The following is a 225,257-nucleotide window of genomic DNA, read 5'->3' as shown; positions in this document are numbered from 1 at the left end:
TATCCATGCACCGCGATCGCGTCAATCGGAAAAAGCGCGGCGCGCGGCGCTGGGTTAAAAAGTCGCCATGACTTCTCTTCCTTCCGATGCGGCCCAGGCCACCCCACCCGCGACGCCCGCCACCGGGCGCGTCCAGGTCATTGACCGCGCCTTCATCGTGCTCAATGCGCTGCTGCCGCTGCCCGAGGGCGCGTCGGCGCTGACGCTTGCCAACCTGACCCAGATCGACCGCACGACGGTGCACCGCCTGCTGCGCACCTTGCTGCATTGGGGCATGGTGCAGGCGCGGGACGGCATCTACACGCTGGGGCCGCAATGCCTGGTGCTGGGCACGGCGCAGCAGGACCGGCTGGGCGTGCGCCGGGCCGCGCTGCCGCATGCGATCGAACTGCAGGAGAAGGGTGTCGGCAAGCGCCGCGCGGTGGTGTCGATCTCGGTCCCGGCGCTCGATCACGTGGTCATCATCGAACGCATCTGGACGCCGTCCACCCCGCTCAACATCATCACGGACATTGGCACGCGCTTTCCGATGGATGCCAGCGTGAGCGGCCGCGCGGTATTGGCCGCCATGACGCCCGAGGCCGGGCGGGCGCGGGTCGGCGCCCAGCGCTACAAGGCCGTCGCGGACCGTCTTGATGCGATCCGTGCCGACGGCGGCATATCGTTTGCCTTGAGCGAGATGCGGCCGGGGGTCGGCACGATGGCCTGCCCGATCCTGGGCCGCAACAACGAACCAGTGGCCGCGATCATCGTGGCCGGTTTGTCGATCGACGATGAACTGCGTGCCGATGCACCACTGGCCCAGCACGCGCGGCGGACGGCCGCCAGCATTTCGTCGGCGCTGCGCTTGGGGTGATCCCGGCGCCTAATCCCGAGCGGGCTTGACGGCGCAATCCCACATGCCCATGGCTTGCACGACGGCTTTCTTCATCACGGCGTACGGAACACCGTCGCGGGCAAGTACCGAAATACCCATGAAAAAGCTGTCGAACGCGATGGCCAGCGACTTGGCATCGGTTGACTCGCGCAATTCACCGGTATCGATGCCGCGTTCCACGCAAGCGTGAAAGCCGGCGCGTGCGCGGCCCCGCATGCCTTGAAGCAACTGCGTGATGTCCTCGCTCCCGGATGCACCCGCGCCCATGGCGCCGGACGCCACCATGCAGCCCTTCGGGTGTCCCCCCTCGCAATACATCTTTGCCGCGCGCTGCAAGGTCATCAACACCGCCTCTCGCGGTGCGATCGACGCATCGTAAAGGCTCTTGGTGAGGTCTCCATAGAGCGACATGTATCGCTCCAGCGCCTCCTTGTACAGGGCCTCCTTGGACTCGAAGGCAGCATAGAAACTGGGGGCGGAAATCCCCCCGCCCATCGCCGCTTTCAGCTGAGACAGGGAGGTCGATTCATAGCCGTGCTCCCAGAACAAATGCATCGCCGAGGTCAATGCCGCGTCACGGTCGAACGTACGGGGGCGGCCTCGTTGCGCCATCACACTCTCCGGCTATCCAAAATTACATACTAAACGATACATAATCCGTGGGCAACGAGCGCGGTTGACATCGGGCAATTCCACCCCGTATATTTATACCGATCGGTATGTAAATAAGCACGCGCGGCGCCTTTCCAGACACAGACGGCCGCGTTTTTTTGGGACTATTTATGTACCGATTGGTATGTTTATCAACGCTGTTCAACGCAACGGAATCACCATGTCAAACGACCTTGAAGCACGCCTGGACGCCATCGAAAGCCGCATTGCGATCGAGACCCTGATTGCCAATTACGCCGAAGCCTTCGATACGATGAACGAAGCGCTGCTGGCTACCCTGTGGCATCCGGACTCGCGGCTGTATCTTGGCGCGAATGGAAACTCCGAAGGGCTCGAGGCCATCCTGGCGCAGGCGCGTGTGAACATGAAGCGCATGCCACACATGCATCACTGGATGGCGAACGCGCTGATCACCGTGGAAGGAGACACGGGCCGCGGACGGGTGGCGGCGGATTGCCTTTTCTACGACGTCGATCAGGGCCCCCTGCAGGTAAGCGGCCAGTACCACGACATCTATCAGCGAAGGAACGGTCGTTGGGCGTTCGAACAGCGCACGTTTGACATGCATTACGCAACGCCGCTCCAGAACTGGACGCCGGTTGCGGGAACGGAACGCTTCGGCCTTCCGGCCTGAGCGCGGCGCCGGGCTGAACATCATGGAAACGAACACTTCAGACAAGCGCCGCTGGCTGGCATTCGCGGTGTTGCTGGTCGGGGCGTTTCTGCCCCCGCTGGACTTCTTCATCGTCAATGTCGCCTTGCCCTCCATGCAAGCGGACTTGAGGACGAGCGCGGCCGAACTGCAGATGGTGATTTCCGGCTATGCCGGGGCCTATGCGGTCTTTCTCATCACCGGAGGGCGGCTTGGCGATATCTTCGGCAGACGAAAGATCTTCCTCTTGGGTATCACTGGCTTTGGACTGACGTCGCTGCTATGCGGGCTTGCAAGCTCGCCCGAGATGCTGATCGCGGGGCGCGTGCTGCAAGGGCTGAGCGCCGCCGCCATGGCGCCGCAAGGCCTTGCCTCCATTCATGCCCTCTTTCCGGAACATGAGCGTTCACGCGCCTTGGGTTTCTACGCGGCGGCAGTCGGATTGGCGGCGGTGGTCGCGCAAGCGCTGGGCGGCGCATTGATCTCGGCAGACCTTTTCCACCTTGAGTGGCGCATCATCTTTTTGATCAACCTGCCCGTGGTTGCCGCGGTCCTGATCGGCGGCTTGCCTTTGCTGCCCGACGCCCGCGGCGACCGCCCCGCACCCGTCGACCTGGTTGGTGTGCTGCTGTGCGCTTTGACCCTGGGCCTGCTCATCGTGCCGTTGGTCGAAGGACGCGAAATGGGGTGGCCCGGGTGGGCGTTGGCGATGCTGGCCGCCTGCCCGGCCGCCGGCTACGGCTTCTGGCGATACGAGATGGCCTATGCCCGGCGCGGCGGGGTGCCGCTGGTCAGCGTCGATCTGGTCCGCACGCCCGGCCTGATGAGCGGCCTGGGGGGCGTGCTGTTTTTCTATGTCATCTCGGCATTTTTTCTGGTCTTCTCCGTCTACCTGCAATCGGCGCTGGGCCTGGACCCCTTGGAGACGGGCCTGGTATTTCTACCGTTCGGCATCGGCTTTTTCATCGGGCCTTTAACGACCCCGCTGGCGATCCGCGTCTTCGGTCGTTGGGTTGCCGTCATGGGCATGGTGCTGGAAGTGGTGGGTTGTGTGTGGCTGGCTGTCCTGGTCGCGGACGCCCCCGGACAGATGCCCGCGCACCTGCCACTGATCATTGCGATAGGTCTGTTGGGCTTTGGCCAGGGTTGGGCGCTGCCGACACTGGTACGTTCCGTCATCGATCGCGCCCCGGCCAGTGGTTCCGGGATGATTGCCGGCATCACCAATTCCGCCTTGCAGATCAGTGCGGCGCTGGGGGTGGCGATCTTCGGTGGCGTGTTCTTTACGGTGGCAGGGCCGTCGCCCGATCCCCGGTCCATGGCGACAGCGCTGGTTGCCGCCATGCTGGGCCTGGCGGCCAGTCTGACGATCGCGGCCATCCTGTCCATCGTCGCCGCGAGGGCGACGATCCGGATGGCCGCTTATCCCGCTGCCGGCGCACCCCCGGCCTGAAGGCCGGGGCCCTGCCGACTCCGGCGCACGCTCAGGGGCGCCGGAAATCTTTCACGAGCAGTGCCATGCCGGACACCAGGAAGTAGAACGCGCCAAACGCGGCGTACGGCGCGATGTCGGCAATGCCCGGGAGGCCGGGCCCCGCAGCGCGCTGGATGAAGAGGACGCCCGCCAGTGTCGATTGCGCGCCGCTGAGGATCATGGGCCACTGCGCGCCATGGGTCTTCCAACGCCGGACGCCGGTGGCGAGCTGCAGCAGTCCGGCCAGCGCCGCCCACACACCGAACACGCCGAGCACGGCATGCATGCTGACGGTCAACGCGACGGCGATGGACACGGTCACCATGCCGCTCGCAAATACGTTGAACATCTGCGTCGGGTTGCGGCGAGCGCCACCGCTTTGCCGGGCATCAATAAAGTTGGCCACGGCGTCCCATGCGGGATACGCGACAAGCAGCATCATCCCGACAAGCGGGGTCGTGCGGCCTGCCGTCAGCGCCGCCAGGACCCAGACGAAGGAGAACGCTGCACGCAAAAAATAGTAGGTTTTCAGCCAGGTATTCGCTGGGGTGGAGACAGCAGGGGAGTTGAAGGCAGTGGTCATGAAATGCTCGGTTCGTAGAGGTGAAGGAACAGAAACCAACCAACTAGTTGGTCGGTTGCCGGGGGAAATAAAAGCGGCCGGGATGGCTGCCAAGCAGTCTTTACCGCGCCGCGCCCTCAAGCAGGCCGGGACAGTTGCTTCACGATAGGGCTGACGATCGCCTTGAAGATGCCGGGGTCGCGGTACGCCCGAGCCGACAACATGGCGCCATGAATGGTCGCCATCAACGTCATGGCTTCGACGTCGGCCGTCTGGCGCAACTGGAAGGCGCCTGTTGTTGCGCCGGCCTGCAAAACGCTCGCCAACCATGCCGACAGGTCGTGAAAGTGCCCGCGCACCTCATCCGCCACCAGGCTGGGGATGGCCGGCAACTCCGCAGCCAGCATGGCGCACACGCACATCGATGCCGTGTCGTCGCTGATGCAGGCTTCCCAATATCCGGTGTAGGCACCGAGTCGCCGAACCGGGTCTTTGATGGTGCGGTCCATCGCCTCGATACCTGCGCGCGCCTGTTCGCGGTAGCGCTTGAGGACCTTCTGAACCAGCTCCGCCTTGGTCGGGAAATGGTGGTGGATGGTGGCTTTGCTGATGTGAACCGACGTTGAGATGTCGGCGTAGCTGAACCCGTTGTAGCCCCCCGAGACCAGCAAGGTCTGGGCACAGGTGACAATCTCGGCAGCTCTGGGGGAAAGGTCTGAATCCATGCCGGAAGTCTACCAACTAGTCGGTCGATGTCAAGCGTGCACGCGCTATCACTTAATTCGATAACAGATGTGGGTGCGGCTGCTATTGCGGGGCGGTCACCTGCCCGTGACAATGGGTTCAAACGGCGGCGCGTCCTGCGCCGTCAACATAAAGGCGCATGGATCGACATGCGCCACCAAGAACACCCATTGGAGACCGCATGTCCACTCGTCCCACCCGCCTTGCCGGCGTGCCTGCCGCTGCGCGCGCCCAGGTTGCCTTGCCGCGGACTCGCTTGTTCGGCGCCGCCTTGCTGGCGCTGTCGCTGACGGCGGCGGCGATGGCAACGTCCACCGCGTATGCCCAGTCCTACCCGAACCGCCCCGTGCGCGTCGTCATTCCTTTCGCGCCGGGTGGCAGCAACGACATCGTGGGGCGCTTCATTTCCGACGAACTGGGCAAGAAGCTGGGCCAGACGTTTGTGGTGGACAACCGGGGCGGGGCGGGCGGCACCATAGGCACCGACCTGGTGGCCAAGGCGCCTGCGGACGGCTACACGCTGCTGCTGATTTCGACGCCGCACACGGCCAATTCGACGCTGTATAAAAAGCTGCCCTATCGGCCCGCGCAGGACTTCACGCCCATTGGCCGGATCGCGACGGCATCGCAGGTGATCAGTGTGTTCCCCGGACTGCCGACCAAGACGCTGCCGGAGTTGATTGCGTATGCCAAGGCTAATCCGGGCAAGCTGAACTATGTGTCATCGGGCATCGGCAGTTCGCAGCATCTGGTGAGCGAGATGTTCGCCAACCAGGCCGGCATCCAGATGACGCATGTGCCGTACAAGGGCGCGGGCGCTGCCTTGGCGGACGTGTCGGCCGGTCACGCGCAGGTGTCGGTGGGCACGGTGCTGCAGGCTTTGCCGCACATCAAGGGCGACCGGCTGCGCGCGCTGGCCGTCAGCGGCGCCAACCGGCAGGCTGTGCTGCCGGATGTACCGACGGCCGCCGAGTCGGGCCTGAAAGGTTTCGAGCCGGACAACTGGTGGGGCCTGCTTGCGCCGGCCGGTACGCCGCCTGAGGTGATCAACACCCTGACCAGGACAATGGGCGAGATCCTGGCGCGCCCGGACACCATCAAGAAGCTGGAAAGCGAAAGCGCGACGGTGGCCTATCAGCCGCCAGCGGACTTCAGCAAGTTCATGGATAGCGAAACCACCAAGTGGGCGGCGCTGATCCGGAAGCTGAATATCCAGGCGGATTGATCGCTGTCCGGGGCTCGTTGTTGGAGTGACGTGCAGCGATGACGCTGGGTCCATCCGAGCCCCCTGCGCGCACCCGACGAGGCTGCTGCTGCGTGGCCTGACGCAGGTTCCACGCAGCCCCGGCAAGGGCAACTTGCGGCCTTGTCCAACTTGAGTTTTTCTCATGTTTCATTGAAACAAGCTCAAGTTTGATTGCGCTCAATTTTATGCAAGAATAGCCAGCCGGCCGCGGGCTCCCGCCGCCGCTCCCCACGGTCCGCGCGGGCTGTCGTCTTGCCGGGCCCCACGTCAAATCAGACAGGATTCCCGATGACGATACTGCTCCCAACTTCCCTCGTGGGCTCCTATGCGCAGCCCGACTGGCTGATCGATCGCCAAAAGCTGGCGGGCCGTTTTCCGCCGCGCGTGCGGGCGCTTGAACTGTGGCGCGTGGCGCCGGAATTCCTTGAACAGGCGCAGGACGACGCGACCATTCACGCGATCCGCGAGCAGGAACGTGCCGGCCTCGACATCATCACCGACGGTGAAATGCGCCGCGAAAGCTATTCGAATCGTTTCGCCACCGCGCTGGACGGCGTGGACATCGACAATCCCGGCACGGCGCTCGATCGCAGCGGCCATCCGAATCCGGTGCCGCGTGTGGTCGGCAAGATCAGCCGCCGCCATTCGGTCCAGGTGCGCGACGTAGAGTTCCTGCGCGCCCACACCGATCGCAAGATCAAGATCACGGTGCCGGGTCCGTTCACCATGGCGCAGCAGGCGCAAAACGATTTCTACGAGACCGACGAAGAAATGGCGTACGACTACGCCGCTGCGGTCAACCTGGAAATCAAGGACATGTTTGCCGCGGGCGCCGACATCGTGCAGATCGACGAGCCTTACATGCAGGCGCGGCCGGAGAAGGCGCGCGAGTATGGCGTCAAGACGCTGAACCGCGCGCTGGAAGGGGTGGAAGGTCAGACGGCCGTGCACATCTGCTTCGGCTATGCGCATGTGATTCATGAGCGGCCCGCCGGCTATTCGTTCCTGCCGGAACTGTCAGCATGCTGCGCGAATCAGATTTCGATCGAGACCGCGCAGTCGTCGCTGGATTGTTCGGTGCTGGAAAAGCTGGAGAACAAGACGATCATTCTGGGTGTGCTGGACTTGTCGACCAATGAAGTCGAAACGCCGGAAGTGGTTGCGGCGCGCATCCGCCGCGCCTTGCCGCATGTGTCGCCGGAACGCGTGATCATCGCGCCGGATTGCGGTCTGAAGTACCTGCCGCGGGAAGTGGCATTCGGCAAGATGAAGGCCATGGTCGACGGCACGCGCATCGTCCGCGAAGAATTGTCGGCATGATCTAGCCCCCCCTAGGCGCTGCGCGCCTCCCCCAGGGGCGACACCAGCGGACTGGCAAAGCCAGATCCGCGGTGTCCTGGTGGGATCCGTTACCCTACGGCAATGGCGGACTTTTAAGCCGCCTGCACCATGAAGCCGATGGTGGTCACGCCATCGGCGCTTTCTGCGAATACCTGGCCGCCGTGCATGGTGGCCACGGCCTTGACGATGGCCAATCCCAAGCCGTGCCCGTGGCTCTGCCCGGTATCGTTGCGCGCGGCATCGACCCGATAGAAGCGGTCGAACAGGCGTGGCAGGTGGTGTGCGTCGACGGTCTCGCCGGGATTGCGCACCGCAATGCGCACCCACCGATCCGACCGGCTGACCGAAATGTCGATGTGCGCGCCGCGCGCCGAATGCTGGATCGCGTTATGCAGCAGGTTGGTCATGGCGCGCCGGAACAGGGCGGTATCGATCGGCGCGCGCAAGTCCGCATCACCGTCGATCGCTGCCGTCATCTGCATGTCGTCCAGCAGGAATTCAAAGAAGTCGACCGTCTTCTGCACTTCGCACACGATCGGTTCGACCACCAGCCCGGTGGCCGCTTCGCCTTCATCGGCGCGCGCCAGGAACAGCATGTCGTTGATAATGGCGCGCAGGCGATCCAGTTCTTCCAGATTGGATTGCAGCACCTCTTCGAATTGCGGCGCGGTGCGCGGGCGCGACAGCGCGACCTGGGTCTCGCCGATCAGGTTGGTCAGCGGCGTGCGCAGTTCGTGGGCCACGTCGGCATTGAACGCTTCCAGCTGTTTGTAGGCGCCTTCGAGCCGGCTCAGCGCGCCGTTGAACGCCACGGCCAGGTCCGACAATTCGGCGGGCAAGGTGGCGACCTGCAAGCGCTGCGACAGGGCGCTGGGCCGCAATGCCTGGGCTTCTTCCGACAGCCGCTGCAGCGGCCGCAAGCCGACCCGCGCCACCCAATATCCAAGCAGCACGACCAGCAGCACCGCGCTCAAGGTCAGGGCAACGACCGCGATCAGGAAGGTGTGCAAGGTGTTGTAGTAGGACTCGGCATCGATCGCGATGATCATGCGGATCGGCGGGCGTTCATCGAAGCCAGGGATCGTGCGCGTGATGGTGTGCAGCGGGTAACGTCGATTGGGAATGTGGATGGTCTCCAGCCCGTCCGCCTTGTTGCTGGGCAGTTCCAGTTCGGCAATGCCGGTACCGTATTGAAAGCGTGGATCGTCGCTCAGCACCCAGAACCGCACGCTGCCATTGGCCGGCGTCTGCGCATCGAGCCGCGCCTGGAAGCGCGACCACCGCGATGGCGAGCCCAGGCGCGCGAGCCAGTAGCTCAGGTCCTGCATCATGGTGCGCAGTTCTTCCTGCTGGTGCCGCGCCAGTTCGCTGCGCAGCACGCCGTACAGCGCTGTGCCGATCAGGGTCAGCGTGACCAGCGCGGCGACCGCGAACATCACGACCAGCCGCGTGGTGATCGACCGCCTCATTCCACCGATCCGTCGGCCGCTGCGTTGTCGCGCACTTCCAGCACATAACCCATGCCGCGTATCGTGTGCAGCAGCTTGGGGCTGTGTCCCGCATCGACCTTGGCGCGCAGGCGCTTGATGGCGACTTCGACCACGTTCACGTTGCTGTCGAAGTTCATGTCCCACACCAGTTCGGCAATCGCCGTCTTGGAAATGATCTCGCCCTTGCGCCGCGCCAGCACCGCCAGCAACGAGAATTCCTTGGCCGTCAGGTCGATACGGGTCGCGTCCCGATACGCCTTGCGGCTGATCAGGTCCACGCGCAGATTGCCAACGCGCAGCTGCACCGGTTCCTGCGCGCGCCCACGCCGGGTCAGGGCCTGCAGCCGCGCCAGCAGTTCCAGAAAGGAAAAGGGCTTGACCAGGTAATCGTCGGCGCCGTCGTGCAGGCCCTTCACCCGGTCTTCGATGCGGTCGCGCGCGGTCAGCATGATGACCGGTGTCTGCTTGATGGTGCGCAAGGATCGCAGCACCGAAAAGCCGTCGAGCCCCGGCAGCATGACATCGAGCACGATCACGTCGTAGTCCTGCTGCAGCGCCAGGTGTTGCCCGTCGATGCCGTTGTGCGCCAGGTCCACCGCGCAGCCCTGCTCGGTCAGCCCCTTGCGGAGGTAATCGGCAGTCTTGATTTCGTCTTCGACGATCAGAAGTTTCATTGCAAGGCTCTTATGCCGGGGCCGGACCACCGCGGCGCGCCGCCTTGCGTGCGCCCCGCGCTTCTTTCCGGCGCATGTACCAGAAGTGCGCGCGGTCCAGGTACAGATACACCACCGGAGTCGTGAACAGGGTCAGGGCCTGCGACAGCACCAGTCCGCCCACCATCGCATATCCCAGCGGCTGCCGCAGTTCCGATCCGGCGCCGTGTCCCAGCATCAGCGGCAGGCCGCTGAGCAGGGCGCACATCGTTGTCATCATGATGGGCCGAAAGCGCAGCACGCAGGCCTGGTAGATCGCCTGTTCGGGCGTCATGCCGTGCTGGCGTTCCGCGTTCAGGGCAAAGTCGATCATCATGATCCCGTTTTTTTTGACGATGCCGATCAGCAGGATAATCCCAATCAGGGCGATCACGCTCAGGTCGTAGCCGCCGGCCATCAGGATCAGCAGGGCCCCCACGCCCGCCGACGGCAGCGTCGACAGGATGGTCAGCGGGTGGATGTAGCTTTCGTACAGCAGGCCCAGCACGATGTAGACGGCGATCAGCGCGGCCGCGATCAGGTAGGGCTGCGACGACAGGGAATCGCCAAAGGCCTTGGCGGTGCCCTGGAAGGCGCCGGTCAGGGTCTGCGGCGCACCCATCTCGGCCTGCGCTTTCTGGATCGCCTGGGTGGCCTGGCCCAGCGACACGCCCGGCGCCAGGTTGAACGAGATCGTCACCGCCGGGAACTGGCTTTGATGGCTGATCGCCAGGTAGCCGGTCTTGGTCGTATCCACCGTCACGAACGACGACAGCGGCACCTGCTGACCCGTGACCGGTGAATTCAGGTACAGCTTGTTGAACAGGGATGGGTCCTGCTGGAGTGCCGGCGTGACTTCCAGGATCACGCGGTAGCTGTTGATCTGCGTAAAGAACTGCGCCACCTGCCGCTGGCCGATCGCGTCGTAGATCGTGGCGTCGATGACCGCGGGCGAGATGCCGAAGCTGGACGCACGGGCGCGGTCAATGGTGACGGTGGCGGTGGCCGCGGCGTTCTGCTGGTCGGACACGGTGTCCGCCAGTTCCGGCAGCTGGCGCAGCTTGGCCAGCATGCGCGGCGCCCACTCGTTCAGCTCTTCCAGATTCGAATCGGTCAAGGTGTACTGGTATTGCGTGCGCGACAGCCGCCCGCCCACGTTGATGTCCTGGCTGGCCTGCAGGAACAGGTTGACGCCTTCGACCCGCGCCAGTTGCGGCCGCAGGCGGCGAATGACCTCGTCGGCGCTGGCGGTGCGGCCATCGGCCTTGGGACGCAGGCCGATCTGGAAGTTGCCCGTGTTGTAGGTCGATGCGCTGCTGTTCATGCCGAAGCTGGCGACGTCGGGGTCTTCGCGGATGACGTCCGCCAGTTTCAGCATGCGCCGGTTCATGGCGGCGGATGACGAGTCTTGCGCCGACTCGGCAAAGCCGAAAATGAAGCCCGTATCCTGCTGCGGGAAAAAGCCCTTCGGGATGATGATGAACAGCGCCACGGTGGCGGCCACCGTCACCAGAAAGCCCATCAGCGTCAGGAACTGGTGGCGCAGCACGACATGCAGGCCCCGCTTGTAGCCATTGAGCAGGCGGTCGAAGCCGCGTTCGAACAGGTAGTACAGCTTGCCGTGCCGGTCGCCGTGGGTGTTGCGCAGGTAGCGCGAGCAGAGCATGGGTGTCAGTGTCAACGAAATGACCACCGACACGGCCACCGTGATCGTGACCGTGACGGCAAATTCGCGCAGCAGCCGGCCCACGATCCCGCCCATCAGCAGCAGCGGAATGAACACCGCCACCAGCGACACCGAGATGGACACAATGGTGAAGCCGATTTCACCGGCGCCTTTGTAGGCCGCTTCCATCGGCGACATGCCGTCTTCGATGTGCCGATAGATGTTTTCAAGCATGACGATGGCGTCGTCCACCACGAAGCCGACCGCAATCGTCAGCGCCATCAACGACAGGTTGTCCAGGCTGTAGCCCACCACATACATGACCGCGGCCGTGCCCATGATGGCAAGCGGCACGGTCAGGCACGGGATGATGGTGGCGGCGACGTTGCGCAGGAACATGAAGATGATCATGACGACCAGCGCGATGGTCAGGATCAGCGTCATCTCGACTTCGAACACCGACGCGCGAATGGTCTGCGTGCGGTCGACGATGGTGTTGACCTGGACCGTGGGCGGAATCGACGCCTGCAGGCGGGGCAGGGCCGCCTTGATCCGGTCCACGGTGTCGATCACGTTGGCCCCGGGCTGCTTGGTAATGGTCAGCACGATGGACCGGCCATTGAGCAGCGTGTTGCCGGCGGGCGCGGCCTTGCCGGCATAGGTCCAGCCGGCGATCTTGGCGTTTTCGGCCGCGTCCACCGCGACGCCGATGTCCCTCACCCGGATCGGCGCGCCGTTCTTGTAGGACAGCACCATGTCGTTCCACGGTGCGGCGCTCAACAGCTGGTCATTGGTGTAGGTGGTGAAGGCCTGGTTCGGACCGTCGATGGTGCCCTTGGGCTGATTGACGGAGGTGGTCGCGATCACGCCGCGGATGTCTTCCAGGCTGATGCCCAGCGTGGCGATCTTGGACGGGTCGATCTGGATGCGCACCGCCGGCTTTTGCTGCCCGCCGATGTTGACAAGGCCCACGCCGGAGATCTGCGAGATCTGCTGCGCCAGGATGTTGTCGGCGTAATCGTTGACCTGGATCATGGGCAGCACGTCGGACTGCACGGCCAGCACCAGCATGGGCGCATCGGCCGGGTTCACCTTGCGGAACGTGGGCGGGCTGGGCAGGTTGGCCGGCAACTGGCCGGTGGACGCGTTGATGGCCGCCTGCACATCCAGCGCGGCCGCGTCGATGCTGCGGTTCAGGTCGAACTGCAGGGTGATCTGCGTGTTGCCGGTCGCGCTGTTGGACGTCATCTGGGCCAGGCCCGCGATCAGCGAAAACTGCCGTTCCAGCGGCTGCGCAACATTGGACGCCATGGTCTCCGGACTTGCGCCCGGCAGGTTGGCCGTGACCTGGATGGTCGGAAAATCCACCTGCGGCAAAGGGGCCACGGGCAACAGGGGCCACGTGGCGATGCCGACCAGCAGGATGGCGATGGCCAGCAGCGACGTGCCGATGGGCCGTTTGATGAAATTGGCGGAGATGCTCATTTCGCGGCTCCGCGATTGCCGGCGTTGGCGGGCGGTTCGATCACGGTCGATCCCGGACGCAGCTTGTACTGGCCATCGACCACCACGCGCTGTCCGGCCTGCAGACCCTGGTCCACCACGGCCATGCCTTCCTGCATCTGCGCGACATGGATGGCCTGGCGTGTCGCCTTGTTGCCTTCATCCACGGCCCACACATAGGTGCCGTCCTGGCCGCGCTGCACGGCGGGGGAGGGAATCGTGATGGCCTGCTGGCGCGCGCCCAGGGTCAGGCGCACGTTCACGTACTGGCCGGGCCAGAGCACATGCGATGCGTTCGGAAAGCTGCCTTTCAGCTGCACGGTGCCGGTCGCGGTATCGATCTGGTTGTTCACCAGGATCAACGATCCGGTGCTCAGTTCCTTGTCGCCGCCGTTGCGCGCAAAGGCGTGCACAGGCAATGCCTGCCTGGTGCCGCGTTGCGCGCGATTGATTTCCTGCACGGCTTCTTCGGGCAAGGTGAACACGACCGAGATCGGGTCGATCCGGTTGATGACCACCAGGCCGGTGGTGTCGGTCGCGCGCACAATGTTGCCAACGTCAACCAGTCGCGCGCCGATGCGGCCGCTGATCGGCGCGGTGATGCGAGTAAAGCTGAGCTGCACGGTGGCCAGCTGGATCGCGGCATCGTCGGCCTGCACGGCGGCGCTCAGTTGTTCCACCAGCGCAGTCGAATTGTCGACCTGCTGCTGGGTGGCGGCGTCCTGCTGCGCCAGCTGGGTGTAGCGTTGCAGGTCGCGTTTTGCATTCGCCAGCTGCGCCTGGTCGCGGGCCTTGGTTGCCTTGACCTGCGCCAGCTGGGCTTCCAGCGTGCGCGAATCCAGCTCCGCCAGCACCTGGCCTTCCTTGACCTCCTGTCCTTCCACGAACCCGATCTTGACCAGTTGCCCGTCGATGCGTGACTTGACCGCCACCGTGGCGTTCGGGGTCACCAGGCCGTTGCCGGCCAGGTAGACCGGGACGTCCTGCTGGCGCGCCTGCACCGTGGTGACACGCACGGGCGGGTTCTGCCCCTGCGGCCCCGGCGCGCCTTCCGCGGCCACGGCAGCGGGGGCGGGCAGCGTCACCAGGGCCGCCACGGCCACGGCGCCGCCGGCCGACAAGAGGGCGCCCGTGGCCCACCAGAGTGCATGGCGACGGAAAGGGGACTGGGACATGGCGTGGCTCACAGGGCTACTTGGCAAGGGAAGGGGAATCGGTGGAAGACACCGCCAGCGGCGCGGTATCGGCGGCTGACCAGCCGCCGCCGGTGGCGCGGATCAGCGTGACGCTGGCCACCAGTTGCCGCGCCAGCAGCTGGGCGGCGGTGCGCTGGTTGGTCAACAGCAGGGTCTGCGCGGTCACGACCGACAGGTAGGTGGTGGTGCCCGCGCGGTATTGCGTCAGCGCAAGTTGTTCGGCCAATTGCGCGGCGCGCACGGCCTGATCCTGCACGGCGATCTCGCGATCGAGCACCCGCAGGGTCGACAGGTTGTCTTCCACTTCCTGGAAACCGGCCAGGGTGACCTGCCGGTACTGGGCAGCGGCCGCATCGAAGGCGGCCACGGCCTGCGCATCCCGCGCCTTGCGCAGGCCCCCATCGAACAGGGTCTGCGCCAGGGCCGCGCCGAGCGACCACACGCGGGTGGGCGTGGTGAGCAGGTCGCCAAACACCGGCCCGGCGTAACCGCCGCTGGCGCTCAGGGTCAGGCGGGGGTAGTAGGCCGCGCGCGCCACGCCGATGTTGGCATTGGCGGCTGCGGCCAGGCGTTCGGCGCTGGCAATGTCCGGCCGGCGTTCCAGCAGGTCGGACGGCAGACCGGTAGGGATCGCGGGCAAGGTGAAGGGCAGCGGCGCATCGGCCGGCACCGGGGCCAGGCTGAACTGCGCCGGCGCGCGTCCCATCAGCATGGCAATGGCATGCTCATACAGGTTGCGCTGCGCTTCCAGGTCGATGGCTAGCGCTTGCGCCGTACGCAATTGGGTTTCGGCCAGGGCGACGTCCGAACGCAGCGCGGTCCCGGCCGAATACTGCGCCTGGGCCAGCTGGGCCGAGCGTTCGTAGGCGGCCAGCGTGCGGGCGTACAGGTCGCGCAGCCGGTCGTTCACGCGCAACTGGAAGTAGTTCTGTGCAAGCGTGGCCTGGATGCTGAGCCGGGCGGCGGCCAGATCGTCGCCACTGCTCTGGGTCAACGCCTGGCTGGCTTCGATCGACCTGCGGATGCTGCCCCACAGGTCCACTTCCCAGCTGGCGGTCAGCCCGGCGCTGAACGTATCCGTCAGCCGGGTGCCATTGTTGTTGGTGCGCCCGCGGCCCGCGCCGGCGGTGGCCCCAACCACCGGAAGCTGCGCTGCGCCGGCCGCGGCCAGCGCCGCCTGCGTCTGACGGTAGACGGCTTCGGCCCGCTGCACTGTCTGGTTGGCCAGGTTGGCCTGGGCGATGAGGTCATTCAGCGTCGGGTCGCCATAGACCTGCCACCACATGCGATTGCTGTCGATGACGCCGGGCTCGGCCAGTTTCCACGGGCCGTCTTCCCGGTAGGCGGCGGGGACGTCGAGGGCGGGGCGGACATAGTCAGGCCCCGTCGTGCAGGCTGCCAGCGCCGCGGTCGCGGCGAGCAGGGCGGCGCAGACGATCTGCGAACGGACGGTTGGCAAACGAAAGGGGGGCATGGCTGCGGCGGGTTCCGGAGTCGGTAGCCCACTGTAGAAGCCCCGGCCCGACGGCACGCTGTCGGCAAACTGACAGGAATGTCAGTTACAGGCGGGGCCGCGACGCAAGACGTTCAGGCGGCGTTGGCCCGGATCTGGTCCCAGTCGACGTAGTCGTCGGGCGATGCGGCGTCGGGCAGCACGATACGCCCGCGCGCCACGGTCAGCGGCAGCGCCGTTACCTGGCGGGTCAGGGTCAGGAAGAAGGTCTGCTCGGCCGGCATCAACCGCAACGCGTCGGGAACCGCCGCGGCCTGCTGCAGATTGATCAGCGTGCCCAGCGCGCTTTCGGCATAAATGCCCACGGCGACGCGCGCGCCCCGCGCCTGCGCCAGCGCACCGATGACACCCGCTTCCGCCATGCCGATGCGGCCCGGCTTGGTGCTGAGCGCGCGGGCGCCGCGTTCCAGGAACAGGCGGGCATCGGTGGCCGTGGTGCAGGCCCGGTCCACCAGGATGGGAATCCCGACACTGTGCTGCAGTGCCTGGAAGTGGCCGTCGGCTTCGTGCGGACAGGGATCTTCGGCAATGGCGACGCTTTCGTCTTCCAGCATGCGCACATAGGACGCAGCCTCGGTCGGGCGGTACGCGCTGTTGGCATCGACATTGAGCACGATGGCGTCGCCCACCGCCGCGCGGATGCGGCGGATGGCCTCGCGGTCCACGTCCATGCCCTGGCCGCCCTTGACCTTGAGCGCGCGCAGGCCCAGCGACTGCACGCGGTCGGCGGCTTCGCGCGCCATGGCGCCCGGGGATTGCCGGGTGACGGTCCAGGTCACGTCCACGCTGGCCGTGCCGCCCAGGTGCCGCCACAAGGGCTGCCCGGCCGATGACGCGCGCAACATGGCGCAGGCGGTTTCGACCATGCCTTTGGCCATCCGGTTTTCGGGAATCGGCGCCAGGGCGGCCGTGACCGCGGCAACGTCGTTCACATCGATGGTGCCCAACGCGGGCATGAGCAGGTCGTCGAGCACGGCCGTGAGCGACCGGAACGAGACACCCGACCAGGTCGCCTTGACCGTGCCTTCGGCGAGTCCGACAAAGCCATCATCGGACTCGATACGCAGCAGGCTGTAGCAGCCTTCGGATTCGATGGCGTTGGCCCAGACGATTTCCTGCTGATAGGGCAGGCGGTAGTGGAACAGCGACCATCGGGCAATCCGCATGCTAGTTGACCGTGATGTTGGCGTCTTTGACCAGCTTGCCCCACACGCCCATTTCGCGCTGGATGTGCTGCTTGAAGGCGTCTGGCGTGGTGCCCAGCATTTCCACGCCTTCGGCGCTGAAGGTCTCTTTCATTTCCGGCGCCTGCAGGATCCTGACCAGTTCCTGGTTGAGCCTGGCAATGATCGCCGGTGGGGTGCCGGCGGGCGCGGCGTAGCCCCACCATCCGGCAGCGTCATAGCCGGGCAGGGTTTCGCCGATGGTGGGCAGGTCCGGCAGCGCCGACATGCGTTTGGCGCCGGTGGTGGCGATCGCGCGAACGCGGTTGGCTTTGATGAAGGACTGCGCGCCGGTATAGGTGCTAAACGAGAACTGCACCTGGTTGCTGACGAGGTCGGTCGTGGCCTGCGCGCCGCCCTTGTACGGAATATGCAGCGTCTTGACGCCGCCCAGGCTGTTCAGCAATTCGCCCATCATGTGCGCGGTGCCGCCATTGCCGGTTGATGAGAACGACAGTGCGCCGGGCTTGGCCTTGGCCATCGCCACCAGGTCGGCCACCGTCTTGACCGGCAGAGCCGGCGCCACGATCAGCACATACGGCGACGTCGCCGCCAGCGTGATGAAGCTGAAGTCCTTGATCGAGTCGTAGGGCAGGTCGGGCACCAGGCTCGGATTGACCGAATGCGACGCCGCAATCTGGAGCAGGGTGTAGCCGTCGGGCGCGGCGCGCGCCACGTATTCGGTACCGATCGCCGTGCCGCCGCCCGGCCGGTTTTCCACGATGACGGGTTGCTTGAGCGCTTCCGACAGCTTGGCGCCGACGCGCCGCGCAAGCACATCATTGATGGCGCCCGCGGTGTACGGGACCACGATGTGGATGGCTTTTTTCGGATAGCCGTCGGCTGACGCGGCGGCTTGGGCCCAGGCAAGGGCAGGGACGGCCAGGGTCGCGGCGAGCACCGCGGTCGTGAGCGTTCGGATGGCGCGCATGGTTGTCTCCGTGGTCGGATGGTCACCCGCCGGGCCTGCCGGCGATGTGCCTCCGTTTTTATATATCGTTGTCGATGTCAACTACGAGGTCGGCCAACGATACCACCAGGAAGTTGCGGAAATCAACTATTTGCCAGGCGCCGCGGCTAGGGCGTTACCCGGGGTGAGGCCAGGGCGTCAAAGTGGCCCTGCAGCGCGGCCGCCGGCTCGCCGGCGCCCAGCGCGAGCATCAGCAGCACGCGGCTTTTGCCCGGGTCCAGATCCCCCGAATGGAGGAAGGGCTGGTCATCGTCCGGCGCGCAGCGCGTGACCGCGCCCCGGCCGCTGCGGCTGGCTCGCACGACCACCACGCCGGCATCGACCGCAGCCCGCAGACGGCTCGCCACGGCGGTGGGCACCGCGCCGTTGCCCGTGCCGGCCCACACCAGTCCGGCGACGCCCTCGGCCACCAGCGCGTCGATCGGTGCGGTCGAACAGCCGGCATACCCGACCACGATGTCGACCGGGGCCAGCGGCGTCTGGACCGAGAAGGGCGGCGCCGGTATGCGTGCCGGCACCGGATCCCGCCAGCGGGTCGCGCCGTCATACACCGCGCCGACGGCGTCGTCGCGCAGGCCGAAGGCATCGATCGACGTCGTATGCTGTTTGGCCACGCGGCGCGCGGCCAGGATGCGGGCGTTCATCACCACCAGCACACCCCGGCCCGCCGCGCGCGGGTCAGCCGCGACCCGCACGGCGTCGGCCAGATTCTGCGGCCCATCGGGCAGGGCGGCGCTGGCCGGCCGCATGGCCCCGGTCAGCACCACGGGCTTGCGCGTCCGCAGGGTGAGTTGCAGATACCAGGCAGTCTCTTCCAGGGTATCGGTGCCGTGCGTCAGGACGACCGCATCGATGTCCGGATCGTCCACGGCGGCCTGCACCCGTTGCCCGACCGCCTGCCAGAACGCGGGCGTGGCATCCTTGCTGTCGATCGCGGCAATGTCTTCGGGGACCAGGGTGGCCAGGCCATCGAGCGCCGGCATGCGCGCCAGCAGATCGGCAATGCCCAGTTGCGCGGCGCGGTAGCCGATCAGGTCGCTGGCGTCATCGGCCAGGCCTGCGATCGTGCCGCCGGTGGCGAGCAGGGCAATCCGTGGCAAGCGGTGTGTCATGATGGTTGGACTCATCGAGGGAACGGGCAGGGAACAGGGAAATGAATGACACGCAGCGCCTGATGGCATCGCTTCGCATGCGTCAGCTCGAACTCGTCAGTACACTGGCAGATGCGGGAACGATGCGCGCGGCAGGACTTGCACTGTGCCTGAGCACGGCGGCGGTCAGCAAGGGGTTGCGCGAAATTGAGTCGCTGTTCGGGGTGGCGCTGTTCCACCGTTTGCCGCGCGGTGTGGTCGCCACATCGGCCGGAGAGCTTGTGATTGCGCGCGCTCGCCTGTTGCTGTCCGAAGTCGGACAGCTGGCCGATGCGTTGCGCGAAAACCGCAGTGGCGCGAACCCGACCCTGAAAATCGGCGGCCCGCCCTTTCTGGCGTGGACCTGGGTGCCGGCGATCCTGCAACACCTGCAGGCCGAGGGCCACCCGCCGCCGGTGCGCATCACTGAAGGCCGGCTGGTCGATATCTGCCGCAAGCTCGAAGCCGGCGACATCGATGTCCTCATCACCATGAACACGCCGTCGGAGCTGGGGGCGCTCAAGCCGGATGGCTTCGTGATCGAACAAGTCGGCAGCGAACCGTGGATCGCCGTCTGTGCCCCCGGCCATCCGCTGGCGCGGCGGCGCGAACCGATGCCGTGGGCGGACCTGCGCACAGAAGCCTGGATCCTGCCCCCCCGGCCCACCCACGCGCGCATGATGGTCGAACAGCTGTTGTTGCAGCAGGGCCTGCCGCCCATTGCCCCCGCCATCGAGTCCACCAATGCGATCACCAATCTGGAACTGGCCGAACGGTCGTTGGGGCTGACCTTGCTCGCACGTTGCGCCTGTGCCGACCGGCTGGCGCGCGGCACCCTGGTCGAAGTCCCGCTGGAGACGGCACCCGCGCCGGTGCCCATTGCACTGGTGTACCGGTTCAGCGCGGCGCATCACGGCGCGGTGGCGGCGTTCCGCGCGGCGGCCCAGAAAATCATGGCGTAGGCGCATCCTGCCGGCACCGCGCCTGCAAGGACGCAGGGGTGTCGGCCGCCAGCCCCAACGCATCCGGCAGAAAATTGCGCTGCCGCCAGTCGGTGGCATACACCGCATCGAAGATCGTCAGTGCACTGCTCAATGTCGGTGTGGGCACATTGGCCAGCCGCCCAAGCGCTTCCTGAAACGCCAGGCCGAACGGCGCATCTTCAATGACATAGCGATGGGACAGGCTGGCCGGGCCATTCGGCCCCATCCCGCGCTCGTGAATGGCCTGCGCCATGTCTTCCAACGGGCCGAAAGGCACGTCGTACGACTTTTGATAGTGCTGCTGCAGGGTCGGCAAGGACAGGCCGAAGGCCAGCGCCACCGCCAGCCGTTCGGCGTCAAGCCTGTCCGCCAGCCGCGCCACCGCGCGGTTGAAGCAGCCGAACAGCGGCCACGTTTCGCCGCGTTCCATCCTCGACAGATTCGGGATCACTTCCGCCGCGTGGGCGATCGGGTTGATGTTGGCCAGTGTCGGCGCCAGCAGGCTGTCCGATGCCACGAACCGTTTGCCGAACAGGTGTTCGCAGGTGGCGAGCGCGTCGTCGGCACGGCCTGCGCCGGTGCATGCCAGGTCGATGCGGTCGCGCCACCGGTTCAGGTGCAGCACGCCATCGGGCCGGAAGTAGGCGGTGGTCAGCGTCGTGCCCCAGGCCGCGACTTGCAGCGACACGCCGCGGCGCGCGGCCTCCTCGGCCATCCACAAAGACACCAGCGACAAGGCGCCGCTGACATGCACCTGCTGCCCGGTGCGCCAGTGCGGCGCCAGCGTGGCCAGCACGTCGGCATAGGCGTTGCCCGGCAGGCACACGATGACCACATCCGCATGGGATACCTGGCGCACGTCGGTCAGCCAGTCGACACGAATGTTCGTATCCAGCGCGCCGGTGCAGGCAAAGCGGGCAGTGGCGGCCGGGGACGGTGAGTCATTGCCGGGCGCTGGCGCGTCCAGGCTCAGCCGCCGGCCAGTGGGCGACCACATGGCGACGTGATGGCCGCGGGTGGCCAGGGCGGCTGCGGTGGCGCAGCCGATCGGCCCGGCGCCCACCACGGTCACACGCGGCGCACGGGCCGCGGCGGAAACAGACAACGTCATGATCAATCCAGCGAGATGTGACGGTCGCGGATGATCGCGCCCCACTTGGTGCTTTCGGTCGTGACCGACTTTGCCAGCGCTTCCGGGCCGGCGTTGACGATCTCGACGCCCTGGCGCTGAAGTTTGTCGCGCAGATCGGGCTGGTTCATTGATGCAGTCACCGCGGCGGCAAGCCGGTCGATCACGGGCTTGGGCGTGGCGGCGGGCGCAAACATCGCAAACGTGGTGGTCGACTCAAAGGCCGGTACGCCGGACTGGCTGACCGTGGGCACATCCGGCAGCTGCGCCGAACGGGCGTTGCCCGTCACGCCGATCGCGCGCAGCCGGCCCGACGTTGCGAACGGTACGGCCACGCCCAGGTCCAGGAAAGCGGCGTCGACTTCATTCGCAGCCACGGCCTGGGTGGCCGGGCCACCGCCCTTATACGGCACATGCGTGAAGGTTGTGCCTGTCAACGACATGAACAGTTCGGCGGCCAGGTGGCTGGTCGACCCGTTGCCGCCCGATGCGATGTTGAGCTTGCCTGGCGCTTTGCGGGCCAGATCCAGCAGGTCCTGGACGCTGCGCACGTCCAGCCCCGGACGCACGGCCAGGATCAGCGGGCTGGCGGCCAGCAGGGCGATGGGTGCAAGGTCCCGCTCCTGCTGGTACGGCAGGCTTTTGTACAGGTGCTGGGCGATGGCGTAGGTGCTGTTGGTGGCGAGGACGAGCGTGTAGCCGTCGGCCGGGGCATTGGCCACCTGCGCATGGCCGATGGTGCCATTGGCGCCCGGACGATTGTCGACGACAACTTGTTGGCCGAGTTGCTTGCCCAGTTCGATCGCGACCGTGCGGGCCAGCAGGTCGGTGGCGCCGCCGGGCGACCAGGCCACGACGACCTTGATCGGGCGGGCGGGGTAGCCAGCGGTGGCGTTCTGCGCGTGGGCAGACCCGCTGAACAGGGCTGGCGCAATCGCGGCCGAGGACAGGACAGCGAGCAGACGGCGGCGATGCAGGGGATTCATGGCACGGATCCGGAAGGGAAAGAGACCGGATCAGTGTAGGGACAGCGGCGGTTGACGCACGAGCGATGAATGGTCAACGTGCGTTAACCGGCGGTTAAGGCAGGGCAACGCCATGGCAGCCTGCAGCAGGCCAGGTCACGCCATCCCGCCGTCCCGTTCCGGCAAGCGTTCACCTTTGATCGCCCGCGTCTGTCCCAGCCAGATGCCATGCGACAGATGGTCCCGCCGCGGCCAGCCGGTGTCCGGATGTACCAGGATATCGAGCCCGTCCCGGTTCAGCATCAGCCACGGCACGAAGGTCGCGAACAATGCGGGTGCAAACAGCGCCTGATACATCGCCGCCGTATGCGGGCCCACCGGCACGTCGTGCCAGCGGCCCAGGCGCACCTCGAAGCGCTCGGCCATGGCGTCGCGCAAGCGCGCCGCGGCGTCCCGGGTCGCGGCCGGGTCGTAATAGATATGGGCGTGGTATTCGCGGATGGCCGCGGGATCAGGCAATTCAGGCATGGGGCGAAAGGCGGCAGGCGCAGGCGTGACAGGTCGACCGATCATACCGTTTGACGTCGCCACGCCAACTGGCGACCATACGCCCGTCGTTTTCATACTTAACAGGAAGCTCATCGTGGAACTCGGACTTCAAGGCAAGGTTGCCGTCGTGACCGGCGCAACGGCAGGCATCGGCTATGCGACCGCGCGCAAATTCGTGGAAGAAGGCGCCCGTGTCGCCATCTGCGCGCGCACGGCCGAATCGGTGGAACGCACCGTCAAACAGCTGCGGGACCTGGGCGGCGACGTGTTCGGCATGGCGGCGGACATCAGCCAGCCCGCCAGCATCGACGCGTTCTTTGCCGCGGTCGACAAGACCTTCGGCCGGATCGACATTCTGGTGAACAACGCCGGCACGTCCAAGCGCGGTCCTTTCCTGCAGATGACGGATGAAGACTGGGCAGGCGACATGGAACTCAAGGTCTATGGCGCCATCCGCTGCTCGCGCGTCGCGATCCCCCACATGAAAAAGCAGGGCGGCGGCCGGATCATCAACCTGTCGACCATCGGCGGCAAGCAGCCGGCGGCCACGTCGATGCCGACATCGGTGTCGCGCGCGGCAGGACTGGCCCTGACCAAGGCGCTGTCCAAGGAACTGGCCGGCGACAACATCCTGGTCAATGCCGTCTGCATCGGCAAGATCAAGGCCGGGCAGCACGAAAAGAACGCCGCTGCAAAGGGCGTGGCCATCGATGACTTCTACACCGACTTTGCCAAGGACATTCCGCTCAAGCGCGTGGGCGAAGCCGAAGAAGCCGCCAATGTCATCGTGTTCCTGGCGTCGTCGGCCGCCAGCTACGTGACCGGCAGCAGCATCAACCTGGACGGCGGCGCATCGGGCGTCCTGTAAAGCCCCGTCACAGGGTGTCGTGAGCCAGCCCTTTCCGGCGGCGCGCAACGGGCGTATCATATAGTTAGATTAACTAACTATCCGAGCAGGGGCTCCGGCCCCCGCTGCCGCCATGCCCGACCTGCCTTCCCCCGAATCAGTCGAACTTGCCGCCGCGCTGCGGCCGGCCATCCTGCGCCTGAACCGCCAGCTGCGGCGCGAAACGCTGTCTTTGGGCGTGTCGCCGCTGATGGTCATGGTGCTCACCACCATTGGCAAGGAACCCGGTATTGGCGTCAGCGATCTGGCCACCCGCGAGAACATGCGGACCGCCACGATGAGCACGCACGTCAAGCAGCTGGAAGAGCAGGGCTATGTGGTCCGCGACCAGACCCTGCACGCCGACCGCCGGCGCGTGGGACTGGCGATCACGCCGCAGGCCGAAAAGCTGGTCAGCGACGTGCGCCGGCTGCGGACCGACTGGCTGGCCAGGCAGGTCGCCAGCCTGCCGGCCGCGGAACGGGCGGCGCTGGCCAAGGCTGTCAACGCACTGACGCTGCTCGGGAACTAGGGGACGCCATGTATCACCACACCAACGACCTGCCGCTTTTCCAACGCATCGGCGCGCGCGTGTCGCCCATGGTCGTGCCGCTGATCGTGGGCTGTGCCCTGTTCATGCAGATGCTGGACGCGACCGTGATCGCGACCGCGCTGCCGGCCATGGCAGCATCCTTGAACGAAGATCCGGTGCGCATGAATATTGCGATCACCGCCTATCTGCTCAGCGTCGCGGTGTTCGTGCCGATCTGCGGGTGGGCGGCCGACCGCTTCGGCGCGCGCCAGGTATTTGCCGCGGCCATTGCCCTGTTCACGGTGGCGTCGATGGGCTGCGGCCTGGCGCAGACCTTGCCGCAACTGTTGTGCGGGCGCGTGGTGCAGGGCTTTGCCGGCGCCATGATGGTGCCGGTAGGCCGCATCGTGCTGCTGCGATCGGTCAAGAAAAGCGAGATGGTCCGCGCCATGTCTTTCCTGAGCATGCCGGCGCTGCTGGGGCCGATCATGGGCCCGGCGCTGGGCGGCTTCCTGGTCACCTATACGTCGTGGCGCTGGATCTTTTTCATCAACGTGCCGATCGGCCTGCTGGGTGTCGTGCTGGTGCTGCGCTACATCAAGAACATTGATGGTGGACAGGCGCAACCACTGGATGTGATCGGTTTCGTTCTGACCGGACTGTGCCTGGCCAGCCTGGTGTTTTCTTTCGACGCCATGGCGCATGGCGTGCTCTCGCCGCTGGCCACGGGCGCGATGGTGGCGGGCGGCCTCCTGTGCGGCTGGCTGTACATCCTGCATGCGCGCCGCACGCCCCATCCTATCCTGGACTTCAGTTTGCTGAAGGTGCCGACGTTTTCAACCGCCATCGTGGGCGGCAATCTGTGCCGGCTGGCCGTGGGCGCCGTGCCCTTCCTGCTGGCCATGCAGTTGCAGGTCGGCTTTGGGCTGACGCCCTTTGCCGCCGGGATGCTGACGTTTTCGGGTGCGGTGGGCGCGCTGGCCATGAAGGTGACCGCGCCGCGCATCATCCAGCGCGCGGGCTTTCGCAAGGTGCTGATGGTCAATGCGATCCTGACCGGCCTGTCCATCATGGGCTGCATTCTGTTCGACGTGGACACGCCCCACATGGTGATCCTGGCCGTGCTGCTGCTGGGTGGCTTTTTCCGGTCCTTGCAGCTGACCGCGGTCAACACCCTGGCCTATGCCGACATCACGTCGGAACAGATGGGCCGCGCCACGGGCCTGGCCAGCGTGGCGCAGCAACTGGCGATCAGCCTGGGCGTGGCGCTGGCGGCGTTTTCACTCAAGACCAGCATGCATCTGCGTGGGGTCACGGTGCTGGAAGCGCGGGACGTGATGCCCGGCTATCTGCTGATCGGCGTCGCCTTTTTTGTGTCCATCTGGTACTTCCGCGGACTGTCGTTGACAGCAGGCGCAGAAGTGAGCGGCAAGAAGTGATGACCACGGCTTGACGACAGCCAACCCGCATGAGATCGTGCAGGTGATCGACTGATAATCAGTTGGCCGCCTGCATTTTTTTCGTCAACCCGTTGGTGCATTCGATAGTCAAGGTCATGGTCAAGTCAACGAAAGCCACTGCCGCTCCCGCTCCGGATTCGGAACCCGTCCCCGGCATGAAACGCCTGGCGCCCGAACAGCGCGAACAGCAGATCGTGGAAAAGGCCATCGAGCATTTCACGCGGCATGGCTTTTCGGGCAGCACGCGCGAACTGGCCCGCGAAATCGGGGTGACCCAGCCGCTGCTGTATCGCTATTTTCCGAGCAAGGAAGCGCTGATCGACCGGGTGTACAGCGAAGTGTTCAGCTGGCGCCCGACGTGGGAAACGGTGCTGACCGACCGCAGCATTCCGCTGGCCGACCGGCTGGTGTCGTTCTACAGCGATTACGCCCGCGTGATCCTGCGCGAAGAGTGGATCCGCATCTTCATCTTTGCCGGGCTGACGCGCGAAGGCATCAACAACACCTACCTGAGCAAGCTGCGGTCCAAGGTGTTTCTGCCGGTGCTGGCCGAGATCCGCCACGAATACGGCATCAAGGCGCCGGCAGGCGCGGCCGAACTCGAACCCGAGATCGAACTGGTGTGGGCGCTGCACGCCAGCATCTTCTACCTGGGCGTGCGCAAATGGATCTACGGCCTGAAGATCCCGAAGGATATCGACGGCCTGATCGAAACCAAGGTCGCCGCCTTCCTGCACGGCGCGCCCAGGGTGATGGCGGACTTGCGCAAGGGCTGAGTCCGCGTCAGGGCTTACACCGCGCAGTACCGCTCCTGAATCGACGCGTCCGCCAGCATGGCGGCCGCATCATTCGCATACACCACTTCCCCCTGGTCCAGGATGTAGGCGCGGTCGGCAATCCGCAGCGCCAGTTCCACGTTCTGCTCGATCAGCAGGATCGTGACGCCCGACTTTTTCAGCGCCGTGAAGTACTCGAACATCTCGTCGACCAGCAGCGGCATGATGCCTTCCGATGGCTCGTCCAGCAGCACGAACTTGGGCTTGGCCGCCATGGCCCGCGCGATCGTCAGCATCTGCTGTTCACCGCCCGACATAGTCACTGCCTGCTGATCCAGGCGTTCCTTCAAACGCGGAAAGGTGTCGGCAATCTCGTCGATGATCTCCGCTTCGCGCGCGTGCAGCGGTGACCGCAGCAAGCCCAGGCGGATGTTCTCGCGCACCGTCAGCCCGGGCACGATGCGCCTTTCTTCAGGCACGTAGGCCAGCCCGCGCGCATACCGGGCATGCGCCGGCAGCCCCAGGATTTCCTGGCCGTCGAAGGTGATCGACCCTTTGACCTTGGTCATGAGTCCGGCCACGCTTTTGACCGTGGTGGTCTTGCCCGCGCCGTTGCGGCCCACCAGGCAGACCAGCTCGCCCTGACGGACCTGCAGGTTCACGCCCTGCAGGACGTGGGCCTCGCCATACCAGGCATGAAGATCTTGAATGTGCAGCATGATGGTTGTCTCTTTCAATGATTGCCCTGGCCAAGGTAGACCCGCTTGACCTGTTCGTCGGAACGGATGTCGTCGGGCGTGCCTTCTGCCAGCAGTTCACCGTGATGCAGCACTACGATCCGGTCGCTGATGCCCATCACCATCTTCATCTTGTGTTCGACCAGCACGACCGTGCGCGCCTCGACCAGTTCGCGGATCAGGTGCATCATCGTCCTGGTCTCTTCCGGGCTCATGCCGGCGGTGGGCTCATCCATCAGCAGCAGCTTCGGATCGGCCGCCAGGGCCACCGCGATTTCCAGGCTGCGCTGCTGCCCGTGCGCCAGTTCGTGCGCGCGGTGCCGGGCACGGTCTTGCAGGCCGACGGTGCGCAGCAGGTCCATGGCCCGCTCTTCCAGCCCGGCCAGGGCGGACCGCTTGCGCCACAAGCCGTAGCGCGACACGTGCGCCTGCAAGGCAATGCGTACGTTTTCCAGCGCGGTAAAGCGCGGAAACAGGTTGGTGATCTGGAAAGACTTGGCGATGCCGATGTGCGCGAAGTCGTGCGGCTTCAGGCCCGTGATGTCCTGGCCATCGAAGATGACCTGCCCGCCGCTGGGGGTGTGCGCGCCCGACAGCATGTTGAAGTAGGTGCTTTTGCCGGCGCCGTTTGGCCCGATGATGGAAGTGAGCTTGCCGCGCGGAATGCGGACCGAGATGTCCTTGAGCGCCAGGAAGCCGCCAAAGCGCTTGCTGACGTTGCGGGTTTCGATCAGCGTGTCATGCGTGGACGCGTCCGAATGTTCAGCGGTCATGGCGAAGTTTCTCCAGCAGGGTGCCCCATACGCCTTTCGGGAAGAAGAGCACGAAGAACACAAACACGGCGCCCACATACAGCTGCCAGTTTTCGGTGTATTCCGAGATCACGTCCTGGATCACCAGGAACAGGGCGGCGCCAACGAAGGGACCGAAGTAGGTGCCCATGCCGCCCAGCAGGCACAGCATGACCACCATGCCCGACGTGGTGTAGGCCAGGGTTTCGATCGCGACGCTAGACAGGTGGATCGCATACAGCGCGCCCGCCAGGCCACAAAAGGCCGCCGACAGCACAAAGGCCAGCAGCTTGCTGCGTTCCACATTGAAGCCGCAGGCGCGGGCCCGCGATTCGTTTTCGCGTATGGCTTCGATGACGCCACCGAAGGGTGACGCCAGGATCCGCGACAGGGCCAGCAACGCCACGGCAACAAAGGCCAGCATGAAGTAGTACTTCTGCATCGGGTCCAGCAGGTTCAGGTGCAGGCCGAACACGGACACGTCGGACACGTTCGCGCCGCGCAGGCCGTTCTCGCCGCCGGAGGCGGGCAACTGGTAAACCAGGAAGTACACGCACTGCGACAGCGCCAGCGTCACCATCGCGAAGTAGATGCCGCGGGTGCGGATGGCCAGCAGGCCCATCACCAGCGCGACAACGGCGGCCATGACCACGGCGGCGGGGATCGCCCACCACCAGGCTGCCCCATGCTGCGCGATCAGGATGCCGGCCGTGTAGCCGCCGACGCCCAGGAACGCCGCATGCCCGAAGGACAGCAGGCCGGTATAGCCGAACAGCAGGTTGAAGCCCACCGCATACAACCCGAAGATCAGGATGTTGATGGCCACCGACTGGTAGGGCATCAGCCACGGGAACACGGCAAAGAAGGCCAGGGTGACCAGCACGCGGTGGCGCGCCACCCAGTCGAGCCAGCCGGTGGCAGGCACGGGACGGGCCGGCGCCGCCGGAATGAGGGGAGTGAGGGATTCGCTCATGATGACTCGCTTGGGGTTCAGGTCATGAGGCCGGCGCGTCCGAACAGCCCTTGCGGACGGAACAGCAGCACGATGGCCATGATGACGAACATCGAGACTTTGGCGGCCTCGGGAAAGAACAGCACGGACATGCTTTCGGCGACGCCCACCAGCAGGCCCGCGACCACGGCGCCCGTCAGCGAGCCCATGCCGCCCACCACCGTCACGACAAAGGCGACGATCAGGACCGAGGTGCCCATGTCGGGCGACACGCCTTGCAGCGGCGCAGCCAGCACGCCCGCCAGGGCGGCAATGCCGGTGCCCACGCCAAACACGATCAGCCAGACCTTGGAGATGTCGACACCCAGCACCCGCACGATGACCGGGTCCCGCGCACCGGCCCGGACGATCAGGCCCAGCGAGGTCTTTTCGATAAAGAACCACAGCACCGCCAGCAGCGCGACGACCACGCCGATCACGAACAGCCGATAGGTCGGAAAGTCGGCAAAGCCCAGGTTGGTCGCGCCTTGCAGGAGTTCGGGCGTATCGAAGGGCAAGCCTGCGCGGCCAAAGATCATGCGTACGGCTTCGACCATCATGTAGGCCAGTCCGAAGGTCAGCAGCAGCGGATAGTCGATCCCCCGCCCGTACAGCGGCCGGATCAGCCAGCGTTCGCACATCATGCCGATGCCTGCGACGATGATCGGCGCCAGCAGCATGGCCAGCCAGAAGCTGCCGGTTTTTTCGGCCACATAGAAGCCGGCGTACGCGCCCAGCATGTAGAACGCACCGTGTGCGAAGTTGACGACCGTCAGCATGCCGAAGATCAGCGACAGGCCGACGGCCAGCAACACATAGATGGCGCCCAGGGCCAGTCCGGTGAACAACTGCAGGGCGATGAGATCGAATGTCATGCGGGATCCTCCTGGAAAGGGGTCACGTCAGCCCTTGAAGCCGAGCGTTGCGCACGAACGCAGCAGGGCCTCGCTGGGCGGCTCGACATGCAGCACCTTGAAGACTTCGTCGGGGTGGCTGGCCTGCGTGGCGGCCGACTGGATCACCATGACCGACTGCACCGACTGCTGATCGCAGCCGCGGTAGTACTGCGCGCCCTTGTACGTGTCGTACTTGAGCGCGCGCAGGGCCGATGCGACGTTGTCGGGTTCGGTGGAGCCCGCCGTCTTGACCGCCATCAACAGCGACTTGACCGCCGAATAGGCCATTGCGCCGTAGTCGGACGGATAGCGGTCCTTGTTGGCCGCGCGAAAGGCGGCGTTGAAGGTCTTGGCCGACGGCACGGTGTCCTGCAGCTTCCAGTAGTACTGCGTGCCGCCGATCACGCCGTCATAGGTGCTGGCGCCGCCCGACACCCGCGCGGTGTAGGTCAGGATGGGCGTGACGAACTTCATCTGCTTTTTCATGCCGAAGTCGCCGGCCTGTTTGATCGAGATGCGGTTGTCGGCGCCAAAGTTGTTGAACACCAGCACGTCGGCGTTCATCGCACGGATGCGGGGCAGGAAGGCCGAGAAGTCGGTCGCACCCAGCGGATGCTTGACCTCGCCAACGACTTCGGCGCCCATCTCTTTTGCGACCGCCGTAAAGCCGCGCGTCATTTCGTGGCCATAGGCGTAGTCGGCCGTCAGGAACGCGACCTTCATGCCGCGCTTGAACACGTACTTGCCGACGGCCTGCGTCGTCATGTGCGGGTTGAGCGCTTCATGAAAGGTGTAGGGGCCGGCATCGGTGGCTTCGTTGATCGCGTCGGACTGGCTGATCGACACATACAGCACCTTGCGCTGCTTGGTCACGTTGTTGATCGACAGCTGCGTGGCCGCGGACAGGCCGCCCACGATGAAGCTGACGCCTTCCTTTTCGATCAGTTCCAGTGCGCGCGTGGCCGCCTCGCCGGGGTTGAGCCGATCGTCGCGCACCAGCAGTTCCGCCTTGCGTCCGGCCATGCCGCCGGCATCGTTGAATTCCTTGGTGGCCAGTTCGGCATTGCGCACCTGGTCCTGCGCTTCGGCGCCGTAGGGGCCGGTCAGCGGAACGGGCAGGCCGATCTTGATGGCCTGAGCCTGCGCCTGGGCCTGCATCAGGGCGCAAGCGCCCAGCAGCACGGCGGTGGTGGCCAGGCGCAGGGTGGGGCGGCGGTGGGGGGAGGGCAGTGGCATGGTGGTCTCCTGATCGGCATGTCCCGGACGGGATACGTTGCTGTTTATCATTCGATAACTTTGAGTTCCAGCGGCTTATTTGTCAATTGATCAATAGAAGGGGGAAACCCTAGGCCGCTTTGATGCGGGAAGGCTTGCGGGCCGCGGATAAACGCGCTTAGTATTTATCCATCGATAACTTAACGGAGACGATCATGCCGATCAGCAAGCTGGCTCATTTTTCTGTTCGCACCACCGATATCGAGGCGACGCGCCGCTTCTATACCGGCATCCTCGGCTTCAAGGAAGGCTATCGGCCGGCATTCAAGTTTCCTGGCATCTGGCTCTATCGCGGCGGCGACGAGGCTGACTACGGCGTGGTCCACATCATCGGCATCGACAAGGACGATCCGTCGGGCCTGACCGAGTACCTGGGCGAGATGGACGAGTCCAGCCTGCATGGCAGCGGCGCGATCGATCATGTGGCCTTCCTGGCCACCGATTTGGCGGACATGCGGCGGCGTCTGCAGGAAGCCGGGCTGGAATACCGCGAGCGCACCGTCCCCGACATGGGGTTGCATCAGGTGTTCATGGAAGACCCGTCGGGAGTCACCATCGAATTGAATTTTCCAGCGGCCGAAGCGCTGGCCTCGGGAGTCCGTCATGAATGAATCGCGCAAAGCCATCGTGGTGGGCGGATCGCTGGGTGGGCTGTTTGCCGCCAATCTGTTGCTGCGTGCCGGATGGGACGTGCACGTGCACGAGCGGGTGGCCGACGAACTGGAAGGGCGGGGCGCGGGCATCGTGACCCATCCGGAATTGATGGACGCCCTGGCCGCCATGGGGCTGCCCACCGATGACGCGATTGGCGTGTCGGTGCAGGAACGGGTGACCCTGGCGCAAGACGGGTCCGTGCTCGGGCGGCGCGCCATGCCCCAGGTGCTGACGGCCTGGGGCCGCCTGTACAGCATCCTGAAGTCGGCGTTCCCGGCAGACCGGTATCACAACGGCCGGGAGCTGGCGTCCATCGAGCAGGACGGCAGTGCCGTCAAGCTGGTGTTCCGCGATGGCTTTCGCGATCAGGCCGACCTGGTCGTGGCTGCCGACGGGCTGCGATCCACCATTCGCAAGGCGCTGCTGCCCGACGCCAATCCGGTGTATGCCGGCTACGTGGCATGGCGCGGCCTGGTGGATGAGTCCGTGTTGAGCGAGCGGGTGCGCAAGGAGCTGTTCCCGTACTTTGCGTTCGGCATTCCGCCGTGCGAGCAGATGATTGCCTATCCGGTAGCGGGCCAGCACAACGGCGTGGAGCCGGGCCGGCGCCGCTTCAATTTCGTGTGGTACCGCCCGGCCGATGAAGCCACGACCTTTCGCGACATGGTGACCGACGCCAACGGCCGCGTGTGGATGGACGGCATTCCGCCGCCGCTGATCCGGCCCGAATTCGTCACGCAGGCGCGCCAGGCGGCGCGAGACGTGCTGGCGCCGCAATTTGCCGAAGTGGTGGAAAAGACCGAGAACCTGTTCTTCCAGCCGATCTTTGATCTGGAAAGCCCGCGCATTGCGCTGGGTCAGGTGGCCTTGCTGGGGGACGCCGCCTTCGTGGCCCGGCCGCATTGCGGCATGGGCGTGACGAAAGCAGCGGGGGACGCGATGGCGCTGGTGGATGCCTTGACCCGGCATGCCAGCATCCCGGATGCCCTGGCCGACTATGAAGCGCAGCGCTTGGGCACCGGTGCGTTCATCGTGGGCCATGCCCGGGCGCTGGGCGCCTACATGCAGGCGCAGCTGCGGACCGCCGAAGAACGCGAGATGGCGGAACGCTACCGCACGCCGGAAGCCATCATGCGTGAAACGGCCGTAGCCCCTAGCAGACACTGAGGCGGGAAGCCGCCCCGCTGGGTGCCTGACGCGGCGTCACCTGGACCGGCGACGCCGAGACCTTTACTTCTCGCCGGTCATGTCCGACGGCACGACCCACTTGTCGAACTCTTCTTCGGTCAGGTGGCCAAGGGCCAGCGCCGATTCCTTGAGCGACAGGCCTTCCTTGTGCGCCTTCTTGGCGATCTGGGCGGCCTTGTCGTAGCCGATGTGCGGGTTGAGCGCCGTCACCAGCATCAGCGACCGGTCCACCAGTTCGGCGATGCGTTCGCGGTTGGGCTCCAGGCCCACCATGCAGTTCTTGTCGAAGCTCGCCAGGCCATCGGCCAGCAGGCGAACCGACTGCAGGAAGTTATGGATGATGACGGGCTTGAACACGTTCAGTTCGAAGTTGCCGCTCGCGCCGCCGATGTTCAGCGCCACGTCGTTGCCCATGACCTGGGCCGCGATCATGGTCAGCGCTTCGGACTGGGTCGGGTTGACCTTGCCCGGCATGATGGAGCTGCCCGGTTCGTTTTCCGGAATGCTCAGTTCGCCCAGGCCCGACCGCGGGCCGCTCGACAGCCAGCGGATATCGTTGGCGATCTTCATGGCGCTGGCCGCCAGGGCCTTGAGTGCGCCGTGCGCAAACAGCAGGCCTTCGTGGGATGCAAGCGCCTGGAACTTGTTGGGCGCCGACACGAACGGCACGCCCGTGTCCTTGGCCAGTTCGGTCGCCATGCGGGTAGCGAATTCCGGATGCGCGTTCAGGCCGGTGCCCACCGCGGTGCCGCCAATCGCCAGCTGATAAAGGCTTTTGGTTGCGGCGCGCAACTGTTCATCGGCCAGCGCCAGCATGGCTTCATGGCCCGACAGTTCCTGGCCCAGGGTCAACGGCGTGGCGTCCTGCAGGTGCGTACGGCCGATCTTGACGATGTCGTCGAACGCCTTGGACTTGGCGGAGATGGTCTCGCGCAGATGGGCGATGGCAGGCAGCAGGTGCGACTGGACCTGCATGGCGGCGGCCACGTGCATGGCGGTCGGGAACACGTCGTTGGACGATTGGCCGCGATTGACGTGATCGTTCGGGTGCACCTTGCGCGCTTCGCCACGTTCGCCGCCCATGATTTCGGACGCCCGATTGGCGAGCACTTCGTTCATGTTCATGTTGCTCTGGGTGCCCGAGCCGGTCTGCCAGATGCTGAGGGGGAATTCGTTGGGCCACTTGCCGGCGATGACTTCGTCGGCCGCCTTCTGGATCGCATCGGCAATGGCCGGGTCCAGCGCGCCCAGTTCGGCGTTGACCTTGGCGGCGGCGCGCTTGACGAAGGCCAGGGCCTCGATCAGCTGCGGGGGCATCTTTTCGGTCGAGATCGCGAAGAATTGCAGGGACCGCTGGGTCTGCGCACCCCAAAGATGTTCGTTGGGGACGTCGATCGGACCGAAGGTGTCTTTCTCACTGCGGGTACTCATGCTCGCGCTCCTATGCGTGGATTAGGAATCATTCCAGATTAGCAGACTCTTCCTGGCGGCCGCCTTGTGCCCCTGCTTGCGACTGTGGTAAAGCCTTCCAGAGGCCATAACCAGGAGAGCCATGTGTTCGAGTCAGCAGAACGTGATCCCGTCATGTCGAAGGACGACTTCGCGGCGCGCGAAGGCGCATTGCGCACCGCGCTGCTGCAGCGGCAGTACGCGCTGCTCGAGAAGGCCGACCGCACCGTGCTGCTGGTGGTGGCCGGCATTGACGGCGCGGGCAAGGGATCGACGGTCAACCAGCTCAATGAATGGATGGATCCGCGCAATATCCATACCCTGGCGTTTGGCACGGAAACCCCGGAATCGGCGCAGCGCCCCCCGCTGTGGCAATACTGGAACGCGCTGCCGCCCAAGGGGCAACTGGGTATCGTGTTCGATTCCTGGTACGCCCCGTTGATGGCGGAGGCGTCGAGCAAGCATCCTGACCCCGACGCCATCGCCTTCCTGGCGGCCGAGATCCAGCGCTTCGAGGCCCTGCTGGCGGCTGACGGCGTGCAGATCGTCAAGCTCTGGTATCACCTGTCGCGCGACGCGCAGGCCGGGCGCATCCGCAAGCAGCTGGCCGACCCGGCCACGGCCTGGCGGGTGTCGAAGGCCGATCGCCTGGTGCACAAGCGCTACGATCGCCTGCGCAAGGCGGGCGAAACCGTGATTGCCGCGACCCAGTCGCCGCATGCCCCCTGGCAGGTGGTGCCGGGCGCCGACGACCGGATGCGGATGGTGACGACGGCGACCGCGTTGCTGGATGCGTTCAATCGGAAGTTGCCGAAGGTGGTCGCGCAGCCGGCGCAGGTCGGCGCCCCCGCCTTCGTGCTGCGGTCGCCGCACGCCAGCATGCCGGCGGCCATGTTGCCGACAGCGCCCATGTCGCCCGAGTCGTACGAAGTCCGCATGGACGCGGCGCAAGCGCGGCTGGGCCAGCTCGTGCGCAACAAGGCGTTCAGGGACCGGTCCCTGGTGCTGGTGTTCGAAGGCATCGACGCGGCGGGCAAGGGCGGCGCGATCCGCCGGATCACCCATGCGCTGGACGCACGGCAGTATTCGGTCATGCCCGTCAGCGCCCCGACCGACATGGAAAAGGCCCACCCCTATCTGTGGCGCTTCTGGAATCGGCTGCCAACGCACGGCCGGGTCGCGATCTTTGACCGGTCCTGGTATGGCCGGGTGCTGGTGGAGCGGGTCGAAAAGCTGATCGGCCCCGAGGTATGGCGCCGGGCCTATGACGAAATCAATGACTTCGAATCGCAATTGCAGGAAAGCGGGGCGGTGGTGATCAAGTTCTGGCTGGCCGTGTCGCAGGAAGAGCAATTGCGGCGCTTCAATGAACGGGCCGAAACGCCGTTCAAGCGGTTCAAGCTGACGCCCGACGACTGGCGCAATCGCGACAAGTGGGAAGACTACCGGAAGGCCGCGGACGCCATGTTCGAGCGGACCGATACCGTGGGCGCGCCGTGGCACGTGGTCGCCACCGACGACAAACGCCAGGCCCGGGTGCAGGTGATCGAAGCCGTCACCAACGGGCTGGCGAAAGCCCTGGGCAAGCGCGGCCTGTAACTCGGGTTGATGCATCAGCCGGGGCGGCGGAGGGCATGAGCCGGGCTGGCGGGTGGCATGAACGGGACCCGCGGATCGCGCAGGCGGCGTGGCCGGATGGCGGGGCGGGGGCGGGACCGGGTAAAGTAGAGGCTACCTTCGCATTTGATCCCGCCCCGTGATCCCGCCCCGGGAACGCAGCGGTCGTCCTGCCTTATCGGCCAGCCTCAGCTTTCCAGCCCCGTCCTTCCCGCCTCGCATGTCGCCTGCCTCTGCTTCGCCTGCTTCTCCTTCTTCCTCTTCCCCGGCTAGCCGCCCCGGCCAGCCCGGCACCGCCTGGGTACTGTTCGTCACGCTGGCGATCCAGGCGCTGGCGTCGGCCGCCACCATTGCGCCCGCAGTGGTCGGGCCGGTCGTCACCCGCGAACTGGGATGGTCGCCCAGCCTGATCGGCATCTATATGGCGCTGGTGTATTTCGCGGCCATGTTCACGAGCGTGGTCGGCGGCACGCTGGTCAGCCGGTTTGGCGCCATGCGGTGCAGCCAGGCTTCCTTGCTGATCAGCTCGGCCGGCATGGGTCTGCTGTGCGTGGGGAATCTGCCGTGCGCCGCGATCGGCGCCGTGCTGGTCGGCATGGGCTACGGCCCGATTACGCCGGCCAGTTCCTTCCTGTTGTTGCGGACGACGCCGCCCCACCGCATGTCGCTGGTGTTTTCGATCAAGCAGACCGGCGTGCCGGTGGGCGGGGTCATTGCCGCGCTGGTGGTGCCGCAGATCGAAGCGCTGGTCGGCTGGCGGCTGGCGCTGGCGTCGACCGCGATTGCCTGTGTGCTGTGCGCGGTGATCGGGCAATCGGTGCAGCGGGCGCTGGATGCGGACCGCGACGCCCCGGCCGCCTTCCAGTGGCGCGACCTGATCAAGCCGGTACAGCTGGTGTGGCGCACGCCGGCCCTGCGCATGATGGCCTTGTGTTCGTTGCTGTTCTCAACCATCCAGCTGGCGGTGACGTCCTACCTGGTGACCTTCCTGAATCTGTCGCTGGGCTGGACGCTGATCGCGGCGGGTGTCGCGCTGTCGATCTCGCAAGTAGCGGGCGTGGTCGGCCGGATCTTATGGGGCGTGGTGGCCGACCGGTGGGTGGCGCCGCGAACGCTGCTGGGCATTCTGGCCTTGATGATGGCGGCCGCGTCCGTGGGCGTGGCGCTGCTGCAGGATTCCACGCCGTTCGCGGTGGTGGCGGTGATCGCCGCGGTGTACGGCGCGTCGGGCATCGGCTGGAACGGCGTGTTCCTGGCGGAAGTGGCGCGGCGGGCGCCACCGGGCCTGATCGGACAGGCGACCGGGGGCACCTTGTTGTTCACTTATCTGGGGGTGTTCGTCGGGCAGCCTTTGCTCAGCACGATCGCGGTCGCGGCGGGCAGCGATGGCGTTGGCAACTATGCCGTGGCGTATGCGGTGCTGGTCGTGCCGGCACTGACGTGCGCGTGGCTGCTGCTGAAGGGGCGTGGCAAGGAACGCTGAGACGGCACGGGCGCCGGCCGGGCGTCGCTGCACCCGTGCAGGACGCCCGGCCCGGCCGCTAGTGGACGCCGGCCCGGCCGCTAGCAGACGCCGGCCCGGCCATTAGCAGACGCCGGCCTGGCCCTCAGCAGACGCCGGCCCGGCCCGGCCCTCAGCGGACGCCGGCCACCACCTGCGCCACCGCCGCCGTCAGCTTCTTTACATACGGAATATGCAGGAATTCATTCGGACCGTGGGCATTCGACTTTGGCCCCAGCACGCCGGTGATCAGGAACTGGGCTTTCGGGAAGAACTCGCCCAGCATCCCCATGAACGGAATCGTGCCGCCTTCGCCCAGCCAGGCGGCCGGCTTGCCGTACACATCCTGCGACGCGGTATTGAGCGCTTCCTTCAGCCAGGGCGCGGTGGCCGGCGCGTTCCAGCCCGTGGCGCCTTCACCGCCCACGAAGCGGACATTGGCCTGATAGGGCGGGTTTTCTTCCAGCTTGCGTTTCAGTACCTGCGCGGCAAAGTGGCCGTCGACCGTGGGCGGCAGCCGCATGCTCAGCTTGAGCGACGTCTTGGGCCGCAACACGTTGCCGGCCGCGTCGATGCTTGGGAAGCCGGCCGCGCCCGTGACCGACAGGGCAGGACGCCACGTGCGATTCAGAATGCCTTCGACCGGGTCGGTGGTGGTGGGCATGGCATGCGCATGGCCATCGGCGCCGTGCGAGCAGCCCACCCACGGAAATTGCGTCCACACCTGGTCACCCAGGATGTCGCCGGCCGTGCGCGCCTGTTCCATCCGTTCGTCGGGGATGTCGGCCTGCAGCTCGGGCAGCAGCACGGTGCCGGTGGCCGGGTCGTCGATCCGGTTCAGCAGCTGGCGCGCGATCCGGAACGATGAGGGCACCAGGCCGCTGGCCATGCCCGAGTGGACGCCTTCGGTCAGCACTTCGACCGTCAGCACGCCGCCAGCCAGGCCGCGCAAGGACGTGGTGACCCACAGCTGATCGTAATTGCCGCAGCCCGAGTCCATGCCGACCACCAGCATGACGTCGCCAAGGCGGGGCGCAAGCATCGCCAGATACGGCGGCAGGTCGAAGCTGCCGCTTTCTTCGCAGGTTTCGATCAGGCCGACGCAGCGGGGCCGCGGCGCACCCTGGGCGTCGATCGCCGAAATCGCGGTCAGCGCCGCATACAGCGCATACCCGTCGTCGGCGCTGCCGCGGCCATACAGCTTGCCGTCTTCGATTTTGGGGATCCAGGGGCCAAGGTCGTCACGCCAACCCGTCATTTCGGGTTGTTTGTCGAGGTGACCGTAAAACATGACGGTGCGATCACTGCCCAGGCCTTGCGTAGCCGGCACGTCAAAGAACAGGCAGGGCGTGCGGCCGTCGATCGTCACGATTTCGACGTGCAGCCCGGCAATGCCCTGGGCCGCGGCCCACAGTTTCGCCGAAGTGATGACGTCGGCCAGGTAGCCGTGTTCGGCCCAGTTCGGATCGAAGGCGGGGGACTTGGCGGGGATGCGGACATAGTCCACAAGGCGGGGAATGATGTCGTCGTCGTAGCGACGAGCGATGGTGCTTCCGAGGTCGGAGAGATTCATGGCGGGCTCTGCGTTCTGGCGAGACATTCCAGTGTAGTCCTCTGCCGCGCACGCCGGAAAAGCGGCGCGCATCGTCCACGGCACACCTTTTGCTCTGGCAATGTCCGAGATGCCCCGGTGGACGGGGCAGCCGACGACACGACCGGGGATCGATGATGGACAACGCAAAGCATCTTTACACAGTGCTGGCAATTATGGGTTTTGTGGCTTTGCCCGTGCTGATGAACAGCGAACGCGTTGCGGCGTTCGATGACTTCATCGCCCCCCGCGCCGAACCTTTCAACGTTGGCCCCGCCTTTCCCGGCGGACGCGCCTTGCGTCCGGTTGGCATCGCCCCTGCCGCCACCAACACCATTGAACAGCGCTGGATCGACGATGCGTCGGACACGCGCTGCAAGACGGCACCGGCGCCTGCCGATGGCAGCCATGCGCCCGGCCGGGCGCCGGCTGCCCGCTGCCTGATCGTCTGAGCCAGGTGGCCGCCGACTGAATCGGGCGGCTCCGTATGTCCGCCGGATGCAGGCGCTGCCCCCGTCCCCTTGGGTACGACTTTTGCGATTTGCTCGACCGTAGTTCCAACGCCCTTTCTTCCATTCCCTACAGGTACTGACGCCATGGCCATGTCCAAGCACCTTTCCGCTCCCTCCCGCAAAAACGCCAGCCGCGATGACGGCGCTTACCGCGAAGAGGCGGAACGCCGCCGCATGAAGCCCAGGAAATTCCTGCAAAACGCCTACGAGTCGATGGAAAGCGACATCAACGTGCTGGTCCAGACCGCCATGCGCGGCTTCTATCACGCTCAGCGGCGCCGGGATCGCGCGCAATCGTAATTTTGGGCGGCCCATGTAATTTTTACGCCGGTCGCGGTAAGAAAGTTTTGCAGAGCAGGCTAGCCAGCCTGGACATGAACCACCGCAAACCCAGCAATATCAACGTTTCGGGAAGTTTCAACCAAGCTGGCACACTAGTTGCATATAGGTCTGGGCAAGCCGGTTACGGCAATGAAATTCAGGCGGTTCCAAGACCGTCATTGGCAAGACACTGCAAGAAGCGCGTCAAGTTGCTTCTTGGGTAGACAAGGAGAGAAACATGTTGCGCTGGGCTACTATCTTTTTCGCGATCCCCCTGCTCGTTGCCATCGTTGGCATGGGTGGTATTGCCGCGAGTGCTGCTGAGATCGCCATGGGCCTCTTTGTTGTCTCCCTCATCGCTTTTATCATGACGTTCTTTGTGACGACCCCGGACGATGAAGAAGACCGCTACGAAGGTGAGTGGCAGAACTGAAGTTCCGGACTGAACGTGGTTTTGAAAGTGTGGCTACCTTGTGACCGACGTCAATGCAATGAGTGATGACCATGTACCTTCATCACACCCCAATGATTTCGGCTTCCGTGACCTGGCTGACCAAGCGCCATGTGTCCTGTGGATGGCTGGCGTGGGTGGCGACTGGCGCTATGTCAACGCCGCGTGGACCCGCCTGTCGGGTCAGGCGACCATGCGTTCGACCGGCCGCGGGTGGATGGACGTCGTAGGGGAAAAAAGCCGCACCGCGCTGGTCGCGGCATTTGCCAAAGGCGCCGCGGACGGCGCTGCATTCGACGTTGAAGTATGTCTCACCACGGCCGATGCGGCCGGCCGCAAAGTATTGCTCCGGGCCACGCCCGTGATGCAGGGCGGCACGGTCACCGGTTTTTCGGGCTCGATCGCCCCTGTCGACCATGCGCCCAAGGCGGTGCTGTCCGACGACGAACAACGACAACTTTTCAGGAACCGGCGTGAGCTGGAGACATTGGTCGAGAACTCTCCCGATGTCATCGCCCGCCTGAGCCGCGATCTGCGGCACCTGTATGTGAACCGCGCCACGCGCGATGCCTTTGGCATTGACGCCGGCGATTTCATCGGCAAAAGCATTGCCGAGATGGGCTTTCCTGATTCGGTAGCCGCCGCCTACGACAAGGCCGCGCGCGAAGTCTTCCAGTGCGGCGAGGAACGCGCGTTCAACTTCACGTTGGACGACAGCGAGTCGCGCACCCGGCACTTCACCACCCGCATCCTTCCCGAATTCGAACGTGATGGCAGCATCGACTCGGTGCTGGCCGTCACATATGACGTCACGCAGCGAACCGAAGCACAGCTTGAACGCGACGCCCTGTTGATCCGCGAGCAGGCGGCGCGCTTCCAGGCCGAGGCCGCCTCGCGCGCGCGGGACCAGTTCCTGGCCATCGTGTCGCATGAATTGCGTTCGCCGCTGAACGGAATCCAGAGCTGGACCCACGTGCTTGAGAATCGGGTCGATACGGGGACGCCCTCGGTGGCCCGCGCGATTGCCGGCATCAAGACCGGCGTGCAGCAGCAGGTTCGCATGATCGAAGAGTTGCTTGACGCGACCCAGGTCATGACGGGCCGCCTGCGCATGCCCAAACAGCCCTTTACGCTGCAGCCGGCCATCGACGCCGCGATTTCCAGCGCGTCCAAGGCCGCGGCGGAACGCAACGTGTCGGTCACGACCGCGTTTCCCGATGCGCCGATCCGGCTTGTGGGCAATGCCGAGCGGGTCGAGCAGATCATTTGGAACCTGCTGACCAACGCCATCAAGTTCAGCCCGCAAGGGTCGGACATCAAGGTGGCGATCGAAACCAGTGATATCGACGTGCGCATTTCTGTGGTGGACCAGGGCAAGGGCATCTCTTCGGAGTTCATGCCCTTCCTGTTCGACCCGTTCCGGCAGGCCGATTCGTCGAACACCCGTCGCACGGAAGGCCTGGGTCTGGGCCTGACGCTGGTCCGCCAGCTGACCGAGCTGCATGGCGGGCGCGCGGTGGCGTACAGCGATGGCGAGAACCAGGGATCGACGTTTTCGATCTACCTGCCGCTGCGCAATGAAGTGGATTCCGAAGACGAAGGGCCCCGCGCCGTGCAGACCGTGGCCGGTGACGACAAGCCGCTGAGCTCGCTGGAAAACGTGCGGGTCCTGCTGGTGGATGATCAGAAAGAAGCGCGCGATTCCTTGTCGGAGTTGCTGACCCATATCGGCGCGCAGGTGGCGCCCACGGATTCCGGGCAGCATGCGCTTGACCACCTGCGCCAGTGCGGCCCCGACGATGCCCCGCAGGTCATCATCTGCGACATCGCTATGCCAGACATGGACGGGTATGAAACGCTGAAGCAGGTACGGCAGCTGGAACGCCAGGTATCGACGCGCTTTCGGGGACCGATCCCGGCCATTGCGCTGACGGCGTTTGGTCAGCGGGAAGACCGGGTGCGCGCGCTGGCCAACGGCTTCCAGGTCTACCTGACCAAGCCCGCCAATCCGTCCGAGCTGATTTCGGTCATTGCTTCATTGACGCGTCCTGCCGCGCAGGCGTCGGCTACGCAGCGCGTGGCCAGCAGCGTGCACTGAAGGTAGACGGCAGCAACAGTTGACCATCACAACCGTTGACCACTTCAACGAACGACCACTACAAAGGTCGACCACTACAACGGTTGACGACATCCACAAAAAAGGCGCCTTGAACTTCAAGGCGCCTTTTTTGTTGGCGTGGCCCGCTGACGGGCCACCAACGATCAGCTCGTTGCGCGCATGCGGTCACGCAGGTCACGGATCTGGTCATGGTTGCGCACGACGCCTTCGTACTGCGTCTGGACCAGTGCCAGGATCTCGGCAGGCAGGTCCTGCTTCAGGGCGTCCTGGTAGCGGGCCTTGGCAACGTCTTCACCACGCTCGCATTCTTCCAGGATGGCCAGGTCGGTACGGCCGGCAACTGCCGCCTTCAGGCTGACCCAGCCACGGTGCACGGCGCCACCGGCGGTGCCGCCTTCTTCAGGCTTGCCACCCAGGGCCGACACCTGCTGGCGCAGTTGTGCGGCGCCCGATGCGCAGTCCGAGGCACGGCGCAGCAGCAGGGCCTTCAGTTCGGGGTTCTTCGCGTCCTCGGCGGCCTGGCGGAAGCCTTTGTCGCCGTCGTTGCTGATTTCAATCAGTTCATTGAGCACAGAGGTAATTTTCGTCATGGCTTGTCCTTTTATCGGTACGTCGTGGGGACCGGGTCGCGCTGCCAGGCAGCGTTCCGGTTTCTACCCAGGTACTCAGCAGGATTCGATCCCGGCTTCAATCAGGCATCCCTTGTAGGGGTGCCGCCGACACCGGGCGCAGCCGCGCAGATAGTGCGCCAGAACATGACAACAGGCCGGGCGCCATCCATAACTCAGCGTGTAAAAATGGGCATGGATATTGCATTCCGGGAATCACCATTTTGTGATTGTGCCCGCCATGCCGATGTTGAGTGCAGTACCGCAAGCCCCCGATCATGCCGCCGTCTGCGCCGAACGCGGCCGCTGGGCATTGGCTGGCTTACCGTCGATTTCACCCGCGCTGATGGTGCCCGAAGGGCGTCGCGCCGTGGTGGTGACGCCCGATCCCGACGATGAGGTAGCCAGTCTGGGCGGCCTGATCCACGGGCTCCATTTCCTGGGCCGGCCGCTCACCATCATCGCCGCGACGGGTGACGCCGGGGGGGCGTCAAGCCATAACCCGCCGGAATACGATGGCGAGGCCCAGGTGCAATACGCGCCTTATTCTGGGGCGCTGCATCGTCTTGGGGTGACCAGCCGTACCGAGATGGACACGGCCCCCTGCCGGGTGATGCACGCCGGCATGGAAAAGGGGGCGCTGCACCGTAATGAAACGGCGCTGGCGGCCTTCCTGGCGTGGCGGCTCAAGCCGGGCGACGTGTTGTTTGCCAGCTGGCGCTTCGATGGGGATCCGGACCATGAAGCCGTGGGGCGGGCGGCCCTGGCGGCGGCGGCCATTGTCGGCGCCAAGTGCATTCCCGTTCCGGTGCATGCGTGGGAATGGGCGACACCGGGCGATACCCGCATCCCATGGCACCGCGCCCGCCGCATCGAAGTCGACCAATACGGACTCTATGCAAAGCGCAAGGCATTGTCGGGCGACGGGGTGCCTGGCGATCCCCACCTGGAAAGCCACGGGGCCCGGCAGCCGTACGAGATCGTATTGCTGTGATGCGTGGCGGCGGCGGCCGGCTTTGCGCCCGCAACGGGCGCGTTTGAAGCCTGCCGCAGACGAAAAAAAGGCTGGCACGTGCCAGCCTTTCTTCATTAAGCGTACAAACCCGCCGCATTCATGTTGCGTGCTTGCGCCCGCACACAGCCCCTACTTGTTCGGGGCCTTTTGCGGCTTGAGCTTCCAGTCCGCTTCGTCTTTTTCTGACTCGATCCGCTTTTCGGCATTCACCGCGGCGCCTGGGGAAATCGGGTCGCTTGCGGGGAAAGTCTGGTCGAGCGATTCGTCCAGCAGTTCCTGATAGGTCGGGACTTTCTTGTCCTTGTCGGCCGTGCCTTCCAGACGCTTGTCTTCTTCGGTTTTCTTCTTGTCGGTGGTCATCGTTCACCTCCATGTGTCAACGGCAACAGTGCTCTGCGAGTGTTACAGCAAGCGGTGTGCCCGACAGGAGTATGGGACCATCGCAGCTCGCTCAATAACACTCAACACTAAAGCACTTCTGCTAAGGCGGCATGCATGGAAACGCTGAACGTAGGCAAGACGGTCGCTGCGGACGCACCGTTCTTTATCGTTCTGAACAGTGGCTCGGGGCGCAATGACGCCGACGAGACCAGCGATATCGTGCGCCGGGTCATGGAAGGCGCTGGCCGCCGGGTCGAGATCCTGAAGGTGGGGGATGCATCGGAACTGGCAAATACCGCGCGCCGCGCGGTAGAACTTGCAAAGGCGCAGGGCGGGGTCGTGGTCGCTGCGGGCGGCGACGGCACCATCAACGCGGTCGCCCAGACGGTGCTGGGGCAGGGCTGCCCCTTTGGCGTATTGCCGCAAGGCACCTTCAATTACTTTGGCCGTACCCACGGCATTTCGCAGGACACCGAAGAGGCGGCACGCGCATTGCTCGACGCCACCATCTCCCCGGTACAGGTCGGCATGCTCAACGAACGCCTTTTTCTGGTCAACGCCAGTCTGGGTCTCTATCCCCAATTGCTGGAAGATCGCGAGACCTACAAGCGGCAATATGGCCGCAGCCGACTCGTGGCCTTGTGGTCGGGCATCATGACCGTGATGCGGTCGCATCGCCGCCTGCATATCGACATGGAACAGGACGGCAAGACCCGCAGCCTGCGGACCGTGACGCTGTTTGTCGGCAACAATCGGCTGCAGCTCGAGCGTGTCGGCATCGAGCAGTCCGATGACGTGCATGCCGGCCGGCTGGTCGGCATTGCGCTGCGTGACATGAGCGGCCTGGCCATGCTGGGGCTGTTGTTCCGCGGCGCCATGCGCAAGCTGGGCGGCGCCGATGATGTGATCGACTTCTCGTTCACGCAACTGGTGGTCAAGCCGCGGACCGGCAGCCGGTCGCGCCGCTTCAAGGTGGCCACCGATGGCGAAATCCTGTGGATGGAAGCGCCGCTGGTCTTCAAGGTGGCGGCCGAGCGGCTGCCGCTGCTGATTCCGCCACCCGATCAACGCAAGGAGGAGGTGTGACGGTAGTCCTGCAAGTGTCGGACCCCCATTTTGGCACCGAGAAACCGGACGTCGTGGAGGCGCTGCTGCGCCTGGCGCACACCCTGGATCCGGACGTGCTGCTGATGTCCGGTGACATCACGCAGCGCGCGAAACGCTCCGAATTCGCGGCTGCCAAGGCCTTTGTCGATCGGGTCGGTGCGCGCCAGGTGATTGCGATCCCCGGCAACCACGACATACCGCTGTTCAATCTGTTTGCCCGCGCGGTGTCGCCTTACGGGCACTACCAGGAAGTGTTTCCCGGGACGCTGGAGCCGGTGTACTCGTCGCCCGACCTGCTGTTGATCGGCGTGAACTCGACGCGCAACTACCGTCATGAAGATGGCACCGTGTCGGCCGAACAGATCGCGCGTGTCTCGGCGGCGCTGATGAAACGCCGCCCGGGCCAGCTTGGCATCGTGGTCGCGCACCATCCGGTGCATGTGCTGTCACCGCAGGATGGCAAGAACTTGCTGCATGGTCACCGCGCGGCGCTGGGCACCTGGGTGCTGGCGGGTGCGGACCTGGTTCTTGGCGGGCACATCCACCTGCCCTTCGTGCGGCCGGTCAACGACGCGATGCCCGGCCTCGGCAGGGACGCGTGGGTGGTGCAGGCCGGCACGGCCGTGTCGACGCGCACCCGCGCCAACGCGCCCAATTCCGTGAATGTGATTCGGTATTCGCCCGCGGCGGACGCGGGCCGCTGTGCCATCGAACGCTGGGATTGCGTGGATGCGTCGCAAGGCTTCACGCAGGTCGATCAGATCCTGGTCAACCCGTGCCGGGGAGCCCGTTCGTCATGACGCTGGCGTCCACCGCGCAATGGATAGGCCTGCATCCCGTGGCGTCCTACATTGCAACCACGATCGGCACCCTGCTGCTGGCGGGGCTGTTGGCCTGGGTGCTGCACTGGACCGTGCGGCGGGGCCGTGACCGCTGGCGCGACCGGCTGGCGCCGCGCGTCTGGCTGGCGATCTACGCGGGCGCGGGCGCCGTGGCCCTGCTGATCGGCATGGCCGCCTTTGCCGAACTGGCCGAAGCACTGGATGCCGATGAATCCTTGGGCAGGTTCGACGGCCTGCTGGCGGAGGCGCTACGCACGGACCCGTCCACCGGCATGCTGGAAGTGCTGGCGTGGCTGACCCGCGCGGGCAATATGGTGACGCTGGTGGGGGTCAGCATCCTGGTTGGCGCGGCCTTGCTGATCGCGCGCCGCCGGCTGTTCTTCTTTGCCTGGGTGATCACAGTCGCTGGCAACGGCGCGTTGATTCGGGTGCTGAAAGGCGTTTTCCAGCGCGTGCGGCCGGTGCATGAGCACGGCTTTGTGATCGAACAGGGCTGGAGCTTTCCCAGTGGTCATGCATCGGGGTCGCTCGTGGTGTACGGCATGATGGCCTATCTGGCGCTGCGGCTGGCCCGGCCGCCGCTGTCGTTGCTGATCGCGGGCGCGCTGGTGGCCTTGTTCCTGGCGATTGGCTTCAGCCGCGTGTTCCTGTACGTGCATTACTTCAGTGATGTGCTGGCGGGGTTCGTGTCGGGCGGGGCCTGGCTGGTGCTGTGCATTACCGCGTGCGAAGTGGTGCTGCGGACGACGCCAGCGCGTGATGTGGATCGGGCAGCCGGGGAACCGGCGGGGCAGGCCAGGACGTCTTGACCGGAGGGCGGCGATTTCGCGGCGATGTGCCCGCATGGCCGTCGTCCGGCTGCTTCAAACTGCCTACGTGCTTTCCCTTAATTTCCTTGGCCGGGTGCCGTTATAGCGACGAAGCGCGCACCGCGTAACGTCTTGCCCCGACCAGAGGAATCCATGAAGTCTTCGCTCAAGTACGCTTTGTTCGTCAACCCGCTCGTGCAAGGCGTGTTGTTCATTGCGATTGCGGTGCTGGCCTACGGGCAGTTGAATCCGGGCGCAGGCCTGCCGGCCGTGCCACCCTCGACCCTGTTGATCGTGGCCGCGTTGGGCGCGGTGGTGGCGGTGGCGTCGGCTTTGCTGGGCCGCCTGACCCTGTCGCGCCGGCAACAGGCCGTCGAACAGCTGTCGACCCATTGGTCGCGCGCCGCCACGACCGGCGCACCTGCACCGGCCCTGGGCCATCGCGACATCGATCAGCTGGCAGTGCGTTTCGACCAGTCGCTGGCGCAGTTCCGGCCCGCGCTGATCCAGTCGTCACAGATTGCCGATGCCTTCCTCGACACGTGCGCGCAAATGTCGCAATACGGCGAGCGCGCCAATCAGTCGGTGCAGCGCCAGAGCCATGAAATCGAACAGCTGGCCACGACCATCCAGGCCATGCAGCAGGCGGTTGCCGACGTGCTGGAACGTTCGTCGTCGGCCTACGACGCCGCCAAGAATTCCGAAACCCACATCGTGCAGGGCCGGACCATCGTCGACAGCGCGCATGCCACCGTGGCCGACCTGGCCACGTCGATCGAAACGGCCGCCGGGGTGGTGGACTCGCTGGAAGAAGAGTCGGGCAACATCGGCAAGGTGCTGGTCGTGATCCAGAGCATTGCCGAGCAGACCAATCTGCTGGCCCTGAATGCGGCCATCGAAGCGGCTCGCGCGGGCGAACATGGCCGCGGTTTTGCCGTGGTCGCCAATGAAGTGCGCACCCTGGCCAGCCGCACCCAGCAGTCCACCGAAGAAATCAAGCTGATGATCGAACGCCTGCAAGACAACTCGCAGCGCGTGGTCAATGCCATTGGTGATGGCCGCAAGAAGGCGGCGACCAGTGTCGAGCACACCCTTGCGGCCGCGGGCGTGCTGGGCAATATCTTCGACAACGTGCGTGTCATCATCGACATGAACGGCCATATCTCGACGTCGGTGGCGCAGCAGCAGCGGTTCGCGGCGGAAATCGGCAGCAACGTCAGAAACGTGCAGGACATTTCGATCCACACGTCCGAAGGCGCCAAGGAAGCCGCCCAGGCCCGCCGCGGGCTGGCCGGCCTGGCAGGCGACCTTAAGCAGCTGGTGGGGTCTTACGGCGCCTGATCGCCCAGCTGTCTGATGAGTTCCCGCGCCACGTCGCTGGCGCGGATGCCTGCCATGCCGGCGCCCGCCGGCGATGCCTGCAAGGGCGTCAGCAGGCGGCTATAGGCCATCGGTGGCGTTACGCCAAACAATCCCACCGTCGGCACATCGGCCGCCACGGCCAGATGGATCCCCATGCTGTCGTTGCCGGCAAACGCCAGGCAGCGGGCGACCAGGGCGTGGCCCGTCGTCAAGGGCAGGGCGGACCCGGTCACGTCCAGCCAGCGCAGGTGATGGGGCGACGCCGCAAGGATGGCTTGCGCCGTGTCCGCCACGTCGGCCGCGCCAAACAGCAGGAAGGACAGGGTGGGGTCGTGATCAGCCAACTGCGACGCGACGTCCAGCCATTGCGCGACCCCATACCGTTTATGCACGCCTGACGTCGACAGACCGAAGCCGATCAGCCTGGGGTGATCCTGCGCCAGCGCCGCGGCGGCGTCTGCTGCTGCGTCGGCTGCTGTGTCGGCTGCTGCGTGTGCTGCGGCGTCTGCTGCTGCGTGTGCTGCTGCGTCTGCGGCAGCGTCGGTTCCAGCGGACCGTGTGACGGTCAACGACGGCTCGATGGGCCGCGTCGGGTAGCCATATTTCGTGAACAGGCGGGGCAGCCAGGTGTGCGTGTCCGGATGGGGGGTGCCCGCGCGCCGGACCCAGATCCACTGCGTCATCCAGGGCGCTCGCCACAGCTTGTGCGTGCGCAAAAAGCCGGCTCGCACCGGGATCTTGGCGGCGCAGGCGGCTTTCAGGACGTGGTCCTGATAGCTGAACAGAAACAGGGTGTCGATGCCCAGGGGGGCCAGCAGCGCCGTCAGGCGTGGCACGCGATGCGCCTTGTCGTGATGCAGGTCCGGAATGGCCAGCACGTCGCGCACGTAGGGCTGCGTAAGCAGCAGGGGCGTGGCCACCGGCGGCGTGGCCAGCACCAGGGTGATCGGCTCGCCAGCATGGTCGGCCAGTGCCTTGACGAAACCCAGGTGCATCAGCGTATCGCCAATGCCGCCTGAAATGTACACAGCCAGATGGCGCGGCGGAGCTGCCGGGCGGCGTGCTGTGCCGGCTGCGTGCAAGGCACCGGGCGCGGCCGCTTGCGGCGTTGCCTGGTCAGGCATTGGGTCGGACGATGGCACGGTGGCCGCGCCCGCGGTGACCGGCTCTGCGTGTTCGCTCCCCGCGTCTGCTTGCCCGTCCCCCGGCTCTGCGTGCTCGTTCCCCGCCTCTGCGTGCCCGTTCCCCGGCTCTGCGTGCTCAACCCCCGCCGCCCTGCGCGCCACGATCAGGCGGGCTGCGCGGGGGGCGCGGACGGCGGCGTGCCGGTGGCCCCGCCGTCCGCCCCGGCCGGAGCGCCAGCGCCTGCCGCATCGCCCGACCTGGGCGCTGCCAGCGGATTGATGATGACGGTTTCCTGCGGGTTCGTGAGCTGGATGCCCAGTTCACGGAACCGGCGCCAGATGCGCTGGTTGAAGCCGCGCTGCACGCCCCAGCGGCCACGGTCGGTGGTGCGGATCTGGCCGGCCAGGGTGACCGTGGCGCCGTCGACCTGGTCCACGCCCCACAAGTCCAGATCGGCCAGGATCACGTCCTTGAATTGCGGGTCGTCGCGCATTTCTGCGCCCACCTGCTTGATGGAGGCGATGACGCGGTCCAGATCCTCGTCGGCCCGCACGCTCAGGCGGATCGCCGCATTGCCGATGCCGCGGTTGGTGTTGGTGACCAGGCTGACCGAACTGAACGGAATCACGTGCAGGGCTCCGTCGCCGGCGCGCAGGCGCACCGTGCGGATCGACAGGTTTTCCACTACGCCGGACACGCCCGCCACGGTAACGGAGTCGCCCACCTGCATGGCGTTTTCCACCAGCAGGAAGATGCCGGTAATGAAGTCCTGCACCAGCTTTTGCGAACCGAAGCCGAGCGCGACGCCCACGATACTGGCCCCGGCCAGCAGCGGCGCGATGTTGATTCCCAACTGGTTCAGCGCGGTCAGCACCACCACCAGCGCAATCACGATGAACAGCGTGGTCCGCATGATCGGAACCAGCGTGCGCAGGCGGGTGGCCCGGCCGACGTCGCCCGCCCCCGTCCAGATCGCAATGCGCCGGTTGATCCAGAAGTTGCTGCCTTCCCATGCCACGATGGCCAGCACGCACGCCACGGCGATAGTGCTGACGGCCGACAGCAGGCTGCGGCCGATGGTGCCCGGCGCGAACCAGTTGAACACGCTGAAGCCCCACACCTGCAGCAAGGTCAGGATCGCCACGATGACCACGACGGCGATCACGGCACGTTGCGTGAAGCGCTGATAGTGCTGGATGACGTGGACTGACTTGCCGTCTTCGGCGGGGCTGCCAAAGAAGGTCTTGTCGAGGGCGCCCAGGGCCAAGTAGCCGGTTACCACCGCCACGAGCAGCACCCCTGCGGTCAACGCAAAGTAGTGCAGCAGTTGCTGGAAGCCGTTGTTGACGCCAAGCGCCCAGACCACCCACAGGCCAACCACGAACAGCGCCAGCGCGGGGGCCCAGATGTCGGCCAGCAAGGTGCGCAGTGCGACGACGCTGTCACGGCCCGTGCCCGACCCGCGAATCCAGTGGCCGACTCGCTGCCGGGACTGGAAGATGACGGTAATGACCATCAGGTGCACGGCCAGCGCCACCAGCTTGGACATGGCGTTCTGCGCATCGGCCGTCGCGCCCACGGCAAGTGCGAGGTCGGTGAATGCCGCGCCGAAGACGGCGACCACGACAATGCGGCGGAACCAGCGGCGCAGGTAGCGCGCGGTGTCGTCGGTGACGGGGGCCAGGCGCAGCCCTGCGCCGGCCGGGGTGATCAGCACGCCAATGGCGCTCATGGTGACGCGGGTGGCGGCATAGGCGCCGACCAGCGGCAGGATGGCGCGATAGAACGCCGAGTTGGGACCGCCCGACAGCGCGATCAGCAGGCTGGTGGTGCCCAGGAAGCCCAGCAGCGGCAGCCATTTGAGGATGGCATACGCGACGGCATACGGAATGCGGCGCAGCACGCCCCAGTGCCGGTCGTAACGCTGGCGCGGGGGCGCGACGGGGTCAGCGGCGGGGTCCGCCGCAGCCGCTGCGGCGCTGGCCGCGGCCAGGGTAATTGGCGAGATGGGCACGCCGGTGGCGGAGACGGGCGCCACTGTGACGGTCGGGGCAGCTAGGGACGTGGCCGACGCAGTTGACGGGGCGGACGTGCTGGCCGTGGCCGCAGCCGCAGTCGGAGCCGCTGGGGACGTGGCGGACGCAGTTGACGTGCCGGCGGCTTCGGCAGCCATGGCCGCCGCCAGGGCCGGATCCACCGCCGGCGCTTCGACCACCACCGATTGCGCCGCCGTGCGTTTGGCCTCTTCGGCGGCGAACCGTCGCGCGGCATGCGCCGCGACGATGTCGCGCGGGCGCTGCAGCACCCGCTTGAGCAGCCATTCCACCGCCAGGCCGGCGGCCAGGATCACCAGCACCGCACCGATCGCGCGCAGCGCGTTGGCACGGGCCTCGTCAGAGCCGAAGCGGCTGTCCCACCAGACACCGATGGTCCGGAATTCCAGGAAGGTGCGGCCCGTGACCTTGAGTTCATTGCCGACGGCATCGAACCATTGGCCGACCCGGTCAAAAATCTGCGCCACGACACCGGTTTCGACCAGCGCGATCGGCGCGGCGTCGGCGGGGGCCTCTTCGGCAGGGGCATCGGCGCCCGGCGTGGCCGCCGTGGCTTGCGAGATCACGCGCAGCGTTTCTTCAAGATCGGCCCGCTTCTTGTCATCCTGCAGCGTGCCCAGCACGCGTTTGGCCTGCGACGCCGTGACAGGCGCATCGGCCGACGCCGCGGCGGGGGCCGGGTCGGCAGCCTCGGCAAGGGGCATCCACAGGCTGCTGACGCTCAGCAGGACGATCAGGAAAAAGCGGGACGGGGATAGCTGCATGGGACTCGTGGAACGTAAATGACTCCCAATTCTAACGACGCATCCTTGCCCTGGGGCAGGCAAGGGGGGACGAAAGGGTCCTGCCCGGCGCTGGTTTTGTAAGAGGTTGCCACCACATCGCCGGAAATAGGGCGTGGATCGGCAAGTGTGCGCGGGCAAACTTGCCGATCCGCCCGGGACCTCAGCGAGGCGTGTCAGGGGCTGCAGAAGGGGAAGCGCTGGCCGGACCGGACCCTGCAATGGCCCCCGGCGCGGACTCCGGCGCGGACCGCGTCGTGGCCCCAGCCGCGGCCCCCGATGCGGACGCCGCAGAGGCCCCAGCCGCTGGCTCGCGGATCCCGCGCATCCGGCGCACCGTCCGGCCAATCCAGTGCTCGATGTCGTCCACATACGTGAACACCGCGGGCACCACCAGCAGGCTCAACACGGTCGACGTGATCAGCCCGCCGATGACGGCGATGGCCATGGGCGAGCGGAAGCTGGCATCCGCCGCGCCAAAGCCCACGGCGATCGGCAGCATGCCGGCGCCCATGGCGATGGTGGTCATGATGATGGGGCGGGCGCGCTTGTGGCAGGCGTCGCGCAGCGCGTCCCACCGGCTCATGCCGTGATCGCGGCGCGCCACGATGGCGTATTCCACCAGCAGGATCGAGTTCTTGGTGGCGATCCCCATCAGCATGATCAGCCCGATCAACGACGGCATCGACAGCGCCTTCTGCCCGATGAGCAGGCCCACGAACGCGCCGCCCAACGCCAGCGGCAGCGCGCACAGGATCGTGACCGGGTGCAGGAAGTCCTTGAACAGCAGCACCAGCACCACGTAGATGCACAGCACGCCCGTCAGCATGGCCAGCCCGAAGCTGTTGAAGAGCTCGGTCATCACTTCCGCGTCACCCACTTCGGCCACGCGCACGCCCGGCGGCAGATTGCGGATCGACGGCAGTTCCATCACAGCCGTCTTGGCATCGCCCAGGCCGGTGCCCGACAGTTCGATTTCGAAGTTGATGTTGCGTGACCGGTCATACCGATCGATCACGGCCGGACCGCCTTCCATGGTCAGCGTGGCGACCTGGCCCAGCATGACCGGACCGCGCGCGCCAGGCACCGACAGCCGTTCCAGCAAGGACAAATCCTTGCGCGCCGAGTCTTCCAGCTTGACGACGATGGGCACCTGACGCTGCGCCAGGTTCAGCTTGGGCAGCGACTGGTCATAGTCGCCCAGCGTGGCGACCCGCAAGGTTTCGGCGATGGCAAAGCTGGTGACGCCCAGGTCGGCCGCACGGGCAAAGTCCGGACGCACCGCGATTTCCGGCCGCACCAGGCTGGCTGTCGACGTGATGTTGCCCAGCCCGCGCACCGTGCGCAGGTCACGTTCCACCGCGCGGGCAGCCGTGGTGAGGGCCGCCGGGTCTTCGCCGCTCAGCACAAGAATGTATTTTTCGCCCGACCCACCCAGGCCCACCGTGCTGCGGATGCCGGGCAGGCTTTCCAGCGCCGCGCGGATCTGGTTTTCCACCACCTGTTTGCGGGGCCGTTCGCCGCGCGGGTCCAGCTTGACGGTCAAGGTGGCCTTGCGCGTTTCGGCCACGCCAAAACTGGCGAACGGATCGCCGCCCGCGCTGCCGCCGCCCACCGTCGTATAGACGCTGCGCACGTGGTCGATCTTCATCAGCCGCTGCCGGGTTTCTTCGGCCGTGGCCAGCGTCTGCTGCAAGGTAGCGCCAGGCGCCAGCGACAGGTAGACCTGGGTTTGCGAGTTGTCATCGGGCGGGATGAAGCCGGTCTTGAGCAGCGGGATCATCGCAATCGACCCGATAAAGAACACGGTGGCCAGCAGCATCGTGGTCAGCCGATGCGTCATGCACCATTCGGCTGCCCGCATGTACATCCTGAGCCAGCCGGGTTCCTTTTCCTGGGTCACGATGGGCTTGAGCATGTAGGCCGCCATCATCGGGGTCAGCACGCGGGCCACCACCAGCGACGCAAACACGGCCAGTGACGCCGTCCAGCCAAACTGCTTGAAGAACTTGCCGGCCACGCCGCTCATGAAGGCCGTGGGCAGGAACACGGCGATCAGCGTGAAGGTGGTCGCGATCACCGCCAGTCCGATCTCGTCGGCCGCTTCCATGGCCGCGTCGTAGGGGCTCTTGCCCATGCGCAGGTGGCGCACGATGTTCTCGACCTCCACGATCGCATCGTCCACCAGGATGCCGACCACCAGGGACAGCGCCAGCAACGAAATCACGTTGATCGAAAAGCCCAGCAAGTACATGCCGATGAAGGCGGGGATCACCGACATCGGCAGCGCGATGGCCGACACGAAGGTCGCGCGCCAATCACGCAGGAACAGCCACACCACCAGCACGGCCAGCAGCGCGCCTTCATACAGCAGGTGCAGCGACCCGTCGTATTCCTCTTGCACCGGCTGCACGAAATTGAAGGCTTCCGTCAGGGTGATGTCGGGGTGCTGCTCGCGCAGTTCCACCAGGGCCTTCTGGATGGCGGCGCCGACGGCCACTTCGCTTTGCCCGCGGCTGCGTGCCACTTCAAAGCCGACCACCGGCTTGCCGTCCAGCAAGGCGGCGGCACGGGGCTGCGCGATCGTGTCGATCACATTGGCCACCTGGTCCAGCCGGATGCGCCGGCCATCGGACAGCGGAATCTGCATGTCGCGCAACTGGTCGGCCGATTGCACCGTGGCCAGCGTGCGAACCGGCTGCTCGCTGCCGCCCAGGTCCGTGCGGCCACCGGCGCTTTCCACCTGCACCTGCCGCAACTGGCGCGAGATGTCGGCGGCCGTGGCGCCCAGCGCCTGCAGCTTGGCGGGGTCCAGGTCGACGTGGACCTGCCGCGTCACGCCGCCCACCCGGTTGACCGCGCCGATGCCAGGCAGGGCCAGCAGTTTCTTGGTGACGTCGTTGTCGACGAACCAGGACAGTGACGGCGCATCCAGCTTGGTCGATGCGATCGTGAAGGCCAGCACGGGCTGCGCGGCCAGGTCCAGCTTGGTCACGACCGGATCGCGCACGTCGGCGGGCAGATCGGCCCGCACCCGCTGGATGGCGGACCGCACGTCATCGACCGCTTCCTGCACCGGTTTTTCCAGCCGGAATTCAACGATGAGGGTGGCCGTGCCGTCCTGCACCTTGGTCGTGATGTGCTTGAGACCCTGCACCGTGGCGATCGAGTTTTCCAGCTTGCGGGCGACGTCGGTTTCCAGCTGCGACGGGGCCGCGCCCGGCAGCGATGCCGTCACCGTGACGGTGGGCAGGTCGATGTCGGGAAAGTTCTGGATCTTCATGGCGTTGAACGCCAGCAGACCGCCAAAGGTCAGCAGGACGAACAGCATGACCGCCGGAATCGGGTTCCGGATGGACCAGGCGGAAACGTTCATGGGGTCACCCGGACGAGGTCGCCGTCATTCAGGAATCCGGCGCCCTGCACGACCACCCTGGCGTCGGCGGGCAGGGGGGTGATCACTTCGACGCGATCGCCCACGCGGCGGCCGGTTTCGATCTTGAGCTGGGCCACCCGGTTGTCGGGCTGGAGCAGCAGCACGTGATTGAAGCCGTCGCGCGGCACGATGGACGCCTGCGGCACCGTCACGGCGCGCGCCTGGCCCAGTTCGAAATCGCCGCGGGCGAACATGCCGGCCTTCAGGCTGGTGGTCTGGGCCATGTTGACGGGGGACGCCTTCAGTTTGGCGACGGGCAGGCTGGCCGCGGCCGGCTTGGCCGACGTGGTATTGGCCGCGCCGGGGCTGGCAGGCACGGCTCCGGTTGCCGCAGCCGGTGCCACCGGTGTGGCCGGGGCCGGGGTATCGGGCGGCAATACGCCCAGTACGTCCACATACACCAGCGCCGCGCGCGTTTGCGGATCGACGGTTGGCGCAATGCTGCGCACCTTGCCATGGACCCGCGCGCCGCTGGCGCCCACGATCACGGCGGGCATGCCGATATTGATGCGGCCGAGTTCGGCCGACGTGACTTCGGCCCGCCATTCCAGGCGGCCCTGGCGGATCAGCTTGAAGAGTTCGGTGCCTGCGCCGACCACGCTGCCCACGGTTGCCGTACGGGCCGAAATGACGCCGTCGTCAGGCGCCAGCACCTGGGTATTGCGCCCGCGCACCTGTTGGGCGGCCAGCACCGCTTCCGCTGCTTCGACCCGCGCACGGGCGGTTTCGGCATTGGTGGCGTACTGGTTGATCTGCTGCTGGCTGAGCGCGCCGGTCTGTTCCAGCGTGCGCGCGCGAGAGGCATTGTTGGCGGCGTCGGCGGCGTTGGCCTTGGCTTCGGCCAGCGATGCTCGCGCCTGGGCGACGTCGGCTTGCACCGTTTCACCCGAGAATGTGGCGAGCACCTGGCCCTTCTTGACTGTATCGCCCACGTTGACGCGCACTTCCGACAACTTCAGGCCGGCCGATTCGGATCCCACGCTGGCTTCCTGCCAGGCCGCGATATTGCCGTTGGCCGACAGCGTGGCGGTCAGTTGGGTGGACTGCGGCGCTTCGACCGTGACGGTAAGCGAAGGACGCGGCGCGGCGGCGGCCTGCTTGTCGACCGGCGCGGCGCCATCAGACGAGGCAGGCCGCCGCACCACGAACACGGCGATGCCGACAATGACCAACAGGACGACGAGCGTCAGAACAAGGGTGGAGCGCTTCATGGTTTTCATGGCGACGGGGCCGCAGAAGAAGAGGTCAGCGAGGCGGCGCGGGTCCAGCCGCCGCCGGTGGTGCGATAGAGGGCGACCCACGCATTCGCGCGTTCGCGCTGCAAAGCGACACGCGCGGTCTGCGCGGCATACAGCGTGCGCCGCACGTCTTCGAGTTCGATCAGGCTGGCCAGTCCGCTTTTGTAGCGGGCCTGCATGGCGTCGAAGGCGGCCTGGTAATTCTTGACGGCGCTGTCGGCATCGGATGCGCGGGCGTCGGTGCTTTGCAGGTTCACCAACGCTTCTTCGACTTCGCGCACCGCCTGGCGCACGCTGCCGCGGTACACGGCCACGGCTTCGGCATACCGGGCCTTGGCCGACTCGACATTCGCGCGACGGGTGCCGCCATCGAACAGCGGCAGGGTCAGCGTGACCGGGCCGATGCTCCACGTGTCCAGCGATTGCTCCTGGCCGGCCAGCCGGAACGTGGTGCGCCCGACCGATCCCTGCAGGGTCAGGCGCGGATAGCGGGCGGCTTCGGCCGATCCGACTTCAGCACTGGCCGCGGCCACCCCCAATTCATTGGCATAGACGTCGGGCCGCTGCACCAGCATGTCTGCCGGCACACTGGCCACTGCCTGCACATTCGGCAGGGCCTGCTGCACCGGCGATGCCGCCAGTCGAGCCGCCAATTCCGCATCGTCGATGCCGGTCAGCGCGACCAGGGCCTTGCGCTGCACGTCGCACTGCGCGCGCTGCTGGCTCAGGCGGCCCGACGCGTCCGACGCACTGGCCCGCGCGAGGGCGGCATCCGCTGGCGCCGTGAAGCCTGCCTGCGACGACAGATCGGACAGGCGCGCGGTTTCGCTGCGCGACCGGGTATCCGATTCGGACACCGTCAATTGCTGGATGCACGCGCGCTCGGCGAAATAGGCGTTGGCCGTCTCGGCCGCCACCGACACCCGTGCGTCATGCCACTTGGCGTCCGCGCTCACCAGGCGCGTCTGCGCGGCTTCGCGATCGGAGCGCAGGCGGCCGAACAGATCGGCTTCCCAGCTCGATTGCAGCGTGGCCTGGGTCGTGGTGATCGGGATCGCGATCAGGCCGCCCGTGGGCGACGCACCGAACCGCGACCCGGAATTGCCGCGCGTGCCGGTCAGGGATGCGTCCAGGTTGGGCAGCAACGCCGCGCCGCTTTGCACCCGGGTGGCGCGCGCTTCGGCAATACGCGCCGCGGCGCTGGCAATGGTCGGGCTTTCATCCTGGGCGGCCGCGATCAGGCGGTCCAGCAGCGGATCGTTCAATTGCCGCCACCAGTCGGTCAGGGCCGGGATCGACCCGACCGGCAATGGCGGCGCCGCCGGTCCGGGCGGCGGCAGCGGTGCATTCCATTGGGCAGGCACGGGCGGGGGCACCGCGGCGGGCGGGCGGGTCAGGCTGCAGCCGGCCAGCGCAAGGCACAGGGGCAGCGTCACCGCTCCGGAAAATCGGGAAAGTCTCATGGTCCTCGTCTTATTGCGGCGGAGGTCGAGCGCCCCGTCGAAGACGGCAACGCACCCCGGCTGGATCGCGGGCGAGGGTAGAGCATAGACGAGGTGGACGGGGGGAAGGTTTAAGCAGGATGAATCCAGACGGTCATCCGGGAAAAACACACCACACGCCCCGCTGCGCACGCGCCATGCCCGCACAACCAAGGGAAAGTATGTAATAGCGGTTTATATCAGGCGGACTTATATTTTGCGCCGGCATCCGCGCAACGCCGCTCACGCTTGGGTCGACCCCCGCGTTCTGACCCCGTTGCCGCCCCTGCCGATCAAGGGACGTTTCGATCCCGAAGGAGGAGGCATGAGACAGGTTCGCCCGGCATTCCCGGACGCGGGCAGGGCGTGGCGTCGCGCCGGTGTCGCGCTGGCTGGCGCGGTCGCCATGGCTGCAACCGCGATCGTCGTGGCGGGGTGGCCAGCCATCGCCGCCGCGCAGACCGACCCGGGCTCGTCCCCCGGCCGCTATCCCGAACGCCTCATCAAGATCATCGTGCCCTACACGCCAGGCGGACTCGTGGACACGTTCACGCGCACCCTGGCGGACGACCTGGCCGCGCGGCTCAAGCAGCCGGTCGTGGTCGAAAACCGGTCGGGCGCGAATCAGGCAATCGGCATGGATGCCGCGGCGCGGGCGGCGCCCGACGGCTACACGCTGCTGGTCACGTCGCAGACCGGCATGATCCTGAATCCGCTCACCACCAAGGACCTGCGCACCGATCCCACGCGCGACCTGACCCCGATCGCCACGCTGTTCTCAACCCCGTTCTATCTGGTCGTGAACAGTGCCGTGCCGGTCAAGTCCGTGCAGGACCTGGTCGCCCTGGCTAAAGCCAAGCCCGGCACGCTGACCTATGGCAGCCTGGGCCGCGGGGGCACCCACCATCTGGCGGGCGAACTGTTCAAGCTGCGCACGGGCACCGACCTGCTGCATGTGCCCTACAAGGGCAGCGCGCCCGCCATGAATGACCTGCTGGGCGGGCAGATCGACATCATGTTCGAAGGCGGCACGTCCACGCTGCCCTACGTGCAGTCCGGCCGCCTGCGCGCGCTGGCGTCGACGGGCGAGACGCGCACCGAAGTCATGCCGGATCTGCCCGCCCTGAACGAGATCGTGCCGGGCTTTTCGATGACGGTGTGGTTCGGCCTGGCCGCGCCCAAGGGGATCCCGCAGCCGGTGGCCGACACGCTCAATGCCGCCGTGCAGGCCATGCTCAAGAAGCCGTCCACGCACGACAAGTTCATGGCCGTGGGCATCGAGATGATGCCGGGGTCGCAAGCCGATTTTGCTGGGCTGATCCAGTCCGATGTTCCCAAGTGGACCCGCATCGTGCGGGATGCCGGCGTGGGCGTCGAATAGACGCCACGGGTTCCACTGATCCTTGCTGTTCTTCGTTCCGTCACCTTCACGCAGGAAGCCGCCATGCCTAGCCATGACATCGCACGAAAAGGGTTGAGTCTGTCTGTGGTTCTTGCCGCCTCCCTGGCGGTCGCTGCCTGTGGCGGGGATGACGATCCGGCGCCGCCGGGCGCGGGGCAGGGGCCGGGCGCCAGCGTTCCGACGGCGGCGTCCTGCGCCGCGCTGGCCACGGCAACCGGCTTTCCCAACACCTCCACCCGCATCACCGCCGCGACGTTCACGCCGGCCACGGCCACGGTTGCCGAGCATTGCCTCGTCAACGGCACGATCAATGAACGCACCGGTGTCGACGGCCAGTCCTACGCCATCAAGTTCCGTGTGCGACTGCCCACCACGTGGAGCGGCCGCCTGTACATGGGCGGAGGCGGCGGCATCAACGGCACCGTCGTCGACCCGGTCAACACCACGGCGCAGGACGGCAAGACGCTGCTGTCACTGGGCTACGTCACGCTGGGCACCGATAGCGGTCACGACAACGCGGTGAACACGGTGGCGGCGGCTGGCGGCACGGCAGCCTTCGGTCTGGACCCGCAGGCGCGCATCGACTTCGGCTTCAATTCGCTGGACGAAACCGCGCGGGTCGGCAAGGCGCTGGTCTCGAAATACTTTGGCAAGGGTCCCGACAAGTCCTACTTCATGGGCTGCTCCGAAGGCGGGCGCGAAGCCATGATCCTGTCGCAGCGTTTCCCCACCTATTTCGACGGCATCGTGGCGGGCGACCCGGGCTACCACCTTCCCTTGGCCAGCGTGGACGGCATCAACGTATCGCAGACCTTCGCGGCGCTGGCACGTTCGCAAAACCTGTTCGACACGACGGGCGCACCCGCCATCAATAAGACCTTTACCGACCCCGACCTGATGCTGGTGCGCAATGGCGTGCTGGCCGCCTGCGATGGCCTGGATGGCCTGAAGGATGGCATCGTCGACAACATGCCGGCCTGCACCAACGCACTGGTCAAACCCGAAATGGACAAGCTGCAGTGCACGGGCGCGAAAACGGACAGCTGCCTGTTGCCCGCGCAACTGACGGCGCTGAACAAGGCGCTGGCCGGCGCGCGCAATTCACAAGGCCAGGTCCTGTACAACACGTGGCCATGGGACGCCGGCATCAGCGGGCAGTCCGGCACCACCTTCAACCAGGGATGGCGTTCGTGGTGGCTGGGCTCGTATGCCTCGGCGGTCAACAACTCGACCAAGCTGGTGTTTGCCGTGTCCAACCCCTTGCTGTTCACGACGCCGCCCGTAGCGGTGCCGACGTCGGGCGTCGTGAACTACGCGCTGAACTACAACTTCGATGTGGACGCGCCCAAGGTGTATGCGCGGTCGGGCATCTTTTCGCAATCGGCGGCGCAATACATGTTTGCCGAGTCGACGGCCCTGTCGCCCTTCAGCGAACGCGGCGGCAAGCTGATCCTGTATCACGGCGGCAGCGACACGTCGTTCTCGGTGCAGGACACGATCGACTACTACAACGCCCTGGGTGCCTCGAACCGGGATGTGTCCAGCTTTGCGCGGCTGTTCGTCGTGCCCGGCATGAACCATTGTTCGGGCGGTCCGTCCACGGATTCGTTCGACGCGTTGACACCGCTGGTCAACTGGGTGGAGAAGGGCAGCGCGCCCGACAGCATCGTCGCGGCTGCGTCCAATCCGGGATACTTCAACGTGGCGTCCCGCACCCGACCGCTGTGCCCCTATCCCAAACAGACCCGCTACAAGGGTACGGGCGACATCAATGACGCGGCCAACTTCACCTGCCAGTGACACGCGCCGATCAGGGCCTGCCATCCACGTGTGTCGCAACCCGTTACCTGTGTCTGCATCGGCAACGGTTCTTGTGATGCGTGGATGAGCAGCCTACAGTGGGCCGACCGAATGGCCCTCAAACTCCGCTTCCCGCTGGTCTCATCCAGCGTCTGGTAGAACCTTTCTCGGCAAGTCTGTCGGGCACCAAGCCCGGCGGACCCAGCATTCTTCGCATGCAAACGCACGTCGAGTTTCACCAGCAGGAGTGCACCATGGCAGCCAAAGAACAAAAGCGCGGCAACAAAGAAACCAAGAAGCCCAAGAAAGCGCCGGCGCCCAAGCCGTCCGCCACCCCATTGAAGCCGGGCTCCACGCCCATCAAGGTTCCGAAAAAAGACTGAGCAGGCGCCTTGCCTGTCCGCACCACTTCTTGAACGGGGCGGTCGCTGGGCACGTGCGTGCCTGCGGCGCTCCGAAAGGCGCCTATGCACCCGGTTCTCCAATTCGTTGCCGGTCGTACGGCCTCCGGCCCGTGGGCTGACGCGTCACCGGTTCGCGAAGAACTGTTCGGCATCGAACGCCTTGAACAGCACGCGCGCAGCCTGGCTGCCGCGCAGCAGGTCACGACGCGGCCGCCGGCCGTGCCGTCGCTGCGCAAACGCCTGCGCGTCAATGCCGCGCAATTGCTGGCGGCGTATCGCGCCAGCGCGGCGGAACTCGTTGCCGGCCGCCGCGTTGTGCCGGCGGCTGAATGGCTGCTCGACAACTACCACGTCGTCGAAGAACAGATCCGTGAAATCCATGTCGACCTGCCGCCGGGCTACTACCGCCTGCTGCCCAAGCTGGCCGATGGTCCCTTCGCCGGGTATCCGCGTGTGTTCGGGCTGGCCTGGGCTTACATTGCCCATACCGACAGCCATGTCGACCCGGTGGTGCTGCGCCGCTTCATTGCCGCCTACCAGGAAGTGCAGCCGCTGGACATCAGCGAGCTGTGGGCCGTCGCCATCACCCTGCGTATCGTGCTCGTGGAAAACCTGCGGCGGCTGGCCGACCAGATTGCGTCGGGCCGCGCCGTGCGAGCCGATGCCCAGCGGCTGGCCAATGACCTGCTGGCGCCGGGTGGCGCGCAGACCGCGCTGGACAAGGACATTGCGACGCGCGCCCGCGGGCCGCTGTCGGAAGTGTTCGCGGCGGAACTGGCCAAGCGGCTGCGTGATCAGGACCCTCGCACCACGCCCACGCTGCAGTGGCTGGACGAACGCTTGCGTGGCCAGGGCACCGACACGACGCAGGTGATCCAGCACGTGCAGCAGCGGCAGGGCGCATCCAACGTCTCGGTGCGCAACGTCATTACCAGCATGCGGCTGATGTCGGACATTGACTGGGCGGATCTGTTCGAAAGCGTGAGCCTGGTGGATGCGCGCCTGCGTGCCGGCAGCGATTTTGCGGCCATGGATTTCCCGACCCGCAATGTCTATCGCAGCGCCATCGAACAACTGGCGCGCGGATCGGCGTGGTCGGAACTGGCGATTGCCGAGCAGGCCCTGGCGCTGACATCGGACCAGGCGGGCAACGCCGCCAACGCCCGCGATCCGGGCTTCTATCTGATCGCCGGGGGACGCGCCGCACTGGAATCCACGATTGGATTCAAGGCGCCGTTCCGCGTGCGCATCAACCGGTTCATCGTGCGTGTCGATGTGGGCGGCTATGTGACCGCGATCCTGGCGCTGTCGGCGCTGGTCGTTGCCGCCGCGTTCTGGGCGGTTGCCGGGCCGGGCCTGGGGGCACTCTCGTTCACCTTCCTGGCCGTGCTGGCCCTGGCGGCCTTCTTTCCCGCCTCGGAACTGGTCACCGGGCTGGTCCACCGCGCAGTCACCTCGCGCTTCGGCGCGGTGGGCTTGCCGGCGCTCGCGCTGACCGATGGCGTGCCGGAAAGCCTGCGAACCCTGGTCGTGATCCCGACCCTGCTGTCCACCGAAGAAGACCTGCTGGCGTGCATCGAACATCTTGAAGTGCACCACTTGGCCGGGGCCGGCGGCGACCTGTCGTTTGCCTTGCTGTCGGACGGACTGGACGCCGACCGCGAAGTCGTCGCGTCCGACGGGCCCCTGATCGCCCTGGCGCAACGCGCCATCGCGGCCTTGAATGCGCGGCATGGTCCGGCGCCGGGCGGCAAACGGTTCTACCTGCTGCATCGCCGCCGCCAGTTCAACGCCAGTGAAAACCGCTGGATGGGATGGGAAAGAAAACGCGGCAAGCTGCATGAATTGAACCGCCTTCTGCGCGGCGCAACCGACACCAGCTTCCTGCCGCTGGATGCCGCGCCCGACGGTTCGGGCCGGCCCGATATCCTGACCAACGTGCGGTATGTGATCACGCTGGATGCCGACACGCGCCTGCCGCGTGATGCGGCGCTGCGCCTGATCGGCAAGATCGCCCACCCCTTGAACCAGGTGCGCTACAGCGATGACCAACGCCGCGTGGTGGGCGGCTATGCCATCCTGCAACCCCGCGTCACGCCGGCCTTGCCGCTGGGCCGCGAAGGCTCGCTCTATCAGACGCTGTCGTCCGGTCCCGGTGGCATGGACCCCTACGCGGCCGCCGTGTCCGATGTGTACCAGGACTTGTTTGGTGAAGGTTCGTACACGGGCAAGGGCATCTACGACGTGGACGCGTTCGAGAAGACCCTGGCAGGACGCATCCCTGAAAACACGCTGCTCAGTCATGACCTGTTCGAAGGCGTCTTTGCGCGCGCCGGGCTGGCGTCCGACGTCGAAGTGGTGGAAGAATTTCCGGCGCGTTACGACGTGGCCGCGCGCCGCCAGCATCGCTGGACCCGGGGCGACTGGCAACTGCTGCCGTGGCTGATCCAGCGCCGCCATGCCGGTTCCACGCTGCCCCCGTTGGGCCGCTGGAAAATGATCGACAACCTGCGGCGGTCCTTGCTCGCCCCGGCCAGTTTGCTTGCGCTGACCTTGTGCGCCTGGCTGCCGTGGCCCTATTCCTTGCAGGCCATGCTGCTGGTCATCGTCGCGATGGCCTTGCCGGCGTTTCTGCCCGGCCTGTCGATCCGGCTGTTGCCCAGTCCGAACATCCGTCCGGGCAGCCACTTCCGTTTGCTGGCCGATGGCTTGCGGATGGCCGTGTTGCAAACCCTGTGGGTCGTGGCGATGTTGCCCGACCAGGCCTTTCGCGCGCTGGATGCCATCGCGCGCACGCTGTCGCGGTTGTATGTCACGCACCGTCATTTGCTGGAATGGACGACGGCGGCGCAGGCAGCCGCGCGTCCGCGGCCCGGCATCGTCGGCTTCTATGCGCAGATGGCAGGCGGGGTAGTGCTTGCCTTGCTCGTCACCGGTGTGGCGGCCCTGATATCGCCGCGCGAAGGGCTGGCCATGTTGCCGCTGCTCGCGTTGTGGCTGGCAGCCCCGGCCATCGCCTGGCATGCCAGCCGCGCGCCGACGGTGGCGCCGCTGGGCGCCATGGAAACGGACGAGGCGGTCGCGTTGCGGCGCATTGCACGCCGCACGTGGCGCTTCTTCGAAACCTTCGTGACGCCAGCCGACAATATGCTGCCGCCCGACAACTTCCAGGAAGATCCCAAACCGGTGGTCGCCCGCCGGACCTCGCCCACCAATATGGGGCTCTACCTGCTGTCGGCCGTGGCGGCACGCGACTTCGGGTGGGCGGGCGCGGCGCAGACCTGCGACCGGCTGGAAGCCACACTGGGCAGCATGCACAAGCTGGACCGGTTTCGCGGGCACTTCTACAACTGGTACGACACCGGCACGAAGCAGGTCCTGTTGCCCGCGTACGTGTCGGCGGTAGACAGCGGCAACCTGGCGGGCCACCTGATTGCGCTGGCCAACGCCTGCGAGGAGTGGATCGGCGCATCAACTACCGACAGCTGGACCGATGGCGCGGATGACGTCCTGGCCCTCGCTCAAGAAGCGGCCTTGCTCTTGCCTGCCGTGCACAACGGCCAGGGCAAACGCCTGTTGGCCGTGCTCGAAGACATCGGCGTGTCGCTGCAGGGCAATGCCGATACGGCCATGCCGGTGTTGCAACGCCTGGCCGACAAGGCGGTGGCCGAAGCCCGCGCCCTGATCTCGGCCCCGTCGGCCAATGCCGCGGACCTGATCTTCTGGCTGGAGGCCTTGTGCGAACGCCTGGCCGCGCAGCGGCAGGACGCGTCGGCGGGATCGCTGGATGCGCGCTGGCGCGCTTTGGCGGACGAAGCCCGCGCGATGGCCCTCGGGATGGACTTTGCATTCCTGCTCGACCCGGAACGCAAGCTGCTGTCCATCGGCTACAACGCCAGCGACAACACCCTCGACGCCAACTGCTACGACCTGCTTGCCTCCGAAGCGCGCCTGGCCAGCCTGTTCGCGATCGCCAAGGGCGATGTCGAAACGCGCCACTGGTTCCGCCTTGGACGCACCGCCACACCGGTGGGGCAGGGCGCCGCGCTGGTGTCCTGGTCGGGATCGATGTTCGAATACCTGATGCCGTCCCTGATCATGCGCGCGCCGGCAGGCAGCCTGCTCGAGCAGACCAATCGGCTGGTCGTCCAGCATCAGATTGCCCATGGCGATCTGCTGGGCATCCCGTGGGGCATTTCCGAGTCGGCCTACAACGCGCGCGACCTGGCTTTCACGTATCAATATTCCAACTTTGGCGTGCCGGGGCTGGGGTTGAAACGCGGCCTGGCCGAAAACACGGTGATCGCGCCGTATGCCAGCGGCCTGGCCACCATGGTCAATCCCGCCGCCGCCCAGCGCAATTTCGAACGCATGCGGCAGATGGGCGCGCTGGGTCACTATGGCTTCTATGAAGCCCTGGACTTCACGCGATCGCGCCTTCCCGCGGACGCGTCCGTGGCCATCGTGCACAACTACATGGCCCATCACCAGGGCATGACGATCGTTGCCATCGCCAACACCTTGCAGGGTGCGCGCATGCGCGAACGCTTCCATCGCGAACCCATGATTCAGGCCTGCGAACTGCTGCTGCAGGAACGGCTGCCGCGTCTGGTCGCGGTGGCGCAGGTACGCGCCGACGACGTCCCATCGGGTCCGGTCAACATGCGCGGCGACCTGCAATCCGTGCGTTATCTGAGCTCGGCCACCACCGCCGAGCCCGCCGTGCATCTGCTCTCCAACGGCCGCTACGCCGTCATGCTGACTGCGGCGGGCGGCGGCTACAGCCGGTGGCGCGATCGGGCCGTCACGCGCTGGCGCGAAGACGTCACCTGCGATCACTGGGGCAGCTACGTCTACCTGCGCGAAATGCAGAGCGGCCGTGTCTGGTCGGCATCGGCCCAGCCCCTGGGCGAGCCTGCCGAGGGCAGCGAAGTCGTATTTGCCGAAGACCATGCCACCTTCACGCGGCGCGACGGCAACCTGACGACCACCATGGAAGTGCTGGTGTCGGCAGAAGCCGATGGCGAAGTGCGCCGCGTATCGGTCGCCAACGTGGGCCGGCGCGTCAGCGATGTGGAGCTCACGTCCTACGCCGAAGTGGTGCTGGCAACGCCATCCACCGACGATGCCCATCCGGCCTTTGCCAAGATGTTCGTGCAGACCGAATACCTGCAGGAATTTGGCGCGCTCATCGCCACGCGCCGCCCGCGCACCCCTGACGAAGCGCCCATGTGGGCCGCGCACTTCGCGGTGGTCGAAGGCGTGGCGGTGGGCGACATGCAGTACGAGTCCGATCGCGGCGCCTTCCTCGGCCGCGGCCGCAATGCCAGCACGGCCATTGCGCTGACAGCGGGCAAGGCACTGTCGAACACCCTGGGCACGGTGCTGGACCCCGTCTTTTCGGTGCGGCAACGCGTGCGCATCGCTCCGGGCCAGGTTGCGCGACTGGCTTTCTGGACACTGGTTGCACCGACACGCGAAGCCCTGCTGGACCTGGTCGATCAACACCACGATCGCAGCGCCTTCGAACGCGCAAGAACCTTGGCCTGGACGCAGGCCCAGGTCCAATTGCGTCACATCGGCATCGAAGCCGACGAGGCCGCCGACTTCCAGCGCCTGGCCGCCCCCATTCTTTATGCCGAAGCGCGCTTCCGTTCGCCGTCGGACGTCATCGCGCGCGGTGCAGGCCAGCAGTCCGGCCTGTGGCCGCTGTCGGTATCGGGCGACCTGCCGATCGTGCTGCTGCGCATCGACGATATCGATGACATCGGCCAGGTCCGCCAGCTGCTCCGTGCCCACGAATACTGGCGCATGAAAGGCCTGAGCGTGGACCTGGTCATCGTCAACGAACGCGCGTCGTCCTATGTGCAGGACCTGCAGGTCGCGATCGATACCGCGGTCCGCAGCAGCCAGTCGCGGCCCCGGCTCGATGGCGAAGCCCTGGCACGCGGCGTCGTGCATACCCTGCGCGCCGACCTGATGGGCATGGAAGCCCGGGCCTTGCTGCACTCGGTGGCGCGCGTGGTGTTGACCGCGCGGCTGGGACCCATTGCGCAGCAGATGGCGGGGTTGCCACCGGCCACGTTTGCATCGCCACCGGCGGTGGCGTCGGCCCCCGTGCCGTCCACGCCCGCGGCCAGCAAGGCGGCATTGCCCGCCGTGGCGGCGCCTGCCGTGGCCGCGCTGACGGCGGACCTTGAATGTTTCAACGGCCTGGGCGGCTTTGCCGACAATGGCCGCGAATACGTAACCGTGCTGTCCGACGGCCGCACCACCCCCGCGCCGTGGATCAATGTGGTGGCGAATCCCGACTTCGGGTTCCAGGTCTCGGCCGACGGCAGCAGCAGCACCTGGGCCGGCAACAGCCGCGAAAACCAGCTCACCCCCTGGTCCAACGATCCTGTCACCGACCCGTCGGGCGAAGCCTTCTACGTGCGCGATGACGCCAGCGGACAGATCTGGAGCCCGACCGCGCAGCCCTTGCGCGGCAACGGCACCTACGTGGCGCGGCACGGCCATGGGTACAGCCGCTTCACGCACGAATCCGATGGCCTTGCGCTGGATCTGCTGCAGTTCGTCCCGCTGGACGATCCCATCAAGATCTCGCGCCTGACCCTGCGCAACACCGGCCGCCAGGCGCGCCGCCTGACGGTCACGTCCTATGTCGAATGGGTGCTGGGCACCGCGCGCGGCGCATCAGCCCCGTTCATCCTGACCTCGGTGGATGAAACGACCGGCGTGTTGCTGGCCCGCAATCCGTGGAGCATGGCCTTCGCGGGCCGCGTCGCGTTTGCCGACCTGGGCGGACGCCAGACGTCCCGCACGGCCGACCGCACCGAATTCCTCGGCCGGCACGGCCGCCTGTCGTCGCCTGCGGCCTTGCGGTCGACGGCGCCCCTGTCAGGAGCGGCGGGGGCAGGGCGGGATCCGTGCGCCGCGCTGCAATGCAGCCTGGTGCTGCAACCGGGCGAATCCGTCAGCCTCTGTGCGCTGCTCGGCCAAAGCCCCTCGCAAGCCGAAAGCCTGGCGCTGGTGGCGCGCTACCGTGCGGCGGATCTGGATGCCGTCCTGGAAGCGGTCAAAGAACATTGGCGCGGTGTGCTGGGCGCGGTGGTCGTCCACACCCCCGATCGCGCCATGGACATCATGCTCAACGGCTGGCTGCTGTACCAGACCCTGGCCTGCCGCATCTGGGCGCGGTCCGCGTTCTATCAATCCAGCGGCGCCTACGGCTTTCGCGACCAGCTGCAAGACGGCATGGCGCTGACCTTTGCCCGCCCCGAAGAAACCCGCCGCCATTTGCTGCGTGCCGCCGGCCGCCAGTTCGCCGAAGGCGACGTGCAGCATTGGTGGCTGCCCGACACCGGGCAAGGCGTGCGCACGCACATCTCCGACGACCGGGTCTGGCTGGCCTTTGCCACGGCACGCTACGTATCCGTCTCGGGCGACGCCGCCGTGCTCGAAGAAAGCATCCCCTTCCTCGAAGGCCCCTTGCTCAAGCCCGAAGAACACGACGCTTTCTTTCAGCCCATGCAAGCCAATCTGTCAGCGACATTGTTCGAGCACTGCGCCCGCGCACTGGATCAAAGCATCGCGCTGACCGGCGACCTGGACCTGCCCTTGATGGGCACCGGCGACTGGAACGACGGCATGAACCGCGTCGGGCAAGATGGCAAAGGCCAAAGCGTGTGGCTGGGCTGGCTGCTGATCCGCACGCTGGACATGTTCATGCCGCTGGCCGAAGCCCGCGATCCCGAACGCGTCGCCCGCTGGCGCGCCCATCGCGAAGTCGTGCGCGCCGCGCTCGAACACGAAGCCTGGGACGGCGCCTGGTACCGCCGCGCCACCTTCGACGACGGCACCTGGCTCGGCAGCCGCGGCAGCGACGAATGCCGCATCGATTCGATCGCGCAATCCTGGGCCGTGCTATCCGGCGCCGCGGACCCCAGCCGTGCCGTCACGGCGATGAACTCGCTCGACGATCACCTGATCCGCCGCGACGACGGCCTGGCGCTGCTCTTCACGCCCCCCTTCGACCACCCGGTCCGCGACCCCGGCTACATCCAAGGCTACCCGCCGGGCTTGCGCGAAAACGGCGGCCAATACAGCCACGCCGCCATGTGGGCCATCATGGCCTACGCCCAGCTGCGCGGCGACACCGACAGCGGCCGCGCCCACGCCTTGTTCGCATTGATCAACCCGATCAACCATGCCCGCACGCTGGAAGACGCCGCGCAGTACCGCGTCGAACCCTATGTGGTGGCCGCCGATGTGTACTCGGTTGCGCCGCATGCGGGACGCGGTGGCTGGACCTGGTACACGGGCGCCGCGGGGTGGATGCACCGCGCAGGGGTGGAGGGGATTCTGGGTATCCGCCGGGAGGGGAACGTGTTGATTGTGGACCCGTGCATCCCGTCGGACTGGCCGGGGTTTACGGTGGATGTGACCCTGGGCGATGCAAAGTATGCGATTCGTGTGGAGGCGAATGGCGGGAAAGGGTCGGGCGTGACGGCGGCGGTGCTGGATGGAGCCAGTGTCGAATGCGATGGCATGATGCTTCGCGTCGCGGTGACCCCGGGGAATCATGAACTGAGGGTGACACTGTAGATCATGGATGGCGTTTGCTATAGCGTTTCGTCGGCAGTCAGGATGAACCGGCGCCTCGCTCGGCCAGCGCTCTTAGAATGCGGGTTGCTGTCGCCTGAATTGCCAGGAAGCCGCTGGTCTTCTTGAAGGTCGTCACGTCCATGAATTGACGCTTGTTGATCTCGATTTGCAGACTTTCGATGCCGCGAGTCGGGGCGCCATAGCGGCGGACAATCTCGCCACCCTGATACGGTTCGTTGAACGTGCAGGAATATCCGTCGTCGGTGATGATCTTGCCGACAAACTCCATGAGTTCGGCGGAGCACGTCTCGCCGTTCCGGTTGCCCAGACAAAAATCTGCCCGAGGCTTGCCCGCATCTGCGTGAGTGGCCGCGCCAGTTTCCGACATGCAGTGACCGCTCAGGTGATACACCTTTCCGAACTGCGTGTGATGGCGAGCAAGAAGCGCCTTCAGCTCAGCATGATAAGGATGGTAGTAGCCATCAAGTCGCTCCATCACTTCGTCGATGGTCAGTTTTCGCTCGTGGACGGGCTCCCCGTGCCGCGACTTTGATTTGAGCAGCCCCAGGCCTGTGCGGGAGCGAGTCGGTTGCAATGTTTTCGGCCACTGACCCTCGATCAGGTCGGCATCCATGTCCAATTCGTGGCGATTCACGTCTATCCAGAAGTTCGGAAAGGACGCATAAAGCATCGTCCCACCAACATCAGGCGTTGCGCTCCAGATCTGATCCACGTACATCGACACATTATCGTGAAGGGTCGTGAAGGGAATCATGGAGCGAAACGCTTCAGGATATTCGCGACCACTTCTTGACACGTCGACTACCAACGGAACAGAGGGTACGGTGGGATCAAAGCGCTGAAAAACGCCGCGCTGTATGTGCATGTTCATCGTGCTGGTCTCTCGTTGAAATTGGGTACGGCCCAGATGCCCGGCGTCATTCTTTGATGCCCGCTTTCACGACAGCTGCCTTGAACTTCTGAATGTCTCGGATCATCAGTTCACGGAACTGATCGCCAAAAAGTGGTGTGACTTGCCCGCCATCGGCTTCCAACGTTCGTATAAGTTCGGGATCGTTCAACGCCACCTTGGTGGCGTTCGTCAACTTTGCAATGACATCGGCTGGGGTCCCGGCCGGGGCCACGAAGCCATACCAGAGCGTCATGTCGACATCGAGTCCAATGTCTTTGAAGGTAGGCACGTCTGGCATGCCTGGCGGTCGTGCGGTTCCGGTGACGGCCAGCATCCGGAGCTTCCCGCTTTTGATCTGCGGCATCAGCGACACGTAGGGATTGATGAAGCTGTCAACCATCCCGCCGAGCAGATCATTCATCGCAGGTGCAGCGCCCTTGTAGGGAACATGGAGAATGTCGACCCCGGCCTGCTGTTTGATGATTTCCATGACGATGTGAGACGCGCCGCCTGCACCGACCGATGCAAAGGACATCTTTCCCGCCTTTGCCTTCTGCAAGTAGTCCTCGATCGATGTGTAGGGCGAGTCTGCTCGGACGACCAGGCCGTAGGGTGAGTCCACCAATTTCGCGATCGCGGTGAAGTCTTCTGGCACCCTGTAAGGCAGGTCCGAGCGCACGGCAGGCGCGGCTGAAAAGCTTCCGCTCAATACGAGCAGCAAGGTGTAGCCATCGGGTTTGGACCGCGCCACCATACTCCCCGCAATCGTGCCCCCGGCGCCGGCACGGTTATCCACGATGACAGTCTTGCCCAACACCTTTCCCAAGGCACTTGCGAGTGCACGCCCATAGGTGTCCCCGCCTCCGCCTGGCGGGAAGCCGACCACCAGTTTGATCACCTGGTCGGGATACGTGGAGGTTCCGTTGGATGACAGTGGAATCAAGGCGGCGCCGAGCGCGCTCAACATCAGGCGGCGACGCGACGTACGCACCAGCCGTGCGGAATTCTTCAGATTCATCGTTTAGCTCCAGATACCGAAGTGGGGCATGCGTTGCAAGCAGGATCGCGGCAACCTTCCGGCATAAGAAGACTATATCGTTTTATCGAAAAAAACTATTTTTTTCGATAAAAAGACTTGGGCTGGGTCGTTAGGGAGGGCCGAGGCCAAAGCGGCCCGCCGGCTTCCTCTATAATTCCCACATGTTTTCGATAAAAAAATCAGATGGCGTCGATGACAGCTCGGAGCCAGGCGACACGCTTGCCGCCCAGCTGTACGAGCGGCTGCGCGACGACATCATCCTGGCGACGTTGAAGCCAGGTCAAAAGCTCACGATGGAGTTGCTGAAGGAGCGCTACGACGCGGGCATGACGCCGTTGCGTGAGGCGTTATACCGACTGTCATCTTCCATGCTCGTCACCATCGAGAATCGGCGCGGTTTCCGCGTGGCGCCTGTCTCGCCAATGCACCTGGACGAGGTCATTCGCACGCGCGAAGAGGTGGAGACTTTGCTCTTGCGAGCGGCATTCGAGAACGCAGATGTCGCTTGGGAGACCCGAATTGTCGCTGCGTATCACGCGTTGATGCGCGCCAGTGGCAGCAAGCCAAACTATGGTCCCTACACAGCGGACTGGGAGGGTGCACACGGCGAGTTTCATTTCGCCTTGTTGTCAGCAGCAAGACAGCCCATGCTGCAGGACTTCCATCGATCGCTTTGGGACCATTGCTCGCGCTACCGGAATTTGGCGTATTCGGGCCGCGCGCCGGTCACCACCGTGTTTGATGGCCATCAGCAACTGATGGAAGCCGCCATGTCGCGCGATGTAGAACTTGGATGCGTGCTCCTGAAGAGGCATATCACCCTGGCCACTTCACACATCAAAAGTGCCATGTTTCCAGGCGCCGCGGTCCAGGCCAATTGATTCCTGGCCCTTCAGCGCGGCGCCAAACTGCTAGCGCCATCTAATCCAGCTGAAGCTTCGCCCGCGCCGCCACCGTCCCCCACTTGGCAAAATCCACGCCGCGGCGCTGCTCGGCGTCCTTCGGCGTGTTGGCCACGACCCGAAGATCCATCTCCGACAGGCGGCCCTTCAGCTCGGGGGCTGACAGCAGCGACGCCACATCCTGCTGCACCTTGCCCACCACCGCCGCATCGGCGGACGACGGTGCCATCAGCGTCTCGTAGAACGTCGCGTCAAACCCTGCATACCCCAACTCGGCAATCGTCGGCACGTTCGGCAACAGCACCGAACGCTGCGCGCTCGACACCGCCACGGCCTGCATGCGGCCGCTTTGCACGTGCTGGATCAGCAGCGACGACACGATGAAACCACAGTTGACGTGACCCGCCATCACGTCCTGCGCGGCGGGGCCGGGGCCCTTGTAGGGCACGTGCACCAGTTCCCTCTTGGTCGTATCCAGCAGCAGGGCCATGGTCATGTGGCTGGGGGTACCCGCGCCGCCCGACGCGTACATTTTCGACGCGGGTTGCTTGCGGAAGTCGGCCAGGGTCTTGACGCCGGAATCGTTGTTGCACGCAAGCATCTGGTTGAAGCTGGCGAAGTAGGTCACCGGCTTCAGGCCGTCCTGCAGGCTGAAGGGCAGCTTCTTGTAGACATGGGGGTTGATGGTCAGGATGGTGTCGGGTCCGACCAGAAAGGTGTGGCCATCCGTGGCGCGCGCCACTTCGGCGGCAGCCAGGTTGCCGCCCGCGCCGGGTTTGTTTTCGACCACCACGGTCTGGCCCCACTTCTGCTGCAGGCCGGGCTGCAGCAAGCGTGCGATGACGTCACCCGGCGTGCCGGGCGGGAAGGCGGCGATCAGACGCACGGGCTTGGTAGGCCAGGCGGGCGTTTGCGCCACGCCGGCCGGCGCAACGGCACACGACAGGGCGGCAAACGCCATCCCGATCAGCAGGTGCCTGCGCGGCAATGTAGGGGTCGATGTCATTGCTGTCTCCCGGCAACCGTGGCCAGAATGGAAGGGGCATCCGCGGACGAGTGGCCGCGCCACGCGACGATCTGGTCCGGCCGGATCAGCGCCAGCGGCGCCTCGTAAAGGGAACGCAGGGCGTCGGCCGGCAAGCGCACCACCTTCAGGTCGATGTGCAAGGCGCGCGCGGCGTCAATGAAGGCGTCGTGCGCGGTCTCGTCGCTGCCCAGCACCAGCAAGGTCCATTCGGTGTGGAACAGGTCGAACAGGGATCGCCCGTCGTCCATCCACGCGTGCGGCGGGCGGCCGCCAGGGGTGGCCGTCGGGACATACCGGCTGGGTTCGTCGGGCGGGATCGGGCTGCCGTCGCTGACGATGAGGGGTGACCCGTCATAGCGGCCGCCGAACGTCACGCCTGGAATGTTGAATTCCAGCGCGGCATGCTCGTTCAAGGCGGTGGACGCCACGACGCGTTCGGCGTCACCGTCGGCGGTTTCCGCTTCCAGGACCGGGGTCGCTTCGAAAAGGCCCACCGAGTCCGCAAACCGCCGCGCAAAGGCGGTATTGCGTTCGGCCAGCGGCTTGCGTTCCGCTTCGTAGCTGTCCAGCAGGGTGGGCGGTGCAAGGCCCCGCACCACATCCGCCAGCTTCCATGCCAGGTTCACGGCATCTTCGACGGCGGTGTTGTATCCCAGCCCGCCGGTCGGCGTGAACAGGTGCGCGGCGTCGCCGGCAATCAGGGTGCGGCCGTGCTGGAAGCGCTTGGCCACCAGCGCATGCCCCGCCAGCCAGGTGCCCATGGACAGGATGTCGATCGGTACGTCGGCGCCCACGGCTTCGCAAAAGATGCGGCGGGCATCCGCTTCGGTCCAGCTTTCCGGATCTTCATCGGGATGGACGGCGGCGTGGAACGCAAATTCCCCCTTGCCATCCACCGATGCCATGAAGGCTCGCCGCTGGCTGTTGACCGACACATACATCCAGGCCTTGGGATGCGGCAGCGCCGCCAGGAAGGCTGGCGATCGCAGGTAGATGGCAAACATCTTGCCGCCCATGAACTGCCGCTGCATGCCTGTCACGCCGCCGTATTCGATGCCCAGCTTGCCGCGCACCACGCTGCGCGCGCCGTCCGCACCGACAAGGAATTGCGCGCGCACGGTGGTGGCTCCGGCATCGGCCGATTCAACAGGCGCGATCTGCGCGACGATGCCATCGCCCGTCTCGTGAAAGTCGCGCAGGCTCCATCCGTAGCGCAGATCAATGGACGGCCAGGCCGAAGCATGACGCCGCAAGGCGGCCTCCACGAACTTCTGCGACACCCGATGGGGCAGTTCCGCTGCGCTCCACGAACCGGACATCGTCTTGATCTTTTCGATGGCCTGCGCGGCCGTCGGCAGACGGATGCGCGCCAGTTCATGCTTCACGTAGCGCGTGAAATAGGCGATGTCGGTCGGGTGATCCGCAGGCAGACCCAGTTGACGGATCTCATCGGCAAAACCCAGCCGGCGATAGTGCTCCATGGTGCGTGCCTGTGTCGCATTGGCTTGCGGATTGAAGGCCGTGCCCGGCTTGCTGTCGACGATCAGGCAGCGGATGCCCCGCCGGCCCAGTTCGTTCGCCAGCATGAGCCCGCAGGGTCCTCCCCCGGCCACCAGCACATCCACATCCAGCGAGGGCGCAGGCCCGTCAGCCGCAAAGGCGTTGTTCGCCATCGTTGTATTCCTCAATTACTTTGGATGTTCTTGTCGCGGATGATGGCGCCCATGCGCTCGTAGTCCTTGAGCCCCTTGTCACGGAAGGCTTGCGGCGTCATCGGCTCGGGAATGTTCCCCATGGCCAGGATGCGTTCCTGCGTGCCGGCATTGGCCAGCGCGCGATTGATCTCAGCGTTGAGGCGGGTGACGATGGCGGCGGGCGTGCCCTTGGGGGCGTAGACGCCAAACACCGCATCGGCATCAAAGCCCTTCAGCCCCGATTCGTCCAGCGTCGGCACATCAGGAAACTGCGGCGATCGTTTCGGGCTGGCCACCGCCAGCATGCGCAGCTTGCCGGCCTTGACGTACTGGATGGCAATACCCGGATCGAACAGAAAGTCGATCTGCCCGCCCAGCAGTTCGGTCAGCGCCGGGCCCGCGCCGCGATAGGGCACGTGGATGGCGGTCGTGGACGTATCGCGCATCATCATCTCGCCGGCCAGGTGCGGTGAACTGCCATTGCCCGGCGACCCGAAGGTGCGTTTGCCGGGGTTCGACTTCAGGTCGGCAACGAACGCGCGAAAGTCCTTCGGGCCGGTATCGGTGCGCACCACCAGATAGAAGGGCACGCGCGCCACCGATGCCACCGGCACCAGATCCTTGGCCGGATCGAAGGACATGCTGGTGTAGATGTGCGGGTTGATCGACACCATGCCGCCCGAACTCATCAGGAAGGTGTAGCCATCGGGCGCGGCATCGGCCACCGCCTTGCCGCCGATATTGCCGCCGGCGCCGCCCTTGTTCTCGACAACAACGGGCTGCCCCAGCGCCTGCTGCAGCGGCTGTTCGATCGACCTGGCCAGCAGGTCGGCCGCGCCGCCCGGCGCGAAGTTGACGACCAGTTTGATCGGCTGGCGAGGCCAGTCCTGCGCGGCCGCGCTGGCCGACACCACGCACAAGGCCGTGGCGGCAAAGATTTTGAGCATGTTCATGAAGGCACCTGGGCGTCAGAAGGGGTAGTGGCGATCGGTGGTCTGGATCGTGATCCAGCGCAGCTCGGTAAAGGCGTCGATGCCTGCCTTGCCGCCGAACCGTCCATAGCCCGAGTCCTTGACGCCGCCAAACGGCATGTGCGCTTCGTCATGCACCGTCGGACCGTTGATGTGGCAGATGCCCGAGTCGATGCGATTGGCCACGTCCCACGCGCGGGTGATGTCGCGGCTGAACACCGCGGCCGACAGGCCATACGGGTTGTCGTTGGCGACCCGCACCGCGTCGTCAATGCCATCCACCCGCACGACCGGCTTGACGGGTCCGAAGCTTTCTTCGTGATAGATGCGCATGTCGGCCGTGACGTGGTCGAGCAGCGTTGCGGGCATCAACGTGTTCTCGGCCTTGCCGCCGCAGACCAGGGTCGCGCCCTTGGCCAGCGCATCGTCGATCAGCGCATTGCAGCGTTCCACGGTGGCCGCATCCACCACCGACCCCAGCACCACCGGGCCTTTGCGCGGATCGCCCAGTGGCAAGCCGGCCGCCTTTGCTGCCAGCTTCTGCACAAAGGCATCCGCAATCGCGCGATCGACCACCAGCCGTTCCGTGCTCATGCAGATCTGCCCGCTGTTGGCGAACGCGCCAAATGCCGCGCCGTTCACGGCGGCATCCAGGTCCGCATCGGCCAGCACCACCATCGGCGCCTTGCCGCCCAACTCGAGCACCACGGGCTTCAGGTACCTGGCGCAGGTTTGCGCCACCAGCTTGCCGACCCGGGTAGATCCCGTGAAGTTGACGCGGCGCAGGGCGGGGTGCGCCACGATGGTCTCGACGATCTCGGCCGCGTCGTCCGGTGCATTGGTGATGAAGTTGACGACGCCCGGCGGAAAGCCGGCATCTTCGAACGCATCGACGATCAGGCCATGCACGGCGGGGCACAGTTCGGACGCCTTGAAGATGACCGTGTTGCCGCAGGCCAGCGGCGTGGCAATCGCGCGGATGCCCAGGATCACCGGCGCGTTCCAGGGCGCGATGCCCAGCACAACGCCTGCCGGACGGCGCACCGCCAAGGCCAGGCTGCCGGGTACGTCGGACGGAATGACCTCGCCGCTGATCTGGGTGGTGATGCTCGCTGCTTCACGCAACATGTCGGCCGCCAGATGGACATTGAAGCCGGCCCACGGGCCTGCCGCGCCGGTCTCGGCCGCCATGGCTGCGATCAGCGCCGCGCCCTTGGATTCGATGGCCTGCGCCGCCTTCAACAGCAGGGCGCGGCGCTCGCCGGGGCCGACTTGCGACCACGATGTAAACGCATGGGCAGCCGCTTCGACCGCGCGCTGCGCATCGGCTTTGGTCGCGGCAGGCGCCGTCGTGGCGACGGAGTGATCGAGCGGATTGCGCCGCTCGAAGGTTGCGGCGTTGCTGGCGGCCAGCCGTTCGCCGCCGATCAGCATCGATGGGGTATTCATGGGATGTCTCCTTTGTTATGGGTAAGGTGTCGCCGTGGTCTAGGCGATGTCGATTTCGATCAGCATGGGTCCGCTCGATACCAGCGCGCGGGCCAGTGCGTCTTCGAACGCGCCCGCCGTGGCGACGCTGACGCCGTCGACGCCTTGGGCGGCAGCCAGCCCGACGAAGTCGATGTCGGGCAGCGCGGTGCCTGGCACGGCCTCGCCGGGCTTGTAGCCAAAGATCCGCGCAAATTCATGCAGCGCCGCATAGCGCTGGTTCTTCAGGATCAGAAGGGTCATGGGCAGCTTGCGCTGCGCGGCGGTCCACAAGGCCTGCACGGCATACATGGTCGACCCGTCGCCGATCAGGGCGATCACCCGCTTGTCGGGCTTGCCCATGGCCACGCCCAGCGCGGCGGGCAGGCCGAATCCCAGTCCGCCGCTGCACATGGTGTAGAAGGTTTCCGACGCGTAGATCGGCAGATGTTCGTGAATGCGCGGCCGCGCACTGGGGGCCTCTTCAACGATGATGCTGTCGCGGGGGCGCAGATCGTTCAGGGTCTGCAACACCCAGTCCACCGGCAAGCGGACCTCGGCGTCAGGCACTGGCTGGCGGGGCGCGCGCACGCGGGGCGCAGGTGGCTTGCGTTCGGCCGGCGCAGGCCGTGCCAGCAGATCGCGCAGCCCCTGGCGAATGCTGCCGACGACCGACGTGCCGACCGGCGCGCGGGCTGCGACCTGCGGGTCATCGGTCAGTTGCACCAGCCGGGCGTGCGCTGGCAGATGCGGGCCGGCGCCTTCTACGTGGTAGGTGAACGCCGGGGCGCCCAGCGCAAAGACGACGTCATGACCGCCAAGTCGTTCAACAATCCGCTCGCGCATGGCAGGCAGGAAACCACCCCATAGCGGATGATCTTCCGGGAAGCTGCACCGGCCTGACATCGGCGCCACGTACACGCGGGCCTGATGCCGTTCCGCAAAGGCGACGGCTTCATTCCATGCACCGTCGCGATCGACTGCGGCGCCAACCACGATCGCGGGCGCCACCGCCGCATCCAGGGCGGCCCCGATGTCCTGCAGCAGGTCGGCGTCGGGCCGCAACTGCCGGCTGACGCGCCGCGCCTCCACCGGGGTCGTCAGCACGTCCCAATCGTCCGAAGGCACCGACACCAGCACCGGCCCGCACGGCGGCATCATCGCGATGTAATAGGCACGCGCGATCGCCAGCGGCACGTCTTCGGCACGCGCCGGTTCCACGCTCCACTTCACATAGGGCTTGGGAAGCTCGGTCGCTTGATTGGATCCCAGGAAGGGATCGAAGGGCTGCAGCGATCGCGCCTGCTGACCCGCCGTGATCACCAGCGGCGTGCCGTTCTTGTGCGCGGTAAAGATGTTGCCCATGGCGTGGCCGACACCCGCTGCCGAATGCAGGTTCACGAATGCCGCGTTGTGCGTGGCCTGCGCGTAGCCATCGGCCATCCCGACCACCACGCATTCCTGCAGGGCCAGGACGTAGTCGAAGTCTTCGGGAAAATCCTTGAACATCGGCAGTTCGGTCGATCCGGGATTGCCGAAGATCGACGTCATGCCCAGATCGCGAAGCAGCCGGAATACGGCTTCCCGCACGGTGATGCGGTCGTCGTGGGCGGAGGGTGAAACAGGGTGGTCCATCGAAACTCCTTGCTGTCGTGGCAGGGAGTGTGGATGCGCGCGTACTATTCAACAATAATATGAAGCTAATAAGAGAATATTAGATAGATGCATAAGGAGACGGCAGTGGCAAAGGGGCTGGCGGCACGCACCGCGACCAGGGAAGACACCAGCGCGAAAGACCTGGATCTGAACCTGCTTCGATTGTTCGAAGCCATCTATCGCCTTGGCAGCGTCAGCCGGGGTGCCGACGCGGTGGGCCTGTCCCAGCCCGCGGCCAGTCAGGCGCTGGCGCGACTGCGGCAGGCGGTGGGGGATGTTCTGTTCGTGCGATCGGGCAGCGGCGTGCGGCCCACGCTGCGCGCGGAACAGCTGGTGGCGGTCATCCAGCCTTCGCTGTCGGCGATCGAAGGCGTGCTGAAAGGGGCCGAGCGATTCGACCCGGCGCAGTCACGCATGACGCTGCGCCTGCACCTGAACGACATTGGCGAAGCCCGGCTGCTGCCGGAACTGATCGCGGCCCTGCATCGGCAGGCGCCCGGCATTCGCGTGGAAACGTCGCCGCTGCCGCACGAAGACATTGCCGATGCGCTGGCCACCGGCAAGATCCACTTTGCGTTCGGCTATCTGCCGTCCGTCATGGATACCGAAAAGGTCGAACTGATCCGCGACCGGTATTCCGTCGTGGTGCGGGCAGGGCACCCGCTGCTCAAGGCGCACGATGGCCCACCCACCTTGCAGGACCTGCGATCGCTCGACTACGTGGCGGTCAGTTCCCATGCCGAAACGCTGCGCATCCTGCATCAGCTGGGCATCGAGTCGCAGCTGGCACTGCGGTGCGCGCACTTCCTGTCCTTGCCCACCCTCATTGCCAAGACGGACCTGGCGGTGATCATGCCGGTGGCGATTGCACGGCGCCTGATGAACACCCGGCAACACGCGGTGCTGCCCGTGGTGCTGCCCAACAGCAAGTTCGGCGTCGCCATGCATTGGGACCGCCGCTTTACCAACGATCCGTCGCACACCTGGCTGCGCGCGACCATCATCGCGCTGTTTCGCCAAAGCGCCAGCGCCTGAAGATCAATCCGCCAGCGTCACCGACAGCGGATCGTAGGAATACAACCACTGCGCGCGCGTCTTGGTCATGTCCTTGTCCGCGAATGCCTGCCGCATCGCGGCCACGTCTTCGATCCGATACAGATCCCGGTTGCCCGCCGACTCGCGCACCACCTTCGCCGTGCGGTCCAGCCGCGTGCGTTGGTAGACCTGCAAGGCCTCGGTGACATCGTCGTGGGCATCCAGCGACCGGGCCAGTATCGCGCCGTCTTCGATCGCCATCGCCGCGCCCGATGCCAGATAGGGCAGGGTGGGGTGCGCTGCGTCCCCCAGCAGGGTGGCGCGGCCCTCGCTCCAGTTGTCGACCGGCGGCCGGTCGTTCAAGGCATAGCGATAGCAGCTGTCGTGATCGATGGCGTCGATCACGGTCTGGATGGTCGGATGCCATCCGGCAAAGTCCGCCTTCATGTCTTCCCACGGCCGCTTCTGCGTCCAGGATTCGACTTCGGCAAACGGATGCTCGACCAGGCCGGCAAAGTTCAGCAGCGTGCGCGCCCGCAGGTAGTACATCACCACGTGCCGCTTCGGGCCACACCACACGGTGGACACCGTGTCCATGATGTCGGCGGGCAGACGGTGCGTCGGGATTACGGCGCGCCATGCCACGTCGCCGGTATAGCTTGCCGGCGTCGGGCCCAGGATCTGCGTGCGGATCGCCGACTTGATGCCATCGGCGCCGATCAGCACATCGCCCAGCGCCTGCCGGCCGTCGTGCAGATGCAGCACCACACCTTTGGGCCCCTGATCGAATCCGATCGCCCGGGCCTTCAGGTGGATGCAGTGGGGATCCAGCGCCATGACCGCCTTGGCCAGCAACTCGTGCAAGTCGGCCCGGTGGATGTGATAGTAGGGCGCGCCATTGGCCGCTTCATGCTGCTTGCCCAGGGGAATGCGGTGCATGAGTTCGGCCGTGTCGTAGCGGCGGAATTCAAAAGCCTCGGGCCGCACTGCGGTCTTTTCCAGTTCGTCGCGCAGGCCAAGGTCGATCAGCACCTTGACCGCGTTGGCGCTCGATTGCACGCCGGCGCCGACCTCGGCCAGCGCGGACGCCTGCTCGAAGATCTGCACCGGATAGCCGCGTTTCAGCAGGCATGCCGCTGCCGTCAGGCCGCCGATGCCTGCTCCCGCAATGATCACTCTGGGTTTCTGGTTCATGATGCTTTCCTTAGTCTGCGGTAATGCCGGCTTGTTTGATGACATTGGCCCAACGTGTGGTTTCGGCGGCAACCAGCTTGCCGAAGGCGTCGGGCGTGCCGGGCGCGACCACCAGGCCCAGCTTGTCCATGTTTGCCTGGACGTCAGGCATCGCAAGCACCTGGTTGACCTCCTGGTTGATCTTTGCAACGACCTGCGCCGGCGTGCGCGCGGGCGCCAGCAGGCCGAACCACAGGTCCACGTCGGCGCCCCGTACCCCTTGCTCGGCCAGGGTCGGCACGTCGGCCATGACCGGAATCCGCGTTGCCTGCGTCGCGGCCAGCACCCGCAGCTTGCCCGACTGCCGGAAGCCCAGCGCGGTATTGGCGGGCAGGATCATGGCCTGCACCTGTCCGCCCAGCAAGTCCGTTACCGCGCCGGCCGAACCGCTGTAGGGCACGTGCAGCACGTCCACGCCAGCGTTCAGTTTGAACAACTCCATGGCCAGGTGCTGCGGCGTGCCTTTGCCCGGCGACGCATAGGCGTACTGACCCGGCTTCGACTTGAAGCGCTGCAGGGCCTCGGTCAGCGTGGTCGCTTCAAACCCCGGAGTCACCGCGAACACCAGCGCGCCGGTCGCGACCTGCCCCACCGGGACGAAGCTTTTCACGGGGTCGTAAGGCACGGATTTGAACAGGCTGGGATTCATCACGAACGTGCTGACCGTCATCAGCAAGGTGTGCCCGTCGGCCGCGGCGTTGGCCACGTAGCTGGTGCCGATGTTGCCGCTCGCCCCGGGGCGGTTTTCCACGATGACGGGCTGGCCGATGCGCTGCGACAGCTTCGGCCCGATCGCCCGCGCCAGCGTGTCCATGCTGGTGCCCGGGGTGTACGGCACGACCAGCGTCACCGGCCGGTCCGGCCAGGCTGCGTCGGCCGCCAGGGCCGCTGAAGATAGGGTGACCGCCGCCACGGCCGTCGCCCCGAGCCGCAGCGCGACCCCTGTTGAAATGCCTGCCATCGTCTGTCTCCTCAACCCGCCTTTTCGGCTGTGTGTACGGATGGTAGGAAGGCGCTGGCGATATGTCTAATATATGTCCCTAATCCATTCATAGTCCGTGCTTATGAATCTGAGCATCCGGCATTTCAAGGCCTTCCTTGCCGTGGTCGAGACGCGCAGCATGACGCGGGCGGCCGAGCGCATCCACATCAGCCAGCCGGGCCTGAGCCTGATGATGCAGGACATGGAAGCGCAGCTGTCCTGCCGCCTGTTCGAGCGCACCACCCGCTCGGTCGGGCTCACGCCAGCCGGTCAGAAGCTGGTGCCCGTCGCGCGCCAGGTGGTCGACGAAATCGAAACGATCGCACCGGTCCTGAGCCAGCTGTCGGAAAGCCGCCGGATGCATCTGCGCATTGGCGTGCCACCGATCTTCTCGGCCAGCGTCATGCCGCTGGTGTACATGCGCATGCAGCAGACCCATCCCGCGCTCACTTTGCATATCGTGGACCTGCCCCTGCCGGAACTGGAAGCGCTGGTGCGCAGCGGCGAACTGGACTGCGCGCTGGGGGTGTTTCCCAAGCGCGTGCCCAATGTGTTGAGACGGCCGCTGTTCGACTTCGACCTCGTCTATGTCGAAGCCAGGACGGGTCCGCTCAGGGCGCGGTCGCGCGGCCGCCTGCCCAAGCGCCTGCGGTGGCAGGACCTGCCCGACGTGCCTTTCGTCGAATTGCATCCCGCCGCCGACCTGCAGCAGCAGATCGACAAGTGCCGCGCCGCCTGCAACGTGGCCCGCCGCGACGGCATCCATCTGCATCGCTTGGAGTCGGTGATCGGTATGGCCGCCGCGGGCGTCGGCCCGGCCATCGTCCCCTCGTTTGCCGTGCCCCTGGGCCACGGCGCGCAGCTGGCGGTCGCCACGCTGACCGATCCCGTGCTGTCGCTCGCCTTCCACCTGATCATGAAACGGGGCCGCGAGCAGCCCACCGCGCTGGAAGCGTTCTCGACGACCTTGCTCGCGGTCATCGATGAACGACGGGAAAGAATCTAGGGGAAACGTTGGCCCGTCCGGCCCCACCTGAAAACCGGTTGACCCCGCCCCAGCGCAATGGCATCTTGAGCGCAGCCGTGGCTTTCGGGCATTTGCTGCGGGCCGGTCCGGAACACTCTCACAAAACATCTCCGGAACGCCCTGCGCGGCAACAAATGCTCAGAGTCGACTATGGAAAACCATAGCTCGCTCTTTGCATTTCGTAAAACTAAAATGCAATTACACGATGCTGCGATCTGCGCAAGCAACTCTGGAGACCAAACCGTGAACTTCATCAAGAAACCCTGCGCCGCCATCCTCACGGCGCTGGCATGTTTCGCTGTCGCCCCTACCCACGCGGCTGACGCATCCGTACCTCGTCAAATCAAGCTCACTGCGCCTGCGGCTCCCGGTGGTGGATGGGACGGCGCATCGCGCGCGCTCCAGCAAGTCCTGATGTCCGAAAAGATTGTCCCGTCTGTCCAGGTGGTCAACGTGCCTGGCGCGGGCGGCACGATCGGCCTGGCCCAGTTCGCCGGTGCGGCGCAAAAGGACGGCAACCAGGCGCTGATGATGGGGATCACCCTGGTTGGCGCCGTGTTGATGAACAAGGCGCCCGTCGGCCTGGATGCCGTGACCCCGATCGCGCGCCTTACCGCCGATCCGCTGGTGGTGGTCGTGCCCGCGCAGTCGCCTTACCGCAACATGGCGGACCTGGCCAAGGCCATCAAGGCCGATTCGGCCAAGGTCGTCTGGGCGGGCGGCTCGGCCGGTGGCGCTGACCACATCCTGGCAGGCCTGGTCACCAAGGCCGCGGGCGGCGACACCAGCAAACTGAACTACGTGCCGTTCTCGGGCGGCGGCGAAGCGCTGGCCGAAATGCTGGGCGGGCGCGTGACGGCTGGCGTGTCGGGCTACAACGAGTTCGAAAGCCAGATCAAGGCAGGCAAGCTGCGCGCCCTGGCCGTGTCGGGCGACCGCAAGGTGGAAGGCGAGTCGGCCGGCACCCTGAAAGAGCAGGGCCTGGACGTCGTGCTGACCAACTGGCGCGGTGTCGTGGCAGGCAGCAACATCACCGCTGCGCAACGCCAGGCATTGGGCGCCGCGATCCAGCGCGCCGTGGCCACCCCGGCATGGAAGAACGTGCTCAAGACCCGCGGCTGGGAAGATGCCTATCTGGATGGCCCGGCCTTCGACGCGTTCCTGAAAGCCGAGCGTGAGCGGGTGTCGGCAGCGCTGACGTCGATCGGACTGGTGAAATGAACGACACCCGTCCCGAATCGGTATTCGGTTCCTGGCGCGCGCCGTTCTTCATCGGCGTCGGCCTCTTTGCGCTGGCCGCCACGCTGTACATCAACGCCGGCGGCCTGCGGTCGGCCGGCACCATGGGCGTCGGTCCTTCCGCGGCCTTGCGGCTGGTCTCGGTGGCGCTGATTGCCCTGGGCCTGGCGCACTGGGTCCAGGCGTTCAAGCTGCGGCGCTTTGCGCCGAGGCCGACTGCGCCCGTCAATGTGCCAGCCCTGGCATGGTGTACCGGTGGATGGATCGCCGCGATCGTCTGCGTCGCCTTCAACGGCGGCTTCATCCTGGCGGCAACCCTGATGTTCGTCGCCTCGGCGCGTGCGTTCGGCAAGCCGGTGGGCATCACCTCGATCGCCATCGGGCTGGTGCTGTCCACGGTGGCGTCGCTGTTCTTCACGCAACTGCTGTCGCTGAGCCTGCCTGAAGGCCTGGTCGAAGCGGTGCTGTATCGGGCGGCGGACTGACCATGGATACCTTGTCATTGTTGTTGAATGGCCTGGCGGTGGCCGCAACGCCGTCGAACCTGCTGTTTGCAGGTATCGGCGTGCTGCTCGGCACCCTGGTCGGCATCCTTCCCGGCATCAGTCCGTCCCTGACGGTCGCGTTGCTCCTGCCTGTCACCTTCCAGCTCGATCCCACGGGCTCGCTCATCATGTTCGCCGGTATCTACTTCGGCGGCATGTACGGCAGTTCCACCACCGCCATCCTGCTCAATACCCCCGGAGAGGCGGCATCGATCGCCACCGCCATCGAAGGGCACAAGATGGCGCGCGCCGGCCGGGGCGGGCCCGCGCTCGCCACCGCGGCCATCGGCTCGTTCTTTGCCGGCACCCTGGCAACGATCGGTCTGGCCCTGGTTGCCCCCTGGCTGGTCGAGCTTGCCGTGCACTTCGGTCCCTGGGACTACTTTGCGTTGATGATGCTGGCGTTTGTCACGGTGGCCGCGACCTTCGGGACGTCCGTCATGCGGGGTCTTACCAGCCTGGTGCTGGGCCTGACGCTGGGCCTGATCGGCATCGACAAGCTGACCGGGCAATCGCGCCTGGACTTCAGCGTGCCCGTGCTGCTCGATGGCATCTCGATCACGACCCTGGCGGTGGGCCTGTTTGCCGTGGGGGAAACGCTGTTCGTCTTGTCCCGCTTCAACGGTCAGGCCGAAAAGCTGATCCCGGTCAAAGGCTCGTTGTGGATGACACGCGAAGACTGGTCGCGTTCGTGGAAAGGCTGGCTGCGCGGCTTTGCCATCGGCTTTCCGATCGGCGCGCTGCCGGCAGGCGGGGCCGAAGTGCCGACCCTGCTGTCATACACCGTCGAACGCAAGCTGGCGCGTCATCCGGAAGAATTCGGGCATGGCGCCATCGAAGGCGTGGCCGGCCCGGAAGCGGCCAACAACGCCGCGGCCACCGGCACGCTGGTGCCGTTGCTGTCGCTGGGCTTGCCCACGTCGGCGACCGCCGCCATGTTGCTGGCCGGCTTCCAGCAATACGGACTGGTGCCTGGACCGCTGCTGTTCACCACCAATCCCGAACTGGTCTGGGGCCTGATCGCCAGCTTCCTGATCGGCAATGCCATGCTGTTGCTGCTGAACCTGCCGCTGGTGGGACTGTGGGTCAAGCTGCTCGCCATTCCGCAGCACTGGCTGTATGCCGGCATCCTGCTCTTCGCGCTGCTGGGAACGCTCGCCGCGAACCCGTCGGCCGTGGAATTGGGCATGCTGCTGATCTTCGGCCTGGTCGGCTACGCCATGCGCTATTGGGACTACCCGGTGGCGCCCATGATCGTCGGCCTGATCCTGGGGCCCATGGCCGAAATCCAGTTCCGCCGCGCCCTGCAGATCAGCCTGGGCGACCCGATGGTGTTCTTTACCAATCCGGGATCGGCCGTGCTGTTGCTGCTGGCCGTGGTCGCATTGTTCGCGCCACTGGTCTTCAAGGGACTCAGAAAGTTCCAGGGCGCTGACGAGTAAGGGGGGAGAGTAAAGGGCGCCCGCCCTTTACTCGAACCGCAGATTGGCCTTGTCGACAATGCTTTTGTACAGGGCGGCGTCTTTCTGCAATTGCTGCGTCAGCAGCTCCGGGCCACCCTGCTGCAGGTTCAGTCCCAGCGATGCGAACTGCTCCTTCACGGCGGGATCTCCCAGGGCGGCATTCAACGCGCCGTTCAAGGCCTTGAGGGTAGCCGGTGGTGTTCCCACCGGCGCCATCATTCCCAGCCACGCATCCATGTCCAGCCCCGGCACGCCGGCCTGATCCGCGATCGGCACGGCGGGCAGCCGCGCGTCGCGTTGTGATCCCACGATGGCAAGCGCACGCAATTTGCCGCTGTCGATATACGGTTTGACCGTGGCATCGATGCCCATCGAAATGCGTCCGCCAATCAGATCATTCAACGCCGCGGTGGTCGACTTGTACGGCACGTGGATGATGTCGGTGCCGGTCAGCGCCTTCAGGTATTCCCCCGCAAAATGGGATCCGCTGCCTATCCCCGCGCTGCCGTACGACAGCTGCCCCGGATGCCGGCGCGCGTACTCGACCAGCTCGGTCAGGGTCTTGACCGGCAGGCTTGGATGCACGACCAGGATCGCGCCGTACGTGGCCGCCAGTCCGACCGGTGCAAAGGCGGTCAAGGGCGACTGCCTGAAGCCCGGGTCCACCAGCGGCAGCGTGCTGTAGCTGATGTTGGTGAACAGCAAGGTGCTTCCATCCGGCTTGGCCTGCATGGCGGACACCGTACCGATACGGCTGCCTGCCCCCGCAACGTTTTCAATGATGATCGTCTGTTGCAGTGTCCTGGCCATCCGTTCGGTCAGCACGCGGGCAGCCAGGTCGGTCACGCCGCCTGCCGGGTAAGGCACGATGACCTTGATGGGGCCGGGCTGCGCCTGCGCCGGGTGGACGGCCGTAAGGGTCAGCAGCAGGGCGCTCAATGCGCTGGCGCTGGCATGCGTGACGCGATGGACCCAGGAACGGTGAGCAGTCATGGGGATATGTCTCCGAATGTCGTTGTTATTGTGGGCGTTACCCGCCTTGGTGTCTGACCCCTCAGCAGGGGAACCGGCCCGTGATGAACGCACTGTCGGGGTCTGACGTCACCGGCAATCCCGATGCGATCAGCCCTTGCCTCAGCGTCTTCATCCAGCGATCGGGAATGCGCATCGCCGGCGCCCGCAGTGGGCCGCCATTGAATCCAGCAAGCCAGTCCATGTACTTCCAGTTGGTGCGGTTCAGCACGTCGGTGCCCATGACATAGGCCGCCGTGGCAGCCCCCGCCGCCTTGCGGGCCGGGGACACGCTCCAGAACCGCTCCATGGCTTCTTCCCATTGTCCGTTGCGGGCAAGCTCGAACGTCTTGGGGTAATGATCACCCATCCACTGCGTGTAGCTGGTGCCTGAAAACTGCAGCGTCATCAGGCTCATCATCGGGATGGCGTCACCTTCGATCGGGCAGCTGATCACGACCTCGTCCCTGAAATGGTGATACATCTCGCACAGCCCCGCCACCAGTGGAAAGCCCTGTTCGGCCTTGATGGCGACGATGTTCGGGCACGCATCCAGCAGGCGCCGCACGAACGCGACCGACATGCCCGCCGGGTGGATACGCTCGAAGCCCCAGAGCGGAATTGGAAACAGCATCACACCCAGGTCGGTGGCATCGCAGAAGGTCTTGGTGTAGTCGAAGATTTCCTGCTCGCTGGTCGGCCAGAATTGCGGCGGATAGGACAGCAGCACCAGGTCCGCACCCGCCGCTTCGGCCAGCTTCACCGCACGGATGTTTTCCTGCAGGGTGCCAAACGCCGCATGAAAGAACAGGCCCAGCCGATTGCCGGCCGTGTCGCGTGCCCACGATGTGAACTGCGCATTTTCTTCGGGTGTGATGGCGACTTCGGTGCACAGCAGGGTGTACGAAAAGCCGGAGTCGATCACGCGCTGCACATCGTGGCGAATGCCGCGTTCATTGAGGCGGGTCAGGTCGGCGCTGTAGCTCGGGATCGTGACCGACGAACATCCGGTCAGGTGTTCGCGTGCCCATTGACGGGCTTCGTGTTTCTTGTAGTTGGCCATGGAGTCGTTCCAGTGATGGGTTGGTGAATAGGGCGTTATTTATCGATCGTCAGGATGGTCTGCGGCAGCACCGTGCAGTGGCCTTCGTCACGCGCCTTGCGCCAAAGCGCTTCGGCAATGACGACGTCCTGCAAGGCGCTACCCACGGACTTGTAGAGCGCAATCGCGTCCGGGCTGCGGCGTCCTGCCGCGCGTCCCGAGGCAAGGTCGGCCAGCGAAATGAGTTTGCTGTCGATGTCGATGTGGGCGCGCCGTGCCGCGATGGCGTCGCCCGTGTCATGCGCCACTTCATCGGGCATGTCGGCCACGATGATTGCCGCGCGCGCCATCGCGTCGGCGTCGATCTCGCGTTGTTCCGGCAAGGTCGACCCGATCGACACCACCGTCATGCCGGCCTCGAGCCAGGCGCCCGACAGCACTGGCGACTCGTCACGACTGCGCGCGGCGCACAGCACGACATCGGCGCCCTCGACGGCCTGGCGGGCTGACTCTGCAGCCTGCACGTCATTCACCTTGGCAAGGAAACGGTCGACGAAGCGCGCGCGGCTGGCGGGCGTGGGGCTGTACACCCGGACCCGTTCGACAGGACGGATGGACAGCAGCGCGGCCAGTTGCCCCTGGGCTTCGAAGCCGCTGCCGATCACCGCGACCCGCAGCCGTTTGCGGGGCGCCAGCAAGTCCACGGCCAGGGCGGCGGTGGCGGCGGTACGAATGCCCGTGATCTGGTTGCCGTCGATCAGGGCAACCAGGTCCATCGTGCGTTGATCGAACAAGGAAATCAGATAGCTCGCGCGGTGGGCGCGCGGCGATGCGGCAATGAGCTTGCTGCCCATGGTCTCGCCCGACGGCGACACCGCGCACAGACTGCGCAGCCAGAAGCCCTGGCCGCGGGCCATCATCCTGGGCGGCACCATATCCGGTGTCACCGGGCTTTCGTAGGCCTGTCGCAAGGCTGCGATGGCGGACGGCCAATCGGTCAGGTGCATGACGGCGTCGTCACTGATGAAAACAGTCGGGACCTGGACAGCAGCCCGGGGCAGCGTGGCAGTCAACGTGGCGCTCCTTTGTCAGCGGATGGCGCAACGTTAGAAGCAATGCCGGCAGCGAGCCAGGGACCGCACAGGAAAGCAGCTATCTACCGCGCAGATAGCTGGCGGCAGGGCGCGGCGCAGACGATCCGCCGCCTGCGACCCGTCGCTTACTTCAGCAGCTTGGGCGCCACCTGGCCGATCAGGCGTTGCACGGCGCGCGTCGCCAGCGTGTGCGGCCGCCGGATGGAATGCGCCAGCACAAGGCTGCGCGGAAGCAGCGGCTTCACGATCCTGGCGCTGGCCAGACGGGGGTCGGCTATGGATTCGAACAGCCCCGACGTCAACGCGTAGCCGCCGCCCGCCGCGACGACTTCGTGCTGCAGCCGGATCGAATCGGCCTCGACCGCAAACAGCAGCCGCATGCCGCGCGCCTCGGCCAGGCTGTCCAGCCGCGCCCGCAAGGGATGAGGGCGGCTCGGCACGATCAAAGGCAGGCCGGCCAGCTTCGCCAGTGCAATCGTGCCGGTCGCTAGCAACGGATCGCCGGCCGGTCCCACTACCCGCAAATGGGGCTGTGCCAGCAGCGTCTCGTCCGCCGTCGGTGGCTGGCCTTCGCGCAGCAGCAGCCCCATGTCCAGCCGCCCCTCGCCCAGTTGTTCTTCAAGGATGCTGCTGGGACCTTCGCTCAGGTGCAACTGCACGCCAGGGAACGCAGCCTGAACATGCGCATACAGCGTGCTGGCCAGCAAGGGGACGGTCGATGGCAGCAAGCCCACGCGCACTTCGCCCACCGGCAAGCCGCTCGACGTTTCGATGGCGTCGGAAATACGTTCGGCGTCCGCAATGATCGCCTGGATACGCGGAAAGACCTGTTCGCCAAACGCCGTCAGCACGACGCCTCGGCCCGTCCGGCGGAACAGGCGATTCTTGCAATCGCGCTCCAGCTGCGCAATGTGGCGGCTGACCATCGATTGCGGCACGTTCAGATGCACGGCCGCCCGCGTCAGGCTGCCGGATTCCGCAACTTCAACGAACGTTGCCCATTTGGGGTCCAGCAGCGAGATCATGGGAGCAGGCGCCTTCGGTCAGTAGCCAGTCATCGGAGGATCGCTAGCGTACCGGATCGGGTGCTCTTTCCACCAGGCGGAAAGCTGCGATCGCCGTCTTGCCTTCCGGGACGTGCCCCTCTACCTTGATGTCCGCCCCTGCTGCAGCGAGACGACATGCCCCACTTCCCCTACCCATTGGCCCGCTGGTTGACGTCGGCTGCGCTGGCCAGCCTGCTGGCCGGCGCGCCCGCGATCGTCCAGGCCCAGGCCACCTTCCCGGTCCGCCCGGTATCGCTCGTCATCGGCTATCCGCCCGGGGCGATTGTCGACACCGTGGCGCGGCAGGTGGGGGCGGCACTGGCCCCCATTCTTGGCCAGCCCGTCGTGCCCGACAACAAAGGCGGCGCGGCCGGCGTGATCGGCGCCGGCGTCGTGGCCAAGGCCCGGCCCGACGGCTACACCGTGCTGTTCACCGCCTATACGTCCTTGCAGATCGCAAGCGCCATCGAACGCAATCTGGCCTTCGATCCCGTCAATGACCTGATCCCCGTTGCGTCGGTCGGGCGCCCGACCACCCTGTTGCTGGTGAATGCCGATTTCCCCGCAAAGACGTTTGACGAGTTCATTGCCTACGTCAAGGCCCGACCCAGCCAAATCAACTTCGGCACAAGCGGCACTGGATCGCCCAACCACTTTGCGCTCGAACATCTGAACTCCGTGTTCGGGACGCGCATGACGGCCGTGCCCTACAAGGGCGCTGCCCAGATGTTGACGGACATGTTGGGCGGCCGGGTGCAGGCTACCTTCAGCTCGTCATCGCTGGCGGCCGGCCATCTGCAGGCAGGTACAGTGCGCGCCCTGGCTATCGGGTCGCCCGATGCGTCGCCGCTGTTTCCGGACCTGCCGGTCATCGCCGACAAGGGCGCACCGGGCTTCAATGCAAGCGGGGCCTTGGGCCTGTTTGCGCCGCCCGGCACCCCACCGGCCATTGTCGACCAATGGAACTTGGCCATCGGCAAGGCCCTGCAGGATCCCGCCGTGGCGGAAAAGCTGGCGGGGGAGGGCATCATCGTCAAACGCCAGACGGCAGCGCAGTTCGGTGACAGCTACCGCCGCGAGGCACGGCAGATCGCTGACTTCATCAGGCAAGGTAATTTGAAGATCAACTGAGCCCCGCATGCGCGGCGTTGACTCAGCTATCCTCTTCCACCTGGGCTAGACCAATCCCAACCGCGAAGCGTTGAACACCGCTTCAGCACGGTTTCGCGCGCCCAGCTTGTGATACAGCTTGTTGGCATGGCTTCTGACGGTGGCAACGGTCACGCCCATCTTCTTGCCCACCGCACGCGCGTCCTTGCCGGCAGCAAGCATGCCCAGAAGCTGGGTCTGGCGGCCCGTCAGGTGGGGAGGTGCTGCGGCCGTCAAACGCAAGCCGCCAGGCTCCATGAAGGTCGGTGCGTCGCGCGTCCCGATGGGCCGTGTCCGTGCGAGCGGGGGATAACAACTGCCGCCGACGCGCAACAGATTCAAGGACGCCCGCATCACGATCGGTGCGGCAGCCTTCGACACATAGCCCGCGACACCAAGGCGGACCGCGCTATGCGCAAAATCCAGGTCCGGGTTTTCGTACAGGGCCAGGCTGCGCAAAGGCGCATACCGCTGGATCGTCTCAGCCAACAAGGCCCGGTCTTCAACGAGATTGGCCGAGCAGCCAAAGATAAGCAGCGTGTTCTGTCGTGCATCCACCGATTCATGCGCCGCGTCCCGTCCGACTGTCGTCAGCTTCTTGAACTCGGGCATCGCTTCCACGACGCGGCGTATGGCGTGCTGGACACTTGGCAACTGCTCAATAATGAGTACGTTCATTCAAATTGTCCTGGTAAGCGCCAAGGTAGATCCGCGCTGCAGTGACAATCATATGAGGATTGTGACGGCTCGTAACTCGGGAGTGCGGATGAGCCAGGGATGGGCTCGGTTGAACGAGCCGGGCTCGCACCACCGCTGCACTCTGTACCACCGAGTACTAGTCCCTGGCCAGCACCGACAGGTTCTTTTTCACCGCCGGCCATTCACTCGCGGTGATGCTGTACACGTAGGTGTCGCGCAGAATGTTGCCCTCGACAATCTGGTGGCTGCGCAACACGCCATCCAGCTTGGCGCCCAGTCGTTCGATCGCGGCGCGACTCGCCCGATTGAACGACGACGTCCGAAACTCGACCGCAATGCAAGCCAGCGTTTCGAAAGCATGCGTCAGCAGCAGCCGCTTGCAGTCGGTATTGACACCGGTGCGCTGCGCCGACGCCCGGTACCACGTGGACCCGATTTCCAGCCGCCGATGCGCCGGTTCGATATTCATGAACGTCGTCATGCCCAGCGCCTTTCCGGTCGCGATGTCTTGCACCGTGAAGGGGATCATGGTGCCCGCGTCCTGAAGCGCAAGCCGCCGGGCGATCTCTTCACCCATGCCGTCGGGCGACGGAATTTTGGTGAACCAAAGCCCGGACAGCGCGCCGTCCGCAACAGCGTCTTGCAGCGCCACCTGGTGCTCGGCGCGCAAGGGTTCAAGCCTGACGGCCTTGCCTGACAGGCGTACCGGTTCTATCCACTTCATTGGGCTGCTCGCTTCTTCGATAGGGCGACAACTGCCGGGCGGCGGTGTCGTTGTCGTGCATGAAGCGTTTTAACTCATCCTCAGTATGCTGCGGAATGATGCGCCAGCATCGGATCTCCAGAGATGGCGCTGGACGGACGGCCGTCCACGCCAACCGGCACGGTGCCGACCAGGGTGGTACGGAACAACTGACGGTCATAGCTCAAGTCGAAGATGTCGAACGGCGGAGCGTGGGCCGTGCCCTGATTGTCCCAGAAGGCGATCGAACCTGGTTCCCACTTGAAGCGCACGGTAAATTCCGGACGGATGATGTGCTCCCACAGCATTTCGAGCAATAGGCGGCTTTCGCGCGCATGCAGCCCGACGATGCTTTTGAGAAAGCCCGGGCTGACGAACAGCACTTCTTCACCCGTTTGGGGATGGCGGCGTACCAGAGGGTGTTCGCTGACCAATTGCCGCTGGCTGACGGCGGCGCGATATTCCGGCGACTCTTTGGCGCCAGCAGGCGCGCTGAATTCGTGACGGCCGCGCAGCCCGCGCAGAAAGTCCTTCAAGGGATCGGACAACCCGCGGAAGGCGGCAGCCAGGTTGGACCACTGCGTGTCGCCGCCATGCGGTGGCACGACGACCCCTCGCAGGATCGACGCCGCCGGCGGATTGATGGCGGCGGTGACGTCCGTATGCCAGCCCAGCCAGGGCTTGAATTCCGGACGCGAATCGTGCGAATTCGATTTCCGGTATTTCGAGATGGCATACAGCTCGGGATAGTTGTCGACGTGGCCGAAAACGGGATGGCCCACCGTCAGTTCTCCGAACTGGCGGGAAAACGCAATGTGCTGGTCATGTGAAAGAGGTTGGTCACGAAAGAACACCACCTTCCATTGCAACAGCACCGATTGGACTGCCTGGACTTCATCTGGCGACAGTGGCCGGGAGAGGTCCAGACCGTGAATCTCTGCGCCGGTGTAGGCGGATAGCGGGCGTACCCGGACGTGGTCTGGCAAAGCCAGATCGTTCGCGTCTTCCTGGACCAGACCTTCTGCATACGGAGCGTTCATGAAATTTCCTTGATGATTGACTAGACGCTGACGGCCACGCCCAACGCGGCGAGCAGCTCATTGCGTAATGTGTCGAAGGTATCGGACGACTTGTGACGCGGATGGGGCGAACTGATCCGCTTGTCCACGATCAGCCGTCCCTGATCCATGACCAGCACACGGTCTGCAAGCACCAGCGCCTCATCCACATCGTGGGTGACGAGCAACACGGTGGGGCGGTGTACCTCGACCAGCTTGAACATCAGGTCGTGTATCTTGATGCGTGTCAGCGCGTCCAAGGCGCCAAAGGGCTCGTCGGCCAACAGCAGTTGCGGGCTGCGAACCAGTGAGCGGGCAAGGGCGACCCGCTGCTGTTCCCCACCCGACAGCGCGTTTGGCCACGCGTGTTCGCGCCCTGCAAGACCGACGTCGTTCAGTACCCGTCGTCCGCGTTGCCCTGCATCGGTGGCGCGCAATCCCAGGGTCACGTTATTGAGCGCGTTCTCCCAGGGAAGCAACCGGGAGTCCTGGAACAGCACCGCCCGGTTCTCTGGAACTTGAATGCTGCCAGAGCCCTGCACGTCGTCATCCAGGTCGGCCAGCGCACGCAGAAACGTGCTTTTTCCGGATCCGCTTTTTCCGATCAGCGCGACGAATTCGCCAGGTGCGATATCAAGCGAGACGATGTCCAGTACTCGCTTGTCACCGAATGCGCGGACTAGATTGCGAACGCGAACCGGGCGGTCTGCGGCCGCAGTTGCGGGGGGCTGATATGCGGCCGCCTGATCATTGGCATGCGCGTGTCGGGTCATTGACCGAGCGCCTTTCGATAGCCCAGCGCACGGCGCTCCCAGGCGCGAACGAGCGCGTCCGAACTCAGACCCAGCACGGCATAAATGATCAGGCCAACTACGATGATCTCGGTCTGCCCGTAGTCACGTGCACGGTTCATCAAAAACCCCACGCCTTCCGTCGTATTGATCTGCTCCAGAACCACCAGCGAGGTCCAGCAGGTGGTGACTGCAAGGCGCAAGCCTGTAAAGAAACCAGGCAGCGCACCCGGCAGAACAATCCGCCTCAGAAATTCCGAATAGCTCAAGCCCACGGTTCGTGCCAGTTCCACATAACGAATGTCGATGCCGCGCAGACTCGTGTGCGTATTGATGTACACGGGTACCAGCACGGCAAGGGTGATGATCGTGACTTTCATGGCGTCGCCAATACCCAGCCACAAGATGGCAAGCGGGATAAGCGCCAGGGTGGGTACGGCGCGCTTGACCTGCACCAGGCCGTCCACAGTGGCCTCGCCAATGCGGGTCAGGCCGGATATCAAGGCCAGCACCAGCCCAAGCGCGACGCCCAGGACCAGTCCGCTGTAGGCGCGCACTGCGGAGGCGAGCAGGTGACTGGCCAACACACCGTCGGTCCACAGCTCGTAGCCCGCGATCAGGGCGCTGGAAGGTGCCGCAAGCAACTGCGGTGACAGCAATCCAGTCACAGATGCGAACTGCCACACCACCAGGACAGCGAATGGACCAAACAAGTAGCTGCCCTTCGGAAGCCTGCGCGGCGAAAAGCGGTGGTACGAGGAACGACGCGCGTGCACCTGTAAGGTAGTCGGCTGACGATCGAGTGCAAGTTCAGTCAGCGCCACATCGCCGGATTCAATGGGTGGACTCATAGGGCACCTGGCTTCATAGCGCCGCACGCGCGGCGCTTGCGGCGGTGTCGTTGAACCTCAAGTCAAACTCTTCCCTGGCGTCGAGCTTCTTTGGGATGTCTCCCGCCGCATGAATCAGATTGATCGTGTTCTGCTGCCGCGGAATCAGGTCCGACAGACGAGGGAACGTGGATTTTCCCAGCGATTGATGCACCTGCCTGCCCACCTCGGCCGGCAAGTTCTGGCTCTTGACGTAGTAGGCCTGCACCCAGGCCTGCTCATTCTCTTCGGTCCACTGCGACGACTTGACCCATTGCGCAATGAAGGTGGCGATGGCTGCGGACCTCACCGGATCCTTCAGTGCCGTCGGACTCGCATAGATATAGCTCAGGCCCTGCGGGAGGCCCGCCACTTCCTGTTCGGGCAGGGCGCTTGCACCGTCCTTCTTGAAGTGGGTCACATAGCGGGAAAAGGGCGGCTCATTCAGCGGCGCCACATCGACGGCACCACTGCGTACGGCATCCAGGAAGTCGACGATACGAAGCGGGACGAGCGTCACGTCCTTCTTGGTGAGCCCGATCTTGCTGAGCGTGGCGAGTACAAAGGACTGTGTCGCGGTACCTTCGGCATACGCGATCTTCTTGCCGCGGATGTCGTTCAGTGACGTGAGGGAAAGGCCGGGACGCACCGCATATTGGTAAGTGACCGCCGTGAATTGTCGGGCCGCGACGATAGGTAGCGGATTGCCCGACACGTGCGCCTGGATCGGCGGCGCATCGCCCACGATAGCGACGTCCAGCGATCCTGCGCGGAAGGCCTCAAGAATGGCAGGCCCCCCGCGGAAGTCGGCAAATTTCACCTTGAACGGCAGCTTTTTTTCTTCGCCCGATGCGGCGAAGGCCACCTGCAATTGTTGGCGTTGATCCGCTACCACCAGCTGCGTATTGGCTGGGACGGGAGTGGTGAAGTTGCTACCGGTCTGGGCATGGGCTGCGCCGAGCACCGAGGCGCCAAGCAAAAGGCCCAACATTCCATGGGCGTATGTCATCGTCGTTGATCCTGCTGCGAATAAGCGAGTGACACAGCTTATTCACGCAGACGCCCGCGAACTACGACTTTGTTCGCATGTACTAAGTTGGATTGTCGTCACGCACCCGGGCCGGGTAATCGAAGCGACGAATGATCAACCATGAAACGTCGTCGCGATCAGCCCTCTGAACCATTTCAGCCCGGGATCTGCATTGAAGCGCGCGTGCCAGTGCTGCTTCAATGCGTACCGTTGAGTATTGATGGGGGGCTGGACGATTCGAACGTCGCCAAATCGGACGAAGTATTCCGCCACCGCTCGGGGCACCGTAACGATCATGTCGGTCGCGGCGACGATCGCGGGCACGCTCAAAAAGTGCGGAATGTTGAGCTGCACACGCCGCGTCAGGCCCCGCTCCTGGAGCAGGCGTTCGAACAATTCATGGCTTCGGCCTTCCGGCTCCACGACCGCGTGCGGCAGGTCCAGGAACACAGGCAAAGACACCTTATCGCCCTGCACGCGCGGGTGATTCTTGCGGACAAGGCAGACGAAACGGTGGTCAAACAGCTTTTGCATGAAAAAGCCGGGCCGTTCGAGGTCGGGGAAAAAACCGATGGCAATTTCGACCTGACCGCTTTCCATCGCGGGCGGCAATTCAAGCGCGGACAAGGCTCGCGACCGCAGATTGCAATGCGGTGCCTGGCGCGTCAGATTCGCCATCAACTTTGGAAGGAAGACCGCTTCTCCGATATCGGAGAGCGTGACCACAAACGAGCGGCGCGCAGTGAGAGGGTCGAATACGGGCGTATGCGATACGACATTGTCGATCAGGTCCAATGCGTCTCGCGCTTTCGCGACGATCTCGTCGCAGCGTGGCGTGGCAAGCATGCCGCCCGTACCCCGCACAAATAATTCGTCCCCCAGAATGCGCCGCAGGCGTCCCAGCGCCAGGCTGGTTGCCGGCTGGCTCAGGTGTACGGCGTCCGCTGCCTTGGACACGCTGCGCAGCGCGTGGATCTGCGTCAGCAACCTCAGCAATTTCAAGTCGATGTCGGGGGGCATGGCGGCACCGTTTATTTGCGGGGCAAATGGAAGATATCAATCTCATTCTATTGTAGTTATCTCGCCGCTCCCCGAGCATCTGTCTCCATCAGGACAAGAAAAGCAAGGAGACAACGATGCAGCAGCACTGCAGCGGGCCCGGGACGGCGGACGGCGCATCCGCTTCGGGTGGTGATCGAACCATCGGGCCATTGCGCCCCATGCCCGGTGTCATTTACGCCGACACGGAACGGGCGGCTTATTACCTGGAATCCGGCGCATGGGAACGGCAGACTCTTGGCGAAGCGCTTCGGAGCGCGGCAAAAGACGCCCCGGAGCGGACCGCCTTTGTGTGCGAGCAGCACAGGATCAGCTTCGCAGAGCTTGATAAACGGGCCGAGCGTCTGGCGCAGGGGCTCCGGGCACTGGGCCTGCAGGTACACGACCGTGCAATGTTCCAGATGGGAACAACGATCGAAACCGCCATTGCCCTGTTTGGGTGTTTCAAAGCCGGGATCGTGCCTGTGTGCAGCATCCCGCAGTACCGCGAACTCGAGATCTCCAAGCTCATCGAACTGACCCGCCCCAAGGCGTACTTTGTTCAGGCTGATGCCGGGGGCCGCTTCGATCTGGTGGCATTCGCAAGCGCCATGGCCGATCGCCATGACATCCCGCACGTCATCGTCGCGCGAGGTGCCGGGGAACCTGGCAGTCATACCTTGGAAAGCCTGGGTGAAGGTGTCGAGCCAGCAGCTTCCTTGGACACCACGGCCGAATTTGGATGCGAAGACGTTGCCGTGTTCCAGCTATCCGGCGGGTCCACGGGCGTGCCGAAGCTGATTCCACGATTCCATGCCGAATACCAGGGGCACGTGCGTTCGTGGTGTTCACGTTACGACATGCAGGATGGCAACGTGGGCATCTGGGCGCTTCCGATGCTGCACAACGCCGGGATGATGTTTGCGATCGTGCGCACCGTGCTATATCGGGCGACGACGGTATTGCTGCCGCAGTGGGACGTCGCGAAGTACTTCGATGCGATCGAGCGGGAACGGGTGCAGCATGCCTTCACCATCGGACCGCATGCACCCGCGATCGCGTCTTACCCCGGCGTAAAAGCGCACGACCTCTCGTCGCTGCGTTCGCTGTTTACGTTGATCGGCGCCGAGCCCATTGAACGCGCCACCGGCGTGTCGTCAATGAACATGTTCGGCATCACCGAAGGGTTGGTGTTGACGGGGATGCCTGCATCACCCGCTTTGGTTCGCCATGGCACGGTTGGAATGCCGTGCTCGGCCTACGACGAAGTTCGGCTGTTAAGACCCGGGACCGAAGACGAGGCGCACGTCGGCGAACCGGGCGAACTCTGTTTCAGGGGACCGTCATCGCTGCGCGGTTACTACGCCGCGCCAGAAATCAATGCCGTCAGCTTCACTCAGGACGGGTTCTTCCGAACTGGCGACCTGATGCGGTCCGCCGTGATCGACGGGCAGCTCGTCTACGCGTTTGAAGGGCGGATGCGGGACAACATCAACCGCGGCGGCGAGAAGTTTGGCACGGAAGACATTGAGCACTTGCTGAGTCGGCATCCCGCCATTGCTGACGGAAAGGTTGTCGCCATGCCGGATCCGATCTATGGCGAGAAAGCCTGCGCCTTTCTTATCCCACGCCAAGGCCACTGCTTGCCGACCGTGAAGGAACTGGGGGCGTACCTGCTCTCGCACGGGCTTGCCAAGTTCAAGTTGCCGGAACGCATCGAGGCGTCTGAGGGATTTCCGACCACGCGCGTTGGCAAGCTTGATCGCGCCCAACTGCGCGCACAAATCGCGGTCAAGGTGCTGGCTGAGTCAACGTCCGCCGCGCAGCCCTTGCAAGGAGACCTGCCGTGAACACCGCCGTCCCGAATGAAATCGCGCAAGCCACGCCTTCGTCCGCTGCGGGGGAGTCCCTTTATTACGAGCAGCTCGCGCGCCAGAATCTGGCTCCCCTATGGGTCTCGCTTTCCCGCCTGGTACCGGAGGAGCCCAGACCGACCGCGCGGGCGTATGCCTGGCGATTCTCCGACGCGCTTCCCTACTTGCTCGAAGCCGGAGAGCGGATCACAGCCGAGCAAGCCGAGCGCCGGGTTCTCGTACTCGAAAATCCCGCCTTGCAAGGGCAGTCTCGTGTCACCGACACCCTGTACGCGGGGCTTCAACTGATCCTGCCCGGCGAAGTGGCGCCCGCGCACCGGCATACCCAGTCGGCGTTGCGGTTCGCCATGCACGGATGCGGCGCCTACACCGCCGTCGATGGCGAGCGCGTAAGCATGGCCCCGGGCGACTTCATCATCACTCCAGCCTGGACCTGGCACGACCACGGCAACGTGGGGGACAGCCCTGTTGTCTGGCTGGATGGCCTGGACGTGCCGTTGGTGAGCTTCCTTCATTCGGGTTTTCGGCAGCAGCACGAGGATGCCGCGCAGACAGTCCATCGCGCCGAAGGCGAGTCGCTGCTTCGGTACGGTAGCGGGCTGCTGCGGCCCGACGACAGCAAGACCAGCTCATCGCCTTTGTTCAAATACTCGTACGAGCGCACGCGTGCAGCGCTGCATTTGATCGTCCGGCAAGAATCCATCGATGCCCATCGCGGCTACGAGGTTCGGTATGTGAACCCGACGAACGGCGATCCGGCGCTTCCCACCATCGGCGCAAGCATGCGCCTTCTTCCCAAGTCGTACCGGACACGTCCGTATCGTTCCACGGATGGCGCTGTGTTTGTCGGCGTTGAAGGTCGACTGCGCGTCACGGTCAACGGGGAACCGTTCTTCCTGGGCCCGCAGGACATCCTTGCGGTGCCAGGCTGGCACCTGCATCAGATAGAAGCCGAGGACGAGGCAGTTTTCTTCTCGTTCTCAGATGCGCCCGTGCATCAGAAATTGTCGCTGTGGCGCGAAGACCGTCAATGACCGGTTCCGCCGTTTCCCGAATTCAAATAAGCAAGAGACGCTGACATGAAGATCTGCCGCTTCAACTTTGACCGCATTGGCCTTGTGCAGGATGCGATGGTGCTGGATGTCACTGACCGGTTCAACCTCCAGCCTGCCTGGCCTCAGCCCCAAGGGGATTGGGTCGTCAGTCAGGTTCCGGGGCTGCTTGCAGACCTCGCGCAGGCCACCCCTCGCAACTGCCGCACCTTGTCACTAGCCGACATCCGCCTGGAGTCGCCGGTCGCCAATCCGGGGAAGATCGTGGGTGCTCCGATCAATTACCACGCGCACATCGAAGAGGCCAACCAGGATCAAGAGATCAACCACGGGCATACGTACACCACTCTGGAACGCTATGGCCTCTTTCTGAAGGCCGGAAGTTCGTTGATCGGCGTATCGGATGTGATCGAGCCACGTTTTCCCGACCGACGAACAGACCACGAGGTGGAACTTGCCGTTGTGATCGGGAAGACCGCCCGCATGGTCACCAAGGAAGCGGCACTGGACTACGTACTGGGCTATGCCGTGGGATTGGACATGACCGTGCGCGGCCAGGAATGGCCTGGCTTTCGCAAGTCGGTCGACACGTATGCCGTGCTGGGTCCCTGGATCGTGACGTCGGACGAAGTGCCGGACCCCAACGCACTGGATCTGGAGCTACGCGTCAACGGCGGCCAACGGCAGCGCTCCAACACAAGCCGTCTGATCATGAACGTCCAGCGGCTGATCGAGTACGCCTCGTCGTTTTACACGCTCCATCCAGGCGACGTCATCATGACAGGTACCCCAGAGGGAGTCGGACCGGTCAAGCCGGGAGATCTGATCGAAGCCAGCGTGCAATCCATCGGGTCGATCGAGGTACGGGTCGCATCGCAATTTGCGCAACCGCGTTGAAGCAAGGAGCGACATTCATGCGCACCTACCGCTACAAGAGACGTCTGCATTGGAGTGAATGTGACCCGGGCGGCATCATTTTCTTCCCTCACTACGCGCGGTGGATGGTGGAGGGCCTCAATGACATGCTCCTTTCCCTCGACATCGATCCCAACGCGTGGCTCGATCCAGACACGCGCGGTGGCTTGCCGATCGTCCAGTTGGCGATGAAATTTTTCGCGGCGCCGCCCCTTCACTCTCTGATCTGGCACGAAATACACGTCGAGAAGATTGGCGGCAAGTCGCTGGGGTTCATCCATCGGTTTTTCATGGATGACACGCTGCTGGTAGAGGCCCACGAAACCCGGGTGTGGGCGACGCATGGGATCGGCCAGGGAGCCTCGACGCAGGCAATTCCGGTGCCGGATACCGTCCGCAAGTTGCTGATGGATGCCAGCGAAAACGTGTTGGAGACACGCATATGAAAATCAATATCCTTGGCGGTGGCCCGGCAGGCTTGTACGCCGCCTATCTGCTGAAGCGACAGGACCCTGGCGCGTCGGTGCACGTCTTCGAGCAGAACGCGGCCCACACAACTTTTGGCTTTGGGGTGGTTTTCTCGGACCAGGCCCTTGAGTTTCTGCGCGCCAACGATGCTGAAACCCTGGCACTGATCGTCAGCGGACTGGAGACCTGGCAGGACATCGAATTGCGCATTCATGGCCAGACGATCCGAATCGATGGCGTGGGTTTCACCGCCATCGCCCGCCTGAAGTTGCTGGAGATTCTTCGCCAGAGAGCGGAGTCCGTTGGCGCAGTGCTGATCAACTCCCGCGTCATCGGAAGCCTTGGTGACATGGGGGATGCTGACCTGATCATCGGTGCCGACGGAGTCAACTCGCTGGTGCGCCGCACCCATGAGGCGGCGTTCGGCACGCAGATCGATTATTTCGACAACCGATTTGCCTGGTTCGGTGCGACGAAGCCTTTCGACCGAATGACCCAGACATTCAAAAGATCGCCGCAGGGCTCGTTCAACGCCCACCACTATCGGTACTCCGATTCGATGAGCACCTTTCTTGTGGAAGTCGACGAGCCGACCTTCGACAGGATCGGCTTTGCTCACATGACCGAGGAAGCGTCCCGGCAGTACTGCGAGGAAATTTTTGCCGAGGAGCTGGCAGGCGCATCGCTGGTGACCAACAAGTCCATGTGGCGGCGTTTTCCGAAAATCAGCACTACAACCTGGTCGACCGGAACTTGTGTGATCGTCGGCGATGCGTCGCGCACCGCCCATTATTCCATCGGGTCGGGGACCCGCCTTGCACTCGAAGACGTGCAGGCGCTGGCGAAGGCTATCGCTGAACACCCCGGCAGCATTCCAGAGGCGCTGCGAAGCTTTGAAGCCGAGCGCCGTCCCATCGTCGAAAAAATTACCGCGGCGGCCAATCGCAGTGCGCTTTGGTACGACCAGTTTGCCCAGCATATGGAACTTCCGGATTGGGAGTTCGCCATGCGCTACATCGGCCGGTCCGGCCGGGTTGACCCCGAGCGCCTGCGCAACATGTCGCCGCAGTTCGTCGCGGATTACGAAGCCTGGCGGTCTGCCCAGGTGTCGCCATGAACGTCTAGCTTCAAGCGACCAGATTGCCGGGACCGAGACCAAGAAAATATAAAGGAGACATAGACATGGCTACCGCCAACACCCCTAGCGCCTTGCTATCCCAGACGATGGGCAGCAGACCAATGACCGTTTTCCAGTGGCGTGCGATCGGGCTCTGCTGCCTGATCAACATGCTTGACGGGTTCGACGTGATGGTCATGGCCTTCACTGCGGCATCCGTCACAGCCCATTGGGCCCTGACCGGCACGCAACTGGGCTACCTTCTCAGCGCGGGTCTGGTTGGCATGACGGCAGGCTCCTTCTTGATCGCTCCGTGGGCGGATCGCTTCGGAAGGCGCCCTGTCGTGCTGCTTTGTGTTGCCCTCGTCGGATTCGGAATGATTTGTTCGAGCCAGGCGCAAACGCCCATGCAGCTTGCTGCGCTGCGGTTCGTTACTGGCCTGGGCATTGGCGGAATCCTTGCCAGCAGCTATGTGATTGCAGGGGAATACGCTTCCGATCGTTGGCGCAGTCTGGCTATCAGCGTGCAGGCGACCGCTTATGCGCTTGGCGCCACGTTGGGTGGGCTCGCAACGGCCAAGGTCATCGGCGCCGTGGGGTGGCAGTCCGTGTTCCTGTACGGCGGGATCGTCACGCTGGCAACGTTGCCTGTGCTTTTTGCGTGGCTCCCCGAATCGCTGGATTTTTATCTGAGCCGTCGTCCCGCCGGTGCCCTTGCCGGTATCAACCATATTCTGCGGCGCGTCGGTATTCCCACCCTTGAGACCCTTCCTTCAGAAGGGCAGGGAGCACGGACGAACATGCGACGCAGCATTGCCTACCTGCTTTCGCCGGCCATGCGCCGGGCAACCATCCTGATCTGGGTTTCCTTCTTCCTCATCATGTTCGGCTTTTACTTCGTGATGAGTTGGTCACCCCGCCTGCTTGTCGCAACGGGTCTGACCAATGAACAAGGTATTACGGGCGGTGTGCTGCTCAATCTTGGCGGCATTATTGGCACGGCGCTTCTGGGCCTGCTTGCAGCAAGACTACCGCTGTTTAAGGTCCACTTCGCGTACCTGATCGCTACCGCATTGCTGATGAGTCTGTTGTTGAGCTTGGCGGGTGAAGTCGGTCAAACGCTGACCTTGGCGTTCTTTTTGGGCGTATTCGTCAACGGATGCGTGGCCGGAATGTTCTCCACGACACCGATGGTGTATGAGCCGTCGCACCGCGTGACCGGCCTGGGCTGGGGGATAGGGATGGGCCGCTTGGGGTCGATCCTCGCCCCGCTTGCGGCTGGGCCGCTGGTAGATGCCACATGGCGGCCTGACCAGATCTATACGCTTTACGCAGCAGCCTTTGCCCTTGCGGCAGTGACCGTGGTGCTGCTTCACTACGCGGTGCAACGACGAAATTCAGGTCCGGCGGCCGAACCGCCATTGCATCAAGCTGGACGCCGCGCGATCTGACGACTGCCGCCGCCCGCCAGTCACTCAGCCGCCCCGGCAGCCTCCAGCGCGTCCCGCCGCATGAACGTCCAGTCGATCAATTTTTCTATGCAGGGCCCCAGAGCCAGACCCATGTCGCTCAGCGCGTATTCGACGCGCGGCGGCACCTGCGGATAGACCGTTCGCGTCACGATCCCGTCCTTCTCCAGCTCCTTGAGTTGCTGGGTCAGCATTTTCTGATTCACGCCTTCGACGCGCCGCTCCAGTTCCGAAAACCGGAGCGGCTGCTTGGCTGCGAACAGCTGGACGATGATGACGATCTTCCATTTGCCTTCAAGCACACGTAACGCGTCGCTTGTTGCCGCGGCCCACACCAGTTGCTGCTGTGGATCGTCACATCGCCAATCCCGATCGGTCATGAACATACCTTTTGGTGGCTTACCCACTTTTTGGTGGGTACTTGTCGTTATGGGGGCGTGCCTCATATTCTAACGACCAAGCAGACACATCACTAGGGGAAACGCATGAAAATCGGAATTTTGGGGACAGGGAATATTGGCAAGACGCTGGTCACCCGGTTGAGCGAGGCCGGACATGACGTCAAGGTCGCCAATTCGCGCGGCCCGGAAACCATCGACGCCGACCTGCTTTCCGCGGGTGCACAGGCCGTCACGACGGAAGACGCTTTGATCGCTGTGGATGCCGTCATCCTGTCCATCCCGCTGAACCGCATTCCCGGCATCGCCCCCCTGGTCGCGCGCCTGCCGGCGGAAACGGTCGTGATCGATACCTCGAACTATTACCCTTTCCGCGACGACAAGATCGAAGCCATTGAAAACGGCCAGGTCGAGAGTCTGTGGGTGGCCGAACAGCTTGGCCGCCCGATCGCCAAGGCCTGGAATGCCATCGGCTCGGCGTCGCTGGCCAGGAAAGCCAAGCCCGCCGGCGCCGCCGACCGGATCGCCATTCCGGTGGCGGCAGATCGGGATCAGGATCGAAAGGTTGCCATGGCCCTGGTCAACGATACGGGGCTGGATGCCTTCGATGCTGGCTCGCTGGCCGACTCGTGGCGCCAACAGCCGGGGGCACCGGTCTATTGCACCGACTTGACGTACGACGAGATCGCCGACGCGCTGAATCGAGCCGAACGTGAACGGCTGCCCAAGCGCCGCGACCTGGGCGTTGCCGTCATGCAAGAACGGCTGGGCGACGGCACCACCAATCCGGACGAGGAGTGGGGCGTGCGGCTGGTCCGCGCGATTAACATGTCGGGGAGTCCTTGCGCCGCTCGGGAACGGCGCGCCCAGCGGAATCTGCCATGCAGGAACAAGTCATGCCTTCAACAGGCCAGCCCAAGCAGGGATCGGCACTCGTCGTATACGACGGCGATTGTTTCTTTTGCCAGAACTATGCCGCGCTGGTGCGCCTGAAGGCATCGGTGGGGCCGGTCGAATTGTTGGACGCCCGATCCGACGATCCGCGCGTCGCGGACTACTGGCGGCAGGGGTACGACCTGAACGAGGGCATGCTGTTCGTGTACCAAGGCCGCGTTTTTCATGGCCATGACGCCACGCGCATGCTTGCCGCCTGGTCCAGCACCGACACGCTGTTCAGCACGTTCAACCGGCTGGCCCTGTCGCACCCGATCGCTGCGCGCCTGTCGTATCCGGTGTTCAAGCTCGGGCGGTTCGCGTCGCTGATGGTGCGCGGAAAACGCCTGTTGGACGATCCGCGCCGCAAGGGTTAGCCGCCGGGCGTCAGGTGTTGATGGCCTGCGCCATCTGCCACTGTCCATCGTGCACCCTTGCCACCATGAACTCACGCAGCCGGTTGGCTATCCGGCTCACGCCATCCACGTGCCGCCGGGCCTCATGCACATAAACAGCCCAGGACACGTACAGGTTGCGGATGGGCACGGCGTGCAGGCGTCCCGCGGCGTATTGCTTGTGGAAGGCAGAGTAGGGCATCACGGTGTGGCCCAGACCTTCTGCTGCGAGGGACAGGCACAAGGGAACGGTTTCGACGTCGATCACATCCGTCAGCCGGAGCCCCCGGCGATTCAGGTGGTCATCCAGCGCGTGCCGAATAATGTTCGGGCGCCCCGGCAAGATCATCCTGATACGTTCCAGTTGTTCGGGACGCACTTCGCCGCCAAGGTCCAGATCGTCGCGCTGGCATCCCACCAGCAGCAAAGGCTCCCGGATCACCGGCCCCCAGTGCTGGTCCGTGTCGTGAACGCCGCGGTATTCCATGACGCCGACGTCGATCACGCCTTGCGACATCCACTGATGCAGGTGGTGGACGAAGCCTTCATAGACGCGCAAGGACATCGGTGAGCTGGCTTTCAGTTCCCTGACGGTGAATGGCACCGTGACGATGTGATGCAGCGAAAACGGCAAGCCGATGGAGACGTGGGAGCGCACGCGCTGGCCCATGGCATCACGCAGGATTTCCGCCTGACGCAGCAGGGGCCTGGCGTGCTCCATCAGAAGTTCGCCGGCGGGCGTCAGCGCCACGCCGCGGGGCTTGCGCACGAGCAAGGGCATGCCCAGGTCATGCTCCAGCATGTCGATGCGCCTGGAAAGTGCTGGCTGCGTGAGCCCGAGTTCCCCGGCCGCCCGGTTGATGCTGCCCGCCTCGATGACTCGCATCAGGCATTCGATCAGGTGCAAGTCCATATGCTTCCTCTTCTGCTGGGACAGCGGGTCTTCAACGCTTCGTATTGAACCGCCATAACGATCTTCGAGTATTCACGCCGGCCAATGGCCCCTAAGCTGGGCGAGCTTGGCCAGGCTTCAGCCTGTGAAACAGCCGCAACGATCAGACGGCTGCGCCAGCCGGATGCCGCTCACGCCGCACCCGCATCCTACGGAGACATGCCGTGCTACGTTCCCCAGTCTTTCCTGCCTTGCTTGCCCTGGCAGCTTCTTTCACCCATCCGGTGCAAGCCCAATCTTCTGCGTATCCCGCCCGGCCCGTTCGTGTGGTCGTGCCCCTGATTGTCGGCGGCGCGGCGGACGTGGTGTCACGTTTGCTGGCGCAGTCGTTGACCAGGATGAACGGCCAGACCTTCTACGTCGAGAACAAACCCGGCGCCAACACCATGATTGGCACCGACGTCTGTGCGAAGGCGCCGGCGGACGGCTATACGCTGTGCATGGTGACCAGCAGTTCGCTGTCCATCAACCCTTCCGTTTACGAAAAGCTTCCCTACAACGCGCGCACTGACTTCTCTCCCGTTGCACCGCTGGTCGATCCCGACATGATCTTGCTGGCATCGCCCAAGCTGGGCGTCAAGAGCCTGAGCGACCTGGTGACCTATGCGAAGCAGCATGCAGGCAAGGTCGCTTTCGGAACCTTCGGCATCGGGTCCGATACGCACATCACCATGGAATGGCTCAAGCGGCGCGCGAACGTCGACCTGCTGCACGTCCCCTTCAATGGGTTTCCGCCTATCCAGCAAGCGTTTACCGGGGGCGACATCCAGCTTATGTATGTTTCGGTAGGCAACCCTGGCATTTTGGCCCAGATCAAGTCGGGCGCGGCAACGCCGCTTGCCGTTTTTGCGGCGTCCCGTTCTCCGCAGCTGCCCGACGTGCCCACCATTGACGAGGTGGCTCCGCCGCTGGGTTTCGAACCCTTCCAGGGCCGCGTGTGGTTCGGTCTGGTGGCTCCCGCCCACACGCCGCGGCCAGTCATCGACAAGTTGAACAGCCAGATCCGCGAAGCCATGAAAGAGCCGTCGTTGCAAGAGCAGTTGTCTACCCTGGCCATGCGCACACGGAATCAGGACGCGGCACAGTTCGGCGATGCCATGACCAAGGATCGCGCGCTGTGGCACTCACTGATCCAGGAGATCGGCGTCAAGATCGACTAGGACGACGGCGGCGGCCATCAGTCCAGGCTGACTTTGGCCGACGCCGCCACCTCCTGCCAGTCCTTTCCTTCGGCTTTGATGACGGCCGCCGTGGCTTCAGGGCTGCGGCCCGTCACCGCCAGGCCCTGGGCGCCCAGCGCTTTCTGGAATTCGGTGTCTGACGTGATGGTCTTGATCTCGTTGAACAGCCTGGCGATGATGGCCGGCGATGTCCCGGTCGGCGCGAACAGGCCCACCCAGGCGTTGCGCGCGGTGCCCAGGCCCTGGTCTTTCAACAAGGGCACACCCGGGAATCGCGGCGATGCCACATCGCCCAGCACGGCAAGGGCGCGCAGCTTGCCCGAATCGATGTATTGCGCCACCAGCGAATACGACAGGCTCGACACCTGCACCTGGTTGCCAAGCATGGCATTCAGCACCAGGCTGCCGCCCTGGTAGGGCACATCAACGATGCGCGAACCGAGCTTGTCGTTGACCTGGGCCATGAACAGATGCGACGAACTGCCGATGCCGAAGTGCCCCCAGTTCAGCGTGCCAGGGTGGGCGCGGTCGTATTGCACCAGTTCCTGCAGGGTACGAACGGGCAGGGCGGTGGTGACGACCACGGCCGTGTCGATGCGGCTGATCTCGGAAATCGGCGCAAAGTCAGTCACCGCATACGGCAACTTCTTGTAGATCGCGGGATTGATGACGACGGTGTCGCTCAGCAGGATGCAGAGTGTGTGTCCGTCGGGCTGCGCCGACTTGCAGCCGGTTGCGCCGATGATGCCGTTGCCCCCGGCCCGGTTTTCGACCGTCACTGGCTGTCCGAGCTGTTTCGACAGGCGATCGCCCACACGCCGCGCAACGAGGTCAACCGGTCCACCCGCCGCCAAGGGCACGATGATGCGCACGGGCCGGGCGGGATAGTTCATGTCGGGCGCGGTCTGCGCCGAAACGCTCGCCACGCAGGCCAACGTCAGCAGGGTTGCGCCGGCAACGCGCGAGATATCCGGGGTCGTCATGGGGTGTCTCCGTATTTATTGTCATGAGGCAGAGCAGGCCGAGGTCAGGCGGGAAGGTGCTTGCGCGCACGTTCGATGCGTTCGGACAACTCGCCAGGTGGGGCGCCTGCTGCCAGAAGGATTACAAGCTTGGTCAGGAACAGTTCGCGCTGCGCTGCGGGCACCTGGTCGATGGCCGCGGCAAGGTCAATGAAATCGCTTTCGGCAAAGGCGGCGGCGTTCCGGTTGTGGGTCGGGGTGTTCATTGCATCTCCTTGCTGCGGGCGCACGCCGCCACATCCAACGCCGCATTGACCTGGCCGGCCGTGGCGTGGCGCCAGCGCGCGGCTACGCGGTTGTCGGGGCGTATCAGGTAACAGGTGCCGGGGCGTGCAGCGAATAGCCGACCCGCGGTGCTGTCCACAGGCAGTGTCAGGATCCGCAACGGATCATCAATACCTTCGGCGTCAACAGGCGGGACCGTGTCGCCAAAGACGATCAGCGTGAAGTGGGGGCCCAGCCTGTCGTACAGGCGTTCGCCGGTTGGATCGAGTTCCGCATCGGGTGCCAGCGCGCCCGGGCGGCACGCAGGGGGAAAGTCGCCGTGCGCGTCCTGGGTGTTGAGCGGACTGTCGGTGCATTCGTGAGGCGGCGTGGCGTAGGGGTCGAACAGATCGCCCAGGAAATTTTCGGTGATGGAAAGGGACAGCACGGCTTCGCGCACCAGCGCCAGTCCAGCCGAAGGCGTGGTGATGAAAATGGTGGTGCGCGTCAGTTCGGCCAGCGTCGCCAACAGTGCGCTGCGGCGTTCTTGGGTGTACGAGTCCAGCAATTGCGGGCTGGCCTCACCCTTGACGACGCGCGCGAGCTTCCAGGCAAGGTTGTGGGCGTCTTCGTAGCCGTGGTTCACGCCGCGTCCGCCAAAGATCGGCACCTGGTGCGCAGCGTCGCCCGCGAACAGCACGCGGCCGCTGTTGTAGGTCGGAAGGGAAACCGCGTTGGCTTTGTAGACAGAGGTCAGCACCAGCTCGTAATTTGGCGCGATGCCCATCAGATCGAAGTGCGCGCGAATGCGCGCATGCACCCGCTCGGGCTGCATCTCCACCTCGGCATCCTGATCGTCCATCAGCTGGAAGTCGAGGCGCCACATGTCGAACGGCGCCTTGTGCATCAGCACCGTCTTGCCCGGCAAGTAGGGCGGGCTGAAGAACAGCCTGCGGCCGGCGGGCAGGGGCTCCTTGCACAGAATGTCGTTGATGACGAACCGTTGCGAATACGACGTGCCTTCGTAGTCGATGCCCATGCAACGCCGCGCCATGCCGCGCGGTCCGTCAGCGGCCACCAGCCAGGGCGCATCCAGCGTGTAGTCGCCCATCGGGGTGGAAACAGCCAGCGTCACCGCGTCATCTTCCGCATGGATATGCGTGACGCGGTGCTGGTACCGCGCCTCTGACAGGCCGGTGGCCAACAATGCGTCCAACAGGAACTGCTCCATCCAGCACTGTTGCAGGTTGGTCTGACCGTGCTTTTCGTGTGGGGGAGGGGCAATCTCCATACTGTGCACTTGCTGCCGGTCATAGAACGTCCAGCCAGCGGACCAGGTCAATGCGTTGTCCAGGACGCGGCCGCCGACACCGAGCTGGTCCAGGATCTGCATCGACCGCCGGTTCATCGCCAGCGCCCGGCTGCCTTGCGAAATGGTATTGCGGGCTTCCAGCACCACGGTGCGCACACCGTGGCGCGCCAGGCCAAGGGCGGTAGCGAGGCCGATGGGCCCTGCGCCCACAATCACGACCTCCGCCAACGCGCTGTCCGTTTGCGCCGGAGGAGTGCAGGGCATGTCTTGCCAAGTGAAATACATGGGGTGTTCTCTTAAAGAAGGAAATCCAGCACGGCCCGGTTGAAGGCCTCGGGCTGCTCAAGATTGCTCAGGTGTCCGGCGTGCTCGATGCGCGCATGCACCGCGCCGGGTATCCGATCCACCAGTTGCTGCGTGACATACTCCGGATACACGCGGTCCTGATCGGACGAGATGACCAGCGTCGGGCAGGCAATCCGTTCCAAGAGGTCGCCGCGGTCCTGCCGGGTCGACGCGTCCAGCACGGCAAGGTAGTTGGCCAACCGGATGCGCTGCATCGCGTCGGCGGCGATGCGCAGCGCCTCGGGCGCGGCGTCAGGCGCGCACATCGCGCGGGCCTGGTCCATGCCGAAGCTGGCAGGCACGCGCCCCCCTGCAAACCCTGCGGACCGGTCGGCAATGAAGCGCTCGACGTCCTCCGCCGTCATCGCATCGAACCCTGGGCTGCCGTTGGCCAGCACCAGTGAGGCCACCCGTTCCGGATGACGCAGCGCCAGCGAACGGACCACGCGGCTGCCCATGGACAGGCCGACAAGATGCGCGCGCGGCGCGTTGAAATGGTCCAGCACGGTCAGCAGGTCGGCCCCGAAATCGCGATGGAAGTCGAGCGGGCCCTCGATATCGCCGCTGCCGCCATAGCCTCGAAGATCCACGCTTGCCGCCGTGAAATGCGGCTGCAATGCCTCGATCTGCGCGTGCCAGGTGGTACGGTCCCCACCCATGCCGTGCACCATGAGCACCAGGGGTCCTTGCCCCGCCACGCTCACCGCCAGGCGCGGCGCGTGCGGGCCGATAATGATCGTGTCCATATCGCGGCCGTCCGTTCAGCCGCGCGCGGCCAGCGGCAGCGCGTCCAGCAGCACAAAGGCCACGGTGGCGGCCTCCGCGGTGCGATTGCTCCAGCCGTGGCTCGTGCCGCGCTGAACCAGCACGTCGCCCGCCGTGAGCAGCGTCTCGCCCTCGTCCATCACCGCCCAGATTTCGCCCTTGAGCACGATCGCGTAATCGACCGACGCGGTGGTGTGCATGCCCACCGTCTTGCCCTTGCGGGTGGCCGCGCCGGCCAGGTCGTGCCCCATCGCGGCAAAGGCCGCATGCTCGTCCCAGCCGTCCATGTAGCCGGCGTCGGGCGGGAACTGCACGACACGGAATACGCTACCGCCCGGCGGCGGCGCAAGGCTGATGTCCGAGCAGGGCTCATCGGCACTGCGGTTGTCGGCGGGGGAGTGGAATGTTTTCCAGAGGTCGGTCACCACCGGGCCGGTGGCCGTGGTGCGCAACACGAACGGCGAAGGTGCATCGTTGACGATCACCGAGCGGCCGGTCGCGTCGTGACCGGTCACCACCCGGCGCACGGCGCAGGGGTCTGCAATCTTGGGCATGTTGTCTGTCTCCTAGTGCCCAGATGGTAGGCACCAGGATCGCCATGCGATACATGAAATCTCGCATGGCGGTTCAATGTGGAGCATTGAACTCAGACAGTCAACGACAGCTTGCTCCTGCGCCGCAAGCCGTCACCACGATCCCGCTCTACACACCCAGGCCCAGGCTGTTCCAGAACGCGCACTTGTGGGCAGCGTTGGCATCGACGCCGGTCTGCACAGGGCCGGGCCCGAACTTCAGAACGTCAGTAGGCTGAGCATAAGCGGACCAGGTGGGCAGCCCGGCGCCGTTGGGGTTGCCCGAGCGGATGAAGTTGGCCCAATACTGGATCTGCTGCCGCGACAGATCCAGCGACGCGCCGGTCGAAGCACCCGTCGGGAAGAACAGGTTTCCCTGCGTCACGTGCAGGTTTCCGCCATCGCCGGGGTCAGCCGCCTCGTAGGCAAAAAGCGGGTTGCCGCCGACAGCCTTGGCGATCTCGAAGTTGCGAAGATTCGTGCACGTCGCGATGTACACGCCCTTTGGCGTGCGCCCGAAGTCGGCCTCGATCCGATTCAGCGCCAGGTTGCCGCTGGCAAAGCCCGAGAGCGGATACGCTGCGGCGATCGCCGCGGCATCGGTTCCATACCGTGTCGCCAAGGTGGACACGTACGACGCCGTGTCCTGCGGGTTCAGCGGCCCGGTTCCCAATGCGCCGGCATAGCTGAAGTCATTGGGCAGCAGCTCCCACGCGGCATACCCCATCAGCGTCGGCAGCTTTCCAATCAGCTGCCTGGGTTGTACCGGGGCCACCGTGCCGCCGACACTCGGGAACACCACCGCCTGCGGCAGCGTGTTCTGCGCCGTGATGACCTGCGCCGGTGTCAGGGTTGGCGAGCGCAGGCACGTCGCAATCTGCGCGTTAGTGCCCGTGCAGCCAAGCGATTGGGGAATGCCGGCTTCCTGCACATACTTCTGGTCGATGGTCGGCCATTGGAAGGCACACGGACCACTCGATATCAGTTGCTTGTTGAACAGCTTGCCGGCCTCGGGATTCGTTGAACTCAGGCACGTCGTCATGGCGCCGCCCGAACTGCCGCCCATGGTGACGTTCGCGGGATCCCCGCCAAAGGCCGCGATATTGTCGCGGATCCACCGGAGCGCCGCATGCGCGTCCTGCACGCCGTAGTTGCCGCTGTCGCGGCTGGAGCTTTCCAGCGCCGGGTGCGCCAGGTACCCGAAGATGCCCATGCGATAGTTGATCGTTACAACGATGACGCCCGCCTTCGCGAGTGTCGCGCCGTTCAATCCGCCCCCGTTGCCTGCGACAAAACCGCCTCCGTGCACCCACATGAAGACCGGCAGGGGTTTCTCGGCTTTCAGTGGCCGCCATACGTTCAGGAAAAGGCAGTCTTCGGTCGTGGTTTGGCTTGCCTGGGGGCAGGGGGAGCCCGGCTTGCTTGCGTCCAGTTCGCCCTGCCACGCCGCCCGGGGTTGCGGCGCCTTGAAGCGCAGTTCGCCCGTGGGCGCCGCCGCATAAGGAATCCCGAGGAAGGACACCGTATCTGCTGCAAGCACCCCACGCACGTCACCTGTCGTGGTCCTGGCCTGGGCCGGGGACTGGTCTGGCGCAAACGCCGCCGGACCGTCTCCGTCTCCCCCGCCGCAGCCGGCCAGCGCGGTCAACGTCAAAAAAACGGACAGGCGCAAGCGACCTGATAGCGAGTGCAACAAGGTGGTGTTCATGACGTCTCCATGACGTGGCGGTGCAAGGTGCTCGGAACGCAAGACGCTAGCCGTTCGCGCGATTCAACCCCATCATCCGCAGCGTCGCCTGGGTCAGCGGACTGTCGGCCTTGGCCAGTTCGCACAGCAGATTGAAGTGGTTGGCGTGAGCCGCCGCCACGTGTTCCACCTGGGCGCCTGCGGCTTCGCACACCGCCTGGTAAGCCGCCGTCTGGTTCTTGAATCCGTCGGTTTCCAGGCCGCCGACCGACAGGATGATGGGCATGCCCGCGGCAGGGGGGTGAAAGCAGGGGCTGACGTCTTCGGCCGTCTGCGGCTGGAGCCGCAGCCAGGCGTTCGAATCGATATCGCAGAACGGCCGCAGGTCGTACAGACCGCTCAACGCAACAATGCCTTTGACGGCGTCGCCGGGCAGCCGGTATCCGTCTTGCCAGCCGGCCTGCGCTGTCATCGCTGCAAGGTGGGCGCCGGCCGAGCTGCCACCCACGTAGATACGGTCTCGGTCCAGGCCGTACTGTTCGGCGTGGTGGTACACCCACGCGATGGCGGACCGTATCTCGCGGATCAGTTCCGGCATGGTTGCGGCCGGCATCAGGGTGTATTCGACGGTGACCACGGCAGCGCCGGCGCGCGTGAATACCGGCGCCATGACCGGCGCGTCTTCCTTCGTTTGTGAACGCCAGTAGCCCCCATGCAGGAAGATGAATACCGGTGCGGGTCGGCGGCTGGCAACCGGCAAAAAGATGTCGAGCCGCTCGGCTGCGCCCATGCCGTAGCGCAGATCGAGCAGGGCCGCGCATTCGTCGCGCGCCACGATGGACAGGTCGGTGTACTCGCGCACACTGGCCTCGAAGTCAGGGACCGAGCTGCGAGCGGTATACATGCGCGTGCGCTGTTCGATGTCGGAAAAAAACAGGTCGGGCGAAGATGCGGTCATGTCGGCATGGGCCTGTAATAAGGAAGTCGGGGCGGGGTCATTCCACTTTCGCGCCGGAAAGGCGAACCAGTTCGGCTCGCGATGTGAGCTGCGCCGCAATGGCGTCGCTGAACGCCTTGCCGCCCAGAGCCCGGACTTCAAAACCGCGCGCCGTCACATGACTGGCCTTGAAGTCCGGCGTGTTCAACACGGTTTTGACGTCCTCGTGGATCTTCGCGGCGACCGCCGCGGGCATGGCTGCGGGCGCGAACAGACCGACCCACACATTGGCGTCGACTTCCGGGTAGCCCAGTTCCGCAAAGGTAGGCACGTTGGGGTATTCAGGCAGACGGTGGTTGCCGGCTTGGGCAATCGGCTTAAGCAGATTCGTGTCGAGCTGCTGCTGGATGGACGCGATGCCCGACCAGGTCAAGGCGATCTCCCCCGACATCACCGCGTTCAGCGCCTGCGGCAGGCCGCGGTAAGGCACATGCAGGATTTCGATGCCCGCCTTGCGTTTGAGCATCTCGGTGGCAAGATGCGGCTGGCTGCCCGACCCGAATGACGCATACGAATATTTGTTGGGTTCGGCTTTGGCCAGCTTGATCAGCTCGGCCAGATTGTTCGCGGGCAGCTTGGGGGTGGCGACCAGCATCTGATCGAACGACACCATCATGGTGATCGGAACAAAGTCCTTGGTCGCGTCGTAGGGCAGCTTGCTGTACAGATGGGGATTGACGGTGTGGGTGGAGTCGGTCGTAATCAGCAGGGTATGACCATCGGTAGCGCGCGCCACCGCTTCGGCCCCGATCAGGGTATTGGCGCCCGGCCGGTTTTCAACGACAACCGGTTTTTTCCAGATCGCCGCCAGGCTCTGGGCCGTGGCCCGTGCAAACACGTCCACGCCACCGCCAGCGGGATAGGCGACAACCAGGCGGACCGTCTGGGTGGGCCACGCCGCTGCGGGCGATTGCGCCCAGGTGGGGAAGGCCAGGGCGGCCAGGACACACACGGTAGAGACTTTCAGTACATTGCGCTTCATGGCTTTGCCTACTCAAAGAGGAAAGAAAAACGCGCCGTCGACTGCTTCAACGAAGCGATGAAAAGCTTGCCGTGCCCGAATGATATTTCCACAGCAGGACCCGACAAATAGCTCGGCATGGAAATGACTTCTTCGCTGACTGAAGAAATCAATGCTGAAAGAAATTACGCGGCGCGTCCGGTCAACGCGGCCTCCCATTTGCTTTCGTAGCCGGCCTTGCGGAAATCGTTCAGGACGTAATCCAGGAACACCCGTGTTCTGGCAGGAATCAGTTTGCGGCGTCGGTAGACCAGACTGATGGACATGGGGGGCAGTCGCCAGTCGAGCAGAATCGGGACCAGGCGGCCCGACACAATGTCGTCGTAGATGACGTACATGGGCTGGGCAAGGATGCCCAGTCCTGCCAGCGCCGCGTTCCTGACGACCATGCCATCGTTGGCGTCCAGGATCGGCGACGTCGCGATCGAACAGGAGATTCCATCGCGCTCGAACGTCAGTTCATAGGGGTTGTGATAGCTGTAGCCCAGAAAGTCATGCTGCAAGAGGGCTTGGGGTGACATCGGCACGCCATGCCGGGCGATGTAGCCGGGCGCGGCCGCCAGCACGCGCCGGGTGGTTGCAAGGTGCCGCAGCACCAGGGTCGAATCGGGTTCCTGTTCGCGCGTACGTATCGCCACATCCACGTCATTGTCGGTGATGTCGTAGTAGCGATTGGCCGCCACCAGCTCCACCTTGACGTCCGGGTACATCGCCCTGAATCCGGGCAGCAGACCGGTCACGTGATGCAGCATCAACGACAGTGACGCGGTCACCCTGAGCGTGCCCGAAGGCAGGCCGGACGTTTGCGAGGCTTCTTCTTCCGCATCGGTGATCTCTTCCAGTGCCGCCTTGCACCTGGCATAGAAGCCCTGGCCGATTTCGGTCACGGACAGCCGGCGTGTGCTTCGCTCGACCAGCCTGGCGCCCAGGCGAACTTCCAGTGCCGCCAGATGCCGGGTCGCGGACGCCGACGACAGCTTCATGGCCTCGGCGGCCTTGCCCAAGCTTCCCATCTCGACGACACGAATGAAAAATTCGTATTCAGCCCAACGGTCCATGCTCAGTTCTCCGGTAGCTGAAAAAGTAGTTTTCACCGCCAGCGGTTTATCTGGTCGGGGTCGGGCCATACCATTCTCCCATAGCAAGGGCCGCAACTGAACAGCCCCTGATGCAAGTAAAAGGGAGAACACCGTCTTGAAAACCGAACAGGTCCACGAAGCAAAGATAACGGGTCCGGCGCGCCAGCAGCCCGTGTTTCCGATCTGGCCCGCCGCCGATTTTTCGCGCGTGCCTTACGAAGTCTTTACCGACAGCCAGATCTACCAGCGCGAAATGGACCGGCTATTCCGTGGGCCCGTCTGGAACTATCTGGCCATGGAGTGCGAGCTGCCCAACTGGGGGGATTTCTCGACCACCTGGGTCGGCGATACCCAGGTCATCATCAGCCGCGCCAAAGACGGTTCGATCCATGCCTTCGAAAACAGTTGCGCACACCGGGGCGCGCGTATCGTCGACGAGGTACGCGGTCATGCCAAGCGGCACGTCTGTCCCTACCACCTGTGGACGTACAACCTGTCGGGCGATCTGACGGGCGTGCCGCTGGAAAAGGGGCACAACGGCAAGGGCGGCATGCCCCCGTGCTTCGACAAGCAGGACCACGGACTGAAAAAGCTGAAGGTCGCGACCTACGGCGGCCTGGTGTTCGGCACCTACAGCGACGAAACCGAACCGCTGGAAGACTACCTTGGGCCCCACAGCCTGACGCAGATCGATCGGCTGCTGACGCAGCGCAAACCCAAAGTCATCGGCTATCTGAGGCAGAAGATTCCGGGCAACTGGAAGCTGTATAACGAGAACGTTCGCGACCCGTATCACGCTTCCTTGCTGCATCTGTTCCAGGTGTCGTTCGGCATCCAGACGCCCGCCATGCAAGGTGGCATCAAGATGGACAAGGACGGGAAGAACACCTGGAATCATTCGATCCTGGGGGCGGACGACGCCGAGAACCTGCGCAAGCTCGACAAGGAATACGCCGACAGCGGCAAGCTCAACCCGGATCTTGAAATGCATGATCCGTCGATGCTTGAAGTGCCGCTCGACCTGCAAGACAACTACAAGACCACCTTGCTGTCCATGTTCCCGACACTGATCGTGGCGCAAGTCGACAACACCTATGCCATCCGCCATCTACGGCCCAAAGGGATAGACGCTGTCGAGCTCCACATCACCTATCTTGGCTTCGAGGGCGACACCGAGCAGCAACTCCACGATCGCATGCTCCAGGTCAATCTCATCGGCCCCGCAGGCTACATCTCGATGGAAGATGGGGAAGCGCTCCGCCTCGTGCAGGCAGGCCTGAGCCGGAAGCACCACGAACATTCGGTGTTGGAGATGGGCGGTGTAGGTGACCTGCACGACACCGATTACCTGTCTCAGGAAATCTCGATCCGGGGCTTCTGGAAACACTATCACCAGCTGATGGGTTTCGAATTGAACGAATCGGCCAACCACGGATAAAGCGCGAAGATGACCTTGACGATGCAAGAGCAGGTTGAACGGCTGAACTACGACTATGCCGATACGCTGAACCAGCGCCGCTATGCAGAGTGGCCCGACTTCTTTGCGCAGGACCGTTGCGACTACCGCGTCGTGTCGCGCGAAAATCATGACGCCGGTTTGCCTGCGCCACTGATGGGCTGCTATAGCCACGGCATGATCAAGGACCGGGTGACCATGCTTGTGAAGGAAACCCTGACCTATCGCAAGATGTACTTGCGGCATGCCATCACGAACGTGCGCGCCGATCAAAACGCGGATGGCAGCATCGCGGCAAGCGCGAACTTTACTGTCATGCAGTCCGACCCGGAAGGCAACGCGTCGATCTACATGGTCGGATGTTATCGGGACCGGATCGAGCCCCTGGACGGCCAGCTGCGATTCCGAAGCCGGCTGGTCATCGTCGACTCATTCAGCATCGACACCATGCTGGCCGTGCCCCTGTAGGCAGGCGCGAACAGAACGATGAACTCCTCAATCACAGTCATTGTTGGCGCTGGCCTGGCCGGCGCCGAAGCCGCCTTCAAGCTGCGCGAGTGCGGGTACGCCGGGCGCATTGTCCTCATTGGGCAGGAACCCTGGATGCCCTACGACAGGCCGCCCTTGTCGAAGGCGTACCTGAAGGGCGTGCTGGCGACCGAGCATATCTGGCTGCACCCGGAAACGCGGTATGGCGACGAAGACATCGAGGTCCGGCGGTCCACCTCCGTACGCCGGATCCAACGCGACGCACGGCGCGTGGTCCTGGCAGATGGCGACACGCTGGCGTACGACACGCTGATCCTGGCGACCGGCGGCGAAGCCAGACGCTTCCCGGCCTCGGGTGGCGAGCTGCAGGGTGTGATGACGCTGAAGACCCTGGATGATGCCGACCACCTTGCCGCAAGGTTGGAAAGCCGGCCCACCGTCGTGGTGATCGGCGGCGGGTTCATCGGGCTGGAGTTTGCCGCCACGGCACGCCTCGCCCACTGTGACGTGACGGTCGTCGAAGACCAGCCGCACATCCTGTCGCGGACGGTATCGCCCGTCATTGCCGCCTACGTGCATGGCGAGCACGTGCGGCAGGGCGTCAAGATCCTGACCGGGACGCGGGTCGAGCGCATTCTCGGAGACGCCAAGGTCACCGCCGTCGAGCTTGCCGGCGGACAGCGCCTTGCCGCCGACCTGGTGCTCGTGGGCATCGGCAACGTCCCGAGCGATACATTGGCCCGCGAAGCCGGGCTGGTCATCAGTGATCGGGGCGGCATCTTCGTCGACGACGAAGGGCGGACCAGCGACGCGCACATCTACGCCCTGGGGGACTGTGCAAGCCGGCTATACCCCGGATTGGCCATGCCGCTCAGGCTGGAATCCGTACAGTGCGCCTACGCGCAGGCAAGACGGTTGGCCGCGTCCATGACCGGGCAGCCGCAAAAAAGCCACGAGGTGCCCTGGTTCTGGTCCGATCAATTCGACATCAAGCTGCAGATGGCGGGACTGCCGCTGCCCGGGGATCACACCCTGTTGCGGGGAGACCCCGCATCCGGAAAGTTCAGCGTCATCCATCACAACCCCAGTGCGCTGACGGCGATCCAATGCGTCAACGCTCCGGGCGACTTCGTCTCGGCAAAAAAGATGATCGCTGCGAACCGGTCCTTCCCGACCGAGCTGTTGACCAACACCGACCAGTCCATGCGCGACATCGCAAGGATGGCGTGAGCCGTCCGCCGACGCCCACCCATGTCTACCTTCTGGAAACCGCAACACCATGATCGAACTTGATGTGATTGACCGCAAGGGACGCGAGCGCTCGATTTCCGTACCGCCGGGCGGCAGCCTGATGAGCGTGCTCAAAGCGTCAGGCCTGCCCATCGCCGCCACCTGCAGCGGCGCCAAGTCCTGCGCCACCTGTCATGTCTTTGTGCTGGATGGATACGACCAGGTCGGCCAGCCCGACGAGGACGAGCTGGACCTGCTGCTTGAAGCCGACAGCTATCGGGAAGGGGTTTCGCGCTTGAGCTGTCAGATCCAGGTGACTGCGGCGCTGGCGGGCTTGCGGGTGGAAGTCGCGCCCTAGGGCGACGTTCGTAGCCAGAGCAAGCCCGCGGCGGCGCTGACGCCGGCACCAAGCAGACACACCCCCTGCCAACCGGCGTGCGCGAACGTGACCGTGGATGCCAGCGCCCCCACGCCGCTACCGACCGAATAGAAGAGCATGTAGCTGCCAACCAGACGGCTGTGATCGCCCGTACGGTCGCGGAAAATCAGGCTCTGGTTGGTCACGTGCAATGCCTGCCCGCCCACGTCCAGCAGAACGATGCCGGCGACCAATGCCCACAGCGAGGATTCCATCTGCGACAGCGGCCACCATGCGACAAACAGCAGGGCCAGCGCCAGCCCGGTTGCCGGCTGATCCCGTCCGGCATCAGCCCACCGGCCCGCACGCGTGGCTGCCACCGCACCCATCGCGCCAACCAGACCAAATCCGCCGATGGCGAGGTGCGACATCGAAAATGGCGGCGCGCTCAGCTGCAGCGCCAGTGCGCTCCAGAAGATATTGAAGGCCGCGAACATCAGCAGCGCCAGCATGCCGCGACGTTGCAGCACGCGGTCATGGCGCAACAGCGTGCACAGCGACGCGACCAGCTGCGGGTAGGCCAAGGACTGCCGCGCCGCGCCCGTCGGATCGAGCACCGGCAAGCGGCGCCACAAGAGCAGCGCCAGCGCCGCCATCGTCACGGCCGCAGCCACATACACCCCCCGCCAACCCGCGACATCGCTGATGCCCCCCGCCACCACGCGGGCCAGCAGCAGTCCCACGAACACACCGCCTTGCGCCGCGCCGACGATACGTCCCTGTTGACCGGGCGGCGCCGCGCTGGCGGCATAAGCGATCAGCCCCTGTGTCATGGCCGTGCCCAGCAAGCCCACTGCCAGCATCCCGGCAAGAAGGGCAGGGGTCGACGGCGCCAGGGCGACGAGCAACAAGGCGGCGACCAGCGCCAGCAACTGCGCCACCATCAAGCGCCGCCGATCAACCCGATCGCCCAAGGGCACCAGCAGGACCAGCGCCAGTGCGCATCCGACCTGCGTCGCGGTAATGACGCCGCCAATCGCGCCAAGTCCCACGGCGAAGTCCGAAGCAATGGCGTCCAGCAAAGGTTGAGCGTAATAGACGTTGGCCACGCTCATGCCGCTGGCGGTGGCAAACAGGGCGACCATGCCGCCTGGCATGCCGCTCGATCCTTGGTGACGTTCCACAAGCTATCCTTGAACTGGTTTCAAAACAAAACCGGTTGAAGGATAGACAGGCTGGTTTTAAAATGCAACCAGAAACGCCGAAGGCGTGAAGGAGCTTCCATGCCGCGTGCACCTGCAGTCAAAGACACTACCGATGTCGTCGAGACCTGCCCGGTCGCCCGCGCGGTCGATCTGGTCGGTGACCGATGGTCGCTGCTGATCGTGCGCGACGCGTTCGATGGCACGCGCCGTTTCGGCGATTTCCAGCGCGGCCTGGGCATGGCGCGCAACATCCTGGCGGACCGGCTGCGCAAGCTGACCGACGCCGGCATCCTGGATCTGCAGGCCGCTTCCGATGGCACGGCCTACCAGGAATACGTGCTGACCCCGAAAGGCGAAAGCCTGTTTCCCCTGGTCGTGGCCTTGCGCCAATGGGGAGAGCGCCATTTGTTCGCGCAGGGCGAGCGACACTCGACCCTGGTCGATACGCGGACCGGCAAAGCCATCCCTTACATGGCGCCGCAGTCGAATGACCACACGGTGTTGACGCCGGCAAGAACGCGGGTCAAGAAGGTGGGGTGACATCCCCGGAGGTAAATAGGTCGATTCGGCTCACGAATCCAGCGTTGGCGTTGACGATCCTGCCTTGATTCTGGCTGCATCCTGTCGCGGCGGCATTCCGAAGATCCGGGCGTACTCGCGGCTGAATTGCGTCGCGCTTTCGTAGCCCACCTCAAACGCTGCCGCTGTCACGCTCCGCTTGCGCGTCACGATCAACGTTCGCGCATGCAGCAGGCGGATACGCTTCTGGTATTGCAGGGGACTGAGCGCGGTCACGGTCTTGAAATGCCGATGGAACGCGGACACGCTCATTGCGGCGCGGTCCGCCAGCGCGTCAATGCGTATCGGCTGCGCGAACTCGCGCCGTATCCACTGGATCGCCACGCTTACGCGCGCCATGGCGCTATCCGGGGTGGCGATGTCACGCAGCATGTGGCCATGCGGTCCACGCAGGACGCGATAGATGATTTCGCGTTCGTACAAGGGCGCCAAGGCGGCTATGTCTGTCGGGTGATCCATCAGCCGCAGCAACCGCGCCCATGCATCGATCAGCTCGGGCGTCAGTGCTGCCACGCAGAAGCCAGGGCGGTCTGCGCCGCCGGAGTGCTGCAGGTCAGGCAACTCCGCGATCAGGGGCGCGATCACTTCAGGTGTCAACGTCAAGGCGACCGCAAGATACGGGTCCCCTTCAGCGGATGCCCGTACGTGGCCGACTGCCGGCAGATCGACCGACATCACGAAGTAGGTTGCGGGATCGTAGTGCAGCGTCTGATTGCCGACCGTCATCGACTTGCTGCCTTGCAGGATCAGATTGATCATCGGGTCATACACCGCGGCCAGGTCATGTTCAGGAATTGCGCCTTGGACCATCGCGACGCGTGGTATGCCCGTGGGCGTGCGGCCGTTGCTTGCACGGCTGGCAAGGCGTCTGAGTTCATGCAGCGTGTCGTTCATGGCGACATCTGACCGCAAACCGGGAAGCAGGACAAGCAGAAAAGCAGAATCAGGCAAGTTTTCGGCAGCATCGTAGGCGCCGGATCGAGGCCGTCCGCCTATCGTGGAAGCCTACTCAGGCAACACGGAATACCTATGAATGTCATCGTGATCACCGGCGGAAGCCGAGGCATCGGAGCCAGTGCGGCGTTGCACTGTGCACGCCGCGGAATGGGCGTCATCCTCACCTACAACGACAACCTGGCCGCCGCGCAAGGCATTGTCCGACGCATCACGGAAGAGGGAGGGAAGGCTGTCGCGCAGAAACTGGACGTCGGCGCTCCCGCCACTTTTTCTGTTTTCCGTGACGACGTGGCGCAGGTGCTGAACGACGTCTGGTCGCAAGGCGTCATTAGCGGCTTGGTGAACAACGCGGGGTTCGGGTTGTACAACCCGCTGTCTGATGTCACCGAAGACCAGTTCGACCGACTGATGAATGTGCATCTGAAGGGTCCCTTTTTCCTGACGCAAGCATTGCTCCCATTGATGGGTGACGGCGCAAGCATCGTCAACCTGACCAGTGCGACCACCCGTGTCGCCACTGCGGGTGTGGCGCCGTATGCAGCGTTCAAAGGCGGCCTCGAAGTGCTGACCCGATACATGGCCAAAGAGTTTGGAGTGCGCCGCATCCGCGCCAATGCCGTTTCCCCAGGTGCGATCCGCACCGAACTGGGCGGCGGACTGACCAGCGATTTCGAAGCGCTGCTTGCATCGCAGACGGCGCTTGGCAAGGTCGGTGAGCCGGACGACGTCGGCCGGGTCATCGCCATGCTGCTTGCCGACGAAGGTCAATGGATCAATGCCCAGACGATCGAGGTCGCGGGCGGTTATGTCATCTGATCAAGGAGTGCCCGCCATGCTGGACCATCTCTTCATCTCTGTCAGCGATGTTGCACGTTCCATCGATTTCTACGAGGCGACACTGCCTTGCCTGGGTATCACGGCAAGGCTGGATTACGACGGTAAGCAAGGACCGCCCGGCCATCCCGACTTGAAGGGGTTTGGCGCGGGCGGAAGAGTTTTCTTCTGGCTGCGCAAAGGCGTCGTGGACAGTCGGTCGGTGCACATCGGTTTTGTTGCCCACAACAAGGAGGAGGTGGACACGGCCTTCGCGGCAGCCATGTCGCACGGTGCCACGGACAACGGGGTACCCGGTCCCAGGCTGCACTATGACCCGGATTACTACGCTGCCAACGTGCTGGACCCCGATGGCTACAGCCTGGAATTCGTCTACAAGAACTGGCAGCACGCGCAATGAGCCGCCTTCTGATTTATGGCGCAACCGGCTATGTGGGCCGGATGGCGGCAGAGCACGCCCAATCGCTGGGGCTGGACTTCATCATTGCGGGCCGCAATCCGCACACGCTGTCGCTGCTGAGCGGGCAGCTCGATACGCCATACCGCGTCTTCGCGCCAGACAGTGTTCAACCAGGATCCCTGGAGGGCGTCGGCGTTGTGCTGAACATGGCTGGGCCATTCGCCAGGACGGGCGAACCATTGATGCTGGCGTGCATGGCCGCTGGCCTCGACTACCTGGACATCACCGCCGAAATCAACGTGTACAGGCTCGCGGAGGAACTCGATCACACCGCCAGGCATGCCGGGGCGATGTTGCTGCCAGGCGTGGGCTGGGATGTCGTTCCGACAGACTGCCTGGCCGTGCACGTGGCTCGACGCGTGAAAAACCCCCGATCACTTCGCATGGCATTGCAGGTCGCCGGCTCCATGTCCCGAGGATCGGCATCGAGTGTCAGCGAGATCCTTGGAGCGGGCCTGCTGAAGCGTATGGATGGACGACTCGTTTCCAAATCCAATGCTGGCATGCGGTACTTCGATTTCGGCGCCGGGGCTGTCCCCTGCGCGCCGCTGTCTTTCGGTGATTTGGTCACGGCCTGGCACTCAACGGGCATTCCCGATATCGAAATGTTCGTTCACGTCACAGGCGACGCCTTTCCCACCGGGGATCTGTCAAACCTTCCCGACGGCCCGACCGCAGTTGAGCGCGAGAGCCATCCCGCTCGCGCCGTGGCAGAAATAACTGGGGCGGATGGCACGGTGGCTCGGTCCGTAATCGAGACCGTCAACGGCTACACCTTTACGCCGCTGTCGGCCGTCAATGCGGCGCAAAGGGTGCTGGCGGGGCAACGGCATCCCGGGTTCGAAACGCCTGCTCGGGTATTCGGTGCGGACTTTGCTGCGACCATTGCAGGCGCCAGGATCATCGATCACTGACAGAATCATGAGACGGCGGCTCGCCAGGCCGCTTGTCATGCTGTACCTGGAACGCATCACCAGGGCTGGCGGCCGTGACTGCCAAAAAAGCCGCCAGTTGGCCCATCTGCCCCAATCAGCGCCATTTTTATGGCGGTTGCCGCGCCTTCGGCAGGCGTCAAGAACCCGGTGTTCGCGTTGAGGTCGGTTCGGACATGCCCTGGTTCGACTGCGTTGACCTTGATGCCAAGCGCTTCCAGTTCTCTTGCAAAGCACACCGCCACGGCGTTCAAGGCGACTTTCGAAGCGGTGTAGCCGATCATATTCACACTCGAATAAATCGACGTTGGATCGTTGATCAAGGTCAACGATCCCAGCCCGCTGCTCATCATCACCACGCGGGCGTCGCCCGACGCCTTGAGGAGCGGCAACACTGCTTGAGTGACCCGGACAGGGCCGAATACATTCACCTCGAAGACCGCCTTCATGTCGGCCATCACCGCCTGGCTCGGGAGCCGTGCCGCGTCCAGGATGATGCCGGCGTTGTTGATCAGAACATCCAGTGCATCGATCTCCGCGGCAAGGATCTGGCTGGCTCGCTGCACGCTCGCGTCGTCCGCGACGTCCATCTCCAGCAATCTGACGTCGAGCCCTTCGTCCTGCAAGCGTGCGACCGACCGAGCACCTCGTGCCGTGTCTCGTGCGCCCATCCATACGGACATGCCCGCTTCGGCGAGCCCCTTGGCGATGGCAAGACCGATGCCCTTGTTGGCGCCGGTGACAAGCGCCTGTTTTTTTGACGTCATGCGGTTGCCCTCCGCGAAACGACTTCCTCGTTTGACCCTTTGACGTGATGGCTCAGGTCACCCACCAGATGCAACGTCAGCGTGCGCCGGGCAAAGCGCCACTGGCCTTCATGCCGCTCGAATTCATCAAGGTACTTGCCTGTGCAGATCGGCTGCAATCGTAAGCCATCTGTCTGTTGATGCACCGTGTAGTAGCTTGCGGAAGTTGCCTTGTCGCCGCCTGGAGCAATGTCTACGAGGACATTTGCCAACGTGTGCCAGGTGCGGGGTGTGTTGTCCGCATGGACTTGAAGACCCATCTCGACAAACTTCCTGACCCCGTCGCGGCCGGCGACAACGTTGCCAAGAACATCCATTTCAGCGTGCTGAAACAGCTCGGCCACGCCGTCGAAATCGCCGTTATCGAGACGATGGGTATAGGTGGAAAGAAGGCGATGAATCGCGCGTTCTGCGGCAAGGCGCTCAACGATATCAAGGCCATCAGGTAGGTCAGTCATGGGTGTCGCTCCAAAAGCGCGTAAGGTATATAGCAGTCGCTATAAACATCATTGCACGAGGAACGGCCCGCCGCAACACTTATATAGTGATCGGTATAAGACCGGCTTTCAACCCTGGAGCTACTTTGGTCGGCGGCTGCCTTTGAACTCCGCAGTCAAGGCCAGCCCTGCCACCTTGGCGCACTCGACCAGCTTGGCTTGCGGGTAGCCAAGGCAAGCATAGGAAGAGATCCCGCGCAGCGTCAGCAACACGTAGTCGGTAATGCGTTCCGCATCGGCGCCTTGGACAAACTGCTCGATGTAACCCCGGATCGCGTTACTGCCTTTTGCCGCCAACGCGGTGGCAATGCCGGCCGCCTCGGAGTCGTCGGCCCGCATGGCCTCAGTCACCATGCAACCGCGCCGTACCGGGTCTTGCGTGTAGTGCTGGGCGGCCGTTACGAATAACTGGGTCAGCACTTCAGGAGGTGTCCCCTTGGCCGCCAGCACATCATCGAGCGGCAGCGCGTGACGCGTGGTGTATTGCGTCAAGGCGCGTTCAAAAAGCGAGAGCTTGCTTCCGTACGCGGCGTAAAGGCTGGGCGGCACGATGTCCATCGCCTGCGTCAACTCAGCGACGCCTACCGCGTCGTAGCCGCGCGTGTGGAACAAGGCCTCGGCAACGTCGACGCCCCACTCGCGATCGAACGCAGGCTTGCGTTGGCGCACGGGGGTCTTCACGGTAGGGGATTTACGGCTCATGGCGGGCATGCTGGAAAAATGAATGTCTGGAGCTAACGATCGCTACATAGTACTTGCATTGATGCCATGTGTTCCATATAGTGGTCGCAAATATAGCGACCGCTATATAAATTGGAGCGTTGAACATGTCATTCGAGAACAAGATTGCGTTGGTTACCGGTGGGTCGTCAGGCATCGGTTTCGGTATTGCGCGGCACCTGCTGGACGAGGGCGCCAAAGTCGTCGTCACGGGGCGCGACATTGCAAAGCTCGACAAAGCGGTACAGGCGCTCGGGCCCAACGCATCCGGACTGGTGGTCGACTTCACCAAAAAGACGGACATCGACGCGCTGTATCAGACGATTCGGCGCGATGCGGGGCGGCTCGATCTGGTGGTTGCAAACGCAGGCGCGGGCACCATTCTCCCGCTAGGGGAGATCACCGAGCAGCAGGTCGACCAGACCCTGGGCGCAAATGTCAAAGGCGTCATCTTCACAGTTCAAGGCGCACTGCCGCTCATGCCTTCCGGCGGCGCCATCGTCATCATCGGATCGACGGCCTCCATGAATCCCCCCGCCGGAATGAGTGTCTACGGCGCGTCCAAGGCCGCGGTGCGCGCCCTGGTCCGCGCGTGGATCCAGGAAATCCGAGGTAGCGGCGTCCGCATCAACGTGGTGAGCCCGGGCCCTGTGCGCACCGAAGGTCTGGACAACTTCTTCCCACCCGAGCAAGCCGACGCTGCATTTGCTTCCTTGGCCGAACAAAGCATGGTGGGTCGGATTGGCGTGCCGCAAGACATCGCACACACGGTCGCCTTCCTGGCTAGCGATGCCGCGGCATATATCAATGGCGTCGAGCTGTTTGTGGACGGTGGCGCATCTCAGATCTGAGCCTGGCCTACCACTTTGATATCCCGAACTTTCCGAACGGCAAATTCAACATGATCGATAAACGTCATAGATTTCGTCTTTTATCGGATTTGCAGCAACGTCTCGAAGTCGGCAAGAACGCGGGTCAAGAAGGTCAATTCCCCCGATAAGTCGAGAACCCATACGGACTGAGCAGCAGCGGGATGTGGTAGTGGGGCACCGTGCCGTCCGCTTCAAAGATCACAGGCACTTCAGGAAAGAAGCTGGTCGTCTTGTGCGCGGTGAACCATTCACCCGTCTTGAACGTCACCCGGTAAATGCCTTTCTCCAAGGCCTTGCCCGCGGGGTAGAACTCGGGGATGCGGCCTTGCTCGTTGGTCGTGGCCGTGTTGAGCAGGTTCCAGTTCTGCCCGTTCTGCTTTTCCAGCGTTACCTTCACAGCAGGGGAGGGCAGGCCGTCCTGCAGGTTCAGCACGTGGACGCTCAGGGGGTTGGAGGCTGCAGCGGCCAGGGAAGACATGACGCTCAGTGCGGCGCCTGCGAACAACAGTTTGAATGCTTTCATGGTGGTCTCTTAATTGGAAGTCAAAGTTTGTGAAAGGGCGGTAAGCGCGCAGCCTTCGTCGAAGGCCGCGCCACCTGCGCCGGCAACACCGATGGCGCCGATGACGTCACCGTCCACGACCACGGGCACGCCGCCGCCGAGCAGCAACAATTCGCTGACCGTGTTCAGATTTGCCGTGTCCGGATGGCTGCGGGCGCGCTCGGCCAGCAGGCCGGTGGGGGTTTTAGTCGACAGTGCCGTATAGGCCTTGCGCTGCGCCGCCAGTGTGTTGTGCGGGCCGACGTTGTCATCGCGTTGCACGGCAACCAGGTTGCCGCCGCGGTCCACGACGGCGACGACGCTTGTCTTGCCTTGGGCATGGCAGGCTGCGACGGTGGCGCTGGCCAGCGTATTCGCCAGTGTTAGCGTGACGTCCTTGCGCTGCGCCACCTGACTATCCGGGGCGGCAATCGCCAACGTCGAGCTCATGGCCAACGCCAGCAGCAATAAGGTAGATCCGGTAGTACGCATGATTCTTCCTGGGCAAGGCCGTTGAATGACGTGATGCATCATGAACGGCCCGCCCCGTCAGCACGATTGCGTCCGCATTACAAATTTGTAATGGGGGCGCACCGCGTATCGGCTTAGCCTATGCGCCTGGTTCGGAGGAAAACATGCGCATTCTGGTCGTCGAAGATCAAACGAAAACTGCCGATTACCTGCAGAAGGCGTTGACTGAATCCGGCTATGCCGTGGACGTCGCGCTGGATGGTCTGGACGGCCAGCATCTGGTGCAGGAAAGTGAATACGACCTGGTCATTCTTGACGTCATGCTGCCTGGCCTGGATGGCTGGCAGTTGCTGCAGATCATCCGTCGCAAGTGGCAAACGCCTGTGCTGTTCCTGACCGCACGCGACGCCGTCGAAGACCGGGTCAAGGGACTGGAGCTTGGCGCGGACGATTATCTGGTCAAGCCGTTTTCGTATGCGGAGCTGCTGGCGCGCGTTCGAACCTTGCTACGGCGCGGTCCGCCACGCGAGGTCGAACATTTTCTGGTTGCGGATCTGAGCCTGGAGCTGACGACCCGGAAGGTCACGCGCGGCGGGCAGCGGCTGACGCTGACCAACAAGGAATTCGCCCTGCTGCATCTGCTGCTGCATCGGGAAGGGGAGGTGCTATCGAGGGCGCTGATTGCTTCGCACGTCTGGCAGATGAACTTTGAAAGCGATACCAACGTGGTGGATGTCGCCATCCGCCGGCTGCGGGCCAAGGTCGATGATCCGTACCCGATCAAGTTGATTCACACCGTGCGCGGGATTGGCTACGTGCTGGAGGTGCAATCGTGAAAGGCCTGCCACGCGCCTTGAGTTTGCGCCTGGCCATCATGTTCGCGCTGGTCAGTGTGCTGCTGATGGGGGCTTTCGGGTTCTATCTTTATCAATCGTTGGAACGGGAGATCGCGTGGCGCGATGACCAGGCGCTGCTTGGCCGCTTGCAACACACGCAGGCGCTGATCACTGACAGCACGACTGTCGAAACGCTGCGCGGGCGGCCCAAGCTCTACGAAAACATGCTGGGCAATCGGGACAACCTGTTGTGGATTCTTGATGATGCCGGCAAGGTCCTCATCGAAATCAATCCTGTGAATCTGGCGTTGCCCGACTTGCAGGCTGCCCCGGTGGCTCGGCTCGGCAACGGCAGGTATGCGGATCCCGTGCGGCTGGCGTGGGTGGACGTCGTCAATGGAAACCGCCGGCTGACGCTGATTGCGGGCAAGTTGCTGACCGAGCGGGAACAGATGCTCGGCGCGTACCGGCTCAAGCTGTGGATGGCGCTGGCCGTTGCCGCCTTGCTCGCCTTCGCGCTGGGCGGCTGGGTCAGTCAGCGGGGCTTGCGCCCGGTACGCTCGTTGGCCGCACGTGCGGCGGGCATCGATGTTCAGCATCTTCATGTGCGGCTGAACGAATTCAATGACGTCAGCGAACTCAAGGTGCTGAGCAAGACCCTCAACCAGATGTTGGCCAGACTTGAAAACGGGTTTGCGCAGCTGTCGCGCTTTTCGGAAGACCTTGCGCATGAAATGCGCACGCCACTCAGCAATCTCATGGGCCAGACGCAGCATGCTCTGAGCCGTGACCGCAGCGTTGAGGACTATCAAAACTTGCTGGTGTCCAACCAGGAAGAATATGAGCGTCTGGCGCGGATGATCGACAGCATGCTGTTCCTCGCCCGCACCGAGCAGGCACACATCGCGATCCAGCCCGAGCCGCTGGACTTGCAGGTTTTGGGTGAACAGCTGGCCGACTATTTCGAAGGCCTGGCGCAGGATCGCGACATGCAGGTCATCAATGCAGCCAAGGGTGACCTGGTCGCCGATCCGATACTGGTCCGCCGCGCCATGGCGAACCTGCTCGCCAATGCCCTGCGTTACGGCACGTCGGGCACGGCGGTGACCATTGCTGCAGAGGCGCGCGACGATACGCTGATACTCAGCGTGCACAACCAGGGCGAACCGATAGCCGCGGAGCACCTGCCCCGATTGTTCGAGCGCTTCTATCGGGCGGACCCGTCGCGTCATCAACCGGACGATTCGGGTGGTCTGGGCCTGGCCATTGTTCAATCGATCATGCAACTGCATCGCGGCCAGGTCAGCGTGGATAGCTCAACCAACGGGACCACCTTCTGCCTGGCGTTCCCTCGCTAGACCTTGCGCTGGCTACTTGCCCCCGGTTGCGTCAAGGAAGGTGCCGGTAACAAACGACGCTTCCGAGCTGGCGAGCCACAGGATGGCATGGGCCACCTCTTCGGGTTGACCGCCACGCCCCATCGGGATGGTGGCCTTCACGCGATCAACTCGCCCGGGCTCGCCACCACTGGCATGCATCTCGGTGTAGATATGACCCGGCCGGACGCAGTTGACGCGTATGCCTTCACCGGCCACTTCCTTGGCGAAGCCGATGGTGAACGTCTCGAGCGCACCCTTCGAGGCGGCATAGTCGACGTACTCATTGGGGCTGCCGAGCCGGGCCGATGCGGACGAGATGTTGATCACCACTCCGCCACGACCGCCGTGGCGGTGCGACATGCGCTTGACCGCCTGCTGGGAGCAAAGGATCGGGCCGATCGTGTTGACCGCAAAGATCCGCTGCATCCGCTCGAACCCAAGATCTTCAAGGCGAGACTGCTTGGCGATGATGCCGGCGTTGTTCACCAGCACGTCGATCCGGCCGAATGTCCGGTCGATGGTCTCGAACATCTGCACCACGTCGTCGGGCGACGCGCTGTCCGCGCGAATCGCCAAGCCCCGTTGGCCGGCCTCCTCGACATCGGCCACGACAGCCCGCGCCGCGTCGTCGTTGGATACATAACTGATGGCCACGTCATAGCCTCGTTGCGCGGCGATACGGGCGGTTGCAGCGCCGACACCGCGGCTTCCGCCGGTGATCAGGATAAGCGGCGCATCCAGGGTCTTGTCCATGTCTTCCTCTGTCATTGGCTGGGCCAAACGGCTGCGTAGATTTGCTTAAGTAGATGATATATTCAACCACTTGTGAACTCTTGTAGCCGACCCTTGATGAAATCTTCCTGCTCGTCGTTCCCGCTCTCCGCGCTGTCGTTGACCCTGGCTTCGGCCGTCTTGATGGCCAGCGCCGCACAGGCCCAGACTGCCGATCCCGCCGCGCAAGTGCAGCGTGTGCTGGCCAGCCCGGCGTTCAAAAGCGCCGCTGCAACGCTGGACAAGGAGCATGGACGGATCGTTGAAGATGCCATCAAGCTGACCGAAATTCCTGCGCCGCCGTTCGCTGAAAAGGAACGCGCCGAGGAATTCGCCAAGATGCTCAAGGCGGTTGGCCTCAGTGATGTGCAGATCGACCCGGAAGGCAATGTGCTGGGCCTGCGCAAGGGAACGCGCGGCGACGGCAAGGTGGTAGTGGTCTCGGCCCACCTGGATACCGTGTTTCCCGCGGGCACCGACGTCAAGGTCAAGCGTCAAGGGACCAAGCTGTATGCCCCGGGCATCGGCGACGACAGCACCAGCCTGGCGGTGCTGCTGGGTTTTGTGCGCGCCATGAAGGCCGCCGGCGTCAACACCCGCGACGACATTCTGTTCGTCGGCACGGTGGGTGAAGAAGGCCCGGGCGACTTGCGCGGCGTGCGGTATCTCTTCACCAAGGGCGCCTACAAGGACAAGATCAAGTCCTTCTTTTCGGTGGAGTCAGGTGACATCAATCGCGTGACGCACGGCGGCGTGGGTTCCAAGCGCTACCGCATCACGTTCAACGGTCCTGGCGGTCACAGCTACAGTGCCTTTGGCGCCGTCAATCCGATGTTCGCCCAGGCTCAGGCCGCGGCCGAGCTCTCGCGCATCCAGGTGCCCACGACGCCCAAGACCACCTACAGCATCGGCCTGATCGGGGGCGGCACGTCCGTCAATTCGATCCCGGTCAGCAGCTGGATGGAAGTGGACATGCGCTCTGAATCGGTGGATGAACTCAAGCGGGTGGAAGATCGTCTGCTGAAGATCGTGCAGGATGCCGCTGATGGCGAGAACTTTGCCCGGTCCACCAAAGACGCGAAGATCACGGTCGAGGCCAAGCTGATTGGCGATCGCCCCGCCGGCAGTACCGACATGAATGCCGAGATCGTGCAGATCGCCAAGTCGGCCATCGAAGCGGCAGGCTACAAGCCGAACTTCAATTGGAGTTCGACCGACTCCAACATGCCGATGAACCTTGGCATTCCTGCCCTGACCATCGGCCGCGGCGACGTGGGCAAGAGCGGCCGCAGCCATTCGCTGGATGAATGGACGGACGTCGAGAAGGGCCCGATGGTCAAGGCCATGACAACGTCGCTGAGCATTGTGCTCACCGCGACCGGAATGGAATAAGGACGCATCATGCAGCGGCGCCAACTGCTTATCGGGATGGCTGCCCTGGTGCCGCTGGCGTCCTGGGCCCAGCCGGCGCCGCGCATCCGCATGTTCGAGCTCTACGAGCAGGACCTGAGCTTTTCCGATGTCGCCAAACGGCTGAAAGGCAAGCCCATCACGATCCAGGGCTTCATGGCGCCGCACCTGAAGGTGGAGTCCGATTTTTTCGTGCTGTCGAACTCGCCGGTGGAAACCTGCCCGTTTTGCGAATCCGAAGACCAGTGGATCGACTCCATCATCTTCGTGCGCATGAAGAAGCGGCAGGATGCGGTAAGCCCCGGAACGTTGATCGAAGTCGCTGGCATCCTCGAGATCGGTCCCCAGACCGATAGCGCCACCGGCTTCGTGAGTCGCGTGCGCCTGGCCGACGCGACCTTCCGCAAGCTGTGATCCCCACGCTCGAGGCAGTCGCGGTCGGCACGACGTTTGCCGATGCCGGCGGCGGCCGGATTGCCGCGCTCGACCAGGTCGACGCGTGTTTCCTGCCAGGCCAATTGAGTGTGATCGTCGGTCCGTCGGGCTCGGGCAAGAGCACCTTGCTGCACGCGCTCGCGGGCATCGTGGTTCCGGACGCGGGCCGCATTCTTTTCGGTTCGACAGACTTGAGCACGCTCAATGAAGGCCAGCGCGATGCCTGGCGGCTGACCCATTGCGGCATGGTGTTCCAGGACTTTCGCCTGATCGACGAACTCGACGCACTCGCCAATACCTTGCTGCCCGCCCAGTTCACGCGTCTGCGGACGCCGGCCGCACTGCGCCAGCGAGCCCAGTTGCTGCTGGCCGAGTTCGGTGTGCCCGCAAGATCCGGACCGGTCGCCAGGCTGTCGCGCGGCGAACAGCAGCGCGTGGCCTTGGCACGCGCCTTGCTGCTTGATCCGCCGGTGGTCCTGGCGGACGAGGCGACTGCCAGCCTGGATGCCGACAACGGCCAGCGCATTGCTCATGCCTTGCTTGCGGTCGCGCGCGCTGGCAAGACCGTGATTGCGGTGACCCATGATGACAGGCTGTCCGCCCTGGCCGACCAGCGCCTGATGTTGAAGACCGGCCGGGTGGTCACGCCCGAGGTGCATCGAGCATGAATCCCTGGCCCCTGATCCACGCGGCCCTGGCGCGCTACCGCTGGAGTGCCTTGGCGTTCATTCTGTTGGTGGCCGCGGGCGTTGCGCTGTCCGTCGCCCTGGTGTCGCAAGAGCGGGCGCTGCGTAGCGGCAGTGCGAGAGCGGCGGATCGTTTCGACCTGATCGTGGCTGCCCCTGGAAGCCGCACCGACAGTCTGCTTGCCACCGTGTTCCTGCGACCCGGAAGCGCCCAACTGCTCAGCCCCGCCTTCAGCGCGGCGTTGCTCAACGACAGCCGCGGCAGCTTCGTATCGCCGCTGGCATTCGGCGACAGCCATCGCGGACGACCGGTGGTCGGGGTCACCGCGGCGCTGGTGGACCATCTGTCGAACGGACTTGCCGAAGGGCGGACGTTCGCCAGCCGTACCGAGGCCGTCGTCGGATCCGCATCGCCATTGAAGGTAGGCGCGCGGTTCCATCCCGCCCATGGCGTGCATCACAACGGCGAGGCGCACGGCGGCGACGACGACCTGGATGCGCACCAGGTCGAGATCGTCGTCGTCGGCCGCATGAAGCCGACCGGCTCGCCCTGGGACCGTGCGGTGATGGTGCCCGTCGAACTGGTATGGGAAACGCATCACCTGCCGACAGGCCACGCGCCGGGCGCCACGCAACTCGGCCCCCCGTTCGATGAAGCCTTCACGCCCGGTATTCCGGCCGCGGTGATGCGGACCGCCAATCTGGCGGAAGCCTACAAGCTGCGGCGCGCCTACACGGGACGCGAATCCATGGCCTTCTTCCCGGCCGAAGCGTTGATCCAGCTCTACGCCGTGCTGGGCGACATCCGGCAGCTGATGAGCCTGCTGGCCATCGTCACGCAGGCCTTGGTACTCCTGGCCATCACGGCCAGCGTGTTCATCCTGTTCCGCTTGTTGACGCCGCAGTTCGTCACCCTGCGCGCCTTGGGCGCCCCCCGCCGATTCGTGTTCGTCGTCGCATGGGGCTTCACCGCCGCGCTGATGCTCGTCGGCATCATGGTGGGGCTGGCAGGCGGCTTCGGATTGTCGTTCGGCATTTCCTGGTGGCTTGCCAGGGTGACCGGCGTCAGCCTTCAGCCGGGGCTGGGGTGGGAAGAGATCGTGATGGCATTTGTGCTGCTGGTCGTTGGCCTGGCGTTGGCGGTGTTGCCTGCGTGGAGACTGCAGCGGGTGTCGTTGGCGGGGGCGTTGAAGGATTATTGAGCTGACCAGACCGCCAGTTCATAGCCGTCCGGATCAATGAAGTGGAAGCGGCGTCCGCCAGGGAAGTCGAAGACAGCACGTGAGATGGACGCGCCGGCAGCGATGACGCGTCTCTCGGTTTCAGCCAGATCATCGGCGTACACGATCACAAGCGGTCCGCCTGGGCGAACTGGCTCGCCCGTGGTGAAGCCACCGGTCAGTCGGCCATCCGAAAATTCAGTGTAGGTAGGGCCGTAGTCCGTGAAACGCCAGTCAAAGGCTGCGCTGTAGAACGCCTTGCTGCGGTCGATGTTGCTCACGTTGAATTCGATGTTGTCGATCTGCCTGTCGGCGCCTCGATGTGCCATGGATGTCTCCTGCTATAGGTGCTCTGGCCCGGTCACCGGCTAAGATACTGCGCCGGGTGGCAGGCCTTTATCAGATCGATCGCTTTAGAAATTCCTTGAGGACATTTCTGGTAATGGTCACTGTCGCAAAATCATTTTTGCACAGTCCTGCCACCCACTCGCAGGTTGCCGCAGTGAAGACCTGTCCACGACCCTTTTTGAAGTGAACGATCATGCCGCATCCCCGACTGTGCTTTTGCACAGTCGCCGGGGATGTGTCTGACTCCAGCATTGCGGCCCGGAAGTGAGCATCGCGATCTCCCAGCATGAGCGAATCGCTGTCCTGGGGCCGCCCGGCCTCGGCCGATGTCGCCCAACCCATCGCGAGAATTTCGAGTCCTGGAAGGGCGCCGTCGCTGCCAAGCGGTTCAGGCCGGCCCTCATGGAAGGTGTAGTCGAGTCCGTCCACCTCATATCCAAATATGCTGGCCTGGCTCCCAAACATATCTGCGTACCCGAGACCGGTACCTGCGAATGCCCAGTGTTCCGGTCTGAAAACCGAGTAGCCACGCGGGCTCTGTCGCGCCATCCCTCCAAATCCGGCGTAGATGCCGCGCAAGGCGTTGACGCCGAATGTACTCGCGCCGGGGTGATTGACTAAAGGATCCTCCCAGGCGCTCGTCAGTCTGCCGGGATCCGAATCCCGTGCCGGATCCTGCGTTCGAGCATCGTATTTATAAGCCACCTGCGTTGCGCCATTGTCCTCAAGGCGAATCTGCCACATGAAGTTGCCAGCAAATCGCGCGACATTGCCGCCGCGGGTGATGAATGCGTCGACGTGATCGCGCATTTCTCGAGTCCAGTACTCATCGTGACCGACAAAGACAGCACAGGCATAACCATCGAGAGCGTCAGGTTGGCTATGCAGTTCATCCTGCGTTATGAGGTCGACTTCGAACCCGTGCTTTTCAGCCCACAACACAAACGGTCTTTCGTAGGTGGCCCAGCCTGCAAGCGCGTAATACTTGCTGAATCCGTGGATGGACGCCCACTCGATGAATTCGTAACGTGCAGACCCGGGTCTGTCGGCCCGCTCGGAATTCATTGAGCGCGGCGCATCGGAAGGAAGCCATATTTGCCCGCGGGCCCAAGGCCTGTGAATTGACAGCCTGGGCGACCGACCACGCGGCGTTCCAGGATGCAGGCCGTAGTAGTGATTGGCTCCGCCCCAGTCGTTGTAGGCAGTCCAGGTGGACGTCGCGACGACCAGCGCGAGCGCGCTGGCACGTCGGTGAACTGGCTTGACGAAAAAGAGATGGTGCCCCAGCACCGCGCCTGTCGAGTCGATAGCCTCCACCAGGTAGGCGCCTGGCTGCACGTGTGCCGGCAGGGTCCATTCCGTAAACACCGGCCAGTCGCACCCGTGCTCGTAGGCTCGTTCGGGCAAGGGATGAAAGCGCGCCTTCGCAAGGCGCGTCTGGTGCAAGGAGATGCTTGTCGCGTCATCCCGCCCTGCTCGAACTGCAATGGCGTCAACGTTGGAAGAAAGGTGCAGACGGACGGTGTCACCAGGAAGGTAAGAGCGCTTGTCGGTGTAACACCAGGCAGCGGGATAACCGTTTCGCTCGGGAACTTCCACCCAGGTTTCGCGGGCTCCTTGTCGCCTTCCAGAAATCGCGTCGACCTCAATGCCGTCGTAGGTCCCCGGCCGTTTTGCGGCCACACCGTCATTGCCGTTGCGTACGGGTTTCGTTTCGCCATTGGCGGTCATGGTCGTCCTGTTTTGGTTGTGTCATTAGATGACACTATAGATCAACTCACGACACTGTGTTAAAAATCGGCTCACCGGCGTTGGTGTCCTCGTGCCGTGCTTTCCAACTCACATCAAGGAATTTCATGACGACTCCATCACGGCGCGCCTTTCTCACCTCGGCCTCCCTCGGGGCGCTTTCGACATTGGCGCCTTCGGCTTTTGCCGCGCAGGCTTGGCCATCCAAACCCATTACTTTCGTCGTCGGGTTTCCGCCGGGTGGACTGACTGACGCCGGCGCGCGGTTACTTTCGACCGGCCTGGGCACATCCCTGGGGTATCCGGCAGTGGTGGAAAGCAAACCCGGCGCCTCGGGCAACCTGGCCGTCAGCGACGTGTTGAGATCCAGGGACAGCCACAGGATGTTGGTTGCCAACACCAGCATCACCATCAATCCGCACACATTCCCGACGCCAGTACCTAGCCCGATGGAGTTCGCGCCGATCGGGCTGATTTTTGAATCCAGTCTGGTCCTATGTGTGAATCCCGGCTCGCCAGCGAAAAACTTCGATCAGTTTCGGTCGTGGGTTCAGTCTGAATCCAAGGCGGGTGCATTCAATTACGCAACAGCGGACAACGGCGGTATCACGCATCTGGCGATGGAGTATTTCCGTGAGCGCGCGGGCTTGCCTGCAATGACACACGTCGCCTATAAGGGCAGCGGTCCGGCAATTCGCGATGTCATCGGCAATCAGGTGCCCTGTGTGATGGACGGTGCGTCACTTCTGATTCCCTTTATTGCATCGGGGCGATTGCACCCGATCCTGGTCACCAGCGCCGCTCGCCTGCCTGCGTTACCGGACGTTCCCACTGCCTCGGAGTTGGGTTTGAAGGATTTCGCGGTGAGCTCCTTTGTCGGGCTTTGGGGCGCTCCACGACTCGAGCTCGATATCGTGCGCAGAATGAACGCGGCACTGAACACCGCAATCCTGTCACCGGCGATCGCGAATGCCATCACCAAGAACGGAGATCTGGTGGGTGGCGGAACCCCGGAGCGGTTGGCAAAGCTCACGGAGCAGAATTTCCAGCTGTGGGGCGATATCGCAAAGCGCAACAACATCAAGGCGGATTGAGCAGCTGTGCAGGCCATCAGGGCGCTGAACAAATGGTGGACCCCGACCTTGGCAACCCTGGGTGAGGGCCTCGGCATGCGCCTGGCAGCATGTCACCGGGCGATATACTCGGGGGCTGATCAAGCATTCGGTGCACATATGGCGGATAGTGGTGGCTCGTTATCGAAGGTTCGTGCTGTCGAACGCGCCATGGCGCTATTGCGTGCCTTCGGGCCCACTTCCACTCGGTTGTCACTCGCCGAACTCACTCGTCTGAGCGGGCTCGACAAAGGCACAACACGACGCATCCTCCAGACCCTCGCATCTGGGGACTTCATCGAGTTCGATGACACGACAAAGACCTATTCTCTCGGGCCAGGCATCCTGTTGCTGCTGCCTGGCGTCAGGTACGGAAGCGACCTGCGCGATGTCGCTGCGCCAGCGTTGACGCGGCTTGCCGAAGAGTCCGGTGCGACGTCTTATCTTTGGACGTACTTCGACGGGTTTGCGATGTGTCTCGACAGAGTGAAAAGTCCCGAGCTGCACATTGACACCTTGCGCTCGGGTATCGGTACGCGTGTCACCCTGAACCACAGTGCCGGGCCGCGGGTCTTGCTGGCGTATCTGTCTGCTGAAGAAAGAGGGAAAGTGCTCGGCGCGCCACTTGAGCAGCCCACTTCTCGAAGCGTCGTCGATCCCGCCATGCTGGAAGCCTCCGCTGCGAAGATCAGAAAGCAGGGGTGGGAATTCGCGACAGATGACTACGCGCTGGGCATGTCCGCACTCGGGGTACCCGTACTGAATGCCCGAGGCGAACTCGTGGCAAGCGTCAGCATTGCATCGCTGACGCCGCAATTTTCCGTGGCCGATGGCCGGCCCGAATTGCTTTCCCTCGTGCAGAAAACGGCGCTCGACATTGGCGCACGGTTGCGGCCAGGCTGACGGCGGCGTGCGGAAAACCTCTGTCGAACAGCGGCGCGAACTCGGACTGTTCCTTGCCAGTCGGCGGGCTCAGGCCAACCCTGAAGCGTTCGGACTGACGCTTGGAAAACGCCGCACTCCAGGATTGCGACGGGAAGAGGTCGCCGTGCTCGCTGGCTTGAGCGTGAGCTGGTACACGTGGCTTGAACAGGGCAGGGATATCCATCCTTCGCCCGAAGCCCTTGCGCGCCTTTCGAAAGTGTTTCAGCTGGATCGCGTGGAGTCCGCGCACCTCTTCGCTTTGGGCGCGTCAAGCGCGCCGCCCCCCTCGACTGACGAAGATCTGACGACCGGCCTGGAGTTATTGGTCCAGGCGATCGATCCGGTTCCGGCGTATGTGCGGAATGCACGGCTCGATATCCTTGCCTGGAACAATGGGATCGCCGAGGTGTTTACGGATTATGGTCGTTTGCAACCACACGAGCGCAATACGCTGCGGTTGTTATTTCTTCACGTGCCTTATCGAACACGGATCGTCGATTGGGAAGCCATGGCGCGCGGAATGATCTCGACCTTCAGGGCAGCACGTGCGCAGGCACAAGAGCAAGCACCGTTCAATGCGTTGATTGATGAGCTCAACGCGCTCAGTCCTGAATTTCGCGGGTGGTGGCCTGACACCGCGGTTCAGGGATTTGACGAAGGCCGCAAGCGCCTTCGTCAAGCCGACGGCAGCCTTCTCGAATTCACGTACGTCGCACTGGCGCCGCACGGGCGCCCCAATCTTTCCCTGGTGACCTACCTGCCTCGCTCGCTTGGGTAGGAGTGGCGCTCATAGGTCTACGACGCACCTTCCGGCCGTAGCAGGTCCTGCCTAAGCTGACGACCGAAGCAGACCTTTGCTGCTTCCACTGTCACAAGGCCGAGAATGGAAAGCGATAAAACTCCGAGCAATGAACGCCAGATCTTCCAGCCAGTAACGATCCGCGGATTGAAGCTTGCGAACCGTGTCGTCATGGCTCCAATGACGCGCAGCCGGTCAAACGAGGAGGGCGTCCCTCCAGCCTATGCGGCCGATTATTACGCCCAGCGCGCAGGCGCCGGTCTCATCATCACTGAAGCGACCAACATTTCGGCTCAGGCGCGAGGTTATCCTCGCACGCCGGGCATCTGGACCGACGCTCAGGTGCGAGCCTGGAAGTCGGTGACTGAAGCCGTTCATCGACGGGGCGGAAAGATATTTCTCCAGCTCTGGCATACGGGCCGCATCTCCCATCCCGACATGCATGGCGGCAGTGCTCCGGTTGCGCCGTCAGCCATAAGACCCTCGGGCCAGATCCGGGTGCATGACGGCATGAAGGACTTCATCACTCCCCGCGCCTTGGAAGCCGATGAAATCCCTCGAATCGTGGACGACTACCGAAAAGCGGCTGCGAATGCCATGACTGCCGGCTTTGATGGTGTCGAAGTGCACTCTGCCAACAACTATCTGTTGGAGCAGTTCATTCGCGACAGCACCAACTTTCGCAGCGACGCCTATGGCGGCTCACTTCAGAACCGATTGAGATTTCCCCTGGATGTTGTTCGGGCGGTAGTCGAGGTCTGGGGAGCCGACAGGGTAGGGGTCCGAATATCGCCCATCACCACCACGCCGGGCGAGACGCCGCTCGACAGCGATTCCATGGCTACGTACAGCGCCTATCTCGGTGCCTTGTCAGCGCTGGGCATCCTTTACGTTCACGATATCGAAGGTGTGACGCAAATGAGCCGGGAAGAAGCGGGTGGCGTGCGTTTTGATCAACTGCGCCAGCGTTTTCGCGGCGCGTATATTGCCAACAACAACTACAACCTTGCGCTGGCCGAGGGTGCCCTGGCGAATGGAAGCGCCGATCTCGTCAGCATGGGCCGCCCGTTCATTGCCAATCCTGACTTGATTGAACGTCTTCGGAAAAATGGTCCTTTGGCGGACGCACCCAAAGAGTATTGGTACGGTGGCGACGCGACCGGCTATTCGGATTGGCCCACGTTGTGAGAGAGGCGCCCAACTGGACAGCCGTATTCTCGCTGGCGATGGGGGTCTTTGGGCTGCTGACCGCCGAGTATCTTCCGGCGAGCCTGCTTACGCCGATGGCCGTCGACTTGGATGTCTCGGAAGCGTTGGCAGGGCAGGCGGTGACCGTAACTGCTTTGGTTGCCCTGTTCGCCGGCCTGCTCGTGCCAGGACTTACCCGGACGATCGACCGCCGTGTCGTGCTGCTTGGCCTTTCGGCGCTGATGGTCATTTCAAATCTGCTGGTGGCGGCATCGTCGAGCCTCGCGGTGCTGCTTCTGATGCGAATCTTGCTGGGTATCGCGCTGGGTGGCTTTTGGAGCATGGCGGCGGCCGTCGCGATGCGCCTGGTGCCATTGGCGCTGCTCCCGCGTGCGCTGGCTATCATCTTCAGTGGCATCGCGGTAGGTACGGTAGTCGCTGTCCCGCTCGGCAGCTTCATGGGTGGGCGCTACGGCTGGCGCAGCGCATTCCTGGCGGCAGCAGCCGTAGGCATCGTGACGCTTGCCTTTCAGTGGCTCACACTGCCGCGGCTTTCACCAACCAAGGCTACGCGGCTGCGGTCGGTGCTGGACGTGCTACGGCGCCCGGGGATAGGCGTGGGCATGCTGGGGTGCGTGCTCGTGCACACCGGGCACTTCGCGCTGTTTACCTATATTCGGCCTTTTCTGGAAAGTACGGCTGGCGTCGGGCCTGACGGCCTCGCGCTGCTACTCCTGGGATTCGGCTTGTCCAACTTTCTCGGTACCCTTTTGGCGGGCTGGCTATTGCACCGCAGTGAACGAGCTACCCTCGTTTTCATGCCCGCGCTCGTCGGCATCGCAGCGCTTGGTCTGGTCGCATTCCCTGCAGCGCTGACGGTCCAGGCCCTGCTGGTTGCGCTATGGGGCTTCGCATTTGGCGCCGTGCCGGTGGCATGGTCGAACTGGGTGGCCCGGGCCGCGCCGGACCAAGCGGAAAGCGCGGGCGGCATGGTGGTGGCGTCAGTGCAATCGGCCATCGCCGCCGGTGCAGCTGCGGGGGGAGCCATGTTCAGCATCAGCGGCATCGCAGGCGTATTTGTCGCAGGTGGCGTGCTGATGCTTCTTGCGGCGCTGTGGATCGCATTGATGGTCAAGGTTGCTCCGGCCGGCAGAAGCAAGCCGACTGTTGAAACTCTGCACGGTTCAGGAGGCTGATTGGCTGCGCATGCTTCGATACGTTATCGCGCCCTCGAGATACCGTCGCAACACAGCGTGTTCGGTTACCAGACCCCGATCTCGATCCCATGAGCAGGCTCGATGGTGTGCCGCGAAATGCAGATCCTTTCGTCGGGCACCGTCACGCTCAGCTTTCGTGCTCGCATCCATTCGAACAAAATGTTCTTGTGACGCGCCCGTTCCTGCTGCGTCGAGCCAAGAGCGCCGAGATCATGCAGCTCCTGCGGATCTTCGGCCAGGTCGAACAGCTGTTCGCGAAAGCCTTCCCAAAAGACATACTTCCATCGGTTGGTACGCACCATGTACCCGCGGCAGCGGCGGGGATCCTGCCCGAGTTCCAGACGGGCTTCGCGAAACGCATAGTCGATCTCGGAAATCGCGGCGTCTCGCCACGTCACGTCGCTGCCTCGCGTCAACGCCAGCAGCGAACGTCCTTCAAGAAGATGGGCAGGCAAAGGGACGTCGAAGGCCTCCAGGATCGTTGGCACTACGTCGATCGCCTCGACCAGGGCATCGCTGCGCAGCCCCTTGGAAGACGTCGCGGCATCCGGATCGACAAGGATCATGGGAATACGCGCTGACGCGTCGTGGAAAAGATCCTTTTCACCCAGCCAATGGTCCCCAAGATAGTCGCCGTGGTCCGCGGTGAATACGATCAGCGTGTTGTCCAGCTGGTTCAGGTCCCGAAGCGACGCCATCAGCCGGCCGATGTGCGCGTCGATCTGGCTGACCAGCCCCATGTACGCCACCTTCACTTTGGCGGCGACCTCGTCCCTGGCGAATGCGACGCTCTCTCCGTGCTTCATGTAGGCGGCATGAACGGGGTGAGGGTCCTCCTGTTCGCCCGCCGACTTCACCGTCTCCAGGCAGTCCTCGGGGCCGTACATGTTGTGGTAAGGCGCAGGCGCAAGGTAGGGCCAGTGCGGCTTGATGTATGACAAGTGAAGGCACCAGGGGGTGTCGCCCTGACGGCGGATGTAATCGATGGCGACGTCCGTCGTGTAGGCCGTTTCTGAATGTTCTTCTCGCACCCTGGCCGGGAGATGAACGTTGCGCATCTGCCAGCCACTCGCCAGCGTGCCATCCTCCGCCATGGCCGACATCACGTGCTCTTTCCAGGGGTCCGCGCCATACCCGTGGTCTTTCAGATAGGCGACGTAAGGATGGTCACCGCCCGGATCTGCATGTCCTTCATACCGGTCCGCCACCTCGAAGCCACCCTCCTGGATGTGCGTCATCACGTCTGGCGGAATGTGAAGCCGCTTCGCGGCCTCGTCGTCGGGCGCGTAATGGGTCTTTCCGGCAAGCGCCACCGGCACACCGTACGGCCGGAGCAAGTCGCCGAGCATCTGCTCACGGATCGACATCGGCATGAAGTTCCAGACCGCGCCGTGGCTGAACATCGACCGTCCGCTATAGAACGACATCCGGGATGGGCCGCACGTTGGCGAAGCACAATAGGCCCGCGTGAAGGACGTTCCGCGCTGCGCAAGCGCATCGATGTGAGGTGTCTTGATCGTCGGGTGGCCGTAGCACCCCAGATAGTCGGCCCGGAGCTGGTCGCACATGACGAACAGCACGTTCTTTGTTTTTTTCATGGTGTGTTTCTCCGAATGCCGCGCTTCATTCCGCCTTGAACCCTGCGTTCTGGACGAGCGTGCCCCAGCGAACGACCTCGGACGAAATCAGCGCGCCGAATGCGGCCGGTGTTCCTGTCACGGGTTCCACGCCGAGCGCCGTAAGGCGTTCTTCCACGTCGGGCCTGCGCGCTGCCCTGGACAGTTCGGCGTTGAGCCGTTCGATGATCGGCGTGGGTGTGCCCGAGCGTGCTACCAGGCCGTCCCAACCCGTGACGTCGAACTTGGGATACCCGGACTCCGCCATGGTCGCGATCGTTGGCGCATTGGCAAGCCGCCGCGTGCCGGTCACCGCGATCGGACGGACCTTGCCTTGTTCGATGAATTGCATGATCGCGCTGCTGGTCACGAACATGAATTGCACGCGGCCTGCCACCAGGTCCTGGATACCCAAGGTGAACTGGTTGTACGGAACGTGTGTCGCGGACACATTGGCAAGCTGCTTGAACAGTTCCCCGGACAAATGTGCCGGCGTACCGGCGCCTCCGGACGCGAAGCTGAAGCCCTGCGGATTTTTCTTCATCAGGTCGACAAGCTGCTCTACCGTGGTCGCCTTCACATCGGGATGGACGACAAGGATGTTGCTGTACCGCGTGAATTGTCCCACTGGCTGGATATCTCGCGCCAGGTCGAATTTGAAGTTGGCAAATAGCGCCGGTGCCACGGTGATCGGCTGCAGCATGGTCATCAGCGTGTAGCCGTCAGCCGGCTGACGCATCAACTCGGCAAGCGCGACCGCGCCAGCCGCTCCCGGCTTGTTCTCGATGACAGTCGGCCCCAGACCCGTCGACATATGGTGAGCAACGATGCGCGTGGCGATATCCGGCGGTGTACCGGCGGAATAGGGAACGATGATCCGGATCGGCTTCTTGGGATAGCTGTCCTGTGCCCAGGCCGGCGCGGCCAGCATGACGGCACCTGCAAGCGAGGCGGAAAGTAGAACGCGACGGCGAAGGAGCACGGTGGACCTCATCAGCTGTGGGTGGGTGGATCAATCTTTTCCATGAACATCGCGGGGGTCGAACGTCTTCACGTTTGACTTGATCCGCGTCAGGACCTTCATGAACGCGGTCATCTCGGAAGGGGAGATCCCCGTGAGGAAACTGGCGTAGTAGCGCAGCACGACAGGTAAAGACCTGGCAAACAGGTCCCGGCCGCTATCCGCCAGGAAAATCAGGGTTTTGCGTTTGTCGCCGTCCGGCGCGGTGCGCGCGATCAGTCCATCGCGTTCCATGCCGTCAAGAAGTTTGCTGAGATTCGAGCGTTCGATCACGCTCAGCTCCGCCAGTTCGCTGACGTTGTGCCCATCCTGATCCGCCAGGATGCTCAGCACCCGCCACATCAGCGGGCTGCAATCGAGAGGCTGGAGCACGCGCGCCATGTTCTGTACGTGATGGCGGTCAATGGCCAGCAAGTAGTGCATGGGCCAGTCCGTCACATGGAAAAGCTCGGCCTCATCCTTGACTGCGCGCGTGGGCCGGCGCTTGGGAAGCGAGAAGATGATCTTGCGAAGTTGAGTTGTCATTTACGTGAAAACTGTGTGAATTTTCACGTAGTTTGGACAGGGCTTGCTTTGCTGTCAATGGTTTGAGGCTTGTGACGCGCTAGGGGATACCCGTGGCGATCAGCCGACCCCGCCACGCCGCGGCTGTGCCATCAACCAGAGAGTCCGCTAAAGCTTGGCCGACGTGACGTAGGCATTGAGTGCATCGATATCGACGGGTTTCGTGAAGTGTTTGTTGAAGCCAGCTTCGATGGCGACACGCCGGTCCTGGTCCTGACCATAGCCAGTCACCGCGGCGAGTATCACGTGGCCCAGGCGCGGGTCCTTGCGAAGGCGGCGGGCAACCTCATAGCCGTCCATTCCCGGCAGTCCGATATCCAGCAGAATCACTTCCGGGTCGACTTCTTCCGCCTTTTGCAATGCAGCCGGTCCGTCATGCGCGACAGTCACCGTATGCCCGAAGTGCTCGAGAAGCAGCGCCAGCGTTTCTGCAATATCGGGGTTGTCATCGACGACCAGCACTCGCTTGCCCCCAGGCTGCACGGCAGGCAAGGGTTGCTGTTGATAGGTCCTGGCCGCACGGGCTTGCGGCGCCGCTATCGGAAAGGAAACCGTGAACTCTGCCCCGTGCCCAAGCCCTTCGCTCAGCACCTCGATCTTGCCCTTGTGAAGCTGGACGAGGCTGCGGACTATCGTCAGGCCGATGCCCAGACCGCCCTGCGAGCGCGCAAGGCCCCCATTCGCCTGTGCGAAGAGATCGAAGATCCGGTCGCGCATGTCATTTGCGATTCCGATACCGTTGTCCCGCACCCGGATACAGGCCTGCTCGTCGCATTGTTCGAGAGTCAGCGCAATGCGGCCTTCGGGGTCCGTGTACTTCGCCGCATTGGTCAGCAGGTTCACCAGTATCTGTTCAAATCGAACCGGGTCGCCTGTCACCTCGACTATCTTTCGTGGCAGGGTGACGCTCAGCGTATGACCCTTTTCGTCCATCAGGGACTGCACCGTTTCCAGCGCCTGGTTGACCAAGGCGCCGACGTCAAGCCGCTCGTGTTTAAGCTCAATCAGTCCCCGCGTGATGCGCGACACATCCAGCAGGTCGTTGACCAGACCACCGAGCACTTCGCTCTGCCGGGTCAGAATGGCCAGGTACGTGCGCGCACTGTCTTCGGTGGTCTGACGGGTGAGCAGTTGAACGGTGTTCACGATCGCACTCATGGGCCCGCGCAGTTCATGCGCCAGCATGGCCAGGAATTCGTCTTTGCGCTTGTCCGCTTCCACCAAGCGGGCTTGAGCGGCCCGCAGCTCGGTGATGTCCATGTTCGCAGCCACCGCGCCAACAATGTTGCCGTCCCGGTCAAGAATGGGCGAACTCGACACCACGATGGTTCCCCGCGTGCCATTGAGTCGCTCGATGTCGAGCACAACGTCTCGGGTCGATATCCCTTGCTTGAGCGACAGTGCGCAGGGCCAGTCGAGCGCATCAATTCGCTCGCCCGTATCTGGACGGAACCCCTTGTAGGCGTCGTAATCGACGACGGAATCCACGATTGCGTTTCCCGCCCACGTTTTCTTCCACTCCGCATTTTCCAGGATCATGGCGCCGGACGCGTCGAGCATGATCAGGCCGGTAGGTATGGTGTCGACGATGGCCTTGAACCAGGCGCGTTCTGCTTCGAGCTTCAGACGGCTTTGTACCAATTCCTCTTCGGCGGCTTTGCGTTCACGAATGTCTTCGATCACGGCCATCTCGTAATCCGGGGCGCCGCTCGCGTCCCGGACAACCGACAGATGCAGCTTGGTCCAGATGTAGTGGCCGTCTTTGTGAAGGAGCCGCTTTTCAAGCGAATAAGCGTTGAGCTGGCCTGCGGCCATGCGCTCGAAATTGACGAGATCTGCCTTGATGTCGTCCGGGTGGGTCATTTCTGGCCAGCAGGCAACGAGCATTTCCTCTGGCGTGCGTCCCAGCATCTGGCAGAACGCTGCGTTGACCTCAAGCCAGCGGCCATCCGGGAACTGCGCGCGCGCCATTCCAAGAGCGCACTGCTCGAACAGCGCGCGATAATGCGCGTCGGTAGCGGGAAGAGAATCGCGGGGCAGGCTGGGGCGGGTCATTGCGTGCGGCACATTGAAATGCGGGGTTCCAAAAGGCGAATGGCGGGTCAGGGTAACCCGTTGCCAGCCTGTAGAAGCCATCCGTCGCCGCACTGCCACAGCGAAATCGTAAGCTTTTGCTCTGTCTTGACGTAAGTTCTATCGAAAACGACTCGGGCGCAGCATCGCTTCCGTGATGCCGCGAGGTCAGCGTCGGTTCCGGGATGACGCCTTGCGAAGCATGGCCAGGAAGTGGTCGTACTTCGTCAGAAGATCATGTACGCGATCCTGCAGTCCAGTCGTTAAAGGAATCGTCCCGGACGCGCCCAGCTGCTGGCCTTCCACGTAGATTTTGATAGCGGGATTTTCGGGATCAAGAAGCACTTCTTGTCCGTCATCGGTCCGGATTGCCCACGGTAGTTCTGCTTCCGGGTGGACTGCAGATGCATCTGCGGGCGCGGTGATCCCGATCAGCGTTCCTTCAAGGGTGCCCCAAGGCGCAACCACTTTCAGATGCTTCCCTTCCAGTTCAGGCCACAGGTCGTATAGCTTGGTTGGCATGTCACCTCACAGTTTTTGCGAGTATCCCAACCCGCAGCGCGACCATGCGGTTTCCTTGTGTATCTACCACTGAGCACGGATGCGGCTAGCGTCGGGAGTGCCAACGCGCAGGCTTGATGCCCCGGTCAGCTTACCTGGGCGCCGGCCTCGACAAGCGCCGCCACGAAGTCATCAGGCCGCGCCAGCAACTCAGGCATGTACAGCCCGGGCGGCATCGGCGCTTGCCCATCCAGCCCCAACACCGCCCCCAGCAGCAGGACCACGCTGACGCCCGTGAGCGCTGCGGTGCCGTCATCGAAGACCAGCGTCGCGCGGCGTTTGGCCGGGCTGCCGGCGATATTCCCTTCAAGCTCAACCATGATTTCCGTCGCAGCCTTGCCGCCCTTGCGCCGACTGGATGATTCCGCGGTCACCAGGTCGAAACGGATATCGGGCGCGCCCGTCAACGCCTGCAAGCTCACGACGTCGAAAGAAGAGAATGCGCTCCCAGTAAGCCGCCGGCCGTCGACCGTCTCGATCTCGTGATGGACGTCATCGCCGGTCAACCAGACGCGCTTTCCGTCTTTGAGTGCAAACGCGGCAGGCGCGGCTTCGTGCAGGCGCTCCATGTCTTCCACGGCGGTCGGCCCGACTGAATCCTGATCGTCCACCAGCGCCCCCAGTGCAATGGACCGCACATGGTCGAACTGCTGCGCCGCCCGGGCCGCCAGCAGCACCGCCGCGCCCGCCATCCAATGCGATGCCAGCACCACGGGGGAAGAGGCAGGGCGGTGCGTGAACAGGGCAAGCTCGGACGCGACTTCGATCAGGCCACTTCCGATACTCATGTAGGGCACGCTTTGTTCTTGCGCCAGGCGCAGCCCGTTCAATCCATTGTCGGGCACCAGCATGACCACCGCACCAACCGTGATGTCCTGGCCCAGGCCTAGCCGGGGTTGATCGAGATCAATGCCCACCGCGCGGGCAGATCCGGTCGAGTCAGCCAATTCGCCTGCGGTCTTGAGGTTGCGCCCACCGATGAGCAGCGGTGTATCGGGATGCCGCGTTCTGAACCACGCAAGCGTCTTGCGCCCTACGCTGCCGGAACCACCCGCGAAAAGTATCGGACCTGTTTTCATGTTTGCCATCCTTGATGTGGGGTCGAGGAGCTCGAGTGCAAGCTACCATTGGTAGTTAAGTTAAACTACTAATGGTAGGTTGGCAAGTTGACGTCGATACGGTGAGCGGGATGGCGAATACCACTTTGATTAAGTGCGCATCGAATGCTCCCGTGATTCCAGCTTCTGGCGTCGGCGGTTTTCTGACGGACCACCCAGCATGCGCGCTCAATCTCACCAAAAGTGCAACAACGCTCGAAATTTTTCTCTCGTCAGCGCCAAACGTCCTATAGAGTCGTAAGCATGAGCACCGCAATGCACAACAGTGCGGAGCGCTCGCCCGCCGTCTGCCTTCGCAGATCGCCCCACCTATTAGCGCCGTAGGGCAGAGGTCACTCGCATGCTTGGGATTTCCGACGCATGGCCGCAATTCCTGGGAAAGCGCATGCGGGTGCTTGTGGGCGATGTGCTGGTTGAAGGCGTCTTTCTGGGGCTCAGGCCTGTCAGTGGGGTCAGGCCCGTCCTGTCTGACCCGCCGTGGGCGGTCCTGACCGATACCGGTATTGCCTTCATCGATCCCGACAGCGCATTCATCCAGATATATGTCAGGGAGGGGAGGTTGCTGCCGCCCCGCATCCCGGATCCGAGCACGGCGCGGGTGGACGCACTGGGCGCCTTCATCGAGAACGCGCAAGACATGATGCAACGCGCCGAGCAGATTCTGTCGCGATCGCGGCGCGGCCTTGCTGCACAGGGACAAAAGCACCTTGCGTCGGTCCACGACGGCACTGCCTGACTGAGCACACTCTGGCGCCGCCCGATTCGCCCCACAGGCAAACTCAAAACCAGCACACGCAAAAAAGCCGCATCAATTTGCATTGATGCGGCTTTTTTCCGGCTTCTTACACCGGCAGTTCTGGTGGGCTGTGAGTGGCTCGAACACTCGACCTACGGATTAAGAGTCCGCTGCTCTACCAACTGAGCTAACAACCCGAGAACGAAACTATAGCAAACTTTTTAGGCGCTTGTAAAGTCGACCGGCAAAATTGCTGCGCTTCGCCCAGCGTTGCCTGAAAAACAGGCAAGGCCTATTCGATCAGGACGATGTTCTGTTCCTTGGCGATACGTTTGCGCAGGGCCAGTTCCTTGGCGATCTGGGCGCTGAACTGTTCAGGCGTGTTGCCGTCGATCAGGGCGCCGCTTTCCAGCAGGCGGTCACGCACGGCGGGCATCTTCAAGGCCTTGACCGACGCTTCCTGCACGCGCTTGACGACCGCGGCGGGCGTGCCGGCCGGGGCGACGATGCCGTACCAGGCGACGTTGTTGACTTCCGGCAGGCCTTCTTCGGCAAAGGTCGGGACGTCGGGCAGGGCGGGCAGGCGTTGCGGCGACGCGATGGCCAGGGCGCGCAGCTTGCCGGCGATGACGTGGGGCATGGTGGACGGCAGGTTGTCGAACTGGGCGTTGACCTGGCCGGCCAGGGTGTCGTTCAGGGCGGGGCCTGAGCCGCGGTAGGGGACGTGGACCATGTTGGTCTTGGTGACCGACTTGAAGAGTTCGCCGTCCAGGTGCGAGATGGAACCGGTGCCGGCCGATGCGTAGCTGTATTTGCCGGGCTCTTTCTTCAGGAGCGCAATGAACTCCTTCATGTTCTTGGCCGGGACTTGCAGGTTGATGGTCAGGACGTTGGGCACGTTGACCAGGTTGGTGATCGGCGTGAAGTCCTTGATCGGATCGTACGGTGTCTTGGCGTTGGTGGCCGGGTTGGTGGCCATGGTGCTGACGGTGGCAATGCCCAGGGTGTAGCCGTCGTTGGGCGAGCGCACGAGCGCGTCGGCGCCGATGGCGCCGCCGCCACCGCCGCGGTTTTCCACGACCACGGTCTGGCCGAGTTCCTGCGACAGGCCGTTGGCGACGATGCGCGCCACGATGTCGGTCGTGCCGCCTGCCGCGAACGGAACGATCAGGCGGATGGGCTTGTTGGGATAGGCTTGCGCCATGGCCGAGCCGCTGGCACAGATGCCGACGATGGCGGCGGTGAAGAGGGCGGTGACGCCTGGTTTGACGGTCAGCGACATGAGTTGAGTGTTCCCTGGCGCCTGCAGCGCCGGTCAATTTTATGGATAGGAAGGGGATGCCAGACTACGGGGCGTCGTTGCACCGACGCGCGTAGTTGAACCTTAAAGGATTCAACCTGATGCCGTGCGGCGGACATATCGGTGGGAACCCTAGTCAGTCCACCCTATTTGGGATGAAAGCGACGGCTTGCCTTGCTGGCATGCGGATACTCGACGGGACGTCTGCCGGTCGATTCCGGGCAAATTCTGTTGCCGTTGTGCCAATTGGCAGGCACAACGGCAAAGCGTGATCGTCCTAGTCTCGTCCTACTGCCGTCCTACCCGTCGTCCTAGTCGTCATCGTCCTAGCCGCGTCCCATGGTTGAGTTCGTCAACCGTCCTAGTCGCGTCCTATTGTCGACCCACCTGCGTCCTACCCGTTGGACTCATCCTCGATATGGCGCAGTTTCAGCTTTTCCGCTTCCGGATACAGCTGTTCCAGCAAGTGCGCCATGGCGTCGGCCAGCAGGCGGGCCAGCGTCGCGACGGGGGCATTGTCGCCAGGTGCGTTGCGGGCGGCGGTCCAGGCTTCCTGCAGCGGGTCGGCGCGCTCAGTGATGACGCGCGCCACGTCGTCGCGCCAGAAGGCGGGGGCTTCGCCTTCAACAAAGTTGCCGCGCCCGCGGCCAAAGTGCGTGATGGCCAGATAGCGAAGCAGGCCGGCTTCGGCCAGCGCCTGCAGGTAGGCATGGCTCAACCGTACCGTGGCGCGGTCGGCGCCGCTGGCCTTGTTGACGCCCCAGGCCGCGCCGGCAAAGGTGGCCGCGCCCACGACCGCGCCGACCACCATGCCACCGCCGAGGGTCAGGCCGCCGCTCAAGACGTCGGCCGATGCCCCGGTGGCGGCGCCCGACAGGATCGCGCCCACCAGGCCGGCCTGTTTTACGCCTACCGGGGTGCGGATGTTCATGTGTTCGCTCAAGCGCTCGTTCACGCGCGCGGCCACCTTGCCATCCAGGCCGTGCAACGCCAGAAGCTTCAAGGTGGTCTGCGATTCCACGCCCGCGACGCGTTCGACCAGGGCCCGCATGGCGCTGTCTTGTGCAGGGTCGGCGACCCGTTTGCCCGGGGTGATGGCGTGCAGCGCCTTCTTCAAGGTCGAGGCGTCGCTGGCCACCGCCTGCGTGTCGCGCGCGGCGGCGGCCAGCAGATCAGCCAGGGCGTGCATGGACGCCTCGAAGCGATCGGTGTTGCGGGCTTCCCAGGTCGCCACGAGCCGCTGCGCACCCTCTCGTTTGTCAGCGGGAGCCAGGTCCACCAGGCTTTCGAACAGCACGCCCTCATGGACCCAGCACCGCGCAAAGGCGTCCATGGGCAGCACGGCGCGAACAACGGTGGACGATCGCAAGGCCTGCGACCATTTGCGGATGTCGGCCTGTTCCGCATTGGCGGGTGCGGGCGGTCCCATCTGGTTGAGAAGCACAACGACCGGCTTGCCCAGCCACTGCAGCAACTGCATTTCCGGGACGACGTAGCCGGCGTCTTGCGGGTCTTCGGACGCGTTGACGAGATACAGCACGACGTCCGCGTGATCGCGGGCGGCAAGCAGGGCGCGCTGGCTCAGGTAGAAGGGGCGGTCGCGCATGCGATCCCAGACTTCGCTCAGGAACCAGCCGACCGGGTTGCCAGCCTGGCTCAGTCGTTTGGCCAGCCGCACCGAGTCGCCAAAACCGGGCGTGTCCCACAAGGTCAGCTCGTCCCCTTCGGGCGAGGTGAGCAGGGTGTGGGCGTCGGCCGTCTCGGTCACGTGCGCGGCGTCCCGCACTTCGCCCACATCGCGCAGCAACAGGGTGCGGGCCAGGGTCGTCTTGCCTGCATTGGTGTGTGAGACCAAACACAGCTGCAGGCGGATAGGCAAGGTCGTCATGGGCGGACTCCGGTGTGCAGGTCCATCAGGTGAAGCTGCACCTTGTGCAGATCGGCAAAGTCCTGCCACAGCTGTTTGCGCTGCGACAGCCGCGCGTCGGCATCGCTCGCGCCGCCCAGGCGCTGCGCGTAGGCGGAGGTGTCCACCGCGATGGCCACCTTGCCGGGCAGGGCGCGCGACAGGTGATCGACGAAGGCGCCATGCGTGTCGATTTCGGGCGTGGCCGACAGGTTGAACAAGACCAGCGTCATCGTCGCGGTGTCGTGGGCGACATCGGTGCCTGCCAGGGCGGCGTCGGGCGTATCGCCGTAGCTTGCGGCGGGTCGCAGGGTCATTTGGGCGGTGTCACCGAGCAGGGCGCGGGCAAAGGTTTTCAAACCGGCATCCCGGTCTTCGTCCACGGCAAAGCTGTAGGGAATCACGCGCAAGACCAGTGCTTGCGAGCCCAGCGCGCCCAGCACGCGGCGAAAGTAGGGCTCGTCATAACTGACCGGAAAGCGCGCCTGCATACGGGCCGCGCGCCACTGCGCATAGCCCGCCAACACGACCCGCGGCACCACGATCAGCAGCAGGAACAGCAAGGCATACCGATGAATCCACGGCGCGCCATTGGCCGTGCCGCCGCTATCGGAAAAGCGCAGCGCCGCGATATCCGAAGGCAACCAGTTCAAGCCGGGAAAAAGCGCGGTCACCGGCCAGAAGATGATCGACAGCAGACGATGGACACCCGGCGCGTCCATGAACGTGCTTTCCCAGCCGACGCGATATTCGACGGTGAGTCCCCGCAGGTACAAGGACGCGATGACACCCACAGCCAATGCCGCCGCCGCCAGATGCAGCGCGCGCCGCCAGCGGGCGGCGGTCAAAGGCGCCGCCCGGACCTGCCAATCCTGCTGGAAGGCCGACATGGACCGTGCCAACGCGGGCGTCGGCCGGCCGGGCAGACGTCGTGTCGCGCCTGACAGCCAGGCTGGCAGATGCCAACGCGGCAGTCGCACGGACGCCGACGGCACCACAGCCATCACCAGCATGCCCGCATACACCAGCAGGTTCCACCCGACAATGCCCAGCAGCGGCAAGGACAGCAGGTCCATCCGGTGCGGGTTCGCAATGCGTTCGGTCAGCATGCCCGAGGCCAGCGCCAGCAGGGGCAGCGCAATCAGCAGCAACGCCGGCCAGCGCAATGGCTTGCGCCACGCCGCCAGTCCGGGCGTGCGCGTGCCCAGGTCGGTCAGCAGCAGGTCGGCGCGCCGGGCAAGGAAGGCGTCGGGCGTGACCGCGGCGGCATCGCCCGATGCGCCCAGCTGCAACTGGCGGCGCGCGCTCAGGCTGGCCTCGCGATAGGCGGCGTCATCCAGCACCGCATGCGCCGTATCGGTGGTTTCGATCGCGCGGATTGCCAGCACGTCTCTTGCCGCTCGTTCATCCATCCGCGTGCATTCCTGTCAGGTAAGGGGCGAATGACTATATCTGAATCGTCCGGCGCACGACGTAGGCGGATGCAGCAGGGTGTGTCGAGCGGTGAGCGGGAGGTCAGCTTGCGGGTGGCGTTCCTGGCGCCTGGCCCAGGTATTCATACTTCTCGGTGTTGACCCGCGACACCCGCCATTCGACCGGCTCTCGGTTGTAGGAGTAGGCCAGGCGGCGTACTTCCAGCAGCGGCGCGCCCACGGCCACATCCAGCCAGCCCGCATGAATCTCGTCGGCGCTGCAGGCGCGCAGGCGTTCGTCGGTCGCGATCACATTGATGTTGAAGGCGTCCTGGTAGAAGTTGTAGAGCGTGCTGGGACGCTCGCGCAGCATCTGTTCGGTCAGGCCCCTGAAGCGCGGTTCGGGCACCGTGATCGTGTCGACCATGACGACATCGCCATTGAGCACCAGCCGGTTCGAAAACTCGAACACCTGATCGCCGGTGTCGAGTTGCAGCGCATCGCGCAGGGGGCCGGTGGCCCGCAGGCGGCGGAACTTGAGCAGCGTGGTGACCGGGTAGGTCTTGACGCCGTCCTGCCCGACCACACGGAAAAACTTGAAGAAGTGATGGTTGCGATTGTGGATCGCGACGTAGGTGCCGCGGCCCTGCTGCCGCACCAATATGTTTTCGGATGACAGTTCGTCGATGGCCTTGCGCAGCGTGCCGATCGACACACCGAAACGTTCGGCCAGCTGCTTTTCGGGCGGGATGGCCTCGCCCTGTTTCCACTCGCCATGCGACAGCGCGTCGAGCACGGCCTGTTTGACCTGGGCATAGAGTGGCGCGCCCGCCTGGGCGTCGCCCGGCAGGGCCGAGATCATGGTCGACAGGTTGCTGTTCTTCATGGACGGTTGAGTTGATTGCGATGGACCGATTGTACCGCCAGCCGGACCACCGGGTTCCAGTCATTCAAATCATATAGATGATTTAGTTGACTTAAGAAAAGTCGGCCCCTAAGATGGCTGCACCGACAACGCAACAAGGTGCGACGCAGCTCCCGCGATCGCATCGGCAACCGGAGGAAGACATGATTCACGCCGTATTGCACGACTCGAAAGACACGGTCGCCGTGGCCGTGGTGGAAGGCATTACCGCCGGCACCGACATGAGTGCCTGGGTAATGGATGAAGACCAGTTGATCTCGGTCAAGGCGCTGCAGGACATCCCGATCGGCCACAAGGTCGCGCTCAAAGACATGGCCACTGGCGACACCATCTACAAGTACGGGGTCGACATCGGCAAGGTGGTCGCGCCGATCAAGGCTGGCGAACACGCCCACGTCCACAACATCAAGACCAAGCGCTGGTAAGCGCGCCGTCACGTCAACGTCACGGGCGCATCGCCCCCTTCCGCGCAATCCCCCATTCAAGGATCCGACCATGGCCGTCGTTACTTCCACTTCCACCTTCCAGGGCTATCGCCGCGACAACGGTCGCGTGGGTGTCCGCAATCACGTCATCGTGCTGCCGGTCGATGACATTTCGAACGCCGCTGCCGAAGCCGTCGCCAACAACATCAAGGGCACGCTGGCCTTGCCGCATCCGTATGGCCGCCTGCAGTTTGGCGAAGACCTGGAGCTGCATTTCCGCACCCTGATCGGCACGGGCTGCAACCCCAACGTCGCGGCCGTGGTCGTGATCGGTATCGAAGAGGGCTGGACCAAGCGAGTGGTCGATGCGATCGCCACCACCGGCAAACCGGTTGCCGGCTTCAGCATCGAACTGCATGGTGACCACGACACCATCATGCGCGCGTCCAAGACCGCCAAGGAATACGTGCACTACGCGACCGCGCTGACGCGGACCGAGTGCCCGATCTCGGACCTGTGGGTGTCGACCAAGTGCGGTGAGTCGGACACGACATCGGGCTGTGGCGCGAACCCGACCGTGGGCAATGCCTTCGACAAGCTGTATGGCCTGGGCAATACGTTGGTGTTTGGCGAGACGTCGGAGCTGACCGGCGGTGAACACATCGTGGCGGCACGCTGCGCGAACGATGCTGTGCGCGAAAAGTTCATGTTCATGTTCGATCGGTATCAGAAGATGATCGACCGCTGGAAAACCACGGACCTGTCCGAATCGCAGCCGACCAAGGGCAACATCGCGGGTGGCCTGACCACCATCGAAGAAAAGGCGATGGGCAATATCCAGAAGATCGGCAAGACCTGCAAGATCGACGGCGTGCTCGACAAGGCCGAGATGCCGACGTCGTCGGGCCTGTGGTTCATGGACTCGTCATCGGCCGCGGCCGAGATGGTGACCCTTTGCGCCGCGTCGGGCTATGCGGTCCACTTCTTCCCGACGGGGCAGGGCAACGTGATCGGCAATCCCATCCTGCCTGTCATCAAGATTTGCGCCAACCCGCGTACCGTGCGGACCATGTCCGAACACGTCGATGTCGATACGTCCGGCCTGCTGCAACGCGAGATCGACCTGGACCAGGCGGGCGACAAGCTGCTTGAATGCATGCTGGCGACGGCCAATGGCCGGTGGACGGCTGCCGAAGCGCTCGGCCATCGCGAGTTCGTGCTGACGCGCCTGTTCGAAAGCGCGTGATCTGACGAACGCCAGCCTGCGGGCCGGCGTTCGCTGCCGCACCCAAGCTTCGCGGCGTACCGGCGCACAGATCGCCGGACGACGCGAAGGCGGCAACCCCGGCTGACCAGCCGGGTGGAGGAGACCTGGGTCGTTGACGTCACGCCTTCGCGGCGGGCAGTGTGCCGACCCGCACAAACCACCCCACGGAGGACACCATCATGACTATCGAACGATCGGACGGAGGTTGGGACGCGTCACGCCGGCGCGTATTGGGCATGTTGGGGGCAGGCGGGCTCTGTGCCGTGTCGCCCTGGACGTTCGCGGCCCAGTCCGCGGGCGCATGGCCCGAGCGGCCCATCAACTATGTCGTGCCGTTCCCGCCTGGCGGCCTGACCGACGTGGCCGCGCGCCAGGTCGGCAAGGCCTTGAGCGATGCCGAGAAGTGGAATGTCGTCGTTGAAAACAAGCCCGGCGGCAGCGCTAACATCGGCGCATCGCACGTCGCGCGCGCAGCGGCGGACGGCTATACCTGGCTCGCCATCACGTTGACGCACGTGGCCAACGTGACCCTGTTCGAAAGCAAGGCCGGGTACGACCTCATGAAAGACCTGACCCCAATCGCGGGCCTGGCGTCGTGCGGCATGATGGTGGTGGTCAATCCCAAGAGCGACATCAAGACACTGGACGACCTGACCCGCGTCGCCAAGACCCGCAACCTGTCGGCCGGATCGAGCGGCAGCGGCACGCCGCCGCACCTGGCGCTGGCTTTGTTCGAAAGCCTGACCGGCGTGTCGATGACCCATGCGCCGTACAAGGGTGGCGCCCCGTCGCTGGTGGATCTGATGGGCGGCCACCTGGACGTCATCTTTTCCAACTATCCCGAATCCTTGCCGCATGTAAAAAGCGGCGCCCTGCGTGCGCTGGCCGTGACCGCCAAGGCGCGCACGCCAGACCTGCCCGATGTCCCGACCGTGGGCGAAGCGGGCATGCCGGGCCTGATCGTGGACAATTTCACTGGCGTGCTCGCACCGGCGAACACCCCGCCGCACATCGTGCAGCAGGCAGGCAAGGCGATTGTCGAACAGATGTCGCGGCCCGAAATGAAGCAGGCGATGGTGCAACTGGGCTTTGCGCCGCAGCCACGCGGGCCGGCCGAATTCCGCACCTATCTGGACAGCGAGGTGGTGCGCTGGCGCAAGATCATCCAGGACGCCAAAATATCGGTCGGCTGACGCAATCAAATTTATAAGGAGAACGACACCATGCGGATCATCATCACGGAGTTCATGGACGAGGCCGCAGTGCATGCGCTGGCTCGCCGGTTCGATGTCCGGTACGAACCCGATCTGGTGGATCGCCGCGACGACTTGCTGGCCGCGCTGGAAGATGCCGAGGCGGTGATCGTGCGCAACCGCACGCAGGTGAATGCCGAGATGCTGGCGGTGGCGAAACGACTGAAGGTCGTGGGGCGGCTGGGCGTCGGCCTGGACAATATCGACGTGGCCGCCTGCCGCGATCGCGGGATCGAGGTCATCCCGGCTACCGGCGCCAATGCCCGCGCGGTGGCGGAATACGTCATTGCGACGACGCTGATGCTGCTGCGCGGGGCCTATACCGCCAGTGCAGAAGTGGCTGCTGGCGCCTGGCCGCGCACCGCTTATTCGAATGGGCTGGAGGCCGAGCAGCGCACGCTGGGCATCGTGGGCTTTGGCGGCATCGGGCAGCTGACCGCGACGCTGGCGCAGGGCATCGGCATGCGGGTCGCGGCCTTCGACCCCATGCTGCCCGCGGACAGCGGCGTCTGGAAGCAGACCGGCGTGCAACGGATGGAACTCGACGCCCTGCTGTCGGCGGCCGATGTGGTGACGCTGCATATTCCGCTGACACCGGACACTCGCAATCTGTTCGACAGCGCGCGGATCGCCAGCATGAAGGCCGGCAGCATACTGATCAATACGGCACGGGGCGGCATCGTTGACGAAGCCGCACTGGCCGGTGCATTGAAAAGCGGCCAGTTGCGGGGCGCCGCCATCGATGTCTTCGACCAGGAACCGGTCAAGGCGGCCGGTGCGCTGGCCGACGCGCCCAACCTGATCCTGACCCCGCATATCGCCGGCCTGACGCAGGAAGCCAATGAAAGGGTGTCGAGCGTGGTGGCCGACCGTGTGGCTGCCGTGCTCGATGGCGCGGTGAACGGCGCGGTGAACGGCGCAGTACAGGGAGGTCGTTGATCATGGCAACGATCTCGACAGACGATCTGCTGGCGCTGGCGCAGCGGGCGCTGGCGGCAAGCGGCGCCGATGCGGCCATGGCGCAGGCGACAGCGCGTGCGCTGGTCTATGCCGACAGCCAGGGCCTGGCGTCGCATGGCGTGGCACGCGTGCCGGCGTATGCGGCGCACTTGCGCAACGGGCGGGCCGTGGGCACGGCAAAGCCCCGTGTGCTGCGTGAACGGGGCGGCGCCGTGCTGATCGACGCGGGTGCGGGCCTGGCCTATCCGGCTTGCGCCGAAGCCGTCGACACCGCGGTTAGCCGCGCGCGTGACCATGGTGTGGCATTCACGGGCGTCACCAACAGCCATCACTTTGGCGCGGGCGCCTATCACCTCGAGGCCGTGGCGCAAGCGGGCATGGTCGGCCTGGCCTTCAGCAATTCGCCGGCGGCCATGCCGGCCTGGGGCGGCAAGCGGGCGCTGTTCGGCACCAATCCGATCGCGGCCGTATTTCCTCGCCGCAATGGCGCGCGCATCCTGATCGACCTGTCCTTGTCCGAAGTCGCGCGGGGCAAATTGATGGTCGCCGCCAAGGAAGGCCGCGAGATCCCTTTGGGTTGGGCGCTCGATGCCGACGGCCAGCCCACCACCGATCCCAAGGCGGGCCTGGCCGGCAGCATGCTGCCCATGGGCGGCGTCAAAGGCGCGATGCTGGCGCTGGTCGTGGAACTGCTGGCATGCGCGTTGACCGGCGCGCACTTTGGTTTTGAAGCCGATTCCTTCCTGACCGACGAAGGCGAGCAGCCCCGGGTCGGGCATGCTTTCCTGGTGATCGATCCGGGGGCACTGGCAGGGCAGTCCGCCTACCTGGACCGGGTCGAAGCCCTGGTCGACGCCATGCAGGAAGACGAAGGCGTTCGTCTGCCGGGGGCGCGTCGCGAAGCGCTGAGCGAGAAGGCGGCCGGCAACGGTGTCATGGTTCCCGACGTGTTGCTGCAACAACTGCACGATCTGGCCGGCACCGGAAAACCCCTCGATTGACGTCACAGCGGGCCGCGCGCACTGTTCCGGCGCGGCTCCAGACAACGCATCTTCTTGTCTTTCCGCTTATGCTTATGGGTGAAAACAAGGAGACAGTTGTGATTCGCAAGGTTTTTTCGTGTCTGGGGCTGGCCGTTGTCACATCGGCCACGTTGGCGGCAGTTGGCGCAACCGCCGTGCATGCCCAGGCGCAAACGTTCCCCACCAAGCCCATCCGCATGATCGTTCCGTTCCCACCCGGGGGCGGCACCGACATCCTGGCGCGCCTGGTCGCGAACAAACTGACGGAAGTGCAGAAGTGGACGGTGGTGGCCGAAAACCGCGCGGGCGCGGGCGGCACGATCGGCATCACCGAAGCAGTCCGTGCCGCGCCCACCGGCTATGAAATGGTCATGGGCCAGAAAGACAACCTGGTCGTGGCGCCCTGGCTCTACAAGAATCTGAGTTACGACCCCACCCGCGATCTGGTCGCGGTGGCGCATGTCGGCTTCACGCCGATCATGATCGTGACCAGCGTCAATTCCCGCTTCAAGACGCTGGCGGACGTGGTCACCATCGCCAAGGCCGAACCCGGCGCCGTCACCTACGGGTCACCCGGCAACGGCACCACCATTCACCTGGCCGGCGAGATCTTCAAGGGCGCCGCGCACATCGACATCCGCCACATCCCCTACAAGGGATCGAACGCAGCCATGCTCGACGTGCTGTCGGGGAATGTGGACCTGATGGTGTCGTCGGTTGCGTCGGCCATGGCGCAGATCAAGGCAGGCAAGCTGCGTCCGCTGGCGGTCACGTCGGCCAAGCGCAGCACGTCGCTGCCCGATGTGCCGACGGTGGCCGAACTGGGCTACCCCAGCGTCGACGTCAGCACCTGGTATGGCCTGTTCATGCCGGCAGGCACGCCCAAGTCGGTGGTGACCACGGTCAATACCGTCGTCAATCAATTGCTGGCCACGCCTGAAATGCAGGCCGCCGTGATTGCCCAGGGCGCCGAAGTGCAGGCCATGACGCCCGATGCGTTTTCGTCGCTGCTCAAGACCGACTACCAGAAGTGGCGCGGCATCGTGCAGGCGTCGGGCGCCACGGTCGAATAAGCCGGGGGGAACCTACGGCGCGACGCGCGCCAGGCACGTCGCGATCAGGCTGTGCACATAGGCGGCCCGCAGCGTCTGCCCCCGAAAAATGATGCGGTACATGATGGGCGAGATGATCTCGTCCATGACCGCATCGATGGACGGATGCGGATCGCCCCGTCGCTGCGCCTGGTCCAGGATGATCTCGAGCTGGTCCTGTGTGTACGCACAACAGGTATCCGGACCATCGCCGCTGCCAGCCAGCACGTCGCGCACCATGATGCGGCCCGGGCCCGACGACATCTCGTCCACGAACTGGTCAATCCACAATTGCAGATCGGTCCGCAGGTCGCCGGTGGAAATCGGCGCGCTTTCGGGCCGCAGGCGTTCCACCGCAACGTCCGCCAGCAGTTCGGGCAGGTCACCCCAACGCCGGTAGATGGTGGACGGCGTGACGCCTGCATGCGTCGCGATCAGCGGTACTGTCAGCGCGGCGCGGCCATGTTCGGCCGTCAGGGCGCGCACGGCGGCATGCACCGATTCCTGCACCCGCGCACTGCGGCCGCCGGGGCGAAGACGTTCTTTGGTAGCGGAAGACATGGTGGCAATCAATGACCTGCCGAGAAGCGGCAACGGTTGCAGTATCCCACTAAAGCAAATTATTTGCTTTAAATGATGCTTTGATGCACCATGCATTAACGCAAAAAATTTGCTTTTACCTGATGGCCTTCATGTCGCCCCGCGCTGCCGCTTCCGATCCTTCCCCCTCCGGCACCTTGACGCCCACCCCCGCTCGCGGCCTGGGGCCGACCGGCTCGGTGGTGCTGCTGGCCAGCATCCTCATCGCCTTCATGGCCGCGTCCAGCGCGCCCACGCCGCTGTACAGCATCTACCGCGAAGCCTGGGGCTTTTCGCCCATCACGCTGACCGTGGTGTTCGGCATCTATGCCTTCAGTCTGTTGTTCTCGTTGCTGACCGTGGGCGCGCTGTCGGATTTCATCGGCCGCCGGCCGGTTGTGCTTGCCTCCGTCCTGCTCCAGGCGGTCGCCATGGTGCTGTTCATCCTGGCCAATGACGTGCCCATGCTGATCGCCGCCCGCGTCGTGCAGGGGCTGGCCACGGGCGCGGCCATGAGCGCGCTGGGTGCTGCCTTGCTCGACGTCAACCGGACCTGGGGCGCGCTGATCAACAGTGTCATGCCCATCGTCGGCATGGCGATCGGCGCGTTGGGATCGAGCGTGCTGGTGCAGTTCGCGCCGGCGCCATTGCATCTTGTCTATGTGGTGTTGCTGGTCGTGCTGGTGATCCAGGGTGCCATCACCTTCTTCCTTCCCGAGACCGTGCGGCCGCAGCCTGGCGCGCTGGCGTCGCTGCGCCCCAAGGTGCGGGTGCCGGCGCAGGCCCGCCGTGCGTTGATGATGGTGGCCCCGGTCGATGTCGCGGTGTGGGCGCTGGGCGGCTTCTTCCTGTCGTTGGGGCCGACGCTTGCGCGCGTGGTGACCGGCGAACAGGCGCCGGTGGTGGGCGGTCTGCTGGTGTTTACCCTGACCATCTGCGGCGCCGGGTCGGTCGTGGCCTTTCGTAATACCGAAGCCCGCCGCACCATGAACATCGGCGCGGCGGCGCTGATCGTCGGCATTGCCACGGTGCTAGCGGGTGTTCATGCCAATGCGTCCTTGTGGTTTTTTGCCGGCACCATGATCGCGGGCATTGGCTTTGGCGCCGCATTCCTGGGCGCCGTGCGCACCGTGATGCCGATGGCGTTGCCGCACGAACGGGCCGGCTTGATGGCAGCGTTCTATGTGCTCAGTTATTTCGCAATGAGCCTGCCCGCCATGGTGGCCGGCGCACTGGTCGGCCAGATCGGCCTGATTCCGACCACGGATATTTATGGCGCGGCGGTGATACTGCTTGCTACCGCGGCGCTTGTCGGAAGCATGACCTTGCGTCCCGTCACGCCGCACGGGTCAACGCTTCCCAGCCGTTGAGCCTTTCAAGTGTGCCACCGGTCTAGGTCCGATCGGGCGTGAACCGCGGCCGAGGGCCATGTTGAGGCACTAGGCCATACGAGCGGCGCACCGTTCGGCCATCGCCGGTACTGTGTACGTCCATCGCCATACGGACGGACTCGCATGACATCGCGCCCTCGTTCCCGTTTGCTTCGCTCGGTTCTGGTTGGCGGAACGCTGTTCTGCGGCTTGCTGATCGTGGCCGAAATTGCCACCCGTCAACTCGGCCTGCTGGACTTCCCGCTGTACGAAGCAAACGCCGACATCGGCTATGTGCCCAAGCCGAATCAACAGGGCGCTTTCCTCAACAAGAACGACTGGCAGTTCAATTCGCGCAGCATGGGCGCGCCGGAATTCGTGCCGGGCCCGGGCGCCAATGTGCTGCTGGTGGGCGACAGCATCGTCGACGGCGGCAATCCGTACCGTCAGCAGGACCGGCTCGGCCCGCTGACGCAGAAGGCGCTCGCGCACTCGGGCGTCAAGGTCTGGCCGATCGCGGCGGGCAGCTGGTCGCTGCGCAATGAGCTGAAGTGGCTGCAGCGCAATCCGGATGTCGTCGACCGGGTCGATGAGGTGGTCTTTCTGCTCGGCAGCAACGACTTCGGCGATGCATCGTCCTGGTCGTGCGAGTTCAGCCATCCGCGGTCGCATCCGACGTCGTCGTTATGGTTTCTGTTCAATAAATATGTGTACCGGCTTGAGCCTTGCGGCACGCCTCCGGCCGCGTTGAAGGTCCCGCAGGGGGACGTGCACGCCGAGCTCGAACGTTTCATGTCGGCCTTCGGCAAGAAGACGACCGTGGTGCTGTATGCGACAGAAGAAGAGAGTCGCAATCCAGCCGAACGCGCGCGCAGTTTCGAGCCGGCGCGTCAGCTGTTGAGGTCCGTAGGTGTCAGGGAACCGGTGGCGATCGCGGACGACGCCCGCTGGTCCCCCGACTGCTACAAGGACGCGGTGCACCCCAAGCCGTCGGCCATGCCGGTGCTGGCGGACATTCTGGCGCCCCATATCCTGGCGCGGGTGGGCGGGGCGGAGTAGGGCCTACAGGTGATCGGCCAGCCAGTCCGCCACGATGTTGGCGCCGACCTGCCGATTGTCTTCCTGGCAATGTTCGCTGCCGCCATCGTACGCACGCAGCACTTTGAGCGTCTTGTCGGCCGACCCGACCGCCGCGTAAAGCCGCTCGGCAAAGTCCAGCTGCACGATGTTGTCGTCTTCGCCATGGATGCAGAAGAAGGGGCACCGCATCTTTTCGGCAATGCCATCAAGCCGGTAGTTTTCCAGCTTCTTCATGCAGGCGTCGATGTCGGGCATGCCCAGCACCCAGGGCAACTGAAAGCCCGGGGCGGACAGCTTGGTCCCGCCCGACTCCATGATCTTGCGGCGGCGCTGCCACGACTCGTGATAGTCGAAGTGGCCGCCCCACGCGACGCAGGCGGCAAAGCGCGGATCCATCGCGGCGGCTCGTGGCGCGTAGTATCCGCCCATGGAAAAGCCCATGACCGCGACGCGTTCGGGGTCGACTTCCGGGCGTTGCGTGATGTGATCGTAGGCCGCGCCAGCGGGCACTTCATAGTCATAGCGGCTGGGAATGCCTTGAAGGCGCAAGGCTTCGCCCTGGCCCGGACCATCGATCGCCAGCACATGGATGCCGCGCCGGGCAATCTCGACACCTCCGAACAGCACGCTCATTTCCTTGGCGTTGTCCAGGCCGTCGAACATGACGACGGTGGGCGCCGGGCCTTTGACATCCGCCTTCAGAAACCAGGCCGGCAGGGTCGTGTCTTCATACGGGACGTCGACGCGTTCGATCTGCGGATAGCGCCGCTCGACACCTTTGGTGAAGCAGCGCAGGCAGCTTCGATAGGTATCCCATTTGCGCTCCGACGGCGCGATGAAGCGTTCGCCGCAGAAGTAGTAGATAGCCGCGCGCAGGTAGTAGGCGCCCGACGTCAGCCGATGGCCCTGCGCTTCTTCGATGTCGCCGAAGCCTTCGATGCGTTGGGCCATGGCGGTCCATTCGGTCCACCACAACTCGTTGTCGCCTTCATGGCCACGCAGCTTCTGGCCGATCTGGTCGATCTCGCCGATGGCCGCCGCGCCCCAGGCCGCCATCTCGATACCGAACATCATGCCCTGCGACCACATGTGGTTCTTGGGGAAGTATTCAAACCAATGGCTCATGCGAGCTCCTGTCAGCCAGGGGTGAAGGCCAGCGCGGCCTGGTCGATACCGAAGACGTCGGCCAGCCAGTCCAGCATCAGTTCCTGGCCCAGGGTCGGGTTGTCGTGCTGGCAGTGTTCCGCGCCGGTCTCATCTTCGGTGGTCAGGCGAAGCGTGGCCTTCACGCCATGCTTGATCGCGTAGTCATACACCGTCCGTACCGCTTCGACCCCCAGCACATCGTGGCCGCCGTGGATGATTAGGTACGGGCACTTCATGTGTTCGAGCACACCGTCCAGCGTGAAGGGCTTCGCGATTTCGGTGGCCTCGGCCATGTTCTTTGCGCCGAACACCCAGGTCATGTGACCAGCGAGACCATGGCTGTCGTCACGCACTTTCCAGCGCGCGTGGATGTCCCAGATCGCGCCGTGCGAAATGCAGGCGGCCAGGCGCGGCTCCATTGCCCCCGCCCGCGCGGCGTAATAGCCGCCCAGGCTCGATCCGCTGACGGCGATGCGCGAGGTGTCCACATCCGATCGCCGTTCCAGCCAGTCGATGCAGGCGCCGATCGGCACTTCATAGTCGTAGCGGGTCGCCAGCTTGTGACGCCGCAAGGCGCCGCCCTGGCCCGGGCCGTCGACCAGCAAGACCGACATGCCGCGCTGCACCGCGCCGCGGCCGGTCATGAACCACAGTTCGTCCTTGAAGGAATCGAGCCCGCCCACTGAAATCAGCACGGGCTGGCGATCGCCGCCGTGGGCCGACCGGATGAAGTAGGCGGGCAGCGTCGTGCCGTTTTCATAAGGGATCTCTACCACTTCCGCTGCGGGCGTCAAGCGTGTAAACGCCTTGGCCGATGCGGCTTCGCACAAGGTGAAGGTGGCCAGGCGGCGCGGGTCGTGTCCGTCCAGCCAGAACTCGGCCTCGCGGTAGTAGTTGGCGGCGCGCAGCCAGCAGTTCATGGCCGTGCGCACATGGCCGTTGGCCAGCGCGTCATCGCCGCGACGGTCGTTGCGATCCGCAATGTGCGTCCATTCCTTGAACCAGCTTTCGCGGTCGCCCGGAATGATCTTGCTGCCTGCCTGGAACACTTCGCTGACGGCGCCGCCGCCTTCCTGCGTCTCGCCCAGCCCGCGCCGGAACTGGTAGGAAAACCAGAAATCCTCGGGCCAGTGATGCCAGCCGAAAGGCTCGTAGACCGAATGGGGTTGCTGCATGGTGTCTCCGTCAGGGCTTCGGGGTGTCGAGCTTCAGATCGCGGATGATCGAGCCCCACTTGTCGTAGTCCCGCCGCCAGACCACGCCAAAGTACTGCGGCGATCCAGGCGACGTGTCCAGTTCCAGCGTGGCGGCTTTTTGCGCGACGTCGGGCATCTTGAGCGCGGCATTGACCGAATCGTTCAGCTTGCTGATGATCGCGTCGGGTGTGCCCTTGGGCGCAAAGAAGCCGAACCAGCCCAGGGCTTCGTAGTCGGGCACCGCTTCCTTGAAGGTCGGCACGTCAGGGGTGATGCGGGAGCGTTCCCGCGCGGTGATCGCAATGCCATGCAGCCGGCCGGCCTTGACGTGCGGGTTCATGCTCGACGCGCCGCTGATGGTCAGCGGTACCTGCCCGCCGATCACGTCGGTCACGCTTTGATTGCTGCCCTTGTACGGGATGTGCGTGAACGAAAAGCCGGTCTGACGTTTGAGCAATTCGACCGCAAGGTGCGGGAATCCGCCCTCGCCATTGGTGGCCAGGCTGACCTTGCCCGGATTGGCTTTGGAATAGGCGATCAGGTCGGGCAGGGTCTTGGCGGGAAAGTCCGGGTGCGACACCAGCATTAGGTAGTTCGTGTAGGCCATGGCCACCGGCACGAAGGCGTCGCGCACGTCAAAGGGCTGCTTATTGATGATGGGCGCCACCGCCATGCTGCCCATCTGCCCGAGCACCAGCGTGTAGCCGTCGGGCGGTGCTTGCGTGGCGTTCTGCAAGCCGACCATGCCCGACGCACCGGGGCGGTTTTCCACCACGACGGGTTGGCCCAACTGTTCGGTGATCTTGGGGCCGATCAGCCGCGCAATGATGTCGGCCAGGTCGCCCGGCGGGTAAGGCACGATCACGCGGATCGGCTTGTCGGGGTAGGCCTGCGCGGCACTGACGGAGGGAAGGGCGGCGGCGCACAGGGCGCCCGCCATGACGGCAAGGATCAGCTTGTTCATACGGCGATTTCTCCGGACTGGGAAAACATGCTGCCGCGTCGTGGACGACCGGCATCCGTGAAGCAAAGACTGTCTCCGACCCGGGTTGTGACGGGCCCGGCAAACGGGGCGCCTCCCGGTTTTCAAGTCGATAGACTTAAAATCAAGTGACTTGAATTTAGCGGCGAGGCGCGCGCGACGTCAATCGCCGTTTACATTTTTCCTGGCAGGGGCGGGGGTAAGGCCGCAGGTTGCCGGGCCCCGATGCCTTAGCGCGGCTTGCGGCGCTTGCTGCGTGCGGCGAAGGACGACGGGTCATTGCTGCGCCGGCCAGGCGTGCTGACCCAGACGACCCGTGCTGGCTTCTTGCTGGCGTTGCGATAGTGGTGGGCGATCTCGGACCGGAAGGAAAACGAATCGCCGGCCTTGAGCACAAAGGTTTCGTGTCCCACGGTCAGCTCGAGCTGGCCTTCGACCACATAGCCGACTTCTTCACCTTCGTGCGCGACAACGCCTTCGCTGCCGCCGCCCGGCGCGATCACATGCAGATGGCCTTCCAGCACATGGTCGCCGTCTGGCGCAACGAGCCGTTCGACATGCGATCCCTTGGCGTCGATCGCAAGCGCCTGCCGTTCCCCTGCGCGGGACACGATGTGGTTGTCGTCCCGCGACGCCAGCAGGTCGGGCACGGTGGTGCCGAAGCTCGTGGCGACCTTGTGCAAGAGCCGCAGCGACGGCGTGATCTTGCCGTTCTCGACCTTGGACAACATGCTTTCGGAACAGCCGACCCGGTCGGCCACTTCGCGCAGCTTGAGCCCTTTCAGGATGCGGGTGCTGCGGATATTTCCCCCCAGGGCAAGGGGATCGGCTTCGGCGGCGTCGGTCAAGGGAACACGCTCCGGGCGCGTGGAATCGGGACGTCCATTGTAGGGGAGGCCTGCGCGAAAGACCCGGATTGACGCGGGCAAGAAACCAGGACTACATTCGACCAAAATATTGAACATGCTCAGAATCGATCTTGATCAAAAATAGCGTGGCATCGGACGCCTCGCGGCGTTCACCCGCGGCATCCACCCGCGGCATCCATTGAGGAGACATCATGGTTGCATACGATCGCACGGCTTCGGCCGCGAGGCCCCGTCACGCGCTGGCCCGGTGGTGGGCACGCGGCATGAGCCGGACCGTGGCCTGTAGCGCGCTGCTGCTGGCCTCGGCATTCCCAGCCGCCAGCGCGTTTGCCCAGACCATCACCCTGGCGGCGCCGCCCGCGTCGGTCACCGGGCCGATTGCCGAGACGGCGGCCAACGTGCTGTATCAGGGACTGAACATTACGGAAGGTGCGGTGCCGGTCACTGCCTTTCCTTATGTGACGGAAGAGTATTTCGTGAGCGGCACGGCGAGCGGCCAACCCTACGCCACGCGCATGCTGGTGCGCCGCCCGCGCAACGTGGCCGACTTCAGCGGGGTGGTGGTGGCCGAAGCGATGCACACCAGCGGGCGTGCGCTGATCTTCGAGTGGTCGCGCGAATCGGTGCTGACGCGTGGGCACGTGTTTGTCGAGATCCCGACCTCGGCCGCCAACATCGCATCCATGCGCGCGTTCAACGACGCGCGTTATGCGGCGCTGTCGATCCCGTTGGCCAGCCAGGCGAACGAGATCATCGCGCAGTTCGGGGCGCTCATGAAGACCAATGGCCGGCCGGGTGGCTGGCTGCCGGGCTACGCAGTCCGCAAGGTCACGCTGATGGGAACGTCCGCGTCGTCGGGCACCGTGCGCAACTACATGGCAGTCCACCCGACGGTGCGGCTCAACGACGGCAAGGCCGGTCCGCTCTATGACGGCTATCTGGTGACGAGCACCAACGGCAACACCAAGCTGCCCTTCCTGGATGTGCCCATCATCCAGATGCCGACCCAGACCGAGGTGCGCACGTGGGCCGAAGAAGGCATTCAGTACCGGCGGTCGGACGGCGACGAGCCCAACAATCAGTTCCGGCTGTATGAAGTGGCCGGCATGGCGCACAACAACGCGCGCGAAAACCCTGGCTTCCTGGGCGACCCCTGCACCAAGCCCGTGTCCAGCTTTCCGGCAGGCGCCTTCACCGCGTTGGCGTTGAATCATCTGGTGCAGTGGGTCGACAAGGGCACCAAGCCCCCGCATGCGCCCGCGCCCATCGCGACCGATGGCAACACCTTTGGCGACGGGTCCTTCCTGGCGCTGGATGCCAACGGCAATGCCACCGGCGGCATCCGCAATGTCTATGTGGACGTGCCGACCGCGACCTATGGCGTCTTTGGCGACGGCCGGTTTGCGGCCGATGCCCCGCAGGCCGAAAAGGACAGGCTGAACCGCTTGTGCCTGCTCGTGGGCACCGAGGTCAAGCTGCCGCCGGAAACCCTGGCACGGCTGTATCCGGGCGGGCCGGCCGAGTATCAGGCCAAGGTCGCAGCCCGTCTGGACACCTTGATCGCCGAAGGCTGGTTCCTGCCGGAATACCGCAAGTTCGTCACGGCCGACGTCGCGGCCGCGCAGATCCCGGCGCCTGCCGGCAACGTGGCGGGCAATCCCATGTCGAGTGGCGGCGGAGCGATGGAAGGCGGTGCATTGGCGGTGCTGGCTGGCATCGCGGCGCTCGGCCTTGCGCGTCGGCGATCCTGGCTGCGTCAGCCAAAAAAGTCAGAGCTATAAGCAAAGAGCGATCGCGTCGTTGGCGGTCGCGTGTTGATCCGGCACTATGCGCGACTCTAGAATCGGGACAGCCTTTCCGCTCCTATTCACTTATCTCAGGCATGTCCCCATGATTTCTTCGATCGATGCACAGACCGTCAGGCAGTGGCTGCAGGACGGCAATGAACTGGCCTTTCTTGACGTGCGCGAGCACGGGCAGTATGGCGAAGGCCATCCCTTCTTCGTGGTGTCCGCTCCCTATAGCCGGCTCGAGCTTGATGTCACGCGGCTGGTGCCGCGGCGGGGCGCGCGGATCGTGCTGCTCGATGATGACGATGGCGTGGCGCAGCGTGCGGCGCAGCGTCTGCAAGGGCTGGGCTACACCGATCTGCACGTGCTCAATCATGGCGCGAAAGGCTGGCAGGCGGCCGGCTACGAACTGTTCCAGGGTGTGAACCTGCCGTCCAAGACCTTCGGGGAACTGGCCGAGCACGCCTACGATACGCCGCGCATCCAGGCCCAGGAACTCAACGCCATGTTCCAGCGGGGCGAGCGCGTGGTGGTGCTTGATGGACGGCCGTTCGAGGAATACCGCAAGATGAATATCCCGGGCGCCATCTGCTGCCCGAACGCCGAATTGCCCTACCGTATTCACGCCCTGGTCGATGACGACTCCACGCCCATCGTGATCCATTGCGCCGGCCGCACGCGCAGTATCATTGGCGCGCAAACGCTGATCAACGCCGGCGTGCGCAACCCGGTGTATGCGCTTGAAAACGGGACGCAGGGCTGGTTCCTGAACGATCTGCAACTGGAGCATGGCAGCTCGCGCCGCTATCCGCAGGTGGATCCGGCCGACCCGCGTCTTGCCAGCCGCCGGGAAGCCGCGTCGGCCCAGGCCGCCTGGCATGGCGTTGGACAAGTCGATGCCGACACACTGCCCGCCTGGCTGAGTGACACCGGGCGCAGCACCTTCCTGCTCGACGTGCGCACCCCTGAAGAATTCGCGGCCGGCACGCTGGCGGGTGCGCAGCACGCGCCCGGCGGCCAACTGGTGCAGGGCACCGACCAATACGTCGGGGTCCGCAACGCACGCATCGTTTTGCTCGATACCGATGGCATTCGCGCCCCCTTGATCGCGGCGTGGCTGCGGCAACTCGGGCACGATTCCTACCTGCTGACAGGTGATGTCACCCTGGCGCCGCCCGCCAAGGCCCCGAGCGCCGTCACGCCGCTGGCCGCGGTGGACGCCGACGAAGTGGCCGCGCTGGCCGCCTCGGGCGGTGTCCGTCTGCTCGACGTGCGCGCCAGCACCAAGTACCGGGCCGGGCATATCGAAGGTGCGACCTGGACGATCCGTCCGCGCATCCAGGCACTCGTTGCGACCGACAACCTTCCGGTCGTTATCGTCGCTGACGATGGCCGGATCGCTGCGCTGGCTGCGGGGGATGCCGAGTTCGACGATGCCCGCTGGCTGGCCGGCGACGCCGCGGCGTGGGCCGAAGCCGGCTTGCCTGTCGTGGACACGCCCGATCATCCGTCCGATGCCGACTGCATCGACTACCTGTTTTTTGTGCATGACCGTCACGACGGCAATCGCGAAGCCGCGCGCCGCTATCTGTCCTGGGAAACCGGGCTGATCGCACGCCTGGACGACAGCGAGCGCGCGGCGTTCCGGTTGCGCCACTGATCCTTCACTTCAAGAGAACCCCGATGTCCCGTCCACGTCCGATCAAAGCGGTGTCCGTCCGGCGCCGCGCGTGCCTTGCGCTTGGCGCCGCCGCGATGGTGCCGGCCCTGGTGCTGACTGCAGCCCTTCCCGCAGCGTACGCGGCCGAGTCCACGCCCGCTGCCTATCCTGACAAGCCCGTGCGCTTCATCGTGCCCGTGTCCGCGGGCGGCAGCACCGACAAGATCGCGCGGGTCATCGCCGAAAAACTGGCGATCCAGTGGGGACAGACGGTACTGGTCGAAAACATTACCGGCGCGGGCGGCACGATCGGCGCGGCGCGGGTGGCGCGGTCCAAACCCGATGGCTACACCCTCTTGCTGCACAGCGATGCGGTGGTGCTGAACCTCGCCATGTACAGCAAGCCGGGCTACACGCTTGACGACCTGTCGGGCGTGATCCGCGCGATCGTCAATCCGCAGGTGCTGGTTGTCAAACCGTCGCTGGGCATCAAGACCTTCCAGGAATATGTGGCGCTGGCCAAGCAGAAGCCGGGCGAGGTCAGCGTCGCCTTGCCCACCAGCGGCGGCATCGCCCATATCGCCCACGAAATGGTGCGGCAGCGCCTGGGCATCCAGGTCAACTACATCCCGTACGCCGGTGGCGCTCCCGCCGCGACCGACGTCATGGGCGGGCATGTGGATGCGACGATCATCACGGCCGCGGCCGTCACCGAATACATCAAGGCCGGCCGCCTGATCCCGCTGGCCGTCACGACGTCGTACCGGTCGCCTGCCATGCCCGACGTCCCGACCATCGCCGAAGTGGCCGTGCCTGGCTTCGATGTCGAAAGCTGGCAAGGCATCCTGGCGCCGGCGGGCACGCCTCGGCAGATCGTTGAGAAAATCAACCGGGATGTCGCGGCGGTGCTGGCGCAGCCCGACGTGCGCAAGTCCGTCGAAAGCCAGGGCTATGGCATCTCGGGCGGCACGCCGCAGCAGTTCGACGCGGCGCTGCGCGATGACTACGCGCGGTATTCGAAGGTGATCAAGTCGTCGGGGATCACGCTGCAATGAGGCAGCATGTCGCTCGGCATGGGCGACATGGGCGACATGTCGATTGCGGTGGCCGATAATCGTCGTGGGGGCAGAGGGCTGTCCTCTTTCTTCAGGATGATTGATCATGACAACGACGACGGTTCGATTCCACCGTGTGCTGAAGTCCACGCCCGACCGCGTGTACCGCGCCTTTCTTGATCCCGACGCCCTGGTCAAATGGCTGCCGCCGTTCGGCTTTACCGCCAAAGTGCATGCGCAGGATCCCAAGGTGGGCGGCGCCTACCGGATGTCATTCACCAATTTCGGCACGGGTTCCAGCCACAGCTTTGGCGGCGACTATCTGGAACTGGTGCCGGGCAAGCGCCTGCGCTACACGGGCGTTTTCGATGATCCCAACCTGCCCGGCGTGATGCAGACCACGGTCTCACTGCGCCCGGTGCTGTGCGGCGTGGACGTGGAGATCGTCCAGGAAGGCATCCCCGCCATCATCCCGGCCGAGATGTGCCACCTGGGGTGGCAGGAGTCGTTGGTGATGCTGGCGCAATTGGTGGAGCCGGACATTCCGGGCTAGAGCGCCGCGCTGGATGGCCCGCAGCCTCGAAGGCTCAACAGGACGCGCCTTGTAGAATCCAGAGTCCTTTTGATTTCTTCAAGGAGCACACCATGGCCGATCCCCTGTCCCCCGAGACCCTTGCCATCGTCAAGTCCACCGCGCCGGCCCTGCAAGAGCATGGCCTGGCCATCACCACCCGCATGTACGAACGGCTGTTCGTCGATCCCGAGATGAAGGCGCTTTTCGATCAGGCGGCCTTTACGTCTGGGGAGCAGCCCAAGCGGCTGGCGGCGGCGATCCTGGCATTTGCCAAGAACGTCGACAACCTGCCGGCGCTGTCGGGAGCGGTCGAACGCATCTGTGCGCGGCATGTGGAAACGCACATCAAGCCCGAGCACTATCCGGCGGTGGCGAACGCGCTGTTGCCGGCGATCAAGGACGTGCTGGGCGATGCGGTGGATGACACCGTGCTGGACGCGTGGGGCCAGGCCTACTGGTTCCTGGCCGACATTTTGAAGCAGCGCGAGGCTCAGCTGTACGGCGCGCCGGCCTGACGCAGGGCCGGCAACTGGAGCGGCATCCGCTCCGCAGTCGCTCATCCACCGCTGCGGCAGGATGAGCGAATTTCATGCAGGCCATGAAAAGCTATCGTTTGCCCAAGGTCCGGCCGCGGTCCTATGGTGTGCCCTGACAGCGTTGCCGCAATGATGCAACGCATGTGCGGGGCAACAGGCTCCGCCCACCATAACGATGAGACCTGTCATGACCTTTGCCGTGGATGCCCATCCCCTGGACCTGCGCGTGTGGCTCGACCACGTGCGCGAGTTTGGCGAACTGACGGAAGTGAGCGGTGCGCACTGGAACCTTGAACTGGGCGCGATCAGTGAACTGAACGTCAAGAAAGCGGTGCCCCATGCGCTGCTGTTCGACGACATTCCCGATTACGCTCCGGGCTTTCGGGTGCTGACCTGCAGCACCAGCAGTCCGACCCGCCTGTCGTCCTTGCTGCGGCTGGATCTGCAGCGTTCGCATGGCGGCCTGGTCGACACGCTGCGTGGCCGGCCCCGGCAATGGCAGGCGGCCGCCGCCAACTTCAATCCGGTCACAGTGGAAGACGGCCCGGTATTCGAGAACACCGATGCGGATGAGGCCGTCGACCTGTTCAAGTTTCCCTCACCCCTCTGGCACGAAAAGGATGGCGGCCGGTACATCGGCACGGGCTGCATGGTGGTGACGCGGGACCTGGATTCGGACTGGGTGAACGTGGGCACGTATCGCGTAATGGTTCACGATCGCAACCATGTGGGCCTGGACATGATTCCGGGCAAGCACGGCGCGATCCAGTACGACAAGTACATGAAGGCGGGCAAGCCGTTTCCGGTGGCGATCGTGGTGGGCTGCGATCCGCTGGGCTATCTGATCTCGGGCATTGAAGTGCCGTTCGGCATGTGCGAGTACAACTACATCGGCGCGATCCTGGGCAAGCCGGTCGAGGTGGTGAATGCGCCGCTGACCGGGTTGCCGATTCCGTCGCATGCCGAGATCGTGATCGAAGGCTGGGCGCATCCGGGCGATGAACGGATCGAAGGCCCGTTCGGCGAATTTCATGGCTACTACCCGGGCAAGGCCGCCACTGCGCCGGTGGTGACGATCGAGCGCATCTATTACCGCAACCGCCCGATCCTGCTGGGCAGCCCGCCCGCCAAGCCGCCCAACGATTATTCCTATTCCAAGGCCGTGATGCGGTCGGCGCTGCTGATGGACGCCTTGCAGGCGGCCGGCGTGCCCGACGTGGCGGCGCTGTGGGCGCACGAGATTGGCGGGGCGCGCATGTTCAACGTGGTGGCGATCCGCCAGCGGTATGCGGGTCATGCGCGGCAGGCCGGGCACATCCTGAGCCAATGCGGGGTGGGCGCCTATATGTCGCGCTATTCGGTGGTTGTTGACGAAGACATCGATCCGTCGAACCTGCAGGAGGTGATGTGGGCGGTGGCCACACGCACGGATCCGGACATTGATATCGACATCATCAAGCGTGGCATGGGGTCGAAGAACGATCCCATGTCGATCGCCTACACCACGTCGGCCCCGCTGACGTCCAAGGCCATCATCGACGCCTGCCGTCCCTACGACTTCCTGGCCCAGTTTCCGGCGGTCGCCGAAGCCAGCAAGGAACTGCAGCAGCAGGTTCTCGCCAAGTGGCACCACGTGCTGGGCTGATCGCCCCGCCGCATCGTTAAGGAAGCGTTATGCACAATTCATTGCACGCCGCGTGCGCGGCTCTGCTCGCCTATGGCATGTCGGCGGCGCCCGCCGCGTGGGCCCAATCGGCTGACAGCAACTGGCCGACCCGGCCGATCACCATGGTCGTGCCTTTCCCGCCGGGCGGCGTGAACGATACCGTGGCCCGTCCGGTGGCCGAGGCCATGAGCCGGGCGCTCAAGCAACCGGTGATCGTGGAAAACCGCGGCGGCGCAGGCGGGGGCGTGGGCATTGCCCATGCCGCCAAGTCGTCGCCCGATGGCTACACGATCCTGATGGCGCTGCCATCGATCTCGATCATTCCGGAGGCCGACAAGCTGTCGGGCCGGCCACCCATGTACCAGGTCAACCAGGTGACCCCGGTTGCGCGCTTCACGGCCGACCCGACCGTGCTGGCGGTGCGTGCCGATGCGCCGTGGAAGAATCTGGCCGACTTCGTGGCCGACGCGAAAAAGCGCGAGATCAGCTACGGATCGTCGGGTACCTACGGCACGCTGCATATCTTCATGGAAGCGTTCCGGGCCCAGGCCGATCTGAAAATGCAGCACGTGCCCTATACCGGGGCCGGACCTGCCCTGATCGGCCTGATGGGCGGGCAGGTCGATGCCATGGCGGTATCGCCGGCCTCGGTGTCGCCGCACGTCAAGTCCGGACGGGTCAAGATCCTGGCGCATTGGGGCGAGGGCCGGCTGAAGTCGATGCCTGACGTGCCGAGCCTGACCGAGTCGGGGTATCCGGTCGAATTCGCGCAGTGGTCGGGGCTGTTCGTGCCAACCGGCACACCGCCGGCCGTCATCGAAAAACTGCGTGTGGCCGCCAAGGCCGCCGCCGAGGACGACAAGGTCAACAAGGTGATCGAAGGCGCCGGCATTCCGGTCATGTACCTGGACACGGCCGAGTTCAAGAAGTATTGGGCCGCGGATGCCGAGAAGCTGACCCGCGCGGTGCAGAAGGTCGGCAAGGTGGACTGACGCCGTGCCATGCCGAGGCGGCATGAAAGGCATTCATGCCGCCCATGAGAAATGATCGTTTGCCGCACCGCGCGCGGCGCTCGCATCATGGCATCACCCTGGCGGCCGGACCGTCCCGTGATCGCCCCGAGACCGCTCCGTGATCGTCCAACTCCCTGCGCCATTGACCCCCGAGACCCTGATGACTTCCCAGACTCAGCAAGACAGCCAGAACCGTACCGTCACCACGCGCGATGGCACGGCCATCGCCTACACCCACTATCGCAATGACACCGCGCCGGCGCGGCTGCTGCTCGTGCATTCGCTGGCCATGGATCGCCACTTCTGGGATCCGGTGGTGGCCCTGCTGGCCGGGGAGGCCAGCATCGTTGCCGTGGACGCGCGCGGGCACGGCCAGTCCGGCAAGCCCGGCACGCCATTCACGGTCGAACTGTTCGCACAGGACATGAAAGACGTGGTCGACGCACTGCAGTGGTCCGACGTGGTGGTCGCGGGCGCGTCGATGGGCGGCTGTGTCGCCTTGCAGTTCGCGGCGGACAACCCCGGCCTGACTCGCGGCGCGGGCCTGATCGATACCACCGCGTGGTACGGCGAGACGGCGCCGGCCGACTGGAATGCCCGTGCCGAACGCGGGCTGAAGGAAGGGCTGGGCGCGTTGCTCGACTTCCAGAAGACGCGCTGGTTCAGCGACCGGTTCCGCGAGGAACACCCCGAGGTCGTGCAGCGTTGCATTGATACTTTCCTGCGCAATGACGTGCAGGCTTTCGCGGCCACCTGCCGCATGCTGGGCGCCTATGACGGTCGCTCGCAGCTGGGCAAGATCACCGCCCCGACGGCGGTGGTGGTGGGCGAGGAAGACTATGCCGCGACGCCCGCCATGGCCCGCGTGATGCACGAAGGCATTCCCCAATCGACCCTGACCGAGATCCCGGCCGCGCGCCACCTGACGCCGCTCGAGACCCCGGAGATCATTGCCGACCACCTGCGCCGCCTGCTTGGCGCGCGCGCCTGACAGGACGACCGTATGGCCCCCTTTGAATTCGTGGTTCCGACCACTCTGCCCGAGGCGATCGCCCTGCTCGATCCCGACGATCCCGGTGTGCGCCCGGTTGGCGGCGCGACCGCCGTCATGCTGATGATGAAGGCTGGCGTGCTTCAGCTGACCCGCATGGTCAGCCTGCGCCGCCTGGAAGCGGCCCACTCCGAGGTGTCGGTGGGCGCCGATGGCCAACTGCAGATCGGTGGCTTTGCGACGCTGTCCAGCCTGGAACATTCGCCAGTGGTGCAAGAAGGCTGGCCGGTGCTGACCCGCACGTTCAAGACGCTGTCGAACATCCGCGTCCGCAACGTGGCGACCCTGGGCGGCAACCTGGCGCACGGCGATCCGCACATGGACATGCCGCCGGTATTGAGCGCGCTCAATGCCAGCGTGGTGCTGACCGGTCCGGCGGGCGAACGCACCGTCAAGGTTGAAGACCTGTACACCGGCTATTACGAGACCGTCGTGAAGCGCGATGAATTGATCACCCGCATCGTGGTGCCGCCGCAAGGCCGTCAGCATGCTGCGTATATGAAGGTCACGACGCGTGCCGCGCACGACTGGCCGGCGCTGGGCGTGGCCGTGGTGCTGGACATGGCGGGCGACTCCGTCAACGGGGCGAGCCTGATCGTGGGCGCCGCCACCGATCGGCCCACCCGGCTGACGGATGCCGAAGCCATGCTGCGCGGCGAAGCCTTGACCGACGAATTGCTGCGCGCCGCCGGCGACAGCGCCGCGCGCCAGCTGGACATCGTGGGCGACGCGCACGGGTCGGCCGCGTACAAGAAACAGTTGCTGCGGGTGTACCTGGGCCGGGCGATCCGCAAGGCGATCGCGGCCTCTGACAGCAAGGAGCATGCATGAACGCCAACGATGCAATCACCCGGGACGCCGCGGGCCATGACGGAATGACGCGGGAGACGCGTCAGGTCGGCCGGTCGCTGGGGCGGCTGGAAGCCCGCAGCAAGGTCACGGGCAAGGCCGAATACATCCACAACCTGGTGCTGCCGCGCATGCTGCACGCCAAGATCCTGCGCAGCCCGGTGGCCCATGCGCACCTGCGCGGCATCGACACGTCGGCGGCGCGCGCCATGCCGGGGGTGCATGCGGTGATCACGTCCGAAGACGTGCTGCGCATCATCCCGGAACCCTACTTTGGTCCCGCCTTCCACGACCAGCCCATCCTGGCGATCGGCAAGGTGCACTATGTGGGCGAGCCCGTGGCCGTGGTGCTGGCCGACGATCCGCACGTGGCCGAAGAGGCGCTGCACCTGATCGTTGTCGATTACGACGAATTGCCGGCGGTGTTCGACGAGGTCGAAGCGTGGTCGCCTGATGTGGTGGTGCATGACCGCCTGAAGCCTGCTGGCACCTTTCCTGACCTGAAGCACCTGGAAGGGCGCACGCAGACCAACGTCGCGCTGGACTTCCGGGTGCGCAAGGGCGACGTGGCCAAGGCCTTTGCCGAAGCCGATCATGTGTTCGAGCACACCTTCCGCACGCAGCAGGTAATGCACACGCCGCTTGAACCCATGATCAGCGTGGCCGAGCCTTTCGACGACGCGATCACGCTGCACACCGCGTCGCAAAGCCCGTCGTTCGTGCGCATCGAAATCGCGCGCCTGCTGGGCTGGCCCGAGAACAAGGTGCGCGTGCGCACGGGGATCCTGGGCGGCGGTTTCGGGGCCAAGCTGTACATCAAGCTGGAAGCCCTGGCCGCCGCTTTGGCCTTGCTGGTCCGCCGCCCGGTGCGCGTGGCGCTGACCATGGAAGAGCAGTTCTTCACGATCACCAAACACGCCACCACCTTCCGCATGAAGACGGCGGTGACCCGGGAAGGCCAGATCACCGGCCGCGAATGCGAGGTGTGGTGGAACGGCGGCGCGGTCGCCGATATTGGTCCGCGCGTGACGCAGAAGTCGGGCTTTACCGCGACCGGCCCCTACGAGATCGACAACGTCAGCATCGATTCGTACGCGGTCTACACCAACCTGCCGCCGGCCGGCGCATTCCGCGGCTTTGGCATTCCGCAGATGGTATGGGCCTATGAAAGCCAGGCCGACATGATTGCGCGGGCGCTGAAGATGGATCCGGTGGCCTTCCGCCGCAAGAACCTGCTGCGCGAAGGCCGTGCCCACCCGACCGGCACCATCATGCATGACGCGGCGCTGACGCTGTGCCTGGACCGGATCGCCGATCGCATGAAGTGGGATGCGCCGTTCGATCGCGGCACGCCCAAGCTGCGCCGCGGGCGGGGCATTGGCATCGGCTTCAAGGCCTGCGTCGCGCCGACCACATCGGTTGCGATCGTCAACCTGTCGGCCGATGGCAGCTGCATCGTGTATTCCAGTACGGTCGACATGGGGCAGGGGTCGGACACCGCCATTGCGATGATGGCTGGCGACGTGCTGGGCATTCCGGCTGAAACGATCAAGGTGATCCATCCGGATACCGACGTGACGCCGTACGACATGGCGACGCTGGGTTCGCGGTCGACCTTCCACATGGGCCATGCGGTGCGCCTGGCGGCCGAGGATGCCAAGGCCAACCTGGAAGCACTGGCCCTGCAGGTCGGCCTGCCCGCCACAGCCACCGCCGCGCAAGTGCTGCCCAAGAAGTACGGCATGCAGGCCGGCAATATCGTGGGGGTGGGCAGCTACATTCCGACCTACAAGTCCCCGGACCACGACACGGGCCAGTCCGAGAACATCACCCCGAACTGGATGGTGGGCGCCTGCGGTGTCGAGATCGAAGTCGATACCGAAACCGGCCAACTCAAGGTGATCCGCTTCGAAAATGTGGTGGACTGCGGCACGGCGATCAACCCGCTGGTCGTCGACACGCAGATTTCCGGCGCGGCCATCATGCAGCTGGGCAGCGCGCTGCTCGAAGACATGGAGTTCGATGCACAGGGGCAACTGCGCAACGCTTCGTTCTCGGAATACAAGATCCCGGGCATCCACGACATCCCGAATGTGATCGGCCGCGAGATCGCCGATGCCTACCAGTCCAACGGCCCGTTCGGCGCCAAGGGCGTGGGCGAAAGCGCGACCTTTGGCGTGGCCTCGGCTATCGCGGAAGCGATCGAAGATGCTGTTGGCGTGCGCCTGACCTCGCTGCCGCTGCGCCCCGAAGCGGTTTACCGCGCGATGGCCGCGGCCCGCAACGAACCTTTACCCGACGAGGAATGACATGAGTGCGACATCCACCGTGATTCACTTCGTGCTGAACGCCGAGCCGGTGTCGGTCGAAGTCGAGACCAATGAAACCCTGCTGGAAGTGGTGCGGGACCGCTATGCGCTGGTGGGCTGCCGCGAAAGCTGCGGCCAGGGCCTTTGCGGCTGCTGCACCCTGATCGTGGACGGCCAGAGCGTGTCGGGCTGTCTGTATCCGGCGCCGTTTGCCGACGGCGCGGAAGTCATGACGGTCGAGCACCTGGATGCATCGGGCACGCTGGACCCGATTCAGGAAGCCTTCATCCAGTGCGGCGCCTTCCAGTGCGGCTTCTGCACGTCGGGCTTCATTTTGATGAGCCGCGAGCTCCTGGACCGCAATCCGGATCCTTCGGAAGACGAGATCCGCAATGCGCTGTCGGGTAACCTATGCCGCTGCGGCGCCTATCCCGAAATCATCAAGGCCGTTCAACTGGCCGCGACCCTGCGGCGCGCCACACTCGAGGAAGTGCACTGATGGAACTCAAAGGCGAACAGATCCTGGCGCTGCCCCGCGAGCAGGTGTGGGCCGCATTGAACGATCCGGCGGTGCTCAAGCAGTGCGTGCCCGGGTGCGACACGTTCGAACCCGAAGGCGACAACGCCTACAAGGTCGTGATGACCGCGTCGGTCGGGCCGGTCAAGGCGCGCTTCAACGGCGCGCTGACCCTGTCGGATATCGAACCGCCGGTGTCGTACAAGCTGGCATTCACGGGCTCGGGCGGCGCGGCGGGATTCGGCAAGGGCAGTGCGCAGGTGGCGCTGGCCGAGGTCGATGCCGGCACGTCCCTGACCTATTCGGTGCAGGCGCAGGTGGGCGGCAAGCTGGCGCAGGTGGGCGCGCGGCTGATCGATGGCGTGGCCAAGAAGATGGCCGACGAATTTTTTACGCGGTTTTCAAAAGTGGTTGCCGCCCCAGCCGAGTCCGACGCGCACGCATCGAACCCGGACGGCACGGCATCCGAAGCATCCGCAGATGCCCCGGCCGACGCGGCGGCGAAGCCGTCGCGGTGGTGGTCGCGGTCATGACACAACGAGGAACCATGGACTTCATCAAAAGCGAGAAGGTACCCGCCCCAGGCGGTCATTATTCCCAGGCCGTGCATGCCAACGGCGTCGTCTATGTGTCGGGCGTGCTGCCTGGCGACACGATCAAGGAAGACTTCGAAGCCCAGGTGCGCGAGGTGCTCACCCGCTGCACGCACGTGCTGGAAGCCGCCGGGTGTTCCCTGACGGACGTGGCGCAATGCACGGCGTACATCGTCGGCACCGCGCACTGGCCGCACTTCAACCGCATCTATGCCGAAGTGTTCGGTGACCACCGTCCGGCACGTGCCGTGGTGCCGGTGCCCGAGCTGCATTACGGTGCTCTGGTCGAAGTGCAGATGGTGGCGCATCGCCCGTAACGGGGCTTACTCCAGGTCGTCTTGCGGGGTGTCGCCCTGCGTGGCGGTCCACCACAAGGCCTTGAGCCGGTCGCGCAGCAGCTTGCCCCGGTCGCTGCGCGGCAGGGCATCGACCACGATGATTTCCTTGGGCGTCTTTTCATTCGGCAGCCGCGCTGCGGCGTAGGCGAGCAAGGCGTCGGCATCGAAGGGGGCTGAACCGAAGGGCGCCGTCGGTGATGGCACCACAAAGCCGACCACTTCCTGCCCGAAGATGGCATCGGGCCGGCCCATCGCGGCCGCATCGATCACGCCCGGATACGACAGCAGCACATCCTCGATTTCTTGTGGCAGCATCTTGACCCCGCCCCGGATGATCAGGTCGTCGCTGCGGCCGACGATGTGCAGAAAGCCGGCGTCGTCTTCGACCGCCACATCGCGCGTCCGATACGGCGCGCCGCGGATGGGCAGCAGCTTGCCTTCCATGGTCCATTGACCGATCGCCAACTGGATGCCCGATGCCACGATCTGGCCTTCCTGGCCCGGCTTGCAGGGCGACCCGTTGGCGTCCGCAAGGATGACGTCGGCGTGCAGGGCCCGTTGTCCGACCGTGCCGATGGCGCGCCGGTCCGGGCGATTGCCGGCGACCCAGCCGGTTTCGGACGACCCATACAGATTCATCAGCGGCACGCCAAACCGAGCTTCGAAACGTTCCCACTGCACGGGCGACAAGGGGCCGGTGCTGCTCGTCATGATGCGCAGACTGCCGAGGTCGCTCGCGGCCGGGCCCTGACTGCCAGCCAGGAGGATGTTGATCACCGCCGGCACCGCCGCGCATCCGGTCACCTGGTTCGCGGCGACCCAGTGCGCAAACCGGCTGCGCGAAAAGCGCTTTGCCACATGCAACGTCATGCCGGTCTGCAAAAAAGGCAGCAGGCTGAGGATCTGCGCCGAATACCAGTTGAAGGACCGGAATTCCAGCCACCGGTCGTCGGCTGACAGGCCCAGGAAGTCCACGCCCGACAGGCCGTTGTACCAATACGCGGCATGGTCATACACGATGATCTTGGGCAGGCCGGTGGTGCCCGACGTGCAGCACATGGCGGCCAGATCATCCGGGCCCGGCGCGGCGGGAAGCGTCGCAGCCGAGGGATCGACGGTGGCCGGGATGCGAGCCAGGTCGATACCCTGCGGGTCCGGCAGGTCGCCTCGGCCCCACAGCACGACACGGCTGCGCCAGGGTGCCGGCAGCGCGTCGGCCGCGGTGTCCGGGCTGCACAGCAGCAGCACCGGATCGATTGCCGTCAGCATGGGCACCGTCGCTGCCGCGCCGATGAATGTCAGGTCAACCGGACAGACCACCGCGCCGATGCGCCATGCGCCCAGCCACATCAGCAGCTTGTCGAGACCGTTGTCACCGACAAGCATCACCCGGCCGCCGCGCGGCACGCCCAGAGCGACCAGGCGCGCCGCGATGGCATCGACGGTGCCCGCCAGCGCGTCGAAACCGATATGGGCCCCGGTGTCGACATCCACGATGGCAGGCTTGGCGCCGAAGCGCTGCCTGTGGGCCTCGAGCAGGCGATCAAGCGGCGTAAAGGGCAGGGCGTGTGCGGTCATGGCACTGCCGACAGCATGTCAGGTCGCATGGCTGAAATACGAAAGCGCCCAGTCACGAAAGGCCCGCACCTTGTCCTGCTTGCTCTTGGACGTCGGCGAGGTGACGTAGTAGCTGGAGCTGGAATTGACCCGGACATCGAAAGGCTCGACCAGTTGGCCGCGCGCCAGGTCGCGATCGATCAGCGGCGTGCGGCCGATGGCGATCCCCACGCCTTCCACCGCGGCCGATAGCGAGGTCAGTTGCAGATGGAACACCGACTCGCCGTGGAATTCGGCATGCGCCATGCCGGCGGCTTCAAGCCACTTGGGCCAGTCGTCCTGATACATGGAATAGAAGTAGGTGCGGACCTGGCGCAGCGCCTTCAGCACCTCGGCCGGCTGGCGGCCTTGCAGCCCGTCAAGCAGGCGCGGCGCACAGACCGGAAAGAACTGTTCGGTGTGCAGCAGATCGGCTCGCACCGACGGCCAGCGGCCCGACCCATAACGGATGGCCACGTCGTAGGTGTTGCGCTCGAATTCGTCGAAAGTCGCGCTGGTGGCCAGGTGCACGGTGATGTCCGGATGCCGGTCCTGGAAATCGGGTAGCGCGGGGATCAGACAGGTCGTGGCGTAGGTCGGCAGGCAGGTGACCGTCAGCACGGTGTTGGTCTTGTTCTTGCGCGTGCGTTCGGTGGCCAGCGACAGGACCGAGATCGCATCGTTGACCGACACCAGGTATTCGCGCGCCGCCGGGGTCAAGGACAGCGCATTGCGCACCCGCACGAACAGCTTGGTGCCCAGCCGGTCTTCCAGCGTCTTGATCTGGTGGCTGATGGCCGTCTGCGTCAGTTCCAGTTCCTGCGCGGCCCGGGTAAAGCTCAGGTGGCGCGCGGCCGCTTCGAACGCGAGCAGGCTCTGGAGGGAGGGCAGGTACGGTCTCATGGGCGATCGGTATGCGACTCTGGACGTGGGATGCGACAGTATGCATCATCGTTGCGATGCACAACCATCCTGCGTTTATCATCCATTCCGGCCTCACCCATTCACCTTGCGAGCATGTCGTGGACAATCCTTTTCTTGAACTGCTGAACGTTGAGCACACGGTCTGGCGCGAAGGCTACTCGGAGTTCGAGATGGCGATCACGCCGGCCGTGCTGAACCGCCAGCGCGTGCTGCAGGGCGGCGTCATCTCCACCCTGCTCGACGCCGCCTGCGGCTATTCGGGGCTCTACAGTCCCGATGCCGATACCCCCATCCATGGCTTCACGCTGTCGCTGACCATGAATTTCCTGGACAAGGGATTGGGCGACCGCATCACCGCCAAGGGCTATCTGGAACGCAAGGGCAAGTCGGTATTCTTTGCGCGCGGCGAAGCCTGGGTCGACTCCCGCATCCTGATCGCCACTGCGCTGGGCACCTTCAAGTACGTCCGCAGCCGCTAGTTCCGCGGCGCCCGTCGCCCCTTGATGGACCATGAAAACGGTTCATCGTCCCCATGAGAAATGATCGTTTGCAGCGCCCGTGCGTGCGACCGATGATGCGCTCGAAGCCACCACGCCGACCGGCGCGGCGGGTCCGGGCGCAGACCCGGCGATCGACACAGACAAGGGAGCACGGGGATGACACGCAGCAGGCTGGGGCGCTTGAGCGCAGTGGGAATGAAGCTGGCAGTGCTGGCGGGACTGGCGTCCGGATGCGCCGCGGCCATGGCGCAGACGCCGGCCGCAAGCTACCCGACCCGCCCGATCCGGGTAGTCGTACCGTTCGCGCCAGGTGGCGTGGTAGACGTGACCGCGCGCCTGCTGGCGCAGAAGATGACGGAGCGGCTGGGCTGGCAGGTTGTCGTGGAAAATCGTCCGGGTGGTAATGGCTTCATTGCGGTCACGCAAGTGGCCAAGGCGCCCGCCGACGGCTATACCCTGCTCATGGCGCACACCGGCGAATTCGCCGTGAACCCGGCCATGTTCCCGAACATTCCGTATGACCTGAAGCGCGACTTCACGGCCATCACGATGGTCAACGACACGCCCATGCTGCTGGTCGCCAACAGTTCGGCGCCATTCAACACCTTCCCGGAAATGCTGGCCGCCGCCCGCCAGGCGCCGGGCACGATTGCCTATTCGTCGCCGGGCAACGGCAGCATCAACCATCTGGCGGGTGAATGGATTGCGCTGGAAGGTGGCGTCAAGCTCCTCCATATTCCGTACAAGGGCGGATCGCCAGCCGTGGCCGCGGTGGCCGCGGGCGAAGTGCCGCTGGGGGTGGTTGCCGTGCCCGCGATCCTGCCGCACCTGAAGTCCGGGCGCATCAAGGTGATCGGGCTGACCACCGCCAAACGTTCGCCCATCTATCCGGAATGGGTCACCGCGCAGGAAGCCGGCATCAAGAACGTGGACGCCTCGAACTGGGTCGGCCTGTTCGCGCCGAAGGACGTGCCGGCCGCGATCGTGCAGACCCTGCACCGCGAAGTGGCGACCACCCTGGCGCTGGACGACGTCAAGAAGCGCTTTGCAGAAAACGGCGCCGAGACCGGGGGCATGCCGTCCGCAGAATTCCTGGCGCGGATCGATGCCGATGCAGCGCGGGTGCGCGAGGTCGTGCAAAAGGCGCAGATCAAGCCTGAATAAGGGCAGTCTCAAGTCAGGTCATAAATCGGGGAACGGAAGCGCGCAAGGGGCGGCAGACTGACACCGGTCATGACCCACGCGTTATCTCAGGGACGGGCGCTCGGGCAAACACCTATGCTCTAACGGCATGGATTTCCTCCACAATGGATCCACCCGACCCTGTGACCTGCGCCCCATGAGTGACCTGATACTGGAAACGCAGTCCCTGACCAAAGCCTTCAAAGGCTTCGTCGCTGTCAGCGACGTCAACCTGAAAGTGCGCCGCGGCAGCATCCACGCATTGATCGGTCCCAATGGCGCCGGCAAAACCACCTGCTTCAACCTGCTCACCAAATTCCTGCCGCCCACGTCCGGGCGCATCCTGTTCAATGGGGATGACATCACGCGGGAACGGCCGGCCCAGGTGGCCCGCCGCGGCATCATTCGTTCCTTCCAGATTTCCGCCGTCTTTCCGCACCTGACCGCGCTTGAAAACGTGCGGATCGGGCTGCAGCGCGCCACCGGCGAGTCCTATCGTTTCTGGCGCAGCGAACAGCGCCTGACCCGGCTCGACCCGCGCGCCCGCGAACTGCTGGCCGATGTCGACCTGTCCGCGTTTGCCGATACCCTGGCGGTCAACCTGCCGTATGGCCGCAAACGCGCGCTGGAAATCGCGACCACGCTCGCCATGGAACCGGAACTGATGCTGCTGGATGAACCCACGCAAGGCATGGGACACGAAGACGTCGACCGGGTCACGCAACTGATCAAGCAGGTCAGCGCCGGCCGCACCATCCTGATGGTCGAACACAATATGAAGGTGATTGCATCGATCGCCGACACCATTACTGTGCTGTCGCGCGGCGCGGTGCTGGCCGAAGGCACCTATGACGTGGTGTCGCGCAATCCCGAAGTGATGCAGGCCTATATGGGCACGACCGACGCCGAGCTTGAAGGGGCGCACGCATGACCGCGGCCCTGAAGCTGCAGGGGCTCAATGCCTGGTATGGCGAGTCGCACATCCTGCATGGCGTCGATCTGGAAGTGCAGCGGGGCGAAGTCGTCACGCTGCTGGGCCGCAACGGCGCCGGCCGCACGACCACGCTGCGCGCCGTGCTGGGGCTGACCGGATCGCGCAAGGGGTCGGTCAAGATCCATGGTGTCGAAGCCATCGACATGCCGACCCACCGCATTGCCCACCTGGGCGTGGGCTACTGCCCTGAAGAACGCGGCATCTTTTCGTCGCTGACCTGCCAGGAAAACCTGATGCTGCCGCCGCCGCTTGCGCGGGCCGAGCAGGGCAATGCCATGTCGATCGACGAGATCTACGCGATGTTCCCGAACCTGTACGAACGGCGCGATTCGCCCGGTACGCGGTTGTCGGGCGGCGAGCAACAGATGCTGGCCGTGGCGCGGATCCTGCGCACGGGCGCAAATCTGCTGCTGCTGGACGAGATTTCGGAAGGGCTTGCCCCCGTGATCGTGCAGACCCTGGCCCGCATGATCGTCGCGCTCAAGGCGCGCGGCTACACCATCGTGATGGTCGAACAGAATTTCCGTTTCGCGGCGCCGCTGGCCGATCGCTTCTATGTGATGGAGCACGGCGGCATTGTCGAGACGTTCGCGGCATCCGAGCTTGCCGCCCGGCAGGACACGCTGCACCAATTGTTAGGCGTCTGACCCGCTTTTCCACATGACTGGAGACACACCATGAAGACCCGCATCCTTGCCGCCATAGCGGCGACCGGACTTGCCCTTGGCGCTCCCGCGCAGGCGCAGGCGCCCAAGATCTCCAACGACACGATCAAGATCGGGTTCATCACGGACGGGTCCAGCGTGTATGCCGACATCGACGGGCCGGCGGGCGCCGAGGCGATCCGCATGGCCATTGCCGATGCCGGCGGCCAGATCAACGGCAAGAAGATCGAACTGCTGTACGCCGACCACCAGAACAAGCCGGACGTGGCGTCGGCCCGTGCCCGCGAATGGTTCGACCAGCAAGGCGTGGACATGCTGATCGGCGGCACCAACTCGGCGGCGGCCCTGGCCATGGCCAAGATCGCAACCGAAAAGAAAAAGCCCTACATCGTGATCGGCGCCGGATCGTCGCGCCTGACCAATGAAGACTGCTCGCCCTACATTGTCCACTATGCCTACGACACGGTCGCGCTGGCGCGCGGCACGGGGTCGGCCGTGGTGGCCCAGGGCGGCAAGAGCTGGTATTTCCTGACCGCCGACTATGCCTTCGGCCACTCGCTTGAAGCCGACACCAGCACGGTGGTCAAGGCCAACGGCGGCCAGGTGCTTGGCGCGATCCGCGCCCCGCTGGCCTCGTCGGACTTTTCGTCCTTCCTGCTGCAGGCGCAGTCGTCCAAGGCGCAGGTGCTGGGCCTGGCGAACGCGGGCGGCGACTTCATCAACTCGGTCAAGGCCGCGAATGAATTCGGCCTGACCAAGACGATGAAGCTGGCCGGATTGCTGGTGTTCATCAACGACATCCACACGCTGGGGCTGCAGGCCACCCAAGGTCTGTACCTGACCGACGGCTGGTACTGGGACCAGAACGCCGACTCGCGCGCCTGGGCCGCGAAGTTCGAACAGAAGGTCAAGCGCAAGCCGTCGTCGCTGCAGGCAGCCGACTACTCGGCGGCGTCGCTGTTCCTGAACGCGGTCAAGGCCACGGGCACCGATGACGGCGACGAAGTCATGAAGTGGTTCAAGTCGAACAAGGTCAATGACATGTTCGCCAAGGGCGGCACCATCCGCGCCGACGGCCGCATGGTCTACGACATGTATCTCTTCCAGGTCAAGACGCCGGCCGAATCGAAGGCGCCTTGGGACTATTACAAGGTGGCGCAGACGCTGCCCGGCGACAAGGTCTACACGACGCCGGCTGAATCCAAGTGCTCGCTCATGAAGAAGTCATGACAGACATTTTCGGCATTCCGATCCAGGCCCTGCTCGGGCAACTGCTGCTTGGCCTGGTGAACGGCTCGTTCTACGCCGTGCTCTCGCTCGGCCTGGCCGTCATCTTCGGCTTGCTGAACGTGATCAATTTTGCGCACGGTGCGCTGTACATGGTCGGGGCCTTTGCCGCCTGGATGGGGCTGACCTACTTCGGGATCAACTACTGGGTCATGCTGGTGGTGGCCCCGATGGTGGTGGGGCTGATCGGCATCGTGATCGAAAAGACGATGCTGCGCTGGCTCTACCGGCTCGACCATGTGTATGGGCTGCTGCTGACCTTCGGGTTGACGCTGCTGCTTGAAGGCCTGTTCCGCAGCTTCTTTGGCGTATCGGGCAAGTCCTATCCGGTGCCCGATCTGTTGCGGGGCGCCACCAATCTTGGCTTCATGGTGCTGCCCAACTACCGGGCGTGGGTGGTGGTGGCGTCGTTGGTAGTCTGCCTGGCGACCTGGTTCGTGATCGAGCGCACCAAGCTGGGCGCGTACCTGCGGGCCGGGACCGAGAACCCGCGGCTGGTCGAAGCCTTCGGGATCAACGTGCCGCTGATGGTCACGCTCACCTATGGCTTTGGCGTGGCGCTGGCCGGCTTTGCGGGCGTGCTGGCCGCGCCCATCCTGCAGGTGTCGCCGCTCATGGGTACCAACCTCATCATCACGGTATTCGCGGTGGTGGTGATCGGCGGCATGGGGTCCATCCTGGGGGCGATCCTGACCGGGCTCGGACTGGGCGTGGTCGAAGGGCTGACCAAGGTGTTCTATCCGGAAGCGTCGAGCACGGTCGTGTTCGTGCTGATGGTGCTGGTGTTGCTTACCCGGCCCGCGGGCCTTTTCGGGAAAACCAAATGAACCGCCGACTCTTGGCCTGCGTCGTGCTGGTGGTCATTGCCGGCATGCTGCCGCTCATGAACGTGTATCCGATCTTCGTGATGAAGGTCATGTGTTATGCGCTGTTCGCCTGCGCTTTCAATCTGTTGATGGGGTACACGGGGCTGCTGTCCTTCGGTCATGCGGCGTTTCTGGGGAGTGCGGCGTATGCCACCGGCTATGCGCTCAAGACCTGGGGGCTGCCGACCGAACTGGGCATCCTGTTCGGCGTGGCGGTGGCGGCGGGGGTGGGCTATGTGATGGGCGCGCTGGCCATCCGCCGCAGTGGCATCTACTTTTCGATGATCACGCTGGCGCTGGCGCAGATGCTGTACTTCTTCTTTCTGCAGGCGCCGTTCACGGGCGGAGAAGACGGCTTGCAGTCGATTCCGCGCGGCACCCTGCTCGGGATCGTGGACTTGAGCAACGATCTGTCTCTGTATTACGTGGTGCTGGGCATCTTCGTGATCGGTCTGGCCATCATCTACCGCACGGTGCATTCGCCGTTCGGCCAGGTGCTCAAAGCCATCCGCGAAAACGAGCCGCGCGCGATCTCGTTGGGCTATGACGTGGACAGGTTCAAGCTGCTGGCGTTTGTGCTGTCGGCGGCGCTGGCCGGATTGGCGGGGTCGACCAAGGCCGTCATCTTCGTGTCGGCCACGCTCAGCGACGCGGTGTGGCAGGTGTCGGGCCTGGTGATCCTGATGACGCTGATCGGCGGCATGGGCACCTTGATCGGCCCGATCATCGGCGCCTTCATCATCGTGCTGCTGGAAAACAAGGTGGGCGAGTTCGGCACGTCGCTGGCCAGAATCACCGGCGTGGAATGGTTTGCCGGACTGGGCGAGTCGGTCACGATCGTGACCGGCCTCATCTTCGTGGTGTGCGTGCTGGCCTTCCGGCGCGGCATCGTCGGCGAACTGGGGGCGTTCATTGCCAGGCGGCGGGGGCAGTCCGCCGCCTAGGGGGCGTCAGGCCGTCCGGCGCTGCATCGCATCCAGTTCCGGGCCTGACATCGTCAGGCCTTGCCAGGCCATCGCGCACGTCACTTTCAACGCCTGCCGCAGTTCGGCTTCCTTCACGACAGCCGGCACGTCGCCGGGCGACAGGATGTTGTTGACCCGCGAGTCCGGCCGGTCAAAGCCCGCCAGCAGGCGCATGGCCGGGATGCCGTGGGCCGCAAAGTTGGCGTGGTCCGAGTTGGGCATCAGTGGCAGGTAGGTTGCCACCGGCACGTCGGCCAGCGCCGCGCTGTTCGCCACGAATCCTTCAAGCTCCGGAAAGTCGCTGATCAAGGCGGTCAGGCTGTCATCGCCCGCGACCGTGTCGAGGTTGATGTCGAGCTTGAGGTGTCCCAGTTCTTCAGCACTCAGGCCGCCCAGGTAACGGGCCGATCCGGCCAGCGCCCATTCTTCGGCCGAAAAAAAGCAGATCCGCAGACCATGCGTGCGATCGGACACGCGCGGCGCCAGCGCACGGGCGGCGGCCAGTGCGACGACCACACCGGTGGCGTTGTCGAGGGCGCTCTGACCCAGGTCGTGGCCGTCCATGTGGGCGCTGATGACGATGCGGTCATCGGTGCGGCCGGGCAGGTCCAGGATGCCGACGCCGGCCAGCGCATCGGGCAGTTCTTCGCCATGGATGACCAGACGCACGTGAGCCGGGCCGGCGGCGCAGGCTGTGGCGATACGTTCGCCGGACTCGAAGTCGATGTAGGCGGCGGGAATGCCCGGGCCGCCGCGCGCGCGGCCTGATGAACCCGACAGCAGGCCTTTGCCGGGCAGCGGGTTGGCGATCAGAAAGCCGATCGCGCCACGTGCAACGGCCAGGTCGTACTTGCGGCGGCGATGCATGTGGGTGGGGGAGAACGGGTATTCGTGCCGGACCAGCACGATCTTGCCGCGCACCGCGTCGCCCGCGCGGTCAAAGTCGTCGAGGCGGCCAATGCCCAGATCGAGTACCTCGCCAATCAGGCCGCCGTCCGGCGTGCTGAGGGAGCGCAGTAGCGGCTTGCAGGCGAGCGGGACGCCGGTGTCGTCGCCCTCCAGCAGATGCAAGCGCGCGTCCAGGCAGCGCCAGCCGTCATACGGCACATTCACACGGGACACCGTGCCGCCGGTTTCGCGCAGGCGGTCCAGCGCCCATGCCATCGCGGCGTCTTCCTGCCCGCTGCCGGCCAGGCGGCCGCCAAAGCCGCACAGCGTCGCAAAGTCGTTCATCAGCGCCGGGTCCTGCCCGGCGCGGTCTATCCAATCGCTCATTGTCATCCTTTGAATGAGAAGGTGGTCCCGTCGGCACGAGACCTCGTCAGCACGAGCCTTCATGGACGACTGGCCCGAAAGCGGGCCAGTGTCAACGGCGGGGCCCGTGCCGGGCCACCTGTGGGGGATGCGGCTCGGGCCGCTTATTCGAGTTTGATGTTGGCGCGCTCGACGACGCCCTTCCAGCGGGCCAGGTCGACCTTGACCAGGTTTTCCAGCGCGCGTGGGCTGGTGTCGGCCGGGGCCGTGACGCCAACGGCGCTCATGCGGGCCTTGACGCGGGTGGCTTGCATCACCTTGGTCATGGCCTGGCTCAGGGTGTCCAGCGTCTGCTTGTTGACGCCGGCCGGGGCAACCAGTCCCCACCAGCTTTCCACCGTCATGTTCGGAATGCCGGCTTCCTGGAAGGTCGGCACGTCGGGTGTGTCTTTCTGGCGCTGCGGGCTGCTGACCGCGATCGGGCGCAGGCGCTTGGCCTGGTACAGCGCGCTGGCGCTGGCCATGGTCGTAAAGCTGGTCTGGATCTGGCCGGCGGCCAGATCGTTGACGGCGGCGCCCGCGCCCTTGTAAGGCACATGCACCAGCTGGCTGCCGGTGTTGATCATGAACAGCTCGGCCATCAGGTGTGTCAGCGCGCCGTTGCCGCCGGACCCGATCGAGATGGTGCCGGGGCGGTCTTTCGCGGCCTTGACCAGTTCGGGCGCCGTCTTGACCGGGAACGACGGATTCACGAACAGATAGGTGGGCGCCACACCCAGCAAGGCGATCGGTGCAAAGTCTTTCTGTACGTCGTACTTCACGCGTTCGCGGTACAGCGCGGGCACGATGGTGAAGGGAACGTCGGCGATCAGCAGGGTGTAGCCGTCGGCCGCTTCGTTGGCGACGTAGCCGGTACCGATCATCGACCCCGCGCCGGCACGGTTTTCGACCACGACCGACTGGCCCAGCACGGCGCCAAGCTCATCGCTGATGGCCCGGGCGATAACGTCCGAACTGCCGCCGGCCACGTAGGGCACGACGATCTTGATCGGGCGGTCGGGGTAAGCGGCGTGGGCGGGTGCTGCCAACGTGGCGGCTGTCAGGCCGGCGGCCAGCAGTGCGGCAAGGGTATTCCTGGGATTCATGACGGTGCGTGCCTGGAAGTTCATCTTGCAGGCATTGTGCGGTTCGCCAGGCCGATGGACCAGCGAAGAATCGGCATGCGCTATTCCTGGGTGGAATGGGTCATCGTGTCGCCAGCGGCCTCATGCTGGGGGCCGTCCAGCCGTTCGCCCAGCTGGGTGATCCAGGTGCTGAAGGCGTCCAGATAGGGTCCGCCCTGGTTCGGGCGCGGCAGCATCAGGTGGTAGCCATAGCGGCCGTCGACCGACTCGCCCAGGGGTCTGACCAGCGTGCCGTTGGCCAGCGCATCGCCGACCAGACACAGGGGGACCACCGCGGCGCCCAACCCGTGCAGCAGTGCGGGCAGCAGCAACGAGAACCCTTCGTACTCGGGTGCGCTCGGACTGGGGCCTGCCCAGGTCGGGGCGGCCTCGGTCTTCCAGTCGTCCCAGCTGTAGCCACGCTGCGCGCGCTTGAGCAGCGTCACGCCATCCAGGTCGGCCAGGCTGCGGATCGGCTGGCGGTCCAGCAAGGCCGGCGACGCCACCAGCGCCATGCGTTTGCCGCACAGGTATTGCGTGGCCATGCCCGACGCATAGCCGGTGTGCAACTGGATCTCGGCATCGAACCGTTCGGCCTTGTCGCGGCCCAGCATCAGGCGCGGGCGCACGTTGATGCGGATCTCCGGATGCATCTCGAAGAATTCCTGCAGATTCGGAATCAGGCAGTACTGCGCGAACGAGGGCGACACCGCAATGTTCAGATTGACGCGGGCGTTGGGGTGCGCGACCAGGGCATCGGCTTCGTCGATCAGCCGGACCGCCGCCGTGATCTTTTCGAGGTAGAGCGCGCCGGCATAGGTCACGCGCAAGCCGGTGGGCGTGCGTTTGAACAGGGCAGTGCCCAGACGTTCTTCAAGCGCCTGGATGTGCTTGCTGACCGCGCTCTGCGTCAGGTGCAGTTCTTCGGCGGTGCGGCTGAAGTTCAGGTGGCGTCCGGCAGCCAGGAAGACACGGAGCGACGACAGGGAATTGCGCGAACCTTTCATGCGGTCGAAGGGGAAAGCGAGAAGTGGAAAACCGCGCCCTTGGCAGGCACGTCGATCAATCGGATGTCGCTGTGATGCAGCTGCAATATGCGGTGGACGATCACGAGCCCCAGGCCGCCGCCATCGCGCCGGGCCGATCCGCCCAGGCTGGACGGCCGCAGGAACAGGCTGTCGCGCGCGGCCGCCGGAATGCCCGGACCGGTATCGCTGACTTCCACGTCCACGCCCGCGGTGCCCTTGCGCAGCACAACTTCGATCCGTCCGCCGGCCGGGCTGTGACGGATCGCATTATCCAGCAAGTTCGTCAGTACACGTTCGATCATGCCCAGGTCGGCATGCACGGGGGGCAGGTCCTGTGCAAAGTCGGCCACCAGATGCTGATCGCGCGCTTCGGCGGCCAGCTCGCACTTCTGCAGCACGTCCTGCACCAGCTCGGGCAACGAGAAGGTTTCGGGTTCGGGCTGGACGGTGCCCGATTCCAGGCGCGCCAGTTCGAACAGTTCCTGCGCAAGCCGGCCGACCTTGCGGCTCTGGCCCAGCGCGATGTCCAGATAGCGCCGGCGCTCGGTCGCATCCAGGCTGTCGCCCTTCACGGCCAGCGTTTCCAGATAGCCGTGAAGGGAAGTCAGCGGCGTGCGCAGGTCGTGCGAAATATTGGCGACCATTTCGCGCCGCTGCTGGTCCTGGCGTGTCAGCTGCCGCCATTGTTCGGCCAGCCGCTGCGCCATCTGCGCAAAAGCCTGCCGCAGAATGACGATGTCGTCCTTTTCCTTGTCGACATCGGCCACCGCACCGGGCGGCGCCAGGGCAGCCAGCGCCGCGCCGTCGGTATCGAAGTGACGCACGGTGTCGGTCAGGCTGCGCAGCGGACGGGTGATCAGGCGAAATGCGATCAGCCCCGCGAACAGAATGCCGAAGCCGGCCACGGCCAGCGACCACAAGGTGGTCCGCAGCACCGAACTGGCGGCCACGTCGGCCGCAAGCATGTCATGCGCCTGGCCAAGCAGCACCACATACACGTAGCCCATGTCTTCGTCGCCGACCTTGAGCGGCGCGGCGCTGAACACCTTGCGGCCGGACGGGCTGCGCGGATCGTCGCCAAACAAGGGGAGGGCATGGCCTGCCAGCAGTTGCCGGATGGGGGCCAGGTCGACCTGATCCCGCCGCAGCCGGCGGGGTGCGCCGCTGGCCACGACCTGGCCGTCGCGATCCAGCAAGTAGACCTCGACACTGGGATTGACCGCCATCAATTTGTTGAACAGGTCGCGCACGGCCTGCGGCTTCCAGCCGCTTCGGTCCATCAGTTCGCTATTGCTGGCGATGTGGCCGGCCAGTCCGGCCGACAAGCGTTGCACGGTTTCCTGTTCGTGCTGGGTGTTGGCGCGCATCTGAAGTACCGCCGACACACTGCAGCTGATCAGCAGCAGCACGGCAAAGGCGACCGACAGGCGCTGCGACAGGGACAGACGCATCACGGCGTTTCCCCGGCGGCGGGGCCTGCCGCGCCCGCGAACTTGTAGCCGCGGCCCCAGACCGTCAGGATGCGGCGCGGCGCCGACGGATCGGCTTCCACTTTCATGCGCAGCCGGTTGATGTGGGTGTTGACGGTATGTTCATAGCCGTCGTGCTGGTAGCCCCAGACGTGATTGAGCAGGTCCATGCGCGAGAAGACCGTGCCCGGATGACGCGCGAAAAAATACAGCAGGTCGAACTCGCGGGGCGTCAGTTCGATGGCCGCGCCGTCGACGGTAGCTTCGCGCGCCAGCGGGTTGATCGACACGCCGCCGATGTCCAGATTGCCCGCGTCGATCTTCATGTTGCGCGCCATGGCGTCAGTGCGCCGCAGCAGGGCCTTGACCCGAGCCACCAGTTCCAGCATGGAAAAAGGCTTGGCCAGGTAGTCGTCCGCGCCGATCTCCAGGCCCAAAATGCGGTGCACTTCGCTGGACCGCGCGCTGATGATGATGATCGGGGTGTAGCGCGTCATGGCGCGCGCGCGGCGGCACAATTCCAGGCCATCGATGCCGGGCAGCATCAGGTCCAGCACCAGGGCGTCCCAGCCGCTTTCTTCAAGCAGGCGCAGGCCGGCGGTGCCGTCGGCGGCGTGCTCGACCTGATAGCCCTCGTCATGCAGGTGCATGCGCAGCAGTTCGGCAATATGGGTGTCGTCTTCAACGATCAGCACCCGCTTCTGGATGTCCATGGCGCACCGGTGGGAAAAGGGGGCGCCGCCCCGGTCAGGCGGCGCGGCAGTCGCCATTGTCGCCAATTACGGCGCGATCAAGATCACAAATCCTTTAACTTTGCGTGAGGACTTGATGATCCCTTCGGGCAGACAATGCGGTCATGGCCATTCAGGCCGCCTAGGAAACGCCATGTCATTCGTCCAATTCCTGTCTGATCACCGCCCGAGCCGGGGCGCCCTGGCGCGCGCAGGCGCCGCCGCCGTGCTGGCTGCCAGTGCGCTGGCCGTGTTGCCGATCGCCTTCGCGGCCGAGGATCCGGTCGTGATCGCGCCGCCAAAAATGGACATGCCGGCCAGCACCGCGCAGACCGAGACGGCCGTGTTCGCGGGCGGCTGCTTCTGGGGTGTGCAGGGCGTATTCCAGCACGTGAAGGGCGTGACGAAGGCCGTGTCCGGCTACGCGGGCGGGGACGCGGCCGGTGCGACCTATGACAAAGTCAGCGGTGGCCGCACGCGGCATGCCGAAGCGGTGCAGGTGACGTACGACCCCAAGCAGGTGACCTACGGGCAGTTGCTGCAGATCTACTTTTCGGTCGCGCATGACCCGACGCAGCTGAACCGGCAGGGGCCGGACACGGGCACGCAGTACCGGTCGGCGCTGTTCCCCGCCAACCCGGCGCAGCGCAAGGTGGCCGAGGCGTACATCGCGCAGCTGAATCAGTCCAAGGTGTGGCCCAAGCCGATCGTGACGACGCTGGAGACCCTGCCGGCGTTCTACCCGGCCGAGGCGTATCACCAGGACTTCCTGCTCAGGAACCCCGGCCATCCGTACATTGCGTTCAATGATCTGCCGAAGGTGGAGGCGTTGGAAAAGCTGTTCCCCGCCTCCTATCACGCGGACGCCGTGCGGGTGACGAGGTAAGCCCCCCCTAGGCGCTTTGCGCCTCCCCCGGGGGCGACACTGGCGGACCGGCGGAGCCGGATCCGCTGTGTCCCGGCGCTTGGTGCCGACGCGTGCGCTCAGCTCTGTTGCTGCGTCTTCAGCGGTTCTGGCGGTTCGTCGCCGCCGGGGCCGAGCGGGCGTTGCATGATGACGGTGTCGACCCAGCGGCCCAGTTTGAAGCCTACCGCGGGCATGGTGCCGATCATCTCGAAGCCCAGGCTGCGGTGCAGGCCGACCGATGCGGTGTTGGCGCTGTCGCCGATCACGGCGACCATCTGGCGCCATCCGCCTTGGGCGCAGCGTTCGATGAGCGTGCTCAACAATGCCCGGCCGATGCCTTGCCCGCCCATCCCGTCGGCCAGGTAGACCGAATCCTCGATCGTGTTGCGATACGCCGGCCGCGCGCGGTAGGTGTTGGCGTAGCAGTAGCCCACGACCTGACCATCCCGTTCCGCGACCAGATAGGGCAGGCCCAGCGCGCGCACCGTGGCCAGCCGCCGGCTCAGTTCGTCGATCGACGGCGGGATCTCTTCGAAGGTGGCCAGGTTCGTCAGCACGTAGGGCCGGTAGATGGCTTCGATGGCGGCAAGGTCGATTTCGGTCGCGTCACGGACGAGGAGGGAAGGGGCTGAAGTCATGCGGGCGCTCTGAACGGAACTGGTGGAAAGCGTCAACGATATACCAGGCGGGCGGGTGGCAGGCAATGCCGGCGGCTCGCACCCGCCTTGGGCTATGTCGTCACGCGTTCTGCGTCGCCACGAACAGGGTGCGCAAATGTTCGCCCGAGGTCGTGGCCGGATACTTGGGCGCGTCGCCCGTGCAAGTCGGAATGCAGCGGATCTCGGCGTCGTAGTTGGGGTTATGGAAAAACACCACTGACAGGCGACGGCTGGCCGCGCCCGCGTCGGCGGGCGGATTGACGACGCGATGCAGGGTCGACACCCAGGCGTCGTTGGTCCAGCGCGCCATCAGGTCGCCGATATTGATGATGAAACAGTCGGGCACGATGGGCACATCGACCCACTCGCCCGCGGCATTGAACACCTGCAGGCCGCCGGGTTTGTCTTCGGTTGCCAGGATGGTCAGGCTGCCGTAATCGGAATGCGCACCTGCGCGGATCTGGCCGGGTACCGGGGTCTCGGACTGCGCCGGGTAGTTGCGCACCCGCAGCCGGCTGATGTGCTTGTCCACCGACGTATCGAAGTGGTGTTCGTCCAGCCCCAGGCCCAGCGCAAAGATGCGCATCAGCTGCGTCGCCAACTGGCCCATCTCCCGGTAGTAGGTGCTGAAGGTGTCGCGCAATTCGGCGGGCGCCTCGGGCCACAAGTTGGGCGCGAAATGTTTGCCGGCGGCGGGCGCTGCCGCGTAGGCCGGGTCCACCGCATCGACGGGGCCGATCATCAGGCTTTCGTTCAGGTCACCCGCCGTGGCGGTGGCGTCGCGCGACCGGCCGACCGATTCCTGCTCGATACCGATATAGCCGCGGGTGACGTCCTTGGCAGGTTGCGCGACCCTCAGCTTGTCCGGCATGGGCAAATCGAAGAACGCGTTGGATACGGCGCGCATCCTGGCCAGCAATTCGGGCGCGACGCCGTGACCGGAAATGATCAGGAAACCGATATCGCGACAGGCGCGGTCTACCTCGGCAGCCACGGCGCGTTTTGCGCGGTCGTCACCTTGCAGAAAGGGTTCGATGTCGATGATGGGAACGTGAAGCAAGGGCATGACGCCTCCGATCGAAAATAAAGGGGAGGTGCCGCGCGGGGCACCTCCCCGCGATCGGCACCGCAGGGCAAGGGGTTCAGTGGCCGCCCAGATACGCCTTGGCCAGATCGTCGTTGGCGGCAATCTCGGCGGCGGTGCCTTGGGCAACCACCCGTCCGCCTTCGATGACATAGGCACGGTCGGCAAGGGCCAGCGCCAGGGCCGCCATCTGGTCCACCAGCAGGATGGTCATGTTCTCTTGCCGCAGCTGGTCCAGCGCAGCGAACAGTTCGGCGATGACCTTGGGCGCCAGGCCCAGCGACGGTTCGTCGAGCAGCAGGATGCGGGGCTTGGCCATCAGCCCGCGCGCCACGGCCAGCATCTGCTGCTCGCCGCCCGACAGCAGGCCGGCGCGTTGATGCAGCCGCTCGCGCAGGCGCGGGAAACGCGTCAGCATCTCTTCCACGCGGGCATCGATGTTGTCGGGATGCAGGAAGGCGCCCAGCCGGATGTTGTCCAGAACCGTCAGTTCACTGAAGACCTGCCGGCCTTCGGGCACCAGCACTAGGCCCAGTCCCACCACGGCTTCGGCCGGCTTGTGTTCCAGGCTGTTGCCGTCCAGGTGCAGACCGCCCGATACCGAACGATGCAGACCCGACAGCGTGCGCATCAGCGTCGATTTGCCCGCGCCGTTAGCCCCGAGCAGCGCGACCATCTCGCCACGTTTGACCTGCAGGCTGATGCCGTGCAGCACCGGTTCGGCGCCGTAGCCAGCCACCAGATCATCCACGCCCAGCAGGGTCGGGCCGACCAGCGCATCGCGTGCCTTGGGGGCCTGATCGGCGGCGACCAGCGATTCGCCCAGGTAGGCCTGGCGTACGGCCGGATCCTGCTGGATCTGCGCCGGCGTGCCGACGGCCAGGCGCTGGCCGGCATCCAGCACGACGATCTGATCCGAGATCGCCATGACCAGCGCCATGTCGTGCTCGACCACCACCACGCCCAGGCCTGCGCCGGCGATCTGGCGGAGCAGGGTCGCCAGGCGTTCCTTGTCTTCGCGCGACAAGCCGGCCGCAGGTTCGTCCAGCAACAGCACGTCCGGATCGGTCGCCAGGGCACGGGCAATCTCGACCAGGCGGCGATCCACATGGGCCAGGTCCGCCGCCGGCGTGTCGACCGATCCGCGATAGCCGCAGTAGTCCAGCAATTGCCGGCTGCGCGCCCGCACGAAGGGCGACGCGAAGCGCCGTGCCCCGAGCAGGCCGCCCAGCACGCCGCGATTCAACGCCAGCGCGACGTTGTCTTCCACGCTCAGGCTGCCGAACAGTTGCGAGGTCTGATAGGTGCGGGCCACGCCATGCCGCGCGATACGGAAGGCGGCGGTGGCCTGCAGGCTGCGATCGCCCAGCGCGAAGCCGCCGGCCGTGGGCCGATAGAAGCCGCTGAGCATGTTCAATGCGGTCGTCTTGCCTGCACCGTTCGGGCCGATCAGGCTGGTGACCGCGCCGGCAGGCACATCGAAACTCAATCCACTGACGGCTCGCACCCCTCCGAAGGTCATGCCCAATTCGCGAGCATGGAGCACCCCGCGGGCACGGGCCGCAATGGGGGACGCCGGGGCGGGCGCCGTACTGGACGCCGCACCGCGCAACCCTGCACGCGGCGTGGCGCGCACCTTGGCGGCCAGCTTGCGCAGCAGGCCCATGACGCCTTCGGGCGCAATCCACAACACCAGCAGCAACAGGCCGCCGAAGAACAACAGGCGATAGTCTTCCAGGCTGGACAGGACTTCGGGCAGCACGCCGACGATGGCCGCGCCGATCACCGGTCCGGCGATCGATCCGGCGCCACCGATGATGACCACCAGCACGAACAGGATCGACTGCATGAAGCTGAAGGTGTCGGGCGTCACGAAGCCTGACAGCGGCGCGAACAGTCCGCCCGCGAGACCGGCCAGCAAGGCCGAGACCGCGAACGCCACCGTCTTGACGACCAGCGGGCTGAGGCCGATCGACTCGGCCGCGATTTCGCTGTCCTTGACGGCGCGCATGGCGGCGCCCCAGGTGCCGCGCGACAGCAGCGCATACGCGCCGAGCAACACCAGCGTCGAGATGATGGCCAGAATGGCCACGCCTTGTTCGGTGCCGATGACACCGCCGAACGAGGGCGCGCCAATGTTCATGATGCCGTTCTGGCCACCGGTCAGGCTGCGCATTTCGACCGCGCCGTGCTGCACGATGAAGCTGAACGCAATGGTGATCATGGCCAGGTAAGGGCCCTTCACGCGCAAGGCCGGCAGCGCCAGCAAGGCGCCCAGCAAGCCCGCGATCAGGGCGCCCACGGGCCAGGCCGCCCAGAAACTCCAGCCGGCCTTGCTGGTCAGGATCGCGACCGCATACGCGCCGATCGCATAGAAACCAATGTGGCCGAACGAGACCTGGCCGGTCAGGCCCAGCAAGACATTGAGCCCGATGCCGACGATGGCGATCAGCGCCACGTTGGCGAGCACGAACACGTAGTAGCTGTTGACCGTGAGCGCCAGCGCAATCGCGCCCGCCGCGATCAGCAGCGCAAGGGGGATGGACAGGCGGTTCATACTTTCTTCACCTCGGCGCGGCCGAACAGGCCAGTGGGGCGGACGGCCAGCACGACGATCACCAGCGCGAACGTGATGATCTGCGTGTAGCCGGACCCGAGCGTGACGGTGATCAGCGCTTCGACCAGACCGAACAGCAGCCCCGCGAACATGACGCCCCAGGCGCTGGTGATGCCGCCAAGGATGGCCACGGCAAACGCTTTCAGGCCGAACAACGTGCCCATGTCCGAATTGACGTTGAAGAGCGGCGCGATCAACACGCCGGCCACGCCCGCGAACAGGGTGGACAGCGCAAAGGCAATGGCAATCGCGCGGGTGATCGGGATGCCCATGAGGCGGGCGGCGTCACGGTTCTGGACCACCGCCAGCATGGCCGTTCCCCAGCGCGTGCGCCGCGCGATGAAGTGCAGGGCGGCGGCCAGCGCCAGGCCCAGCACCGGAATGAGCAATTGCAGCGGATAGACCCCGAGGTTGACGCCGCCGATTTCCAGCGGCGAGCCCACCAGGGGGGACGGCAGGCTGCGCGGTTCCTTGCCGAAGGTGTGCATGACGAGGTTGTCGAGGACGATGCCCAGGGCCACCGTCGACATCAACCAGGCATTGGAGCCGCGCGCGGTAAATGGCCGCACGGCGATGAACTCGACCAGCAGTCCATACACCGCGCACAGCAGCAGCGCCGCCATGATGGCCATCGGCATGGGCCAGCCCAGCGTCTGGGCGAAGCAGAAGCACAGCACCGCGCCGAGCATCATCGAACTGCCCTGCGCGAAATTGACCGTGCCCGAAACGGCGTAGGTGATGTAGAAGCCGAGGGCCATCAGGCCATACATGCTTCCCAGGCCCAGCCCGCTGATAAGTGCCGATAGCAGCATGACGTCTCCGCGCAGCGTCAGTTGGCCATGCCGACTGGCAGGATGCGGTTGTCGATGAACTGCGCCCACACGTAGTCGTTTTCGGTCAGTGCGTCGTGTTGCGTGGCCGAGAAAGGCTGCTTGTAGGACTTGATCAGGCCGTCATAGCTGGCGATCTTGTAGTAGCCCTGGCGGATGGCGTCGCCATCCGTGGAGTTGGCTTGCGCAATCGCCAGTGCGGTCAGCTGCATGGCGTCGTAGGCGTTGGCCACGCCCACGGCCGGGCTGATGTCGTTCGGGCCCTTGATGTCGGAATACTTGGCCTTCAGTGCGCTGATGACTTTTTCGCCGGTGGGCGACTGCTTGCCAAAGAAGCTGTAGGTCTGCACGAAGTGGACGATCTTGCCGTTGGGGCCGGCCAGTTCGGTAAAGCGGCCACCCGCCGGACCCCAGTGCGATACGACGGGCACCTTCCAGCCCATGCGGTCCAGCGACTTGACCATCTGGGCCGACGGGCCGACGTTGCCAACCAGGAAGAGGGTATCTGCACCGGCGGCCTTCAGTCGCGTGAGCTGGGGTACCAGATCCACATCGCTGCCTTCGAATTTTTCGCTGCCGACCGGCTTCATGCCCTTGGCGGCCAGCGCGGCGATCAGGCCCTTTTCGTTCGACTCACCCCAGGGGTTGTTGATCATGACCAGACCGAACTTGGACGTCTTGAACGTCTTCTGTGCGTAGTCGACCATGCCCTTGTCCACGGTCTCGTCCACGGCCGAAACGCGGAACGCATAGTTCGGATTCGCGCCATTCTGCGTGATGGCCGTGCCAGCCGCCCAGGGTCCCATGAAGGGCACCTTGCTCTGGTTCGCAAGCGGCACGATGGCCATGGACACCGGCGTATCCAGCCCGCCGAAAATGACTGCCACCTTTTCCTTGAAGATCAGTTCGCGCGCGGCCACCACGCCCTTGGCAGGGTTGCCTTCATCGTCACGGCGCACCAGCGTCAGCTTGCGGCCGCCCAGCAGGCCACCCTTGGCATTGATCTCGTCGATCGCGACCTGCATGCCGCGCGTCAGCGCTTCGCCGGCCAGGGCCGATTGGCCTGACAGGGCGGTGACCAGGCCGATCTTGATCGGGTCGGCGGCGAACGCGCCGGAGGAGGCGCCGATGCCGACCAGGGCGACGGCAACGGAAAGCAGGGTGCGGCGCGAAAGCTGAGTCATGGTGATTCCTCAATGAGGTGAGTGGATGATCGGGAAGTGCTGGCATGCCTTATGCAAGGGCTGTGCCAAGTCCGGCGCGCGGCGGTGTGTCCGCCCCGTCGAAAAGCCATTTTTTGCCAGCAAGAATTCAAATTTTTTGCCGACAATCCAATAAACTGATCCGCACCAATAAATGCACGGTTACGGTGCGGAAAAAGGAGAAAAGCATGCATGGCGCACCATCATCGACACCCGAGGTCCAGGACCCGGCAGTCCTCGTCGACACCTATCTGACCATCCTGATGAAGCCGGATCCCGAGGGCGCGCGGCGATTCGTTGCGCCCGATCTGGCGATCCGGTTCACCGGCGGCCGCGCCATGCGCGACCCGGCCGAATGCGCGGCCTTCAATGCCAGCCGCTACAAGTGGGTCAAGAAACGCTTCGAGGCGACCGAGGTCGTGGCAGGCGCAACCGATGCGCATGCGGTGGTCTATAACCGCGGCACGCTGTATGGCGAATGGCTGGATGGCACGCCCTTCGAAGGCAACCGGTACGTGGACCGCTATGTGATCAAGGACGGCCTGATCGTGCAGATGGACGTGTGGAACGACAGCGCCGAATGGCTGATGGTGCGTGCAGGACTGGCGGCGCTATGACGGCATCGAACACGTTTCCGAATGGCGCCTTGGTCCACGCCGCGCCCGCGCATGGCCCGCTGACCGTGCATGACCGCTTCGACTATTCGCCGATTCATCAGCGTGCTGACTACCGGTGGCCCAACGGCGCGCGGCTGGCGGTTTACCTGGGCTTCAACATCGAACACTTTGCGTTTGGCGAAGGCATGGGCGCGCGGATCGGCCCGGCGCTGGGCGAACCGGATGTGCTCAATTATTCTTGGCGCGAATACGGGAACCGCGTCGGCGTGTGGCGCTGCCTGGAATTGTTCGACGATCTGGGCTTGCCTTCAGGCGTGATCGCGAACACCGCGATCTTCGATCACTGCCCCGACGTGATCGCCGCGTGCGTGGCGCGCGGCGACGAATTGATCGGCCATGGCCATACCAACTCGGTGCACCAGGGCGCGATGGCGGAAGCCGACGAACGCGCCTTGCTGCAGCACTGCCGCGATCGTATCGCCGCCAGCGGCGCGGGCGCGCCGGCCGGGTGGCTGTCGCCGTGGATCGCCGAGTCGGCGGTGACCCCCGACCTGCTGGCCGAGACCGGCTATCGCTACACCCTGAACTGGTGCCATGACGATCAGCCGACCCGCATGCGTACGCGGGGCGGGCAGCCGCTGTGGGCCATTCCCTATCCACAGGAATTGAACGACATCCCGATGATCATTGCGCGGCAGATGGACGCCAAGGACTTTACGGGCATGATCGTCGACAACTTCGACGAGATGCTGCATCAATCGCGCCGCGAATCGCTGGTGATGGGCATTGCCTTGCATCCCTATCTGGTGGGCCAGCCCTATCGCTTGCGGCACCTGCGGCGCGCGCTGGAACACCTGGCCCGCGCCCGCGACCGCGGCGAGATCTGGTTCACGACCCCCGGCGCCATCTGCGATCACGTCGATGCGGTGTTGCCGGCTTCGACTTCCCCTTTCCCAGAATCTGCCCTGCACGGAGCCCGCCCATGAACGACGATTTTCCCATCCACGACACCGTGGGCGCCTGGGTGCCGCATGGCCGTTTCGTGATCGACGGCGCGGCGCACGGCCCCTTGGCCGGCCTGCGGTTTGCGGCCAAGGATCTGTACGACGTGGCGGGCCACGTGACCGGCGCGGGCAATCCGACCTGGCTGGCCACCCATGATGCCGCGACCGCGACCAGCCCTGTCGTCCAGAAGCTGCTGGATGCGGGCGCGACCTTGGTCGGCAAGACCTTGACCGACGAACTGGCCTACAGCATTGCCGGTGACAACGCGCATTACGGCACGCCCATCAATGCCCGCGCGCCGGACCGGGTGCCGGGTGGATCGTCCAGCGGGTCGGCGGCGGCCGTGGCGGCGGGCTTATGTGACTTTGCGCTGGGCACGGACACCGGCGGGTCGACAAGGGTGCCGGCCAGCTACTGCGGACTGTGGGGCCTGCGCACGTCGCAGGGCGCCTTGTCGTCGGCAGGGCTGGTGCCGATGGCGCCGCAGTTCGATACCGCCACCTGGCTTGCGTCAAGCGCCATGGTTTTCGAGCAGGTGGCGGACGTGCTGATGCCGGCCGCGCCGCTGGCATTTCATCGCGTGCTGCGCCTGGCGGACGCGTGCGACGAGGCCGATGCCGTGTTTGCAGGGCCGATCGCGAAAGTGACCGACGCGCTGGCGGCGATGCTGGGGCAGGCGAAGACGCCTGCGAACGCCGAGGACGTGCGGGTTGCGGACGAGGGCCTCGAGTCCTGGCGCATGACCTACGTGACGGCATCGGCCTTCGATGCCTGGCAGGCGCAAGGTGCGTGGATCACGTCGGCCCAGCCGGTATTTGGTGACGCGATCGCATCGCGATGGAAGTTCGCCAGCACCGTGACGCCGACGGCCGCCGAGCCCGCGTTTGCCCGCAAGGCCGCGATCGTGGACCGCATGAACAGGTTGCTGGGTGACGACGGCATTGCGGTGCTGCCTTCGGCATCGAGCGAAGCCTTGAAACGCGACGCCGCGCCCGATGTCGTCGACACCGTTCGCACGCGCACCTTCCGGATCACCTGCATTGCGGGCCTGTCGGGACTGCCACAAGTCAATCTGCCCTTCATCGGGGAAGGGGGCCTGCCGGTGGGCGTGTCTCTGATGGGTCCCAAGGGCAGCGACCTGGCGCTGATCCGGATCGCGGTCCGCCTGGGACGGCAGCTGGGTTGCCTCGGCGCCGGTGCAGGCGACGAGGGGGACGCCGCGGCGATCGTTGCGGATGTCAACCTGTCGTCAGGCACCGGGTCGGCCGCGGTGGCAAAATAAGCGGATGTCCTCTCTTCCTTCCGCTTCCCGGCCGCGCGGCCGTCCCAAGGTGCGTCCGACCGTCGGGCCGGCGCGGCCTGCCGACAATGACGAATCGCTGGGCATCGACAACGCCGATACCGGCGACGCCATCGAGACTCGCATCTACCAGGCGGTGGTCGATAGCGTGATGAGCCAGCGGCTGACGCCGGGCACCAAACTGCCCGAGGCCGCGCTGTGCGAGTTGTTCGGTGTCGGCCGCACGCTGGTGCAGAAGGTGCTGCAAAAGCTGGCGCACGATCACATCGTTGAATTGCGTCCGAACCGGGGCGCGATCGTGGCCATGCCGTCTCGCGAAGAAGTGGGCAAGCTGTTCGAAGCCCGCCGCGCGCTCGAAGCGGCGATCATGCCGCTGGTGGTCGAGCACGCGACCAAGGCCGATCTGACCGCGCTGCGCCGGCAGCTGAAAGAAGAACACCATGCCATGCACCGCTACAAGCAGACGGAATGGGCGCGGCTGGCCAGCAGCTTCCATCTGCGCCTGGCGGAACTGTCGCGCAACTCGATCCTGCAGCGCTATCTGGGCGAACTGGTGTCGCGGTGTTCGCTGGTGGTGGCCCTGTTCGAACCGCCGGGCAACGCGTCATGCGAACACGACGAGCATCAGGCGGTGGTCGATTGCATTGCCGCGCGCGATGCCGAAGGCGCGGTCCGCGCCATGGAAGCCCACCTGCTGGTGCTGGAAAACCGCATCAACCTGATTGCGGAAAAGCCAGGCAAGAGCCTGGCGCACATGCTTGGGATGGAGTGAGCTGGGCTGATCGATTGATCAGCCGGGGATCTTCATTCCACGCTGCACGGCAGGGCGATCGCCCAGCGTTTCCAGCCAGCGGTGCAACGCTTCCTTGCTGTCGAGCCGGTCGCCCAGCACCTTGCCCAGGAAGGTGGTGGCCGCCACGGTCCAGGCGTAGCACGAGATGTCGGCGATCGAATACTCGTCCCCCGCCAGGTACGGATGGCGCTGCAGCTGCGTGTCCATGACCGTCAGCAGGCGATCGGATTCTTCGGTAAAACGTTCGATGGCCGCCGGGGTCTTTTCTTCCGCACGCACGCCAAAGTAGCCAAGCTGGCCCAGCATGGGGCCCAAGCCGCCGATCTGCCAGTGCAGCCATTCCAGCACCTTGTAGCGGCCGGGGCCCGAGGCGGGCAGGAACTGGCCGCTTTTTTCGGCCAGGTAGGTCAGGATCGCGCCGCTTTCAAAGATCGACAGCGGGCCGCCTTCGGCGTCATGGTCGACAATCGCCGGGATCTTGTTGTTGGGTGCGATCGCCAGGAATTCGTCAGTGAACTGTTCATTCTTGCCGATGTTGATCGGCTTGACCTCGTACTTCCAGCCCAGTTCTTCGAGCATGATGGACGCCTTGCGGCCGTTGGGGGTGGTCCAGGTGTAAAGGGTGATCACGGGGTGAACTCCACGAGTGGTTGTTGCAATGACTGTAGCGCGTCGCGCCGCTGCCGCGGAACGGCGTCGATTCCCCAGACGGGTTTTACAGCTCGTTGCGGTCGTCAACCGGTCTGCATGTCACACTCCCCGCTCAACCACACGCAGGCAGGAGACACGATGAAGCCCGGAATTTTGGCGATCGACATTGGCGGCAGCGGCATCAAGGCCGACGTGATCGACGAGGACGGCGTCATGCAGACCGGGCGCGTGCGTATCGACACTCCCAAGCCGGCCAAGCCGAAAGTGGTGGTCGAGGCCATCGTGAATCTGGTCAAGGATCTGCCGGCCTACGACCGCATTTCGATCGGCTTCCCCGGTGTGGTGCGCGATGGCAAGGTCCTGACCGCGGCAAACCTGGGCAAGGACATCTGGTACGGCTTTCCGCTGGCCGACACCTTGTCGGAACGCCTTGGGGGCCATCCGGCGCGGTTGCTGAACGATGCCGACATGCAGGGCTTCGCCCTGATCGAAGGCAAGGGGGTCGAGCTGGTGATCACCCTGGGCACCGGTTTTGGCAGCGCGCTGTTCCGTGACGGCGACCTGATGCCGCACATGGAACTGGGGCATCACCCGGTCCACAAGGACCGTACCTATGATGAATACGTGGGCAACGCGGCGTTCGAGCGGATCGGCAAGCGCCGCTGGAATTCGCGCATGGCGCGGGTGCTGCCCATCCTGCATACCTTGCTGCATGCGGATCGCATCCATATCGGCGGCGGCAATGCGCGCGAGCTGACCATCACGCTGCCCGACAACGTCAAGGTCGGGTCGAACGACGCGGGCATCCGGGGCGGCGCGGCGCTCTGGCGCAAGCAGGCCTGACCCGCCCCTAACCCTTGCCCGCTGCCCGGTGCCGCACGATATCCATGAAGGCCTGCACGGCCGGGCCGGGCGGCGTGGCGCCCATCGTCGACAACCCGACCGAGGCCGTGGTGCCGCGGGTATCGATGCGCAGCACGGCCGCCCGTCCGCTTGAAACGTCATGCGCAACGATGCCTTCGGGGCTGAACCACACCGCATCGCTCTCGCGCATCAGCGCGCCGGCCACGCTCGATGACAGCGTCTCGGTGCAGCGTGCCGACGGCGCGATGCCATTGCTGGTAAAGAAGGTGTCGGCGGCGGCGCGGATGAAGGTGCCGGGCGTCGGCAACACCATCGGGTAGGCAGCCAGGTCGGCAGGCGCCACCTCGTGTTGCGCGAGCAGCGGATGTCCGGCCCGCACCACCAGCACCATCGGTTCCGAATACAGATGCTCGAAGGCAATGCCGACCATCTGGCTGGGTTCGGCAATACGGCCGAGCACCAGGTCGAGTTCCCCCAGGCGCAATCGCATCAGCAATTCGGGGTTGGCGCCGTTGTGGGCCGTGACCAGCACGTCGGGATAGCGCGCCTGCAGGTCAATGATGGACAGCGGGACCAGGGCGGTTTCAGCCGTGGGCAGCACGCCGATCCGCAGGTGTTCCGGCGCCTTGTTGCCGGACCCAAGCTGATCGAAACCGTCTTGCAGCATGCCCATGGCCTGGGCGGCATGGCGCAGCAGGGTATGGCCCGCCGCGGTCAGTTCCAGCCCCTTGCGATAGCGCAGGAACAGGATCTCGCCCGTGATGTCTTCCAGTTCCGACAGCGACTTGGACACGGCCGACGGAGTCAATGACAGGGCGTCGGCGGCCTTCAGCACACTGCGATGACTCGCCAGGGCGATCAGGCATTGCAGATGGCGCAGCCGCAGCCGGGGGTCGAAGAACCTCAAGAGATTTCCTATCGCTCAATTGTCTGGCGTAACCGTCAACCTGCTGCCGGCCCGGGGCCGATATGATCGGCGCACAGTGAGGCAGGTACTCGACCTGCAAGTCACGTCTATCGGAGGAGAGTTTGCCATGCTTCATCACCCGTCGCGATTCCTGGCCGCCACGTCGGTCGCCCTGGCCTGCACCCTGGGCGCAAGTGCGCCGGCGCGGGCCGAGTATCCCGACAAGCCCGTCAAGCTCGTCGTCAACTTCACGGCGGGCGGCCCGCTGGACATCATGGCGCGCCTGATCGGCGAAAAGCTGGCGCTGCAATTCAAGCAGCCATTCGTGGTCGAAAACAAGACGGGCAGCGGCGGCAACATCGGCGCAGCATCGGTGGCAACTGCCGCGCCCGACGGCTACACGCTGCTGGTCGGACTGGATTCCACCTTTACCGTGAACCCGGGCCTGTATCCCAACCTGGGCTTCAAGCTGGACCAGCTCAAGCCGGTCACCTTGTTCGGGTCGTCGAACATGCTGATCGCGGTCAGCCCGAAGGTGCAGGTGAGCACGCTCAAGGATCTGGTGGCCAAGGGCCGCACGGATCCCGTCAGCTTCAGTTCGGCCGGCAATGGTTCGCCCGGCCATTTGAGCGGGGCGATGCTGGCGCAGGCGACCGGCCTGAAGATCACGCATGTGCCGTATCGCGGCAATGCGCCGGCCGTGCTGGCGCTGGTGTCGGGCGAGGTGCAGGCCGCGGCGCTGGCGGCCTCGGGCCTGATCCAGCAGGTGCAGGCCGGCACGGTCACGCCGCTGGCCGTCACGGGGCGCGCGCGGTCGCCGCTGCTGCCGAACGTGCCGACCACGGCCGAGCTGGGCTACCCCGACGTGCGCCAGGACGTGATCTACACGGTGATGGCGCCGAGTGGCACGCCGCAGGCCATCGTCGATAAACTCGAAGGCGCGATCACCACGGCGCTGGCGGCTCCGGACATCCAGGAGCGGCTGCGCACGATGGATATCAGCCCCATGAACCTGCGCGGCGACGCGGCCACGCGCGAGCTGTCGGCCACCCGCGACCGGTACCTCAAGATCATCAAGTCCAGCGGCATGTCGGTGGACTGAAGCGGAACAGCATGACCAACTTCATTTTCATTCTGGCCGATGACCTCGGCTATGCGGACCTGGGCTGCTACGGCGGCCGCAAGCCGGTGTCGCCCAACCTGGACCGGATGGCCGCGCGCGGCGTGCGCTTCACGCAGGGCTATTCGAATTCGCCGGTGTGTTCGCCGACGCGTTTTGGCCTGATCACCGGGCGCTATCAGTACCGGCTGCGCGGCGCGGCCGAAGAACCCATGACCGGGCGCTTTCGCGGCAGCACCGAGATCGGCATGCCGCCAGGCCATCCGACCCTGCCGTCCTTGCTGCGCGACGCGGGATATCACACCGCGCTGATCGGCAAATGGCACCTGGGCTACCCCCCGCATTTCGGTCCGCAGAAAAGCGGCTACGACTACCACATCGGTCCGCTGTCGGGCGGGGTGAGCTACTTCAGCCACGTGGACCGCATGGGCAAGCACGACCTCGTCAAGAACGGTGAACCGGCGCATTACGACGGCCATTACCTGACCGATCTGCTGACGGACGAAGCCGTCGATTACCTGGCGACCCGCGCCGGCGATCGCAAGCCTTTTCTGCTGAGCCTGCACTACACCGCGCCGCATTGGCCGTGGGAGCCGCGCGCGCAGGGCGGTCCGAACGCGCACGTCGATACCGACATCCGGCACCTGGATGGCGGGTCGGTGCACGTGTATGGCGAGATGATCAAGGCGCTGGACGAAGGCTGCGGCCGGGTGCTGCAGGCGCTGGATGACCTGGGCCTGGCCGACGACACCGTCGTCATCTTTACCAGCGACAACGGGGGCGAGCGGTTTTCGGACACGTGGCCGCTGGTGGGCGGCAAGATGGATCTGACCGAAGGCGGGATTCGTGTGCCCTACATCGTGCAGTGGGCAGGCAAGCTCCCGGAAGGCGAGGTCTGCACCCAGCATTGCATGACGATGGACTGGACGGCGACGATGCTGGATATTGCCGGCGTGGCCCCGCACCCGGACTATCCGCTGGATGGCGTGTCGATGTGGCCCGTGCTGCGCAGGCCGGATCAGGTGTTCGACCGGCCCATGTATTGGCGCATGAATCATCGGTCGCAACAGGCGGTGCGCGAGGGGGACTGGAAATACCTTGAGGTGGACGGCAACCGCTATCTGTTCGACCTGTCGGTGGACGAGCGGGAACGCGCGAATCTGGCGCAGCGCGATCCGGCACGGCTTGCGGCCATGCAGGCGCAGGCCGCGGCATGGGCCGACACTTTCGGCCCGATCCCTGCGGACGCGCGCAGCGAACTGGTCTACACCGAGAAGGACATGCCGGCGCGCTAGCGCGTCGCGACAAAGCTTACGCTTCGTCGAGTTCCGGGTAGTGGCGGAAAATGCCGTCGCCGTAGGGCAGGCGGCGGTCGCTCTTGAAGTAGTCCTGCAAGGCGTCCAGTTCCGCGACCTTGCGGTGCAGGGCCATCACGCGCGGATAATTCTTGCCGACGTGCGCCAGCCGTTTCGGAAAGGCGAACTTCAGGCCATCCACCAGAATGAACAGCGACAGGTCGGCATAGGTCCAGTCCGTGCCGCCCGCCAGCCAGTCGCCCTGGGCTTCCAGCACGCGTTCGAAATAGCCCAGGTATTTGGGGATGCGGTTGCGGCGAAAGCTGTAGGCCTTGCGTTTGGCTTCGGGCTGCTGGTCTTCGTAATACATCGACGAGTCGATAGGGTGGTGCACATCGTGGACTTCCGCAACCATATCCGCGATCGTCAATTGCAGCTGGTTGACCCACAGCTTGCCGGCCGTATCGGTAGGCGCCAACCCGTGCTTTTCGCCCAGGAACAGCAGGATGTTGGCGGTCTGCGCGATGGTGAGCTGACCGGCAACCAGATAGGGCGGCGCAAACGGCGGATGCGGCCGGTCGCGCGCCATGTCATCGACCAATGCGTTGTCGTCGACGTCGGGCCCACGCGCGCGCTCCACGTACGGAATGCCCGCGCCTTCCAGCGCCAGCCGCACGAATTCGCCGCGGCCGGGAATGCCGTCCCAATACCAGAGTTCATATTCCATCACGTCCTCCTTGTCGGATGATGGCAAGGGATCAGCGCAGCCATACCGTCACGGCGTGGATGAGAAGTCCCACCAGCCCACCCACCAATGTTCCATTGATGCGGATGTACTGCAGATCCTTGCCGATGTTCAGTTCGACCTTGTCGACCACTTCTTCATCTTTCCATTCCTTGACCTTGTCCGAGATCAGCGCACCGATGCGGGGCCGCAGGCGGTCCAGCACGCCCGGGACCCGCGCCATCAGCTGCGTGTTGATCCAGTTGCGCATGGCCGCGTCTGCGGACAGGGTCGCGCCGGCATGCACCAGCACCGACGTCACGCGGCCGTGCAGCCGCGAATGTTCCGCCGCCAGGTCCCGTTCGATCCAGGCCTTGAAGTCCGTCCAGAGGCCTTCGACGTAGCGCCGCAGTGCCGGATTGGCGGCCATCTGTTCCTGGTACTGACGAATGGTCGCCTTGAGTTCCGGATCGTCTTCCAGCCGCGTCGCGAAGCTGGCAATCGACGCGTCGAACCGGATGCGCAGCGGATGTTCCGGGTTCTCGTCCACCGCGATCAGCAGCTCGCGCACCGAGTCCAGCGCACGTTCCAGCAGATAGCGTGCCGTGGACGCCTTGATCTTGTCAAAATACAGCGGCACCTTGGTCGCCAGCTGATCGACCAGGCTTTCCTTGATCTCGGGCTGGCTGATGAACTGGTTCAGGCTTTTCAGCAATTGATCCAGAATGGCCTGGTGGCGGCCTTCGTGGGTCAGGGCCTGCAGCACCTTGCCGCTGAGCGCCGACAGGTCCAGTTCGCGAAACAGATTCGACAGATTGCGGTCCAGGAACTGCCGCACCGCGCGGTCATCCAGGGCTTTCAGCGCAAGCAGCAAGGCCTGGCGCACGGTGTCGGCCAGCACGCCCGCATTGGCCGGCACGGCCAGCCAGGCGGCCAGGCGGCTGGCGGGGTCCAGCGATTGCACCATGGCCGCGATGCGCTCATGCGCAAAGAACTCGCCTTGCACGAACGCGCCCAGGTTGTCGGCAATGCGCGCCTTGTTGCGCGGAATGATCGCCGTATGCGGGATGAAGCGCAGGCCCAGCGGATGACGGAACAGCGCCGTCACCGCGAACCAGTCGGCAATCGCACCGACCATGGCCGCTTCGGCAAAGGCGGCCACATAACTCCATGCCGGATGCCGTGTGTCCAGCACCGTTGCCGCCGCATAGATTGCGGTGACCACGAAGAACATGCCCGTGGCAATCCACTGCATGCGCCGCAGTTGCTGGCGCTTCAGGTCGTCGGCAGCGGAAGGGGAGAGCGGCGCGGTGTCGGCGGGCTGCACAGGCAAGGCTTACTTGACGGGGATGGGGGTGGCGCGGTCGACCGGCACGGCGGTAACGCCGTTCTGGGGTGAACCTTCAATGACCCGATCCGAATACGTCAGGTAGACCAGCGTGCTGCGCGACGCGTCGACCATGCGCACCACACGCAGCTTCTTGAACAGGATGGACAGGCGTTCGTTGAACACTTCTTCCTGTTTTGGCAGGGTGCCGCGGAAGGCGATCGGGCCGACCTGACGGCATGCGATGGACGCCTCGGCCTTGTCTTCGGCCAGGCCCAGTGCGCCCTTCACGCCGCCGGTCTTGGCGCGCGACACGTAGCAGGTCACGCCTTGCACCTTGGGGTCGTCGTAGGCTTCGACCACGATCTTGTGATCGGGACCGATGAACTTGAAGACGGTGTCGACCTCGCCCACGGTTTCTGCATGGGCGGCGCCCGACAGGGTCAGGGCAAGAAGAAGCAGCAGGTGGCGTTTCATACGTTTATCCGATAAGGCGGCCGCAGCGGAAGCAGAGGCCACCCTGCATCAGAGCACAGCCGTGCCAGGGGCGCGACACGAACTGCTACAAAGTTATGCAAGCGGTTATGGCCCGCGGTGGATGGCCGCCGGGATTATCTGGCGTAATACAGGGCCTGCCGCTGTGTTCCCCTGCACCGTTACCTGACCCATCGACTGCATGGCCTCGACCAACCCTTACGCCCCCAGAGACTGGCTGCCGCACGAACGGCCCATGCTGCCGGGCTCGCCATCGAGTCCGCTGCATTCCCCGCCCAAGCGCGCGGCCTATGCGATCGTGGGGTTCATCGTGGCGATGACGGGTGGCCTGGGCAATGCGCTGGTGACGGCCAACCTGCTGAATCTGCAGGGCTCCCTGGGCGCCTATGCGTCAGAAATGGCCTGGCTGCCGGCCGCCTATGTCATGACCAATGTGTCGATGAACATCCTGCTTGTGAAGTTTCGCCAGCAGTTCGGCCTGCGCCTGTTCACCGAAGCCTTCCTGCTGTTGTACGCCCTGGTGACGTTCGCTCACCTTTTCGTGAACGACCTGGGGTCCGCCATCGCGGTGCGGGCGGCGCACGGCATGGTCGGCGCCGCACTGACGTCGCTCGGTCTGTATTACACGCTGCAGGCCTTTCCCGCCAAACACCGGCTGAAAGGGCTGGTGCTGGGACTGGGGTTCTCGCAACTGGCGCTGCCCCTGGCCCGCATCTTTTCGTCGGAGCTGCTGGAGTTTGGCGAGTGGCGGGGGCTGTATTTGTTCGAGCTGGGGCTGGCCCTGCTGTCACTGGCCTGCGTGCTGGCGCTCAAGCTGCCGCCCGGCGACCGGATCAAGACCTTCGAGCCCCTGGATTTCCTGACCTTCAGCCTATTCGCACCGGGCGTCGCGTTGCTCTGCGCGGTGCTGTCACTGGGCCGCTTCGGCTGGTGGACCGAGACGGCGTGGCTGGGGTGGGCGCTGGCCGGCGCCATCGTGCTGATCACGGCGGGCTTTGCGGTCGAGCATCATCGCGCGCGCCCCTTGCTGAACACCCGATGGTTGACGAGTGCAAGCATCATCCGGCTGGGCGTGGCGATCACGCTGATCCGTATCGTGCTGTCGGAACAGGCCACCGGGGCCGTCGGTTTCCTGACCGCGCTCGGCATGGCGAATGACCAGATGCAGGGGCTGTTCGGTGTGGTGCTGCTTGGGTCCGTGGCCGGACTGGCCGCCAGCGCAATGACGATCCATCCGAAACGGATCGCCATGCCCATTGTCGTGTCGTTGATCCTGATGACTATCGGTGCACTGATCGATGCGCATGCCACCAACCTGACCCGGCCGGCGAACATGTATGTGAGCCAGTTCCTGCTCGGCTTTGGCGGCACCTTCTTTCTGGGCGCGGCCATGCTCAGCGGCATGAGCGGCGTCATTGCCGAGCCGCGCAACCTGATCAGCTTTTCGGTGCTGTTCGGCATGGCCCAGAACCTGGGCGGCCTGCTGGGTGCAGCGCTGCTGGGCACGTTCCAGATCGTGCGCGAAAAATTCCACTCGAGCATTCTGGTCGAGTCGTTGACGCTGCAGAACCCGCTGGTGGCTGCGCGGATACAGGGCAGCGCGGGCGCCACGTCGGGGGTGCTGGCCGACCCGGCCCTGCGTGATGCCGAAGCGGTGGTGTCGCTCGGCGCCGCTGCCACGCGCGAGGCCAACGTGCTGGCCTATAACGATGTATTCCTGCTGATCGCGTGTATTGCGATCGGCACCCTGATCTGGGCCATGGTGCGATTGCTGATCAACCGCTATGCCCCTGCGCCCGTGGCGGCCACGGTGGCCGCGGCAGCGCCATCGTCCCCCGTCACGCCCCGCCGGCCGCCCCCTCCCGATGCCGAAGCCGGCATGGCGGTTGCGCCGATCGGCAATGCCGACTGATCCCGTACCTGGCTTTCCACCCACCATGAGCACACCCGCCCCGCCTTCCGCGATACCGCCCGCCGCTGCTGCCCCCCCGCCACCGCCTGCGCGCCGGTTCAGTGGCCGCCGGGCGCTGTCGCTGTCTCTTTTCGCGGGCATCGCGATCATCGGTGTACTGATCGTTCTGTATGCATGGCGGCTTCCGCCATTCACAAGCGGCGTGCAAAGCACCGAGAACGCCTATGTACGCGGGCAGGTCACGCTGATCGGCCCGCAACTGAGCGGCTACGTGGCCGAGGTGCGGGTGCAGGACTTCCAGCGCGTCAAGGCCGGCGACCTGCTGGTGCGGATCGATGACCGCATCTACAAACAGCGCCTGGACCAGGCGCTGGCGCAACTGTCAGCGCAGAAAGCCGCGCTGGCCAACGCGCTACAGCAGCGCCGCCGCGCCGATGCCGTCATTGCGCAGAATCGCGCGGCCATTGCGAATGCCGACGCGCAGGCGGCACGTTCCACCGCGGATCTGCGCCGGGTCGAAGAACTGGTGTCGGATGGTTCCCTGTCATTGCGCGAACGCGACCAGACCCGTGCGGCGCACGCGCAGGCCGCGGCCGCGGCAGAGCAGGCAAGGGCGGCGCTGGAAATTTCGCGCCAGGATCGCGAAACCGTGGTCGTCAATCGCGGGTCGCTGGAGGCTGCGGTGGAAGCCGCGCAGGCCGCCGTGCAACTGGCCGAGATCGACCTGTCCAACACCCGCATCGTCGCGCCGCGGGATGGCCTGCTTGGCCAGGTGCTGGTGCGGCAGGGCGCCTATGTGAACTCGGGCGCGCAACTGATGGCGCTGGTGCCCGAACAGGTCTGGGTGATTGCCAATCTGAAGGAAACGCAGATGGCGCAGGTGCGGCTGGGGCAGGCCGCCACGCTGCAGATCGACGCCTTGAATCGGGCGAAGCTGACCGGGCATGTCGAACGCATATCGCCGGCCACGGGGTCGGAGTTCAGCGTGCTGGCAGCCGACAACGCGACGGGCAACTTCGTGAAGATCGCGCAGCGCATCCCGGTGCGCATCCGCATCGATCCGGACCAGCCGCTGGCCGACCGGCTGCGGCCCGGCATGTCGGTGGTCGCCAGCATCGACACGGCCAGCGTCCCGGTCGAAACGGAGGCGCCGCGGTGATGCGGGGTAGCCTTGAAAGTACCGGCCCGGCCACGGTGTCCGCCGCTGTGTCCGCCGCCCTGACCGCCACCGTCATCGCCGCGCTGGCCACGCTCCTGTCTGCCTGCACCGCGCCGCCGCAACCGCCGCCGGCATCGACCCTTCAGGTGCCCGCTGATTGGCGCACCCGCGTCGGCCCTTCAGCGCCGATCGAAGCGGCATGGTGGACGGCGTTTGGTGACCCGGCGTTGAACGCGCTGGTGGATAGGGCCCTGGCAGGCAATGGCGACCTGCGGGTGGCCCGCTCGCGCATGGAAGAATTTCAGGCGCGGCTGCGGATCGCGCAGGCCGCGCGCTACCCGACGCTGGACCTGTCGGTGTCGCCGTCGCGCGCCCGATCGCTCAGTGCACTGGGTGTCGATCGGGAACTGACGGTCTATCAGGCAGGCGTGCAGGCAGCCTATGAAGTCGACGTATGGGGCCGCATCGCCCGGCTGACCGAGGCGGCGTTTGCCGACGCCGAAGCGCGTCAGGCCGCCGCCGATGCGGCAGCCCTGTCGGTGGCCGCGTCCGCTGCGTCCGGCTACCTGACCCTGCGTGGCCAGGATGCGCAATTGGCGCTGGCGCAGGCCACACTGGAAACGCGCCAGCGCTCGCTGGATTTTGCGCGCCGGCAGTTCGAGACCGGCTACAGCTCGCGCCTGGAATGGCTGCAGGCGCAGTCCGAATACCGCGCCACGGCCGAGACCATTCCGCAGCTGCAACGCGCCATCCAGCAGCAGGAAAACGCCCTCAGCATCCTGATCGGCGCCAATCCGGGTCCGATCCCGCGCGGCCCCGCGCTGGGCGACATCCGGATGCCGCCGCTGCCCGATGGCCTGCCGTCCGAACTGCTGCGCCGCCGCCCCGATATCTTTCAGGCGGAACGCGCCGTGGTGGCGGCCGACGCCAGTCTGCGCGCCGCGCGCGATCAACTGCTGCCGTCCTTGCGCCTGACCGCGACCGCCGGTGTGCAAGGCTTCACGCTCGACCAGCTGTTGAACAACCCCTTCACCTTGTGGTCGATCGGCGGCAGCGTGCTCGCGCCCCTGTTCGAAGGCGGGCGGCTGCGGGCACAGACCGAGGTGTCGGCGGCCGTGCGCGACCAGGCAGTGTTTGCCTACGAGTCGACCGTGCGCAATGCCTTTTCCGAAAGCAACAACGGGCTGGTTGCCGTGGAACGCTTGCGCGAGCAGGAAGTGCAGGTGGCCGAACGGCGTGCCGCCGCCGCCGAAGCCCTGCGGATTGCGGTCAACCGGCAGCGCAATGGCTACGCGTCGTACCTGGAAGCGCTGGACGCGCAGCGCACGCTCAACACGGCCGAAGTCAGCCTGCTGCAGATCCGCACCAACCTGCTGACGGCCGAAGTCGACCTGTATCGCGCCATGGGCGGCGGCTGGACGGCGCCGGGCAGATAAGCTTGCTTACCAACGCCAGCTGGCGTTGCGCCGGCCAATATCGTAAAGTATCGATATTAGGTTTGTGTTTTCCCGATATTTACTTTGCTGACACCCATGGACATCGACGCCATCCACAAGGCGCTGGCCAACCCGGTCCGGAGACAGATCCTGGCTTGGCTCAAGACGCCCGAAGCGTACTTCGCAACGCAGGAACATCCGCTGGAATTCGGCGTGTGTGCCGGCATGATCGACGATCGCACGGGCCTGTCGCAGTCGACCGTTTCGGTTCACCTGGCGGCGCTGTTGCGCGCCGAACTGGTGACCTCGCGACGCGTTGGCCAATGGGTCTTTTTCAAGCGGAATGAACCTGTCATCCAGGCGTTCCTTGACCACATGAACAGCGATTTCTGATCGCCGCGTTTTTACTGGATACCTCATGCCTACCCTGTTCGACCCGATCACCGTTGGTGACCTGACCTTGCGCAACCGCATTTTCATGGCGCCGCTGACCCGCTCGCGCGCCGTCGGCGAAGGTCGCGTCCCCAACGCCCTGATGAAGCAGTACTACGAGCAACGTTCCAGCGCCGGACTGATCCTGTCCGAAGCCACCGCCGTCACGCCGCAGGGCGTGGGGTATGCCGACACCCCGGGCATCTGGTCCGACGAGCAGGTGGAAGGCTGGAAGCAGATCACCGACGCCGTGCATGCCAAGGGCGGCACCATCTTCCTGCAGCTGTGGCACGTGGGCCGCATTTCGGACCCCATCTTCCTGAATGGCGAACTGCCCGTCGGCCCCAGCGCCATTGCGCCAGCCGGCCACGTCAGCCTGGTCCGTCCCAAGAAGGAATACGTGACCCCGCGTGAACTGTCGATCGACGAGATCCCGGGTGTCGTGGCGGCATTCCGCAAGGGCGCCGAAAACGCCAAGCGCGCCGGTTTTGATGGTGTCGAGATCCACGGCGCCAACGGCTACCTGCTCGACCAGTTCCTGCAGGACGGCGTGAACAAGCGCATCGACGCCTACGGTGGCTCGGTCGAAAACCGCGCCCGCCTGATGCTGGAAATCACCGATGCGTGCATCGACGTGTGGGGCGCTTCGCGTGTCGGCATGCACCTTGCGCCGCGCAGCGACTCGCACGACACCAGCGACTCGAACCTGGGTGCAACCTTCGGCTATGTGGCCCGCGAACTCGGCAAGCGCAAGATCGCGTTCATCTGCGCTCGCGAATCGCTGGACTCGCCGCGTCTTGGCCCGCAACTGAAGGAAGCCTTCGGCGGCATCTATGTGGCCAACGAAAAGTTCACGCAAGAAGACGCCCAGCGCACGCTGGACGCCGGTGAAGCCGACGCGGTTGCATTCGGTCAGCTGTTCATCGCCAATCCCGATCTGCCGAAGCGTTTCGAACTGAAGGCCGAACTGAACGCGCCCAAGCCCGAAACCTTCTACGCACCGACCGCGGAAGGCTACGTGGACTACCCGGCGCTGGGGTGAGCCCGAGGGCCCTCGGGGTCCTTTTTTCCCTCAGGCCGCCGGCAGGGCTACCCG

At 64.7% G+C, this 225,257-nt stretch carries 207 protein-coding genes and 1 tRNA gene (1 of these 208 cut by a window edge); 105 read left to right on the top strand and 103 right to left on the bottom strand.

Translation table 11 applies throughout. The features are described 5' to 3' along the window. Window positions 1-67: 67 nt before the first annotated feature. Window positions 68-856 (top strand): IclR family transcriptional regulator, encoded by a 789-nt coding sequence (locus HD883_RS12030; RefSeq protein WP_179585223.1) that lies wholly within the window; start codon window positions 68-70, stop codon window positions 854-856. A gap of 9 nt (window positions 857-865) precedes the next feature. Here the strand turns inward: HD883_RS12030 and HD883_RS12025 are convergent, their stop codons facing one another. Beyond that, window positions 866-1,489 (bottom strand): TetR/AcrR family transcriptional regulator, encoded by a 624-nt coding sequence (locus HD883_RS12025; RefSeq protein ID WP_179585225.1) that lies wholly within the window; start codon window positions 1,487-1,489, stop codon window positions 866-868. Between the two features lie 220 nt (window positions 1,490-1,709). Here HD883_RS12025 and HD883_RS12020 point away from each other — a divergent pair, with 220 nt between their 5' ends. After that, on the top strand, window positions 1,710-2,183 hold the full coding sequence (locus tag HD883_RS12020) for a nuclear transport factor 2 family protein (protein WP_179585227.1): 474 nt from the start codon (window positions 1,710-1,712) through the stop codon (window positions 2,181-2,183). Window positions 2,184-2,205: 22 nt separating this feature from the next. After that, window positions 2,206-3,654 (top strand): MFS transporter, encoded by a 1,449-nt coding sequence (locus HD883_RS12015; RefSeq protein WP_179585230.1) that lies wholly within the window; start codon window positions 2,206-2,208, stop codon window positions 3,652-3,654. A gap of 31 nt (window positions 3,655-3,685) precedes the next feature. Here the strand turns inward: HD883_RS12015 and HD883_RS12010 are convergent, their stop codons facing one another. Together HD883_RS12010 and HD883_RS12005 are read right to left on the bottom strand one after the other, a co-directional pair. After that, the gene (locus HD883_RS12010; RefSeq protein ID WP_179585232.1) at window positions 3,686-4,258 is read right to left on the bottom strand and encodes a DUF308 domain-containing protein; all 573 of its coding nucleotides are present in this window, start codon (window positions 4,256-4,258) and stop codon (window positions 3,686-3,688) included. 116 nt (window positions 4,259-4,374) lie between these two features. Next, window positions 4,375-4,962 carry a TetR/AcrR family transcriptional regulator gene (locus tag HD883_RS12005; protein WP_179585234.1) on the bottom strand — a complete coding sequence of 196 codons (588 nt, stop codon included), beginning with the start codon at window positions 4,960-4,962 and terminating at the stop codon, window positions 4,375-4,377. Between the two features lie 200 nt (window positions 4,963-5,162). Here HD883_RS12005 and HD883_RS12000 point away from each other — a divergent pair, with 200 nt between their 5' ends. Further along, window positions 5,163-6,206: a tripartite tricarboxylate transporter substrate binding protein gene (locus tag HD883_RS12000; RefSeq protein ID WP_179585236.1), complete on the top strand. Its 1,044-nt coding sequence runs from the start codon at window positions 5,163-5,165 to the stop codon at window positions 6,204-6,206. A 309-nt stretch (window positions 6,207-6,515) separates the two neighbouring features. Beyond that, window positions 6,516-7,547 (top strand): uroporphyrinogen decarboxylase family protein, encoded by a 1,032-nt coding sequence (locus tag HD883_RS11995; RefSeq protein ID WP_179585238.1) that lies wholly within the window; start codon window positions 6,516-6,518, stop codon window positions 7,545-7,547. Window positions 7,548-7,660: 113 nt separating this feature from the next. Here the strand turns inward: HD883_RS11995 and HD883_RS11990 are convergent, their stop codons facing one another. From HD883_RS11990 to HD883_RS11955, 8 genes are all read right to left on the bottom strand, one after another. Then, window positions 7,661-9,037: a heavy metal sensor histidine kinase gene (locus HD883_RS11990; RefSeq protein ID WP_179585240.1), complete on the bottom strand. Its 1,377-nt coding sequence runs from the start codon at window positions 9,035-9,037 to the stop codon at window positions 7,661-7,663. Next, the gene (locus HD883_RS11985) at window positions 9,034-9,732 is read right to left on the bottom strand and encodes a heavy metal response regulator transcription factor (RefSeq protein WP_179585242.1); all 699 of its coding nucleotides are present in this window, start codon (window positions 9,730-9,732) and stop codon (window positions 9,034-9,036) included. Before HD883_RS11985 ends, HD883_RS11990 begins: the two co-directional genes overlap by 4 nt. 10 nt (window positions 9,733-9,742) lie before the next feature. After that, on the bottom strand, window positions 9,743-12,901 hold the full coding sequence (locus HD883_RS11980) for an efflux RND transporter permease subunit (protein ID WP_179585244.1): 3,159 nt from the start codon (window positions 12,899-12,901) through the stop codon (window positions 9,743-9,745). Continuing rightward, window positions 12,898-14,094, bottom strand: coding sequence for an efflux RND transporter periplasmic adaptor subunit (locus tag HD883_RS11975; protein ID WP_179585246.1), 1,197 nt, complete (start codon window positions 14,092-14,094; stop codon window positions 12,898-12,900). The genes HD883_RS11980 and HD883_RS11975 overlap by 4 nt, the downstream gene beginning before the upstream one ends. Window positions 14,095-14,110: 16 nt before the next feature. Further along, a complete protein-coding gene (locus HD883_RS11970) occupies window positions 14,111-15,589 on the bottom strand; it encodes an efflux transporter outer membrane subunit (RefSeq protein WP_179585248.1) in 1,479 nt (492 codons plus the stop codon). A 113-nt stretch (window positions 15,590-15,702) separates the two neighbouring features. After that, window positions 15,703-16,794, bottom strand: coding sequence for a mandelate racemase/muconate lactonizing enzyme family protein (locus tag HD883_RS11965; protein ID WP_179585250.1), 1,092 nt, complete (start codon window positions 16,792-16,794; stop codon window positions 15,703-15,705). Between the two features lies 1 nt (window position 16,795). Then, the gene (locus tag HD883_RS11960; RefSeq protein ID WP_179585252.1) at window positions 16,796-17,782 is read right to left on the bottom strand and encodes a tripartite tricarboxylate transporter substrate binding protein; all 987 of its coding nucleotides are present in this window, start codon (window positions 17,780-17,782) and stop codon (window positions 16,796-16,798) included. Between the two features lie 146 nt (window positions 17,783-17,928). Beyond that, a complete protein-coding gene (locus tag HD883_RS11955; protein WP_257022153.1) occupies window positions 17,929-18,933 on the bottom strand; it encodes an asparaginase in 1,005 nt (334 codons plus the stop codon). Between the two features lie 41 nt (window positions 18,934-18,974). On the opposite strand from HD883_RS11955, the gene HD883_RS11950 reads away from it, so the two are divergent. Continuing rightward, complete coding sequence (locus HD883_RS11950; protein ID WP_179585256.1) at window positions 18,975-19,913, top strand: LysR family transcriptional regulator; 939 nt, start codon at window positions 18,975-18,977, stop codon at window positions 19,911-19,913. Here the strand turns inward: HD883_RS11950 and HD883_RS11945 are convergent. From HD883_RS11945 to HD883_RS11935, 3 genes are all read right to left on the bottom strand, one after another. Beyond that, window positions 19,903-21,045 (bottom strand): NAD/NADP octopine/nopaline dehydrogenase family protein, encoded by a 1,143-nt coding sequence (locus HD883_RS11945; RefSeq protein WP_179585258.1) that lies wholly within the window; start codon window positions 21,043-21,045, stop codon window positions 19,903-19,905. The genes HD883_RS11950 and HD883_RS11945 overlap by 11 nt on opposite strands. A 2-nt stretch (window positions 21,046-21,047) precedes the next feature. Continuing rightward, complete coding sequence (locus tag HD883_RS11940) at window positions 21,048-22,049, bottom strand: Bug family tripartite tricarboxylate transporter substrate binding protein (RefSeq protein ID WP_179585260.1); 1,002 nt, start codon at window positions 22,047-22,049, stop codon at window positions 21,048-21,050. 135 nt (window positions 22,050-22,184) lie between these two features. Then, window positions 22,185-22,601: a DOPA 4,5-dioxygenase family protein gene (locus HD883_RS11935; protein ID WP_257022152.1), complete on the bottom strand. Its 417-nt coding sequence runs from the start codon at window positions 22,599-22,601 to the stop codon at window positions 22,185-22,187. A 70-nt stretch (window positions 22,602-22,671) separates the two neighbouring features. Here HD883_RS11935 and HD883_RS11930 point away from each other — a divergent pair, with 70 nt between their 5' ends. From HD883_RS11930 to HD883_RS11915, 4 genes are all read left to right on the top strand, one after another. After that, window positions 22,672-23,445, top strand: coding sequence for an SDR family NAD(P)-dependent oxidoreductase (locus tag HD883_RS11930; protein WP_179585261.1), 774 nt, complete (start codon window positions 22,672-22,674; stop codon window positions 23,443-23,445). Window positions 23,446-23,557: 112 nt separating this feature from the next. Beyond that, entirely contained in the window at window positions 23,558-23,995 is a 438-nt protein-coding gene (locus HD883_RS11925) for a MarR family winged helix-turn-helix transcriptional regulator (RefSeq protein WP_179585263.1), read from the top strand. An 8-nt stretch (window positions 23,996-24,003) separates the two neighbouring features. Beyond that, complete coding sequence (locus tag HD883_RS11920; RefSeq protein WP_179585265.1) at window positions 24,004-25,434, top strand: DHA2 family efflux MFS transporter permease subunit; 1,431 nt, start codon at window positions 24,004-24,006, stop codon at window positions 25,432-25,434. A gap of 176 nt (window positions 25,435-25,610) precedes the next feature. Continuing rightward, window positions 25,611-26,231 (top strand): TetR/AcrR family transcriptional regulator, encoded by a 621-nt coding sequence (locus tag HD883_RS11915; protein ID WP_257022151.1) that lies wholly within the window; start codon window positions 25,611-25,613, stop codon window positions 26,229-26,231. 14 nt (window positions 26,232-26,245) lie between these two features. Here the strand turns inward: HD883_RS11915 and HD883_RS11910 are convergent, their stop codons facing one another. The 5 genes from HD883_RS11910 to HD883_RS11890 are packed head-to-tail and all read right to left on the bottom strand — an operon-like array spanning window position 26,246 to window position 30,804. Beyond that, window positions 26,246-26,950 (bottom strand): ABC transporter ATP-binding protein, encoded by a 705-nt coding sequence (locus HD883_RS11910; RefSeq protein ID WP_179585269.1) that lies wholly within the window; start codon window positions 26,948-26,950, stop codon window positions 26,246-26,248. A 14-nt stretch (window positions 26,951-26,964) separates the two neighbouring features. After that, entirely contained in the window at window positions 26,965-27,741 is a 777-nt protein-coding gene (locus tag HD883_RS11905) for an ABC transporter ATP-binding protein (RefSeq protein WP_179585271.1), read from the bottom strand. Beyond that, window positions 27,731-28,732 (bottom strand): branched-chain amino acid ABC transporter permease, encoded by a 1,002-nt coding sequence (locus HD883_RS11900; protein ID WP_179585273.1) that lies wholly within the window; start codon window positions 28,730-28,732, stop codon window positions 27,731-27,733. Before HD883_RS11900 ends, HD883_RS11905 begins: the two co-directional genes overlap by 11 nt. 17 nt (window positions 28,733-28,749) lie before the next feature. Then, entirely contained in the window at window positions 28,750-29,625 is an 876-nt protein-coding gene (locus HD883_RS11895) for a branched-chain amino acid ABC transporter permease (RefSeq protein ID WP_179585275.1), read from the bottom strand. Between the two features lie 27 nt (window positions 29,626-29,652). Then, on the bottom strand, window positions 29,653-30,804 hold the full coding sequence (locus HD883_RS11890) for an ABC transporter substrate-binding protein (protein ID WP_179588596.1): 1,152 nt from the start codon (window positions 30,802-30,804) through the stop codon (window positions 29,653-29,655). A gap of 272 nt (window positions 30,805-31,076) precedes the next feature. Between HD883_RS11890 and HD883_RS11885 the strand changes: the two genes are divergently transcribed. Further along, window positions 31,077-31,532 (top strand): VOC family protein, encoded by a 456-nt coding sequence (locus HD883_RS11885; RefSeq protein WP_179585277.1) that lies wholly within the window; start codon window positions 31,077-31,079, stop codon window positions 31,530-31,532. After that, on the top strand, window positions 31,525-32,742 hold the full coding sequence (locus tag HD883_RS11880) for an FAD binding domain-containing protein (RefSeq protein WP_179585279.1): 1,218 nt from the start codon (window positions 31,525-31,527) through the stop codon (window positions 32,740-32,742). The genes HD883_RS11885 and HD883_RS11880 overlap by 8 nt, the downstream gene beginning before the upstream one ends. A 63-nt stretch (window positions 32,743-32,805) precedes the next feature. Here the strand turns inward: HD883_RS11880 and fumC are convergent, their stop codons facing one another. Continuing rightward, window positions 32,806-34,194, bottom strand: a complete 1,389-nt coding sequence (gene fumC, locus HD883_RS11875) for a class II fumarate hydratase (protein ID WP_179585281.1) — start codon at window positions 34,192-34,194, stop codon at window positions 32,806-32,808. Window positions 34,195-34,317: 123 nt separating this feature from the next. Between fumC and pap the strand changes: the two genes are divergently transcribed. Both pap and HD883_RS11865 read left to right on the top strand, forming a co-directional pair. Beyond that, the gene (gene pap / locus HD883_RS11870; RefSeq protein ID WP_179585284.1) at window positions 34,318-35,811 is read left to right on the top strand and encodes a polyphosphate:AMP phosphotransferase; all 1,494 of its coding nucleotides are present in this window, start codon (window positions 34,318-34,320) and stop codon (window positions 35,809-35,811) included. Window positions 35,812-36,049: 238 nt separating this feature from the next. Next, window positions 36,050-37,312: an MFS transporter gene (locus tag HD883_RS11865; protein ID WP_179585285.1), complete on the top strand. Its 1,263-nt coding sequence runs from the start codon at window positions 36,050-36,052 to the stop codon at window positions 37,310-37,312. Window positions 37,313-37,463: 151 nt separating this feature from the next. On the opposite strand, the gene HD883_RS11860 is transcribed toward HD883_RS11865, so the two are convergent. Then, window positions 37,464-38,903 carry a M20 family metallopeptidase gene (locus HD883_RS11860; protein ID WP_257022149.1) on the bottom strand — a complete coding sequence of 480 codons (1,440 nt, stop codon included), beginning with the start codon at window positions 38,901-38,903 and terminating at the stop codon, window positions 37,464-37,466. 215 nt (window positions 38,904-39,118) lie between these two features. Here HD883_RS11860 and HD883_RS11855 point away from each other — a divergent pair, with 215 nt between their 5' ends. The 4 genes from HD883_RS11855 to HD883_RS11840 all read left to right on the top strand — a co-directional run bounded on the left by HD883_RS11855 (window position 39,119) and on the right by HD883_RS11840 (window position 42,303). Continuing rightward, window positions 39,119-39,373: a hypothetical protein gene (locus HD883_RS11855; RefSeq protein WP_179585289.1), complete on the top strand. Its 255-nt coding sequence runs from the start codon at window positions 39,119-39,121 to the stop codon at window positions 39,371-39,373. Window positions 39,374-39,523: 150 nt separating this feature from the next. Continuing rightward, entirely contained in the window at window positions 39,524-39,733 is a 210-nt protein-coding gene (locus tag HD883_RS11850) for a hypothetical protein (protein WP_179585291.1), read from the top strand. A gap of 259 nt (window positions 39,734-39,992) precedes the next feature. Then, window positions 39,993-40,187 (top strand): DUF1328 domain-containing protein, encoded by a 195-nt coding sequence (locus tag HD883_RS11845; RefSeq protein WP_179585293.1) that lies wholly within the window; start codon window positions 39,993-39,995, stop codon window positions 40,185-40,187. Between the two features lie 58 nt (window positions 40,188-40,245). Continuing rightward, window positions 40,246-42,303: a hybrid sensor histidine kinase/response regulator gene (locus tag HD883_RS11840; RefSeq protein ID WP_179585295.1), complete on the top strand. Its 2,058-nt coding sequence runs from the start codon at window positions 40,246-40,248 to the stop codon at window positions 42,301-42,303. Window positions 42,304-42,467: 164 nt separating this feature from the next. Here the strand turns inward: HD883_RS11840 and HD883_RS11835 are convergent, their stop codons facing one another. Beyond that, window positions 42,468-42,914, bottom strand: coding sequence for a ferritin-like domain-containing protein (locus tag HD883_RS11835; RefSeq protein ID WP_179585297.1), 447 nt, complete (start codon window positions 42,912-42,914; stop codon window positions 42,468-42,470). A 259-nt stretch (window positions 42,915-43,173) separates the two neighbouring features. Here HD883_RS11835 and HD883_RS11830 point away from each other — a divergent pair, with 259 nt between their 5' ends. Next, entirely contained in the window at window positions 43,174-43,926 is a 753-nt protein-coding gene (locus HD883_RS11830; RefSeq protein WP_179585299.1) for a PIG-L family deacetylase, read from the top strand. A gap of 150 nt (window positions 43,927-44,076) precedes the next feature. On the opposite strand, the gene HD883_RS11825 is transcribed toward HD883_RS11830, so the two are convergent. Then, complete coding sequence (locus tag HD883_RS11825) at window positions 44,077-44,307, bottom strand: hypothetical protein (RefSeq protein ID WP_179585301.1); 231 nt, start codon at window positions 44,305-44,307, stop codon at window positions 44,077-44,079. 135 nt (window positions 44,308-44,442) lie between these two features. Between HD883_RS11825 and HD883_RS11820 the strand changes: the two genes are divergently transcribed. The 4 genes from HD883_RS11820 (at window position 44,443) to HD883_RS11805 (ending at window position 48,427) form a co-directional block, all read left to right on the top strand. Then, a complete protein-coding gene (locus HD883_RS11820) occupies window positions 44,443-45,414 on the top strand; it encodes a diacylglycerol/lipid kinase family protein (RefSeq protein ID WP_179585303.1) in 972 nt (323 codons plus the stop codon). Further along, on the top strand, window positions 45,411-46,235 hold the full coding sequence (locus HD883_RS11815; RefSeq protein WP_179585305.1) for a metallophosphoesterase family protein: 825 nt from the start codon (window positions 45,411-45,413) through the stop codon (window positions 46,233-46,235). The genes HD883_RS11820 and HD883_RS11815 overlap by 4 nt, the downstream gene beginning before the upstream one ends. Further along, on the top strand, window positions 46,232-47,086 hold the full coding sequence (locus HD883_RS11810) for a phosphatase PAP2 family protein (protein ID WP_179585307.1): 855 nt from the start codon (window positions 46,232-46,234) through the stop codon (window positions 47,084-47,086). Before HD883_RS11815 ends, HD883_RS11810 begins: the two co-directional genes overlap by 4 nt. A gap of 153 nt (window positions 47,087-47,239) precedes the next feature. Continuing rightward, window positions 47,240-48,427 (top strand): methyl-accepting chemotaxis protein, encoded by a 1,188-nt coding sequence (locus HD883_RS11805; RefSeq protein ID WP_179585309.1) that lies wholly within the window; start codon window positions 47,240-47,242, stop codon window positions 48,425-48,427. Here the strand turns inward: HD883_RS11805 and HD883_RS11800 are convergent. The 5 genes from HD883_RS11800 to HD883_RS11775 all read right to left on the bottom strand — a co-directional run bounded on the left by HD883_RS11800 (window position 48,415) and on the right by HD883_RS11775 (window position 58,546). Then, entirely contained in the window at window positions 48,415-49,572 is a 1,158-nt protein-coding gene (locus HD883_RS11800; RefSeq protein ID WP_179585311.1) for a glycosyltransferase family 9 protein, read from the bottom strand. The two genes, HD883_RS11805 and HD883_RS11800, sit on opposite strands and share 13 nt — an antisense overlap. Before the next feature lie 164 nt (window positions 49,573-49,736). Further along, window positions 49,737-52,391 carry a mechanosensitive ion channel family protein gene (locus HD883_RS11795; RefSeq protein WP_179585313.1) on the bottom strand — a complete coding sequence of 885 codons (2,655 nt, stop codon included), beginning with the start codon at window positions 52,389-52,391 and terminating at the stop codon, window positions 49,737-49,739. 181 nt (window positions 52,392-52,572) lie between these two features. Then, a complete protein-coding gene (locus HD883_RS11790) occupies window positions 52,573-55,785 on the bottom strand; it encodes an efflux RND transporter permease subunit (protein WP_179585315.1) in 3,213 nt (1,070 codons plus the stop codon). Further along, window positions 55,782-57,065, bottom strand: coding sequence for an efflux RND transporter periplasmic adaptor subunit (locus tag HD883_RS27690; protein ID WP_257022148.1), 1,284 nt, complete (start codon window positions 57,063-57,065; stop codon window positions 55,782-55,784). The genes HD883_RS11790 and HD883_RS27690 overlap by 4 nt, the downstream gene beginning before the upstream one ends. Continuing rightward, on the bottom strand, window positions 57,062-58,546 hold the full coding sequence (locus HD883_RS11775; RefSeq protein ID WP_179585317.1) for an efflux transporter outer membrane subunit: 1,485 nt from the start codon (window positions 58,544-58,546) through the stop codon (window positions 57,062-57,064). Before HD883_RS11775 ends, HD883_RS27690 begins: the two co-directional genes overlap by 4 nt. 343 nt (window positions 58,547-58,889) lie before the next feature. On the opposite strand from HD883_RS11775, the gene HD883_RS11770 reads away from it, so the two are divergent. From HD883_RS11770 to HD883_RS11755, 4 genes are all read left to right on the top strand, one after another. After that, window positions 58,890-59,945, top strand: coding sequence for a Bug family tripartite tricarboxylate transporter substrate binding protein (locus HD883_RS11770; protein ID WP_179585319.1), 1,056 nt, complete (start codon window positions 58,890-58,892; stop codon window positions 59,943-59,945). 63 nt (window positions 59,946-60,008) lie between these two features. Beyond that, a complete protein-coding gene (locus HD883_RS11765) occupies window positions 60,009-61,766 on the top strand; it encodes a tannase/feruloyl esterase family alpha/beta hydrolase (protein WP_179585321.1) in 1,758 nt (585 codons plus the stop codon). Window positions 61,767-61,981: 215 nt separating this feature from the next. Then, window positions 61,982-62,149: a hypothetical protein gene (locus HD883_RS11760; RefSeq protein ID WP_179582101.1), complete on the top strand. Its 168-nt coding sequence runs from the start codon at window positions 61,982-61,984 to the stop codon at window positions 62,147-62,149. An 84-nt stretch (window positions 62,150-62,233) separates the two neighbouring features. Next, entirely contained in the window at window positions 62,234-70,777 is an 8,544-nt protein-coding gene (locus tag HD883_RS11755) for a GH36-type glycosyl hydrolase domain-containing protein (RefSeq protein WP_179585323.1), read from the top strand. A gap of 37 nt (window positions 70,778-70,814) precedes the next feature. On the opposite strand, the gene HD883_RS11750 is transcribed toward HD883_RS11755, so the two are convergent. Together HD883_RS11750 and HD883_RS11745 are read right to left on the bottom strand one after the other, a co-directional pair. Then, complete coding sequence (locus HD883_RS11750; protein ID WP_179585325.1) at window positions 70,815-71,669, bottom strand: N-formylglutamate amidohydrolase; 855 nt, start codon at window positions 71,667-71,669, stop codon at window positions 70,815-70,817. A gap of 46 nt (window positions 71,670-71,715) precedes the next feature. Continuing rightward, window positions 71,716-72,708 carry a Bug family tripartite tricarboxylate transporter substrate binding protein gene (locus HD883_RS11745; protein ID WP_257022147.1) on the bottom strand — a complete coding sequence of 331 codons (993 nt, stop codon included), beginning with the start codon at window positions 72,706-72,708 and terminating at the stop codon, window positions 71,716-71,718. A gap of 182 nt (window positions 72,709-72,890) precedes the next feature. Between HD883_RS11745 and HD883_RS11740 the strand changes: the two genes are divergently transcribed. Beyond that, the gene (locus HD883_RS11740; protein WP_179585327.1) at window positions 72,891-73,610 is read left to right on the top strand and encodes a GntR family transcriptional regulator; all 720 of its coding nucleotides are present in this window, start codon (window positions 72,891-72,893) and stop codon (window positions 73,608-73,610) included. Between the two features lie 40 nt (window positions 73,611-73,650). Here the strand turns inward: HD883_RS11740 and HD883_RS11735 are convergent, their stop codons facing one another. From HD883_RS11735 to mdlC, 5 genes are read right to left on the bottom strand one after another with little or no spacing between them, the layout of a single operon-like run. After that, complete coding sequence (locus HD883_RS11735; RefSeq protein ID WP_179585329.1) at window positions 73,651-74,637, bottom strand: Bug family tripartite tricarboxylate transporter substrate binding protein; 987 nt, start codon at window positions 74,635-74,637, stop codon at window positions 73,651-73,653. After that, on the bottom strand, window positions 74,634-76,331 hold the full coding sequence (locus tag HD883_RS11730; protein ID WP_179585331.1) for an FAD-dependent oxidoreductase: 1,698 nt from the start codon (window positions 76,329-76,331) through the stop codon (window positions 74,634-74,636). Before HD883_RS11730 ends, HD883_RS11735 begins: the two co-directional genes overlap by 4 nt. A gap of 11 nt (window positions 76,332-76,342) precedes the next feature. Then, window positions 76,343-77,305: a Bug family tripartite tricarboxylate transporter substrate binding protein gene (locus tag HD883_RS11725; RefSeq protein WP_179585333.1), complete on the bottom strand. Its 963-nt coding sequence runs from the start codon at window positions 77,303-77,305 to the stop codon at window positions 76,343-76,345. A 15-nt stretch (window positions 77,306-77,320) separates the two neighbouring features. Beyond that, entirely contained in the window at window positions 77,321-78,772 is a 1,452-nt protein-coding gene (locus HD883_RS11720) for an aldehyde dehydrogenase (RefSeq protein ID WP_179585335.1), read from the bottom strand. Window positions 78,773-78,811: 39 nt separating this feature from the next. After that, the gene (gene mdlC, locus HD883_RS11715) at window positions 78,812-80,425 is read right to left on the bottom strand and encodes a benzoylformate decarboxylase (protein WP_179585337.1); all 1,614 of its coding nucleotides are present in this window, start codon (window positions 80,423-80,425) and stop codon (window positions 78,812-78,814) included. A gap of 105 nt (window positions 80,426-80,530) precedes the next feature. On the opposite strand from mdlC, the gene HD883_RS11710 reads away from it, so the two are divergent. Then, the gene (locus HD883_RS11710; protein WP_373563350.1) at window positions 80,531-81,481 is read left to right on the top strand and encodes a LysR family transcriptional regulator; all 951 of its coding nucleotides are present in this window, start codon (window positions 80,531-80,533) and stop codon (window positions 81,479-81,481) included. 3 nt (window positions 81,482-81,484) lie between these two features. Here the strand turns inward: HD883_RS11710 and HD883_RS11705 are convergent, their stop codons facing one another. Then, a complete protein-coding gene (locus tag HD883_RS11705; RefSeq protein ID WP_179585341.1) occupies window positions 81,485-82,675 on the bottom strand; it encodes an FAD-dependent monooxygenase in 1,191 nt (396 codons plus the stop codon). A 10-nt stretch (window positions 82,676-82,685) separates the two neighbouring features. Continuing rightward, window positions 82,686-83,675, bottom strand: a complete 990-nt coding sequence (locus HD883_RS11700) for a tripartite tricarboxylate transporter substrate binding protein (protein WP_179585343.1) — start codon at window positions 83,673-83,675, stop codon at window positions 82,686-82,688. 103 nt (window positions 83,676-83,778) lie between these two features. On the opposite strand from HD883_RS11700, the gene HD883_RS11695 reads away from it, so the two are divergent. From HD883_RS11695 to HD883_RS11680, 4 genes are all read left to right on the top strand, one after another. Then, window positions 83,779-84,702 carry a LysR family transcriptional regulator gene (locus HD883_RS11695; protein ID WP_179585345.1) on the top strand — a complete coding sequence of 308 codons (924 nt, stop codon included), beginning with the start codon at window positions 83,779-83,781 and terminating at the stop codon, window positions 84,700-84,702. Window positions 84,703-85,137: 435 nt separating this feature from the next. Beyond that, a complete protein-coding gene (locus HD883_RS11690; RefSeq protein WP_257022146.1) occupies window positions 85,138-85,944 on the top strand; it encodes a Bug family tripartite tricarboxylate transporter substrate binding protein in 807 nt (268 codons plus the stop codon). Beyond that, window positions 85,941-86,447, top strand: a complete 507-nt coding sequence (locus tag HD883_RS11685; protein WP_179585350.1) for a tripartite tricarboxylate transporter TctB family protein — start codon at window positions 85,941-85,943, stop codon at window positions 86,445-86,447. The genes HD883_RS11690 and HD883_RS11685 overlap by 4 nt, the downstream gene beginning before the upstream one ends. A 2-nt stretch (window positions 86,448-86,449) precedes the next feature. Beyond that, complete coding sequence (locus tag HD883_RS11680) at window positions 86,450-87,949, top strand: tripartite tricarboxylate transporter permease (RefSeq protein ID WP_179585352.1); 1,500 nt, start codon at window positions 86,450-86,452, stop codon at window positions 87,947-87,949. 27 nt (window positions 87,950-87,976) lie between these two features. Here HD883_RS11680 and HD883_RS11675 read toward each other — a convergent pair whose 3' ends face one another. The 4 genes from HD883_RS11675 to HD883_RS11660 form a co-directional block, all read right to left on the bottom strand. Next, window positions 87,977-88,963, bottom strand: a complete 987-nt coding sequence (locus HD883_RS11675) for a Bug family tripartite tricarboxylate transporter substrate binding protein (RefSeq protein WP_179585355.1) — start codon at window positions 88,961-88,963, stop codon at window positions 87,977-87,979. Between the two features lie 61 nt (window positions 88,964-89,024). Beyond that, window positions 89,025-90,044: a dihydrodipicolinate synthase family protein gene (locus tag HD883_RS11670; protein ID WP_179585357.1), complete on the bottom strand. Its 1,020-nt coding sequence runs from the start codon at window positions 90,042-90,044 to the stop codon at window positions 89,025-89,027. A gap of 35 nt (window positions 90,045-90,079) precedes the next feature. Then, window positions 90,080-91,096, bottom strand: a complete 1,017-nt coding sequence (locus tag HD883_RS11665) for an ornithine cyclodeaminase family protein (RefSeq protein WP_257022145.1) — start codon at window positions 91,094-91,096, stop codon at window positions 90,080-90,082. A 146-nt stretch (window positions 91,097-91,242) separates the two neighbouring features. After that, a complete protein-coding gene (locus HD883_RS11660; RefSeq protein ID WP_179585359.1) occupies window positions 91,243-92,142 on the bottom strand; it encodes a LysR family transcriptional regulator in 900 nt (299 codons plus the stop codon). A gap of 156 nt (window positions 92,143-92,298) precedes the next feature. On the opposite strand from HD883_RS11660, the gene HD883_RS11655 reads away from it, so the two are divergent. Beyond that, window positions 92,299-93,294, top strand: a complete 996-nt coding sequence (locus tag HD883_RS11655) for a Bug family tripartite tricarboxylate transporter substrate binding protein (protein WP_179585361.1) — start codon at window positions 92,299-92,301, stop codon at window positions 93,292-93,294. Window positions 93,295-93,339: 45 nt separating this feature from the next. Here the strand turns inward: HD883_RS11655 and HD883_RS11650 are convergent, their stop codons facing one another. The 7 genes from HD883_RS11650 to HD883_RS11620 all read right to left on the bottom strand — a co-directional run bounded on the left by HD883_RS11650 (window position 93,340) and on the right by HD883_RS11620 (window position 99,521). Beyond that, on the bottom strand, window positions 93,340-93,990 hold the full coding sequence (locus HD883_RS11650) for a response regulator transcription factor (protein WP_179585362.1): 651 nt from the start codon (window positions 93,988-93,990) through the stop codon (window positions 93,340-93,342). A gap of 157 nt (window positions 93,991-94,147) precedes the next feature. Continuing rightward, window positions 94,148-94,735, bottom strand: coding sequence for a GNAT family N-acetyltransferase (locus HD883_RS11645; protein WP_179585364.1), 588 nt, complete (start codon window positions 94,733-94,735; stop codon window positions 94,148-94,150). An 80-nt stretch (window positions 94,736-94,815) separates the two neighbouring features. Beyond that, window positions 94,816-95,793 carry a TauD/TfdA dioxygenase family protein gene (locus tag HD883_RS11640; RefSeq protein WP_179585366.1) on the bottom strand — a complete coding sequence of 326 codons (978 nt, stop codon included), beginning with the start codon at window positions 95,791-95,793 and terminating at the stop codon, window positions 94,816-94,818. Window positions 95,794-95,813: 20 nt separating this feature from the next. Next, a complete protein-coding gene (locus tag HD883_RS11635; protein ID WP_179585368.1) occupies window positions 95,814-96,584 on the bottom strand; it encodes an ABC transporter ATP-binding protein in 771 nt (256 codons plus the stop codon). Beyond that, window positions 96,581-97,453, bottom strand: a complete 873-nt coding sequence (locus tag HD883_RS11630) for an ABC transporter permease (RefSeq protein WP_179585370.1) — start codon at window positions 97,451-97,453, stop codon at window positions 96,581-96,583. The genes HD883_RS11635 and HD883_RS11630 overlap by 4 nt, the downstream gene beginning before the upstream one ends. Window positions 97,454-97,466: 13 nt before the next feature. After that, window positions 97,467-98,480 carry a PhnD/SsuA/transferrin family substrate-binding protein gene (locus HD883_RS11625; protein ID WP_179585372.1) on the bottom strand — a complete coding sequence of 338 codons (1,014 nt, stop codon included), beginning with the start codon at window positions 98,478-98,480 and terminating at the stop codon, window positions 97,467-97,469. A gap of 135 nt (window positions 98,481-98,615) precedes the next feature. Then, the gene (locus tag HD883_RS11620; RefSeq protein ID WP_179585374.1) at window positions 98,616-99,521 is read right to left on the bottom strand and encodes a LysR family transcriptional regulator; all 906 of its coding nucleotides are present in this window, start codon (window positions 99,519-99,521) and stop codon (window positions 98,616-98,618) included. 116 nt (window positions 99,522-99,637) lie between these two features. On the opposite strand from HD883_RS11620, the gene HD883_RS11615 reads away from it, so the two are divergent. The 6 genes from HD883_RS11615 to HD883_RS11590 all read left to right on the top strand — a co-directional run bounded on the left by HD883_RS11615 (window position 99,638) and on the right by HD883_RS11590 (window position 106,416). Further along, the gene (locus HD883_RS11615) at window positions 99,638-101,389 is read left to right on the top strand and encodes an AMP-binding protein (protein ID WP_179585376.1); all 1,752 of its coding nucleotides are present in this window, start codon (window positions 99,638-99,640) and stop codon (window positions 101,387-101,389) included. Then, complete coding sequence (gene gtdA / locus HD883_RS11610; protein WP_373563349.1) at window positions 101,386-102,447, top strand: gentisate 1,2-dioxygenase; 1,062 nt, start codon at window positions 101,386-101,388, stop codon at window positions 102,445-102,447. The genes HD883_RS11615 and gtdA overlap by 4 nt, the downstream gene beginning before the upstream one ends. Window positions 102,448-102,492: 45 nt before the next feature. After that, entirely contained in the window at window positions 102,493-103,362 is an 870-nt protein-coding gene (locus HD883_RS11605; protein WP_179585378.1) for a fumarylacetoacetate hydrolase family protein, read from the top strand. Between the two features lie 17 nt (window positions 103,363-103,379). Then, window positions 103,380-103,826 (top strand): acyl-CoA thioesterase, encoded by a 447-nt coding sequence (locus HD883_RS11600; RefSeq protein WP_179585380.1) that lies wholly within the window; start codon window positions 103,380-103,382, stop codon window positions 103,824-103,826. Beyond that, entirely contained in the window at window positions 103,823-104,965 is a 1,143-nt protein-coding gene (locus HD883_RS11595; protein ID WP_179585382.1) for an FAD-dependent monooxygenase, read from the top strand. Before HD883_RS11600 ends, HD883_RS11595 begins: the two co-directional genes overlap by 4 nt. Window positions 104,966-105,030: 65 nt before the next feature. Next, on the top strand, window positions 105,031-106,416 hold the full coding sequence (locus HD883_RS11590; protein WP_179585384.1) for an MFS transporter: 1,386 nt from the start codon (window positions 105,031-105,033) through the stop codon (window positions 106,414-106,416). A 20-nt stretch (window positions 106,417-106,436) separates the two neighbouring features. Here the strand turns inward: HD883_RS11590 and HD883_RS11585 are convergent, their stop codons facing one another. Continuing rightward, window positions 106,437-106,820, bottom strand: a complete 384-nt coding sequence (locus tag HD883_RS11585) for a winged helix-turn-helix transcriptional regulator (protein WP_218863164.1) — start codon at window positions 106,818-106,820, stop codon at window positions 106,437-106,439. A gap of 99 nt (window positions 106,821-106,919) precedes the next feature. Between HD883_RS11585 and HD883_RS11580 the strand changes: the two genes are divergently transcribed. Next, window positions 106,920-107,825, top strand: coding sequence for an NADPH-dependent F420 reductase (locus HD883_RS11580; RefSeq protein ID WP_179585386.1), 906 nt, complete (start codon window positions 106,920-106,922; stop codon window positions 107,823-107,825). Continuing rightward, window positions 107,729-108,142: a DCC1-like thiol-disulfide oxidoreductase family protein gene (locus tag HD883_RS11575; protein WP_179585388.1), complete on the top strand. Its 414-nt coding sequence runs from the start codon at window positions 107,729-107,731 to the stop codon at window positions 108,140-108,142. Before HD883_RS11580 ends, HD883_RS11575 begins: the two co-directional genes overlap by 97 nt. Window positions 108,143-108,152: 10 nt before the next feature. Here HD883_RS11575 and HD883_RS11570 read toward each other — a convergent pair whose 3' ends face one another. Further along, entirely contained in the window at window positions 108,153-109,067 is a 915-nt protein-coding gene (locus HD883_RS11570; protein WP_179585390.1) for a LysR family transcriptional regulator, read from the bottom strand. 209 nt (window positions 109,068-109,276) lie between these two features. Here HD883_RS11570 and HD883_RS11565 point away from each other — a divergent pair, with 209 nt between their 5' ends. Continuing rightward, window positions 109,277-110,272 carry a Bug family tripartite tricarboxylate transporter substrate binding protein gene (locus tag HD883_RS11565; protein WP_179585392.1) on the top strand — a complete coding sequence of 332 codons (996 nt, stop codon included), beginning with the start codon at window positions 109,277-109,279 and terminating at the stop codon, window positions 110,270-110,272. 17 nt (window positions 110,273-110,289) lie between these two features. On the opposite strand, the gene HD883_RS11560 is transcribed toward HD883_RS11565, so the two are convergent. From HD883_RS11560 to HD883_RS11520, 9 genes are all read right to left on the bottom strand, one after another. After that, window positions 110,290-111,276: a Bug family tripartite tricarboxylate transporter substrate binding protein gene (locus tag HD883_RS11560; protein ID WP_179585394.1), complete on the bottom strand. Its 987-nt coding sequence runs from the start codon at window positions 111,274-111,276 to the stop codon at window positions 110,290-110,292. A gap of 44 nt (window positions 111,277-111,320) precedes the next feature. Then, window positions 111,321-111,521 carry a hypothetical protein gene (locus tag HD883_RS11555; protein WP_179585396.1) on the bottom strand — a complete coding sequence of 67 codons (201 nt, stop codon included), beginning with the start codon at window positions 111,519-111,521 and terminating at the stop codon, window positions 111,321-111,323. Then, the gene (locus HD883_RS11550; protein WP_179585398.1) at window positions 111,518-113,095 is read right to left on the bottom strand and encodes an FAD-dependent oxidoreductase; all 1,578 of its coding nucleotides are present in this window, start codon (window positions 113,093-113,095) and stop codon (window positions 111,518-111,520) included. The genes HD883_RS11555 and HD883_RS11550 overlap by 4 nt, the downstream gene beginning before the upstream one ends. Window positions 113,096-113,127: 32 nt before the next feature. After that, entirely contained in the window at window positions 113,128-113,922 is a 795-nt protein-coding gene (locus tag HD883_RS11545; RefSeq protein ID WP_179585400.1) for an alpha/beta fold hydrolase, read from the bottom strand. 15 nt (window positions 113,923-113,937) lie between these two features. Then, a complete protein-coding gene (locus tag HD883_RS11540) occupies window positions 113,938-114,495 on the bottom strand; it encodes a cupin domain-containing protein (RefSeq protein ID WP_179585402.1) in 558 nt (185 codons plus the stop codon). 148 nt (window positions 114,496-114,643) lie between these two features. Beyond that, a complete protein-coding gene (locus tag HD883_RS11535) occupies window positions 114,644-116,221 on the bottom strand; it encodes a carboxylesterase family protein (protein ID WP_179585404.1) in 1,578 nt (525 codons plus the stop codon). A 46-nt stretch (window positions 116,222-116,267) separates the two neighbouring features. After that, entirely contained in the window at window positions 116,268-117,158 is an 891-nt protein-coding gene (locus HD883_RS11530) for an alpha/beta hydrolase (protein WP_179585406.1), read from the bottom strand. Between the two features lie 37 nt (window positions 117,159-117,195). Continuing rightward, window positions 117,196-118,179, bottom strand: a complete 984-nt coding sequence (locus HD883_RS11525) for a Bug family tripartite tricarboxylate transporter substrate binding protein (RefSeq protein ID WP_179585409.1) — start codon at window positions 118,177-118,179, stop codon at window positions 117,196-117,198. Between the two features lie 164 nt (window positions 118,180-118,343). Continuing rightward, window positions 118,344-119,276: a LysR family transcriptional regulator gene (locus tag HD883_RS11520; protein WP_179585411.1), complete on the bottom strand. Its 933-nt coding sequence runs from the start codon at window positions 119,274-119,276 to the stop codon at window positions 118,344-118,346. Between the two features lie 136 nt (window positions 119,277-119,412). Here HD883_RS11520 and HD883_RS11515 point away from each other — a divergent pair, with 136 nt between their 5' ends. The 4 genes from HD883_RS11515 to HD883_RS11500 are packed head-to-tail and all read left to right on the top strand — an operon-like array spanning window position 119,413 to window position 122,830. Continuing rightward, entirely contained in the window at window positions 119,413-120,735 is a 1,323-nt protein-coding gene (locus HD883_RS11515; protein ID WP_179585413.1) for an aromatic ring-hydroxylating oxygenase subunit alpha, read from the top strand. A 9-nt stretch (window positions 120,736-120,744) separates the two neighbouring features. Further along, window positions 120,745-121,221: an aromatic-ring-hydroxylating dioxygenase subunit beta gene (locus HD883_RS11510; RefSeq protein ID WP_179585415.1), complete on the top strand. Its 477-nt coding sequence runs from the start codon at window positions 120,745-120,747 to the stop codon at window positions 121,219-121,221. Between the two features lie 18 nt (window positions 121,222-121,239). Next, on the top strand, window positions 121,240-122,472 hold the full coding sequence (locus tag HD883_RS11505) for an NAD(P)/FAD-dependent oxidoreductase (protein ID WP_179585417.1): 1,233 nt from the start codon (window positions 121,240-121,242) through the stop codon (window positions 122,470-122,472). Window positions 122,473-122,521: 49 nt separating this feature from the next. Next, window positions 122,522-122,830, top strand: coding sequence for a 2Fe-2S iron-sulfur cluster-binding protein (locus HD883_RS11500; RefSeq protein ID WP_179585420.1), 309 nt, complete (start codon window positions 122,522-122,524; stop codon window positions 122,828-122,830). Here HD883_RS11500 and HD883_RS11495 read toward each other — a convergent pair. Further along, on the bottom strand, window positions 122,827-123,987 hold the full coding sequence (locus HD883_RS11495) for an MFS transporter (RefSeq protein ID WP_179588601.1): 1,161 nt from the start codon (window positions 123,985-123,987) through the stop codon (window positions 122,827-122,829). The genes HD883_RS11500 and HD883_RS11495 overlap by 4 nt on opposite strands. 126 nt (window positions 123,988-124,113) lie before the next feature. Here HD883_RS11495 and HD883_RS11490 point away from each other — a divergent pair, with 126 nt between their 5' ends. Next, entirely contained in the window at window positions 124,114-124,575 is a 462-nt protein-coding gene (locus HD883_RS11490; RefSeq protein ID WP_179585422.1) for a winged helix-turn-helix transcriptional regulator, read from the top strand. Window positions 124,576-124,605: 30 nt separating this feature from the next. On the opposite strand, the gene HD883_RS11485 is transcribed toward HD883_RS11490, so the two are convergent. Then, complete coding sequence (locus HD883_RS11485; protein WP_179585423.1) at window positions 124,606-125,508, bottom strand: AraC family transcriptional regulator; 903 nt, start codon at window positions 125,506-125,508, stop codon at window positions 124,606-124,608. Between the two features lie 135 nt (window positions 125,509-125,643). On the opposite strand from HD883_RS11485, the gene HD883_RS11480 reads away from it, so the two are divergent. The 3 genes from HD883_RS11480 to HD883_RS11470 are packed head-to-tail and all read left to right on the top strand — an operon-like array spanning window position 125,644 to window position 127,779. Beyond that, on the top strand, window positions 125,644-126,387 hold the full coding sequence (locus HD883_RS11480; RefSeq protein ID WP_179585425.1) for an SDR family NAD(P)-dependent oxidoreductase: 744 nt from the start codon (window positions 125,644-125,646) through the stop codon (window positions 126,385-126,387). Between the two features lie 16 nt (window positions 126,388-126,403). After that, entirely contained in the window at window positions 126,404-126,805 is a 402-nt protein-coding gene (locus tag HD883_RS11475; protein WP_179585427.1) for a VOC family protein, read from the top strand. Next, window positions 126,802-127,779 (top strand): saccharopine dehydrogenase family protein, encoded by a 978-nt coding sequence (locus HD883_RS11470; RefSeq protein WP_179585430.1) that lies wholly within the window; start codon window positions 126,802-126,804, stop codon window positions 127,777-127,779. The genes HD883_RS11475 and HD883_RS11470 overlap by 4 nt, the downstream gene beginning before the upstream one ends. A 56-nt stretch (window positions 127,780-127,835) precedes the next feature. Here the strand turns inward: HD883_RS11470 and HD883_RS11465 are convergent, their stop codons facing one another. The 3 genes from HD883_RS11465 to HD883_RS11455 form a co-directional block, all read right to left on the bottom strand. Next, entirely contained in the window at window positions 127,836-128,564 is a 729-nt protein-coding gene (locus tag HD883_RS11465) for an SDR family oxidoreductase (protein WP_179585432.1), read from the bottom strand. After that, window positions 128,561-129,061: a nuclear transport factor 2 family protein gene (locus HD883_RS11460; protein WP_179585434.1), complete on the bottom strand. Its 501-nt coding sequence runs from the start codon at window positions 129,059-129,061 to the stop codon at window positions 128,561-128,563. Before HD883_RS11460 ends, HD883_RS11465 begins: the two co-directional genes overlap by 4 nt. 120 nt (window positions 129,062-129,181) lie before the next feature. Then, the gene (locus HD883_RS11455) at window positions 129,182-129,802 is read right to left on the bottom strand and encodes a TetR/AcrR family transcriptional regulator (RefSeq protein ID WP_179585436.1); all 621 of its coding nucleotides are present in this window, start codon (window positions 129,800-129,802) and stop codon (window positions 129,182-129,184) included. A gap of 125 nt (window positions 129,803-129,927) precedes the next feature. Between HD883_RS11455 and HD883_RS11450 the strand changes: the two genes are divergently transcribed. Further along, a complete protein-coding gene (locus HD883_RS11450) occupies window positions 129,928-130,671 on the top strand; it encodes an SDR family NAD(P)-dependent oxidoreductase (protein ID WP_179585439.1) in 744 nt (247 codons plus the stop codon). A 133-nt stretch (window positions 130,672-130,804) separates the two neighbouring features. On the opposite strand, the gene uraH is transcribed toward HD883_RS11450, so the two are convergent. Together uraH and HD883_RS11440 are read right to left on the bottom strand one after the other, a co-directional pair. Then, window positions 130,805-131,215, bottom strand: a complete 411-nt coding sequence (gene uraH, locus HD883_RS11445; RefSeq protein ID WP_179585440.1) for a hydroxyisourate hydrolase — start codon at window positions 131,213-131,215, stop codon at window positions 130,805-130,807. Between the two features lie 9 nt (window positions 131,216-131,224). Next, window positions 131,225-131,701 carry a GlcG/HbpS family heme-binding protein gene (locus tag HD883_RS11440; protein WP_306455876.1) on the bottom strand — a complete coding sequence of 159 codons (477 nt, stop codon included), beginning with the start codon at window positions 131,699-131,701 and terminating at the stop codon, window positions 131,225-131,227. A gap of 167 nt (window positions 131,702-131,868) precedes the next feature. Between HD883_RS11440 and HD883_RS11435 the strand changes: the two genes are divergently transcribed. After that, window positions 131,869-132,540, top strand: coding sequence for a heavy metal response regulator transcription factor (locus HD883_RS11435; RefSeq protein WP_179585441.1), 672 nt, complete (start codon window positions 131,869-131,871; stop codon window positions 132,538-132,540). Further along, window positions 132,537-133,898 (top strand): heavy metal sensor histidine kinase, encoded by a 1,362-nt coding sequence (locus HD883_RS11430; protein ID WP_179585443.1) that lies wholly within the window; start codon window positions 132,537-132,539, stop codon window positions 133,896-133,898. The genes HD883_RS11435 and HD883_RS11430 overlap by 4 nt, the downstream gene beginning before the upstream one ends. A 12-nt stretch (window positions 133,899-133,910) precedes the next feature. Here HD883_RS11430 and HD883_RS11425 read toward each other — a convergent pair whose 3' ends face one another. Further along, window positions 133,911-134,672 (bottom strand): SDR family oxidoreductase, encoded by a 762-nt coding sequence (locus HD883_RS11425; protein ID WP_179585445.1) that lies wholly within the window; start codon window positions 134,670-134,672, stop codon window positions 133,911-133,913. Between the two features lie 96 nt (window positions 134,673-134,768). On the opposite strand from HD883_RS11425, the gene HD883_RS11420 reads away from it, so the two are divergent. From HD883_RS11420 to HD883_RS11405, 4 genes are read left to right on the top strand one after another with little or no spacing between them, the layout of a single operon-like run. Next, complete coding sequence (locus HD883_RS11420) at window positions 134,769-136,082, top strand: M20/M25/M40 family metallo-hydrolase (protein ID WP_257022144.1); 1,314 nt, start codon at window positions 134,769-134,771, stop codon at window positions 136,080-136,082. A gap of 9 nt (window positions 136,083-136,091) precedes the next feature. Then, entirely contained in the window at window positions 136,092-136,514 is a 423-nt protein-coding gene (locus tag HD883_RS11415; protein WP_179585447.1) for a hypothetical protein, read from the top strand. Beyond that, entirely contained in the window at window positions 136,511-137,203 is a 693-nt protein-coding gene (locus HD883_RS11410; protein ID WP_179585449.1) for an ABC transporter ATP-binding protein, read from the top strand. Before HD883_RS11415 ends, HD883_RS11410 begins: the two co-directional genes overlap by 4 nt. Beyond that, window positions 137,200-138,423, top strand: coding sequence for an FtsX-like permease family protein (locus HD883_RS11405; RefSeq protein ID WP_179585452.1), 1,224 nt, complete (start codon window positions 137,200-137,202; stop codon window positions 138,421-138,423). Before HD883_RS11410 ends, HD883_RS11405 begins: the two co-directional genes overlap by 4 nt. Here HD883_RS11405 and HD883_RS11400 read toward each other — a convergent pair. Both HD883_RS11400 and HD883_RS11395 read right to left on the bottom strand, forming a co-directional pair. Then, window positions 138,417-138,770 (bottom strand): VOC family protein, encoded by a 354-nt coding sequence (locus tag HD883_RS11400; RefSeq protein WP_179585454.1) that lies wholly within the window; start codon window positions 138,768-138,770, stop codon window positions 138,417-138,419. The two genes, HD883_RS11405 and HD883_RS11400, sit on opposite strands and share 7 nt — an antisense overlap. A gap of 70 nt (window positions 138,771-138,840) precedes the next feature. Next, entirely contained in the window at window positions 138,841-140,520 is a 1,680-nt protein-coding gene (locus tag HD883_RS11395; RefSeq protein ID WP_179585456.1) for a N,N-dimethylformamidase beta subunit family domain-containing protein, read from the bottom strand. 125 nt (window positions 140,521-140,645) lie between these two features. Between HD883_RS11395 and HD883_RS11390 the strand changes: the two genes are divergently transcribed. From HD883_RS11390 to HD883_RS11370, 5 genes are all read left to right on the top strand, one after another. Next, window positions 140,646-141,632: a Bug family tripartite tricarboxylate transporter substrate binding protein gene (locus HD883_RS11390; RefSeq protein WP_179585458.1), complete on the top strand. Its 987-nt coding sequence runs from the start codon at window positions 140,646-140,648 to the stop codon at window positions 141,630-141,632. Between the two features lie 75 nt (window positions 141,633-141,707). Then, complete coding sequence (locus HD883_RS11385; protein WP_306456321.1) at window positions 141,708-142,553, top strand: IclR family transcriptional regulator; 846 nt, start codon at window positions 141,708-141,710, stop codon at window positions 142,551-142,553. Window positions 142,554-142,560: 7 nt separating this feature from the next. Continuing rightward, entirely contained in the window at window positions 142,561-143,352 is a 792-nt protein-coding gene (locus HD883_RS11380) for a helix-turn-helix transcriptional regulator (protein WP_373563348.1), read from the top strand. A 105-nt stretch (window positions 143,353-143,457) separates the two neighbouring features. Continuing rightward, window positions 143,458-144,561 carry an alkene reductase gene (locus HD883_RS11375; RefSeq protein WP_179585464.1) on the top strand — a complete coding sequence of 368 codons (1,104 nt, stop codon included), beginning with the start codon at window positions 143,458-143,460 and terminating at the stop codon, window positions 144,559-144,561. 38 nt (window positions 144,562-144,599) lie between these two features. Continuing rightward, window positions 144,600-145,757, top strand: a complete 1,158-nt coding sequence (locus HD883_RS11370) for an MFS transporter (RefSeq protein ID WP_179588604.1) — start codon at window positions 144,600-144,602, stop codon at window positions 145,755-145,757. A gap of 65 nt (window positions 145,758-145,822) precedes the next feature. On the opposite strand, the gene HD883_RS11365 is transcribed toward HD883_RS11370, so the two are convergent. From HD883_RS11365 to HD883_RS11340, 6 genes are all read right to left on the bottom strand, one after another. Continuing rightward, on the bottom strand, window positions 145,823-147,376 hold the full coding sequence (locus HD883_RS11365; protein WP_179585466.1) for a sulfatase-like hydrolase/transferase: 1,554 nt from the start codon (window positions 147,374-147,376) through the stop codon (window positions 145,823-145,825). A gap of 25 nt (window positions 147,377-147,401) precedes the next feature. Beyond that, the gene (locus HD883_RS11360; protein WP_179585468.1) at window positions 147,402-148,325 is read right to left on the bottom strand and encodes a Bug family tripartite tricarboxylate transporter substrate binding protein; all 924 of its coding nucleotides are present in this window, start codon (window positions 148,323-148,325) and stop codon (window positions 147,402-147,404) included. 81 nt (window positions 148,326-148,406) lie between these two features. Next, the gene (locus tag HD883_RS11355; RefSeq protein ID WP_179585470.1) at window positions 148,407-148,940 is read right to left on the bottom strand and encodes a MarR family winged helix-turn-helix transcriptional regulator; all 534 of its coding nucleotides are present in this window, start codon (window positions 148,938-148,940) and stop codon (window positions 148,407-148,409) included. 147 nt (window positions 148,941-149,087) lie between these two features. Then, complete coding sequence (locus tag HD883_RS11350) at window positions 149,088-151,115, bottom strand: PAS domain-containing hybrid sensor histidine kinase/response regulator (RefSeq protein WP_179585472.1); 2,028 nt, start codon at window positions 151,113-151,115, stop codon at window positions 149,088-149,090. Window positions 151,116-151,220: 105 nt separating this feature from the next. Next, window positions 151,221-151,574, bottom strand: a complete 354-nt coding sequence (locus HD883_RS11345; RefSeq protein ID WP_179585474.1) for a hypothetical protein — start codon at window positions 151,572-151,574, stop codon at window positions 151,221-151,223. A gap of 125 nt (window positions 151,575-151,699) precedes the next feature. Next, entirely contained in the window at window positions 151,700-152,692 is a 993-nt protein-coding gene (locus tag HD883_RS11340; RefSeq protein ID WP_179585476.1) for a hypothetical protein, read from the bottom strand. Between the two features lie 379 nt (window positions 152,693-153,071). Between HD883_RS11340 and HD883_RS11335 the strand changes: the two genes are divergently transcribed. Then, complete coding sequence (locus HD883_RS11335; protein WP_179617610.1) at window positions 153,072-153,467, top strand: hypothetical protein; 396 nt, start codon at window positions 153,072-153,074, stop codon at window positions 153,465-153,467. 121 nt (window positions 153,468-153,588) lie between these two features. Here the strand turns inward: HD883_RS11335 and HD883_RS11330 are convergent. The 5 genes from HD883_RS11330 to HD883_RS11310 form a co-directional block, all read right to left on the bottom strand. Continuing rightward, window positions 153,589-153,664 (bottom strand) — tRNA-Lys (locus HD883_RS11330). 95 nt (window positions 153,665-153,759) lie between these two features. Further along, window positions 153,760-154,749 (bottom strand): Bug family tripartite tricarboxylate transporter substrate binding protein, encoded by a 990-nt coding sequence (locus HD883_RS11325; protein ID WP_179585480.1) that lies wholly within the window; start codon window positions 154,747-154,749, stop codon window positions 153,760-153,762. Window positions 154,750-155,161: 412 nt separating this feature from the next. Continuing rightward, complete coding sequence (locus HD883_RS11320; protein WP_179585482.1) at window positions 155,162-156,655, bottom strand: DUF3482 domain-containing protein; 1,494 nt, start codon at window positions 156,653-156,655, stop codon at window positions 155,162-155,164. Continuing rightward, a complete protein-coding gene (locus tag HD883_RS11315) occupies window positions 156,652-158,085 on the bottom strand; it encodes a DUF2868 domain-containing protein (RefSeq protein ID WP_179585484.1) in 1,434 nt (477 codons plus the stop codon). The genes HD883_RS11320 and HD883_RS11315 overlap by 4 nt, the downstream gene beginning before the upstream one ends. A 103-nt stretch (window positions 158,086-158,188) precedes the next feature. Continuing rightward, complete coding sequence (locus HD883_RS11310; protein ID WP_179588605.1) at window positions 158,189-158,947, bottom strand: GntR family transcriptional regulator; 759 nt, start codon at window positions 158,945-158,947, stop codon at window positions 158,189-158,191. A 206-nt stretch (window positions 158,948-159,153) separates the two neighbouring features. On the opposite strand from HD883_RS11310, the gene HD883_RS11305 reads away from it, so the two are divergent. The 6 genes from HD883_RS11305 to HD883_RS11280 all read left to right on the top strand — a co-directional run bounded on the left by HD883_RS11305 (window position 159,154) and on the right by HD883_RS11280 (window position 165,010). Next, a complete protein-coding gene (locus tag HD883_RS11305; protein WP_179585486.1) occupies window positions 159,154-159,435 on the top strand; it encodes a UxaA family hydrolase in 282 nt (93 codons plus the stop codon). A gap of 70 nt (window positions 159,436-159,505) precedes the next feature. Then, complete coding sequence (locus HD883_RS11300) at window positions 159,506-160,681, top strand: UxaA family hydrolase (RefSeq protein ID WP_179585488.1); 1,176 nt, start codon at window positions 159,506-159,508, stop codon at window positions 160,679-160,681. A 200-nt stretch (window positions 160,682-160,881) separates the two neighbouring features. Continuing rightward, window positions 160,882-161,895: a Bug family tripartite tricarboxylate transporter substrate binding protein gene (locus HD883_RS11295; protein WP_179585490.1), complete on the top strand. Its 1,014-nt coding sequence runs from the start codon at window positions 160,882-160,884 to the stop codon at window positions 161,893-161,895. A 30-nt stretch (window positions 161,896-161,925) separates the two neighbouring features. Next, a complete protein-coding gene (locus HD883_RS11290) occupies window positions 161,926-162,894 on the top strand; it encodes a hydroxyacid dehydrogenase (protein ID WP_179585492.1) in 969 nt (322 codons plus the stop codon). A 2-nt stretch (window positions 162,895-162,896) separates the two neighbouring features. Further along, window positions 162,897-163,916, top strand: a complete 1,020-nt coding sequence (locus HD883_RS11285) for an Ldh family oxidoreductase (RefSeq protein ID WP_179585494.1) — start codon at window positions 162,897-162,899, stop codon at window positions 163,914-163,916. Window positions 163,917-164,014: 98 nt separating this feature from the next. Beyond that, a complete protein-coding gene (locus HD883_RS11280) occupies window positions 164,015-165,010 on the top strand; it encodes a Bug family tripartite tricarboxylate transporter substrate binding protein (protein WP_373563347.1) in 996 nt (331 codons plus the stop codon). Between the two features lie 12 nt (window positions 165,011-165,022). Here HD883_RS11280 and HD883_RS11275 read toward each other — a convergent pair whose 3' ends face one another. After that, window positions 165,023-165,589 (bottom strand): TetR/AcrR family transcriptional regulator, encoded by a 567-nt coding sequence (locus HD883_RS11275; RefSeq protein WP_179585498.1) that lies wholly within the window; start codon window positions 165,587-165,589, stop codon window positions 165,023-165,025. Window positions 165,590-165,720: 131 nt separating this feature from the next. On the opposite strand from HD883_RS11275, the gene HD883_RS11270 reads away from it, so the two are divergent. Together HD883_RS11270 and HD883_RS11265 are read left to right on the top strand one after the other, a co-directional pair. Further along, on the top strand, window positions 165,721-166,977 hold the full coding sequence (locus HD883_RS11270) for an MFS transporter (RefSeq protein ID WP_179585500.1): 1,257 nt from the start codon (window positions 165,721-165,723) through the stop codon (window positions 166,975-166,977). Between the two features lie 144 nt (window positions 166,978-167,121). Beyond that, window positions 167,122-168,036 (top strand): hypothetical protein, encoded by a 915-nt coding sequence (locus tag HD883_RS11265; protein WP_179585502.1) that lies wholly within the window; start codon window positions 167,122-167,124, stop codon window positions 168,034-168,036. A gap of 3 nt (window positions 168,037-168,039) precedes the next feature. Here the strand turns inward: HD883_RS11265 and HD883_RS11260 are convergent, their stop codons facing one another. The 4 genes from HD883_RS11260 to HD883_RS11245 all read right to left on the bottom strand — a co-directional run bounded on the left by HD883_RS11260 (window position 168,040) and on the right by HD883_RS11245 (window position 172,229). Next, window positions 168,040-169,182, bottom strand: a complete 1,143-nt coding sequence (locus tag HD883_RS11260; protein ID WP_179585504.1) for an alpha/beta hydrolase family protein — start codon at window positions 169,180-169,182, stop codon at window positions 168,040-168,042. Window positions 169,183-169,193: 11 nt separating this feature from the next. After that, entirely contained in the window at window positions 169,194-170,378 is a 1,185-nt protein-coding gene (locus HD883_RS11255; protein ID WP_179585506.1) for an alpha/beta hydrolase family protein, read from the bottom strand. A 10-nt stretch (window positions 170,379-170,388) separates the two neighbouring features. Beyond that, window positions 170,389-171,363, bottom strand: coding sequence for a Bug family tripartite tricarboxylate transporter substrate binding protein (locus HD883_RS11250; RefSeq protein ID WP_179585508.1), 975 nt, complete (start codon window positions 171,361-171,363; stop codon window positions 170,389-170,391). Between the two features lie 248 nt (window positions 171,364-171,611). Beyond that, window positions 171,612-172,229 (bottom strand): cupin domain-containing protein, encoded by a 618-nt coding sequence (locus tag HD883_RS11245; protein WP_179585510.1) that lies wholly within the window; start codon window positions 172,227-172,229, stop codon window positions 171,612-171,614. Between the two features lie 212 nt (window positions 172,230-172,441). Between HD883_RS11245 and HD883_RS11240 the strand changes: the two genes are divergently transcribed. The 13 genes from HD883_RS11240 (at window position 172,442) to HD883_RS11180 (ending at window position 186,180) form a co-directional block, all read left to right on the top strand. After that, on the top strand, window positions 172,442-174,031 hold the full coding sequence (locus HD883_RS11240; protein ID WP_179585512.1) for an alpha/beta hydrolase domain-containing protein: 1,590 nt from the start codon (window positions 172,442-172,444) through the stop codon (window positions 174,029-174,031). Window positions 174,032-174,140: 109 nt separating this feature from the next. Beyond that, a complete protein-coding gene (locus HD883_RS11235; protein ID WP_179585515.1) occupies window positions 174,141-175,700 on the top strand; it encodes a rhodanese-like domain-containing protein in 1,560 nt (519 codons plus the stop codon). Between the two features lie 23 nt (window positions 175,701-175,723). Then, on the top strand, window positions 175,724-176,755 hold the full coding sequence (locus HD883_RS11230; RefSeq protein WP_257022143.1) for a Bug family tripartite tricarboxylate transporter substrate binding protein: 1,032 nt from the start codon (window positions 175,724-175,726) through the stop codon (window positions 176,753-176,755). Window positions 176,756-176,861: 106 nt separating this feature from the next. After that, the gene (locus HD883_RS11225; protein ID WP_179585517.1) at window positions 176,862-177,308 is read left to right on the top strand and encodes an SRPBCC family protein; all 447 of its coding nucleotides are present in this window, start codon (window positions 176,862-176,864) and stop codon (window positions 177,306-177,308) included. A gap of 92 nt (window positions 177,309-177,400) precedes the next feature. Next, a complete protein-coding gene (locus tag HD883_RS11220; RefSeq protein WP_179585520.1) occupies window positions 177,401-177,844 on the top strand; it encodes a globin domain-containing protein in 444 nt (147 codons plus the stop codon). A 208-nt stretch (window positions 177,845-178,052) separates the two neighbouring features. Beyond that, on the top strand, window positions 178,053-179,510 hold the full coding sequence (locus HD883_RS11215; RefSeq protein ID WP_179585522.1) for a UbiD family decarboxylase: 1,458 nt from the start codon (window positions 178,053-178,055) through the stop codon (window positions 179,508-179,510). A gap of 29 nt (window positions 179,511-179,539) precedes the next feature. Continuing rightward, window positions 179,540-180,523 carry a tripartite tricarboxylate transporter substrate binding protein gene (locus HD883_RS11210; protein WP_257022142.1) on the top strand — a complete coding sequence of 328 codons (984 nt, stop codon included), beginning with the start codon at window positions 179,540-179,542 and terminating at the stop codon, window positions 180,521-180,523. Between the two features lie 181 nt (window positions 180,524-180,704). Beyond that, on the top strand, window positions 180,705-181,535 hold the full coding sequence (locus HD883_RS11205) for an alpha/beta fold hydrolase (protein WP_179585524.1): 831 nt from the start codon (window positions 180,705-180,707) through the stop codon (window positions 181,533-181,535). A gap of 12 nt (window positions 181,536-181,547) precedes the next feature. Continuing rightward, entirely contained in the window at window positions 181,548-182,426 is an 879-nt protein-coding gene (locus HD883_RS11200; RefSeq protein ID WP_179585526.1) for an FAD binding domain-containing protein, read from the top strand. Further along, window positions 182,423-184,753 (top strand): xanthine dehydrogenase family protein molybdopterin-binding subunit, encoded by a 2,331-nt coding sequence (locus HD883_RS11195; protein ID WP_257022141.1) that lies wholly within the window; start codon window positions 182,423-182,425, stop codon window positions 184,751-184,753. The genes HD883_RS11200 and HD883_RS11195 overlap by 4 nt, the downstream gene beginning before the upstream one ends. A gap of 1 nt (window position 184,754) precedes the next feature. Continuing rightward, complete coding sequence (locus HD883_RS11190; RefSeq protein WP_179585528.1) at window positions 184,755-185,252, top strand: (2Fe-2S)-binding protein; 498 nt, start codon at window positions 184,755-184,757, stop codon at window positions 185,250-185,252. Further along, on the top strand, window positions 185,252-185,803 hold the full coding sequence (locus tag HD883_RS11185; protein ID WP_179585530.1) for an SRPBCC family protein: 552 nt from the start codon (window positions 185,252-185,254) through the stop codon (window positions 185,801-185,803). Before HD883_RS11190 ends, HD883_RS11185 begins: the two co-directional genes overlap by 1 nt. Before the next feature lie 14 nt (window positions 185,804-185,817). Next, window positions 185,818-186,180 (top strand): RidA family protein, encoded by a 363-nt coding sequence (locus tag HD883_RS11180; protein ID WP_179585532.1) that lies wholly within the window; start codon window positions 185,818-185,820, stop codon window positions 186,178-186,180. Between the two features lie 6 nt (window positions 186,181-186,186). Here the strand turns inward: HD883_RS11180 and HD883_RS11175 are convergent, their stop codons facing one another. Further along, on the bottom strand, window positions 186,187-187,779 hold the full coding sequence (locus HD883_RS11175) for a class I adenylate-forming enzyme family protein (protein ID WP_179585533.1): 1,593 nt from the start codon (window positions 187,777-187,779) through the stop codon (window positions 186,187-186,189). An 18-nt stretch (window positions 187,780-187,797) separates the two neighbouring features. Beyond that, window positions 187,798-188,700 carry a transcriptional regulator GcvA gene (gcvA, locus tag HD883_RS11170; protein ID WP_179585535.1) on the bottom strand — a complete coding sequence of 301 codons (903 nt, stop codon included), beginning with the start codon at window positions 188,698-188,700 and terminating at the stop codon, window positions 187,798-187,800. A 56-nt stretch (window positions 188,701-188,756) separates the two neighbouring features. Between gcvA and HD883_RS11165 the strand changes: the two genes are divergently transcribed. The 7 genes from HD883_RS11165 to HD883_RS11135 all read left to right on the top strand — a co-directional run bounded on the left by HD883_RS11165 (window position 188,757) and on the right by HD883_RS11135 (window position 195,159). Beyond that, on the top strand, window positions 188,757-189,200 hold the full coding sequence (locus tag HD883_RS11165) for a PaaI family thioesterase (RefSeq protein WP_179588609.1): 444 nt from the start codon (window positions 188,757-188,759) through the stop codon (window positions 189,198-189,200). Between the two features lie 177 nt (window positions 189,201-189,377). Further along, complete coding sequence (locus tag HD883_RS11160; RefSeq protein WP_179585537.1) at window positions 189,378-190,385, top strand: Bug family tripartite tricarboxylate transporter substrate binding protein; 1,008 nt, start codon at window positions 189,378-189,380, stop codon at window positions 190,383-190,385. A 175-nt stretch (window positions 190,386-190,560) separates the two neighbouring features. Continuing rightward, complete coding sequence (locus HD883_RS11155; protein ID WP_179585539.1) at window positions 190,561-191,334, top strand: ABC transporter ATP-binding protein; 774 nt, start codon at window positions 190,561-190,563, stop codon at window positions 191,332-191,334. Further along, window positions 191,331-192,044: an ABC transporter ATP-binding protein gene (locus tag HD883_RS11150; protein ID WP_179585541.1), complete on the top strand. Its 714-nt coding sequence runs from the start codon at window positions 191,331-191,333 to the stop codon at window positions 192,042-192,044. Before HD883_RS11155 ends, HD883_RS11150 begins: the two co-directional genes overlap by 4 nt. Window positions 192,045-192,074: 30 nt before the next feature. Then, a complete protein-coding gene (locus HD883_RS11145) occupies window positions 192,075-193,292 on the top strand; it encodes an ABC transporter substrate-binding protein (RefSeq protein WP_179585543.1) in 1,218 nt (405 codons plus the stop codon). Next, a complete protein-coding gene (locus tag HD883_RS11140) occupies window positions 193,289-194,176 on the top strand; it encodes a branched-chain amino acid ABC transporter permease (RefSeq protein ID WP_179585545.1) in 888 nt (295 codons plus the stop codon). The genes HD883_RS11145 and HD883_RS11140 overlap by 4 nt, the downstream gene beginning before the upstream one ends. Next, on the top strand, window positions 194,173-195,159 hold the full coding sequence (locus HD883_RS11135; RefSeq protein ID WP_179585547.1) for a branched-chain amino acid ABC transporter permease: 987 nt from the start codon (window positions 194,173-194,175) through the stop codon (window positions 195,157-195,159). The genes HD883_RS11140 and HD883_RS11135 overlap by 4 nt, the downstream gene beginning before the upstream one ends. A gap of 6 nt (window positions 195,160-195,165) precedes the next feature. Here the strand turns inward: HD883_RS11135 and HD883_RS11130 are convergent, their stop codons facing one another. The 5 genes from HD883_RS11130 to HD883_RS11110 form a co-directional block, all read right to left on the bottom strand. Beyond that, on the bottom strand, window positions 195,166-196,455 hold the full coding sequence (locus HD883_RS11130) for a M28 family peptidase (protein ID WP_179585549.1): 1,290 nt from the start codon (window positions 196,453-196,455) through the stop codon (window positions 195,166-195,168). 143 nt (window positions 196,456-196,598) lie between these two features. Further along, a complete protein-coding gene (locus HD883_RS11125; protein ID WP_179585551.1) occupies window positions 196,599-197,579 on the bottom strand; it encodes a Bug family tripartite tricarboxylate transporter substrate binding protein in 981 nt (326 codons plus the stop codon). Window positions 197,580-197,659: 80 nt separating this feature from the next. Further along, window positions 197,660-198,604: a LysR substrate-binding domain-containing protein gene (locus HD883_RS11120; RefSeq protein WP_179585553.1), complete on the bottom strand. Its 945-nt coding sequence runs from the start codon at window positions 198,602-198,604 to the stop codon at window positions 197,660-197,662. Further along, window positions 198,601-200,076 carry a sensor histidine kinase gene (locus HD883_RS11115; RefSeq protein WP_179588610.1) on the bottom strand — a complete coding sequence of 492 codons (1,476 nt, stop codon included), beginning with the start codon at window positions 200,074-200,076 and terminating at the stop codon, window positions 198,601-198,603. Before HD883_RS11115 ends, HD883_RS11120 begins: the two co-directional genes overlap by 4 nt. After that, window positions 200,076-200,807 carry a response regulator transcription factor gene (locus tag HD883_RS11110; protein ID WP_179585555.1) on the bottom strand — a complete coding sequence of 244 codons (732 nt, stop codon included), beginning with the start codon at window positions 200,805-200,807 and terminating at the stop codon, window positions 200,076-200,078. Before HD883_RS11110 ends, HD883_RS11115 begins: the two co-directional genes overlap by 1 nt. A gap of 172 nt (window positions 200,808-200,979) precedes the next feature. Between HD883_RS11110 and msrA the strand changes: the two genes are divergently transcribed. Further along, on the top strand, window positions 200,980-201,711 hold the full coding sequence (msrA, locus tag HD883_RS11105; protein ID WP_179585557.1) for a peptide-methionine (S)-S-oxide reductase MsrA: 732 nt from the start codon (window positions 200,980-200,982) through the stop codon (window positions 201,709-201,711). A gap of 98 nt (window positions 201,712-201,809) precedes the next feature. On the opposite strand, the gene HD883_RS11100 is transcribed toward msrA, so the two are convergent. The 5 genes from HD883_RS11100 to HD883_RS11080 form a co-directional block, all read right to left on the bottom strand. Further along, window positions 201,810-202,370, bottom strand: coding sequence for a GNAT family N-acetyltransferase (locus tag HD883_RS11100; RefSeq protein ID WP_179585559.1), 561 nt, complete (start codon window positions 202,368-202,370; stop codon window positions 201,810-201,812). Window positions 202,371-202,470: 100 nt separating this feature from the next. Next, a complete protein-coding gene (locus HD883_RS11095) occupies window positions 202,471-203,457 on the bottom strand; it encodes an isopenicillin N synthase family dioxygenase (RefSeq protein WP_179585561.1) in 987 nt (328 codons plus the stop codon). 76 nt (window positions 203,458-203,533) lie between these two features. Further along, window positions 203,534-206,032: a branched-chain amino acid ABC transporter ATP-binding protein/permease gene (locus HD883_RS11090; protein WP_179585563.1), complete on the bottom strand. Its 2,499-nt coding sequence runs from the start codon at window positions 206,030-206,032 to the stop codon at window positions 203,534-203,536. Continuing rightward, on the bottom strand, window positions 206,029-206,904 hold the full coding sequence (locus tag HD883_RS11085) for a branched-chain amino acid ABC transporter permease (protein WP_179585565.1): 876 nt from the start codon (window positions 206,902-206,904) through the stop codon (window positions 206,029-206,031). Before HD883_RS11085 ends, HD883_RS11090 begins: the two co-directional genes overlap by 4 nt. A gap of 17 nt (window positions 206,905-206,921) precedes the next feature. Next, complete coding sequence (locus tag HD883_RS11080) at window positions 206,922-208,106, bottom strand: ABC transporter substrate-binding protein (protein WP_179585567.1); 1,185 nt, start codon at window positions 208,104-208,106, stop codon at window positions 206,922-206,924. 206 nt (window positions 208,107-208,312) lie between these two features. On the opposite strand from HD883_RS11080, the gene HD883_RS11075 reads away from it, so the two are divergent. The 4 genes from HD883_RS11075 to HD883_RS11060 are packed head-to-tail and all read left to right on the top strand — an operon-like array spanning window position 208,313 to window position 211,818. Continuing rightward, window positions 208,313-208,741, top strand: coding sequence for a nuclear transport factor 2 family protein (locus tag HD883_RS11075; protein ID WP_179585569.1), 429 nt, complete (start codon window positions 208,313-208,315; stop codon window positions 208,739-208,741). Further along, window positions 208,738-209,727 carry a polysaccharide deacetylase family protein gene (locus tag HD883_RS11070; RefSeq protein ID WP_257022140.1) on the top strand — a complete coding sequence of 330 codons (990 nt, stop codon included), beginning with the start codon at window positions 208,738-208,740 and terminating at the stop codon, window positions 209,725-209,727. The genes HD883_RS11075 and HD883_RS11070 overlap by 4 nt, the downstream gene beginning before the upstream one ends. Further along, a complete protein-coding gene (locus HD883_RS11065; RefSeq protein ID WP_179585571.1) occupies window positions 209,724-211,028 on the top strand; it encodes an amidase in 1,305 nt (434 codons plus the stop codon). Before HD883_RS11070 ends, HD883_RS11065 begins: the two co-directional genes overlap by 4 nt. Window positions 211,029-211,032: 4 nt before the next feature. Continuing rightward, complete coding sequence (locus HD883_RS11060) at window positions 211,033-211,818, top strand: GntR family transcriptional regulator (RefSeq protein ID WP_179585573.1); 786 nt, start codon at window positions 211,033-211,035, stop codon at window positions 211,816-211,818. An 18-nt stretch (window positions 211,819-211,836) separates the two neighbouring features. Here the strand turns inward: HD883_RS11060 and HD883_RS11055 are convergent, their stop codons facing one another. Further along, window positions 211,837-212,469 carry a glutathione S-transferase N-terminal domain-containing protein gene (locus HD883_RS11055; protein ID WP_179585575.1) on the bottom strand — a complete coding sequence of 211 codons (633 nt, stop codon included), beginning with the start codon at window positions 212,467-212,469 and terminating at the stop codon, window positions 211,837-211,839. A gap of 159 nt (window positions 212,470-212,628) precedes the next feature. On the opposite strand from HD883_RS11055, the gene HD883_RS11050 reads away from it, so the two are divergent. After that, complete coding sequence (locus HD883_RS11050; protein ID WP_179585577.1) at window positions 212,629-213,333, top strand: ROK family protein; 705 nt, start codon at window positions 212,629-212,631, stop codon at window positions 213,331-213,333. Between the two features lie 7 nt (window positions 213,334-213,340). On the opposite strand, the gene HD883_RS11045 is transcribed toward HD883_RS11050, so the two are convergent. Next, window positions 213,341-214,261: a LysR substrate-binding domain-containing protein gene (locus HD883_RS11045; protein WP_179585579.1), complete on the bottom strand. Its 921-nt coding sequence runs from the start codon at window positions 214,259-214,261 to the stop codon at window positions 213,341-213,343. A 127-nt stretch (window positions 214,262-214,388) separates the two neighbouring features. Here HD883_RS11045 and HD883_RS11040 point away from each other — a divergent pair, with 127 nt between their 5' ends. Together HD883_RS11040 and HD883_RS11035 are read left to right on the top strand one after the other, a co-directional pair. Continuing rightward, window positions 214,389-215,363, top strand: coding sequence for a Bug family tripartite tricarboxylate transporter substrate binding protein (locus tag HD883_RS11040; RefSeq protein ID WP_179585581.1), 975 nt, complete (start codon window positions 214,389-214,391; stop codon window positions 215,361-215,363). 11 nt (window positions 215,364-215,374) lie between these two features. After that, window positions 215,375-216,676 (top strand): sulfatase-like hydrolase/transferase, encoded by a 1,302-nt coding sequence (locus HD883_RS11035; RefSeq protein WP_179585583.1) that lies wholly within the window; start codon window positions 215,375-215,377, stop codon window positions 216,674-216,676. A 16-nt stretch (window positions 216,677-216,692) separates the two neighbouring features. Here HD883_RS11035 and HD883_RS11030 read toward each other — a convergent pair whose 3' ends face one another. From HD883_RS11030 to HD883_RS11020, 3 genes are read right to left on the bottom strand one after another with little or no spacing between them, the layout of a single operon-like run. Then, on the bottom strand, window positions 216,693-217,403 hold the full coding sequence (locus HD883_RS11030) for a glutathione S-transferase (RefSeq protein WP_179585585.1): 711 nt from the start codon (window positions 217,401-217,403) through the stop codon (window positions 216,693-216,695). A 31-nt stretch (window positions 217,404-217,434) separates the two neighbouring features. Continuing rightward, entirely contained in the window at window positions 217,435-218,727 is a 1,293-nt protein-coding gene (locus HD883_RS11025; RefSeq protein WP_373563430.1) for a DUF445 domain-containing protein, read from the bottom strand. A gap of 9 nt (window positions 218,728-218,736) precedes the next feature. After that, entirely contained in the window at window positions 218,737-219,204 is a 468-nt protein-coding gene (locus tag HD883_RS11020) for a CreA family protein (RefSeq protein WP_179585589.1), read from the bottom strand. Between the two features lie 199 nt (window positions 219,205-219,403). Between HD883_RS11020 and HD883_RS11015 the strand changes: the two genes are divergently transcribed. The 5 genes from HD883_RS11015 to HD883_RS10995 all read left to right on the top strand — a co-directional run bounded on the left by HD883_RS11015 (window position 219,404) and on the right by HD883_RS10995 (window position 225,203). Beyond that, window positions 219,404-221,134, top strand: coding sequence for an MFS transporter (locus HD883_RS11015; RefSeq protein WP_179585591.1), 1,731 nt, complete (start codon window positions 219,404-219,406; stop codon window positions 221,132-221,134). A 25-nt stretch (window positions 221,135-221,159) separates the two neighbouring features. Then, a complete protein-coding gene (locus HD883_RS11010) occupies window positions 221,160-222,293 on the top strand; it encodes an HlyD family secretion protein (RefSeq protein ID WP_179585593.1) in 1,134 nt (377 codons plus the stop codon). Continuing rightward, window positions 222,293-223,729: an efflux transporter outer membrane subunit gene (locus HD883_RS11005; protein WP_179585595.1), complete on the top strand. Its 1,437-nt coding sequence runs from the start codon at window positions 222,293-222,295 to the stop codon at window positions 223,727-223,729. Before HD883_RS11010 ends, HD883_RS11005 begins: the two co-directional genes overlap by 1 nt. Window positions 223,730-223,825: 96 nt before the next feature. Further along, window positions 223,826-224,122 (top strand): ArsR/SmtB family transcription factor, encoded by a 297-nt coding sequence (locus HD883_RS11000; protein ID WP_179585597.1) that lies wholly within the window; start codon window positions 223,826-223,828, stop codon window positions 224,120-224,122. Window positions 224,123-224,147: 25 nt separating this feature from the next. After that, a complete protein-coding gene (locus tag HD883_RS10995) occupies window positions 224,148-225,203 on the top strand; it encodes an alkene reductase (RefSeq protein ID WP_179585599.1) in 1,056 nt (351 codons plus the stop codon). Window positions 225,204-225,233: 30 nt separating this feature from the next. Here HD883_RS10995 and HD883_RS10990 read toward each other — a convergent pair whose 3' ends face one another. Then, window positions 225,234-225,257, bottom strand: the 3' portion of a protein-coding gene (locus HD883_RS10990) for a sensor histidine kinase (protein ID WP_179585601.1). 1,128 nt of this gene lie beyond the right edge of the window; the window shows 24 of its 1,152 coding nt (coding positions 1,129-1,152); the start codon falls outside the window, past its right edge — the gene reads right to left on this strand; it ends in the stop codon at window positions 225,234-225,236.

The sequence above is a fragment of the Pigmentiphaga litoralis genome (assembly GCF_013408655.1).
In the GTDB taxonomy this organism is placed as follows: Bacteria; Pseudomonadota; Gammaproteobacteria; order Burkholderiales; family Burkholderiaceae_B; genus Pigmentiphaga; species Pigmentiphaga litoralis_A.
The sequence above is the reverse complement of the archived record's forward strand: the minus strand, read 5'-3'. Positions and strand labels throughout refer to the sequence as shown.

Excerpts from the sequence above, each read along its gene's own strand:
- HD883_RS12030 (WP_179585223.1), top strand. The coding sequence starts at position 68 with ATGACTTCTCTTCCTTCCGATGCGGCCCAGGCCACCCCACCCGCGACG.
- HD883_RS12025 (WP_179585225.1), bottom strand. The coding sequence starts at position 1,489 with ATGGCGCAACGAGGCCGCCCCCGTACGTTCGACCGTGACGCGGCATTG.
- HD883_RS12020 (WP_179585227.1), top strand. The coding sequence starts at position 1,710 with ATGTCAAACGACCTTGAAGCACGCCTGGACGCCATCGAAAGCCGCATT.
- HD883_RS12015 (WP_179585230.1), top strand. The coding sequence starts at position 2,206 with ATGGAAACGAACACTTCAGACAAGCGCCGCTGGCTGGCATTCGCGGTG.
- HD883_RS12010 (WP_179585232.1), bottom strand. The coding sequence starts at position 4,258 with ATGACCACTGCCTTCAACTCCCCTGCTGTCTCCACCCCAGCGAATACC.
- HD883_RS12005 (WP_179585234.1), bottom strand. The coding sequence starts at position 4,962 with ATGGATTCAGACCTTTCCCCCAGAGCTGCCGAGATTGTCACCTGTGCC.
- HD883_RS12000 (WP_179585236.1), top strand. The coding sequence starts at position 5,163 with ATGTCCACTCGTCCCACCCGCCTTGCCGGCGTGCCTGCCGCTGCGCGC.
- HD883_RS11995 (WP_179585238.1), top strand. The coding sequence starts at position 6,516 with ATGACGATACTGCTCCCAACTTCCCTCGTGGGCTCCTATGCGCAGCCC.
- HD883_RS11990 (WP_179585240.1), bottom strand. The coding sequence starts at position 9,037 with ATGAGGCGGTCGATCACCACGCGGCTGGTCGTGATGTTCGCGGTCGCC.
- HD883_RS11985 (WP_179585242.1), bottom strand. The coding sequence starts at position 9,732 with ATGAAACTTCTGATCGTCGAAGACGAAATCAAGACTGCCGATTACCTC.
- HD883_RS11980 (WP_179585244.1), bottom strand. The coding sequence starts at position 12,901 with ATGAGCATCTCCGCCAATTTCATCAAACGGCCCATCGGCACGTCGCTG.
- HD883_RS11975 (WP_179585246.1), bottom strand. The coding sequence starts at position 14,094 with ATGTCCCAGTCCCCTTTCCGTCGCCATGCACTCTGGTGGGCCACGGGC.
- HD883_RS11970 (WP_179585248.1), bottom strand. The coding sequence starts at position 15,589 with ATGCCCCCCTTTCGTTTGCCAACCGTCCGTTCGCAGATCGTCTGCGCC.
- HD883_RS11965 (WP_179585250.1), bottom strand. The coding sequence starts at position 16,794 with ATGCGGATTGCCCGATGGTCGCTGTTCCACTACCGCCTGCCCTATCAG.
- HD883_RS11960 (WP_179585252.1), bottom strand. The coding sequence starts at position 17,782 with ATGCGCGCCATCCGAACGCTCACGACCGCGGTGCTCGCCGCGACCCTG.
- HD883_RS11955 (WP_257022153.1), bottom strand. The coding sequence starts at position 18,933 with ATGACACACCGCTTGCCACGGATTGCCCTGCTCGCCACCGGCGGCACG.
- HD883_RS11950 (WP_179585256.1), top strand. The coding sequence starts at position 18,975 with ATGAATGACACGCAGCGCCTGATGGCATCGCTTCGCATGCGTCAGCTC.
- HD883_RS11945 (WP_179585258.1), bottom strand. The coding sequence starts at position 21,045 with ATGACGTTGTCTGTTTCCGCCGCGGCCCGTGCGCCGCGTGTGACCGTG.
- HD883_RS11940 (WP_179585260.1), bottom strand. The coding sequence starts at position 22,049 with ATGAATCCCCTGCATCGCCGCCGTCTGCTCGCTGTCCTGTCCTCGGCC.
- HD883_RS11935 (WP_257022152.1), bottom strand. The coding sequence starts at position 22,601 with ATGATCGGTCGACCTGTCACGCCTGCGCCTGCCGCCTTTCGCCCCATG.
- HD883_RS11925 (WP_179585263.1), top strand. The coding sequence starts at position 23,558 with ATGCCCGACCTGCCTTCCCCCGAATCAGTCGAACTTGCCGCCGCGCTG.
- HD883_RS11920 (WP_179585265.1), top strand. The coding sequence starts at position 24,004 with ATGTATCACCACACCAACGACCTGCCGCTTTTCCAACGCATCGGCGCG.
- HD883_RS11915 (WP_257022151.1), top strand. The coding sequence starts at position 25,611 with ATGAAACGCCTGGCGCCCGAACAGCGCGAACAGCAGATCGTGGAAAAG.
- HD883_RS11910 (WP_179585269.1), bottom strand. The coding sequence starts at position 26,950 with ATGCTGCACATTCAAGATCTTCATGCCTGGTATGGCGAGGCCCACGTC.
- HD883_RS11905 (WP_179585271.1), bottom strand. The coding sequence starts at position 27,741 with ATGACCGCTGAACATTCGGACGCGTCCACGCATGACACGCTGATCGAA.
- HD883_RS11900 (WP_179585273.1), bottom strand. The coding sequence starts at position 28,732 with ATGAGCGAATCCCTCACTCCCCTCATTCCGGCGGCGCCGGCCCGTCCC.
- HD883_RS11895 (WP_179585275.1), bottom strand. The coding sequence starts at position 29,625 with ATGACATTCGATCTCATCGCCCTGCAGTTGTTCACCGGACTGGCCCTG.
- HD883_RS11890 (WP_179588596.1), bottom strand. The coding sequence starts at position 30,804 with ATGCAGGCCCAGGCGCAGGCTCAGGCCATCAAGATCGGCCTGCCCGTT.
- HD883_RS11885 (WP_179585277.1), top strand. The coding sequence starts at position 31,077 with ATGCCGATCAGCAAGCTGGCTCATTTTTCTGTTCGCACCACCGATATC.
- HD883_RS11880 (WP_179585279.1), top strand. The coding sequence starts at position 31,525 with ATGAATGAATCGCGCAAAGCCATCGTGGTGGGCGGATCGCTGGGTGGG.
- fumC (WP_179585281.1), bottom strand. The coding sequence starts at position 34,194 with ATGAGTACCCGCAGTGAGAAAGACACCTTCGGTCCGATCGACGTCCCC.
- HD883_RS11865 (WP_179585285.1), top strand. The coding sequence starts at position 36,050 with ATGTCGCCTGCCTCTGCTTCGCCTGCTTCTCCTTCTTCCTCTTCCCCG.
- HD883_RS11860 (WP_257022149.1), bottom strand. The coding sequence starts at position 38,903 with ATGAATCTCTCCGACCTCGGAAGCACCATCGCTCGTCGCTACGACGAC.
- HD883_RS11850 (WP_179585291.1), top strand. The coding sequence starts at position 39,524 with ATGTCCAAGCACCTTTCCGCTCCCTCCCGCAAAAACGCCAGCCGCGAT.
- HD883_RS11845 (WP_179585293.1), top strand. The coding sequence starts at position 39,993 with ATGTTGCGCTGGGCTACTATCTTTTTCGCGATCCCCCTGCTCGTTGCC.
- HD883_RS11840 (WP_179585295.1), top strand. The coding sequence starts at position 40,246 with ATGAGTGATGACCATGTACCTTCATCACACCCCAATGATTTCGGCTTC.
- HD883_RS11835 (WP_179585297.1), bottom strand. The coding sequence starts at position 42,914 with ATGACGAAAATTACCTCTGTGCTCAATGAACTGATTGAAATCAGCAAC.
- HD883_RS11830 (WP_179585299.1), top strand. The coding sequence starts at position 43,174 with ATGCCGATGTTGAGTGCAGTACCGCAAGCCCCCGATCATGCCGCCGTC.
- HD883_RS11825 (WP_179585301.1), bottom strand. The coding sequence starts at position 44,307 with ATGACCACCGACAAGAAGAAAACCGAAGAAGACAAGCGTCTGGAAGGC.
- HD883_RS11820 (WP_179585303.1), top strand. The coding sequence starts at position 44,443 with ATGGAAACGCTGAACGTAGGCAAGACGGTCGCTGCGGACGCACCGTTC.
- HD883_RS11810 (WP_179585307.1), top strand. The coding sequence starts at position 46,232 with ATGACGCTGGCGTCCACCGCGCAATGGATAGGCCTGCATCCCGTGGCG.
- HD883_RS11805 (WP_179585309.1), top strand. The coding sequence starts at position 47,240 with ATGAAGTCTTCGCTCAAGTACGCTTTGTTCGTCAACCCGCTCGTGCAA.
- HD883_RS11800 (WP_179585311.1), bottom strand. The coding sequence starts at position 49,572 with ATGCCTGACCAGGCAACGCCGCAAGCGGCCGCGCCCGGTGCCTTGCAC.
- HD883_RS11795 (WP_179585313.1), bottom strand. The coding sequence starts at position 52,391 with ATGCAGCTATCCCCGTCCCGCTTTTTCCTGATCGTCCTGCTGAGCGTC.
- HD883_RS11790 (WP_179585315.1), bottom strand. The coding sequence starts at position 55,785 with ATGAACGTTTCCGCCTGGTCCATCCGGAACCCGATTCCGGCGGTCATG.
- HD883_RS27690 (WP_257022148.1), bottom strand. The coding sequence starts at position 57,065 with ATGAAAACCATGAAGCGCTCCACCCTTGTTCTGACGCTCGTCGTCCTG.
- HD883_RS11775 (WP_179585317.1), bottom strand. The coding sequence starts at position 58,546 with ATGAGACTTTCCCGATTTTCCGGAGCGGTGACGCTGCCCCTGTGCCTT.
- HD883_RS11770 (WP_179585319.1), top strand. The coding sequence starts at position 58,890 with ATGAGACAGGTTCGCCCGGCATTCCCGGACGCGGGCAGGGCGTGGCGT.
- HD883_RS11765 (WP_179585321.1), top strand. The coding sequence starts at position 60,009 with ATGCCTAGCCATGACATCGCACGAAAAGGGTTGAGTCTGTCTGTGGTT.
- HD883_RS11760 (WP_179582101.1), top strand. The coding sequence starts at position 61,982 with ATGCAAACGCACGTCGAGTTTCACCAGCAGGAGTGCACCATGGCAGCC.
- HD883_RS11755 (WP_179585323.1), top strand. The coding sequence starts at position 62,234 with ATGCACCCGGTTCTCCAATTCGTTGCCGGTCGTACGGCCTCCGGCCCG.
- HD883_RS11750 (WP_179585325.1), bottom strand. The coding sequence starts at position 71,669 with ATGAACATGCACATACAGCGCGGCGTTTTTCAGCGCTTTGATCCCACC.
- HD883_RS11745 (WP_257022147.1), bottom strand. The coding sequence starts at position 72,708 with ATGAATCTGAAGAATTCCGCACGGCTGGTGCGTACGTCGCGTCGCCGC.
- HD883_RS11740 (WP_179585327.1), top strand. The coding sequence starts at position 72,891 with ATGTTTTCGATAAAAAAATCAGATGGCGTCGATGACAGCTCGGAGCCA.
- HD883_RS11735 (WP_179585329.1), bottom strand. The coding sequence starts at position 74,637 with ATGACATCGACCCCTACATTGCCGCGCAGGCACCTGCTGATCGGGATG.
- HD883_RS11730 (WP_179585331.1), bottom strand. The coding sequence starts at position 76,331 with ATGGCGAACAACGCCTTTGCGGCTGACGGGCCTGCGCCCTCGCTGGAT.
- HD883_RS11725 (WP_179585333.1), bottom strand. The coding sequence starts at position 77,305 with ATGAACATGCTCAAAATCTTTGCCGCCACGGCCTTGTGCGTGGTGTCG.
- HD883_RS11720 (WP_179585335.1), bottom strand. The coding sequence starts at position 78,772 with ATGAATACCCCATCGATGCTGATCGGCGGCGAACGGCTGGCCGCCAGC.
- mdlC (WP_179585337.1), bottom strand. The coding sequence starts at position 80,425 with ATGGACCACCCTGTTTCACCCTCCGCCCACGACGACCGCATCACCGTG.
- HD883_RS11705 (WP_179585341.1), bottom strand. The coding sequence starts at position 82,675 with ATGAACCAGAAACCCAGAGTGATCATTGCGGGAGCAGGCATCGGCGGC.
- HD883_RS11700 (WP_179585343.1), bottom strand. The coding sequence starts at position 83,675 with ATGGCAGGCATTTCAACAGGGGTCGCGCTGCGGCTCGGGGCGACGGCC.
- HD883_RS11695 (WP_179585345.1), top strand. The coding sequence starts at position 83,779 with ATGAATCTGAGCATCCGGCATTTCAAGGCCTTCCTTGCCGTGGTCGAG.
- HD883_RS11690 (WP_257022146.1), top strand. The coding sequence starts at position 85,138 with ATGTCCGAAAAGATTGTCCCGTCTGTCCAGGTGGTCAACGTGCCTGGC.
- HD883_RS11685 (WP_179585350.1), top strand. The coding sequence starts at position 85,941 with ATGAACGACACCCGTCCCGAATCGGTATTCGGTTCCTGGCGCGCGCCG.
- HD883_RS11680 (WP_179585352.1), top strand. The coding sequence starts at position 86,450 with ATGGATACCTTGTCATTGTTGTTGAATGGCCTGGCGGTGGCCGCAACG.
- HD883_RS11675 (WP_179585355.1), bottom strand. The coding sequence starts at position 88,963 with ATGACTGCTCACCGTTCCTGGGTCCATCGCGTCACGCATGCCAGCGCC.
- HD883_RS11670 (WP_179585357.1), bottom strand. The coding sequence starts at position 90,044 with ATGGCCAACTACAAGAAACACGAAGCCCGTCAATGGGCACGCGAACAC.
- HD883_RS11660 (WP_179585359.1), bottom strand. The coding sequence starts at position 92,142 with ATGATCTCGCTGCTGGACCCCAAATGGGCAACGTTCGTTGAAGTTGCG.
- HD883_RS11655 (WP_179585361.1), top strand. The coding sequence starts at position 92,299 with ATGCCCCACTTCCCCTACCCATTGGCCCGCTGGTTGACGTCGGCTGCG.
- HD883_RS11650 (WP_179585362.1), bottom strand. The coding sequence starts at position 93,990 with ATGAACGTACTCATTATTGAGCAGTTGCCAAGTGTCCAGCACGCCATA.
- HD883_RS11645 (WP_179585364.1), bottom strand. The coding sequence starts at position 94,735 with ATGAAGTGGATAGAACCGGTACGCCTGTCAGGCAAGGCCGTCAGGCTT.
- HD883_RS11640 (WP_179585366.1), bottom strand. The coding sequence starts at position 95,793 with ATGAACGCTCCGTATGCAGAAGGTCTGGTCCAGGAAGACGCGAACGAT.
- HD883_RS11635 (WP_179585368.1), bottom strand. The coding sequence starts at position 96,584 with ATGACCCGACACGCGCATGCCAATGATCAGGCGGCCGCATATCAGCCC.
- HD883_RS11630 (WP_179585370.1), bottom strand. The coding sequence starts at position 97,453 with ATGAGTCCACCCATTGAATCCGGCGATGTGGCGCTGACTGAACTTGCA.
- HD883_RS11625 (WP_179585372.1), bottom strand. The coding sequence starts at position 98,480 with ATGACATACGCCCATGGAATGTTGGGCCTTTTGCTTGGCGCCTCGGTG.
- HD883_RS11620 (WP_179585374.1), bottom strand. The coding sequence starts at position 99,521 with ATGCCCCCCGACATCGACTTGAAATTGCTGAGGTTGCTGACGCAGATC.
- HD883_RS11615 (WP_179585376.1), top strand. The coding sequence starts at position 99,638 with ATGCAGCAGCACTGCAGCGGGCCCGGGACGGCGGACGGCGCATCCGCT.
- HD883_RS11605 (WP_179585378.1), top strand. The coding sequence starts at position 102,493 with ATGAAGATCTGCCGCTTCAACTTTGACCGCATTGGCCTTGTGCAGGAT.
- HD883_RS11600 (WP_179585380.1), top strand. The coding sequence starts at position 103,380 with ATGCGCACCTACCGCTACAAGAGACGTCTGCATTGGAGTGAATGTGAC.
- HD883_RS11595 (WP_179585382.1), top strand. The coding sequence starts at position 103,823 with ATGAAAATCAATATCCTTGGCGGTGGCCCGGCAGGCTTGTACGCCGCC.
- HD883_RS11590 (WP_179585384.1), top strand. The coding sequence starts at position 105,031 with ATGGCTACCGCCAACACCCCTAGCGCCTTGCTATCCCAGACGATGGGC.
- HD883_RS11585 (WP_218863164.1), bottom strand. The coding sequence starts at position 106,820 with ATGTTCATGACCGATCGGGATTGGCGATGTGACGATCCACAGCAGCAA.
- HD883_RS11580 (WP_179585386.1), top strand. The coding sequence starts at position 106,920 with ATGAAAATCGGAATTTTGGGGACAGGGAATATTGGCAAGACGCTGGTC.
- HD883_RS11575 (WP_179585388.1), top strand. The coding sequence starts at position 107,729 with ATGCCTTCAACAGGCCAGCCCAAGCAGGGATCGGCACTCGTCGTATAC.
- HD883_RS11560 (WP_179585394.1), bottom strand. The coding sequence starts at position 111,276 with ATGACGACCCCGGATATCTCGCGCGTTGCCGGCGCAACCCTGCTGACG.
- HD883_RS11555 (WP_179585396.1), bottom strand. The coding sequence starts at position 111,521 with ATGAACACCCCGACCCACAACCGGAACGCCGCCGCCTTTGCCGAAAGC.
- HD883_RS11550 (WP_179585398.1), bottom strand. The coding sequence starts at position 113,095 with ATGCCCTGCACTCCTCCGGCGCAAACGGACAGCGCGTTGGCGGAGGTC.
- HD883_RS11545 (WP_179585400.1), bottom strand. The coding sequence starts at position 113,922 with ATGGACACGATCATTATCGGCCCGCACGCGCCGCGCCTGGCGGTGAGC.
- HD883_RS11540 (WP_179585402.1), bottom strand. The coding sequence starts at position 114,495 with ATGCCCAAGATTGCAGACCCCTGCGCCGTGCGCCGGGTGGTGACCGGT.
- HD883_RS11535 (WP_179585404.1), bottom strand. The coding sequence starts at position 116,221 with ATGAACACCACCTTGTTGCACTCGCTATCAGGTCGCTTGCGCCTGTCC.
- HD883_RS11530 (WP_179585406.1), bottom strand. The coding sequence starts at position 117,158 with ATGACCGCATCTTCGCCCGACCTGTTTTTTTCCGACATCGAACAGCGC.
- HD883_RS11525 (WP_179585409.1), bottom strand. The coding sequence starts at position 118,179 with ATGAAGCGCAATGTACTGAAAGTCTCTACCGTGTGTGTCCTGGCCGCC.
- HD883_RS11520 (WP_179585411.1), bottom strand. The coding sequence starts at position 119,276 with ATGGACCGTTGGGCTGAATACGAATTTTTCATTCGTGTCGTCGAGATG.
- HD883_RS11510 (WP_179585415.1), top strand. The coding sequence starts at position 120,745 with ATGACCTTGACGATGCAAGAGCAGGTTGAACGGCTGAACTACGACTAT.
- HD883_RS11505 (WP_179585417.1), top strand. The coding sequence starts at position 121,240 with ATGAACTCCTCAATCACAGTCATTGTTGGCGCTGGCCTGGCCGGCGCC.
- HD883_RS11500 (WP_179585420.1), top strand. The coding sequence starts at position 122,522 with ATGATCGAACTTGATGTGATTGACCGCAAGGGACGCGAGCGCTCGATT.
- HD883_RS11495 (WP_179588601.1), bottom strand. The coding sequence starts at position 123,987 with ATGCCAGGCGGCATGGTCGCCCTGTTTGCCACCGCCAGCGGCATGAGC.
- HD883_RS11490 (WP_179585422.1), top strand. The coding sequence starts at position 124,114 with ATGCCGCGTGCACCTGCAGTCAAAGACACTACCGATGTCGTCGAGACC.
- HD883_RS11485 (WP_179585423.1), bottom strand. The coding sequence starts at position 125,508 with ATGAACGACACGCTGCATGAACTCAGACGCCTTGCCAGCCGTGCAAGC.
- HD883_RS11480 (WP_179585425.1), top strand. The coding sequence starts at position 125,644 with ATGAATGTCATCGTGATCACCGGCGGAAGCCGAGGCATCGGAGCCAGT.
- HD883_RS11475 (WP_179585427.1), top strand. The coding sequence starts at position 126,404 with ATGCTGGACCATCTCTTCATCTCTGTCAGCGATGTTGCACGTTCCATC.
- HD883_RS11470 (WP_179585430.1), top strand. The coding sequence starts at position 126,802 with ATGAGCCGCCTTCTGATTTATGGCGCAACCGGCTATGTGGGCCGGATG.
- HD883_RS11465 (WP_179585432.1), bottom strand. The coding sequence starts at position 128,564 with ATGACGTCAAAAAAACAGGCGCTTGTCACCGGCGCCAACAAGGGCATC.
- HD883_RS11460 (WP_179585434.1), bottom strand. The coding sequence starts at position 129,061 with ATGACTGACCTACCTGATGGCCTTGATATCGTTGAGCGCCTTGCCGCA.
- HD883_RS11455 (WP_179585436.1), bottom strand. The coding sequence starts at position 129,802 with ATGAGCCGTAAATCCCCTACCGTGAAGACCCCCGTGCGCCAACGCAAG.
- HD883_RS11450 (WP_179585439.1), top strand. The coding sequence starts at position 129,928 with ATGTCATTCGAGAACAAGATTGCGTTGGTTACCGGTGGGTCGTCAGGC.
- uraH (WP_179585440.1), bottom strand. The coding sequence starts at position 131,215 with ATGAAAGCATTCAAACTGTTGTTCGCAGGCGCCGCACTGAGCGTCATG.
- HD883_RS11435 (WP_179585441.1), top strand. The coding sequence starts at position 131,869 with ATGCGCATTCTGGTCGTCGAAGATCAAACGAAAACTGCCGATTACCTG.
- HD883_RS11425 (WP_179585445.1), bottom strand. The coding sequence starts at position 134,672 with ATGGACAAGACCCTGGATGCGCCGCTTATCCTGATCACCGGCGGAAGC.
- HD883_RS11420 (WP_257022144.1), top strand. The coding sequence starts at position 134,769 with ATGAAATCTTCCTGCTCGTCGTTCCCGCTCTCCGCGCTGTCGTTGACC.
- HD883_RS11415 (WP_179585447.1), top strand. The coding sequence starts at position 136,092 with ATGCAGCGGCGCCAACTGCTTATCGGGATGGCTGCCCTGGTGCCGCTG.
- HD883_RS11405 (WP_179585452.1), top strand. The coding sequence starts at position 137,200 with ATGAATCCCTGGCCCCTGATCCACGCGGCCCTGGCGCGCTACCGCTGG.
- HD883_RS11400 (WP_179585454.1), bottom strand. The coding sequence starts at position 138,770 with ATGGCACATCGAGGCGCCGACAGGCAGATCGACAACATCGAATTCAAC.
- HD883_RS11395 (WP_179585456.1), bottom strand. The coding sequence starts at position 140,520 with ATGACCGCCAATGGCGAAACGAAACCCGTACGCAACGGCAATGACGGT.
- HD883_RS11390 (WP_179585458.1), top strand. The coding sequence starts at position 140,646 with ATGACGACTCCATCACGGCGCGCCTTTCTCACCTCGGCCTCCCTCGGG.
- HD883_RS11385 (WP_306456321.1), top strand. The coding sequence starts at position 141,708 with ATGCGCCTGGCAGCATGTCACCGGGCGATATACTCGGGGGCTGATCAA.
- HD883_RS11375 (WP_179585464.1), top strand. The coding sequence starts at position 143,458 with ATGGAAAGCGATAAAACTCCGAGCAATGAACGCCAGATCTTCCAGCCA.
- HD883_RS11370 (WP_179588604.1), top strand. The coding sequence starts at position 144,600 with ATGGGGGTCTTTGGGCTGCTGACCGCCGAGTATCTTCCGGCGAGCCTG.
- HD883_RS11365 (WP_179585466.1), bottom strand. The coding sequence starts at position 147,376 with ATGAAAAAAACAAAGAACGTGCTGTTCGTCATGTGCGACCAGCTCCGG.
- HD883_RS11360 (WP_179585468.1), bottom strand. The coding sequence starts at position 148,325 with ATGCTGGCCGCGCCGGCCTGGGCACAGGACAGCTATCCCAAGAAGCCG.
- HD883_RS11355 (WP_179585470.1), bottom strand. The coding sequence starts at position 148,940 with ATGACAACTCAACTTCGCAAGATCATCTTCTCGCTTCCCAAGCGCCGG.
- HD883_RS11350 (WP_179585472.1), bottom strand. The coding sequence starts at position 151,115 with ATGGCTTCTACAGGCTGGCAACGGGTTACCCTGACCCGCCATTCGCCT.
- HD883_RS11345 (WP_179585474.1), bottom strand. The coding sequence starts at position 151,574 with ATGCCAACCAAGCTATACGACCTGTGGCCTGAACTGGAAGGGAAGCAT.
- HD883_RS11340 (WP_179585476.1), bottom strand. The coding sequence starts at position 152,692 with ATGAAAACAGGTCCGATACTTTTCGCGGGTGGTTCCGGCAGCGTAGGG.
- HD883_RS11335 (WP_179617610.1), top strand. The coding sequence starts at position 153,072 with ATGCTTGGGATTTCCGACGCATGGCCGCAATTCCTGGGAAAGCGCATG.
- HD883_RS11325 (WP_179585480.1), bottom strand. The coding sequence starts at position 154,749 with ATGTCGCTGACCGTCAAACCAGGCGTCACCGCCCTCTTCACCGCCGCC.
- HD883_RS11320 (WP_179585482.1), bottom strand. The coding sequence starts at position 156,655 with ATGACGACCTTGCCTATCCGCCTGCAGCTGTGTTTGGTCTCACACACC.
- HD883_RS11315 (WP_179585484.1), bottom strand. The coding sequence starts at position 158,085 with ATGGATGAACGAGCGGCAAGAGACGTGCTGGCAATCCGCGCGATCGAA.
- HD883_RS11310 (WP_179588605.1), bottom strand. The coding sequence starts at position 158,947 with ATGATCTCGGCCCTGCCGGGCGACGCCCAGGCGGGCGCGCCACTCTAT.
- HD883_RS11305 (WP_179585486.1), top strand. The coding sequence starts at position 159,154 with ATGATTCACGCCGTATTGCACGACTCGAAAGACACGGTCGCCGTGGCC.
- HD883_RS11300 (WP_179585488.1), top strand. The coding sequence starts at position 159,506 with ATGGCCGTCGTTACTTCCACTTCCACCTTCCAGGGCTATCGCCGCGAC.
- HD883_RS11295 (WP_179585490.1), top strand. The coding sequence starts at position 160,882 with ATGACTATCGAACGATCGGACGGAGGTTGGGACGCGTCACGCCGGCGC.
- HD883_RS11290 (WP_179585492.1), top strand. The coding sequence starts at position 161,926 with ATGCGGATCATCATCACGGAGTTCATGGACGAGGCCGCAGTGCATGCG.
- HD883_RS11285 (WP_179585494.1), top strand. The coding sequence starts at position 162,897 with ATGGCAACGATCTCGACAGACGATCTGCTGGCGCTGGCGCAGCGGGCG.
- HD883_RS11275 (WP_179585498.1), bottom strand. The coding sequence starts at position 165,589 with ATGTCTTCCGCTACCAAAGAACGTCTTCGCCCCGGCGGCCGCAGTGCG.
- HD883_RS11270 (WP_179585500.1), top strand. The coding sequence starts at position 165,721 with ATGTCGCCCCGCGCTGCCGCTTCCGATCCTTCCCCCTCCGGCACCTTG.
- HD883_RS11265 (WP_179585502.1), top strand. The coding sequence starts at position 167,122 with ATGACATCGCGCCCTCGTTCCCGTTTGCTTCGCTCGGTTCTGGTTGGC.
- HD883_RS11260 (WP_179585504.1), bottom strand. The coding sequence starts at position 169,182 with ATGAGCCATTGGTTTGAATACTTCCCCAAGAACCACATGTGGTCGCAG.
- HD883_RS11255 (WP_179585506.1), bottom strand. The coding sequence starts at position 170,378 with ATGCAGCAACCCCATTCGGTCTACGAGCCTTTCGGCTGGCATCACTGG.
- HD883_RS11250 (WP_179585508.1), bottom strand. The coding sequence starts at position 171,363 with ATGAACAAGCTGATCCTTGCCGTCATGGCGGGCGCCCTGTGCGCCGCC.
- HD883_RS11240 (WP_179585512.1), top strand. The coding sequence starts at position 172,442 with ATGGTTGCATACGATCGCACGGCTTCGGCCGCGAGGCCCCGTCACGCG.
- HD883_RS11235 (WP_179585515.1), top strand. The coding sequence starts at position 174,141 with ATGATTTCTTCGATCGATGCACAGACCGTCAGGCAGTGGCTGCAGGAC.
- HD883_RS11230 (WP_257022143.1), top strand. The coding sequence starts at position 175,724 with ATGTCCCGTCCACGTCCGATCAAAGCGGTGTCCGTCCGGCGCCGCGCG.
- HD883_RS11225 (WP_179585517.1), top strand. The coding sequence starts at position 176,862 with ATGACAACGACGACGGTTCGATTCCACCGTGTGCTGAAGTCCACGCCC.
- HD883_RS11220 (WP_179585520.1), top strand. The coding sequence starts at position 177,401 with ATGGCCGATCCCCTGTCCCCCGAGACCCTTGCCATCGTCAAGTCCACC.
- HD883_RS11215 (WP_179585522.1), top strand. The coding sequence starts at position 178,053 with ATGACCTTTGCCGTGGATGCCCATCCCCTGGACCTGCGCGTGTGGCTC.
- HD883_RS11210 (WP_257022142.1), top strand. The coding sequence starts at position 179,540 with ATGCACAATTCATTGCACGCCGCGTGCGCGGCTCTGCTCGCCTATGGC.
- HD883_RS11205 (WP_179585524.1), top strand. The coding sequence starts at position 180,705 with ATGACTTCCCAGACTCAGCAAGACAGCCAGAACCGTACCGTCACCACG.
- HD883_RS11200 (WP_179585526.1), top strand. The coding sequence starts at position 181,548 with ATGGCCCCCTTTGAATTCGTGGTTCCGACCACTCTGCCCGAGGCGATC.
- HD883_RS11195 (WP_257022141.1), top strand. The coding sequence starts at position 182,423 with ATGAACGCCAACGATGCAATCACCCGGGACGCCGCGGGCCATGACGGA.
- HD883_RS11190 (WP_179585528.1), top strand. The coding sequence starts at position 184,755 with ATGAGTGCGACATCCACCGTGATTCACTTCGTGCTGAACGCCGAGCCG.
- HD883_RS11185 (WP_179585530.1), top strand. The coding sequence starts at position 185,252 with ATGGAACTCAAAGGCGAACAGATCCTGGCGCTGCCCCGCGAGCAGGTG.
- HD883_RS11180 (WP_179585532.1), top strand. The coding sequence starts at position 185,818 with ATGGACTTCATCAAAAGCGAGAAGGTACCCGCCCCAGGCGGTCATTAT.
- HD883_RS11175 (WP_179585533.1), bottom strand. The coding sequence starts at position 187,779 with ATGACCGCACACGCCCTGCCCTTTACGCCGCTTGATCGCCTGCTCGAG.
- gcvA (WP_179585535.1), bottom strand. The coding sequence starts at position 188,700 with ATGAGACCGTACCTGCCCTCCCTCCAGAGCCTGCTCGCGTTCGAAGCG.
- HD883_RS11165 (WP_179588609.1), top strand. The coding sequence starts at position 188,757 with ATGCACAACCATCCTGCGTTTATCATCCATTCCGGCCTCACCCATTCA.
- HD883_RS11160 (WP_179585537.1), top strand. The coding sequence starts at position 189,378 with ATGACACGCAGCAGGCTGGGGCGCTTGAGCGCAGTGGGAATGAAGCTG.
- HD883_RS11155 (WP_179585539.1), top strand. The coding sequence starts at position 190,561 with ATGAGTGACCTGATACTGGAAACGCAGTCCCTGACCAAAGCCTTCAAA.
- HD883_RS11150 (WP_179585541.1), top strand. The coding sequence starts at position 191,331 with ATGACCGCGGCCCTGAAGCTGCAGGGGCTCAATGCCTGGTATGGCGAG.
- HD883_RS11145 (WP_179585543.1), top strand. The coding sequence starts at position 192,075 with ATGAAGACCCGCATCCTTGCCGCCATAGCGGCGACCGGACTTGCCCTT.
- HD883_RS11140 (WP_179585545.1), top strand. The coding sequence starts at position 193,289 with ATGACAGACATTTTCGGCATTCCGATCCAGGCCCTGCTCGGGCAACTG.
- HD883_RS11135 (WP_179585547.1), top strand. The coding sequence starts at position 194,173 with ATGAACCGCCGACTCTTGGCCTGCGTCGTGCTGGTGGTCATTGCCGGC.
- HD883_RS11130 (WP_179585549.1), bottom strand. The coding sequence starts at position 196,455 with ATGAGCGATTGGATAGACCGCGCCGGGCAGGACCCGGCGCTGATGAAC.
- HD883_RS11125 (WP_179585551.1), bottom strand. The coding sequence starts at position 197,579 with ATGAATCCCAGGAATACCCTTGCCGCACTGCTGGCCGCCGGCCTGACA.
- HD883_RS11120 (WP_179585553.1), bottom strand. The coding sequence starts at position 198,604 with ATGAAAGGTTCGCGCAATTCCCTGTCGTCGCTCCGTGTCTTCCTGGCT.
- HD883_RS11115 (WP_179588610.1), bottom strand. The coding sequence starts at position 200,076 with ATGCGTCTGTCCCTGTCGCAGCGCCTGTCGGTCGCCTTTGCCGTGCTG.
- HD883_RS11110 (WP_179585555.1), bottom strand. The coding sequence starts at position 200,807 with ATGGACATCCAGAAGCGGGTGCTGATCGTTGAAGACGACACCCATATT.
- msrA (WP_179585557.1), top strand. The coding sequence starts at position 200,980 with ATGTCATTCGTCCAATTCCTGTCTGATCACCGCCCGAGCCGGGGCGCC.
- HD883_RS11100 (WP_179585559.1), bottom strand. The coding sequence starts at position 202,370 with ATGACTTCAGCCCCTTCCCTCCTCGTCCGTGACGCGACCGAAATCGAC.
- HD883_RS11095 (WP_179585561.1), bottom strand. The coding sequence starts at position 203,457 with ATGCCCTTGCTTCACGTTCCCATCATCGACATCGAACCCTTTCTGCAA.
- HD883_RS11090 (WP_179585563.1), bottom strand. The coding sequence starts at position 206,032 with ATGAACCGCCTGTCCATCCCCCTTGCGCTGCTGATCGCGGCGGGCGCG.
- HD883_RS11085 (WP_179585565.1), bottom strand. The coding sequence starts at position 206,904 with ATGCTGCTATCGGCACTTATCAGCGGGCTGGGCCTGGGAAGCATGTAT.
- HD883_RS11080 (WP_179585567.1), bottom strand. The coding sequence starts at position 208,106 with ATGACTCAGCTTTCGCGCCGCACCCTGCTTTCCGTTGCCGTCGCCCTG.
- HD883_RS11075 (WP_179585569.1), top strand. The coding sequence starts at position 208,313 with ATGCATGGCGCACCATCATCGACACCCGAGGTCCAGGACCCGGCAGTC.
- HD883_RS11070 (WP_257022140.1), top strand. The coding sequence starts at position 208,738 with ATGACGGCATCGAACACGTTTCCGAATGGCGCCTTGGTCCACGCCGCG.
- HD883_RS11065 (WP_179585571.1), top strand. The coding sequence starts at position 209,724 with ATGAACGACGATTTTCCCATCCACGACACCGTGGGCGCCTGGGTGCCG.
- HD883_RS11060 (WP_179585573.1), top strand. The coding sequence starts at position 211,033 with ATGTCCTCTCTTCCTTCCGCTTCCCGGCCGCGCGGCCGTCCCAAGGTG.
- HD883_RS11050 (WP_179585577.1), top strand. The coding sequence starts at position 212,629 with ATGAAGCCCGGAATTTTGGCGATCGACATTGGCGGCAGCGGCATCAAG.
- HD883_RS11040 (WP_179585581.1), top strand. The coding sequence starts at position 214,389 with ATGCTTCATCACCCGTCGCGATTCCTGGCCGCCACGTCGGTCGCCCTG.
- HD883_RS11035 (WP_179585583.1), top strand. The coding sequence starts at position 215,375 with ATGACCAACTTCATTTTCATTCTGGCCGATGACCTCGGCTATGCGGAC.
- HD883_RS11030 (WP_179585585.1), bottom strand. The coding sequence starts at position 217,403 with ATGGAATATGAACTCTGGTATTGGGACGGCATTCCCGGCCGCGGCGAA.
- HD883_RS11020 (WP_179585589.1), bottom strand. The coding sequence starts at position 219,204 with ATGAAACGCCACCTGCTGCTTCTTCTTGCCCTGACCCTGTCGGGCGCC.
- HD883_RS11015 (WP_179585591.1), top strand. The coding sequence starts at position 219,404 with ATGGCCTCGACCAACCCTTACGCCCCCAGAGACTGGCTGCCGCACGAA.
- HD883_RS11010 (WP_179585593.1), top strand. The coding sequence starts at position 221,160 with ATGAGCACACCCGCCCCGCCTTCCGCGATACCGCCCGCCGCTGCTGCC.
- HD883_RS11005 (WP_179585595.1), top strand. The coding sequence starts at position 222,293 with ATGCGGGGTAGCCTTGAAAGTACCGGCCCGGCCACGGTGTCCGCCGCT.
- HD883_RS11000 (WP_179585597.1), top strand. The coding sequence starts at position 223,826 with ATGGACATCGACGCCATCCACAAGGCGCTGGCCAACCCGGTCCGGAGA.
- HD883_RS10995 (WP_179585599.1), top strand. The coding sequence starts at position 224,148 with ATGCCTACCCTGTTCGACCCGATCACCGTTGGTGACCTGACCTTGCGC.